The following is a 226,463-nucleotide window of genomic DNA, read 5'->3' on the forward strand; positions in this document are numbered from 1 at the left end:
GCCCGGAGTACAACGCCGATCTGCTGCACCGCATCGCCCGGCTGCTCGAGGACCAGGTCCGCCCGGAGCACCTGCTCGGGCGGGTCGGCCCCAACGAGATCGCCGTGCTGTTCGCCCGGACCATCTGGCGGGCCGCCCGTGAACAGGCCCGGGTGCTGATCGAGGCGCTGCGCGAGGCGGCGTGCGTCTGGGGCGGCCTGGTCCGGTTCGAGCAGGACGCCGAGGCCGGCAGTCACGGCCTGCTGATCGACGCCGAACAGGCCTGGCGGCAGTCCCGGGAGGCGGACCGCCCGCTGACCCTGGTGGCGCACCCGGTTCCGGTCCGCGACCGGCAGGGCTCCTACCGCTCCCGGGTCGCCGACGCGCTCGGCACCGACCGGTTCACCCTCTACTCGCAGCCGATCCTGGAGTTGCAGACCAACCGGGTGACCCGGCACGAGCTGCTGCTGCGGGTGATCGACGAGAGCGACGGCCCGCAGTCGCCGATCCAGGTGCTGGACGCCGCCGAGCGGCTCGACGCGGTCTTCGACATCGACCTCTGGGTGGTGGAGCGGGCCATGCGGCTCGCCGCCGAGCAGCCCGGCCTGTGCCTCCAGGTCAACCTGTCCGGCCGGTCGGTCGGCGATCCGCGGCTGACCAACGAGGTGGAGAAGCTGCTGGACCGCTATCAGGTGGATCCGGCGCAGCTCACCTTCGAGATCACCGAGACGGCGCTGATCGGCAACCTGAGCGAGGCCCGCCGGTTCGCCGACCGGGTCCGTGACCTGGGCTGCGGTCTGGCGCTGGACGACTTCGGCTCCGGCTACGCCTCGTTCCGCTACCTGCGGCTCTTCCCGATCGACCTCGTCAAGATCGACGGGGAGTACGTGGTGGACCTGGTCGACAACCCGCAGGACCAGGTGCTGGTCCGGGCCCTGGTGCAGGTCTGCCAGGCGTACGGCATCCACACCGTCGCCGAGTTCGTGCAGGACGAGGCCACCCTGCGGATGCTGCGGGAGCTCGGCGTCGACTACGTGCAGGGCTACCTCATCGGCCGTCCGGCGCCGGTTCTCCCGGGCCGATTGCGGAGTGCCTGACCCGGGTAACGGTCCAGGCATGGAGCACTTCACGATTGCCACTGTCGCTGAGCAGAGCCCCGATTTCCGCCGTGTGCTCTGGACCGGGAAGCACACCCAGCTCGTGATCATGACGGTCCCGCCGGGCGGCGAGATCGGCGAGGAGATCCACGAGGTGGACCAGATCCTCACCTTCGTGAGCGGGATCGGCAAGGCCGTCGTCGGCGGCCGGACCCGCAAGGTCGAGCAGGGAGACCTGGTCGTGGTGCCCGCCGGGACGAAGCACAACTTCCTCAACGACGGCCCGAACCCGCTTGTCCTCTACACCGTCTACGGCCCGCCGGAGCACGCCGACGGGGCGGTGCACAAGACCAAGGAAGAGGCCGACGCGGCCGAGGAGGCCGGCAAGGACGAGCCGCCCGCCGCATGAGAAAACCTTTTAGGCACACGGCGCCGGAACCGGCCGAGGCCCCCCAGCCAGCCGGTTCCGGCGCCGTGTCGGGGTGAAAGTCCCCGGACAGCGTACCCGCCCAGGTTCACGTAAGTCGATCGAATCCAGGGCCGATCCGTAACGCCTTCTGTGGATCTCGGCTGTCCGGCCACTACCGTAGCCGTCGATCGCCACTAACCTGCCAGCATGGACGAGCCTCGCTGGTTGACCGATGAGCAACAGCAAGCCTGGCGGCAGGTGGTCGAAGTACTCGTCCGGGTGCCGGCGGCGCTCGAGGCCCAGCTCCAGCGGGACGCCGGTCTGACCCACATGGGCTACCTGGTCCTGATGACCCTCTCCGAGCGGTCCGACCGGCGTCTGTCGATGAGTCACCTGGCGAAACGGGCCAGCGCCTCGCTGTCCCGGCTCTCCCACGTGGTGGCCCGGCTGGAGGAGAAGGGCTGGGTCCGGCGGGAACGCGACGCCGCGGACGGCCGGGTCCAGATCGCCGTGCTCACCGGCGCCGGCTGGGAGAAGGTGGTGGAGACGGCGCCCGGGCACGCGGAGGCCGTACAGCAATTGATCTTCGATCGGCTCACCCCCGGGCAGGCCCGCCAGCTCGCCAAGGCCGCCGAGGCGCTGCTGGAGACGCCACTGGAGGTTCGTTCCCGTCCCGTTTCCCGGTGAGATCTGCGAGGCTGTCCTGATCGGACCAGCCACCGGTGAAGGGTCGTGGGAAGCATGAGTCAGCGGGTGCGGGGCGTGATCGCCCGGGAGAAGGGCAAACCGGTCGAGGTGGCCACCATCGTGGTGCCCGACCCAGGGCCGGGCGAGGCGGTGGTGAAGATCCAGGCCTGCGGGGTCTGCCACACCGACCTGCACTATCGCGAGGGCGGGATCAACGACGAGTTCCCGTTCCTGCTCGGCCACGAGGCGGCCGGGGTGGTCGAGGCGGTCGGCGCCGGGGTCACCGATGTGGCGCCGGGCGACTTCGTGGTGCTCAACTGGCGGGCCGTCTGCGGCAACTGCCGGGCCTGTCACAAGGGCAAGCCGTGGTACTGCTTCGCCACCCACAACGCGGCCCAGAGGATGACGCTGGAGGACGGCACCGAACTGTCCCCGGCCCTGGGCATCGGCGCGTTCGTGGAGAAGACGCTGGTGCACGCCGGCCAGTGCACCAAGGTCGACCCGTCCGCCCGGGCCGCCGCGGTCGGCCTGCTCGGCTGCGGCGTGATGGCCGGCATCGGCGCGGCCATCAACACCGGCGGCGTGACCCGCGGCGACTCGGTCGCGGTGATCGGCTGCGGCGGGGTCGGTGACGGCGCGGTGGCCGGGGCGGCCCTGGCCGGCGCGACCACGATCATCGCGATCGACACCGACGACCGGAAACTGGAGTGGGCCCGCGGGTTCGGGGCCACCCACACGATCAACGCGCGCGAGCACGACGTGGTGGAGAAGGTGCGCGAGCTGACCGGCGGGTTCGGCGCCGACGTGGTGGTCGAGGCGGTGGGCCGGCCGGAGACGTACCGGCAGGCCTTCTACGCCCGCGACCTGGCCGGGACCGTGGTGCTGGTCGGCGTGCCCACCCCGGAGATGACCATCGAGCTGCCGCTGCTCGACGTCTTCGGCCGGGGCGGCGCCCTCAAGTCCAGCTGGTACGGCGACTGCCTGCCCACCCGCGACTTCCCGCTGCTCACCGAGCTCTACCGGCAGGGCCGGCTCGACCTGGACGCCTTCGTGACCGAGGAGATCGCGCTGGACGAGGTCGAGCAGGCCTTCGCGAAGATGCACACCGGCGACGTACTCCGCTCGGTGGTGATCTTCTAAGCGGCCGTTCTCTCAGGCGGCGCGGGCGTAGGCCGGGGCGGACCGGTCGGCCAGCAGGTCCAGGCAGAGGGCGGCGGTCCGGCTGAAGGCGGAGGTGCCGAGGCCACCGCCCTCCTCCGGGTGGAAGTACTCGAAGTGGCCATTGCGGTGCACCAACCGGAGCAGGCTGCGGCGCAGTTCCTCCGCCTCGTCCCGCCGGCCGTGCACCAGCAGGCCCCGGCGCAGCAGCCAGTTCACGTTGATCCAGACCGGGCCGCGCCAGTAGCGGTGGGCGTCGAACTCACGCGAGGTCCGGTCGTGGCTGGGCGCCGGCAGCCCGAACCGTTCCGACCGCAGCTCGGCCAGGATCCCGTCGACCTGGTCCGCCTCCAGATCCGGCAGCATGAGCGGCAGCAGCCCGGAGACGCAGTGTGCCGGGCTGAGCCGCCCGGTCCGGACGTCACGCGCGTGAAAGGTGCGGGTCTCCGGGTTCCACAGCCGCCGCCCGATGGCCGCCGTGACGTCGCGCGCCCGCTCCCGGTGCCGGCGCGCCTCGGACGGGCGGCCCAGCACCCCGGCGATCTGCGCGAGCGCCAGCTCGGCGGTGGCCAGTACGGCGTTGAAGCCGGGACACTCGACGACGAAGGCGTGCCGCTCGGCGAGCCCGGTGTCGGAGTAGCCCCCGGCCCGGTAGTCCAGAACGAGACCGGCGTACCGGGCATCATCCGTGCCGGCCGGAGGGTGAGCCGCGCCGGGGACCGCGGGGTCCGCCGGCACGGCGGCCAGCGCCTCGTCCCAGGCCGGGCTGTCGTCCAGCCCGGACTCCCACGGATGAACGATGGACGCCAGCCCACCGCCGCCCACGTCCCGCCGGTCGCCGAGGTACTCCTGCTGCGCCACCAGCCGCGGGTAGAGCCGGTCGAGCTCGATCCGGGCCTGCTGGACGGCGTCCGCGCCGTGCGCCGCGGCATGCCGGTAGACCTCCCACGCGGCGAGCGCGTGCAGCGGCGGCTGGACCAGCCCGGTGCTGCTCAGGGCGGGCCGCCCGGCGTAGGCGGGCACGTTCCAGAACCCGGGCCCGGGAAAGTGGGCGTCCTCCGGGGTGTCCGGGTCGAAGGCGATGTGCGGCACCCGGCCGTCCGGCCACTGGGCCGCGAAGAGGCTGCCCAGATCCCGCCAGGCGCGCGGCTGGTTCACGTAGGCCAGCCCGATCGCCGTGAACGCCGTGTCCCAGCTCCGCTGATGCGGGTGGAGCGAGTGCGACGGCACCGTGTGGTCACCCACCCAGTTGGCGTCGAGCACCCGGACCGCGGAGGTCCACAGCTCCGCGCACACCTCCGGGATCACCGGCAGTGACGGGGACAGGTCGGGGTGCATCAGACAAATGGCCTTTCCGCTGGGCCGCCCGGTGAGACCCACTCATCGGCCGTCAGGGACCGGCCTGCAGGAAAATGGGCGCACGCATTCTGGCGTCGCCGGCCCATTTTGATCAAGCGCGGATGTGCCGCCACAACCTGCTGCGCCGGCCGGGCGGACCGGGGGATTCCAGGCGCTTCGCGAAGACTCCCGGCAGGCCCTGATCGTGCCGCCACCAGGGCGAACCCGCCGCCGCCCGGGAAGTACGGCGGCGGCGGAATACACCGGTGCAACTCGATCGGCGGGCGAAACTGTCGTACCCCGGTGGTTTGCTCTCGGCATGCACACCGCACTGCACCGTCACTACCGGCACCGCCGGGCCATCGCCCTGGCCCGTGCGGGCCGCGCGTTCGCGGTTCTGGCCATAATGGACGGTCCAGACCGGACGGACAGTGCGGACTGTCCAAGTAGCTTGACTCTGCGTGGTGTGCAACCTCAGATGTTGTACAAATCGGACCAGTTGCTGACCGAGGGTGTTCCCCGCGTCGGTCGCCGCCGGTAGTGTTCTGGCTCCGACGCGTATCCATCGACAAGAAGGCGTTGGTGCGATGACCTTGCGCATCCTCGTGGTGGGCGCCGGCATCGCCGGCCTGGCCGCGGCCCGTGGGCTGCGAGTCGCCGGCTTCCGGCCGGAGGTGGTGGAGGCTCTGCCCGCCACTGTCGTCCCAGGAGCCGGCATCTACCTACCAGGCAATGCCTCCCGCGCGTTGCGCCTGCTCGGGCTCGACGTTCCGTTACGCCCGCTCGGTGACCTGATCTTCCGGCAGGTCTTCCTCGACCAGCGCGGCCGCCAGCTGTTCGAGATGGACGTCGCGGGTCTCTGGGCCGGGGTCGGCGAGTCCCGCGCGCTCTCCCGCGCCGACCTCCAGCAGGTGCTGCTCACCGGGGTCGGCGGCGAGGTGCGTTTCGAGACCGAGGTGCGCGACCTCCAGGTCGTCGACGGCGCCGCCAAGGTGGAGTTCTCCAACGGCGGCATCTCCGAGTACGACCTGGTCGTCGGCGCCGACGGCCGGCGGTCGATGATCCGGGACCGGGTGGGCCTGGGCGGTCCGGCCGTGCCGACCGGGCAGATCGTCTACCGCGCCGTGGTGAGCGGCGGCCCGCCGCTCACCGACTGGACCGCGGTGCTCGGCCGGCGGTCGCAGTTCGTGGCCATGCCGATGGGCGGGCGGCGGCTCTACTGCTACGCCGACGAGACCGCGCCGGACACCCCCAATCCGGACGACCCGCGCGCCCGCCTGCGTGAGCTCTTCGAGGGGTACGGGGGCCCCGTCCCGGCCATCCTCGACAAGATCGAGAAGGTGCAGGTCGCCCGCACCGACGAGGTGGTCCTGCCGGCCTGGTCCAAGGGGCCGGTCGTGCTGGTCGGCGACGCGGCGCACGCCACCGCGCCGACACTGGCCCAGGGCGCCGCGATGTCCTTCGAGGACGGCTACGTGCTCGGGCAGGAGCTGCGGTCGGCCGGGGGCGACATCCCCAAGGCCCTCCGAGCGTACGAGGATCGCCGTCGCCCGCGCTGTGCCGAGGTGCGCGAGCGGACCCGCGAGCGGGACCGGACCCGGGACGTGCCACCCGCTCTGCGCGACCCGATGTTGCGCCGTCGCGGAGTTCGCATCTTCACCGATCACTGCCGGGCGCTGGTGGCGCCGGTCTGACCGGGCGGCGCGGCCGCCGTGCCCTTTGGTCACCCCGCTAAGGCCGAAAGTAGGTGGGGGACTATTCTGCCACCGGAGTACGCCCGATCATCGGGATATCCCGAGAGGGACGAACGAGACAACGGAGGCAATTCGTGACGACCGTTGCGCCGTCGCCGATCGCGACCCGACCATATCCGGTGCGGCGGCAGGTCAAGGGCTCGGCGTTTGCTCGGATCCTGCGCACGACGGACGCGAAGCAGATCGGGATCATGTACATGATCACGGCCTTCGTGTTCTTCCTGCTGGGTGGCCTGATGGCCCTTCTGATGCGCGCCGAACTGGCCCGGCCGGGCATGCAGGTGCTCTCGCCGGAGCAGTTCAACCAGCTCTTCACCATGCACGGCACGATCATGCTGCTGTTCTTCGCGACGCCGATCGTGTTCGCGTTCGGCAACTATGTCGTGCCCATCCAGATCGGCGCGCCTGACGTGTCGTTCCCGCGGCTGAACGCCTTCGCCTACTGGCTGTACCTGTTCGGCGGTCTGATCACCATCGGCGGGTTCCTCACGCCGGGTGGCGCCGCCGACTTCGGCTGGTTCGCGTACACGCCGCTGAGCAACTCGCTGCACTCGCCGGGCATCGGCGGCAACATGTGGGTGGTCGGCCTGGCCATCTCGGGTCTGGGCACGATCCTCGGCTCGGTCAACCTGATCACCACGATCCTGACCCTGCGCGCCCCGGGCATGACCATGTTCCGGATGCCGATCATGACGTGGAACATGCTGGTCACCGCGCTTCTCGCGGTCATGGTGTTCCCGTTCCTGGCGGCCGCGCTCTTCGCTCTCGCCGCCGACCGCGTGCTCGGTGCCCACGTCTTCGACGTGGAGACCGGCGGGCCGATGCTCTGGCAGCACCTCTTCTGGTTCTTCGGCCACCCCGAGGTGTACATCATCGCGCTGCCGTTCTTCGGCATCATCACCGAGGTCATCCCGGTGTTCAGCCGCAAGCCGGTGTTCGGCTACAAGGGCCTGGTGTCCGCGACGCTGCTGATCGGCGCGCTGTCGATGTCGGTGTGGGCGCACCACATGTTCGCGACCGGCCAGGTGCTGCTGCCGTTCTTCTCGTTCCTGAGCTTCCTGATCGCGGTCCCGACCGGCATGAAGTTCTTCGTCTGGATCGGCACCCTGTGGCGCGGCCAGATCAGCTTCGAGTCGCCGATGCTCTTCGCGATCGGCTTCATGGTGACGTTCCTCTTCGGTGGTCTGTCCGGCGTCCTGCTGGCCTCGCCGCCGATCGACTTCCACGTCTCCGACTCGTACTTCGTGATCGCCCACTTCCACTACGTGCTCTTCGGCACGATCGTGTTCGCGGTGTTCGCCGGCATCTATTTCTGGTTCCCGAAGATGTTCGGCCGGATGCTGGACGAGAAGCTCGCCCGGATCCACTTCTGGCTCACCATGATCGGCTTCCACGGCACGTTCCTGGTGCAGCACTGGCTCGGCACCCAGGGCATGCCCCGCCGGTACGCCGACTACCTGCCGGACGACGGGTTCACCTTCCTGAACACGTTCTCCACGATCGGCTCGTTCATCCTGGGCCTGTCGACCCTGCCGTTCATCTACAACGTGTGGAAGTCGTACAAGGTCGGCCAGCTCGTGACCGCCGACGACCCGTGGGGCCACGGCAACTCGCTCGAGTGGGCCACCAGCACCCCGCCGCCGCTGCGTAACTTCGACCGCATGCCGCGGATCCGCTCCGAGCGGCCCGCCTTCGACCTGAAGTTCCCGCACCTGGCCGCCGGCGAGCAGTCGCTGGCCGGCCCGCCGGAGGGTGGCGCCCGGCCGCTCACCTCGGAGTCCGACGGTGGCGCGACCTACCAGGAAGACGTGAGCACCGACCGCGATCGCTGATCGCCCGGCGTTCCCCGAACGGCCCGCACTCTCCGGAGCGCGGGCCGTTCGGCGTTTCTGCGGCGCTCGTCACAGCGCCCGCTGGAGGGCCGGTAACGCGTTGGATTTGTGTCGTACCTCCACGGCAGGATGGGCGGCGGAGGTCAGGATCCGACATGTTGCTCACGCCTTACCGCGAAACACTCGCGCTGCCGAAGATCACGTCCCTGCTGGTCGTCGCCACGCTGGCCCGCGTGCCGATCGCGGCGGGCACGGTGGTGCTCACCCTGCACGTCGTCCAGGGCCTCGGCATGAAATATGTGGCGGCCGGCCTGGTCGGTGCGGCGTCGACGATCGGGGGCTCGATCGGCGCGCCGGTGATCGGGCGGCTCATCGACCGCTGGGGGCTGCGGCCGATCCTGCTCCTGACGACGGTCGCCGAGGTGATCTACTGGCTCGTCGCGCAGGCCCTGCCCTATTCGGCGCTGCTGCCGGTCGCCGCGGTCGGTGGATTCCTGGCCCTGCCCGCCTTCTCAGTGGCCCGGCAGGCGATCGCGGCGCTCACCCCCGAGTCGCACCGGCTGCCCGCGTTCGCGCTCGACTCGATGACCACCGAGCTGTCCTTCATGGCGGGTCCCGCGCTCGGCGTGCTGATCGTGACGACCGCCGGCTCGCATGCCGCGATGTATTCCCTGGCCGTCGGCATCCTGCTGGCCGGCGTCGGCCTGTGGCTGCTGAATCCGCCGGTCCGGGGCGCTCACGAGGCCCCGGTGGCGAGCGGTGAGCGGCCGCCGCGGAGCAGTTGGCTCAAGCCCCGCTTCGTCGCCGTCCTGGCCGTCACGATGGCGGCCACCCTGGTCCTCTCCGGCACCGACGTGGCGGTGGTCGCCACGCTCCGGGCCTCCGGCGAGGTGGAGTGGGCGGGCCTGGTGCTCTCCCTGTGGGCCTTCTTCTCCCTGGTGGGCGGTTTCCTTTACGGCACCGTCCGGCGCGGCCTGCCCACCCTGGTGATCTTCGCCCCGATGGCGGTGCTGACCATCCCGGTCGGCCTCGGCGGCGACCACTGGTGGCTGCTGGCCCTCCTCCTGATCCCGGCGGGCGCCCTCTGCGCCCCCACCATCACGGCCAGCTCCGACGCCATCAGCCGGATGATCCCGGCCGCGGCGCGCGGCGAGGCCATGGGCATGCACAACTCGGCCCTGACCGTCGGCGTCGCCCTCGGCGCCCCGCTGGCCGGCCTGGCCATCGACCACCGCGGCCCGGCCTGGGGCTTCGTCGCGGTCGGCGCGGTCGGCGTCCTGGTCGCCCTCCTGGTCCTGCCCACCGAGTTCCGCCGCCGCCGAACCCCACGCCGGCCCGCCACCGGCCCGGCGCCGTCCCGGGCCTCCGAGACTCTTCCGCCCGCCACCGGCCCGGCGTCCTCCGCGGACCCCGCAGCCTCCTCCGGCTCCGTGCCGCTCTCCGGCTCCGTGCCTGTCCCCGGTGGTCTCCCAGCCGGTTCCGCGTAGCCATGCCGGACCGGCGGGCACGGGCGTAGCCGTCGGGTCCCTGCCGCCGGAGGCGGCGTGCGTGTCAGGGCTGGTCGAATTCGTGGTACATGACGTGCAGGCCTACCGGGCCGTGGGACGGGTGCCGGAAGGACCGGGGGACGGTGCCGATGATCTGGAAGCCCTCCCGCTGGTACAGGGCGACGGCGGCCGTGTTGGTCTCGACCACGGCGTTGAACTGCATGCTCGCGAACCCCTGCCGGCGAGCCCAGCCGACGGCGTAGCGGCACAGCGCGGTCCCGGCCCCGCGACCACGGGCGGCGGGCGCGACCATGAAGCTGGCGGTGGCCACGTGCGATCCCGGGCCGGGGCGGTTGGCGCCCATCTTGGCGGTGCCCACGATCCGGCCGTCGAGCAGCGCCACGACGGTCAGGCCCGGTGGCCGCTCCACCCAGATGTCACGGGCGACTGTCTCGCTCATGGCCGGGCCGTAGGGAAACGTCTCCTGAGCCTGGACCACGTCCTGGACGATGGGCCACACCGCGGGCCAGTCGGCCCCGGTGAACGGCCGGATCTCAGGCGTCAACGACAGGCTTGCCGGTCATGGCGATCGAGGCGGCGCGGAACTGCTCCAGGGCGGCGTCGGTGGTGCCGCGGGCCACACCGGCGGTGAGTTCCAGCAGCACGGTGGTGGTGAAGCCCTCCGCCGCGGCGTCCAGCGCGGTCGCGCGTACGCAATGGTCTGTCGCGATGCCCACGACCTCGACCTCGGTGACTCCCCGGCCCCGCAGCCAGCCGGCGAGGGTTTCGCCGTCCTCGGTCCTGCCTTCGAATCCGGAGTAGGCCGCCTGGTGGGCGCCCTTGTGGAAGATCGCCTCGATCCGGTCGGTGACCAGCTCGGGGTGGAACTCGGACCCGGTGGTGCCGACGACGCAGTGCGCCGGCCAGGTGTCCACGTAGTCGGGGTGCTCGCTGAAGTGTGTCCCCGGGTCGACGTGGTAGTCCTTGGTGGCGACCACGTGCTCCCAACGATCGCCGGCCCGGTCGAGCACCAGCGAGATGCCCTTGGCGACCGCGGCGCCGCCACCGACCGGGAGTGAGCCGCCCTCGCAGAAGTCGTTCTGCACGTCCACGATGATCAATGCGCGTGACATGGTGCCCCTAGGTGGTGGGAACGATGACGACGGGGATCGCGGGGTCACCCGCGGAGAGCTTGAGGCCCTCCCACGGGATCGAGATCAGATTCTGCCGCAGGTGTTCGCGGGACTCCTGGAGGCTCGGTGCGTGGAGGACTTCGCCGTCGGCGATCCAGGTGCGCTGGAGCAGCCGGTCGTTGGTCTGATGGTCGGGCACGCCCTGGGAGAAGATGATCTCCTCGGTGGCGGTGCCGGTGGGCTTGTGCCGCCGGATCGCGGTCTTGCGGCCGCCGACGGTCGCCTTGTTCTCCGAGCGCTTGACCACCGGGCGGCCCTCGACCTCGACCAGTTTGTAGACCAGGCCGGCGGTGGGCGCGCCGGAGCCGGTGACCACGGCGGTGCCGGCGCCGTACATGTCGACGGGTTCGGCGGCGAGGGTGGCGATCGAGTACTCGTCCATGTCGCCGGAGACGATGATCTTGGTTTCGGTGGCGCCGAGCGAGTCCAGCAGCTCCCGGGACTGCTGGGCCAGAACAGACAGGTCGCCCGAGTCGATGCGGATGGCCCGCAGGTCCGGCCCGGCGATCGCGATGGCGTTCCGGATGCCCTGGCTGATGTCGTACGTGTCGACGAGCAACGTCGTGTTCTTGCCCAGCGTGGCCACCTGCGACCCGAACGCGGTCGGCTCGTCGTCGTGCAGGAGGGTGAAAGCGTGCGCCGACGTGCCGGTGGTGGGGATGCCGTACGCCCGGCCCGCCGCGAGGTTGGACGTGGACGCGAACCCGGCCAGGTAGGCGGCCCGGGCGGCGGCGACGGCGGCCTGCTCGTGGGTGCGCCGGGACCCCATCTCGATGATCGGGCGCCCGCGGGCCGCGGTGACCATCCGGGCGGCGGCGGCCGCGATGGCGCTGTCGTGGTTGAGCACCGAGAGGATGAGGGTCTCCAGCACCACGCACTCGGCGAAGGTGCCGGAAACGGTCAGGATCGGTGAGCCGGGGAAGAACAGCTCGCCCTCCGCGTACCCCTCGATCTCGCCGGTGAAGCGGTACTCCGAGAGCCATTTGGCGCAGGTCTCGTCGACGATCCCGGCCGAGCGCAGGAACTCGATCTCGCCCGCGGTGAAGCGGAAGTCGTGGATCGCCTCGACCAGGCGGCCGGTGCCCGCGACCACGCCGTAGCGCCGTCCGGTGGGCAGCCGCCGGGCGAACACCTCGAAGACGCAGTGGCGGTCGGCGGTGCCGTCCCGCAGTGCGGCGCTGACCATGGTCAGCTCGTACTGATCGGTCATCAGGGCCGGCGCGATGGTCTCCACGGGCAACACCCTATTGCGCTCGCCGCCGCGGCGTCGCCCGTGGGGCTCGACGCGGCTGTTGACCTGCGGTTCGATGCTCCGGTTCACCGGTTGGCCGAATCCGGTGGCAACATGGGGGCATGGCGTTGCCTCAGGTTGTTCCCGTCGAGACGCCGGAGATCGAGGAAGTACCGGCCGGGGACCGGCCGTGGGTGACCATCGTCTGGGACGACCCGGTCAACCTCATGTCATACGTGACCTGGGTCTTCCAGAAGCTCTTCGGATTCAGCAAGGAGAAGGCCGAGAGGCTGATGATGGACGTGCACACGAAAGGCAAGGCGGTGGTCTCGACAGGTGCGCGTGAGCGCATGGAGATGGACGCCAACCAACTGCACGGATACGGTCTCTGGGCCACGGTCGACCGGAGTTGACCGTCCGGCGGTCCCGACAAGCGGGTGGGGAAGAAGATGTTCCGACGCAGCGGTGGCCAGTGTGTCGCCACGTTCGCGCACGATGAGGTGCGGGTCCTGCGGAAGGTGGCCGCTGAGGTGGTCGGCCTGCTGACCGACGGGATGGATCACACCGATCCGGTGGTGTCCCGCCTCTTCCCGGACATCTATCCCGAGCTCCCGGAGGACTCGCAGGAGTTCCGCCTCTACACCGAGGGCGATCTCAAGACCAGCAAGATCGACCAGGCCGGCGCGATCCTCGCGGCCCTGCCCGACGAGGGCGAGGGCGAGGTGCGGCTGGACGGTGAGGCGGCCGAGGCCTGGCTGCGCGCGATCAACGACGCCCGCCTGGCCATGGGCACCCGGCTGGAGATCCAGGCCGACACCGACCTGGGTGAGGAGCTGGACAACGCGGTCCTGGAGGACCCGGGTTCGAGCCGGGTGTTCCAGCTGTCGGTCTACGCCTACCTCGGCTATCTCCAGGAGTCGCTGCTCAACGCGCTTCCCGAGATCCGGTAGGTGTGTGAACCGCCACGGTGGGGCCCGGGAAATCTCACGGTAATGTGAACGGCGTGCTGACCATCGACCGAGCGATCATCGACGCGATCGTCGCCCACGCCCGCCGGGACCACCCGGACGAGGCCTGTGGCGTCGTGGCCGGAGAGATCGGCAGTGACGTGCCCCGTCGGCACATCCCGATGGACAATGCCGCGCGTTCGATGACGTTCTACGAGTTCGACTCGATGGAGCACCTGCGGGTGTGGCGCGAGATGGACGACCTCGACGAGGAGCCGGTGGTCATCTACCACTCGCACACCGCGACCGAGGCCTATCCCTCCCGGACCGACGTCTCGTTCGCCGGCGAGCCGAACGCGCATTATCTCCTGGTCTCCACCCGCGAGCCGGACTCCGAGGAGATCCGGTCGTTCCGTATCGTGGACGGTGTGGTGACCGAGGAAGAGGTCAACATCGTGGATGCGACGGTGAAGGCGTGATTTCCACAGCTGTGCAGTCGTACATGTTCGGGCAGAGCCCGGCATCGGTCTTCTACGAGTGTCGCTGCCGGTAAAGCGACCAGGTAAAAGCCCGTCAAGTTCGACTTCTCTAGGAGATTCCAGCCATGGCTATCGAAGTTCGCGTCCCCACCATCCTGCGCAGCTACACCGGCGGTGCCAAGATCGTCGAGGGCGCCGGTGACTCCCTCATCGAGCTCATCGACGACCTGGACGCCAAGCACAACGGTCTCAAGGGCCGGCTGATCACCGCCGAGGGCGGCCTGCACCGGTTCGTGAACATCTACGTCAACGACGAGGACGTCCGCTTCCTCGGCGCGCTCGACGCCAAGCTCAAGGACGGCGACTCGATCACCATCCTCCCGGCCGTGGCCGGTGGCGCGCTCGGTTTCGCGGCAGCCGCCGCCCTGATGGGCAGTAACCTGTCCGACCGCCCCACCCGCCGCCCGTAAGCCGGACTGAAGGTTTCTGTCTGATGGCTCGTTACGAGAGCCTGCTGGACGCGTGCGGGGGCACGCCGCTCGTCGGCCTGCCCCGCCTCTCACCGGCGGTGCCCGAAGGGGCGCCGCCGGTGCGGCTCTGGGCCAAGCTGGAGGACCGCAACCCGACCGGCAGCATCAAGGACCGCGCGGCCCTGTTCATGGTCCGGGAGGCCGAGGAGTCGGGGCATCTGCGCCCGGGCGACACCATCCTCGAACCGACCAGCGGCAACACCGGCATCGCCCTGGCCATGGTGGCCAAGCTGCGGGGCTACCGGCTGGTCTGCGTGATGCCGGAGAACGTGTCGGCCGAGCGGACCCAGCTGCTGCGGATGTACGGCGCGGAGATCATCTTCTCGCCGGCCGCCGGGGGCTCCAACCAGGCCGTGGCGACCGCCAAGCAGATCGCCGCCGAGCACCCGGACTGGAAGATGCTGTTCCAGTACGGCAACCCGGCGAACGCCCGCGCCCACTACGAGACCACCGGTCCCGAGCTGCTGCACGACCTGCCCACGATCACGCACTTCGTGGCCGGGCTGGGCACCACCGGCACGCTGATGGGCACCGGCCGGTTCCTCCGGGAGAAGATCGAGGGCATCCAGATCATCGCCGCCGAGCCCCGGTACGGCGAACTGGTCTACGGCCTGCGCAACATCGACGAGGGCTACGTCCCCGAGCTGTACGACGCCTCGGTGCTGACCCGGCGCTTCTCGGTCGGCACCCGGGACGCGGTCCTGCGTACCCGGCAGCTGATCGAGGTGGAGGGCATCTTCGCGGGCTTCTCCACCGGCGCGGTGCTGCACGCGGCGCTGGCGGTGGCGCACGAGGCGGTCCGCGCCGGCAACCGGGCCGACGTCGCCTTCGTGGTGCCCGACGCCGGCTGGAAGTACCTGTCGACCGGAGCGTACGGCGGCACGCTGAACGAGGCCGAGGAGGCGCTCGAAGGTCAACTGTGGGCGTGAGCCCTCAGTAGGCCAGCGCCACCATCACGTCGGCCGCCATCGGTGGGGCGGCGGCGAGCAGCAGGACCCAGGGCAGGAAGCGCCGGTGGATGGAGAGGAAGGCGGCCACCACCGGCGCCACGCTCAGCATGGTGAGCGCGGCCAGGGCGGGCAGGTACCAGGCCGGCGCCCCACCGAAGACGGCGATCACGGCGTAGAGGCCGACGCCGACCCCGCAGATCCCGAGCACGGTCCCGTAGAGGGCGATCGCGAGCACCCGGGCGGCGCCGGGCGCCGGATCATCCGGGGTGGGGAAGCGGAAGACCGCCGGTTCCTCCGGGTGCCGCTGCGGCGGCACCACGACGCGGGTGGTATGGCCCTGCTTCAGAGCGGTCATGCCGCCTCCGTCCGACGACCTTCTTCGGCGTTCACCCAGAGCAACGCGGATAGATCACCGGACGTGACGGTGCAAAGGTGATGAGCTGGTCGAAGGTGCTGTGACGTGCGTTGTCGATTTAGCGACAAATCGATCAGTTGTTAACGCGAGACACTGGTCGGGGCGTACGCTTCGCACCGTGATTGACTGGTCGGTGGGGGTGTGGACGGCGATTTCGAAGCCGACCCAGTGTGAGCCAGAGGGACCCGGATGCGACTAACCGTTCTCGGTTGTGCCGGCAGTTTTCCCGGCCCCGAGTCGGCTTGTTCGGCCTATCTCGTGGAGGCCGACGGGTTCCGGCTTCTGATCGACTTCGGTTCCGGGGCGCTCTCCGCCCTCCAGCGGTACTCGGACATGCGGCGCGTCGACGCCATCCTCCTCACCCACCTGCACTGCGATCACATGCTCGATGCGTGCACCTATGTGGTGGTCCGCCGCTACGACCCGGCCGGGCCGCTGCCGGCCGTGCCGGTCTACGCCCCGATGGGCGCCGCCGAGCGGATCGCCGCCGCCTACAGCACCGAGGGCGAGCCGGTCGACGACGTCTACACCTTCTACGGCCTCCAGCCGGGGACGTTCCCGATCGGGCCGCTGACGATCACCGTCGACCGGGTCAATCACCCCATCGAGACGTACGGCGTCCGCGTCGAACACAACGGCCGGGTGCTGACCTACTCGGCGGACACCGCACCCTGCGAGGCGCTGCTGCGCCTGGCCGCCGGCGCCGACCTGTTCCTGTGCGAGGCCAGCTATCAGGACGGTGTGGTCAATCCGCCCGACCTGCACCTGACCGGTGGAGAGGCGGGCGAGGCGGCCACCAAGGCGGATGTCGGAAAGCTGCTGTTGACCCATCTCGTCCCGGCGTGGGCGAGTGAGGCATCTATTGTGGAAGCGGCCACCGCCGCCTATGCGGGGCCGGTCGAAGTCGTCCGTCCCGGTGCCAGATACGATCTCTAGGCCGGACGGGGGGTAGGACCGGGTAGTACGTGACCTTGGAGTTGTTGCATGCGTATCGTTCGCCTGGCCAACTTCGTCACGGTTCACACCGGTGGCCTGCGTACGGCACTGCGCCAGCTCGGCCGCGGCTACCAGGCCGCCGGTCACGAGGCGGTCCTCGTCATCCCCGGCCGCCGCTACTCCGACAAGATGACCAAGCAGGGCCGCGTCATCACGCTGCCCAGCGCCCCGCTGCCCCGCACCGGCGGCTACCGGGTCCTCGCCGGCCGCCGTGAGCTGGTCAAACTGCTGGACAGCCTGGAGCCGGACCGGATCGAGGTCTCCGACCGCACCACCCTGCGCTGGACCGGCAACTGGGCCCGGCAGCGCGGCGTCCGGTCGATGATGGTGTCCCACGAGAGCCTGGCCGGCCTGCTCGGCGTCTGGGGCATGCCGAAACGGGACGCCCTTGCCGACCGGTTCAACCGGCGCACCGCCGAGGCGTTCGACACGATCGTCTGCACCACCTCGTTCGCCGCCGCCGAGTTCCGCCGGCTGGACGTGCCGAACCTGGTGGAGGTGCCGCTCGGGGTCGACCTCAAACTGTTCCACCCGAGCAAGATGGACGTCGCGGTGCGGTCCCGCTACGCCCGGCCGGACGAGCTGCTGATGGTCTACTGCAGCCGGCTGTCCGCGGCGAAACGGCCCGAGCTGGCCGTCGACACGGTGGCCGCGCTGCGCAACGGCAAGGTGCCGGCGGTGCTGGTGATGGCCGGCGACGGGACCCGGCGGACCGCTCTGGCGTACCGGGCGGCCCGGCTGCCGGTCCGCTTCGCCGGGCACATCTCCGACCGTTCGGCCGTGGCCGCGCTGCTGGCCAGCGCCGACGTGGCGCTCTCACCCGGTCCGGTGGAGACGTTCGGCCTGGCGGCGCTGGAGGCGATGGCCTGTGGCACGCCGGTGGTGGTGAACGAGCAGAGTGCCCTTCCCGAGGTGGTCGGCGACGGCGGGATCGCGGCGGCCGGCACCGCCGAGGCGTTCGCCGACGCGGTCAGCCGGCTCATGGAACGACCCCGGGTGGAGCGCCGGGGCGCCGCCCGTGAACAGGCCGAACAGTACGGCTGGCCGGAGGCGGTCGCCGGGTTCCTCCAGGCGCACGAGGCGGTGCCCGCGCCGGCGGCCGCGCCCGCGCTGATCAGGCCCGCGGTGCCGTCCCGGCCGTACCTCCCGTCGCCGCGGCGCACCACACCCGCCCGGGAGGCCGGGGCGGACGAAGCCGGTGCGGCCCGCTACGCATAGGGTTGGGGGCATGGCGCGACCCGACGGCCGAGCGGCCGACCAGCTGCGGCCGGTGACCCTGTCCCGGCGATGGAGCATCCACCCCGAAGGTTCGGTGCTGGTGGAGTTCGGCAACACCCGGGTGCTGTGCACCGCGAGCGTCACCGAGGGGGTGCCGCGCTGGCGCAAGGGCTCCGGCCTCGGCTGGGTGACCGCGGAGTACGCGATGTTGCCCCGGGCCACGAACACCCGCGGCGACCGGGAGAGCGTCAAGGGCAAGGTGGGCGGGCGCACCCAGGAGATCTCCCGCCTGATCGGCCGCAGCCTGCGCGCCTGCATCGACCTGAAGGCACTGGGGGAGAACTCGATCGTTCTCGACTGCGACGTGCTCCAGGCCGACGGCGGCACCCGGACAGCGGCGATCACCGGGGCCTATGTGGCGTTGCACGACGCCGTCACCTGGCTGGCCGAGCGCAAGTCGCTGGCCGGGAAGATCGAGAAGGTGCTGCACACCTCCATCCAGGCGGTCAGCGTCGGCATCATCGACGGCGAGGCCCGGCTCGATCTGATGTACGACGAGGACGTGACCGCCGAGGTCGACATGAACGTGGTCTGCACCGGCGGGGGCGACTTCGTCGAGGTGCAGGGGACGGGGGAGAACGGCGTGTTCCGCAGGGCCCAGCTGGACGCGATGCTCGACCTCGGTGTGCTCGGGTGTGCCGAGCTGGCCGCCGCGCAGGCTAAGGCGCTGGCCTCATGAGCGAGCTTGCGAGCGAATCATTCGGCTCAGTCTTGAACTCATGCCGGCACCGGAGCGAAGCGGAGGTGACGGCATGAGCGCCCGGCTGCTGCTTGCGACCGCCAACAAGAAGAAGCTCGTCGAGTTGCAGCGCATCCTCGACGCGGCGCTCGGCGTGGCGCAGATCGAGCTGGTCGGTCTCGGCGACTTCCCGAACTACCCGGACGTGCCGGAGACCGGCCTGACGTTCGGGGAGAACGCGCTGATCAAGGCCCGGGAGGGCGCTAAGCGTACCGGCCTGGCGACCGTCGCCGACGACTCCGGCCTGGCGGTGAACGCGCTCAACGGCATGCCCGGCGTGTTCAGTGCCCGCTGGTCCGGCGGGCACGGCGACGACCAGGCCAACTTGGACCTGGTGCTGGCCCAGGTCAGCGACCTGCCGGACGAGCACCGGGGCGCCGCGTTCGTGTGCGCGGCCGCCCTGGTCCTGCCGAACGGGCGTGAGCACCTGGTCGAGGGCCGCCAGACCGGCCGGCTGCTGCGGTCCGGCCGCGGCGACGGCGGGTTCGGCTACGACCCGATCTTCGTGGGCGACGGCCAGGACCGGACCAACGCCGAGCTCAGCCCGGGCGAGAAGGACGCCATCAGCCACCGCGGGAAGGCCTTCCGCGAGCTGGCCAAGGTGATCGCCAAGGAACTGCCCCGCTAGCTATTCGCGGACCATGGTCAGGAGCCGGTCCAGGACGCGTTCCTCCCGGCCCAGACCGTCGTGGGCGTACTCGTTGGTGACCCACGGTCGCAGGTTCCCGATCGCGGCCGCGGTGGCCAGCGACATGTCCCGGTCCACGTACATGTCGTCGTGGTAGATCGCGGCCGCCACCGGAACCTCGTTGGCGGCCAGCCGCGCCGGGTCGTAGAGGGCCGGCCAGTCGGCCTTTCCGGCGATCCGGTCCGCGGCATCGGCGAGCGGCGCCAGGGCCGGATCCTCGGTGAAGTGCCAGGGATAGATCATCTCCCCGGTGAACCGCACCGGCCCGCCCCGGTCCAGGTCGAACGCGCCGAACTCGGCCCGCACGCGCTGGGCCGCCCACCCGGTCGCCGCGCCCTGCCCGTAGATCGCCTCGTGCAGCACGGCGTAGAGCGGATCCTCGGCGAAGGAGACCACGGCGTCGACCCGGCGCAGGAACACCTCGGACAGCTCGGGCCCGGCGAACGCCTCCTCCAGCAGGTGGTGCAGTTGGTCGAAACGGGCCGCCGAACCCAGGCCGATGCCGAGCGCCTGGAACCGGTGCGGGGTGAGCCGGTCCCCGCCCGGCAGCCGCGCGTCCTGCTCCCGCAGCGCGTCCACCACCCGGCGGGCGATCGCCTCGTCCTCCGGATAGCGGGCGAAGTAGCGCTCGTTCTGCGCCAGCACCCGCGGGTAGGCGGCCCGGTACACGTCGTCCGCGGTCGCGGTCAGCCCCGGCAGCCCACCCGTGATGACCACCTCGCGCAGCCCTTCCGGCGCGAAACTCAGGTAGGTGACCGCACAGAACCCGCCGAAGCTCTGCCCCAGCACACTCCACGGCCGGTCGCCGGTCAGATGCCGCCGGAGCAGTTCCGCGTCGGCGACGATGGCGTCCGCCCGGAACCGGGCGAGATGGGCGGCCGGGTCGCCGATCCCCGCCAGCGTCTGCCGGGTGAGCGGCGTGCTGCGCCCGGTGCCGCGCTGGTCGAGCAGCACCACCCGGTAGTCACGGGCCGCCCGGCGCAGCCACACCGGCAGTTCCCGGGGCGCCCGGTGTCCCGGACCACCCTGGAGGAAGAGCAGGAACGGCCGGCCTTCGGCCGCCGGATCGGCCTCCCGCACCTCCCGCGCGAAGATCTCGATGCGCGGTCCGTCCGGATCCCCGTGAACCAGGGGTACGGCCAGCGTGTGCTCGGCGAAGACGAGCCCGGAATGACGATGGATCACTCCCCGATCCTGCCGTATCCACCGCCCTCATCAGCGACAGGCGGTCCCGGTGAGTGCCCTCCGGGAGGTCAGCTGAGCGGGCCGACCGTCGTCTCGATGGCGGTGCGCAGGGCCGGGCCGGCGACCACGGCGCGGGTCTGTTCCAGGACCGGGGCCAGGAACACGTCCGGGCCGGGAGCGCCGGCGAACGGCTCGACGGCGGCCAGCGCGGCCCGCCCGGCCGGGGAGGCGGTGAGCGGGGCGCGCAGTTGCAGGCCGCGGACGGCGGAGAGCAGTTCCACGGCGAGCAGGCTGGTCAGGTTGTCCAGGACGGTCCGCAGCTTCTTGGCGGCCGCCCAGCCCATCGACACGTGGTCCTCCTGCATGCCGCTGGTCGGCAGGGAGTCCACCGAGGCCGGCGACGCGAGGCGGCGGTTCTCGGCGACGATCCCGGCCGCCGTGTACTGGGCGATCATCAGGCCCGAGTTGACGCCCGCGTCCGGCGACAGGAACGGCGGCAGGTCGCGGGAGCGGGTCACGTCGAGCAGCCGGTCCACCCGGCGTTCGGCGATCGCGCCCACCTCGGCGGCCGCGATGGCCAGGAAGTCGGCGGCGAACCCGAGCGGCGCCCCGTGGAAGTTGCCGGTCGACTCGACCCGCCCGTCCGGCAGCACCACCGGGTTGTCCACCACCGACACGAGCTCGCGTGAGCTGACCAAAAGCGCGAAGTCGAGGGTGTCCCGGGCCGCCCCGGCCACCTGCGGGGCGCACCGTATCGAGTAGGCGTCCTGTACGGCGTGCGCCAGGTCGTCGCGGTGCGAGTCCATGATCGCCGAGCCCTGGAGCAGCCGGTGGATGTTCGCGGCCGACGCGGCCTGCCCCGGGTGCGGCCGGATCTCGTGCAGTTCCGGCAGGAACGGCCGTTCCGAGCCGAGCATCGCCTCGATGGCGAGCGCCGCCGTCACGTCGGCCATGGTGAACAGGTGCCGGGCGTCGGTGATCGCCAGCAGCAGCATGCCGAGCATGCCGTCGGTGCCGTTGATCAGCGCGAGGCCCTCCTTCGCGGCCAGGTCGAGCGGTTGCAGCCCGGCGGCGCGCAGTGCCTCCGCCCCGGCGATCCGGGAGCCGTCCTTGCCGACCACCCAGCCCTCGCCGAGCAGCACCAGCGCGCAGTGCGCGAGCGGCGCCAGGTCACCGGAGGCGCCGAGCGAGCCGTGTTCCGGCACCCACGGCGTGATGTCGTGGTTGAGCAGGTCCACGAGGCCCTGGGCGAGCACCGGCCGCACCCCGGAACGACCCAGGGCCAGCGACCGGACCCGCAGCAGCATCATGGCCCGCACCACTTCGCGGGGCATCGGCGCGCCGATCCCGGCGGCGTGCGAACGGATCAGCGCGTGCTGGAGCTCGGCCCGCCGGGACGGGTCGATCGACGTGCTGGCGAGCGCGCCGAATCCGGTGGACACGCCGTAGACGGGCCGCCCGGACGCCTCGATGCCGTCGACGATGGCCCGGCTCGCGGCCATCGCCTCGACGGCGGCGGGTGCGATCTCGACGCGGGCGTCGGTGCGGGCCACGGCGACGACGTCGGCGGCGGACACACCGGTGGAAAGAACAGTGACGATCATGCCGCCACCTCCGCTTCGCTCCGGCGTCGACATGATTTCAAAACTGAGTTCAATGATTCACTCGCAAGCTCGCTCATGCCGCCACCTCCGCTTCGCTCCGGCGTCGACATGATTTCAAAACTGAGTTCAATGATTCACTCGCAAGCTCGCTCATTGCGGCACTCCGTGGTGCAGAACGGTTCGGATCAGGGGGACACCCGGCCGGTAGGCCAGGTGCAGGTGCGAGGGCGCGTCCAGGACGATCAGGTCGGCGCGGGCGCCGATCGAGACCCGGCCCAGGTCGGTGCGGCGCAGGGCGGTCGCGCCACCCAGGGTCGCCGCCGCGACCGCTTCGCTCGGTGTCAACCGCATCTCCCGTACGGCGAGAGCGATGCAGAACGGCATCGACGACGTGTACGACGACCCCGGATTGCAGTCGGTGGCCAGCGCGACGGTGACGCCCGCGTCCAGCAGCCGCCGCCCGTCCGGGTAGGGCGACCGGGTGGAGAACTCGGCGCCCGGCAGCAGCGTGGCCACCGTGTCCGAGGAGGCGAGCGCGTCCACGTCGGCGTCGTCGAGGTGGGTGCAGTGGTCGGCGCTGGCCGCCCCCAGCTCCACGGCCAGGCGCACACCCGGCCCGGGGCCCAGCTGGTTGGCGTGCAGCCGCAGGCCCAGCCCGTGTTTCGCGCCGGCCAGCAGGACGGCGCGGGCCTGATCGGCGTCGAAGGCGCCGCGCTCACAGAACACGTCGACCCATTTCGCGTACGGCGCGACGGCCTCCACCATCTCCCCGCACACCAGGTCCACATAGTCGCCGGGGCGGTCCGCGTACTCGGCCGGAACCACGTGCGCCCCGAGGAACGTGGTCTCCTCGACGATCTCGGCGGCCACCCGCACGGACCGCTGCTCGTCGGCGACGCTCAGGCCGTACCCCGATTTGATCTCGATCGTGGTGGTGCCCTGCCGCAGCGCCTCGCCCACCAGGCGCCGCGCATTGCGGCGCAGCTCGTCGTCGGACGCGGCGCGGGTGGCGGCGACGGTGGTCCGGATGCCGCCGCCGGTGTACGCCTCCCCGGCCATCCGCGCCCCGAACTCGGCCGCCCGGTCACCCGCGAAGACCAGGTGCGCGTGGCTGTCCACGAAGCCGGGCAGCACGGCGGCGCCGTCCGCGTCCAGCGCCGAGTCGGCGGCCGGCGCGGACGAGACCGGCCCGATCCAGGCGATCCGGTCGTCCTCCACCACGACGGCGACGTCGTGCACGATCCCCAGCCCGGGATCGTTGGTGAACAGCTCACCGATGTTGGTGACCAGGAGACTCATGTCGCCACCAGCACCTTCGCCAGCTCGCGGGGCACGTCGACCAGGGTGTGCCGGCCCTCGGAGACGATCCGCCGCCCACCGGAGATCACGTGGGTGACGTCGGCCGCGGTGGCCGCGAAGATCACCTGATCGGGCCGGGCGCCGACGGTCCGGACGCCGTCCAGGTTCACCGCCACCAGGTCGGCGCGCTGCCCGGGTGTGATCGTCCCGGCGTCGTCCCAGCCCAGGGCCGCGTGCCGGGCCGCCGCCGCGACCAGTTCGGCGGCCGGGAAGTGGCCGCGGCTCTCGCTGGCCAGCCGCTCGTTCATCTCCAGCCCGCGGATCTCCTCGAACGGGTCGATCACCGCGTTGCTGTCGCTGCCCAGGCTCAACGGCACACCCGCGTCGGCGAGCCGCCGGGCCGGGCCGATGCCGTCGGCCAGGTCGCGTTCGGTGGTGGGGCACAGGCACACCCCGGCGCCGCTGCCGCCGAGCAGCTTGACGTCGCCGTCGGTCAGGTGGGTGGCGTGCACCGCCGTGGTCCCCGGCCCGAGGATGCCGTGCCGGTCCAGCAGCTCGGTCGGCGTGCAGCCGTGCACGGCCCGGCACTGCTCGTTCTCGGCCCGCTGCTCGGAGAGGTGCACGTGCAAGGGTGTCCGCCCGGCCAGCACGGCCAGCTGGTCGGCGGGCACCGCGCGTACCGAATGGAGGGCCGCACCGATCCGGGCGTGCGGCGCGGCGGTCAGCGCGCCCACCCGCTCGGCCCAGCGTTCCGCGTCGCCGTCACCGAACCGCTCCTGCACGCCCTCCAACGGCGCCCCGTCGACCCGCGACGTCAGGTAGAGCGTGTCCAGCAGGGTGATCCGGATCCCGGCCTCGCCGGCGGCCTGCAACAGCGCCGCGCCCATCGCGTTCGGATCGTCGTAGCGGACCCCGCCGGGCGCGTGGTGCAGGTAGTGGAACTCGCCCACGCAGGTGATCCCGGCCAGCGCCATCTCGGCGTAGACGGCCCGCGCCAGCGCCAGATAGCCGTCCGGGTCGAGGGCGCCGGCGACCGCGTACATCTGCTCCCGCCACGTCCAGAAGCTGCCCGTGCCGGTGTGGGTACGCCCGCGCAGCACCCGGTGGAAGGCGTGCGAGTGGGCGTTGGCGAGACCGGGCAGCACCAGGCCGGGCAGGCGCTCGCCCGTCGCCGGGGCGCCCGGGGTGACCGCGGTGAACCGGCCGTCCACCACCTCGATCCGGACGTCCTCCGCCACCCGGTCACCCAGCCAGGCGTACCTGGCGTGGTAGACGCTCACGTCAGCGCCTCCAGCACCCGGGCCAGCGCCTCGACGCCCGCCTCGCAGTCGGCGTCGGAGGCGTGCTCGGCGGGGGAGTGCGACACCCCGGTCGGGTTGCGGACGAACAGCATGGCGGTCGGCACGTGCGCGGACAGCACCCCGGCGTCGTGGCCGGCGCCGGTCGGCAGGATCGGCGCGCCGCCCAGCAGGTCACTCAACCGCACGGCCAGAGCGTTGTCGAAGGCCACCTCGCCGGTCACCGACTCGGCGGTCACCTCCACCCCGGTGCCGTCCCGGCTGGCCCGCTCGGTCGCCTCCCGCACCACCGACCCGACCAGCTGATCGAGGGTGCCGGTGTCCGCGGCCCGGGCGTCCAGCCAGCCCCGCACCAGCGACGGGATGGCGTTCGTGGCGTTCGGCTCGACCTGCACCCGGCCCATCGTGGCGTGCGCGCCGGCCAGCCGGGCCTCCCGGTCGGCGACCAGCACGGTGAACGCGAACGTCTGCATCGGATCACGCCGGTCGGCCATCAACGTGGTGCCGGCATGGTCACCGACGCCGGTGAAGTCCATCCGCCAGCGGCCGTGCGGCCAGATCGCGCTGGCCACCCCGACCGGGACGGTCAGCGCCCGCCCCTGCTCGATGTGCAGCTCCACGACCGCCGACAGGGTCCGCACGCGCGGATCGGCGCCGGCCGGCTGCCGCCCGAGCGCCTCCGCGAAGGTGACCCCGTCGCGATCCCGCAGCGCGGCGGCCTTCTCCGGCGCGATCGCGCCGGTCAGCAGACGAGACCCCAGACACGGTACGCCGAAGCGCCCACCCTCCTCCTCGGCGAACGCCGCGACCACCACCTTCCGGTCCCGCGGGAGCTCGTCGACGGCGAGGAAGGCGCTCACGATCCCGAGCGGCCCGTCGTAGCCGCCACCGTGCGGCACCGAGTCGAAATGCGATCCGGTCAGCACGGTCCCCGGCGCCCACGGCTCGGCCCGCCACGCGAAGAGGTTGCCGTTGCCGTCCTCGGTGACCGTCATGTCCCGCTGGGCGGCCTGCCCGCGGAACCAGTCGCGCAGGGTCAGCTCGGGTGCGGTCAGCGCGTACCTCAGATAGCCGCCGCCGGCCGCCCGCCCGACCGGCGCGATCTCCGCCCAGAGTTTCCCGAACTCGCTCATCGCGACGCCTCCGCTGCGCTCCGGCGTCGCGATGAGTTCAAGACTGAGCCTGATGATTCGCTCGCAAGCTCGCTCATGGCCGCATCGGGATCTTCACGTCGCCGGCGCATCCCGACTCGTATCCGGCGTCGACGTGCCGCAGCACCCCCATCGCCGGGTCGTTGGTCAGCACCCGCTCGATCTTCTGCCCGGCCAGCGCCGTCCCGTCGGCCACGCACACCTGCCCGGCGTGGATGCTGCGCCCGATGCCCACCCCGCCACCGTGGTGGATCGACACCCAGCTCGCCCCGGACGCCGTGTTGACCAGCGCGTTCAGCAGCGGCCAGTCGGCGATCGCATCGGAGCCGTCGAGCATCGCCTCGGTCTCCCGGTACGGCGACGCCACCGACCCGGAGTCCAGGTGGTCCCGCCCGATCACGATCGGCGCGCTGACGTCCCCGCGCGCCACCATGTCGTTGAACCGCACGCCGGCCTTGTCGCGTTCGCCGTACCCGAGCCAGCAGATCCGCGCCGGCAGCCCCTGGAAGGCGACCCGTTCCCCGGCCATCCGGATCCACCGCGCGAGCGGCTCGTTCTCCGGGAACAGGTCCAGCACTGCGCGGTCGGTGGCGGCGATGTCGGCCGGGTCCCCGGAGAGCGCGGCCCACCGGAACGGCCCCTTGCCCTCGGCGAACAGCGGCCGGATGTACGCCGGAACGAACCCGGGGAAGTCGAAGGCCCGCTCGTACCCGGCCAGTTTCGCCTCACCGCGGATCGAGTTGCCGTAGTCGAACACCTCGGCCCCCGCGTCCTGGAACCCGACCATCGCCTCGACGTGCACGGCCATGCTGGCCCGGGAACGGTCGGTGAACTCGTCGGGTTTCGTCCGCGCGTACTCGGCCATGTCGTCCAGCTCGACGCCGAGCGGGAGATAGCTGAGCGGGTCATGGGCGCTGGTCTGGTCGGTGACGATGTCGATCGCGACACCGTTCCGCAGCAGCGTCGGGAAGACCTCGGCCGCGTTGCCGACCACGCCGACCGACAGCGCCTTCCGGTCGGCCTTCGCCTGGAGCGCGATCGACACCGCCTCGTCCAGGCTTCCGGCGATGACGTCCAGGTAGCGGGTGTCGACCCGGCGCTGGAGACGGGTGCGGTCCACGTCGACGATCAGGCAGACGCCGCCGTTCATCGTCACGGCCAGCGGCTGCGCGCCGCCCATGCCACCGCAGCCGCCGGTCAGCGTCAACGTCCCGGCGAGGTCGGCGCCGAACCGCTTGGCGGCCACCGCGGCGAACGTCTCGTACGTGCCCTGGAGGATGCCCTGCGTCCCGATGTAGATCCACGAACCGGCGGTCATCTGCCCGTACATGGTCAGGCCCAGCTGCTCCAGGCGCCGGAACTCCGGCCAGGTCGCCCAGTCGCCGACCAGGTTCGAGTTCGCGATCAGCACCCGCGGCGCCCACTCGTGGGTGCGCAGCACACCGACCGGCTTACCGGACTGCACCAGCAGCGTCTCGTCGCCGCGCAGCGTGTCCAGCTCCCGCACGATCGCGTGGAACGACGGCCAGTCCCGCGCGGCCCGGCCGGTGCCTCCGTAGACCACGAGATCCTGTGGCCTCTCGGCCACATCCGGGTCCAGGTTGTTCATCAACATGCGCTTGGCGGCCTCCTGCGGCCAACCCATGGCGGTGTACGCCGTACCGCGCGGCGCCCGGATCTCGGACATCGAAGTCTCCTCCCTCAGGCCAGAAAAACGTGCCGGCGAGCGGCTGTCGCCTCGAACTCCTCGAGACGGCGCTGCACCGGCTCGGGGGCCGCGTCACACATCGCCTGCAACAGCACCATGGCCATCGCCATCGGGCCGGTGTGCAGGTCGAAGACGAGTTGCGTGCCCACCGCGGCGGGCAGTACGACGTCGGCGTGCTCGGCCACCGGGCTGATCGCCGAATCGGTGATCGCGACCACCGCGAGACCGGCCGCCCTCGCCTCGCGGACGGCCTCCACCGACTCGCGCGGATAGCGGGGAAGCACCATGGCCAGCATGGCACCGGCGCCGTCCGCGCGGGCCTGATCCAGCCGGTCCAGCAGGCTCGTCCCGCCCCCGTCCAGCACCCGCACGCCGGGGAACACCTTGGCCGCGAAGTACCCGAAATACGCCGCCAGTGGGGCCGCGGCCCGCAGGCCCAGCACCGGAAGCGGGCGGCTGCCGATCAGCAGGGCGGCCGCACGGCGTACCTCATCGAGGTCGTGCAACTGTTCGCCGAGCCGCCGCAGATGCTCGGTCTCGGCATGCACCGCGCGCTGCATCGGGTTCAGCTCGGTCGGCAGGCCGGGCTCGTCCACGGTCAGCTCCCGCAGCTCCCGCCGCAACGCCGGATAACCCGAATAGCCCAGCGCCATCGCGAACCGGGTCACCGACGGCTGGCTCACCCCGGCCAGATCGGCCACCTCGGCGGCGGACAGATACGCCGCCTTCGACGCGTGCTCCACCAGGCAGTGCGCGATCCGCCGCTGGGTGGGCGTCAGGCGCGCGCCCTGGAACAGGCCCAGCAACCCAGCCGATTTGATCGCTCCGTCATTCACGAGAGCAGCTTATGCATAAAATCTTTCAGGACGCCAGGGTCCTCACCCGATGCAACACCCCGGAGCCGCAAAACGAGACGGGCCGGACCCCCGAGGGGAACCGGCCCGTCCAGGCTGACCTGCGTCAGGCGACACCCAGCCCGACAGGGCTGAAATCGATCAGTCGAAGGCGCGAGCCTGATCGATCAAGGGAAGTTGGGAAACCCTGTTCCCATGGGCCGTTGTGGCAGGCTGGGCGGCATGCGGATCGCCTCGCTCCACACGTACCCCGTCAAGGGTTGCCACCGGCTGAACCACGACGAAGCGCGAGTCGAACCGTGGGGCCTCGCCGGCGACCGGCGATGGATGATCGTGGACGCCGAAGGCGTCGGCATCACCCAGCGGGACGCGCCGCTGCTGACCCGGCTGACCGCCCGGCCGCGGCCCGGCGGAATCCACCTCAGCGCACCCGGCCTGTCCGATGTCGACATCGCCGAACCCGGTGCCGACGCCACCGCCAAGGTCCGCATCTTCCGCAACAAGACGCCCATTCCGGCCCGCGTCGCCGACACCACCTGGGTCTCCACCCTGCTCGGCCGCGACGCCCGCCTGGTCTGGCAGGCCGACCCCACCACCCGCGCCCTGACCGATTCCGTCCTCACCGGCGACAGCGTCAACCTCGCCGACGGCTACCCCGTCCTGCTCGCCAACACCGCCTCCCACGACGCCCTCAACGACTGGCTTCTGGAAGGCGGCGACGAACCCGTCCCCATCCACCGCTTCCGGCCCAACATCGTCGTCACCGGCGCCCCGGCCTGGGCCGAGGACGACTGGCACGGCCGCCGCCTGCGCATCGGCGACCTCACCTTCCGCGTCGCCGGAGGATGCGCCCGCTGCCTCGTCACCACCATCGACCAGGAGACCGGCGAAACCGGCCGGCAGCCGCTGCACATTCTCGGCCGCCACCGGCGCTTCGGCACCGAACTCCTCTTCGCCGTCAACCTCATCCCCGACCGGCCCGGCGTCATCCGCGTCGGCGACCGGGTCACCCCGCCGGGCGACCGCGTCTTAGGAGAGTCTTAGAAGAATTGCCCCCACCCCTCCGGGGCGACCAGGATGCCTGGTCGTGAGTGCTCATCGACCGAAGTTCACCGCCCGATGGCTCGCCGCCGGCGGCGCCGCCGTCCTCGCCGGCATCATCGGCGTCGCCATGATGCTGACCAACGGCGGATCCGCATGCGCCGCGCCACCGAGCACCACGACCAAAACCGGCAAGGCCACCTTCTACGACCTCGCGGGCACCAGCGGCAACTGCTCCTTCGAGGTCCCGGCCGACGACCTCTACGTCGCGCTCGGCCCCAGCCAGTACTCCGAGGGCGCGTCCTGCGGCGCCTACCTCGACGTCACCGGCCCCAAGGGCAAGGTCCGCGTCAAGGTCTTCGACTCCTGTCCCGAATGCCCGGCCGGGCACCTCGACCTGAGCCGCACCGCGTTCAAGAAGATCGGCGACGAGATCGACGGCATCATCCCGATCAAGTACAAGCTGGTCACCAACCCGTCCACCCCGGCGCCGATCAGTGTGCGCATCAAGGAGGGCGCGTCGCAGTACTGGTTCGCGGCCCGCATCGACAACCACGCGAACCTGCTCTCCTCGGTCAAGGTCGCGAGCGGCGGCGGCGCTTTCAAGACCGCCCACCGCACCGACTACAACTACTGGCTCATCGACGCGGGCGCGGGCCCCGGCCCCTACAAGATCAAAATCACCGATGTGTACGGCAACACCGCCACCCTCACCGGCATCAGGATGAGCCCCGGCACGGTCCAGAAGACCGGCGTCCGCATCGCCGGCGGTTCCACCACGGTGACCTCGAAGACCACCGCCCCCACGGTGAAGGCCACCACGTCCCCGGCCGCTTCCCCCGCCGCGAAGAAGCCGGCCGCCGCCACCCCGCCCCCGTCGGTGCCGGCCTCCGCCGAGGTCGACCCGCTCCTCGAGTCGGCGGTCGCCGAACCCGAACCCACCCAGCCTCTCGTCGACCTGGCCGCCGCACCCAGCAGCTGCTGACGTCCCCCACGGAGAACGGCCCGGTCCACTGGACCGGGCCGTTCCCGTTGCGGTGCGGAAGAGGGGAATCGAACCCCTACGCCCTCTCGGGCACGGGCACCTAAAACCCGCGCGTCTGCCGATTTCGCCACTTCCGCCCTATTTGCCCCTCAAGCCAGAGCGTTGTGAAGAGTGTAAACGGTCCGCTCGGCCTGTGGCGTCTCGCTTGCCACCGATCATTCCGTGATCGTGGCCCGATCGAGGTCGGGGGTTCGGGGCCGCCACGGCAACGGCGTCAGCGTCCCATGTGTTTCCCAACGACGCATCAGCGCATACACCTGACGACGCTCGCAGCCCAATTGCCGGGCGGCGTCGGCGACGGCCAGCTCCTTGCGCTGCACTTTCTGGAGCACTTCGGCCCTTTCCTCCTCGGTGGTCGCGCATTGTGCAGGCTGCTCCACCGGGCTTCCCCGGTCGTCCACCCGGACCATCGGCACTCGATGGCGAGGTCGGTTCCGGCCCGCGTAGGTGGCCGTCTGGCTGTGGCAGTTCGGGCAGAGGAAACGGAGGTTCTCCGCCTGGCAGTTCCAGAACCGCCCGTCGATATGATCGACCTGGAGGGTGAGGGGCCGTCCGTTCCAGGAACCATCGATGCCGCACTCGGTGCAGCGATAGGCGCGGCCCAGGTCCTCGAGTGCCCGGCGGAGCACCGTGGGTGCTTGCCGCTTGGCGTCGGGCGGGCGTTCGATCAGGATCTCGCCGGGTCCGCGCCGGCGCGGATTGCGCGTCCCTGGCATGTGGGCACGACCGAGGAAGTGTGACGTGTCGATCCCCAGCTGCGTGATCCGGCGGCGCAGGTAGGCGTGCGATCCACCGTTCAGTCGCAGGTTCAGGTGGCGAAGTACTCCGGACATCGAGGTCGAGGCGGCGACCGCCGCGGTCAGCATTTCGCGGGTGTACTTGACGTATGACATGTTGTCGACTGTACACCCCTCGGGGGTGGCTGGAAAGCGCGCACGGCGGCCGCCTTGCGGGTTGGTACCGCATGACGACCGCCGTGAGATCCCGGACCGCCGCGCCGTGCCGGCGATTGAACCCCTCATCGGCTTGGGTGGCCCGGACCTGTAGGTTTTCGCCCGGCTTTTCCGGTGGCCGGGATCAGTCGAGGCCGAGGTCGCGGCGGAGCTTGGCGACGTGCCCGGTGGCCTTGACGTTGTAGAGGGCGCGCTCGATGACACCGTTCTCGTCGATGACGAAGGTGGAGCGGATGACGCCGGTGACCGTCTTGCCGTAGAGCTGCTTCTCACCGTACGCCCCGTAGGCCGTGAGGGTGCTCTTGTCCTCGTCGGCGACCAGCGGGAACGTGATGGCGTCGTGCTCGCGGAACTTGGCGAGCTTGGCCGGCTTGTCGGGGGAGATGCCGACGACCTCGTACCCGGCGGCCTGGAGGGAGGCCAGCGAGTCGCGGAAGTCGCACGCCTGCTTGGTGCAGCCGGGCGTCATCGCGGCCGGGTAGGCGTACAGCACGACCTTGCGCCCGCGCAGGTCCTTGAGGGAGAGGCTGTCGCCGGTGTCGGTGGGGAGGGTGAAGTCGGGCGCGGCGTCGCCGGCGCTGAGACGCACGTTTTCAGTCATGGACCCGACGATAGTGCGGATCAGCCGGGCACCCGCTGAGTGCTCCACAGACGGCGGGCGGCGGTGAGGTCGCGGGGCCATTCCTCACCGCGGCGGGTGAGGGAGTGTTCGGTGATCCGGAAGTCGCCGAGGAGACGGTGGAATTCGTCGAGCACGTCGTTTTCGTGAAACGGCTTGCAGGAGAAGACGTTGATGAGGATCTCGCGCAGATGCGGGTAGGTGTGGATGGCGGCGTGCGATTCGGCGAGGATCACCACCGCGGATTTTCCGGCCTTTTCGGGCGGGCCGGTCTCGGTGGCGACCAGGGGGCCGGCGATGACCGTCATGCCGATGCGATCGACCAGGTCGCGCATGAACCGGGTGAGGGCCGCGTCGTCGTCGAGGGCGCTCGTGTCGGCGATGCCGGAGAGCCGGAGGGTGAGTTCGTCGCCGTAGTGGGACATAACTGTAAGTTAGCAATGTGAAACGGCGCGTGACAATCGATGGGCATGCCAACCCGAACAGCCTCGGGAATCCGTTTCCGCAGTCATTCCGGTCACCGTTTTCCGGTGCTTCGCGCATATCGGGAGAACGGAAACAACAGCGGTCGGCAGCGTGTTCTGCGCATCGAGTATCAGCCTTGTGTCACCCGGGAGGGTACGCTCCCGGCATCGACGTCGAGAGTGGAGATCAGCGCAGATGAGCGAGGTTACGGACGGCACCACGCAGGCGGGCACCACCACCGTCTCCAGCGAGGTCGTCGAGAAGATCACGGTCGCGGCCGTCAAGTCCGTGCCGGGTGTCGCGGACCTGGGTGGTGACGTGGCCCGGTTCTTCAACAACGTGCTGGACCGGGTGGGCCTGGACCAGGTCGGTGACGCGAGCCGCGGTGTCTCGGCGAAGGTCAGCGGCAGCGACGTGACGGTGACCGTGGTGCTGGTCCTGGAGGCCGGCCGGGTGGTGGCCGAGGTGACCACGGCCGTCCAGGAGGCGGTGACCGCGGCGCTGCGGGGTTACGGCCTCAACGTCCTGGCCGTCAACGTGAACGTGGACGACATCGCCGGGGTCTGATCAGACGGTCGTGGGCGCGGGGACCGCGGCGCGGAGCCGGAGCACACCGGTGAGCGCCAGCCCGGCGCCCGCCCCGATGGCGATCGCCACGGCGGCGCGGGCGAGCCAGGCCGGTCCGGCGGCGGGGACGACCGCGGCGAAGAAGACGTCGGCGCTGCCGAAACCGGCGAAGGCGGCCAGGATGAAACCGGACAGCGCCAGGTAGAACGGCGGGTGACGGTAGGCGGCCGCGCAGGCCAGCAGGCCCGCGACGATCGGTACGCCGGACCAGCCCTCGCCGTCCAGGGCGCGTGCTGTCGCGTACCCCAGGGTGGGAAGCCCCGCGACGAGGGTGAGGACGCGCACCGAGCCGGACCACCGCCGGGCGATGAGGGTGACGGCGAGGCCGATGAGGGCCGCGCCGGCCCACCAGGCCCAGGCGGCCGGGGGTGGCTCGTAGTCGAGGGTGCCCTGGATGTCGAAGGTCCGCACCTGGTCGCGCAGCGGGACCACCCACTCGCGGAGCCGGTGCGGCTGATCGGGCATCACCCCGGCGGGCAGGGCCGGCTCGGTCCACTGGGTGCGCTGGTCGTGCCAGCGGACCGTGGTGTCGCTGGAGATCTTGCGCCAGGTGGGCGCCGCGGTGGGGTCGGCGGCGGGTGGGAGCGCGGTGCCGCCGTCGCGGGTCTCGTTGAGGTACGTGGCCGGCGAGCCGGTGTTCTGATAGGTGCCGTCCGGCCGGACCTCCAGGTAGGGCTCGCCGGAGTAGCCGAGGATCTCGATGGCCCGGCCGGTGTCGTTGCCGAGTTCGAGACGGGCGCCGCCTTCGACGACCCGGACCCGGAGCCCGTCCATCGGATTGCTGAGCCCGGTGACGGTGACCCGGTAGGAGCTGACCTCGGTGGTGTCGCCGGCGTGGGCGGACGCCGGAGTGGCCGGCGCGAGGACCGCGACGGCCACGGCCAGGACGAGACCGGCGAACCGTCTCATCCGGCGGCCTTCTCGACGGTCTGGGTGATCAGTTCGGCGCTGGGCACGGTGTTGTTCTCCCCGGTGAGGGTCTTGCCGTCGACGACGATCGTCGGGGTGCCGGTGTGGCCGCGCCCGAGGAACGTCTCGGTGGCCTGGGCGGCCCACGCCTTGTACGTTCCCTCGTTCACCGCGTTCTTGAAAGCGTCGCTGGTGAGGCCGACCGTGGCGGCCAGCTCGATCATCCTGGCGTCGCTGAGGCCGTCGCTGTTCTCCGCCGGCTGGTTGGCGTAGAGCACGTCGTGGAACTCGGTGAACTTTCCCTCCTCCGCGGCGGCGGCGGACGCGGCGGCGGAGCGGGTCGAGTACTCGGTGCCGTTGGAGAAGCGGTCCAGGATGGCGACCGGGTGGAACCGGAGGGTGATCTTGCCGTCGGTGGCGAGCTGCTTCAGTGTGGGCCCGGTGGTCGCCTCGAAGTTGCCGCAGGACGGGCACATGAAGTCCTCGTAGACGTCGACGGTCACCGGCCCGGCGCCGGTGGCGAAGGCGGTGCCCTCGTCGACGGCCGAGGCGGGCGTGGTGACCTTGCCCTCGTCCTGACCGGACAGCACGGTGTAGCCGATCAGGCCGGCCACGAAGAGGACCAGGACCACGGCGACCGAGGTCCACAGCGTCACGGTGCGGCGCCGCTCGGCGGCCTTCTGCTCGGCGACGATCTGCCGCGCCTTGACCGCCCGGTCCCTGCTGCCCTTGCTCATCGCGCCACCTCCACTTCGCTCCGGTGTCGCGATGAGTTGATGACTGAGCTGAATGATTCGCTCGCAAGCTCGCTCATCGCGACACCTCCGCTTCGCTCCGGTGTCGCGATGAGTTGATGACTGAGCTGAATGATTCGCTCGCAAGCTCGCTCATTGTTCCCCCATGAGTACGCCGTCGACTGAGAACCGGGTGCGGGGACGCCACACCAGGATCCCGGAGAGTGCCAGGAACGCCAGGTCACGCAGGATGTCGACGGCGTACCCGGGGGTCTCGCCGGCGCCCAGCTCGCCGCCGGTGCTGAAGCAGCCGCAGTCGATGCGCAGGCCCTGGGTCCAGGCCCAGACGATGCCGGCGATGAAGACCGTGATCAGCACCGCGGAGATCGCCGCGGTGAACCGGGTGGCGAGGCCGATCAGCAGGAGTAGCCCGAGGGCGATCTCCAGGAACGGCTGCACCGCGCCGACGATCTTGGCGGTGTCGTACGACATGAGCTGGTAGGCGTGGACCGCGCGGGCCGAGTCGGCGAGGTCGCCGACCTTGAACGAGCCGGCGACGAGCCAGACGGCGGCCAGGCCGAACCGGGCTCCCGTGGAGATCCACGGCCAGGCCGCGGCCATCCGGATCTGCCGTGTGGTTTCCATGGTCACATCCGGTTAGTCGGACTTCGCGGCGCTTCGGTTCCCCGAGATCACCCATCCGCAGCATGTTCACAGGAAGCTAGCTCGCCCGTGCCCGCGCCACCGCGGTGATCAGCTCGTCGCGGGCGCGGGCCACCCGGGAGCGGATCGTGCCGACCGGGACCGACTCGACCTCGGCCGCCTCCGCGTACGACAACCCGATCACCTGGGTGAGCAGGAAGGCGGTCCGGCGCTCCTCGCTGAGGCGGCTGAGCAGGTCGGCGCTGCTGAGCCGGTGCGCCGGGTCGGGCGCCGGCAGATCAGTGACCGCCTGCGCGGCGAGCCGGACGTCGAGGCGGCGCCGGCGGACCACCGACCGCAGGTGGTCGGCGCAGGTGCGCCGGGCGATGCCGAGCAGCCAGGTGCGGACACTGGACCGGCCGGCGAAGGTGTCCAGCGCGCGGAAGGCCCGCAGGAACGTCTCCTGGGTCAGGTCGTCGGCCGCGCCCGGATCGACCAGGGCGGCGGTGAAACGCCAGACCTCGGTCTGGGTGGCGCGCACGAACGCGGCCTGCGCGGCCGGGTCGCCGTCACGGGCGGCCAGGGCCAGCGAGGTGGTCTCGTCCGTCTCCGCGTCACCAACCGTCACGAGGCGTCATGGTACGCGCTCCGCCGTTCCCGGTACGGATCTGGAACCATGCAGGGATGCCAGTCAAGACCATTGAGCGACGCCGGGTACTCGCCGTGCTGGCCGGGCTACTTCTCGGATTGTTCGGGCCGCTGCTGGCCGCGGCGCCGGCGAGTGCGCATGCCGCTCTGGTCGGCAGCGATCCGGCCAACGGCTCGGTGGTCCCGGACGCGCCGAACCGGGTGACGCTCACGTTCAGCGAGTCGGTGCAGCTCATCAGCGACAGGATCCAGGTCCTTGCGCCGGACGGCTCCCGTGCGGACCAGGGTGAGCCGACGGTCAGCGGCTCCCAGGTGACGATCCCGCTGCGCTCCGGCGGCGGCCGCGGCACGTACCTGGTCAGCTACCGGGTCACCTCGGCAGACAGCCACCCGGTCGCCGGCACGGTCACCTATTCGGTGGGCGCGGCCTCGACCCCGCCCTCGGGGGCTCAGGAAACCGACGTCGACGTCGATCCGGTGGTCGGCGCGCTCATTCCGATCGGCAAATATCTGGGGTACGCGGGACTCGTGCTCCTGGTGGGCCCGGTCCTCGTGCTCGCCCTGCTGTGGCCGCACCGGCTGGACCGGCGCGGACCGGGCCGGGTCATCTGGACCGGCATCGGGCTGGTCGCCGGCAGCACCCTTCTCGGACTGTGGCTCCAGGCGCCGTACACGCTGGGCACCGGCCTGTTCGAGGTGACCGTCGACGACCTGCGTGACGTGCTGGGCAGCACGTTCGGTGCGGTCATGCTGGTCCGGCTCGGCGTGGTCGTGGCCTCCGCGTTCCTGCTGCGGCCGCTGCTGACCGGCCCGGCCGGCGGCGAGTCACGGCTCGACCTGGCGCTGCTCGGCGTCCTCGGGGTGACCGCGCTGGCCACCTGGCCGCTGACCGGGCACCCGACCGCCTCACCGGTGCCCGGGGTGTCGGTGGTGATCGACGCGCTGCACCTGGGTGCCATGGCGGTCTGGCTGGGTGGCCTGGTGATGCTCTTCGCCTTCCTGCTGCCCCGGGCCGACGCCCGTGAGCTGGGCGCCATCCTGCCGATCTGGTCCCGCTGGGCCGCCGCCGCGGTCGGCGCGCTGATCTTTGCCGGAGTGGTGCAGGCGCTCATCGAGGTGTCGACCCTGGACGGGCTGATCAACAGCACGTACGGCCGGATGATCCTGGCCAAGGTCGGGCTCGCCGCGGCCGTGCTCGCGGTTGCCGCCCTCTCCCGCAAGATGGTCAAGTCGCGGGCCGCCGCCGAGACCCCCGGACCGCTGCGCCGCATCGTGCTGGCCGAGCTGGCGATCACCGCGGTGGTGCTCGGCGTCACGTCGCTGCTGGTCCAGGAGCCGCCGCCGCGGACCGCCCAGGCCGTCGAGTCCGGCCCGGTCAGCACCACGGTGGACCAGACGCTGACGTCCGAGAAGATGTCCCTCCAGGTGTCCATCTTCCCGGCCCAGGCCGGCAACAACTCGATCCATCTGTACGCGTACACGCCGGACAGCAAGCCGCTGCCGGTCGTCGAGTGGAAGGCGACCGCGTCGCTGCCGGCCAAGAACCTGGAGGGCATCGAGGTCCCGCTGCTGCGGATCACCGACTTCCACGCCATCGGGGACGTCAACCTGCCGTACCCGGGGGACTGGGAGTTCAAGTTCACCGCCCGTACCACGGAGATCGATCAGACCACCCTGACGATGACCGCCAAGATCTCCTGACTCCGGCTCGTTCGCGAGGCCCGGCCCGGTGGGCCGGGCCTCGTTGCGTATCTATCGGGGATTAGCGTCCAATTCGACCACTTTGGGGTTATTTGCATCTGTATGGTCCTCGCAGTACGGCCCGGGAAGGGGGAGAGACAGATGCGGGTGTTCCGCACGATCCTCGGCATGCTGTTACTGACCATCGGACTGCCCGCGCTGCTGGCCGGCGGCGGACTGTGGGCCGTCATGCAGCACCGCGATCCGGGAGGCGCCTTCACCGGCGAACTCCAACGGCTCACCGTGCCCGGGTACGCGGTCGTCGTCCCCGACATCGACCGGCTGCTGCGCGACGACGTCCCGTTCGCCCGGATGACCGGCACCCAGATGCGGCTCTCCGCGGCCACCGCCGACGGCCCGGCCTTCCTCGGGATCGCCCCGTCCGACACGGTCGCCCGATACCTCGCCGGAGTCCCGTACAACCGGGTCGACGCCGTCGACCTCGGCACCGGAATCCTCCCGGTCACCGCCGTCCGCTCCGGTGGCCGCCGGACCCCCGACGGCGTACCCGCCCGGCAGACATTCTGGACCGCGAGCGGAGCCGGACTGCTCGCCTTCAACCCCGCTGACCTGGGCGACCGCCCGCACAGCCTGGTCCTCATGAACCCCGGCGGCACACCCGTCGCCCGGCTCGCCACCGTCGCCGAGGTCCGCCCCGGCTGGCTCAACAGCGGCACCTGGGGCCTGCTCACCCTCGGCACCCTGCTCGTCATGGCCGGCGTGATCGTCCTGAGCTGGCCGGGCCGCCGCCGCGAGGTCGTCTACGTCGTCGAACCCAGCCAGGTCCCGGAACTCATGCACGCCATCGGCGCGCCGCTGCCCCTGCCCGGCGGGCTCGCCTACCACGCCGGGGCGCGCGGTGGGGCACACCGTCCGCGTACGCTCGCCGACTCCCGGCCCAGCCGCCCGCCCGCGCTGCCGCAGTTCGCCTGGCCTCCGAAGCGGCCGGCCGGCCCGTTCCCGCCGGCCTTCACCGCCACCCTCGACGGTCCCGAACCCGCCTCCGGTCCGGTCGCCGCCCCCGGTTCCCCGGCCGCCTCCGGCCCGCATCTCCACGGGGACGCGGCTTCCGGTTCGCTCGTCCCCGACGACCCGGGCGTCGTCTCCGACGCGGCAGCTTCCGTCGATGCCCTCCCCGGCCCGGGTTTTCCCGGTGACGGCGGCGCTCCCGTCCCGGGCTCTCTCGGTGACGGCGGCGCTTCCGGCCAGGCCTCGCCCGGTGACGGCGGCGCTTCCGGCCCGGGCTCGCCCGGTGACGGCGGCGCCTCCGTTCCGGGTGGGGGGACCCCGGCGCCCGGCCAGCCGCTGAGCCTGCTCGGCGACACGCCCGCCCTCGCCGGATCACAGCCCGGCACGGTTCCGGCCCGCCGCGGCGACCGCCGCCGCTCACCGTCCAGCCCGGACGCGCCCGGATTCCAGGCCACCGCCGTCGGCGCCTGGGTGGCGGCCACCGCCCCGGACCGGGCCCGCAAGACCGAGGCGCGAGCCGCCGCCCGGCTGGCCGAGGCGGCCCGCCGCAACGCCGGGAAGTTCACCCCCGCCCAGACCGGCAAGACCAACATGCCGGGGTCGACGATCCCGATCGCCCCCCGTCGCGGCCACACGACCGCGAACCCCGAAGAGGCGCCAACCACCGGCACCCCGGCCGTGACCGGGAGCGTCGCAGAGGAATCGGCCACGCCGATCACGGTCGAGGACGTCGCCGGGGAGCCGGAAACCCGTCCGGCGGACGCCGGCAACCCGGACGCCCCGGCAGAGGAATCGGCCACGCCGATCACGGTTGAGGACGTCGCCGGGGAGCCGGAAACCCGTCCGGCGGACGCCGGCAACCCGGACGCCCCGGCAGAGGAATCGGCCCCGGTGATCGCGGTCGAGGACGTCGCCGGGAAGCCGGAAACCCGGTCCACCGAGGCTGACAAATCGGATACCCCCGCCGTGATCGGGAGCGTCGCGGAAGAGTCGGCCGCACCCGCGAAGCCGGCGACTCAGGCCTCGGATGCCGTCGGCGGGCTGACCGAAAAGCACGATGCCACCGCGGATCGCGCCACCACGCCGCCGAAGACCCCCACCCAGCGTCCGGGGGCAGCGGCCCTGCAAACCCCCGACCAGGGCCGGCCGACCGCGAAACTCACGGCCACAAGCCCCGATCCGGTACGCCCGGACGACGGCCCATCAACCGCGGACGGCCCGGCCCCACGACCGGCCATGACCCGGGTGGCCCTCCGAACCGGACCAGCCGCCACCGACTGGACCGCAACCGGCCTGACCCGCCTGGAGCCCCGCCGCGTCCCGGCGCCCGAGCCGGTAACCGTCATCGGTGAGGCGGCTGACCGTCCCGATCAGACCGGCACCGTGGAGTCGAACAAGCCACCGGTCAACGAGCCGGCCGCGAACCTCACCGTGAAGCCCGGCGCGCACGGTAGCGCCCCGGCCGTCACCGAGCCCGGCCCGCAACCGTCCCCGCCCGGGGATACGCCCGCCGAGCCGGAGGCGAAGGCGACCACTACGGAGAAGGAAGAACCCGGGAAGCGCCCGATCATCCCGTTCCCGAGCCGTCCGGCGCCGACCGATGATCGCGAAGAAGCGGCCCCGGCCGGCGGTGAACAGCGCGCCTCGATCCATGCCGTCGAGGCCGGAATCCCGGTTCTCGACCAGGCCGCGCCTCCGGAGACCGTGGAATCCGGTGCCGCCCCGACCCCGTCCGTGGCGGACAGCACCCATGTCGAGGCCTCGGATTCCGTTCCGGCGACAACGGATCCGGACCACGGCAAGGCCGGCCTTTCCGAGCCGCAGCAGCCGCCCACCCGGCCGGGGAGGTCCAAGCGGGCATCGATGCACGCGGTGGAGGCCGGCGGGCTGACGCTCAGCAAGAAGCCGGCGCCCGTGCCGACCCAGGGCCTCGCGGCTCCGTCGCGACCCGTCTCCGAAAGCCCCGTCTCCGAAAGCCCTGTCTCCGAACGTCCCGCCTCCGGACGCACGTCCGAGCCGGCTCCCGAACACGCGGCCACGGCGGCGACCCCGAACGGCGAACCGGCAGGAAGCGTGACCGAGCCGGCTTCCGGCCACGCGGCGACGGCGGAGAACGATGAGCCGGCCGAGCGGAATGCCTCCTCGGGACCGGTGAAGGCCACAGCGAAGACCGCCGGATCCGGTGCCACCCGGGACACGGCCGAGGGCGTGAAGACACCGAAGGCGAGGGGCGACCGGCCCCGGACCGCCGAACCCGGTGGCGACAACCCGCTGGCAAGGGCCCAGAGCCGTATCGCCGGGGACATGCCCGCAGCGCCCCGCCCGGCCCCGGCCACACGGCGGACACCGGCTTCCTGGGTCCGGGCGGCCGAGTCGGTGGCGGCCCGCACCGGGGTGGAGGCACCCGACGGGACGGCTCAGCCCGTACCCCCGAAGGCCCGGACGGCCGGGACCCGGACCGCCGGAGTGCCGGAGCCGGAGCCGAAGGCGGCCGGGACCCGAGCCGCCGAGCCGTCGAAGCCGGAGCCGGAGCCGAAGGCGGCTGGAGTGCCGGAGCCGGAGCCGAAGGCGGCCGGGACCCGAGCCGCCGAACCGTCGAAGCCGGAGCCGGAGCCGAAGACGGCTGGAGTGCCGGAGCCGGAGCCGAAGGCGGCCGGGACCCGAGCCGCCGAACCGTCGAAGCCGGAGCCGGAGCCGAAGACGGCTGGAGTGCCGAAGCCGGAGCCGAAAGCGGCCGGGACCCGACCCGCTGGAGATCCGAAGCCGAAGGCATTCGGGGGACTGCCGTTGAGCTATCGCGAGGAAGCCGCCAAGCTGCTGGCCGGAGGCTCCGACCAGCGCCGTCGCCGGAGCCCCGCCGCTCGCAACCGCCCCAAGGACGGCGACGAGAAGAACTGACGAAATGGCGGGCCATCCCGGACGGGATGGCCCGCCCGTCATTGCGGACAGAACCTGGCCGCATAAGGACCTAGCGTCGCGGGTATGCGAGTTCTCCCCGCGCGCGTGCTGAACCGGACCTACCTGCGACGACAGTTGCTGGCCGAGCGCCTGCCGCGGCCCGCCGCCGACATCGTCCGGCATCTCGTGGCCGTGCAGGGTCAGGAGCCGGACTCGCCCTACCTGGGGCTGTGGGCGCGGTCGTCGTCCTTCCAGCGGGCGGACCTGACCGCCCTGCTGCACGACCGGACCGTGGTGCGTGGCGCCATGCTGCGCGGGACCCAGCATCTGAGCACCGGCGACGACTTCGGCTGGCTGCGCCCGACGTTGCAGCCGATGCTGGACCGCCTGGCCGGGAGGCTGAGCCGGGTCGATGATCCGGTGGCGTTCACCGCGGCGGCGCGGGAGATCCTGGCGGCGGGCCCGCTGACCCGGCCGGAGATCGCCCGGCGGCTGACGGCCCGGTTCCCGGAGGTGGAGTTGAGCGGGCTGACGCTGGGGGCGCATCTGCGGCTGGCGCTGCTGCATCCGCCGCCGTCCGGTACGTGGGGGCACCGCGGCCGGGTGACCTGTGTGCTGGCGGACGACTATCTGGGCCGCCCGCTGGCCGACGGCGTGGCCATGGAGACGCTGGTGTGGCGTTATCTGGCCGCGTTCGGCCCGGCGTCGGCCAAGGATCTGCAGGTGTGGTCGGGCCTGACCCGGCTCGCGGGGGTGCTGGCGGGGCTGAAGGCCCGGCTGCGGGTCTTCCGGGACGAGGCGGGGACCGACCTGTACGACCTGCCGGACGCCCCGATCGCCGATCCGGGCGAGCCGGCGCCGGTGGTGTTCCTGCCGGAGTTCGACAACGCGGTGCTGGGTCATGCCGACCGGGCCAGGATCATCCACCCGGGTGACCGGTCGCTGGTGACGCCGGGGTGGTCGATCGTTCGCCCGACCGTGCTGGTCGACGGTTTCGTGGCGGCGGTCTGGTCCCGCCGGGGTGGGACGCTGACCGTCGAGCCGTTTCGCCCGCTGGCGCCGGGGGACCGGGCGGCGGTGGAGGCGCGGGCGGCGGGCCTGCTCGAGTTCGTGGCGCCGGGTGACGCCCACGAGGTGCGCTGGGCATGAAAGGGCCCTCCGTGCTGCCGACACGGAGGGCCCTTTACCGGGGGGAACGGAGTAACCGAAGGGGGGCTTCGTCCGTTAAGTTCACTTTACCCGGCAACCGGCCAAGTGGGAAGTCCGGGTAGCAAACCGGACAAATGACTCGTACACGAGGGTCCGGGGGCGAACGGTGGCTCGACGCCCGGCGTAGGCTGTCGACGTGGCGGATCTTCTGGTGTGGATCGACTGTGAGATGACCGGTCTCGACCTGGGCAAGGACAAGCTCATCGAGGTGGCGGCGCTGGTCACCGATCCCGAGCTGAACGTGTTGGGCGAGGGCGTCGATCTGGTCATCCACGCCGACGAGGCGTCGCTTGACGCGATGCCTCCCGTGGTGCGCGACATGCACGCCAAGTCGGGGCTCACCGACGAGGTCCGCCGTTCGGCCATCACCATGGCCGAGGCGGAGGAGGCGGTGCTGGCGTATGTCAAGGAGTACGTGCCGAACCCCCGGACCGCCCCGCTCTGCGGCAACTCGATCGCCACCGACCGCGGCTTCCTGGCCCGGGACATGCCGGCGCTCGACGCCCACCTGCACTACCGGATGATCGACGTCTCCTCGATCAAGGAGCTGTGCCGCCGGTGGTATCCGCGGGTGTATTTCGGCCAGCCGGCCAAGGGCCTGTCCCACCGGGCGCTCGCCGACATCCGGGAGAGCATCCGCGAGCTGGAGTACTACCGCCGAACGATCTTCGTCCCACAGCCCGGCCCGGACGTGGAAGCGGCCAGGGCCGTCGCCGCCGAACTGTAGGTAACCCGCTCGACGGCCTCCCGGGGCGTGCGGCTATGATTGGCCAGCGCCGCCGATAAACAGGGCGGCCATGGTGGTCGTAGCTCAGTAGGTAGAGCACCGGGTTGTGGTCCCGGGTGTCGCGGGTTCGAATCCCGTCGATCACCCCATAGGAAAGGCCTCGTCGAGAGACGGGGCCTTTTTCGTTTCCCGCTCTTCGGAACACCGGAAGATTTCTCGTGGGATCGGGCAACCTTTTCGGTCCGGCGGGCCACAGGGGTGTGGATCAGTCGTCGTCCCCAGGAGTCTCCCCCTCATGCCCCGCATCCACTGACGGACAGGAACAGTCACTTGTCCGACCTTGGCACCGAATACGCCTTCCGGCGGTTCTTCGACGAGCATCACGCCGACATGTCCCGTCTCGCCTACCTGGTGACCGGCGACTCGCAGGCCGCCGACGACCTGGCGGCCGACGCGTTCGTGGAGGTGTGGCGGCACTGGGAACGCGTCCAGGCGGCGGACAGCCCGGTCGCGTACGCGCGTGGCATCGTGACCAACCTGGCCCGCCAGTGGATCAAGAAGCAGAGCCGGGAGCGGTCCGGTCTGCTGCGGCTCGGCCTGCTGCGCCGCGACCGGGCGGAGAGCGACACCCCCGCGGTCCTGGACGTGCGAGCGGCGCTGCAGCGCCTTCCGCAGCGGCGTCGCGAGTGCGTCATCCTCCGGTACGCGTTCGACGTGCCGGAACGTGAGGTCGCCACCATCCTCGGCATCTCGGTCGGCGCGGTGAAGAGCCACACCTCGCGGGGCGCCGCCCAGTTGAGCGAGTTCCTGCGCGGGATGCCGCTGGCGACGGGACGTCGTCATGGCTGAGCGTCTCCATCCCGACCTGGGTGCGGCGCTGCGCCGGGAGGCCGAGCGGCACACGCCGGACCGGGCCGCGATGCTCACCCGGATCGCCCAGCGCCGTGCCGAGCCGGTCCGCGGCCGGTGGGCGTTCTCGTTGCGCCCGGTGGCCGCCGCGGCGTCGGTGGCCGCCACCATCGTGGTGGGTTTCACCGGGATCCGGCTGGCCGGTGACGAGCCCGATCCGGATCCCGGTCCGGCCGCCACCGCCTCACCGGCGCCGTCGGAGTCCGGCGCCGCGCCGCCGCAGCCCGGCCGTACCCCGAAGGGGAAGCCCACGGAGACCGGCCGCGGTCCGGACCGGGGCACCGTCCCCGTCCCCGGTACGGCGCCGGTGGTTCCGGTGTGGAAGCCGGCCGACGGCTTCCTGAGTTCCAGCGCCGTCCTCGACGAACACTCGGCCGGCACCTGGGCGCAGGGCAACGTCACCCTGACCACCACCGAACCGGTGACCGAACTGGACGTGGTGATCGGCGTGGTCCGGACCGAGGGTGTCCGGGAGGCCGGGAAGTGGACGTCGATCCCGGCGGCGATGATCGCCATGGCCGTGACCGCGGAGAAGGACGTGCTGTACTACCGCTTCACCCTCAAGCCGGGCGCCCCTCTGGCCCCGGGCAGCTACGTCTTCGCGGCGCAATACACGCATGCCGAGGGCGACCGAAATCCGAGCGGCGACAACTACGGCGCGGTCGCCGCCGCCGGCCCGAAGAGGGCCACGGTGACCGGGGCGTTCCCGGCGGCCTGAGCGGAGACGAACGTGGGCCCCGGTGCGATCCGCACCGGGGCCCACGCCGTCCTGCCAGGCCTAGAGGTAGCTGCCCTTCTTGTACTCCGCGTAGCTCATGTTCCAGTCGGTCCAGCCGTTGCCGTTCTTCAGCTTGTCCTCGGTGCCGGTGACGCTGATCACGTCACCCATCATGGTGCGCTGGAACAGCCACTGGCCGAGCGCCTCGGAGACGTTGACGCAGCCGTGCGAGACGTTGCGCTTGCCCTGCACGCCCTCGGACCACGGGGCGGCGTGGATGAACTGGCCGCTGTAGGTGATCCGCTGAGCCCAGTCGATCGGGGTCTTGTAGCCGTTCACCGGGTCCTCGTCGGTGGTGTCGAAGACGGTGTGCGCCGCCTTTTCCATGATCACCATGGTGCCGCTGGAGGACGGGGTGCTCGGCTTGCCCAGGCTCACCGGGATCGTCTTGATGACCTTGCCGTCCTGCTTGACGGTCATCTTCTTGGTCTTGTTGGAGACCGTGAGGATCATCTCGCGGCCGATCTTCAGGTCCACCGTGAGGTCGGACCGGCCGTACCACCCGTCGCCGAGTTCAACGCCCTTGAGCTTCACGTCGGTGAAGACCTTGGAGTTGGCCTTCCAGTACGCCTGCGGGCGGAAGTGCACCTCGGTGGAGCTGATCCAGCGCCAGGTGCCCTCCTGCGCGGGTGTGGCGGTGACCACCATCCGGCGCTCGACCTCGGCCCGGTACTTCTCCGGGATGGCCCGCCCGAACTTCATGATCAGCGGCATGCCGACGCCGACGGTCTGCCCGTCACCCAGGAAGCTGGTCACCCGCACCAGGTTGGACGGCTGCTTCATCGTCGTGAACGAGCTGGTGGCGGAGTTGTTCTTGCCGTCGGCCGCCGGGGTGGTGACGGTCACTGTGTACTTCGTGCCCCAGGCCAGTGACTCGGAGGGACGCCAGAGATTCTGGTCCTTGTCGAGGGTGCCCTCGACCTCGTCGCCCTTGGCGTTGGTGACCTTGACCTCGGTGTTGTCCGGGTCCTCGCTGTCGAACTTCACCTCGGACCAGAGCTCGACGCTCTTCGCGTCCTGCGCGGGAGAGGTCACCGCGACAGTGCTCAGCGTGGGCTCGGCGGAGGGAGCCGATGACGCGCCGGCTGCCCCGTCACCGCCACCCTGCCAGGACGGATCGTCCTTGTCGCCACTGCACGCGGCGGTCAGCAGCAGGGTGCCCGTGAGCATCGCGGCCAGGGTCAGGCGCCACCGGCTCCGGCCATTTCGGGCGGTTGGACCGGCCCGCTCCGCCGACCGAATTCCATCCATCTCCATGGTCTCCTCACGGCGTCGTTCTCCCCGGCGCCCAATAGTGCCCCGCGAAACAGCGTCGCACCAATACCGGTTTCGTGCCGTGACCGGTGCAACGCCATCGATGTACCCCACCGGGTAGGAAGAACCACTCCGGGTGATCAGAGAGCGCTGCCCTCCTTGAACTTCTCCCAGCTCACGTCCCACGGCGTCCAGCCGTTGCCGTACTCCAGCTCGTCCCCGGTGCCCTTCACGGTGACCGGGTCGCCGATCAGGGTTTTTCCGAACAGCCAGCGGGCGTTCGAGGGGGACACGTTGACACAGCCGTGTGACACATTCGTGCGTCCCTGTGAGCCGGTGGACCACGGGGCCGAGTGGATGTACTGACCGCTCCAGGTGAGTCGCTGCGCGTACTCGATGTCGGTGCGGTAACCGGAGGCGCCGTCGGTGTCGGTGGTGTCGAAGACGGTCGCCGCCTTCTTCTCCATGACCACCATGTGGCCGCTGGACGACGGCGTGCTCTTCTTGCCGAGACTCACCGGGATGGTCTTGACGACCTTGTCGTCCTGGAGCACGGTCATCTTCTTCGAGGCGTTGTCGACCTTCATCTCGAACTTGCGGCCGATCTTGACCTTGGCCGAGCGGTCCTGGTCGCCGTAGCGGCCGCCGCCGGTGGGCAGCCCGCCGACCGCGATCCGGACGGTCATCTCGGTGCCGGTCTGCCAGTAGTCGGGCGCCCGGTAGTAGGCCTGCGTGCCGCTCGACGTCCACGACCAGGTGCCCGGCTGCGACGGTGAGGTCTCGACGAACATCCGCTTCTGTACGGCGGCGCGATCCGCCTTCTTGATGCCCGGGTTGAACTCGACGACCACCGGCATGGCCACGCCGTACGTGTTGCCGTCGAAGAGGTAGAGCCCGGTGCCCGTCTCCCGGGCCGGCGCGCCCATCGTGGTGAAGGTGGTGCTCGCCGTCGTGGACTGTCCGTCACTTCCGGTGGCGACGACCTTGGCGGCGTACGTCTGCTTGGTCTTGAGGGGTTTGGCCGGCACCCAGGCCGAGCCGTCCTCGCGCAGCTCGCCCGCGACGGCCTTGCCCTTGGCGTCGGTCAGGGTGACCGAGGTGACCTCGCCGCCGCTGACCTTGAGCCCGATCTCCGCGCTGACCGGCACGTTCTTCTTGTCGGCGGCGGGCGTGATGGTCAGTGCGACCGGGCCGCCCGCCGCGGACGTGCTCTCGGTCACCGGCGCGCCGGAGGCGCCGGGGTCGGCGCTCGCGGTCGTGGCCGGGTCGGCGAAGGCGGGTTTGGCATCGTCGTCGCCGCAGGCGGCGAGAGGTGCGATCAGGCCAAGCGCCATGATCGCCGCCAGAGAGCGGCGGAGGTGAACCATCGTCGGGCCCCGTTCTGGAGTTCTCAGCGCTGACATCCTGACGTATGGACGCAAGCCCTGCCTCCCCCTTCGGGTGACCGGCAGCCGATTTCAAGGATCTTCCGAGGTCGTGCTAACGTTTTCTCCGTTGTACGGCGAGCGTCGCTAGCTCAACTGGCAGAGCAGCGGACTCTTAATCCGCGGGTTGTAGGTTCAAGTCCTACGCGACGCACTCTCCAAGCACACGAAGCCCCAGCCCTCGGCTGGGGCTTTTTCGTGCCCTCCGCCGGTGCTTCCGGGATCCCCTCGATAGTTGCGGCCAGTAAAAGCGTGATCCATCGCCTAACTACTGCTCCCAAGCTCCGAAAGTTTCGAAAATTTACCGGCACTTAACAGTTGACGCGGTCCCGGTGACTCCGAACAATGAATCAGCGACGGCCGTCGATCCCTTCCCTGTTCCCCGACACGAAGGTGGATCCCCATGCGCAAGCTCAGAGCCGTGCTCTGCGGAGCGGCCGGCGTGCTGGCCGCGTCCGGCGCCGTCCTGGCTCCGCTCACCCAGACGGCCGCCGCCGCCCCGGCCGCCTGCAGCAGCGGTTACGTCGGTCTCACCTACGACGACGGGCCGAACGCCGGCAACACCACCAACCTGCTCAACGCGCTGCGGCAGAACGGGCTGCGGGCCACCATGTTCAACACCGGCCAGAACGCGGCGGCCAACCCCGGCCTGGTCCGGGCGCAGGTGGACGCCGGCATGTGGGTCGCCAACCACAGCTACACCCACCCGCACATGCTGACCCTGTCCTCGGCGCAGATGAGCTCGGAGCTGTCCCGCACGCAGAGCGCCATCCAGGCCGGCGGCGGGGGCACCCCGGTGCTCTTCCGTCCGCCGTACGGGGAGACGAACGCCACCCTCCAGTCCGCCGCCTCGGCCCTGGGCATGCGGACGATCATCTGGGACGTCGACTCCCAGGACTGGAACGGCGCCACCACGGCCCAGATCGTGCAGCGGGCCGGCACGCTCACCAACGGCCAGATCATCCTGATGCACGACCAGTACGCCACCACCGTCGCCGCCATCCCGCAGATCGCCGCCGACCTGCGCAACCGTGGCCTGTGCGCCGGCATGATCTCGTCCAGCACGGGCCGGGCCGTGGCGCCGAGTGGCGGAACGAACCCCACGACGCCGCCGCCGACCGGTGGTTCCTGTACGGCCACCTACTCCGAGGGCCAGAAGTGGACGGACCGCTTCAACGGTCAGGTGGCGGTCACCGGGACGAACAACTGGACGGTCACCGTCACGTTCCGTTCCCCGCAGAGGGTCATCGCGACCTGGAACGCCACGGTCGGCTGGGACTCCACCGGCTACGTGATGACCGCCCGGCCCAACGGCAACGGCAACACCTTCGGCTTCACCGTTCAGCACGGCGGCAACTGGACCTGGCCGTCGCTGACCTGCACCGCGACCTGACCCCGTTCCCCACGGCCGCGGGCGCTCCCCGGCGCCCGCGGCCACCCCCCGGCCGAAAATCGGGGCCGGGGTGGTGTGTTAGTCTTCCTCCCGTCGAAAGGCGCTGCTAGCTCAACTGGCAGAGCAGCGGACTCTTAATCCGCGGGTTGTAGGTTCGAGTCCTACGCGGCGCACGACCGACCGAGGCTCCACCTGATTCAGGTGGGGCCTCGGTGCTTTCTGTGACTTGCTGTGAACCCGCGCGTAGGCCTACCTGCCGACGATATTGTTGACAATCATGTGGCGGGTGAGACGGATCGCAGTGCTCCTGGCCGTACCCCTGATGGTGTTCCTCGGCGCGAAGCCGGCAGCGGCCCACCCGATGCCGAACTCGGTGGTCGTCCTCGACGTGCACCAGGGCTCGGTGACCGCGTCGCTCCAGCTGCCCGCCGGCGACCTGGCCCTGGCCAGCGGGATCGCCGCGACCCAGCTCCCGGCCCGGGCCGGGGAGCTGCGCGCCTATCTGACCGGGCACATCCGGCCCACCGGCGCCGACGGCGCCGCCTGGACGGTCGCCGCCGGGGACGTCGAGGTCAGTACGGCCGAGCAGACCGGCACCGGGCCGTACCAGGAGGTGATCGCGACCCTCACGCTCACCCCACCGGCCGGCGGCGATGTGCGGCACTTCGCCCTCGGCTACGACGTGATCGTCCACAAGGTGGTGACGCACACCGCGCTGGTGTCGGTCCGGCAGGACTGGGCGGCCGGCCGGGTGACCGAGGGTGACGACGCCGAGCAGGTCGGCGCGATCGCCGTCGACAACCGCACGATGACCGTCCCGCCGCTCGCCGTCGACCTCGGCGCGGGCGGCTCCTGGCAGGGCTTCCGGGCCATGCTCGAACTCGGCGGCCGGCACATCCTGGAGGGGACCGACCACCTGCTGTTCCTGCTCATCCTGCTGCTGCCGGCGCCGCTGCTGGCCCGGGGCGGGCGCTGGCGGGAGCTGTCGGGCGCGCGGCCGGCGATCCGGCGGATCGCCGGGATCACCCTGGCCTTCACCCTCGGTCACTCCGCGGCGCTCGCGCTCAGTGCCCTGACCCGGGTCGCGATCCCGGCCCGGCCGGTCGAGGTCTTCATCGCGGTGAGCATCCTGATCGGCGCCGTCCACGCGGTCCGCCCGCTCTTCCCCGGGCGCGAGGCGCTGGTCGCCGGGCTGTTCGGGCTGGGGCACGGGATGGCCTTCTCGCTCACCCTGGCCGACCTGCACCTGTCCACCACGCAGCTGGCGCTCAGCCTGTTCGGCTTCAACCTCGGCATCGAGCTGGTCCAGCTCCTGCTCGTGGCGCTCGCCCTGCCCGCGCTGCTGGCCCTGGCCCGGCTCCCGGTGCAGCCGTGGCTGCGGACCGGCGGCGCGCTGTTCACCGCGGCCGCCGCGGTCGGCTGGGCGCTGGACCGGATCGGCGTGCCGAACGTGGTCGCGAGGACCGCCGACGGCGCCGGCGCCAACCACGGCCTGATGCTGGCGGTCCTGACCGTCCTGGCGGTGGCCGGCACCGGCTGGATGCTCCGGGGGCGGAGACCGGCGGCCGGGTAATCCCTTCGGGCGTCCGAACCGGGGCCCCGCGCGCCGTATCGTCGCGGAATGACCCGTGTCCTGCTGATCTCGGGAAGCACCCGGGAGGGTTCCCTGCACAACGCCGCCCTGCGGACCGCGGCCCGGTTCGCGCCACCGGAGATCACCACCACCCGGTACGAGGACCTGCGCCACCTGCCCGCCTTCGTCCCCGGCGAGCTGCCGACGGGCCCGGTCGCCGAGCTGCGTTCCCTGGTCGACGCGGCCGACGCCGTGCTGTTCAGCACCCCGGAGTACGCCGGCTCGCTGCCCGGCAGCCTCAAGAACCTGCTCGACTGGCTGGTCGACGGCGGCGACCTGGGCGGCAAACCGGCCGCCTGGCTGTCCGTGGTGCGGCCCGGCCTGGACGACGGCGCCCGGGCCGGGCTGGAGTCGGTGCTCGACCACGCGGGCGCCCGGCTGCTGCGGCCCGCGTGCGTCCGGATCCCGCTGGAGATGGCGTCGATCGACGGCGACGGCATCGTCACCGACGACCGCCTGCACATGGCCCTCCAGGACATGTTGCAGGCGCTCGCCCGGGCCCTCGCCGACTCCCGGCCCCGCCCGCAGCCGTCCTGGCAGGCGCACTCCAGCGTCTACCCGATCGTGCCGGACCAGGGCCCGTCCGGGCGGCCGTTCATCTGGCCGGGCGGGGTCAGCTGATCGCCCGGGAGGCCTTCCCGCAGGCGTCCGCGCCGACGCAGGTGGCCATCCCGTGCAGTGCGGTGGTCAGCTCGGCGAGCCGCGCCGGCGCCAGCGTGCCGACCAGGTTGGTCAACATGTACGGGTCGGTCTTGCGGTCGAAGTACTCCCGGGTCCCGTCCACGTACTCGATGTAGGTGAACCGCTCGGTCCGCATCGCGTCGTACGACGGTGGGATGTTCTTGCTGTCGTACTGGAAGTCCGGGTCCTTCGGGTCGGTGGCCGGATCGTGGTGCTCGATCAGGGTCGCGTGCCGCCAGTCGGCCGGCGCGTCCTCGCTGAGCAGCGCCTTGAAGCTGCGGCCGTCGCACTCCGGCGACGGCGGCGCCCCGGCCAGGTCGGTGAAGGTGGGCCGCAGGTCGATGTTGGCCACCACCGAGCTGACGCTGCGCCCGGCGCCCACCCCGTGCCCGGCGACGATCAGCGGCACGTTGACGTCGGTGTCGAAGGCGGTCTGCTTGCCGGAGGGCAGCGCGTACTCGCCCATGTGGTAGCCGTTGTCCGAGCTGAAGATCACCACGGTGTCGCCGGCCACCCCGGACTTGGCCAGGGTGTCGCGCAGCGTGCCGACCATCCGGTCCACCGACTGCACCGACTGCACCCGCTTGCGGAACTCCTCGTCCACCCGCTGCGCCTGGTCCTTGGTGAGCTTGAGGTTCGGGGGCAGCCACGACGAGCCGACGGGGACCTTGTCGTAGGCCGCGGTGCGCGGCGCCTTCAGCCCGGGGAAGAGCTTCTCGTCGCGCGGCGCCGGAGTGTACGGACTGTGCGGGGTGTACGTGGAGACCTCGACCATGAACGGCTGCCCGGTCGCCGCCGTGGTGCTGATGAAGTTCGCCGCCTTGCCCGCGATCACGTCGGTGAGGTAGTCCTGCGGCTTCTTGCCGTACCTCTTGACCTGGCCGTTCTCGTTGAGGTCGTAGTCGAAGTTGTCGTACGCGTTGCCGCCGCCGAACCACTGGTCCCAGCCCGGCGGCACGTAGGGCTTGCCGGTGCCCATGGTCTTCTTGGGGAAGTACTCGTTGAGGTACTTGCCGAGGAACGCGGTGCGGTAGCCGGCCGCCTTGAGGTCGGTCGCGATCGTCGACTTCTCCTGGCCGCGGCTGTTGAAGAGCCGGAAGCCGCCGTCCGACCCGTGGTTCTTGACGATGCCGGTGTTGTGCGGGAACTGTCCCTTGAGGATCGAGGCGCGCGACGGGCAGCAGAGCGAGTCGGTGACCGTGTAGTTGGTGAACGTCGTGCCGTCCCGCTGCATCTTCTGCACGTTCGGCATGTACTGCACGAGGTTCATCGACAGGTCGTCGACCAGCACGAAGACGATGTTCGGCCGGGTCGGGACACTCTCCGTGGGAGTGCCCGGCACCGCCGCGGACGGTCCGGAGGAGGCCGCTGGGTGGGCTTCGGCGGGGTCTCCGACGGGTGCGGCGGGAGAGCCGCATCCGGCCATGGCCAGCAGCGACGTGACGGCGGCGAGGACGCCCAGGGTGCGGAAGGACATGGTGGCGCGGCTACTCCATCTACGAGTGGTCCCAAGGAGGGTAATCGGCCGGTGCCCACCGGTCTTGCGGTGGTTGCTTACCTCTTTCTCAGATGATCTTTAAGAAAGCATGAACAGCGGGGAGCCGGTCGTCGTACCGGCGGATAGTGGACACCTTCCCTGGAGGTGATCCGTACCAGTGGCCGATACCACCGAACCACACCGGGCGTACGTCGTCGTCGTGGTGGCGTCCCCGGAGCCGCGACCGCGCCGGTTGCGGCGGCCCACCGCCCGTCGGCCGCACCTGCCGATCCGTCCGCCGCGCGCGCCCCGGGTGCCGCGCCGCCCCGCCGCCTGACCGGGGCTGCCGGGAACCCCATCGACACGTATTGTCGGAATTCGGTTCCCGGCGGCCTGGAGGGGCGAAATGATCGATTTCACCGACCCGGCGTTTCAGAACGACCCCCACCCGACGTACGCCCGGATGCGCGGCACCGGCCCGGTCCGCCGTGTCCGCCTGCCCAGCGGCATGGACGCCTGGCTCGTCACCCGATATGACGACGCCCGCCGCGTGCTGGCCGACCCCCGGCTGTCCAAGTCGGTGGCCGCCCTCGGCTCCGCGGCCGGTCAGTCCGCGGCCGGCGGCGCCCTGTCCCGGCACATGCTGGCCGTGGACCCGCCCGACCACACCCGGCTGCGCCGCCTGGTCTCGGCCGCCTTCACGGTCCGCCGGATCGAGGCGCTGCGCCCGCGGATCGAGGTGATCGCCACCGAGTTGCTGGACGCCCTCGACGGCCGGGACCGGGCCGACCTGATCGACGCCTTCGCCTTCCCGCTGCCCATCCAGGTGATCTGCGAGCTGCTCGGGGTGCCGACCGCCGACCAGGGCTCGTTCCGTGCCTGGTCCAACGTCATCGTCGCGGGCGCGATGTCCGGCGACCGGCTGGGCCCGGCCATCGAGGCGATGATCGGTTACATCCGGACCCTGCTCGCCGAACGCCGCGACCACGGCGGCGACGACCTGCTGACCGGGCTGATCCAGGTCCGCGACTCCGGGGACGGGCTGACCGAGGAGGAGCTCACCTCGATGGTCTTCCTGCTGCTGCTGGCCGGCCACGAGACCACCGTCAACCTGATCGGCAACGGCGCCTACCTGCTGCTGCGTGACCGCGAGCGATGGGAGCGCCTGCGCGCCGACCGCGCGTTGCTGCCCTCCGCCATCGAGGAGTTCCTGCGGTACGAGGGACCCGTCGAGACGTCCACCTTCCGGGTCGCCACCGAGGACCTGGAGATCGGCGGGGAGAAGGTGGCCGCGGGTGACCCGGTCGTGGTGGTCCTGCTCTCCGCCAACCGGGACGACGACCGCTTCCCCGGTGCCGACGAGCTGCGGCTGGACCGTCCGCAGAACCCGCATCTGGCCTTCGGGCACGGCATTCACTACTGCCTGGGCGCACCGCTGGCCCGGCTGGAGGCGCAGATCGCGTTCACCGCTCTGTTCGACCGTTTTCCCGGTCTGCGGCTGGCCGTCGAGCCGGAGGAGCTGACCTGGCGGCCCGGCACCCTGCTGCGCGGGCTGACCGAACTTCCGGTCCGCTTCTGACCCGTCGCCTGGCATGATGGCCGCCGTGCCGGATCCTCATGACCTCTACCAGCCGACGGCCCCGATGCCGGTGGTGGAGCAACAGCAGCGCGGCGTCTACCGGGCCGCCGACCACCGCCGGGTGGCCCTGCTCGCCGCGGCGGGCTCCGCGGTCGTCCTGTCCGCGCTCGTGGTCTGGCTGTTCTCCGGCGACGACGAAACTCCACCTCCGGTGGCCGCGCCGCCCGCCGTGGTGGTGACGTCGGCGGCGCCGGTAGAGACGCCGGAGCCCTCGCCCTCGGAAGTAGAGGCGACCACGACGACCGCTCCGGTCACCGTGCGTCCGGCCCAGCCGGCCGAGTTGATCGCCGCCCTCAGAGCCGTGGTCGACTCGCTGGAGGACCAGGGCGAGATCGACGACGACGGCGCCGAGGCGCTGGACCGCCGGCTCAAGTCCGCCGCCGACCGGCTGAAACGGGGCAAGGTGAAGGACGTCGCCCGCAAGATGGACGAGTTCGCCGAGAAGCTCGTCGACCTGCGCGAGGACGACGACATCAGCCAGTCCGCCTTCAACGCGCTGGCCGCCGGCGCGACCCAGGTCAGGGCGGCGCTGCCGGCCCGCTGAGTCAGCTCACACCCAGCTCGGTCATCCGCTGGATCTCGACCACCTGCTCGATCGCCGTCTCCTTGGCCATCTTGGCGAGCCGTTCCTCCGACCCGGTACGCAGCAGATCGCCCACCATCGTCTCGGCCCCACGGTGGTGCTCGGTCATCATCGCGACGAACCGGCGGTCGAAGTCGGCGCCCCGGGCCGCGGCCAGATCGGTGAGGGCCGCCTCGGACTGCATGCCGGGCATCGTGGCGTGGTCGTGGGCCGGGTCCGACTCCGGCTCTCCGCGGTCGGCCAGCCAGGTCCGCAGCACCGAGATCTCCGGCCCCTGCGCGGCGGTGATCCGGCCGGCGATGTTCTTCACGCCCTGGTTCGCGGCCCGGTCGGGCACCAGATCGGCCATCTGGAGGGCCTGCGCGTGGTGGGCGATCATCATCTGGGCATAGGTGACGTCGGCCCGGTTGTAGGTGGACGCGGCGGGCGCCTGCACGTGATCGGAGTCGGTGACGCCGGCCGACTCACCGGGACGGCCCGGCACGACGACGCGGACCGGAGAGGCCGAGGAGGCCGGCGCGCTCACCGGATCGGCCGGGCCGGACGCCCGGGCGGCCAGCACCGCACCCACGGTGCCGAGAAGGACCGCAGATGCGGCGGTCAGGGCCCATGCGCGTCGGTGTTGCATGTATTTCCTTTCCGGCAGGCGGCCCCCACGGCCGGGCTTCGACGGTTATCGTAACGACCGACATCGCTGTCACCGATAGTGCGGACGACACGACTCGCCGTGCGTCATCGGTGCTCCGAAACCGGAAGGAGCTTCATGAAGCATCCTGCCTCACGAGGGCGGATAATGCGCCTGGCCTGTATCGGGGCGGCGGCGGTCCTGTCCACTCTGGTCGTGGCCGCGCCGGTCCAAGCGGACCCGGCCGGCATCCCAGGCGTGGACCAGATCGTCAGCAGCCCCAACATCAGGCAGATCGGGAACGAGCCCAAGGTGGGCCCGTTCGCTCCGGAGAACGCGCTCAACAGTGACCTGGCCTTCCAGGGGAAGTACGCGTACGCCGGCAACTACAACGGCTTCAGCGTCTACGACATCAGTGAGCCGAGCGACCCGGTGCCGGTCACCCAGGTGCTCTGCCCCGGCGCGCAGAACGACATCTCGATCTGGGGTGACCTGCTCTTCCTGGCGACCGACTCGATCCGCAACGACGACTCCTGCAGCAGCGTTTCGGTGCCGAACTCGGAGCCGTCCACCGCGCCCCGCTGGGAAGGCGTCAAGATCTTCGACGTCAGCGATCCGCGCAACCCGAAGTACGTCAAGGCGGTCAAGACCGACTGCGGCTCACACACCCTGACGCTGGTTCCGGGCAAGGGCCACGACCGCTCGGTGTACGTCTACGTGTCGTCGTACAACCTCGACGTGGTGGACCTGCCGAACTGCGCGCAGCCGCACGACAAGATCTCGATCATCAAGGTGCCGCTGAGGAAGCCGGACACCGCGAGCCTGATCGCCGCGCCGGTGCTCTTCCCGGACGGCGGTTTCCCGGGTGACGCGGACAGCCGGCGGACCACCGGCTGCCACGACATCACCGCCTACCCGGCCAAGGACATCGCGGCCGGCGCGTGCATGGGTGACGGCGTCCTGCTGGACATCTCCCGCCCGGCGTCGCCCAAGGTGATCACCACCGTGCGGGACGCGGAGAACTTCGCGTTCTGGCACTCGGCGACGTTCAACAACGATGGCACCAAGGTCGTCTTCACCGACGAGCTCGGCGGCGGCGGTGGCGCGGAGTGTCTGCCGTCCATCGGCGCGAACAAGGGCGCCGATGCGATCTATGACATCACGGGCAAGGGCAAGCACCGCAAGCTCGAGTTCCGCAGCTACTTCAAGATCCCCCGGGAGAACGCCACCACCGAGAACTGCGTGGCCCACAACGGCTCGCTGATCCCGGTCAAGGGCCGCGACATCATGGTCCAGGCGTGGTATCAGGGTGGCATCTCGATCTGGGACTTCACCAACTCGCGCAAGCCGGTGGAGATCGCCTACTGGGAGCGCGGCCCGCTCAGCCTCGACCGGCTGATCGTCGGCGGTTCCTGGTCGGCGTACTGGTACAACGGCCACATCTACTCCAGCGACATCCAGAAGGGTTTCGACGTCCTGGAGGTCAGTGACCGCCGCATCGATCACGCGGAGCGGCAACGGACGTGGCAGTTCAACGCACAGACCCAGACCGACTACCGCAAGTGGTGATCGGCTAGAGAGGCCCGGTGTGACCGCCCATCACACCGGGCCCCGCCATGTGTGCAGCGCCCACCACCAGCGGACGGTCTCCAGCACGGTGAGCCGCTCGCCGAACCCGGTCAGCTCCCGCAGCCGCCGCAACCGGTAACGCACCGTGTTCGGATGCAGGTGCAGCGCACTCGCCGTGAGGTCCAGCCGCTGTCCGTGGTCCAGATAGGCCAGTGCCGTACCGGCCAGCTCCCGGTGGAAATCGTCGGCCGGGTCCAGCGCCGCCAGCAGCCCGTGCCGCAGGAATCCGGCCAGCATCGGCTGCGCCGCCAGCGCCGTCTCCCCGGCCAGCTCGGTCACCTCGCACGGCCCGGTCACACCCCGGGCGCGAGCCGCGTGCAGCGCCAGGCGGGCGAGGCGGTGCGCCTCCGTCGCCCTTTCCAGGGGTACGGGCGGAGTGGTCACCACCACGGCCGGGGCCATTGTGGTCAGTTCCGGAAGTCGTGGGGTGAGCCCGCACAGCCGTCCCCGTACCGGCCCGAGGATCCCGCCGCACCGGGCGAACGCCTGCTCCAGCTCCCGCACCCGGCCCGGATCGGCCACGTCCGAGACGGCGCAGTGGTAGAGGCCGCCGGGAGTGAGCCCGAACCGGGCCGGATCCACGCCGTCGCTCTCCTCGCCGAGCAGCAGGTGGCGCAGCAGCCGGACGCGGGCGGCCCGCCGGTCGCTGTCGAGCTGCCGCTCCGCCGTCCGGTAGCCGTCCAGCACGTGCCGTTCCAGCGCGCCGCCGTACCGGTCGAGCCGGAGCAGCCCCTGGAGCAGCACGTCGTCGGGCAGTCCGGTGGCCCGGCCGCGGGCGATCGCGATCTCCAGGATCCGGCTGCGGCCGGCGTGCACCCCGGACAGCAGCGCCGCCATCGGCACGCCGAGCGCCGCGCCCTCGGCCCCGAACCGGGCCGCCTCGGCGAAGTCCTCGCCGGCCGGCTCGCCGGGGCGCAGGAAGGTGGCGCACCCGGCCCGGATCAGCGCGGCGACGTACCGGCGGCTTTCCGTCCCGGGCAGCCGGGCGGCCTCCGGGGACTGGGCGCGGGCCGCGGCCACCACGTCGTCGACCAGGCGGGCGTCGTCGGCCAGCCCGTGCACCAGCGCGGCGAGCGGGTCGGGTTGTGTCCGGGCGACAACGGGGAGCGTCCGCATTGGGCCTCACAACCTATCGATGTGAGTCATCCTCTTGTTCTCCTGGTGTTACCGCAAAGTAACAGGCCACGATATCGATGGGAATCACATGAAGACTCATCTCGTACCCCTCGCTCTCGGCCTCCTGCTCGCCGCGGGCACGGCCGTGGCGCCCGAGCCGGCGGCCGCCGCTCCTGCCCTGCGCCAGGTGATGTTCGTCGGCAACAACTGGGACGGCACCGTCGACGTCATCGAGGCCAGCGGCTCCTACAGCCGCATCGGCCGGCTCAACGTGGTGCCGGACCGCACCCAGCGGCTCACCGAGATCTACCTCAACCCGATCCGGCTGGCCTTCTACCTCGGCATCCAGCAGGGGCCGGGGGAGGGGCACGACCAGCTCGTCGACGACATGTACACCACCCCGGCCGGTGACGCCCTGGTCATCTCCCGGCCCAGCTTCGCCGACGTGGTCTCGATCGACCTGGCCACCGGGAAGCCGCGCTGGCGGTTCCCGGTCAGCGGCTTCCGCTCCGACCATATGGCGGTCAGCCCGGACGGCCGTTCGGTCGCCGTCTCCGCCTCCACCGGCAACACCGTGCACGTGCTCGACATCGTCACCGGCCGGCAGCTCGGCTCCTTCGCGACCGGCGACAAACCGCACGAGAACATCTACGCCGGCGGCGGCCGCTACCTGTGGAACATGTCGATCGGCGAGGTCAACACCGACCTCGACGACCCCTGGCTGGACTTCACCAAGGGAGACCGGAAGATCACCGTCGCCGACACGAGCACCTTCCAGGTGGCCCGCACCATCGACATGCGGAACCGCCTGGACGCCTTCGGCCGCAGCGACCTCTCCGACGCGGTCCGCCCGGCCGTCTTCACGCCGGACGAGTCCAAGCTCTACTTCCAGGTGTCGTTCTTCGCCGGCCTGGTCGAGTACGACGTGGCAACGGACCGGATCACCCGGGTCAAGGAGCTTCCCCAGAACCCGGCCACCGACCCGGATCGCACCACCTGGGTCAACGACTCCCGCCACCACGGCCTGTCGATCAGCCGGGACGGCGCCAAGCTCTGCGTCGCCGGAACCATGGACGACTACGCCACCGTCGTCGACCGGGCCACCCTCACCCCGGGGCCGCTGGTCACCGCGATCAAGCCGTACTGGGCCACGGTGAGCGCGGACGGCCTCGACTGCGTGATCTCCGAGGCCGGCGCCGACCGGGTCACCGCGATCAGCTTCGCCACCGGACAGGCCGTCGCCTCGGTGCCGGTCGGTGACCACCCGCAGCGCGTACGGATCGGCAACATCCCGGTCGGCTGGACCGCCCCCTGAGCCCGTTCCCGGCGCGCCGAAACGGACCTAAGATCACAATCAGGTACTTTCAGGCAATGGCAACGATCCGACGCAGCGCGCTGCTCCGGTCGTTGCCATTCCTGTTCGCGCTCTTCCTCGCCCTCTTCACGGCGGCCGGCCACGGTGCCGGCGAGTCATCCCATCACCCGGCCCACGCGGTCCACGCCATCGGCGACACCACGCACCCGGCCCGGACGACCGGCCTCATCGCGGATCCCGCCGCCGGCCCGGCCCACGACGCGCATCTGAGCGCGGGGACCGACTCCGTGACGCCCCCGGACGGGGATGGCTCCTACGTCGACGCGGAGCTCGTACGGCGTACCGCTGAGGGAAGCGCGACCCACCGTGTGCCGGACCGGACCGGCAGGCCGGCCACCCGGCACGCCGCCGGGATCCTCACCTCCCGCGCACCGCCCGCCGCCGTCTGAGGCCCGCGGCCGTCCCCGGACCCTGCTCCTGACGACCAGTCTTCCGCGGTCGCGGCAGGCTCCCGCTCCCATTGATCGTTTCCGGGCAGATCGTCCCGGCGATCCGGTCGCCCACCGCCCGCCAGCTTCGCCCTGATTCACGCCGCGCACCGAGCCGAACCGAACGGACCACCGTGAACATTCTCGCCGACATGCTGCTGTCCGAGCCCGCCCCGATCGCTGTCTGGGCCGTCCTGATGCTCCTCGCCCTGCCCGCCCTGATCGTCCTGGCCAGCCCGGACGGGGTCCGCAACCCGCGCCTCGAACTGGTCGAGACGATCACCTGGGTGCTCCGGACCGGGCAGCGGCGGCGGGAGCGGCGGGCCCGGCGCGCGGCGGAGGTGGCGCACGCGCTGCGATTCGCCGGAGAGATGCGGGTGGCGGCCACGCAGGCCGGTGAGGCGGTCGACCGATGGCAGGGGCACTGGCAGGCGGCCGTCGACCGGGTGGACGCGGCCCTCGCGGCGTGGCAGGCCGCGGACGCGCGCTGGGCTCGTTGCCGGGCGACAGCGGCCTTCGGCACGCCCTGGACCCCGCAAAACCCCGCGGAGTACGCGTCTCGCGAGCGTTTCCTGCACGACGCGGTCCGTGCCGCCGCCGACCGGGGTGAGCTGCCGGCCGCCGCCGTGGTCGGCGCGCTGACCGGTGGCGGCGGGTGGGACGCCTGGCTGCACCCGGCCGAGCAGGAGGTGGTGGTGTCCCGGGCGTCGGCGGCGCACCTGGCGCTGGTCTACCGGGAGGCGGTGGCCGCGGAGCGGGCCGCCTGGCACGACGTCCAGCTGGCCCGCCGGAGCCGGGACAGCCTGCGGCGGGAGGCGGCGCACGCCGAGGCCCGGGCCACCGTGGTCCGCCCGGCCGCCCCGTCGGCCGGGGCGGGGGAGTTGCGGCGTTCCGCGTTCGCACAGGCTGCGTGACCCCGATTGCTCACGCTCGGTGGTGCGCGATCAACTCGCGGTCAGCGTCTCTGGCCGATCCTCATCAGTAACGAGAAAAGCATTCGTGAATAGCGTGGAATGGGGCGTGAATAGTGATGGCCCTGCCACGGAAAGTGGCAGGGCCGGTGCCGATGCCACGGCGCCCGCGTGAGCGGATCACCGCGATATCCCTCAAGGTGCAGATGACGAAAGTCGACCTTGGCTCAGGTCTTCCATCGGCTCGCGCCTATCGGTAGGCTCTCACGAAACGATGTCGAATTCGCCGTCCTTGGCAGAGTCCACGAAGGCGGTCCACTCCGCTGGTGTGAACATGAGGGCCGGTCCACTCCGGTCCTTGCTGTCACGGACGGCAATTCCACCAGCGTCGAGGAATGCGACCTCGACGCAGTTGCTGCCGCCTGTACCGTTACTACGGCTGCCCTTCTTCCAGACGGCCCCGTTGATTTGGTGCGCAAGCAACTCAAGCACCTCCCTTCGATGTGATTGTTCATCGGGAGTGCTAAGCGACGAGCAGACTCTCGATCATCTTGATGGTCGTGCGATGGTCAAGCGCCATGGCGCTCAATCGCTCGAACTCCTGCCGATACCAGTCAACCATGTCTGGTTGTTCCTCGTACAAGTCTCCCGCAAGGCCTTCCATGTAAACAACATCCAAATGGGTGGTCTCTCGGAACTCCAAAAGCGCTGCCGGGCCGCTCAGGAAGGGGTGCCCACCAGCGGTGAAGGGCAGTATCTGCAGGAAAACATTCGGTAATTTAGCTACCTCGATTAAATGGCGAAGCTGCTCCGCCATGACCTCCGCGCCACCGATCACATGGTGCAGTGCGGCCTCGTCCATGAAGGCCGACAACTCGAGCGGGCGCTCACTGGTCAGCCGGCCCTGACGGGTCAGGCGCAGATTGATCCGCCGGTCGATGTGCTCCTCGGGATCGGTCGGGCGTCCGCTTCTCATCAGTGACCGCATGTAGGCGGGAGTCTGGAGAAGGCCGGGCACGAGCACCGGCTCCCAGGTCCGCATCGCCGAGGCGGCGGCCTCGAGACCCACGAAGTTCCCCGGCCGCATGATGTCGCGGTAGTCGGTCCACCAGGTCCGCTCGCGGGACTGCCGGGCCAGCTCGACCAGCGCCTCGCGATAGCTCTGGTCCCGCACGTTGTAGAGAGTGAGCAGGTCACGCACGTCCCGCGGGGTGACCGCCACCCGGGCGGTCTCGATGCGGGTCACCTTGGCCGAATGCCATTCGAAGTGGCGTGACACGTCCTGCTGGGTGAGGCCCGCGGCCTCCCGGCATCGTTTGAGCTCCGCCCCCAGCCGGCGGCGACGCAGCGTCGGACCCTCGATATCGGACACCTGGACTCCCCTACGGTCCTGATGGAGTCGATATTACGACCGCTCCCTGACGATCCAGTAACCCATTCATGATCGCTATTTCGAAAAGATCAATAAAGTGGACCTCGGCACCGAGGACTGAATAAGAAGTCTAGTACTTCTTGTATTGACCTTGGTGTTGGGTACATGATGCTCCGGACATCGAGTTCTGTCTTGTTTCCTACATAGGTAAAAGATCATTGGAACTTGCGTCTAAGGGGCGTGACGCAGTGTTGGCTGACCAGTACTACCTGATCGCGCACGAGGACCGGACGGGGCGCTCCCGCCTCCACCCTCGTGCGACCGGCCTGGGTCTGGCCGCCGCATTATTGGCTGAGCTGGTCCTGGAAGGCCGTATCGGAGTGACCGACGGCGACCTCTTCATCGTTGACCGCCACCCACCGCGCGACGCTCTCGGACACGACATCCTGGACCTTCTCGTCGCGCAGCCGCAACACCGGGACGTTCGGACCTGGCTCGCCTTCCTGTCACAGGACGCGGCGTTGCGGGTGGGCGAGAGGCTGGTTCGGCTCGGCGCCGTCGAGCCGGTGACCCGGCGGCGGATGCTCGGCGCCAGTCACACGCTCTACATGCCGAACAGCGCCCAGCAGCGCAACGCCGCGGCGTGGGCCTCCACCCGGCTGGCGAACCTGCTCGTCCGCGGCATGGAGCTGAACATCGTGGACCGGATGCTGGTCAGTCTCGTCTCCGCGACCGGCCTGACCCGTCACGTGCTCTACGGATTCGAGAACTATCCGCACGCGTTCCAGTTCCTGCCGAACGCGGCCGCGTCCCTTCCCAGCGACCTGCGGGAGATCGTCGACTACACCGAGGCCTCGATCGGCTCGGTCGTGACCGTTGGCCGCCGATGACCTCCGGCCGACACGCGCTGCGCCACAACAACCAGGACCAATGGGCCGGACGGCTGCTGATGGACCGCAAGCCGGCCATCGAGCCGGACATCATCACCCGGGCCCTGGCCAGTAACCGGATGGGCGTCGCCTCCGTGGTGTTCTTCGGAGTCGCGGGCGCCGCGCCACTCACCGTGATCATCGGATCGATCTCGGCGATCTACGCCATCCAGGGCAGCACCGCCGTTCCGGTCGCCTACCTGGTGGTCGCCGGCATCCTGTCGCTCTTCACCGTCGGATTCGTCGCGATGAGCCGGCACATCGTGAACTCCGGCGCCTTCTACTCCTACATCAGTCACGGACTGGGCAGGGTGGTCGGCGTCGGTGCCGCGTTCGTGGCGCTTCCGGCGTACTCGCTGATGCAGATCGGGCTCTTCGGCCTGTTCGGCTCGGCGGCTTCCGGCATCCTCGGCGCGATGGGTCTCCAGGTCTCCTGGTATGTGTGCGCCCTCGTGGCCTGGGCTCTGGTCACCGTCCTCGGTGTCCTCTGGGTCGACCTGAGCGGCAAGGTCCTCGCCGTCCTGCTGGTCGCCGAGATCAGCATCGTGCTCCTCTACGACCTGGTCATGGTCGCGAACCCGGCCGGTGGATCGATCTCGTTCGAGACGCTGTCCCCGGCGCCGATGGTCACACCGGTGGTGGGTTCGTTGCTGGTGCTGGCGATCGCGGGCTTCGTCGGCTTCGAGGCGACGGTGGTCCTCTCCGAGGAAGCGCGCGACCCGAAGCGGACGATCGCGCGGGCCACCCATCTCGCGGTCATCCTGGCCGGCCTGCTCTGTGGCGTCTCGGCCTGGGCGATGTCGGTGACCACCGGTCCGGACAAGATCCTCTCGGTCGCCGCCGAGCACCAGACGGATCTGGTGTTCACCCTGGTCGGGCCGCACCTGCCAGCCGTCCTCGTGGACATCGGCTACGTGCTGTTCATGACCAGCGTCTTCGCGGCGCTGCTGGCTTTCCACGCCGCGGTCTCCCGGTACCAGTTCTCGCTCGGCCGTGAGGGCGTGCTGCCGTCGGCCTGGGGTTACACGCATCCCCGGACCGGGGCGCCGCTGCTCGGCTCGATCACCCAGAGCGTGTTGGCACTCGGTGTGATCAGCGCCTATGCCTGGGCCGGGGCCGAACCGCTGCTCTATCTGTTCGCCTGGCTGACGACCATCGGCGGGCTGGGGGTCCTGGTCCTGATGTGGGCGGCGTCCGCATCGGTGATCGCGTTCTTCCAGCAGCATCGCCGTGGGGAGAACGTCTGGCGTGCCTACGTGGCGCCGTTCCTGGCGTTCCTGCTGCTCTCCATCGTGTTGGCCGCGACGATCATCGGCTTCGGAGACCTCTTGCAGGTCCCGGCCGGGTCCCCGTTCCGCTGGGTGTTCCCGGTCGCCTACCTCGGCGTCGCGGCGCTGGGCTTCGGGTGGGCACTGGTCATGCGGACCGTCCGTCCCGAGGTCTACGCGGCGATCGGCCGCGGCGCCGACGTGCGGGTCACCGCACTTGTCGAGAACGACTTCCCACCGCCGTTGCCGCCGACCCCCGTGGGCACGCACGGCTACCGCTACTGAACTTCAGTCCAGAAAGGAAACCGATGACGTACGCCATCCAGGAACTCGTCATCCGGGATGTCACCCCGGTCGACACCGACGAGATCACCGACCTCGTCGCCGAGGCGATGCGCGACGGGCCGGTCGCCCGGTGGCTGCACTCCGATCCTGACGTCCGCCGCCGGGAGGCGCCCGCCTACTTCTCGATCTTCGTGGAGCACGCCACGCGGCATGGTGAGGTCTACGCCACCGCCGACGCGCAGACCGGTCGCCTGTCCGGGGTGGCCCTCTGGTTCCCGCTGACCTCGCTGATCCCGCCGCCGATCGACTACGAACGCCGCCTGAAGGAGGCGGCGGGCGATGCCTTCGACCGCGCCTGCCAGCTGGACGCCGCGATCGAAGAACACCACCCGCTCGAGCCGCACCACTACCTGGCGTTCCTCGCGGTCCGCCCGGACGAGCAGAACCGTGGCGTCGGCAGCGCCCTGCTCGACCGTCATCACGCCCGGCTCGATCACGCCGGCATCCCGGCCTATCTGGAGGCCAACGACCCCCGCAACCGTGACCTGTACCTCCGGCACGGATACCAGGTGCGGTCCGTGATCGAACTACCCGACGGGCCTCCGCTCTGGACGATGTGGAGGGCGCCTATGGCTTGATGACGATGCTTACCGCCGCGCCTATGCGGCTGAGGGGAACTCGTACAGCCAGAAGGATTGTTGATCGATCTGGTTGAAACGCATGTTGTTGTTGCAGAGACGGCCCACCATGAGCCGGAACCGCTTCGACATGCGCCGCACCTCGTCGTTGTAGGTGCATATGTCCAGTCCGACCATGCCGTTCTGGGTGGCTGCCACGAGGTACATCTGCTCGACGATCTGCGCGAACCCGTCTCTGCCCTTGCCCACCGGGCTGGCGGCGATGAAGACGATGTACCAGATTCTCCTCGCCGCGAAGTGCTCGGGCCAGTGCCGCTCGAAATACTGTGGCGAGATCAGCGGGATCGCCTCGAGGACGTTGGTGTAACAGGCGATGCCGGACAGCGTGCCGTCGGCTTCCAGGGCCAGGTACTTGTCTATCCGGGTGTCCCGCATGACCTCGTCGAACTCGGCGCGGTACATCAGGTGCCGTTGGGCGGCGAGGGCGTTCAGCTCCTCGAACGCGTCCAGGTACAGGGTCCAGGCGGCCTCCAGCAGATGGTCGTCGGTGATCTGGTCGAGCACTTTGACAAGCATGGCTGCTCCCTCCGGGCCCCGTGACAGCCGGCCCGCTGCATCGTACTTACGAAGGTCGATTGCAGTTGACCATCAGAGTACGAACTGTAATAGGGCTACGACAATGCGTTGCCGAGAATTCGACGTGCCAATTCCAGTTAGGAGGGATGGTTATCGGATGATCTTGTGCAACTTGCAAAGTTGCAGGTAGCAGTGCTGGACAAACCCGCCGGAGTTCTGGTTGGCAATTCTTGCGAGGGTTGTCGGAATCGGTTCTGGAAAGTGCATGATTCCGTGAGTCTGCCTTTCTGCGGAATGCACCGAGTACTAGCCTCCGTGTGATTGGCGTCTTGTTGACGCCTCGCCGCCGGGACTCCCCTTCGATGACGCGGCGGGTATCTCCAGCGAGTCTGCGGGCCACCGCCGGGCGAGGAGCGCATCCCCCGCTCGCCCCGGGTGGTCCGCAGTCATGTGTGGACATCGATTGACATAGTTTGGCGTCCATACATAGTCTGCCGAGGTGAAGCGGGAGCGCTCCCAATCCCCGTACTCCCGCGCGTCCTAGCTAGGAGCGTCATGTCGCGACTACTCGGCAGGCTGCTCGCGCTCACCCTGATCCTCGGTGGGATGGCGTGGGCCGGTCCGGCACAGGCGGCGCCCACCGCCGCCGCGATAACGAAAGCCATGCAACCGGGCTGGAACCTCGGCAACACCCTGGACGCCACCGGCGCCGACGAGACCTCGTGGGGCAACCCGCGCGTCACCCGGGAGCTGCTGAAGGGCATCCGCGCCCAGGGCTTCAAGAGCATCCGCATCCCGGTCACCTGGGGCCAGCACCAGGGCCCGGCGCCGGACTACACGATCGATCCCGCCTACCTGGCCCGCGTACAGGAGGTGGTGGGCTGGGCGCTCGACGAGGGCCTCTACGTGATGATCAATATCCATCACGACTCGTGGCAGTGGATCGCCACCATGCCCACCGACCACGACAACGTGCTGGCCCGCTACAACGCCATCTGGACGCAGGTCGCCGGCGCCTTCCGGGACACCTCGCCCAGGCTGCTCCTGGAGAGCGTCAACGAGCCGCAGTTCTGGGGCAGCACCGGTGACACCGAGAACTACGCGCTGCTCGCCGAGCTGAACACGTCCTTCCACCGGATCGTGCGCGGCACCGGTGGCGGCAACGCCAAGCGGTTCCTGGTCCTGCCGACCCTGCACACCAACGCCGACCAGGGCCGCCTCGACGCGCTGACCGGCGAGTTCACCGCGTTCAACGACCCGAACCTGATCGCCACCGTGCACTACTACGGCTACTGGCCGTTCAGCGTCAACGTGGCCGGCGGCTACCGGTTCGACGCGACCGCCCAGCAGGACCTGCTCGGCACCTTCCAGCGGCTCCGCGACAGCCTGATCAGCAAGGGCATCCCGGTGATCCTGGGCGAATACGGTCTGCTCGGCTTCGACCGGCACACCGGCACCATCGAACAGGGCGAGAAGCTCAAGTTCTTCGAGCTCTTCGGGCAGCAGGCCCGTGCGTCCGGGGTCACCACGATGCTCTGGGACAACGGTCAGCACTACGACCGTACCGCCGGGGTCTGGCGCGACGCCGAGCTGTTCGGCCAGATCTCGTCGAGCTGGCGCACCCGCTCCGGCACCGCGGCGAGCGACCTGGTGTTCGTCCGGCGATCCGCGCCGGTCACCGCGCAGACCATCACGCTCAACCTCAACGGCCTCGGCTTCACCCACGTCCGCCTCGGCGAGGCCACGCTGCGCCGCGGCCCCGACTACCAGGTCTCCGGCGATCAGCTCACCCTCACCGCCGGGTTGCTCCAGCGACTGACCAGAACCGAGGGGTACGGGGTGAAGGCGGCGCTGTCACTGCGGTTCTCCGGTGGTGTCCCGTGGCGGCTCGACGTGGTCAGCTCCGACACCCCGCAGCTGTCCGCCGTGACCGGGGAGACCAGCGCGTTCGCGATCCCCACCGTGTTCAACGGGGACCGTCTCGCCACCATGACGGCCACCTACGCGGACGGCAGCAACGCCGGGCCGCACGGATGGACGCCGTACAAGGAGTTCGACCGCGCCTTCGCCCCCGACTACACGGCCGGCACGATCAGGCTGACCCCGGACTTCTTCGCCGAGGTCACCGACGGCGCCGTCGTGAACCTGCGGTTCTACCTCTGGAGCGGGGAGACCGTTTCGTACCAGGTCACCCGTACCGGAACCGTGGTGAGCGGAACGCTCGCAGGGTGAGAGATCGTCCGGGCGGCGCGGTGGTTGGGCCACCGTCGCGCCGCCCGGCGCTGAAATACCGGCCGCCGGCCCCCAACCATGGGGCCGGCGGCCGGCGTTCTAGAAGATTGTGAATGTGGGAGTCGGCGAGGATCGATATCCGGGCTTCCGGGACTTCGTCTCGGCGCGCGGGCCGGCGCTGTCGCGTGCCGCCTATCTGCTGACCGGCGATCACCATGCCGCCGAGGACCTGGTCCAGTCGGCGCTGGCCCGGGTGCTCCGGCACTGGCGGAAGGTCCGGGACGGCGATCCCGAGGGTTACGTCCGCCGGACCATGTACCACCTCCAGATGTCCTGGTGGCGCCGCCGCCGGGTGCCGGAGCGGCTGGCCGCCGCCCCACCCGATCAGGGCGGCCCGGATCCGCACCGCACCACCGCCCTGCGGATGACCCTGGACCAGGCCCTCGGCGGGCTCAGCCCGAGGCAGCGCGCGGTGCTCGTGCTGCGCTTCTACGAGGACATGACCGAGGCGCAGGCGGCCGCGATGCTGGGCTGCTCGGTCGGCACGGTCAAACGGCACACCCACGACGCCCTGGCCCGGCTGCGGACCACGGCGCCACATCTGATCGACGAGGATCGGCCGGCGCCGGCCGAGCGAGCCGTGAGGGGACGGTCGTGACAGCCCGGTTGCGTGGAGCCCTGCGGGAGCGGGCCGACCAGGTCGAGCCCTACGACCTCTATCACGGCGCGCTCACCCTGGCCCGTCGTCGCCGCCGGCGGGGCCGGATCCTCGCCGCGGTGGCCGCCGTCCTGGCCGTCGCGCTGACCGTGATCGTCCCGCTGGACCGGCCGGGCCGCGACCTGCCCGCGGCGCCACCGACCGCACCGGGCTCCCTGCCGAACCGGGTCGGCGTCCCGCTCTGGGGAACCTCCGAAGTGGAGGACCGGCCGATCGGTGCGGCGAGCGTGGTGTTCGGCGCGCCCGACTGGTGGCCGCTCGGCAGCAAGGGCGCCCTGGCCCTGGTCGGCGCGCACGAGGACGTCTACGGCATCTCCCACGATCCCCGGAACTTCCGGTACGCCGGGGAGCAGGCCGTGCTGTCCCCGGACGGGACCAGGCTCGCCACGGTCGGCGCGGTGATCGATCTCGGTACCGGCGACCACACGCCCCTGCCGGGTCTCGGCGCCGACTGGGTCGTGCCGCAGGCCTGGTCACCGGACGGACGGCGGCTGGCGGTGACCGCCTATACGGCCGACGGCGAGAAGTTCACCGGCGCCACCCTGTACCTGGTGGATCCGGCGGCCGGAACCTCCCGGGTGATCAGCGACCTCGACCCGCGAACCGACCGTGACGGCTACACGGTGGCGTTCTCCCGCGACGGTGGGCGGCTGGCCTACCAGTCGGGGGCGATCGTCAGGGTCACCTCGATGGACGGGCAGATGATCAGCCGGTTCAGGGCGGTCGACGACAGTCGCCTGGCGGGGAAGGGGGCCTGGACACCGGACGGTGTCGGGCTCACCCTGCTCCGGCAGAGCCGCTGCTGCGACGGCGCCGACTACCCGTCCCGATGGAAGCTGATCATGGTTGATCCGGCCACCGGCGTGGAGCGGTCCACCCCCGCCATCCGCGAACTGACCGATCTCGTGGCGGTCCGGCTGCTCGGCTGGTCACCCACCGGGGAGGCGGTGGTGACAGCGTCGTACCCGTTCGCGGGAATCGACGTCGCCGGTTTCGAAACCGGTGGCGCACGCCTCGGGGAAGGACTCACCGACTACGAGCGGATCCGCAAGACCGAGGTGTGGGCGGTCAGCCCGTTCACCACCCCGCGCACCCTGCTCACCGGCCCCGACCTGCAAATCCGCTCGGTCGACGTGGCCGACGACGTGATCAGCGGAGGCCTGATCCGCGCCGCCCGCCCCCCGAGCGGCCTGGGCCCATACCTCCGAAACGCCCTGCTCGTCACGATCGCGGCCACCCTGACCCTGATCGTGATCCGGGTGCGAAGGAGACGGCTCGGCCAACCTCGATCGTGATCAGGGTGTGGGGGAGACGGCGAGGCGGATTCCGATCGTGATCAGGACGGCGCCGGTGACGGCGTCCAGGGTGCGGCGCACCACCGGCCGGGACAGCATCCGGCGCAGGGCCGCGACCAGGTTCGCCACCACCACGAACCAGGCGACCGTCACCGCGACCGCCACCACCGACAGCAGCAGCACGTCCGCGGCGGCACCGTCCACCGGCGCGAACTGCGGCAGCACCGCCACGAAGAACACGCCACACTTGGGATTGAGCACATTGGTCACCAGGCCGTCCCGGAACGACGCCCACAACCGCTTCTCCGGACGCCCACCCGCTGCCGGCTCGATCTCACCGCCGCCACGCCGGGCCGCGAGCAGAGCGCTCACCCCCAGCCAGAGCAGGTAAGCCGCACCGGCCAGCTTCACGACGGTGAACGCCACCGCCGACGCGGCCAGAAGCGCGGCCACCCCCACCGCGGCGGCCACCGACCAGACGAACACCCCCGCGGCGACTCCAGCGGCCGCGGCCATCCCATGCCATCGCCCGGCCGCCACCGAACGCCGCACCACCACCGCGAAGTCCGGCCCCGGCGACACCGCCGCCAGCCCGATCACACCCGCGAACGCCAGTGCCTGCCCGAGACCAGTCATCCCCCCATCCTCCTGCGCCTGATTGCTCCGCGGCAATCGTCCAAGATTGGCTGAAGGTGGCTCTGCGGCCTCTCCTGGATCTTGGACCTTCTCTCACCGTCCGCGGTGGCCGGTCGTCCAAGATCGGCGGGCATCTGGGCGGCGCGTCTCCCCCCTTTCGGACCTTGGACGTTTGCCTACCGCGAACGGTGGTCGGTCGTCCAAGGTCAGCCTGGGGGTGGGCGGTGCGGCCTCCCTGTCCAGATCTTGGACGTTTTCCTGCCGTGAGTGGTGGCCGGTCGTCCAAGATCGGCCGGGTGATGGGAGGCGAGGAAGGCGGGCGTCGAGTGTGCCACCGTCCGGCTGGAAGGCGGGGTCAGCGAGTGAAGGCGATCGTGGTGACTGTGGTGTCGGGGGTTGAGTAGAGGACGAACAGGTCGTGGGTGCCGGTTACCGGGGGGACCGGGGTCGAGGCTGTCGTGTTGAGGGTGGCCAGGATCGGGCCGGAGAGCGGGTCGTCGAGGCGGAGGACGATCTCGCCAGGGGTGGGAAGGGCGGCGCGGACCCGGGACGGGCCGGTGAGGCCGAAGTCGACCTGGTCGAAGACCGCCCACGCGCCGGGACGGGCGCCGCGCAGGGCCTCGCCGGGGTGGTCCGGGACGGCTACGGGAGTCGTTTCCGCGTACCCATCGTTGTCGATCAGATGGAGTGGCGACCAGGGTGAGCGGGCCGGGATGCGCTCGCCGTCGACGCGCAGCGTCCTGGTCAGGCGCCAGTCGGTGCTGGACCGGCCCACCGCGATGGTGTGGGTGGCCTCCTCGATCACCCAGCGGGAGCGGGTCACGTCCCAGAACGCCAGCTCGGCGGCGGGCAGCAGGAATTCCACGGTGGACCGTTCGCCGGGTTCGAGCCGGACCTGCCGGTAGCCGCGCAGGCGCCGCAGCGGCTGCTTGACCCGGGAACGCTGTTGACGGGTGTAGAGCTGCACCGTCTCGACGCCGGGCCGGTGTCCGGTATTGATCACGTCGACGGTGATCGTGACCTCGCCGTCCAAACCGATCGACGCCGCGCTGACCCGCAGGTCCTCGTAGCGGAACGAGGTGTACGACAGCCCGTGCCCGAACGGGAACAGCGGCGTGCCCCGGTAGTAGAGGTAGGTGGCGTCGGTGGCGATGATGTCGTAGTCGAGCAGGTCGGGCAGGTTGCCGGCATCGGTGTACCAGGTCTGGGTGAGCCGCCCGGCCGGGTCGACGGGCGCACCCGACGGGTCGCTGCCGAAGAGCACGTCGGCGAGGGCCGTGCCGTGTTCCTGGCCGCCGTGCGCCGACCACACGATCGCCGGCAAAAGATCAAGAGCATGACCGATCGCGTACGGGTAACTGCTGCTCAACACCAGCACGGTCCGCGGGTTGGCCGCCTGGACGGCGCGCAGCAGATCGTCCTGGGTGCCGGGCAGCGCCAGGTCCCGGCGGTCGGCGGTCTCCCGGCCGGTGACCAGCGGATGGTTGCCGAGCGCCAGCACCACCACGTCGGCCCCCGCGGCCACCGTGGCGGCCGCCGCCACCCCGTCGATCAGCAGGTCGACGGTGAAGACGGTGGCGTCCGCGGCCCGGGCGGCGCCGGTACGCACCAGCCCGTCCCCACCGGCCGAAAGGTACCGCCCGCTCTGCACGTGGAGCAGCACCACACCGTCGCCGGCCGGCTCGAAGCGGAACGTCTCCCGCACCTCCCAGCCGTTCGGGCCGGGCCGGTCGTTGACCAGCAGGTGGGGCTCGGGGCCGAGCCCGTCGGCGCCGATGCACCGGCCGTTGACGACGGCCCGCAGCGAGAACGTCTCCTCACCCCAGTCGAGCACGTCGAACAGGGTGGTGTCCTCGTCCTCGTGCTCGTTGATCCGCAGTGGACCGCCGTCCGGGTCCGCTGACAGCAGGCCCGCCGGGCAGCGCAGCGCCACCCGGTCGGCGCCCTCGTGGAAGAGGACCGCGTCCGCGCCGACCCGCTCGGTCAGGGTGCCGCGCAGTGTCCGGCGGTACGGCGGGGTGCCGCTGTACCAGTCGTCGAAGGTGGTGTCGCCGAGCGGGCCGAGCACCGCGATCCGCCGGGTGGCCGCCGGGTCGAGGGGGAGCAGGCCGTCGTTGCCGAGCAGCACCACCGAGGCGCGGGCCGCCTCCCGGGCCAGTGCGCGGTGCTCCGGGCAGTCGATCACCTCGGGGCCGGTCTCCCGGTACGGGTCCTCCTCCGGGTTGAACTCGCCGAGCCGTACGCGTACCGAAAGGATGTGCCGGACCGCGGCGTCCACGTCGGACTCGGTGATCAGGCCGCGGTCCAGGGCGGTGGCGAACGACTCCTCGGACAGCGGCCCGGGCTCGGTGACGCAGTCGATGCCGGAGCGCAGCGCGGCCGCGAACCCGGCCGGGTGGTCCTCGAACAGGTTCTGGTCGCCGGCCAGGTTCTGGACCGCGTACGCGTCGCCGACCACCATCACGTCGTCCTCGGCCCAGCCGCGCAGCACCTCGTTGATGAGCGGGCTGAGATGTGTGGGCCGTCCGTTGATCAGGTTATAGGAGGCCATCACGGCGACCGCGGCGCCAGCGGCCAGGGCCGGGCGGTAGGCGGGCAGCTCGTACTCGTGCAGCACCCGTGGCGGCAGGTTGCTGGAGGTCAGGCACCGGTCGGTCTCGTTGTTGTAGGCCAGGAAGTGCTTCAGCGTGGGGGCGGTGCGCAGCCAGCGGGGGTCGTCGCCGCGCAGCCCGTTCGAGTACGCCGTGCTCAGCACCCCGGTGAGCCAGGGGTCCTCGGCGTACCCCTCCTCGTTGCGGCCCCAGCGTGGGTCGCGCAGCAGGTTGACCACCGGCGCCCAGACGTTGAGGCCGACGTTCTCCGGGTCGCGGTGGTGCATGGCGCGGACCTCGGTGCCGACCGCGGCGCCGACCCGGCGGAGCAGGTCCGGGTCCCAGCTGCTGGCGAGACCGACCGCCTGGGGGAAGACGGTGGCGACGCCGAGCCACGCGACGCCGTGCAGCGCCTCGGTCCCGGTGCGGAAGGAGGCGACGCCGAGCCGGGGCACGGCGGCCTGGTGCTGGTGCAGCAGGGCGATCTTCTCCGCCAGGTCGAGCCGCTCCAGAAGGTCGGACACCCGCGTGGCGAGCTTCTGCTGCGGGTCGCGAAAGACGATGCGAGAGGGGGATTCGGTCACAACGTGTTCCTTCGGGCCAAGCCGGTCGTCGAAGCGCTTCGACTGCGCGGCGAAAGAAGCCTCCGCGAGTGGTTTCGCGAATGTTTCGAACGGAGTTCCCTGAGGCTCGCACCACAGTCACGCCTCGGTCAAGGCGCTCGGGGCATGTTTGGTCATCGATTGTTACGCGCGGGATCCGCCCGGGTGCGGCCCCGGGCGGATCCGGTCACTGCTTGGGCGGCAGGCTGCCGGTGTCCACCCGGTCCAAGTGGGACACCGCACCGCCGAGGGCGGCGGCGTGCAGGCCCAGGCTCGACGCGGTCAGCCGGACCCCGCCCGCGTCCGGCGCCAGGGTGTTGCGGGTCAGCTCGGCCTCGGCCGCCGGGATCAGCCACTCGGCCAGTGCCGCGTAGTGGTCGCCGAGCACGATGAGCTCCGGATTCACCAGGTTCGCCAGCAGCGCCAGGCCCTGGCCCAGATGGCGGCCGGTGTCGCCCAGGGCGGCCAGCGCCCCCGGGTCGCCGGAACGGGCCAGCGCGGCCACCTGCTCGACGGCCGGCGCCAGGTCGGTCAGCGACTCCGGGTCGAAGCCGGGCAGGGCTCGCCGGACCAGCGGCTCGACGCCGGCCAGATCCTGGAGCGTGGGCGAGCCGGCCGCGCCGAGCGCGAAGCGGCCGATCTGGCCGGTGAAGCCACGGGAGCCGTGCAGCAGGCGGCCGTCGACCACGATGCCGGCCTCGACCCCGGCCGCGCCGGAGACGTACGTCAGATCGAGCTCGACCTGATGCCCGCCGTAGCGCAGCTCGGCGACGGCGGCCAGGCCGGCGTGGTTGGCCACCGCGACGTCCAGTCCCGGCTGGCGCAGCGAGCCGGAGAGCAGGCCGCGCAGGTCGACGTCGGACCAGCCGAGCGGCGGGGAGAGGCGGACCGTGCCGCCGTCGGCGACCAGGCCGGGCACCGCCACGGTCAGGCCGAGCACCTGGCGGCCCTGCTGGCGCACCCGGGTCGCGGCCCGCTGGGCCAGGGCGGCGATCGCGCTGACCGCACGGCCCGCCCCGGTGGTGGCCGGCTCGCCGTCGAACGCCCGATGCCACAGCAGCAGCTGGTCGCCCGCGAAGTCGACGGCCAGCGCGGTGAGCCGGTCGGCGGAGACCTGGAGGCCGATCGCCGCGTACGCCGAGCCGTCGAGGGCCAGCGCCGTCCCGGGGCGGCCGATCCGGTTGCTGGTCAGGCCGGTCTCGCGCAGCAGCCGCTGCCGGATCAGGTCGCCGGTCAGGCTGGACACGGTCGCCTTGTTGAGCCCGGTCGAGGCGGCGATCGCGGCGCGCGAGCTGGGGCCGTGGGCGCGCAGGTGCCGCAGCACCACGGCCAGGTTGGTGGCACGCACATCGGTGAAGTCGGCCGGTTGTGGATCGGCCCGGGTGGTCCTCACATCAAGCTCCGCTCTCGGCCGGGCGCCTGCTGTCCGCCTGGTCATCTTGCCGCATCACCGCGGTTCGTCGTCTCCCCTGATAGGTGCCCGCCGGATGGGTGCGCTCCCATTTGCTTCTTGTCGGGCCGTCACCGTGTCGGTTAGCTTGTCTTCGATGTACTTAGTTTAGACGCTAACCAAACTAAACCCATAACGGAAGGGTGGTGCGCCGTGGCGAATACGCTTCCGGGCGCGTCGACGAACAGGCGGAACTTCCTGGGGCTGGTCGGCCTCGGCGCGGCCTCGCTCGCCAGTGGCGGAGTGCTGGCCGGTTGCAGCAAAGAGCCGGGCGTGGACGGTTCGGCGACCACCGCCGAGGAGGCTGCCGGGGTCATCCCCAAGTTCAAGGACTCCACCCTGGTCCAGCCCGACATCAAGGGCGTCCGGCCGATGGCCGACGGTTACGCGAAGTACCCGACGTCGTTGGCCGACGCGGTCACCGACAAGGCGGTCGGCAGCGGTAAGCCGGTCACCGCCACCACCCCGTGGTGGGGCCCGGCACCGCCGACCGCGAACAAGCTGGTCGAGGCGGTCAACGCCGACATGGGTGCGGTGATCAACTTCAGCATCCAGGACGGCAACACCTACGGCGACAAGCTGAGCGCCATGCTCGGCGCGCGGGACGTGCCCGAGCTGACCTGCATCCCGGGCTGGGAGACCAACAAGCTGGCCCGGTTCTCCGAGGGCGTGCACGCGCTCTTCGAGGACCTGACGCCGTACCTGGCCGGGGACAAGGTCAACGCGTACCCGCTGCTCGCCGGTCTCGACTCGGTGGCCTGGCAGGAGTCGGTGTGGGGCGGCAAGCTGATGGCCGTTCCGTTCCCGGTCGACGCGCCCTACCCCACGGTGCTGTTCTACCGCAAGGACGTCGCCGACGAGCGCGGCATCGCGGCCCCGACCACGCTCGACGAGTTGTGGGACTTCGGCAAGAAGCTCACCAACGAGGCCAAGGGCGAGTGGGCCTTCGGCGACATCTGGTGGGAGGTGCAGCAGATCTGCGGCGTCGGCGGCTCGGAGAACGGCTGGATCAAGCAGGCCGACGGCAAGGTCGTGAACAAGATGGAGCTCCCGGAGTACAAGCGGGCTCTCGAGTTCATGACCAAGGTCTACGCCGAGAAGCTGATCCACCCCGACCTGGCCAGCAGCAAGGGCGGTGACGTCACCACCCTGTTCAAGGGCGGCAAGATCTTCATGTACGCCACCGGCGGCGGCTCCTGGAAGGAGACCTGGCGCCCGGCCGTGCAGACCAACCCCAAGTTCAACATGCAGGCCGTCAAGGTCTTCGGTGCCGACAAGGGCCAGGCCCCGGTGCGCCTGAAGGCCCGCTCGGCGATCATCTGGACGTTCATCAAGAAGGACCTCGGTCAGGAGCGGGTGCAGGAGTTGCTGCGCGTGCTCAACTACACCGCGGCGCCGTTCGGCACCAAGGAGTGGGAGCTGCAGAACTACGGTGTCGAGGGCACCCACTTCACGCGGGACGCCAGCGGCACGCCGGTCACCAACGACCTGTACGTCAAGGAGTTCGCGAACCAGTACGTCTTCCTCGGCGGCCGCCCGCCGGTCGTGGTCGGTGGCCCGGACATTCCCACCTACGCCGGCGACTTCGTGGCCTGGGGCAACGACGCCACGCAGTACCTGGAGAAGAACCCGTGGGAAGGCATCAAGGTGGAGACGCCGAGCGAGCAGGCGGCCCTCGCGCAACCCACCGAGGACAAGATCACCGACATTCAGCGCGGCCGTACTCCGATCAGCGAGTTCGACAAGATCCTCTCGGACTGGAAGGCGGCCGGCGGCGACAAGGCTCGCGACTTCTACGCCAAGGTTCTGGCTGACAACGGGCGATGAGCGCTCCACCCATCGCTGAGCCGCAGGCTGCGGTGAAGGCGAAGAAGAACAAGGCGATCCCGCCGCAGCGGCTGTCCTTCGGGCAGCGGCTGCGGCGGGACTGGCCGCTGCTGCTCATGTGCCTGCCGGCGATGCTGTTGCTGCTGGTCTTCCACTACATCCCGGCGCTCGGCAACGTCATCGCCTTCCAGGACTACAACCCGTTCGCCGGGGACGACCCGCTCGAGGCGTTCCTCTACAGCGAGTGGATCGGGTTCGGGAACTTCGAGTACCTGTTCCAGACCTCGGCGTTCTGGGACTCGGTGGTCAACACTCTGTCGATCACCGCGTTCCAGCTGGTGTTCTACTTCCCGGTCCCGATCTTCCTGGCCATCCTGCTGAACAGCATCATGTCGCCGCGCATCCGGTCGCTGGTGCAGAGCGTCGTCTACCTGCCGCACTTCTTCAGCTGGGTGCTGGTGGTCTCGCTGTTCCAGATGATGATCGGCGGCGCCGGCCTGCTCGCGCAGACGCTGCGCCAGGCCGGCTACACGCCGCCGGACATGATGACCAACCCGGACACGTTCATCCTCCTGATCACCTCGCAGGCGCTCTGGAAGGACGCCGGCTGGGGCATGATCGTCTTCCTGGCGGCGCTCGCGGCCATCGACACCTCCCTGTACGAGGCGGCCGCGGCCGACGGCGCCAACCGCTGGCGGCGGATGTGGCACATCACCCTGCCCGGCCTGCGGTCGGTCGTCATCCTGCTGCTGATCCTGCGGCTCGGTGACGCGCTGAACGTGGGATTCGAGCAGTTCATCCTCCAGCGGGAGATGGTCGGGCGGGACGCCGCCGAGGTCGTCGACACCTACGTCTACTACCAGGGCATCGCGATCCAGCAGTGGGGCGTCGGCGCGGCCGCCGGGCTGTTCAAGGCGGTGATCGGGATCCTCCTGATCGTGGGCGCCAACAAGCTGGCACACCGGTTCGGCGAGCAAGGGATCTACTCGAAATCATGAGCGCAGACACCGCGATCCGGCCCCGCCGCAACTCGAACCGCCCGGCGTGGGAGGAGAAACCCACGCTGATCGGCCAGTTCGGCAAGGGCACGATCATCACCGTGGTGCTGGCCGTCGTGCTGGTGCCACTCTGGACGGTCGTGGTCACCAGCCTCTCGTCCGAGAAGACGATCAACGAGGCGGGTGGCTACGTCTTCGTTCCGCGCGAGCTCAACCCGTCGGCGTACGTGGTGATCTTCTCGGGCGGGCAGGTCACCGACGCGATCCTGGTCAGCACGTTCGTGACGATCCTCGGCACGGCCATCAGTCTGATCGTCACGGTGCTCGCCGCCTACGGCCTGTCCCGGCCCGGGACCCTCGGCCATCGGTCGATCCTGTTCTACTTCCTGCTGACGTTCCTGATCTACCCCGGCATGATCCCGAGCTATCTCGTGGTCACCGGCCTCGGCCTCAAGGACAACCTGCTCGCCCTCATCCTGCCAACCGCGATCAGCGCGTTCAACCTGGTGGTGCTGCGGGCGTTCTTCATGAACATCCCCGGCGAACTGTACGACAGCGCCCGCATCGACGGCGCCGGCGAACTGCGCATCCTGTGGCGAATCGTGCTTCCGCTCTCCAGGGCGGTCACCGCGGTGGTCGGCCTGTTCTACGCGGTCGGCTACTGGAACGCGTTCTTCAACGCGATCCTCTACATCGACCGCAACGACCTCCAGCCGGTCCAGCGGGTGCTCCAGCAGTTCATCCTGGCCGGGCAGTCCCCGACCACCTCGGGAATGGCGGTCGCCATCCCGGGCCTCGGCTCGTCGACGCCACCCAGCCTGGCGATCAAGATGGCCGTCGTGGTGGTGACGATCGTTCCGGCCCTGATCGTCTACCCGTTCATCCAGCGCCACTTCACCAAGGGCGTGATCATCGGCGCCGTCAAGGGCTGACCCGACCCGCTGCCGCCCCGGCCTTCCGGGACGGCAGCGGTCGTTATCGGTGGTTTCGCTTCAACCATCTTTTCCGGTACGCGTGACGCCGTTCATCCCATTTGGGCCGCCCCGCCCTGCCGGCGGATCCTGCTGCCTGCTCCGGCCTCTGCCCGGCCGCCGGGCTGAGATCGGTGGCCGGGCAGGCCGGCCGGGTGCCGTGTCCCTCACCTGCCGCCGCGCCAACCGGAGCGATCTTGATCGATTTGCCACCGGCTCGGGTGGCAAATCGTTCAAGATCGCACAGCGTCGGCATGCAAGGCGGGCTAAACGGGTGAAACGGGCGCCTGGCGAGCAAGGCGGGTGCACTGATCAGGGTGGCCGGCGGCAGGTCCTCAAAGGTGCACCGAAGGTGTTGTGAACTGCGGAAACGAAACTGTGTGCGGGCTGTTGGCGGACAGGCGGAGGAGCTGCCGGCCGCCCGGGTGGGAGACCTGTACGACACGGTCGGTGGGGGAGGTCAGGACGGCCTCGAAGGACCCCGGCGACCAGGTCAGGTCGACCGTCACCGGGCCTCGGGCCACCAGGCCGCGGATGCTGCCGGTGGGCCAGGCGGAGGGCAGGGCGGGGAGCAGGTCGATGTGGGCCATGCCGTCCGGGGCGACGTCGCGGCTGCGCAGGAGCATCGCCACCACCAGGGCCGGGAGGCCGCCCGCCAGGTCGACGTTGAACATGTGGTCCCGGTTGTGGGTGGGCACCCGGTTGGGCCGCCAGTACGCCTCGGAGATCCGTTCCAGGGCCGCGTACGCCTCCTCGCCCAGCCCCAGATGTGCCGCCGCGACGCCGAGCAGCGCGAGCCCGTACCCCATCTCGTCGGAGGCCTCGCTCAGCCACCACCGCAAGCGGGATCGCACGGCCCGCACCGCGGCGGCGCGCAGCGCCGGATCCTCGTCGACCGCCGGATCGCCGCCGTAGAGGAACGGGAGCAGGTGGCTGGAATGCCGGTGCTCGTGGTTGTCCGGGAAGCGCGGGTCGATCCACTCGGCCAGCTCGCCGGCGTCGTTGATGCGGTACGACGGCAGCGCGGCGAGCAGCCCCCGCCAGCGCCCCTCGTCCGGATCACTGACCCCCAGCGTCTCGGTGATCGCCAGCAGGCCCCGGAGCAGCCCGGACACCGCCTGAACGTCCATGGTGGCGTCCACCGACGCCTGAGCCCGCCCACGTCCCGGGTCGTTCTCCGGCGAGTAGGACGGGCTGAACCGGGCCCGCCCGTCGACGATCTCGGCGAACCCCAGCTGGAATTCGGCGACCTCGCGCAGGAACGGCAGCGCCCGGTCGGCCAGGAACGCGCGGTCGCCGGTGTGCTGCCAGTGTTCCAGGTAGAGGCGGGCCAGCCAGGCGGCGCCGGCGGTCCAGAAGGTGAGGCACCAGATCGGGCCGAAGTGGTTCTGCCGGCCGTGCGTGCCGAGGTGGGCGGGGGCGTACAGGCCGGGCAGCCCGTAGAGCCGGCGCGCGTTCTCCCGGAAGTCCTCGCGCAGGCTGTCGAGCAGGTCGAACAGCGGCGGCATCAACTCGGGGACGCCGGTCGGGTGGACTGCCAGCAGGGCGGCCTGGAGGTTGCCGTCGATGGTCCAGCCGCTGCGCCACGGCGGCGACCAGGTGCCGCTCCAGACGCCCTGGAGCGTGGGCGGGCGGGCGCCGGTGCTGCTGATGATCGCGTACCGGCCGGCGTCGAAGAGGTGTTGCGCCCGGATTCCGCCAAGGTCCAGGGAGACCCGCTCGAACAGGTCGCGGTGGATCTCGGCGTGCTCCTTCAGCAGGTCCTCGAAACCGCCGCCGGGCAGCGCGGCGAGGGCTTCGGCGGGCGTGCGCAGGCCGGGTGCCACCCGGGCCACGATCAGGACCGATTCGGGGGTACGCCGTACGCGCACCGCCACGGTCCAGCCGTCCGGTGCGCCCGGCCAGAGGTCGCCGCCGAACCGTCCGGTGAGGACCAGGTCCTCGCCGCAGTGGTCGACGGTGAACGCGACCGGGCTCTCCGGCACGCCGTCGACCGGGGCGATCCGGACCGTGCCGCCGGTGCCGGTGATCCGGACCGCCAGCACGTCCGCCGACCGGGAGACGACCGCGTCGGCCACCACCCCGGACCACTCCTGCCGCACCACGCCGGTGGTGAAGTCGGTGCCCCGGGAATAGCCGTCGCCGGGCCGGTCCGGGATGAAGGTGATCGTGCCGGCGCCGATGAGTGGATCGATCCAGCGCGTCTCGGCGTACCCCGGATGCTCCTGAACGGCGAGGTCGCAGACCGCTCGCGCCGCGTCGCCGAAGCGCCCGGTGGCGAGCAGCTCGCGCAGCCGTGGCAGGGCCGCGGCGGTGGCCGGCGCCGGGAGCGGCTCGGTGACCGGCTGGAAGAGGTCTTCGTGGGCGAGGGTGAAGCGCAGCCCGGCGGGGGAGCCGTAGCAGAGGGCGCCCTGCCGCCCGTTGCCGCTGATCAGGGCGTGTTCCCAGTCCTCGGTGCACGTGCTGTCACGGAAGGACGGATTGACTTGGCTCTCCACGAGTGAATACTTTGTTTAGAGGTCAAACTAATGTCAAGGGTGGTGCGATGCTCTTCTTCGGCGGCGACTACAACCCGGAGCAGTGGCCGGAGGAGGTCTGGGCGGAGGACGTCGCGCTGATGCGGCAGGCCGGGGTGAACATCGCCACGGTCGGCGTGTTCTCCTGGTCCAACCTGGAGCCGGAGCCGGGGCGCTACGAATTCGGCTGGCTGGACCGGGTGCTGGACCGGCTGCACGACGGCGGCGTCCGGGTCGCGCTGGCCACCCCGACGGCCTCGCCGCCGCCCTGGTTCACCCTCGCCCACCCGGAGGCCATGCCGGCCGGCGCCGACGGGATCCGGCTCACCCACGGCAGCCGGGACACCTACTGCGTGTCGGCGCCCGCCTACCGGGCCGCGGCGCGGAACATCGCGGAACGCCTGGCCGAGCGGTACGCCCACCATCCGGCGCTGGCCATGTGGCACGTGCACAACGAGTACGGCACCGACTGCCGCTGCGACACCACGGCCGCCGCGTTCCGGACCTGGCTGGAGAAGAGGCACGGCGACCTGGACGCGCTGAACGAGTCGTGGACCACGGCGTTCTGGAGCCAGCGCTACTCGGACTGGGCGCAGATCACGCCGCCGCGCGCCACCCAGTACCTGCCGAACCCCGCACAGGTGCTCGACTTCCGCCGGTTCCTCTCCGACGAGCTGCTCGGGGCGTACGTGGAACAGCGCGACCTGCTGCGCGCCGCCAACCCGGACGTGCCGGTCACCACCAACTTCGTGCAGGGCGGCTGGGTGAGCGTCGACCACGCGCGCTGGGCGGCCGAGGTGGACGTGGTGGCGGTCGACCACTACCCGGACGACGCCGGGCCGGGCGCCGAGGAGGAGACCGCCTTCGCCGGGGACCTGGCCCGCGGCTGGGGCGGAGGATCCTGGCTGCTCATGGAGACCGCGCCGAACCTGATCTACACGCGCGGCCGGATGCACGCCAAGGAGCCGGGGCGGCTCACCCGGCACAGTCTCGGCTACGTGGCCCGGGGATCGCGCGGGGCCATGTACTTCCAGTGGCGGCAGCCGCGCGGCGGGGCGGAGCTGTTCCACTCCGCCCTGGTCCCGCACGCCGGCCCGGACTCGCCGGTCTTCCGGGAGGCGGTCGGGCTCGGGCGCACCCTTCGCGGATTGGCGCCCGTCGCCTCAGCTCTTCCGCCGGTCGCGCAGGTGGCCCTGACCTGGGACGCGCCGTCCTGGTGGGCGTTGCAGGCACCGGCCCTGCCGTCCGCCGACATCGACTACCCGGGCGCGGTCCGGCAGGCGCACCGGGCGCTGTTCCGCGCCAAGATCCAGACCGATTTCGTCTTCCCGGGAATGTCGACCGGCCTCGGCGGCTACCGGCTCGTCGTGGCGCCGCACCTCTACCTGGTCTCGGACGAGGCGGCGGCCGCCTTCCGGGACTACGTGGCGGCCGGCGGGCACCTGGTGGTGACCTACCTGAGCGGGATCGCCGAACCCGACACCCGGGTCCGGCTGGGCGGCTACCCGGGCGCGTTCCGTGAGGTTCTCGGCGTCCGCGTGGTCGAATGGCATCCGCAGCCCGCCGACCGGACGTTCGCCCTGGACGACGGCACACCGGTCAGCCGCTGGATCGAACGGGTCGAGACGGCCGGCGCCGAGACGATCAGCCGCTACGCGGACGGTCCGCTGGCCGGGGCGCCCGCGATCACCCGCCACCGGTACGGGCAGGGCGCCGCCTGGTACGTGTCCACCTCTTTCGGCGACGACGGGTTGCGGGCCCTGCTGACCCGGATCGCCGCGGAGGCCGGGGTGGAGCCGGTGCTGCCCGGCCTGCCCGATCAGGTGGAGGCGGTCCGCCGGGGCGACCTGATGTTCCTGTTCAACCACGGGATCACCCCGGCCCGGGTCGGCGAGGTCACCATCCCGGCCGGCGGCGTGCGTTTCACTCCGGCGCGTTGAAGGCCCGCCGGTAGGCCGACGGCGACGTGCGCATCGCCTGTCCGAAGTGGTGGCGGTAGGTCACGGCGGTCTCGAACCCGACCGTCGTGGCGATCGCCTCGATCGGGGTCCGGGTCGTCTCCAGCAGCGGCAGGCTGGCGTGCACCCGCCGGTCGATCAGCCAGCGGATCGGCGTGGTCCCGGTCGCGCGGGCGAAATGCCGCAGGTAGGTGCGCTCGGACATGTGCGCGTGCCGGGCCAGCGTGGCCACCGTGATCGGCTCGGTCAGGTTGCCGAGAGCCCAGTCCATGCTGCGGGCCACCCGGGTGTCCTCCGGGTCGGCCGCCACCGGCGCCTCCACGAACTGGGCCTGGCCGCCGTCCCGGTGCGGCTGGACGACCAGCCGGCGGGCCACCGCGTTGGCGATCGACGGGCCGTGGTCGAGGCGGATCACGTGCAGGCAGAGATCCAGGCCGGCGGCGCTGCCCGCGCTGGTCAGCACGTCGCCGTGGTCGATGTAGAGGACGTCGGCGTCGACCTCCACGGCCGGATGGCGCTCCCGGAGGGCGTCCGCGTACCGCCAGTGGGTGGTGGCCCGGCGGCCGTCCAGCAGACCCGCCGCGGCCAGTGCGAACGCACCCGAGCAGATGGACATGATCCGCGCGCCCCGGGCGTGGGCGGCCCGCAGCGCGGCGATCAGCTCCGGCGAGACACCGGAGTTGACCCCCGGCACGATCACCGTCCCGGCGGCGGCGAACACGTCCAGCCCGTGCTCGGTGTGCAGGGTCGCGCCGCCGACCACCCGTACCGGGCCGGGTTTCTCGGCGCAGATGGTCAGCTCGTACCACGGCCGGTCGAACTCCGGCCGGGGCAGCCCGAAGACCTCGCTCACGATGCCCAGCTCGAAGACCGACATGCCGTCGTACGCCAGGACCGCCACCGTTCGCATGGCGGGATCTTAGCGGTCGGCGTCGTCCACGCCACTGTGCAGGTTTCCGCGCGGGCGGCACGATCAATGCCATGACCAGCGCGATCGAGCACTTCCAGAACCGGCTCCGCTTCGAGACCGACGTGAGCGACGTCCACCATGACCTGGAAGCCGGCACCCCCGGCCTCGTGGTGATCGACTCCCGCAGCACCGAGTCCTGGGACCAGGGCCACATCCCCGGCGCCGTCCACCTGCCGACCCGCCAGATCGCGGCCCGCGCCGCCGAACTCGTCCCGCCCGGCAGCGCGGTCGTCACCTACTGCTGGGGCCCGGGCTGCAACGGCGCGACCCGGGCGGCGCTCGAATTCGCCAAGCTGGGCTACCCGGTCAAGGAGATGATCGGCGGCTACGAGTACTGGGTCCGGGAAGGCTTCCCCACCGACGGCCCGGCCGGCCGGACCAGCCGCCCGGTCGACGACCTCACGGCGCCCGCTGGGCTCGCGTGCGGTTGCTGACCGCCACCGCCTCGGTGACATTGAGCACCACCAGCACCAGGACCAGGGCGGACAGCGCCACGACCGCGGGCAGCAGCACGGCCAGCGGCAGCAGGAGCAGCGCGGACAGCGCCGCGGCGGCCCGGCCCCAGCCGACGATCCGGAACATCCGCCATCGGGTGTAGGCGAAGGTGCCCAGGTAGAGCGCGGCGCCGCCGAACAGCAGGCCGGCGGTGTCCAGGTGCAGATGGTCGGTGGGATGGCTGACCACCTCGGCCAGACCCACCGCCACGGCGATGACACCGCCGATGAAGAGCAGATGACCGTACGCCAGGACGGCCCGGACCACGTCGGTCTGCACCTCCGTGGTCGCCAGCGCGTGCCGGATGCCGTCCGCGGCGTACGAGAAGTAGACCCACCACAGGCCGCAGACCAGCGCGAACGCGGCCGCTACGGCGAACAGGCGGGGGCTGGTCAGCGGCTCGCCCGCGGCCACCCCGCCGACCGCCACCACCGACTCGCCGAGCGCGATGATCTGGAACAGGCCGAACCGCTCCGGCAGGTGGTGCGCGTCGAACTTCACCAGGGCCAGCCGCCGCCGGACCAGCCGCGGGGTGAGCAGGTCGATCACCGCGGCCGTGGCCCAGAGCGTCACCCGGAGCCACCCGTCGGCCAGACCGCCGGCCAGCATCAGCGGGCCGGTGACGACCGCCGAGACGCTGAACGTGTTGACCGGGATGCCCCGCCAGCCACGGAACACCAGCGCCGCCAGGATCAACCGGGCCGCCCAGTAGGCGGCGCCCAGCAGGATGCCGTGGTCGTCGTACGCGTGCGGCAGCGCCAGCGCCATGAAGAGGCTGGCCAGACCGACCCCGAACATGCCGATCCGGTCTACCGGGTTGTCCACGTCATGAGTGTTCGCATGCACCGAGGTGCCGACCCAGGCCCAGTAGACCGGCACGAAGACGATCAGCGCGCGGCCCACCCCCGCCCACGAGTGATCGTCGTGCAGCAGGTGCGAGGCCTGCGTGACCGCGAAGACGAAGACCAGGTCGAAGAAGAGCTCAGCCCAGGTGACCCGTTTCTCCACGAACGACTACTCCCTACCCCAGCAGGCTCTCCAGCCAGGCGTTGCGGAACATCCCCTGTGGATCGAAGCGGTCCACCAGCGCGGCGAAATCGCCGAATCGCGGGTAGGCGCCGCGCACGTCGGAAGGGGCCGTCGTGAATATCTTGCCCCAGTGCGGCCGGGCGCCGTGTGGCGCCAGGGCCTTCTCCAGGTCGGCGACGACCGGGAGCACCGCGTCGGTGTCGGCGATCCAGGTGAAGTGCAGGGCCAGGCTGTCCTGTTCGTGGTTGGGGCTGAGCCAGAGGTGGTCGGCGGCGATCGTCCGGATCTCGCAGACCTGGAGGACGGCCGCGATCCGTTCCCGCAGGCCGGCCACCGCCTCGAGCGCGGCCCGCCCGGCCGTGCGCGGCACGTGCCACTCGGACTGGAGTTCCTCGCCGCTGCTCGGGGTGAACTCCATCCGGAAGTGCGGCAGCCGTTCGTGCCACGGGCCGGGGACGCCGCCCTGCCCGGTGCAGTTCTCGGTCGGCATGCCGGGCACCGGGTGACGGGGGCCGTCCGCGGGACGGGCGCCGAACAGGTCCCCGGTCAGCGGTGCGTCCCGTTTCAGCCACACCTGGTCGATGTCCGTGCCGGTCCAGCGGGTGAAGAGGCTGACGCTGTATCCGGCCGACAGGATCTCGTCGAGGTGCTCGTCCAGGGCGGCGGCGGGCAGGTTCTCGTAGACGTACTGCCGCAGCTCGAAGGCCGGGACCACGTCGAGGGTGAGCGCCGTGACCACGCCGAGCGCGCCGAGGCCGACCACGGCGCCGGCGAGGTCCGGGTGGTCGCGGTCCAGGACGGCCGTCGAGCCGTCGGCGCGGAGGATCTCCAGCCCGGAGACGGCGGTCGCCAGGTTGCCGTTGCGCACGCCCGAGCCATGGGTCGCGGTGGCCACCGCGCCGGCCACCGAGATGTGCGGCAGCGACGCCATGTTGTGCACGGCCAGGCCCTCGGCGGCGAGGCGGGCGGCCAGTTCGCCGTACCGGATTCCGCCGTCGATCCGCACGCTCCGTCGATCCGGCGCGATCTCGACGCTGCGCGGGAGCCCGGCCAGCGAGACGAGATCCCCGTCGGTGTCGGCGAGCCGGTTGAACGAGTGACCGCTGCCGAGAACCCGCAGCCGGCCGGCCCCGGCGAGCACCGCGCGCAGCTCGGCCACCGAATCCGGACGATGCAGCCGCCGCGCCCCGAAGGTGATGTTGCCGGCCCAGTTCGTCAGACGCTCCCGCATCAGCACACCCTATGTCGCTCCGGCCGACGGACACGGTGTGTGATGAACGAGACCTCGGGCGCCCGTGCCGAGAGCGTCGGCCGGTGCGGGCAATGCTGTCTTATTTCATGAGTGTTACGTAACGTTATATAGGATTCTTTGTGTCTGTGTGATCACCGTCAGGTGCATCTGTGCCGATATAGCCTGAACAAGGCCACTCAATACTTCAGTAGATCCAAATCGAGACGCGCTGCTCGTTCTCTCGTAACGCAACCTGCGTCACAATCAGTCACGCCCATGGCGGGGGTGAGGGCAGGATTCAGCCCGGCGGAATCGCGAACGAGAGGAACGGCGCGAGATGGCGCAGATCCATCACTTCGAGTACGGGGCCCTAACCCCCACGGTCAGTTACATCCTCTCCGTGCTCGGGTCACTACTGGGGCTCACCAGCGCGGTGCGCCTGCGATCGGCGCGCAGCGGCGGCGAGCGGTTCTGGTGGCTGACCCTGGCGGCGGTGGCCATCGGCGCCACCGGCATCTGGAGCATGCACTTCGTGGCGATGCTCGGCTTCGACGTGGACGGCACGCCGATCCGGTACGACATTGGCCTCACCGTGGCGAGCGCGGTCATCGCCCTCGCGTCGGTCGGTGTGGGCCTGGCGATCGCTCTGCTCGGCAAAACGGCCCCGCGGCTCCGGATCCTGGTCGGTGGCGTGCTCGCCGGCCTGGGCGTCGGCGCGATGCACTACACCGGCATGGCCGCCATGCGGCTGCGCGGCGAGATCCACTACTCCGGCCGTGAGGTGATCGCCTCGATCGCCATCGCCGTGGTCGCCGCGACCGTCGCGCTCTGGCTCACCCTGATCGTCAGCAAGCCGATCGCCATTTTCGGTTCGGCCCTGCTGATGGGTGTCGCGGTCAACGGCATGCACTTCACCGGCATGCTCGCCATGTCCGTGACGCCGGAGGGCGAGGCGTTCGGCTCGGTCGAGGGCGCCACCGCGGCCAACCTGCTCGTCCCGGTCGGCGCGGCGGTCGTCTTCGCCATCGTCGGCATGGGCTACGCCCTGGTCTCCGCGCCCACCGAGGAGGACCGGGAGGCCGCCGAGTACCTGCGCCAGCGGATCGAGAACCGCGCCGCGGCCCCGGCTGCCCCGGCCCCGGCCCAGTTCGGCGGGCAGCCCGCCGGGCAGCAGCAGCCGCCGAACCGTTCCACCGGTCGCGGCACCCTCGGTGACGCCTCGTGGACCTACCGGGACCGTGGCCGCCAGTAGCCCGACTCGCGGCCGATGACCCGCTGACGGACTGTCCGGCATTTATCAGCCGAACCGTCAACTGTTCGATCCGCATGTTCCCGCCCTGCATGGATAGGGTTTGCAGGGCGGGTGTGAAACGTGAAAAGCAATGAACGGCAAGACCTGGGGGATGGGTGTGGCAGTAGGGATTCTCGGAACCGGCTCCTATCTACCGACACGGGTCGTCACCAATGTGGACCTGCTGGCCCTGGTGCCGGACGCGGATCCGGAGTGGGTGTCCCGGAAGACCATGATCGAGGCGCGCCGATTCGCCGCTCCCGGTGAGGCGGCCTCCGACCTCGCGGCGAACGCGGCCCGGGCGGCCCTCGATCGGGCCGGTGTCGCGGCGGCCGAAATCGACTACATCGTCCTGTCCACTTCGACCGGTGACTCTCCACAGCCGCCGACGTCCAATCTGGTGCAGAACGCGATCGGCGCCACCCGCGCCGCGTGCATGGACGTCAACGCCGTCTGCGCGGGCTTCGTCTTCGCCCTCGGTGTGGCGAACGGCCTGATCGCCACCAACCCCGACGCGCTGGTCCTGGTCATCGCGTCGGACATCTACTCGCGCATCCTCGACTTCGGCGACCGGCGGACCGCCGTGCTCTTCGGGGACGGCGCCGGCGCCGCGGTGGTCGGCCGGGTCACCGACGGTCACGGCATCCTCGACCTCGATCTCGCCTCGCGCGGCGACGCCAACGATCTGATCTACGTCAAGGGCGGCGGCAGCCGCCTGCCGGCCTCGCCGCAGACGGTCGCCGACGGCGACCACTACTTCCGGATGAACGGCCGGGGCGTCCGTGACTTCGTCGCCACCGCCGTGCCACCCGCGCTCGACGCGCTGCTGCGCCGCAACGAGCTCAAGGCCGAGGACGTCGACCACTTCGTCCCGCACCAGGCCAACGGCATGATGCTCCAGGAACTGGTCGAGTCGGCCGGCTTCCAGAACGCGCACACCCACCTCACCCTGCCGTGGTACGGCAACGTGGGCAGCGCCTCGCTCCCGGTCACCCTCGACGATGCCGCCCGCAACGGGTCGCTGCGCGACGGCGAGGTGGTCCTCCTCGCCGGGTTCGGCGGCGGCATGTCGATGGGCGCGTGTCTCCTGCGCTGGGGGCGCTGAGACCTGATCTCCATCCCGGCCGGGTCCGCATGCGCGGGCCCGGCCGGAGTCATTTCGGCTGGATCAGCCAGTCCCACGCCCGGCGTAGCCCGGTCGCGCGGCTCTCGGCCAGGTCGGCGGCCGCGTCGGCGCTCGGCTCGGCGAGACGGACGGCCGGCTCGGTCACGATCACGCCGTGCTCGAAGAGCCCGTCCACCTGGTCGCCGCCGGCGAAACGCGGGCCGACCGGGGTCGCGATCAGCAGACCGTGGAAGACGTCCTCACGCTCGTCGGCGAGCACGTGCTCGATCGTGCCGACCGGGTCCCCGGCCCGGTCGTAGACCGGCGTCCCATCGGTGAGCACCAGGTATGAGACCGGTGCACCGAGGTCTTGGGGCGCGGTCTCGCTGTTCTGCGTCATGCCGGTCGGGTTACCCCTCAACGCAGCGATTCAGCCCCGGAAGGCCAACATCATCTTTTCGGCCGAGCGGCTTCTAAACATTTTGTACCGTTTTCGGTTTCTCGCGGCGAAACGCACGTGAAACCGCACGATTCGCCTTGAATTCCCATACTGTCCGTTTTGCCAGTGAAGCGTCTCGTACGACGAGTACGGGAAAGGCGCGCACCACGGTGCTCTCACCGGCGGTGCTGCGAAACAACCTGGCCGGGTGGCCACGACGGTCCGGGCGGTCCCGGACGCGGTCACCCGGACGGGCTGGGCCACGACGGCCCCGGCGGTCCGGGGAACGGAGGCCCAGACGAAGACCCGAAGGGGTCCGGGTAGGGGCGGCCCTGGTCATCACACCCCCGGTGGTGACCAGGGCAGGCCCCGAACGGCGAACAGCCGGGTCCGGGCGGGCGGAATGGCCCGCGCCACTGACCGAACAGAAACGCGATGCCCGGCCGGACGGAATCCGGCCGGGCATCGCATTTGCTCACGGCGTACGAAATGGGTGGTTCGAAAAGGGGGCGCCCGGCCGATCCGGGGGGCACACCGGCCGGGCGCCTGCTCGTCAGCGGTTCGCCATGATGAGCCCCGCCGGGTCGCTGCAGACCAGGTACAGGGCCCGGTCGATGACCGCCGGGTCGTAGGTGGTGCCGTGGAACGTCGCCTCCAGGTGCAGGACGCCGTTCATCTCGCTGGTGGTCAGGGTGATGCCCTCGGGGCCGTTGAGCGTGGGGACGCTCTGGTTGACCCGGCCCGCCGGGTCGACGGCCCACGGCAGGTCACCGAGCATGTCGTGCCGGCCCTGGTTGCTGAACGTCAGCCGCGGCTGCGGCTCGGCCGCCACCTCGGCCGGGTACGGGTCCGGCATGCCGGGCGCCCCGGTCAGCATGATCTTGCCCTCGCGCAGCAGCATCATGGTCAGGATCCGGCCGGTGGCCAGTTCCGCCTTCAGCGTCGTGTGGATCGCCATCGGGTCGGTGAGGCTGGCCGGCGTCAGGAACGGGCCCATGCAGAAGTTGCTGTCGATGCTGACGCCCTTGTCCACGTACCGGCGGGCGTCGGCGAGGAACGTGCCGCCCCGCAGGTCCGGCTTGAGGCCCAGCTCGATCAGTGCCCCGGTGAACGCCGCGAACGTGATCGCCGAGGTGGTGACGCCGGGAGCGTGCTGGTCACGCCAGGCCCGCATCTGGCCGAGCACCTGGGCCGAGCGCGCGGTCCGCACGGTGAGGGCGGCCTGCCACGGACGGGTGGGGCCCTCCTCGACGTGCGGCGGGCGGGCGAAGCTCAGGCCTTCCTTCCAGCGGCCCGGCTTCAGGCCGAACTGCTTCCACCAGGCCTTCGGCAGCGCCGTCTTGTGCCGCAGGGACGGCGCGATCCGGGCCGCCCGCTGCTCGCTCGCGGCCAGGACGATCTCCCGGACCAGCGTGTTCACCGGGCCGGCGTCGCCGTACGCGTGCGACACCTTCAGCGCGAAGTAGCCGCCGCCGACGAGGATCCGTACCGGGTGGTGGGCCCGCTGCTCGGACTGGAGCTGACGGGTCATGGCGTCGAAGTCCACCGGGCCGGGGCCGAGGTCGGTCACCGCGTCCTCGACGTACCGGGCGAACGAGGCGCCGTCCATGTGCTGCCAGTTGGCGCCGGAACGGTCCAGCCGGGAGACGGCCCGGTGCGTCGGATCGGCGGTGTGCAGGCCGATCAGCGCGTCGCGCACCCGCTCGGCGTTGACCCCGGTGAGCGGGCCGACGGTGCGGATGTACTCCAGCGGCAGCCATGCGCGCTCGCGCAGGGTCAGGCTGGTGGTGGACATGACGTCAACTCCCTCTGCTACCGCGGACATGTCGACGACCGGTGCGAAGACGACCTTCAGCACGGTCGGGGCGACCAGCACCGTCTCGATCGCCATCACGATCGCCACGGCGGTGACCAGGTCGTTCAGGTCGCCGTGGGTGCCGGCCCACCAGGCGGCCAGCAACTCGGCCACGCCGGCGAAGACCGAGAAGATCCCCGCGCCGCGCAGCTTGCCCTGCACGCGGGAGATGGCCAGGAAAAAGTGGTGGAAGACGAACGGGACGTAGGTCAGGGCCAGGATGGCCAGAGCGTCGCCGGCGGTCCTCGCGTACTCCGCGCCGAACAGCCCCATGATCGTGTCGGACAGGAACAGCACCACGAGCGACGCCGGGAACCCGGCGCCCAGGCAGATCAGCAGGCCCACCCGGACCTTGCCGCGCAGCGCGCTCTTGTCGCCGGCGGTCACCGCGAACAGGGTGAGCGCGACGTTGCCCGGCACCATGGCCATGAAGGACAGCACCATGAACGCGGTGTAGAAGGCCGCGTTCGCCTCGGCGGACAGGGTGGCCGTGACGATCAGCGGCAGCGCGGCCCGGGGCAGGTAGGTGGCCAGGTTGAGCAGGTTGTGGTCGAAGGTCGCCCGGCCGCGCCCGCGCATCAGCGACGGCCGCGGGTGCAGCGAGTCGATCATGCCGCGCCGGTTCAGCACCCGGAACAGGATGGCCGTCGACGCCACGATGCCGGCCACCCAGGTGAGCAGCAGCAGGGTGCCGGTCAGGGCCAGCCCGGGGATCACCGCGACCACGCCGAGCAGCACCAGCTTGAGCAGCGAGAACCAGGCGTTGCGCATCAGCTGGAGCGGGCCCTGCAACAGGCCGACCATGGCCTCGTCGAGGACCAGCGTCATGGCGTTCAGCGCGATGCCGACGACCAGCAGGAAGGAGCCGAAGGTGCCGCCCAGCGCCTCCTGGAGGCTGGGGATCCACAGCGTGGCCACCAGCACGTAGAGCAGGCCGCCGACGGTCGCCGCCGAGCCGGCGGTGAGCAGGCAGGTGGAGATCAGGTCCCACTTGCCGCGGGCGATGGTGGGCAGTTCGGAGATGAGCATGGTGCCCATGCCGAACATGCCGATGGTGCCGATCAGCGTCATCGCGGAGACCGCCGCGGAGGCCTGGCCGACCGCCGCCTGCGGGGCCACGTGAGCCGCCACCCACCAGTAGGCGAAGCCGAAGACCGAGGTGATGAGCGTGGTCGCCATGAGCGAGCCGGCGTTCAGGAACAGGTCGACGTGACCCTTGAGAGCCGCGAAGATGCCGCCCCTACCCGTCGACTCCGGCCCGGTGTGCTGCGGTGCGGCGTCGGTTGCCGTCACTCTGATATCCCCCCAAAGATCGACGCAGTCAGAAAACTAGTAACTCGCCGTATTTGTGGGCTAGGGCAGGACGCCCGAGCTTCGGCGACCGTCCGGTGTGGTAACCGGCCGTATCGGTGGTTGACAGGACCCTTTAGGTGGAATGACCACACCATATTGGGGGTCTTCATCGCGTGATTCAGTAGCGAATCGGACCGCGCGGCAGACTGTGATTTTCATCTCTGTAACACTGAGTGACTGCGCAGATCACAGCCAACCGGACTTCTTGAGGCGGTGGTAGACGCCCCCGCCGATCAGCAGCATGGCCGCGATCGAGACGTAGAAGCCCCACTTCGCCCCGGTGCCCGGCATGACGTCGAAGTTCATCCCGAAGACGCCGGCGATCACGGTCGGCACCGCGGCGATCGCGGCCCACGCGGCGATCTTGCGCATGTCGTGGTTCTGGTCGACCGACACCTGGGCCAGCCGCGCCTGGAGGATCGAGTTCACCAGGTCGTCGAAGCCGCCGACCCGGTCCGCGGCCCGCGCCAGCCGCCCCCGCACGTCCTCCAGGTACGGCCGCAGCCCGGTCGGCAGAACGCGCGACTCGAGCAGCCGGGTCAGCGGCTCGGCCAGCGGCAGCACCGCCCGCTTGAACTCCACCATCTCCCGCTTCAGCTGGTAGATGTGGGCGAACTCGTCGGTGCGCACGGACGCGAAGGTCTCCTCCTCGATGCGCTCCAGATCCCGTTCGACGTGCTCGGCCACGTCCAGGTAGCTGTCCACCATCCGGCTGCCCACCGCGTACGCCACCGACCACGGGCCCTGCCGCAGCACCTCGGGGCGCGCCTCCAGTTCCTTGCGCACCGCCCAGAGCGGGCCGACCGGGCCGTGCCGCACCGTGATCGCGAACCACGGGCCGATCAGGACGGTGACGTCCCCGGTCTCCACCACCTCGGACGTGGCGGTGAGGCGGTCGTGCTCGACGTACCGCGCGGTGCGCAGCACCAGCCGGGTCACCTCGCCCAGGGTCTGCACGCCGGGCCGGTGCCCGCCCGCGACGGCCTGCTCGACCAGCAGCTCGTGCAGCCCGAACACCTCGGCCACCGGTCGCATCGTGGCCAGGTCCGGTTCGTGCAGGCCGAGCCAGAGGAAGGCGCCGCGGCGGCGGCGGGCCTGCCGGGCCGCCTCCGGATAGGAGACCGGCGCCGAACCACCGCGCCGTAGACCGTTCGCGTAGATCGCGCAGTCCACCACCGCGTCCGGGTTGCCGCCGCGGGGAACCGGGCCGGCCACCGGAACCGGCCGGGCGATGCTGCCCAGGAGGCGGCCGATCGCGTGCGGCAGGTCACCGAGGCGGGGCGGGCGCACCAGGCGCCGTCGTTCGGCTGAGTCCTCACTCCGCCCGAGCATCGGCCCGCCACCTTCCCGCACGCATTCGGCTGCGAGGCAAAAGGTAGCGGGCCGGGGGAAGCGCGGCTCAGTCGGAGCGCTGCATGGCACGGACCCCGGCGGCCAGGCCGAGCAACCCGACCAGTACGGCCGCGACCAGCCCCTCGAGCGTGCTGCGGGCCAGCACCTCGCCGTTGAACAGAGCCCGTTCGGCGTCCACCACGTACGTCATGGGATTGATCCGGGAAAGGGCCTGCAACCAGCCCGGCCCGTTCTCGATCGGGAGCAGCACGCCGGCCAGCAGGAGCAGCGGGAACAGCAGGGTCTGCTGGACCGTCCAGAACATCCACTCCTTGTTCTTGGAGGCCAGCGCCAGCGTGTACGACAGCGCGCCCAGCCCGATGCAGAACCCGGCCAGGATGACCACTCCGAGCAGTGCCCCGCCGAGGTGCAGCTCGAAGCCGAACGGGATGCAGACGGCCACGATGAGGGCGGCCTGCGCGATCATCGGCACGATCTCCTTGAGCGCCCGCCCGATCAGCAGCGCGGGCCGCCGCAGCGGGGTGACCAGCATCCGCTCGTGCGAGCCGGTCTGCATCTCGTAGAGCAGGTTGGAGCCGGTCATCGAGGAGCCGAAGAGGCAGGACATCACGATGATCCCGGGTACGAACCACTGCAACGGCGAGCCGCCGTCCGGTGAGTCGGGCAGCAGCGGCGCGAACAGGCCCAGGAAGAACAGCGGCTGGATCATCGAGAAGATCACGGTGAACGGGTCGCGGAGGACCGGTCGCAGCTCCCGGCTGAAGACCACCCGGGTGTCGGTGACGAGCGATGTCATGGTCAGGCCTCCACGAGTTCGGATTCCGGCGTGCTGGCGTCCTCGCGCAGGCTGCGGCCGGTCAGGGTGAGGAAGACGTCGTCCAGGGTCGGGCGGACGACCTCGATCGAGTCCGGCCCGAGGGCGGCCAGGCGGGCGGCGAGCCGGGGCCCGTCGTCGGTGGTGATCCGCACCTGGGCACCGTGCTGTTCGCCACCGGAGGCGCGCGCCGCCTCGGCCGCCCCGTCGGGACCGGCGAAGCCCAGGATCACCCGGTCGCCGACGTGCTTCGCCTTGAGCTGCCGGGGCGTGTCGTCGGCGATGATCCGGCCGTGGTCGATCACGATCACCCGCTCCGCCATCGAGTCGGCCTCGTCGAGGTAGTGCGTGGTGAGCACGATGGTGGTCCCGTGCTCGGCGCGCAGCCGCAGGATGTGCTCCTGGAGGTTGGCCCGGTTCTGCGGGTCCAGCCCGGTCGACGGTTCGTCGAGGAAGAGCAGCTCGGGCGCGTGGATCAGGCCCATCGCGATGTCCAGCCGGCGCCGCTGGCCGCCGGAGAGGGTGGAGACGGTCCGGTTCGCCACCTCGGCGAGGCCGAGCGACTCGATCAGCTCGTCGGCGCGGGTCCGGGCGGCGCGGACTCCCATGCCGTACGCCCGGCCCTGGCTGATCAGCTCGTCCCGGCCGCGCTGGCTGTGCCCGGCGCCGTTGCCCTGGCCGATGTACCCGATCCGGAGCCGCACCTCACGCTGACGGCGGACCACGTCGAAGCCGGCGACCTCGGCGCTGCCGCTGGTCGGGGGGATGAGGGTGGTCAGCATCCGCAGGGTGGTCGACTTGCCGGCCCCGTTCGGCCCGAGCATCGCGACCAGTTCGCCCCGCGCCACCGTCAGATTGATGCCGTCGACCGCGCGGACGTCCTTGAAGTGCTTCGTCAGCTCTCGCGTCTCGATCATGCCTCGACGGTAGAGTTCGTTGCGGCCATTTTCTGACCGCAATTCGATGGAGTCTGGTGCCATGGCGAATACGAGTGCACGGATGCTGCGGCTCCTGTCGCTGCTGCAGACACATCGCTACTGGCCCGGCTCGGAGCTCGCCGAGCGGCTCGAGGTCAGCGCCCGCACGCTGCGCCGGGACGTCGACCGGCTGCGCGAGCTCGGCTATCCGGTGGACGCCTCGCGCGGGGTGGCCGGCGGCTACCAGTTGCAGGCCGGTGCGGCCATGCCGCCCCTGCTGCTCGACGACGAGGAGGCGGTCGCCATCGCGGTCGGGCTGCGCAGCGCCGCCGCCGGCTCGGTGGCCGGTTTCGAGGAGACCTCGGTACGGGCACTCGCCAAGGTGATCCAGCTGCTCCCGCCCCGGCTGAGGCGCCGGATCGACGCCCTCCAGGCGGTCACCACGCCGGGCGTGTTCGGTGGCGGCCCGGTCCTCGACGCCTTCACCCTGACCACGTGCGCGATGGCCTGCCGGGGTGAGGAGCGGCTGCGGTTCGACTACACCCCGCGGCAGGGCGAGTCCGCCCGCCGCCATGTCGAGCCGCACCGCCTCGTCTCGCTGGGCCGACGGTGGTATCTGATCGCCTGGGACCTGGACCGTGGCGACTGGCGCAGTTTCCGCCTGGACCGGCTGACCGGCCCGCAGCCGACCGGCGCCCGGTTCCGCCCCCGCGAGCTGCCCGGCGGCGACCCGGTGCGGTGGCTGCGCTCCCGGATGCGGACCATCCCGAACCGGTACGCGGTGTCGGTCGTGGTGCGGACCGACGTGGCCACGATCCGCGGCTTCGTCGGCAACTGGGGCGAGGTGGAGGAGTTGCCGGAGGGCGGCTGCCGGCTGCGGATGAACATCGATGACCTGGGCTGGCCGGTCATGGTGCTCGGGGTGCTGAACGCGCCCTTCACCGTGGAATCCCCGGAGGAGCTGCGGGAACAGGTGCGCCGGGCGGGCGAGACGCTGCTGCGCGGCGCGGCCTAGGCGACTTTGGACGGACCGGCGCCCCCGTGGCGCCGGTCCGCAGTGAAGAACCTAGCGACCGGGTACGACAAGATTCCGTCACGTTTAACCGGCCGCTTATATAAATCTCGATGAAAATCTAATCAGCGCGGCGGACCGACTCGGCGATCTCGAGCGCCTGCTCCGCGGTGAACGACCGGGGCGTCATGATCCGGACGATCGAGCGGTCGGCGAGCCGTGCCTGCACCATCCAGAACTCCTCGGTCTTGAAGAGATCGGCCGGCCGGCCCTGGACCGTCACCTTCGTCTGCCTCTGGAGGTCCTGCACCTCCTCGTCCCGGAAGAGCGGCTCCGACGCCGGCACCCATTGCACGTGGAAGTCGATCTCCGGATGGGCCGGATCGCGGTACATCAGGATGCTGTCGTCCTTGAAGGCGGCCAGCTCCCAGCCGTCCGGGATGAGCCCCACGGTGACCTCGAAACGCAGCCGCTGCGGCTTGTCCTCGACCCTTCCGGCCAGCTCGATCAGCGCCTCGTCGGTGCCGTACCGGCCCTGACCGGTCAGGCGCAGCCACTCGCCGGGCCGGTGCTCCCAGACCAGGACCCGCGGCAGGGCGCTGCCGTCGGCCGACGACCCGGTGGGCTCGATGATCCGGCCCGGGCGGCCGCCCACCTCGACGTCGTGCTCGCCCATCCCCAGGAATTTCCGGTCGTAGTCCTTGTCCGTGCTGGTCAGGTAGACGTCGCTGCCGTCGTCGGCCAGGTAGACCGCGATCACCGGGTCGCCGGGATTGGCGGTGAAGGTGGCCTCGCCGAGACCGGACAGCGTGTACGGGAACTCCGGGACGCGTGCCGCCACCAGCCGGATCGGCCCGGCCGCGGCCGTCGTCGCGGTGGGGGCCGGGTCCGGCGGGTAGCCGAGGCGGGGCAGGGTGACCCCGGCGGCCGCCACGGCCATCGCCAGACCCAGCCCGGCCAGCGCCACGCGCCCGGTGAGAAGGCGCCTGGTGAAAAAGGGGCGGGGAGCCTCTTCGGTGAGCAGCCGGGCGCGGGCCGCGTTCAGCACGGCGTCCGAGGGCGGGGCCGCGTCCGGGCCGTACGCGTCGAGCAGTTCGATGTCGTTCACTTGTCCACCTCCAGGGGCGCGAGGACGGCACGGGTCACCTTGCGGGCCCGGTTGATGCGTGAGCGGACGGTCCCGACCGGGATGTCCAGGGCGGCCGCGATCTCGGCGTACGAGAGCTGGGCATAGGCGAGCAGCAACAGCGCGTCGCGGTCCCGGGCCTTGAGTCTCGCCAGGGCCGCGGCGAGGTCGGCGCGCAGCGCCACGGCGTCCACCCGGTCGTCGGCGGAGTCGTCGGTGTGCGGGCGCGGCTGCTCCCCGGCGGCCCGGGCCAGCGCCCGGTAGTGCCGCTCCTCCTGCCGGACGTGCCGGTGCAGCACGTTGGTGGCGATGCCGAAGAGCCAGGCGCGGACCTCCAGCCCGACCGGCTGGTAGGACTCGCGCCGGCGGAAGGCGATCAGGAACGTCTCGGCGAGCAGGTCGTCCGCGGGCGCCCCGATCCGGCGGGCGAGATAGCGGTGGATCGCCACCGCGTGCCGGTCGAAGAGCGGCGCGAACTGTTCCGGCTCCCGCACCGATGCCCGGATCAGCACGTCGTCGGTGATGTCCATCAGATCGTTCACACCAGTTGATGCCCGCAGCGCGGGATCGGGTTCACGGAATCCTTCAGATGCCCCGGGAGAAGCGCCAGGACCAGGCGTTGTCGGCCTCGGTGGAGCCGTAGGTACGGCGCCGCTCCACCGGGCGGAAGCCGCGCGCCTCGTAGAACGGGATGCCGAGCTCGTTGCCCTCCAGCGCGGCCACCCACATCTCGGTGGCGCCCAGCTCCCGGATCTGGTCGGTGATCCGGTCCAGCAGCAGCGTGCCGAGGCCGCGACCGCGCTCGTCCGGGTCCAGGTAGAGCACGAACAGCTCGCCCACGCCCGGCGCGGTGAGCCCGCCGCCGGCCGCGCCGACCACCCGGCCGTCCTCCTCGGCCACCTGGTAGCCGAGCCAGCCCGGGGGAGTCGCGGTGACCTCCCTGGTCACCCGCTCGGCGTTGTAGAACTCGGTGAGCATCCGCTCGATGAACTCCGGCGACAGCAGGTCCGGATAGGTGGTCCGGTAGCCCCGCGTACAGATGTCGCGGATCGCCGCCACGTCGGAGCCGGTCGCCGCCCGAACCTCAGCCATGGACGGAGGATAGGTCCCGCTGCCGGATGTGGTCGTCGTGCCACTCGGAGCCGACCAGGAACCGTTTCACCCCGACCACCTCGAAGCCGTGCTTGGCGTAGAACCGGGCGGCCCGCTCGTTCTGCTGGTTGACGCCGAGCCAGCAGGTCGCCGCGCCGGTCTTCGCCGCGGCCTCCAGGGTGCCGGTCATCAGCTCGGCCGCCGCGCCGCCGCCGTGCCGCTCCGGCGCCAGGTAGAACTTGCTCAGCTCGATGCTGGTCGGCGCGTCCACCACGGCCGCCACGTCCGGGTCGCCGATCGGGCCCTGGACCAGCATCGAATAGCCCACCGGGTGATCGTCGACGGACACCAGCAGCAGGGTCCGCCCCGGGTCGGCGAGATAGCGGGCGAAGCTCTCCACCGACAGATGGGCGGCGACGAACGCGTCGATGTCGGCCTGCGCCGTGCCGGGCGGACAGGCCAGGCCGAACGTGCGGGCGGCCAGGTCGTGCAGCGACTGCTCGTCACCCTTGGTGGCGAAGCGTGTGGTGATCGTCATGGAGAAACTGTTTACAATCTTCAGAGTGAGCGAGCGGACGGTGCAACTCGGCGATGTTATCCCTCGGCCGGCGTCGGTGCGGCCGGTCGCGGACGCGACGTTTCCGATCGTTTCCGGTACGGCCGTCAGCGCGCCGCCGGAGCTGGAGCGAGTCGCCGCGCACCTGGGCCTGCCCCGGGCCGCCGACGGCGCGATCCGCCTGACCCTGGACCGGGAACTGCCCGCCGAGGGCTACCGGCTGGAGATCACCGCGGACGGCGTGACCCTCGCCGGCGGCGCCCCGGCGGGCGTCTTCTGGGGCGTCCAGACGCTGCGCCAGCTCGGCCCGGTGCTGCCCGGCGGTGTCATCGAGGACCGTCCCCGGTACCCCTACCGGGGCGCCATGCTCGACCTGGCCCGGCACTTCTTCACCCCGGACGAGGTGAAGGCGCACATCGACCTGCTGGTCCAGTTCAAGATCAATCACCTGCACCTGCACCTCACCGACGACCAGGGCTGGCGGCTGGAGATCCCCGGTTGGCCCCGGCTCACCGAGGTCGGCGGCGGTCCGGGCACCGGTGTGGACGGGGCCGGGCCGGGCTTCCTGACCTGCGCCGAGTACGCCGACCTGGTGGCCTGGGCCGCCGACCGGTTCGTCACCGTGGTGCCGGAGATCGACATGCCCGGCCACGTGAACGCGGTGCAGGTCGCCTACCCCGAACTCACCGCCGACGGGCAGCCGGTCGCGCCGCGCACCGACGCCGAGGTGGGCTACAGCTCGCTGGTGGCCGGCAAGGAGGAGACGTACGCCTTCGTCGAGGCCGTCCTGAAGACGGTCGCCGACCTGACCCCCGGCCCCTACCTGCACATCGGCGGCGACGAGTGCATGGCCACGCCGCCGGGTGACTACCGCGCCTTCCTGGAGCGGGTGCTGCCGATCCCGGCCGCCCACGGCAAGAGCGTCATCGGCTGGCACGAGATCGCCGCCGTCGACCTGCCGGAGAACGCGATCGTGCAGTTCTGGCGGATCGAGGAGTCCGACGAGGCGGTGGCCCGGGCCGCGGCGTCCGGCCGGCGCGTCATCGTCTCCCCGGCCGACCGCACCTACCTCGACATGAAGTACGACGCCGGCAGCCCGCTCGGGCTGGACTGGGCCGGGCATCTGACGGTCGAGCGGGCGTACGACTGGGACCCGGCGGAGCGGCTGCCCGGCGTCGGCGAGGAGGCGATCCTCGGCGTCGAGGCGCCGCTCTGGTCGGAGACCCTGCGCAGCGTCGACGACGTGCGCTACCTGACCTTCCCCCGGCTGCCCGCGGTGGCCGAGGTGGCGTGGTCACCGCGCGGCGGCCGGGACTGGGCGTCGTTCCGGGAGCGGCTGGCCGCCTTCGGGCCGCGCTGGACCGCCGCCGGGATCAACTTCCATCGAGCACCCGAGATCGACTGGCACTGACCGGGCGGATCGCCGCGTACTCCGGGACGACCATCTGGATCCGGTCCCGGGGCAACGCCGGGATCCGGGACAGGTCGATCGCGGTGTCCTGTGGCGGCAGATAGTGGTCCAGCGCCGCGAGCCGCCGGACCAGGGTGCCGAGCACCGCGACGGTGATCCGCTCGCCCGGGCAGCGGTGCCCGGTCCGGGGATCCCCGCCGCCCTGCGGGATGAAATCGAAGTCGCCGGTCTCCCGGCCCAGGAACCGCGCCGGCGAGAACGCGTACGGCTCCGGCCACAGCTCCGGGTCGTGGTTCTGCCCGTAGACGTCGAGCAGCACCAGCGTCCCGGTCGGGATCGGCTCGCCCTGGAAGAAGGCGTCCCGGACGGCTCGGCCGCCGAGGAACGGGGCGAACGGGTAGAACCGCCGCACCTCGTGCACGAACGCCTCGGTGTACTCGTCGTTGCCGGAGCGGATCCGGGACTGATGACGCGGCCACATGTCCATGGCGTGCGCCGCGAACGCCAGGTACCAGGCCACCGCGATCGCCGGGCGGATGATGTTCAGCAGCTCGACGGCGGCCACCCGGGGATCCAGGCGGGCGCCGTCCTCGGTGTGGTGAGCCACGGCGGACAGGACGGTGTCCGAGCGCGGCTTCGCCCGTACCGTTGAAATGATCTTGGAAAACCGCCTCTCCTCCCGGCGGCGTGCCGCGAGCGCCCGCGCGGTGCGCGGCCCGACCGTCGCGAACCCGTCGACCATCGCGACGCAATGCCTGGCCAGGGCGTTCACCTCACGCTCCTTCAGGGGTACGCCCACCCAGCGCGACACCGCGGAGGCGAGGACCCGGGCCGACTCGTCGAAGAGCCGCACCGGTGGACCGCCCCGCCACCGCTCGGCGGCCGCGTCGAATGCCTCCCCGGCCAGCTCGGCCAGCCGGTCGACGCCGTCGTCCATCAGCAGCGACGTGAACAGCGCCTTCCGGCGCCGGTGCGCCCTCCCCTCCAGGGTCTGCACCCCGCCTGCGCCGAAGAGGGTCCGCACCGCGAGATCCGGCAGCGCCGAGTGCCGCTCCAGGTTGCCGGTGCCGTAGAAGAACTGCGCCGCGGACGGGCCGCAGATGCCGACGGCCGGCCGGCCCAGCACCCGGGTCCGCACCGCGCCACCACCCGCCCGGCGGCGCAGATCCGGCAGCCACGCGTACCCCTTCAGGGCGACGGCCAGTGTCTGATCGAGGTCAGCCATACCGCTCCGTATAACCAGCAGTCCGGACACGAAACGGTTACGTACGGTTTTGGCCCTACGCTGGGTGGCCGATCTGTGGGAGGAGTGCGGCTTGAGTAGGAATGCACCACCGGTGGCGGCGCGATCGGCCATCGCGCTGGCCGGGTTCCCGGTCGTCGCCGGGCTCCAGCTCGCCGCCGTTCTGCTGCTCCTCTGGACGATCCTGTCGGTGCTGCCCGGCGCCGTCGCGCTGCGGGCCGGGGTGCCGCTGAGCATCGCCACCGTCGGCGCCCTCGGGTACGAGACCTGGCGGGCCCTGCACACCCGCCGGCGTACCCCGGCCGGGGTGGCGGTCACCCGCGGGCAGGCCCCGAAACTGTGGGAGCTGATCGACGGCGCCGCCGCGGCCGCCGGGGTCCGCCCGCCGGACGGGGTCACCGTGGTCGCCGACGCCACCGCGGCCCTCGGCGAGCGCACCCGGGTGCTCGGCCTGATCGGCGGGCGCCGCGACCTCTACCTGGGCCTGCCGCTGCTCCAGGCGCTCCCGCCGGCCCGGCTCCGGGCGGTGGTCGCGCACGAGCTGGCACACGGCTCGCCGAAACTCGGCCGGTGGGCGCCGCTCGCCTACCGCGGCCGGGTCGCGGTCGGCCGGACCGCGCCCCGGATCTCCCGGCGCAATCCGGCCGGGGCGGTGCTCCGCGCGTACGCGGGGTTCTACCGCCGGATGGACGCCCCGTTCAGCCGCGCCCAGGAACTGGCCGCCGACCGGATCGCGGCCGACCACGCCGGGGTGGCGGACGCCGTGGCCGCACTGCGGGACATGCCCGCGCTGGCCGGGATGCAGCGCCTGTTCCACGCCGAATACGTGGGGCCGGGCTGGCAGGCCGGTTACGTGCCGGATGACGTGTTCGGCGGGCTGTTGCGGGTGCTGGCCGCCCGGCCGGTGGAGATGAGCATGCTGCGGGCCACCGAGCCGGAGCCGAGCGGGCCGTGGGACACCCATCCGCCGCTGGCCGAGCGGGTGGCGGCCCTGACCCCGCGGCCCTCCCCAGCCTCTTCCGATACCGCGTCCGCGCCCTCTTCCGATACCGCTTCCGATGCCGCGCCCGCTTCCGCGTCTGAGGAGCCGTCCGCCTCGGAGGACGTGTCCGGGGAGCCGCCCTCCTCGGAGGCCGCGGACGAGGAGAAACCCGCGGAACCGGACGAGGAGCTCGTCCCCGATCTGCCCGCGCTCGGGCGGGCGCTCCAGGCGGTGGCCTTCCCACCGCGCGGGCGCACCGTGGTCAGCTGGGACGAATGCCTCAGCTTCGCCCGTACCACCGAGATGGAGCGGGAAGCGGAAGCCGCCCTCGCGGCGATCTCGCGCGCCTCGGACGCGGCCGTTCCGGACGCCGCGCATCTGCTCACCCTGGTCGCCGACGGCCGGCTGCGTGCCGCGGCCGGCGCGGTCTTCCCGGACACGTCACCGGAGGAGATCACCGCGCGGATCGTCGACCTGCTCGGGCTCATGCTGGCCCTGGCCGCACTGCGCGGCGGCGTTGCCCGCTGGCGGCACAGCTGGACCGGCGCGGCCGAGGTGGTCGCCGTCGACGGCGCCAACCTGAACCTCGCCGAACTCGCCGCCGCGGCCGCCGACCCGGAGACCACCGAGGCGGTCCGGACCTATCTGACCGAGAACGGCTTCGACCTGGCGGCGCGGGCCGACCAGCGCGCCTCGGCCCGCGCCCGGGTACTCGGCGGGCTGGTCAACCTGTCCGCGGACGGCACGCGTACCGATCTGCTGATCACCGACCTGGGCCTGCTGCTGGTGCCGGGGCTGCCGCGGGGCCGGGGCGTCGAGGCGAAACGCCGGCTGACCCGGATCGCGGCCGACGGTGTCCCGGCCGGTGCCGAGCCGCCCGTCGAGCCCGATTCCGATCAGGAGGCACGCCGTTTCGTGCCGTTCGCCGACGTGGCTGGGGTGACCGTCCTACCCGGACGGCGAAAGGGGTGGGTCCTCGGCCTGCGGGACGGCGGCAACCTGTCCCTGCGCCCCGCCCTCGACGCCGATGAGCTGCCCGGAGGCTGGGCGGCCTGGGACGAGGCCGTCATCTTCCTGGCCGGAACCCGCTGACCCGAGTCGCCTGTCCGACGAATCCGCAACCGTTACGTCACTTTGGGTCACAATAACTCCAGCGATTGTTTGCTTCGCCGCCGTCCGAATTGGGTAGCAGGTGCCGGAGTGAGGCGCGACGATCGTCTCGGACGCGGGGGAGGGGCCGTCATGGAACGAGGTCCGTTGGCACTCTTCGGGGCGATCGTGTCGGTCGGACTGGGTCCCGCCCTGTGGCTCGGCGCGCAGCTCGGTGCGGTGAACCTGGCGCCCAGCCAGCGGCCCGCCCCGGTGAACGAGCAGTTCCCCGGGGTCGACATGGACTTCGGCGGCGCCGGCGCGGGTGATCCGGCCGCCGATCCGGTGTCCACCTACCCGTTCACGCCGTACGCCCCGCCCACGTCCACGGCGCCCGTGAAGCGGAAGCAGGCCGCCCCGGCGAGCCCCACGACGCTCGAACCGGTGCAGCCGTCCCCGCCGCGGGCCTCCCCGTCGTCCTCGCCGTCGTCGCCGGCCTCACCCGCCTCACCGGCCGGGCCGTCGCCCAGCACCGCGCCGGTGTCGTCGCCGTCGCCGTCGCCCGAGTGCTCCGAGTCGGAGACCGGCGCCGATCCGTCGGCACGATGAGGGGGAGCCGTTCGCGGCTCCCCCTCATCGTGTGCGGCGGTCAGAGGCCCAGCAGCCGGTCCAGGATGTCCCGGTAGCTACGCAGCTCGACACGCAGCGCCTCGGTCTCGCCGGTGCCGGTGGACAGCGAGCCGCGGTGGTCGCGCAGTGCCTTGGCCAGCTTGTCGACCGCCTCGTCCACCAGTCCGGCCGCCTCGCCGGTGGCCGCCTTCGGGTCGTCGACGAAACGCAGCTGGATGTCGCGCCACCGCTCGCGCAGCGACTCGACGTCGCCGCCCGGGAAGAGTGCCACCGGGCCGGTGAGCAACGTTTCCGTGGCCGGTCGCGGCTCGTCCACGGTGGAGTCGGTCTCCCGGGTCAGGTGCGGGTCGTCGAAGGTGCCCCGGTCCTCGAACGCCTGGTCCACCGCGGCGTCGTCCTTCCGCACGTCGTCCTGGTGAGCGTCGGCCTTCGCCTCGGCGGCGCCGGCCTCGGCGTCGGCCTTGGCGGCGCCGTCCGCAAAGGCGGCGGTGCGCTCCGGGTCGTCGTCGACGGCGGAGGTGCCCACCGCGACGGGCTGCTGGTCCGGTTCGGGGTCCGGATGCCACGGGGATCCGGCCCGCTGCTGCGGGACCGGCCGCGAGGCGGCCCCGTTGGCGCCGTCGTGTTCCCTGACGGCCTGGTCGGTCTGGTGGTCCTGGCCGGTCTTGTCGGTCTTGTCGGTCTGGTCGGTCTCGTCGGTCTCGTTGGCCTCGTTCGAGAAGAAGCGCATCGTCGGAGCTCCTCAGCGGCTGGTGGCGTCGGTTTCGGGGGCGGTTCCGGTGCGGGGCGCGGCCTCGGCGGCCGGCCGGGACGCCGGGGTGGTGTGCGCGACCGGTTCCTCGCCGAGCAGATCGGCGAAGAGGGCGCGGTAGTGGACGAGCGCCTGGCGCAGATCCTCGGTCGCGGCCCGGCCGTCCCGGCTGCGGACGCTGATCTCGTGGGCGGAGCGGTAGTGCTCCAGGGTGGCGGCGTGCTTCACGGACAGGTCGGCGAGCCGCTCGTCGTAGTCGCCGGTCGGGTAGCCGCGCTCGGCTATCAGGCGGGTGACCAGCTCGTCGGCGGTTGCCACCGCCTCCTTCGGGCTGTCCACGAAACGGATCTGGACCTCTTCCCAGGCCGCGGAGTACCGGGTCCGGGACTCGGCGGAGAGCGGCTCGATCTCCAGCTTCGCGTGCCGCCTGGTGCGCTCGAGCAGCTCCTTCTCGGCCTCGGAGCGGCTGCCGGTGTCGGCGACGACACGGTCGTACTCCGGGCCGAAGGTCTGCCGCAAGCGGCGGCGGCGCGCGGCCTGGACACCGGCCACGACCGCGGCCAGCACCAGGAGGACGACGACTATCAGGACGATGGTGGCGGTGGTGGACATCAGGTCCCTCCTTCTTCCACCGCCTGTATTCCCACCCGATACCAGGCGCCAATCCCCACCGCGCCGAATAGGGGATGTCCGAGCCCGCACCGGGCCGCCACTGTCATAAGACCGACGATCTAGCGAAAAAGATCGTGAGGCGTTCTGCCTGGACAAACAGGAGGAAGACGGCCGCTGGAGCGGTTTCTGGAACTAGCTGAGACGGACGTCATTACGTATTCTTCCGCAAGCGTGCCCACGGGTGTGCCGGTCGTTCCCCCTCCGACCGGCCGGTACCACGGGGCGGCGCGCTGGTCGTTGCCTGCCGAACCCCTCGGGCGGAGCCTGATGAGAAGCCGTAACTGGTCGATCCGTTCGAAGATCATCGCGATGGTCGCGGTGCCGCTGTCCGCGGTGCTGGCCCTCTGGATCTTCGCGACCTCGGTGACCGCGGGACCCGCCAACCATCTGCTCGACGCCCGCGAGTCGGTTCTCACGCTCGGCGACCCGGGGATGCGGCTGATCGGCCAGTTGCAGCGCGAACGCCACTACTCCGCCATCTACCAGGCCACCACCCGTCCGTCGAGGACCGAACTGGCCCAGGAGCGGGTGATGACCGACCGGCTGGTCGGCGAGGTGCGGACCGCCGCCCGGAAGGCGGACGCCAGCGAGGACGTCACCACCCGCGTCGACGCCCTGCTCGTCGAGCTGGACAAGCTCGGCCAGATCCGCCGGGAGGTCGACGACCGGAAGACCAGCTACTTCTACACCGCGCAGGACTTCGACCGGATCATCGAGGCCGCGTTCGAGGTCTCCCGGTCGGCGGCCGTCTTCTTCCACGATCGTGTCGACCGCGAGGTCCGTGGCCTGATCAGCGCCTTCCGCGGCCTGGAGTACATGAGCCGGATCGACGCCCTGCTGGCCGGCGCCAACGCCGAGGGGCGGATCGACGCCAAGACCCGGGAAACCCTGATCCTGTACGTCGGGACCTCCCGCTACCTGATCAACGCCGGTGTCGCGGACATGCCCGAGCGGGCCAAGGGCGACTACTCCCGGCTGATCACCCACCCCAGCTTCGTCAAGATCGACGAGCTGACCAACGCGCTGCTCGCCGAGCGTTACGCCGGCGGTCCGCCCCCGGTGAACGGCGTGACCTGGCAGGCCGAGTACGACTTCGTGTCCCAGGAGATGCGCGACTTCACCATGCGGGTGGTCGACGACGTGGCCGAGGACGCCACGCCGTACGCCATCGACATCATCGGCAAACTGGCGGTCGGCGCCCTGCTCGGCCTGGTCGCGCTGGGCGCGTCGATCTACGTCTCGGTCCGTCTCGGCCGCTCGATCGTGGGCCGCCTGATCCGGCTCCGCCGGGACGCGCTGGAACTGGCCTCGGAACGCCTGCCCTCGGTGGTCCGGCGGCTGCAGCGCGGCGAGATCGTCGACGTCGGGGTGGAGACACCCCCGCTGGAGTACGGGCTCGACGAGATCGGCCAGCTGGGCCACGCGTTCAACGACGTTCAGCGTACGGCCGTGCAGTCCGCGGTCGAGGAGGCGAACGTCCGGCGCGGCATCAACGAGGTGTTCCTCAACATCGCCCGGCGTTCGCAGACGCTGCTGCACCGTCAGCTCTCGCTGCTCGACCGGATGGAGCGCCGGGAGACCGATCCGCAGGAGCTGGAGGACCTCTACCGGGTCGACCACCTGGCCACCCGGATGCGGCGGCACGCCGAGGACCTGGTCATCCTGGCCGGCGCGGCGCCCGGCCGGGGCTGGCGCAACCCGGTCCCGGTGGTCGACGTGGTCCGTGGCGCGATCAGTGAGGTGGAGGACTACAAGCGGGTCGACATCCGCTCGATCCCGACGGCCGCTCTGTTCGGCCGCGCGGTCGGGGACGTGATCCACCTGCTCGCCGAGTTGATCGAGAACGCCGCCTCCTACTCGCCGCCGCACACCCGGGTCCAGGTCATCGGCCAGTTGCTGCCGAACGGGTACGCCGTCGAGATCGAGGACCGCGGCCTGGGCATGTCGCCCGAGGCGCTGGAACAGACCAACCGCCGCCTCGCCGAGCCACCGGACTTCGACCCGGCGGACAGCGCCCGGCTCGGCCTGTTCGTGGTGGCCCAGCTCGCGAACCGGCACGGTATCCGGGTGTCGCTGCGCGCGTCGGCGTACGGCGGGGTGACCGCCGTGGCGCTGATCCCCGGCGACCTGGTGACCGGCGGACCGGGCGGTGGGCGCCCGTCCAACGGCTCCACCCCCGGCCCGCTGGTCGGCACCGGCACCGAGGACCCGTCCCGGTCGCTCGCGGCACTCCAGTGGCAGGACAGCGGCGAGCTGAAGCAGATCACCACCTCCGGTCGCCGGGCCGCCGTCGGGGACGAGAAGCCGGCGCGCGACGGCGTCACCGTGAACGGGCACCACCGGGCGGCCGCCGAGCTCACCGGGCCGGCAGCGAGCACGGTCGCGGCGGAGTTGAGCGCCGAGGGCCTGGTGCAGCGCAGGCGCACCCGGAAGCAGACCACCCCACCGCCGGCCGCCCCGCCCACCGACGTCGCGGACCAGACGATCGACCTGTCGGTACTGGACGAGCTGGCCGCCGGACTGCCGGCCGCGCCCCGGGCGGTGCCCCGCAACTCGGGGCCGCCGGCTCTCGACGCGCCGCCCGCCTCGGACGTCCCTGATCTCGGAGTGTCCGATCTCGAGGCGCCGGCTTTCGAGGCGCCGGATCCCGACGCTCCGTCGACTGAGGACGTCGAGGCGACCGTACCCCTGCCGGACCTGTCCGGCGGCGCGACCGGCGACGACGGGCTGCCCCGCCGGGTCCGTCAGGCGAGCCTGGCACCGCAGTTGCGCCAGGCGCCGCCGGCTGAGGAGCCGCCGGCCACCGCACCGGCTCGCAGCGCCGAGCAGGCTCGTACGCTGATGAGCGCACTACAGCTCGGTACCACCCGCGGCCGCGTCGACGCGGCCCGCGCCGAATCGGCCGCCGGACACGCCGAGGCTCCCAGCGATGTGACGCCCGACGATGCGGCTACCGTCAGTCTCCCGGCCCTCCCGACGGCCGGGGAGAACGAGAACGCACCATCCGGGCCGGAGGTCGGCGTGAGCGGCGACCACGCCGAAGGTCCCGGGGAGAACCTCTTGCTGGAGAAGGACGCATAAGTGGCACAGACGAAGCAGAGCGCGAATCTCACCTGGCTCCTCGACGACCTGGTCGAGCGGGTGCCAACCGCGCAGCAGGCGGTGGTGCTCTCGGCCGACGGGCTGATGATGGGAGCCTCCGCGGCGATGAGCCGGGAGGACGCGGAGCACCTGTCGGCCATGGCGGCCGGCTTCCAGAGCCTGGCCAAGGGGGCGAGCCGGCATTTCCGGGCCGGTCAGGTCCGGCAGACGGTGGTGGAGATGGAGGAGGCCTTCCTCTTCGTCACGGCCGCGGGGCAGGGCGCCTGCCTGGCCGTGCTGGCCTCCGCCGACGCCGACCTGGGCCTGATCGCCTACGAGATGGCCATGCTGGTCACCCGGGTGGGCCAGACCATGGCCGCCCCTGAGCGGTCGGTGCTGACGCCGTCCGACGTCCTCTGAGCAGCCGCGTGTGACTCACGACTGGCTGGACAACGACGCGGGCCCGGTGGTGCGTCCCTATGCGATGACCCAGGGACGCGTCGCTCCGGTTGACTGTGACTTCGACCTGGTGGCGTTCGTCGTGGCGACCGTGCCCGACATGCCGCCCGGTCAGCACCTGCAGCCGGAGCACCATGCCATCGTGGCCGCGGCCTGGGAGCCGATCTCCGTGGTCGAGCTGGCCTCTCAACTGGATCTGGCACTCGGTGTGATCCGGGTGTTACTCGGTGATCTACGCTCAGCGGGTCTCATCTCGCTGTACGAACCCCCGGCTGCGTCGCAGCCGCACGACGTCGACGTACTCAAGGCGGTTGTCAATGGACTCCGTGCGCTCTGACCGTAACGGTTCTTCGCGCATCCCCGTCGCTCTCAAGATCCTCATCGCCGGTGGGTTCGGCGCGGGCAAGACCACCATGGTCGGGTCGGTCAGTGAGATCCGCCCGTTGCAGACCGAGGAGGTCCTCACCGGGGTGGAGGGGGCCGACGACATCTCCGGTGTGGAGGGTAAGACCACCACCACGGTCACCATGGACTTCGGTCGGATCACCATCACCGAGGACCTCCAGCTCTACCTGTTCGGCACGCCCGGCCAGGACCGGTTCTGGTTCCTGTGGGACGAGCTGTCCCAGGGTGCGCTCGGCGCGGTGGTGCTGGCCGACACCCGGCGGCTGGCCGACTGCTTCCCGTCGATCGACTACTTCGAGCAGCGGGGCACCCCGTTCGTGGTGGCGGTGAACTGCTTCGACGAGCAGCACCGGTTCGCCCCGGAGGCGGTGGCCCGGGCCCTCGACCTGGACCCGGGTGTCCCGGTGGTCCTCTTCGACGCCCGCGACCAGGTGGCCGCCCGCAACGTGCTGATCGAGCTGGTGGAGTACGTGGCCCGCCGTCAGCTGACGGCCACGGCCCGCCGTTAGCGGATCGCGGAGGGCGGGGCGACCTGCCCGGGCGGGACGCAGATCAGCCACGGCTGGATCCGGCGCAGTGTCCGGTCGGTCAGCAGGCCTCGCCGGGCCAGGTCCTCCGGGCTCTGGTAGGGCCCGTGCTCGTACCGGTCGAGGGCGATCCGGTGCGCCTCGATCGGGCTGACGCCGCGCAACCGGGCGATCTCCTGCGGTGGCACGTGGTTCAGGTCGACCAGTCCACCGTCGTCGAAGGAACGCAGCAGATCGGGCCGCCCGATCCCGGCCTGCCGGGCGCCGTCCGGGTGGATCGCCGCGAACTGCCGGGCCAGTTGCCGCCGGGTGCGGGCGCCCCGGTTGTCGCCGGGATGGCAGGCGAGGATCGCGCCGTGCACCGCGGCGACCGGGATGATCAGGAACATCAGCGTGAACCCGACGTCCTCGGCCGCGCTGGTGGTCTCGCTCTCCAGGTCGCTCGGGTCGATCGCCAGGAAGAAGATCGCCGTGAGGTACGCGGTCACGTAGAACACCGCCGTGAGCACGTCCCGCAGGGTGCGCCGCTGGAACGCCGCGTAGACGAAGTAGGCCCAGCTGGCCATCGAGCACGTGACCACCGGCAGGACCCCGGCCACCACGGCCTCGACCACCGGGATGCCGGTCCGGCGCGGGGACATCAGGTGTCCCGGCATCACGGCCGGCGGCGGCCACGCGGGGGCCGGCGGCTGGTGCGGGATCGCGGGCGCGTACGGCGCCGGTGACCACGGCTGCACCGACACCGGATCGGCGGCCGGCGGCGGCGGGGGTGGTGGTGGCGCCGGGGACGACGGCGGTGGCGTCGGCTCGGCGCGGTCGGCCCACGGGTCGACCGGTTCGGCGTAGAACGGCTCGTTGCGCAGGATCCGCCGGTGCGTCTCCTGGAGCCGCTCGCCGGGTTCGGCGCCCAGCTCGTCCAGAAAGTACTCCCGGGCGTCCCGGAACGCGGCCAGCGCCTCGGCCTGCCGCCCGCTGCGGTACAGCGCGATCATCAGCTGTGCCCGCAGGCCCTCGCGCAGCGGGAACTCCTGCACCAGACGGGACAGTTCGGAGACCAGGCCGGCGAACCCGCCCCGGGACAGTTCGATCTCGGCCCACAGCTCCCAGGCGCTGGCCCGCTCCTCGCTCAGCCGGAGCCGGGCCGCCTCGAAGACACCCCCGGTGAGGCCGCTGAGCGCCTCGCCACGCCACAGGTCGAGCGCGATCCGGGCCCGGCGGGCGGCCTCCTCGAGGTCGCCGCCACGCCGCTCCGCGTCGGCCCGGGCCAGTCCGGTCCGGAAGTCCTCGGTGTCCAGGGCGCCGGCGTGCAACACGTACCCACCGTCGGTCAGTGCGATCAGCTCGCCGGGGGTACGCGGTGAGCGGTCCGGATCGAGCACCCGGCGCAGGCCGGCCACGTACTTCTGCACCACGTTGGTGCCGTTCTCCGGGGGGACGTCACCCCAGACCGCGTCCACGATGCGGTGGACCGGCACCGGCCTGCCTGGGCTGAGCAGCAGGACGGCCAGGACCGCGCGCTGCTTCGCCGGCCCCAGATCGAGCGGCGCGCCGTCCCGGATCGCGCGAACGGCACCCAGGATCTCGAACCGCAGCGGGTCGGTCGCCGGGTGCATCGTCACCCCAGCACCCCCCTGTTGAGCAGCAGTTTTCCCCCATGGCAGCAAAACCGCAGCCGGCAGCAGCATAGCCGCAGCACATCGGCAGCCGTCTTCCGGAGGCTTCGTCCCATCAACCCCGCACGTTCGGAGAAAGACGAAGCGATGAACGTTCTCACCAGGACAGCGAGCACCCTGTTGATCGTCGGCGTGACGCTGACCGGCTGCGGCGTGGGCGAGGCCGTCGAGGAGACGGTCGCGCAGGTCTCCGCGGCCACCACTCTGGCCGAGGGTGTGCCGACCACCGAGTCCCCGGTGTTCCGCTACACCATCAAGGGCGGCCAGCAGCCGCTCTCCGGTGTGGTCGACGGCCCGCACAAGGCCCTCACCACCGAGGCCCAGGAGAAGATCCCGGACAGCGACATCACCCTGAGCATGAAGTTCCTGATCGTCGGCGACGAAGCCTGGACCAAGATCGCCTTCAAGAACGCGGGAGCGGACTCCGGTCTGCCGAAGCTGCCGAAGAAGTGGATGAAGCTGGACCAGAAGAAGCTCGCCGCGGACTCCGGCGAGGACTTCACCTACCAGGGTGAGTCCGACCCCGGCTACGTCAGCGACCTGCTGCGGGCCGCCGCGGACCTCAAGGAGACCGGCAAGGGCGTCTACGCCGGCACCACCGACCTGACCGGGTCCACCGAGGCCGAGATCGTCGACGCCGACACCCTGGCCGCGCTGGGCGAGCAGGCCAAGACCGTGCCGCTGGAGCTGACCTTGGACGCCGAGGGCCGGATCACCAGGGCGCTCGTCAAGATCCCGGCGGCCGGCAAGGCCAAGGCCGCCACCTATGAGGTCGTCTACGACCAGTACGGCACCGTCGCCCCGGTGACCGCCCCGACCGACGGGGTGGCCGCTCCGGCCGACGTCTACGAGATGCTGAAGGGCTGACCCGCGGAACACCGCCGTCGGCAGCGCGGGCGACAACGGGGGTCCGCGCCGCCGCCGGCGGTGTGCTGCCGTGCGAAGACCCGGTTCTGTGGTGGGATCGGGGCATGGGTTCCAGCGATGAATACGTCTTCGTCGGGTGCTACACCGGTGACAAGGGAGGTGAGGGTGACGGCATCACGCTGCTGCGGCGTGACCCGGCGACCGGGGATCTGATCCGGCTCGGGCTGGCCGCGCGCACCCCGTCACCCTCCTTTCTGGCACAGCACCCCACACTCCCGGTCCTGTACGCCGTGAACGAGCTGGACCAGGGCAGCGTCTCGGCCTTCACGGTGGCCCCGGACTGCTCGCTGATCCCGCTGGCGGTCCGCCCGACCGGCGGCTCGGACCCTTGCCACCTGGCCGTCACGGCGGACGGCAGGCACCTCGTGGTGGCGAACTACTCGAGCGGCTCGGTGTCCGTACACCCTCTCGACGCCGAAGGCGCCCCCGGAGAGCGCAGCGATCTGCTCACGCTGACCGGCGGCGGGCCGGACGCGGAGCGTCAGGCCGGACCGCACGCCCACCAGGTGGTTCCGGAGAGCAACGGCCCCGGCGTGCTGATCTCCGACCTGGGCTCGGACCGGGTGTGGCGTTCCCGGCTGGACCCCAACTCGGGCCGGCTGAGCCTTCCGGAGCCCGCCGTGGAGGCGAAGCCGGGCACCGGCCCGCGGCACATGCTCCACTCGGCCGACGGCGCCCTGCTGGTGGTCGGCGAGCTGACCGGGAACCTTGCCTGGTACCGCCCGGCGGGTGGCCCCACGCTCGAATCGTGGGGCGAGACGCCGTCGAGTACGTCGTCCGGCGCGGTCTACCCGTCGGAGATCACGATGGGCCGGGACGGCAGGTTCGTCTATGTGGCGAACCGGGGGCCGGACACCGTCTCGGTCTTCTCCTGGGACGGCGAGCAGGCCACGCTGGTCGCCGAGGTGCCCACCGGAGGGGTGTGGCCGAGGCACATGGTCCTGCTTGGAGATCACCTCTATGTAACCAATCAGCGTTCACACAGTGTGACCGTTTTCCGCATCGACCCGGACACCGGAATTCCCGGAATCCAAGGTGAACCGACCGGCGAACCGACGCCAACCTGCCTGCATCGCTGGAATCCGGTAGTGATCAGGTCATAGGTTAGATCAGGCATTGCGGCGTGTCGGTGATTCCGTGGGACAAACCCGGCACGCCGCAGGTCAATCTCGATACCGATCGGAACGGCGCCAACACGCTCCGTGTTTTCTAGATCAGGAAGCGCCAATCCGAGTAATTTTCGTCCGAACGTATATGGCATTCAGCTTCGGACATGCGCACTATGGAGCGCGTGTCTGGCCGCCATCGTAGAAACTTCAACTCCAAGGGAGCGGGCGTCGTCGGAGGTGCGATGGCGATAGTCGTCGTAATTGCGGGGACGTGGATCGGTTACCAGCAGGTAGCCGACTCCGAGTGCTCCGGAGCAGTGAACCTCACCGTCACCGCTTCTCCTGAGATCGCCCCTGCCGTCGACCAGGTCGCCAAGCAGTGGAGCGCCGCGGGCGCCGAGGTTGACGGGACCTGTATTCAGGTGACCGTCGCCGAGGAGGTCTCGTCGACCATTGCCGGCGCCGTATCCCGCGACCACCAGGTAACCCTCGTGGGTCTGGACACCGCACCAGATGCGATCCAGGTGCCCGACGTGTGGATCCCGGACTCGTCGGCATGGCTTATGCGCCTGCAGCAGGAGGCCGCCGGCTTCCTGCCGAGCAAGGTCACCTCGGTCGCGCAGAGCCCACTCGTGCTCGCCGCGCCCGAGCCGATCGCCACGCAGATGGGCTGGCCGGACAAGAAGATCGGCTGGGCCGAGCTGGTCGGCAACTTCAGCGCCGCCGAGCCGCTCTCGGTGGGCATCATGGACCCCACTGTGGACGCCTCCGGTCTGACCAGCCTGGTGGCCATGAACCAGGCGACCGGCACCGCGTCGACCGCCGCCCTCCAGGCCAAGACTCGCGCGCTGACCGCCGTGTCGCAGAACAAGTTCAAGCTGCGTGAGGAGCTGTTGGCGAAGTTCCCGAAGTCGGCGGCCGACCTCACCAACCCCGACTCGGTGGCCATCGCGCCGCTCTCCGAGGAGGACGTGGTCGCCTACAACGCGCAGCGGCCGGCCGTGCAGCTCAGCGCCATCTACCTGGAGCCGTCCCCGGCGCCGCTGGACTACCCGTACACGATCATGCCGCAGGTGGTGGACCAGCAGAAGTCGGCGGCCGCCGACGGCCTGCTCAAGCAGCTCGCCGAGAGCGGCGCCAAGGACGCGCTGGCCGCGGTCGGTCTGCGGGCTCCGGACGGCACCTACGGCGCGGCCTTCAACGCCCCGATGGGCGCACCGCAGGCCTCGCCGGCGGTCACCGCCTCGGCCACCAAGTCCGCGGACGGCGGCGCTGCCGCGGGTGGCGTCACCGGTGCCGAGCTGAGCCAGGTGGTGGGTAGCTGGATCGCCCTCACCAAGCCCGGCCAGGCCCTCACCGTCTTCGACGTCTCCGGCTCGATGGGCGACCCGGTGCCGACCGCCGGTGGCAAGTCCCGTGCCCAGGTCACCCAGGCCGCGGCGAGCGTTGGTCTGTCGCTGTTCAGCAACAAGTGGTCGGTCGGTGTGTGGCGCTTCTCCACCCGGCTGAAGGGCAAGCAGCCGTGGGAGCAGCTGGTCCCGATCAAGTCGCTGGCCACCTCCCGTGAGGAGGTGCAGAACTCGATCGGCCGACTGGACCCGACGAACGGCGGCACCGGTCTCTACGACACGATCCTGGACGCCTACAACCATGTGAAGGCGAACTACGCCCAGAACAAGGCGAACTCGGTCATCCTCTTCACCGACGGTGAGAACCAGAACGCCGACGGCATGACCCGGCCGCAGCTCCTGGCCGCTCTCAAGAAGGCCCAGGACCCGAAGACGCCGATCCGGCTGGTGCTCATCGCCGTCGGCCCGGACGTCAACCTGGACGAGCTCAAGGAGATCAGCAACGTGGTGAAGGGCAGCGGCGTGTTCCCGGCCGAGGACCCCACCAAGATCACCGGCATCTTCGCCCAGGCGATCGGCAGCCGGACCGGCGTCAGCTGATCCGACGCGAACGCCGAAACGGCCGTCGTCCCTCGGGGCGGCGGCCGTTTCCGTTCCGGGGCCGCCGCTGTGCGGTGGGCGCGGCTCTACGCGTACCGCTGGGAAGAGCGACGGAGCCAGGCCGCGGGATCCTCCCGGACCGCCCGGATGATCGCGTCCGCCGCGCCGCGCATGGCCGCGTCCGCGCCGAGCGCCGCCGGGCGCAGCGCGACCGCCGCGAGACCCGAGGTGAGGACCCGCTGCCGCAGCTCGGCCTCGATGCCCTCCCGCAGCCCTTCGAAAATCGGGGCGTACGCCCCACCGAGCACGATCACCGGTACGTCGAGCAGGTTGACCACCGCGGACAGGGCGATCCCGAGCGCCGCCGCGGCGAGTGGCTCCCCGGATTCCAGGGCCTCCTGGCCGGCGTACTGCTCCAGGCAGCCCCGTGAGCCGCAGCGGCACGGCCGCCCGTCGGGGTAGACGGTGACGTGCCCGATCTCGCCGCTCCAGCCGCGCACGCCCCGGTAGAGCTCGCCGTCGAGGACCAGCCCGGCGCCGATGCCGATCTCGCCCGAGACGTACAGGAACGAGGCCTTCTCGACCTGCCGGGGCCGGCCGGCGCCGGTGTCGCCGGAGGGGCCGGTGGCGCCGGTCACCCGCAGTTCGCCGAGGGCGGCCAGGTTGGCCTCGTTGTCCACGGTGACGGGCAGGTCGGCCAGTTCCGGTACGCGGTGCAGCTCGGCGACCGCGTCGATGTCCTGCCAGCCGAGGTTGGGTGCCACCCGGACCAGCCCGCCGCCGGCCACCAGGCCTGGCACGGCCAGCGCCGCCCCGGCGACGGTCAGCCCGTCCGCCTCGGCGGCGAGCCGGGCCCGGGCGGCCAGTGCGCCGAGCGCTGCCAGGGCCTGTGCCGGGTCGGCGGGGCGCTGGTCGGCGTGCTCGACGAAGCGCTGCCGCACCGCGCCGGTCAGGTCCACCACGCAGGCGGCCAGGTAGTCGACGTTGATCTCGAGCCCGAGCCCGGCGGGGCCGGTGGAGGTGAGGGTGAGCCCGACCGCGGGACGGCCCGCGCCGGTGCGGGGCGGTGGGTCCACCTCGACCAGCAGGCCGCCCGCCACCAGGTCGTCGACGAGGGCGGAAACGGTCGCGCGGGTGAGCCCGGTGGCCGTGGACACCGCCGCGCGAGATGGCTGATTTGTGCTGTTCGCGACTGTTTGCAGCACCAGTGCGAGATTATGGGCCCGCACGCTTGCCTGGCGAACCGGTGCCGTGGAAGGGCTCAACACGCCCTTGACAGTGCCATACCCCGGCCAAATAATTCAACCACTAAACAATTTCGGGGAGGTAACCCGTGTCCGTACAGGCCACACGCGAAGACAAGTTCTCCTTCGGTCTCTGGACCGTCGGCTGGCAGGCCCGCGACCCGTTCGGCGACGCGACCCGGCCCGCGCTCGACCCGGTCGAGGCGGTCCACAAGCTCGCCGAGATCGGCGCCTACGGCATCACGTTCCACGACGACGACCTGGTGCCGTTCGGCGCCGACGCGCAGACCCGGGACGGCATCGTCGCGGGCTTCAAGAAGGCGCTCGACGAGACCGGCCTGATCGTCCCCATGATCACCACGAACCTGTTCACCCACCCGGTGTTCAAGGACGGCGGTTTCACCAGCAACGACCGCAACGTCCGGCGGTACGCGGTCCGCAAGGTGCTGCGGCAGATGGACCTCGGCGCGGAACTGGGCGCCAGGACCCTGGTGCTGTGGGGCGGCCGCGAGGGTGCGGAGTACGACTCGGCCAAGGACGTGAAGGCCGCGCTCGACCGCTACCGGGAGGCCCTCAACCTGCTGGCGCAGTACTCGGAGGACCGTGGCTACGGCTTCCGCTTCGCCATCGAGCCGAAGCCGAACGAGCCCCGTGGCGACATCCTGCTCCCGACCGCCGGCCACGCCATCGCGTTCACGCAGGAGCTGGAGCGCCCCGAGCTGTTCGGCATCAACCCGGAGGTCGGCCACGAGCAGATGGCCGGGCTGAACTTCACCCAGGGCATCGCCCAGGCGCTGTGGCACAAGAAGCTGTTCCACATCGACCTGAACGGGCAGCACGGCCCCAAGTACGACCAGGACCTGGTCTTCGGCCACGGTGACCTGCTCAGCGCGTTCTCCCTGGTCGACCTGCTGGAGAACGGCCCGGACGGCGGCCCGGCCTACGAGGGCCCGCGCCACTTCGACTACAAGCCCTCGCGCACCGAGGACTTCGACGGCGTCTGGGAGTCGGCCAAGGCCAACATCCGGATGTACCTGCTGCTCAAGGAGCGGGCCAAGGCGTTCCGCGCGGACCCCGAGGTGCAGGCCGCGCTGGCCGCGTCCAAGGTGGCCGAGCTGAGCACGCCGACCCTGAACCCGGGCGAGGGCTACGCCGACCTGCTGGCCGACCGCAGCGCGTTCGAGGACTTCGACGCCGACGCCGCCGGCGCCCAGGGCTACGGCTTCGTCAAGCTGAACCAGCTCGCCATCGAGCACCTCATCGGGGCCCGCTAACCATGGCGCTCGTGGCCGGGATCGACAGCTCCACCCAGTCCTGCAAGGTGGTGATCCGCGACGCCGAGACCGGTGAGCTGGTCCGGCAGGGCCGGGCGGGGCACCCGGACGGCACCGAGGTGCACCCGGACGCCTGGTGGGCCGCGCTCCAGCAGGCGATCGAGGAGGCCGGCGGCCTGGACGACGTGGCCGCCGCCTCGGTCGCCGGGCAGCAGCACGGCATGGTCGTGCTGGACTCCGACGGCGAGGTGGTCCGGCCGGCGCTGCTGTGGAACGACACCCGCAGCGCCGGCGCGGCCGCCGACCTGATCGACGAGCTCGGCGGCGGCGACAAGTGGGCGGACGCGGTCGGCATCGTGCCGGTCGCCAGCTTCACCCTCACCAAGCTGCGCTGGCTGGCCCGCAACGAGCCGGAGAACGCGGCGCGGGTGTCCACGGTCTGCCTGCCACACGACTGGCTGACCTGGAAACTCGGTGGAAAGGCGGGTCTCCGCACCGACCGCAGTGACGCCAGCGGCACCCTCTACTGGTCGGCCAGGACCAACGAGTACCGGCACGACCTGCTGGAACTCGGTTTCGGTCGATCATTGGAACTTCCGGAGGTGCTCGGCCCGACCGGGATCGCCGGTCACCTGCCCAACGGCGCTCCGCTGGGCCCGGGCGCCGGGGACAACGCGGCGGCCGCACTCGGCACCGGCGCGCTGCCCGGTGACGTGATCGTCTCGATCGGCACGTCCGGCACGGTCTTCGCCTCGTCCGAGGTGGCGCCGAACGACCCGACCGGAACGGTGGCCGGGTTCGCCGACACCACCGGCCGGTTCCTGCCGATCGTGGTCACCCTCAACGCGGCCCGGGTCCTGGACGCCGCGGCCAAGCTGCTCGGGGTGGACCACGACGAGCTGTCCCGGCTCGCGCTGTCCGCTCCGGCGGGCGCGGACGGACTGGTCCTGGTGCCGTACCTGGAGGGCGAGCGGACCCCGAACCGGCCGGACGCCACCGGCGCGATCCACGGGCTCACCCTCCGGACGTCGACCCCGGCGCACCTGGCCCGGGCCGCCGTCGAGGGCATGCTCTGCGCGCTCGCCGACGGTCTGGACGCGCTGGTCGCGACCGGCGCCGTGGCCGACCGGATCGTCCTGGTCGGCGGCGGGGCGCGCAGCGAGGCGGTCCGCCGCATCGCGCCCGCGCTCTTCGGCCGGCCGGTCGTCGTGCCGCCGCCCGGTGAGTACGTCGCCGACGGTGCGGCCCGCCAGGCCGCGTGGGTCGCCCTGGGCGGGGACGTTCCGCCCGCGTGGTCGGCGGCAACCCCGGCGGTGTACGAGGACGACAGTGTCCCGTTGATCCGGGAGCAGTACGCGGCGGCCCAGCAGGCGGTCCTCGACCGCAGGCGCTGACCCGCGAACGACCGGCTCCCACGGTTCTCCGGCCCATCCGGAGCGACCGGGGGAGCCGGGCCCGTTTCGGCGCGCGTCTCCCGTACCCCGGAAAAGATCCCGATTTTTTGTTGTCGCCCTGCGGACGCGGCATCTACGTGCACAGGAACACCGGCCGACCTCCCCGATCGGCCGTCATCCCCGCACGTTAGGAAGGACCGCAGTGGCAGAGAGAAAGTCCGGTAAACGGGCACTTTTCGGCGTCGCGGCCGCACTGGTCGTGCCCACCGGGTTCATCGGCTGGTCGATGATGCCGTCGAGCGCGGCGGCCGCTCCGGCCGCCGGCAACACCTACCAGCTGGTCGTGAAGAAGAGCGGCATGTGCGTCGATGTGCCGTCCGCGTCGAAGGACAACGGTGCGCTGCTCCAGCAGTGGGGTTGCACCGCCGGCGCCGCCTGGCAGCAGTTCAAGCTGGTCGCCGCGGGCAGCAACTTTCTGATCCAGAACGTCGACAGCGGTAGGTGCGTCGACGTGCCGGCGGCCTCGACCACCTCGGGTCAGCGGTTGCAGCAGTGGGGTTGCGCCTCGTCGCAGACCAACCAGCAGTGGAAGCTGGTGGCGTCCGGCACCGACACCTACCAGATCGTCAACGTGGGCAACGGGCTGTGCGTCTCCGACCAGGGCGCGTCGACCGCCTCGGGTGCGTCGATCATCCAGGAGACCTGCACCGCGAACTCGAACAAGCAGTTCGCGTTCAACCTGGTCTCCGGGGGAACCACCGGCCGCACCTGGGCGTCCACCCCGGACGGTTTCGCCTCCACCGGCGGCGGCACCACCGGCGGCGCGGCCGGGACCACGGTCACCGTCACGACGCTCGCCGACCTGACCAGGTACGTCACCGCGACCGAGCCGTACGTGATCAAGGTGGCCGGCGCCATCACGATCACCCCGAAGGGCACCGAGCTCAAGGTGCAGTCGAACAAGACGATCGTGGGCGCGGGCGCCACCGGCGAGATCGTCGGCGGCGGCTTCTTCCTCGGCTCCGGGGTCAGGAACGTCATCATCCGGAACCTCACCATCCGGGACACCCAGATGACCGAGGACGACCCGGACGACAAGACCTACGACTACGACGGCATCCAGATGGACACCGCGGACCACATCTGGATCGACCACAACAAGATCACCCGGATGAACGACGGCATGATCGACAGCCGTAAGGACACCACCTACCTGACCGTGTCCTGGAACATCCTGGACACCGGCAACAAGGCGTTCGGCATCGGCTGGACCGACAACGTGACGTCGCGGATGACGATCCACCACAACTGGATCAGGAACACCGTGCAGCGGAACCCGAGCACCGACAACGTCGCGTACGCGCACCTCTACAACAACTACATGCAGAACATCACCTCGTACGGCAACCTGTCCCGGGGTGCCACGAAGATGGTTCTGGAGAACAGCTACTTCGACAACGTCGTGAACCCGTACTACAACGACACGTCGGCCGCCCAGCTCAAGCAGTCGGGCAGCATCGTCAAGAACTCCTCGGGCAAGCAGCAGACCAACGGCTCCGCCTTCGACCCGAAGAGCTTCTACCCGTACACCCTCGACGCCGCGGCGGACGTTCCCGCGCTGCTGGCGAAGTACGCCGGGCCGCAGGCCGACATCGGCGGCTGAGCCTCACCGGGGGGTGAGTGAGGGGCGGCGTTGCCCGGTGCGGCGCCGCCCCTCGTGTTCGGCGGATCTCCGGCTAGCCTCTACCAGGTGACGAGCAGGGGCGGAAGCGTGCACCGGGCGTACAGCGTCGTGGTGTTCGTGATCCTGGCCGCGCTGGACAACGTGGCGATCGGCCTGGTTCCCCCGCTCTACGGCAGCATCGGCGCCGATCTCGGGGTCAGCGAGGGCCACATCGCGCTCGCCACCACGACCATGTTCCTGATCAGTGCGGTCGCGGCGATCGGTTTCGCGTACGTCGGGGACCGCACCGACCGCAAACCGGTGCTGATCGTGGGCACCGTCATCTGGGTGGCCGGCACCGCATGGTCCGGGCTGGCCGGCGACTACGGGCAGTTCCTGGCCTCCCAGGCGGTCGCCGCGTTCGGGCTCGGCGGTGTCGCCTCGGTGAGCTTCTCGGTGGTCAGCGACCTGATCTCGCCGCGCCGCCGGGGCCTCGTGATGAGCTTCTGGGGTCTGTCGCAGGGCGTCGGCACCCTGGCCGGCACCCTGGTCGGCGGGATCCTCGGGCACGACGACTGGCGGCGGCCGTTCCTGTTCGCGTCGGCGGCCGGGGTGGTCGCCCTGCTGGCCTACCTGTTCACCTACAGCGTGCCGCGCGGCGACAGCCAGCCCGAGCTGGCCGGGGTCGACTACGAGGAGCGGATCCACCACGAGGACCTGCCGGTCATCCTGAAACGGCGCACCAACGTCTGGCTGATCCTCCAGGGCGGGACGGCGCAGATCGCGTTCGGCTCGATGGTGTGGCTGCCGGTGCTGTTCCGTGCCCGGGCCGAGGACCAGGGCTACACCACCGGCACGGCGGTGCTGATCGGCAGCGTCTTCGCGACCGTCTTCCAGCTCGGGGCGGCGCTGTCGATTCTCGGCGGGCTGGCCGGCGACCGGCTGCAACGGCGTACGCCCCGGGGCCGGGCACTCGTCGCGTCGATCGGGGTGCTCGCCGCCGTACCCCTCTATGTGGTGTTGTTCTTCGTGCCCATGAAGATCACCGTTCCGGACGGCGCGGGCACCGGCGCGGTGATCAGCGGGGTGTTCACCAACGTCCTGACCGAGCCGACCGTCGGGATCTGCCTCGCGGTGGCCGTCGTGGCGGTGATGCTGACCTCGGCGAACTCGCCGAACTGGTTCGCCATGATCGCCGATGTGAACCCGCCGCAGCACCGCGGCACCGTCTACAGCCTCGGCAACCTGGTCAACGGAGTCGGCCGGGCGGGCGGCAACGTGCTGGTGGCGGTCGCCTTCGCGAGCCTCGCCGGGGCATTCCCGCCACCGCTCAACTACGCGGTCGGGCTGGCCGCCTTCCAGTTCTTCTTCATCCCGACCGGGATCATGTACTGGCTGGCCAGCAGGACGGTGGCGAAGGACATGGCCGAGACGCACACCGCCCTGCTGGCGGTCGCCTCAGAGCATCGCCCAGACCGTCACGTCGGTGGGGACGAGCCCGCCGGCGTCCAGCGGCTCGCTGCTCAGCAGGATCCGGGCCCCACCGGGTAGCGCCACCGGCTCGTCGCCGAAATTGGTGACCACCACGATGTCGCCGTTGCGGAACGCCAGCGCCCCCGGATCCGTCGCCAGCCAGACCAGCTCGCCGGAACCCAGCTCGTGGGCGCGCCGGGTGCTCAGCGTCGAGCGGTACAGCTCGTACGTCGAGCCGGGCACACCCACCTGCCGGTCCAGCGCGTACTCCGCCCAGAGGGCCGGCTGCGGCAGCCAGCTCGCGTCGGTCGGGCCGAACCCGAAGGACGGTGCGTCGGCCTCCCACGGGATCGGCACCCGGCACCCGTCCCGGCCGCGCTCGGCGTGCCCGGACCGCTCCCACGCCGGATCCTGCCGCACCTCGTCGGGCAGCCCGGTGTGCTCCGGCAGGCCCAGCTCCTCACCCTGGTAGAGGTAGGCCGAACCGGGCAGCGCCAGCATCAGCAGGATGGCCGCGCGGGCCCGGCGCAGGCCCAGCCCGGCGTCCGGCTGCGGGTCGCCGATCCCGATGCCGGGCCGGCGGCCCTCACCGGGCGGGAAACCGAGCCGGGACGCGTGCCGCACCACGTCGTGGTTGGAGAGCACCCAGGTGGTGGTCGCGCCGACCTCGTCGTTGGCGGCCAGTGACGAGTCGATGATCTCCCGCAGGTCGGCGGCGGCCCAGGGCGCCTCCAGGTAGGGGAAGTTGAACGCCTGGTGCATCTCGTCCGGGCGCACGTACCGGGCCAGCCGCTCCTCCGGCTGCACCCAGGCCTCGGCCACCAGGATCCGGCCACCCGGGTACTCGTCCAGGACCGAGCGCCACTGCCGGTAGATCTCGTGCACGCCCTCCTGATCCCACATCGGCGGCGGCGGGCCGGCCGGCTCCAGGCCGCCGAGGACCACCGACGGCGCGGTCCAGTCGCTCAGGTCCGCGTCCTTGATCAGGCCGTGCGCCACGTCCACCCGGAACCCGTCCACGCCGCGGTCCAGCCAGAACCGCAGGATGTCCAGGAACTCGGCGCGGACCTCCGGATGATCCCAGTTCAGGTCGGGCTGGGCGGCGTCGAACAGGTGCAGATACCACTGGCCGTCCGGCAGCCGCTCCCAGGCCGGGCCGCCGAACACGCTCTGCCACGAGTTGGGCGGCTCCGCGCCGTCCCGGAAGATGTACCGCTGCCGCTCCGGGCTGCCCGGGCCGGCGGCCAGGGCGGCCCGGAACCAGGCGTGCTCGCTGGACGTGTGGTTCGGCACCAGGTCGACGATGACCCGCAGGCCGAGCTCGTGGGCCGTGTCGATCAGCTTGTCGGCGTCACCGAGCGAACCGAAGCGGGGGTCGACGCCGCGGTAGTCGGCCACGTCGTACCCGGCGTCGTGCTGCGGACTGGGGTAGAAGGGCGACAGCCAGATCGCGTCGACGCCCAGCCGCCGCAGCCCGGGCAGGCGCGCGGTGATGCCGGGCAGGTCGCCCATGCCGTCACCGTCCGAATCGGCGAACGACCGGGGATAGATCTGGTAGATGACCGCATCGCGCCACCAGGCTTCAGTAGGCATGGCCCCACCATAGGTCGGGCCTCGTGCTCACTCGTCCAGGATCGCGGCGAAGCGCTCCTCGGCGAGGTCGAGCTGGTCCAGGATGTGCTCCTTGGCCTGGGTGGAGAGCGGCGTGTCCGGGCGCCCGACCAGCTCACGCAGCTTGGGTACGAGAGGCCGGTACTTCGTCGCCGACCGGTACGCCTTGTCCATCGTGGTGTGGATGACGCCGACCCCGTTGTCGGTGAAGTCGGAGATCTTGATGATCCGGGCCCACGGGTCGCGCTCCAGGTTCTCCGCCACGTGGGTGCGGTACTGCTCGTGCTTGTCGCGCGCCGGGTCGTACTCCGGGTTGGTGACCGACCGGACCAGCTCGGCGACCCGCGGGTTGAAGCGGCGCGCCAGCTCGGCCAGGGCGGCCTCGGTGTGCTCGGCGCAGGGCGCGTCCGGGTCGATCCCGCCCAGCTCGGCCGGGTGATCCTCGACGGCGTCGTGCAGCAGCGCGGCGACCAGCACGTCGGTGTCCCGCACCCCGTAGTAGCGGATGATCCGGATCGCCACCCGCAGCAGATGGTTCAGGTACGGCTCGCGCACCCGGCGGTCGGCGGCGTGCAGGTCGGAGGCCAGGTCCAGCGCCTCGGTGAGGATCTTGCGGTCCTCGGCCGGGAAGGCCTCCAGTTCCAGAGCGAGACGGTCCCGCAGACCGGCTTCGCCGTACACCTCCGTGATGGCGTGCAGTGGCATCGAGAGCAGCATCCTTGGCGCCATGCCGTTCAGGTATACCGGATCGGAGGCGGCGACGGGTTTCGATCAGCTACCGGATGTGGCGGGTGGCACCGCCGGCGACGGCGCCGCAGCGGGACGGGGTGACGGCCGAGGCCCGGGAGAGGGACGGGCGGTGCCGGCGTTCCGGTTGCCGACCACGGCCCGCGCCGCCGGGGTGAGTCGCATGGCGCCCATCGACGACTGCTTCAGCGACCACGGCTGCGGGGACTCGGCGTGCACACCGCGTTTCGGGGTGCCGGCCCCGTCGGTGAACTCCTCCTCGGTCATCGCCTGCAGCGCGCTCAGTGCCACGGCGACGATGGTGGCCGTGGTGATCAGAATGATCGGCACCAGCATGGTGAGCGGCCGGATCCCGCCGGACGCCGGTGCGCCCGGGTGCAGCTCGATCGACATGGCCGCCATGCCGGTGTAGTGCATGCCGCAGACCGCGACGGCCATCACGGCGGCCGCGCCGGTGACCTTGAGCGCGCCCCGGACCGAGACGGCGAACCACAGCGCCACCGTGCTGGCCGCGATCGCGATCAGGGCCGAGGCGACCATCAGCGGCAGCGAGTAGTGGATGGTGGCGGGAAGCCGGATGCCCTCCATGCCGGTGTAGTGCATGGCGATCACGCCGGTGCCGGTGAGCAGGCCGGCCGCCACGGTCTTCGGGACGCTGCGCCGGCCGTGGCCGACGACCAGCAGCCCGATGCCGACCGTCAGCACCGCGAAGGCCAGGCTCAGCAGGGTCATCGCGAGGTCGTAGCGGACCGGGCTCGCCGGCACCTCGAAGCCCAGCATCGCGGAGAAGTGCATGAGCCAGATCCCGCCGCCGCCGATCGCGAACGCCGCGATCACCAGCCATCGGTTGCGCCGGCCGCGGTTGCGCGCGTCCCGGGCCCGGCCGGTGCAGAGCAGCCCGAGGAAGGAACCGAGGAACGCGAGCATGTAGGCGGCTATCGGATTGAACACGCCGTAGGCGAAGTGATGGACGTCGGCCACGCCCGGGATTGAGTCAGAAATCAGCGGCAGTACATCGCACCCGCTGTGCGGTCGGTCCCTAAAGAGAACCGGGGCCACCGGGGCGGTGTCCGAACCGGACCCAGCCGCGGCGACCCCGGTCCGGGTCGACGACATGGCGGATGACGAGGAGGGATCAGGTGAAGATGCTGACGCCGCCGGGACCCACCAGGAGACCGACGATGATCAGCACAACGCCCCACAGGATCTGCCGCCGGAACAGCGCGAGGATGCCGGCGACCACGAGGATTACGGCGAGAATCCAAAGCAGTAGGTCCATGTCTCATCGATTACCCGGACCGCCGAAACCGGAAACCTGACATCAGGCGGGTACGAGCGGCGCGTCCACCGACTCGGACAGCAACTGATACACGTTGTACGCCTGCTTGATGACCGGGTGGGCGACGTTGCGGACCGGAACACCACCGGGCGTACGGCCGCGCTCCGAGCCGTGGTGGGCGTGCCCGTGCAGGGCCAGGGCGGTCGGCGCCGAGTCGACGGCGTGGCCGAGCTGGTAGCAGCCCAGGAACGCGTAGATCTCCAGCGGCTCGCCGACCAGGGTGTCCGGCACCGGCGAGTAGTGGGTGAGCGCCACCAGCGCGTCGCATCGGACCGAGCGCAGCGCCTCGCCGAGCCGGGCCGAGATCTCCTCGGTGGTGCCGACGAACTGCTTCATCTCCCGTTCGCCGAAGTTGCTGGCGCAGGCGCCGGCGAAACCACCGCCGAACCCTTTCGCGCCGGCGATGCCCAGCCGGTGCCCGCGGATCTCCAGCACCGTGGTTGAGCACTCCAGGACGGTGATCCCGGAGTCGGTCAGCACCTCGGTGACCTGCTGCTCCTGGTCACTCTGGTGGTCGTGGTTGCCGAGCACCACCACGACCGGTACGGCCAGCCCGCCGAACTCCGTGGCGAAGCACTTCGCCTCGTCGACCGTCCCGTGCCGGGTCAGGTCACCGGCGACGAGCAGCGCATCGGCCCGGTCGGGCAACTGCTCGAGGGCGGGACGGTAGCGGCCCACCACGTCCTTGTCCACGTGGACGTCGCCCACGGCGGCGATCCTGATCATGAAATCTCCTCCACCTCGCTGGGCGCCTGGGCCCGGGTGATGCCGATGTCGCAGGTGATCGCCACGCCGGGGAAGTGTGCGGTGATCTGCCGGCAGATCTCGTCCCGCCGGTGGGTGCTCTCCACCTCCCCGCTGAGCACCACCACGTTCTCCCGGTGGTGCACGGTGATGCCCTGCTCGGCGACCTGTTCGTGTTCGATCAGCAGGCGATGGATCTCGGCCTCGAGATCGATCTGGTTCGTCATGTCATCCCCCAACCTTGAGTTCCGTCTCGCCGGGGAACGACACGACGTCCAGACGGTCGAGCAGCACCAGGAACGCCTCGGCGTACGGCGACTTGATGGTCTCCCGGCGGACCCGGCCCCAGTCGATCTGTTCCCGCAGCGAGCGGGCGACCGGCAGCCCGGTCGCGAAGTCGCAGTAGTGCTGGCTGTAGCTGAGCAGCTTGTGCACCATGAGCCGGGTCGCCGAGAGCACCGGCATGTAGATCGCCTCGACCGAGATCTGATCGGTGTCGTGCAGTGTCTCGTCGTCCACCGGCGACTCCACCGGACGGTAGATGAGATCCACCATCCGGCCCTCGTCGTATACCTTGACCAGCCAGTCCTCTGGCGGCTGCTCGGTACGGCAGCCGACCGCGGCCAGTTCCTGGAGAGCCCGGTCCTTGTCCTGCTCGCGTATCAGGAAGTCGACGTCGTGGTCACTGGAGTAGCCGCCTCTGGCGTACACCGCGAAGCTCCCGCCCAGGGCGAAGGGTATGTCCGCGCTCTTGAGCGTCGATGCGACGCGCTTGAGGGTGGTGGCCAAACCCTGGTCCACACGGTGTGGCATGGCGACCTCCTGTCCGTTCCCGGTGGATGACCGACTACCCGGAGTCGCGACACCTTGAACCCCTGCGATTATTCTGGGGGACCGGCTCGTCCCCGCGGCGTGGAACAGAAGGTGCGGTATCCGGCTACCGTCGGTTGGTATGGCTCTCCCCGCGCAGTCCAGGCCGGCGGCGCTTCCCGCCCGCGGCGCCCGACGGTCGCCGCGCACCATCGCGCTCGTCGGCATCGACGGCTCCGGCAAGACCACCCAGGCCCGTGAACTGGCCGCCAGCCTGATCGCGGACGGTTTCCCAGCGGCCTACCGGCAGAACGCCGGTGGCCGGCACTGGTTCGGCCGGATCGCGGTGCTTCTCGGCCGGGCGGACGCCGAGGACCTGTTCGGCCGCCGGGGCACGCTCGCCGTCGAGTCGGCGCTGCGCTGGCTGGCCATCGCCCGGACCCTGCTGCGCCGGGCCGTGCGCCGGGAGATCGCGGTGATGGACCGGTACGCGGTCTGCCAGTACGCCAGTCTCCGGGCCCACGGCGCCCGCCCGGCCGCCGAACGGTTCGCCCGGCCGGCCTACCGGCTCTTCCCGCAGCCGGATGTCACGTTCTTCCTCGCCGTCGACCCGGAGATCGCCCAGGAGCGGATCGAGCGGCGCGGCTACGACCACGAGTCGATCGAGTACCTGCGGGGCGCGACGGACGCCTACCGGTCGCTGCCGGAGTACCCGGGCTTCGTCGTGATCGACGCCAACGGCACGCCCGACCAGGTCCTCAAGGCCCTCCGTGCCGAGCTCGGCCTGGATCAGGCCTGACCGTAGACCGGGATCTGGGCGCCACTGGTCGGCGCCGACGCGTCCGAGGCCAGGAAGAGGATCACCGCGGCGATCTCCGCCGGGCTCACCCAGCGGCCGTGGTCGGCGTCCGGCTGGGCCGCCCGGTTCGCCGGCGTGTCGATGATGCTGGGCAGCACGGTGTTGCAGCGCACGTCGTGCTTGCGGTACTCCACGGCGACCGCCCCGGCGAAGCCCAGCACTGCGGCCTTGGCGGTCACATAACCGGCCGCGCCCGGGAACGGTGACACCCCGGCCCGTGACGACACGCACACCACCGAGCCGCCGCCGGCCGCGACCAGGTGCGGCAGGGCCGCCGCCGTGGTCAGGTAGGTGGGCCGCAGGTTGACCGCCAGCATCGCCTCGAACTCGGCGACCGGGGTGTCGGCGATCAGGCCACTGCCCGCGTACCCGCCGACCAGGTTGACCACGGCCCGCAGCGGCGCGTCCGGCTCCTCGGCGGCCACCGCGGCCACGGTACGGACGTCCGCCTCGACTGTGAGGTCGGCGTCCACGGCGATCGTGCCCTCCGGCAGCCGGCCGGTCGTCCCGGGGCGGACCGGCGCCACCACGCGCCAGCCGTCGGCCAGGAACGCCGTGATGGTGGCGGACCCCAGCCCACCTGTGCCGCCGGTCACCAGAGCCGTACGCGTCGCAGTCATGGGGAGCAGCTTGTCACACCGTAGGGCGTGTGCTTTTCCTCACTCGTCCGGTGATCTTGCCCCCGACCTGGGGATGTTCCGGGCGGCTGAAGCGTCACCCGTGTGGGCGAGTGATGTGTGGCGTGTCGTGGCGCATCGTGACCGGTGGTCCCGGTTGGGCCCTCGAGATCCCGAATCTTTCGCGGGCGTTTGTTTCAGGCCCGTCTTTACCCGGCCGACAGTGCATATGAACCCCGCGGGCGCCAAACCCGTACTCGGGGGTGACGAGCATCGCGGTCCCCAGGGTGATGCCCGTCGCTGTGACGAGAAGAGGCCGATGGTGTTATGAGTAACGCGCGAAGGGTATCGGAACGTCTGCACAGCAGTCGCGAAGACGTCGCACTCAGGTACCGCGCACTGGGCTCTCAGCTATTACCCAGGCATTCGTGACACTTTCGACCCGCCAGCCGGAATCAGTCCGGCCAGCTTTTTGTTGTGTAGATGTGTCAGCAACCGCAATGCACGAGCTGCGGACGTTACGGGAGAGGGCTGATGGACGCAGGTAATGCCCGTAACAGGGTTAGTGACGGCAATGAGGGGACCGTGGGCAACGTGGAGAAGAGCACCGTGATGCGTACCGATCAGGTCGCCGAAGAGCGCGACCTCGTCGGAGTCTACCTGCACGAGATCTCCAGGACGCCGTTGTTGGACGCCGAGCGGGAGGTCGAGCTCTCCAAGGCGATTGAGGCGGGCCTTTACGCCGAGCACCTGATCGAAACGGGCGAGGATCGTCGCGGCGTCAGCCGGGAGGAGCTGGAGCGCCTCGTGACCGAGGGCCAGCGCGCGAAAGACCTGTTCATCCGGGCCAACCTGCGGCTGGTCGTCTCCATCGCCCGCCGCTACGTACGGTCCGGCATGCCGATGCTCGACCTGATCCAGGAGGGCAACACCGGCCTCGTCCGCGCCGTCGAGAAGTTCGACTACGTGCGCGGCTACAAGTTCTCGACGTACGCCACGTGGTGGGTGCGCCAGGCGATCAGCCGGGCCATCGCCCAGCAGGAGCGGACCGTCCGGCTCCCCGTGCACCTGGTCGAGGACGTCAACCGGATGCGCAACGTCACCCGCCAGCTCGTCCGTGAACTGGGCGGCGACCCGGAGCCCGAGCAGGTCGCGGCCGCCCTGGGCGTGACCGTGGAGCGCGTCAACGAGCTCACCCGCTGGGCGCAGGACACCGTCTCCCTGGACACGCCGGTCGGCGACGACGGCGACACCAACCTCGGCGACCTGGTGGCCGACAGCGACGCCCCGAGCCCCGAGGAGATCGTCCTCAACGCGCTCGAGCGGCAGCGCATCGAGGGCCTGCTGAACCACCTGGACGACCGGTCGGCCGGCATCATGCGGGCGCGGTACGGCCTGGAGGACGGCCGGGAGCACTCCCTGACCGAGGTGGCGTCCCGCTTCTCGCTGAGCCGGGAGCGGATCCGCCAGCTGGAGATCCAGGCGCTCGGCCGGCTGCGCGAGCTGGCCCGGGCCGAGGGCCTGCAGGCCGCCTGAGCTCCGGCTCACCTGAACGATGAAGGCCGGTGCCCCGGGTGGGGCACCGGCCTTCGCCGTCGGTACGGAGTTACTTGATCCGGCCGTAGCCGTTCGGGGTCATGATGTCGATCGTGCGGTACAGCACGTCCCGGCCGGCGGACGGGGCGTCGATGATCTTCCCGTCGCCCACGTAGATCGCCACGTGGCCGTTGCTCCGGTAGAACACCAGATCACCGGGTTCCAGGTCGGATCGGCTGATCCGGGCGGTGGCGCTGTACTGCGCGGCGGCGTTGTGCGGCAGGGACTTGCCCGCCGCCGCCCAGGCCGCCATGGTCAGGCCCGAGCAGTCGTACGAGCCCGGGCCGGAGTCGCCGTAGCCGTACGGCTTGCCGATCTGGTTGAACGCGAACGTGACCGCCTTGCCGGCCGAGCCCGGGATGTCCGGGATCTCGCCGGTGTAGGAGCCGGTGTCCTCCGTGGCGCTGCCGAAGGCGGCCTCGCGCATGTCGAACAGGTCCTGGAGGTCGTCCTCGATCTTGTCCTTGCGCGCCGACAGTTCCTTGACCTGTGCGGTCTGCTTGGTCTGGGTCTGGGCGAGGGCGGTCTTGCGGTCGGCGAAGGTCTGGGTCGTCTCGGTGAAGGCGTCGATGTCCTGCTGGTTCGACCGGGTGATCTGCTCGAGGAACGTCATCCGCTCCAGCAGACTCCCTTGATCCCCGCTCACCATGACGTTCACCGGGCCGACACGGCCCTGCATGTACGTGGTGGCGGCGATGGTCTGGACCTTCTCGGTGGCCTCGGCGAGAGCCGTCTGGGCCGGCTTGAGCGAGGCCTCCAGCTTCACCGTGTCGGCCTTCGTCTTCTTCAGGTCGAGGCGCATCTTGTTGTATGACTCGGTGACGTCCTCGAGCTTCTCCGACGCTGCGTCGATCTTCTTCTTCAGCTCGCTGGCGGACGGGGCGGCGTGTGCGGCCGTCCCTCCGGACGTGGTGATCGCGAACGCCGTCAACGCGACCACGAGCGCCCGGAGCCGGGTACGGGGGTGTGGCACTGGTCAGGGGCCTTTCTTCCGCTTGGCCGCCCACCGGGTCGGCGGGAGAGCAGGGCTGGAAGAGAGGCCCTGTCCGCGTTTGCTCCCGGCCCGGTTCACGGCGGCCGCCGCCCGTGGGGTGGGGCGCCGGATCGCCGCGCGTCATTCGGCGGCGTTGGCCGGCGCCACCCGAGGGGTTGTGGCTGCGGACCGGACCAACCGCATTAACCTATCGGCGGAAGAAAAGAAATCAAGGCCTGACCGAGTGATTTTTACCAATAGCCGGGATCGCGTCATTAATCCCGATAACGGGCTGTTATTTGCTCGCCGCTGAGCGTTATTACGACGCGATAAACGGACTATTCGCTCAGGGCCGGTTCGGCGGCCGGGACCCAGTGCCGGGTCACCTGACGTTCGGCCCAGAACGAGAAGAACGGGATGGTGCCGGCCAGCATGACGAGGACCATCCGGCCGAACGGCCACTTGGCGCGGCGGGCCAGGTCGAAACTGCAGACCAGGTAGACCATGTAGAGGAAGCCGTGGAACGGGCCCACCGTCTCGACCACGATCGGGTTGCCGGACGGGCCGTACTTGAGCGGCATGCCGACCACGACGAGGACGATCAGGACCACGCCGACGATCCAGGCGATGATCCGGTAACGGGTGAGGGCTCCCTGCACGGCGGGTGACTCCTTGATCGGTATCTACTGGGGGATGCGGCCGGGGTAATCGGCGGGGCGGGCGCCCGGGTTCGCGGTGAGCCAGGCCAGATAGTCGTTGTACGCGTCGAGCTCCGGATCCGCCTCGGCGGGCGCCGCCGGACGGGAGCCCACCCGGACCGGGCGGCCCAGGGTGACCGCGGAACCCGGAGCGGGCGACGGGGCCGGCTCCTCCGGGGCGGTCAGCGGCTCACCGGCCGCCTTGCGACGGGCCACCTGGATCTCACGGACCCAGATGAAGACGACGAAGCCCCCGAAGACCGGCCACTGGAACATGTAGCCCCAGCTGATCGCGTTGCCGTCGGCGGCGCGACTGAACTGCCACCAGCCGAGAGCCAGGCAGCCCGCGGTCAGCACGATCGCGAGCAGATGCCGGGCCATCCACGCCGGAGTCCACAGCCCTTTCATGACCCGAGCGTACCGGCGGGTTTGGCGGGCGCACGCATGGGCAACCCGTGCTCACTGGCGGATTGACGCGAACGGAGACGGACGATGATGGAAGCGCGGTTGGAGCAGGGGGCGATGGTGAATTTCGACATCGGCATCGACCCCGCGGGCCTGGCCGACGACGACCTCTTCCGGGAGCTGGCGAGCCTCTACCGAACCCGGTTGCAGACGCTGCGGCACGGGCCGGACGCGGCACTCGAGAACCACTTCAAGCGCACTGCCGAGCTGGAGACCGAGTACATGGCGCGCAAACCGGGCCGCGAGGTCGACCCGGACCGGCTCACCCAGGACTTCTGACGGTCCGTGGGTGGCTGGGCCGGGTCACACGTTGATGGCACGCAGCGCCTCGGCGGCCTCGTCCTGGGCGTACTCGCCCTCGGGCAGGGCGTCGACGCGCGTCAGGGCGGCCGCCGGAAGGTTCGCGGCGATCGCCCGCCGTCGCAAGTCTCCGCTGGTCAGCCGCTCCTGGGCGTCGTAGGCCGCGTCCAGGAAGGTGTCCAGCTCTCGGATGTCGTCGGTCACGGCGGGTGGACTACCCGGGCCGGGTGCGGCCAAACCCGCGGCTGTAATCCAGGTCACAGAAGCTCACGGAATCATGGGCCGGTGCCGACGGTTGTGAACGGATGCCGGTGTGCCCAGTGTCCCCGGGCCTCACCCAACGCCTGCACGGAATTCCGTTCGGCTGGAGCCGTGTTGAGCCACTCGCCGCGAGGCGACCTGCACACCGGCCTCCGCGTCCGCCCTCCCGGTCTCACCGGGAGGGCGTCGCGGTTTTCCGGGCCACTTGTGGGGTACCTGCCCGCACATGACCGACGATCGCATCGGCCGGCGCGCCGCGAACCTGTTTCCGGAAGAGTCCGCGACCGGCAGCGCCGACCCGGAATCCCAGGCCGAAGCGGTGCTCGCCGAATCCGGCGAGCGTGAGTACGACCCCGGAGCGACCCCTGACCCGTTCCTCGAAAAACGTCATTCTGACGAGACGGTTTATTCCGGCAACACCCCCCATTAGGGGCACCTCGTGGCGCGCTTTTCCGGATAGACGTGGCAATATCCCTCGGGTGTCCGCACCGAAACGACGTGTCCCCGCCGCGCAGCGTGGCGCCCGGCTGACCCGGCGCACCCCCGCAGATGGCACGATCCAGCCGTCACGCCGTGGGAGCGCCCGGCGCTCGTCCCGGTACTCCGGAGCGCCATCCACCGGTCCGCACCCGGTGGAACTGGCCGGGCTGCTGCACGAGCTGACCGTCCGGCTGCTCGCCGCCGATTCGCTCACCCAGGCGCTCGACCGGCTCGCCGCGTTCGCGGCGGGGGCACTGCCAGGCGTGGTCCGCTGCTCGGTCGCCCTGATCGGTGAGGGTGGGCCGCTCACCGGGGCCGCCGCCGGCTCCGCGGGCGAGGCCTTCGACCAGCTTCAGTACGCGGGAAGCGCCGGCCCGGGACTCGAAGCGGCCCGGACGCGTACGGTGGTGACCTCCGTGGATCTGCCGGCCGACGAGCGCTGGCCACAGCTGCACGCCGCGGCCCGGGCCGACGGGCTCGCCGCGGTCGCCGCGGTCCCGCTCGACGTGCGGCGCAGCGCGGTCGGGGCGCTCAGTGTCTACCCGGACCGGGCCGGTGAGGTGGACCCCGAAGTGCTGGTGACCGCGATGGCGCTGGCCGGGCAGGCGGAGGTGCTGCTCGGCGAGCTGCACCGGCGGGAGGCGCTCACCGAGGGCGCCGAGGTGGACCGCGCGGTCGGCGTGATCATCGCGCAGCGCGGCTGCGGCGTGCAGGAGGCCTACGCCGTCCTCCAGGAGAGTGCCCAGCGCCTCGGCCTGGACCGGAGCACGGTCGCCGGCCGCCTGGTCGCCGCAGCCGCACGGAATGCGGGAACCTAGGCCTTCTCCACCTGCTGGACCACCTCGAACTCGAGGAGGGAGGCGCCGGTCGCCACGGGCTTGGCGCGCTCGCCGGCGTGTGCGGCCTTGGCGTCGCCGTTCGCCCAGTTCTGGAAGGCCTCCTCGCTCTCCCAGCGGGTGTACACGAAGTAGCGGGTCTCGCCGGCGACCGGGCGCAGCAGCTCGAAGCCGAGGAAACCGGGCGAGTTCTCGACCGCGCCGTGCCGGGCGGCGAACCGCTTCTCCAGTTCGGGGCCGGCGCCCTCGGGGACCTCGATCGCGTTGATCTTCACAACAGCCATGTGGTCACGCTACTGCGCCTGCCTGAGAAGGCGGCGGAGGCCGGGGGTACGGGCGGGTGCTCCCACCCGTACCCCGAAGGTTTGATCTAAGCGGGACCGTCGCCGGTGGCCTGGAGCTCGTCCTCGGCGCGGGCCTGCTGCGCGGAGCGCTGCGACAGCGGCAGCTCCGGCAGGAAGAAGACCACGATCAGGCCGATGATCATCACGAAGAACGCGATCAGGTAGACGACGTGCACGCTCTCGGCGAAGCCGACCTTGAACGGGTGGGCGATCACGTCGGACAGCCGGCTCAGGAACGAGGTGTCGGCGAGGCCGGCGCCGCCCATGGCGGTCTTGAGCAGCTCGCCCTGGGACGGGTCGGAGGCCAGTGCCTGCTGGAACTCGGGTGTCGCCCGGGCCGAGGCGTAGGCGTCCTTGATGTTGCCGGGCAGCACGTTGAACAGCACCGACAGGAAGACCGCGGTGCCGAGCGTGCCACCCATCGAGCGGAAGAAGGTGACCGCGCCGGTGGCGGTGCCGATCTCGCGGGGCGAGACGGCGTTCTGCACGGCGGTGATCATCGGCTGCATGTTGCTGCCCAGGCCGAGGCCCATCAGCACCATGACCAGCATGGTCCGCCAGAGCGGGGTGTCCGCGCCGATCAGCGAGAAGAGGAACAGCGCGACGACCATGAAGACGCTGCCGACGATCGGGAAGATGCGGTAGCGGCCGGTCCTCGAGATCAGCTGGCCGGAGATGATCGAGCCACCCATGATGCCGAAAACGAACGGGATCATCTGGAGACCGGCCAGCGTGGCCGAGGAGCCCTTCACGATCTGGAGGTAGAGCGGAACGGTCATCAGACCGCCGAACATCGCCATGCCGAGGATGGTGCTGGCGGTGACGCCGACCGCGACGGTGCGCTTGCCCAGCAGGGCGAGCGGCAGCAGGGCCTCGTCCTTGTAGGCCCGTTCGGCCAGCACGAAACCGATCAGGCCGATCACACCGATCACGTAGCAGAGGATCGAGCGGCCGGAGGACCAGCCCCACTCCCGGCCCTGCTCGGCGACGGTCAGCAGCGGGACCAGGCAGAGGATCAGGGTGAGCGCGCCGGGCCAGTCGATCCGGTGGTCGACGCGGTGGTGCGGCAGGTGCAGCACCCGGGCGACGACCGCCATGGCGGCCAGGCCGATCGGCACGTTGATGTAGAACACCCAGCGCCAGCCGTCGGTCCAGAGGATCTGGTCGGCGCCCGCGAAGAAGCCGCCCAGAATCGGGCCGAGGACGCTCGCGGTGCCGAAGACGGCCAGGAAGAAGCCCTGGTACTTGGCACGCTCACGGGGCGGGACGATGTCACCGATGATCGCCAGAGCGAGCGACATCAGGCCACCGGCGCCGAGGCCCTGGATGGCCCGGAAGGCGGCCAGCTGCCACATGTTCTCGGACAGGCCGCACAGGAACGAGCCGAAGATGAAGATGCCGATGGCGAGCAGGAAGAAGGGCCGCCGGCCGTAGATGTCGGAGAGCTTGCCGTACAGCGGCGTGGAGATGGTCGAGGTGATCAGGAAGGCGGTGGTGGCCCAGGCCTGCAGGTCGAAGCCTTGCAGGTCGTCGGCGATGGTCCGGGTCGCCGTCGCCATGATCGTCTGATCGAGCGCGGCGAGGAACATGCCCATCATCAGCCCGCCGAGGATCGTCAGGATCTGGCGGTGGGTGAACTCCACCGGTTTGGCGTGAGTCACGCAGGCTCCCGTTGGGGTGTGGTCGGGTCGGTGCGCAGCAGCGCCTCGACCGCGTGGTTGAACTCTTCGAACAGGTCGGTGAAGGCGGTGATCCGCTCGGCCGGCCAGTCGGCGAGGGCCCTCTCGAGCATCGCCGCACGGACTTCGCGCACCCGCTCGCACGCCTGCACCCCGGCCTCGGTGACGGCCAGCCGCGAGGCACGGCCGTCCGCCGGATCCGCCTCCCGGCGGGCCAGGCCGGCCCTGACGAGCTGGGCGGCCTGACGGCTGACCGTCGAGGGATCGGCCTGCTTGAACTCCGCGAGATCGGTGACTCGCATCGGGCCCATCGCACGCAACGGCGGCAGCAGCATCAGCGCGGAGAACTCGGCGCCGAGATCCTCGGTCTTGAACATGCCCCGGAATCGCGCGCCCATCCGGACCAACCGCGCGATCTCGTCGCCGAGGCGGGTGGATTCCTGTTCATGCACTCGCGGCCTCCAGAGGGAATATGTGTGTAGCCTACAACTTGTTGTACGACTCAACTACCTTTGAGTCGCCACACCCCGGTGACCAGGGACTCGGCGTCCTCGAGAGCGGCCGGAACCGGCACCACGTACTCGGTGACCAGGTCGAAGAGATGCCCGGGAAAGAAGCCGCGGCCCGGGTCGCCGACCAGCACGGTCGCGCCCGCCCGGCGGGCCGCGCGCAGGGTGGCGACCATCTTCGGGGTGACCGTGGGGCTGTAGAAGACGTCCCCGGCGAGCACCACCTGCGGATCGTCGAGGTGGCCCACCAGGGACAGGCCGTTCGCCGACGCGTTGCGGTGGGCGGCCTCGACGGCGGCCGGGTCGATGTCCGTCACGGCCACCGCGGCGGCGCCGCGGTAGGCGGCGGCGATCGCGGCCACCCCGGAGCCGGTGGCCACGTCGAGCACGCGACGGCCGGCCACCTCGTCCGGATGGTCCAGCAGGAAACGGGCCAGCGCCTGCCCGCCGGCCCAGGCGAACGCCCAGAACGGGGGCGGCAGGTCGCTACGGAACTCGCCGCCGGTCAGATCGAACAGGCCGACCGGGCGGTTCACCAGGAACAGGGAGATCTCCGGGGCCAGTGGCACCGGCGTCAGGGTGGTGGGCAGCACCCCGTGATTGTGCTGGTCCTACCGGATCGGCTGCGGGGCGCTTGCCATGATCAGTTTGGCGCGGTACTCGGCACGGGCCTCGGCGGCCCAGGGCGCGTCCTCGTCCTCCAGCAGCGGACGCGACGCCAGCACTTCGGCGGCGGCCAGCGGGCGGGTGGCCCGGTCCGCGGAACGGCCGGACGCCACGGTGAGCAGCTGATCGAAGGTGGCGGCGTCGACGTGCACCCGATCGGGGTCCAGCCGGAACGTGCCCCGGCGGCCGGTGATCACCGACTCCCGGTCCCGGACGCCCGGCTCCAGACGGTCCCGCAGCACCGCCAGATCCGACTTGACCGTGGCCGGGGCGACACTTAGCGTGTCGGCCAGCTCCACAAGCGACCGGCCTCCGCGCAGCGCCAGGAGCGCGAGCAGATGACGGGGCCGGGCGCCGCCGAAGTCCTCCCCGGAGAGGACGATGCCGCGGGTCCGGACCTCGATCGGGCCGAAGAGCTGGATGTCGAACATGATCCAGAACTCTGCTTGTCCGGCGTCCGTGGCGGCAAGCCCCAAAGCGAGGGGGTGAGTCGGCCGAACGACGGGGCATCCGGTCCGCTCGGAGGCAACCGGTCGTCGGCCGTACCGGCGGGCAGCCTGTTGGTAGGTCGGGTGTTCCTTCGGGTAATCCTTAGACTGCGCGGAGCCCGACGGGGGCGGACTGAGGAAGGTGACGTATGGACAGCGACGAGGCGATCACGGTGCTCGTTGTCGATGGCCACCAGACCTTCGCCGAGTTGCTCGGGCACGCTTTGGCTGGTCAGCCCGATCTGCGCTGGGTGGGGCACGCCAGGACGGGGGCCGAGGCGATAAGTCTCGCGGCAGAGTTGCGACCCGATGTGATCGTGCTCGATCCCGAGCTGTCCGATGCGGACGGCATCGCCATCGCCGAACTCATCCGGGTACGACAGCCGGATTCACGTGTGGTAATCCTCACTGCCAGCGAGGAGCAGAGTCTGGTACGGCGGGCCACCACCGCCGGTGCGGCCGGATTCCTCTCCAAGAACGGTGCGCTCGGTGACGTTCTGAACGCCTTGCGTACCGCGCACCGGGGCAGCATGACCGTCTCCACCGACGTCCTGGCCCGGCTGCTGCGCAGCACCACGCCGGCCACCGCCTCGCGCGGCGGCGTCGCCAGCGGTGGGCTGACAGTCCGGGAGAACGAGGTGTTACAGCTGATGGCCGCCGGTTTGGACACCCGGACCGTGGCCCGCCGGCTGGGCATCAGCGTGCACACCTGCCGCGGATATCAGAAGGCCGTGCTCGCCAAACTGGGGGCGCACAGCCAGCTGGAGGCGGTCGCCATCGCCACCAGGCGCGGGCTAGTTCGACCTGACCCACGGTAAACAGCCTTGTCACTCATCCGATAGGCGATTCCTTACGTACTTCCATCGGGGGACATACCGAGGTTGCGCTGCAGGGAGGAATCGCGTGGACCGTACCGCCGCCGTCGGCTCATCTCCCGACTCGGCTGGAGCCGGGGCGGGGGAGGAGCGTACGGCTTCGGGGCTGCCGTTGCGGCGGCCCAAGAAACCACCGCTCGAACCGGAAGGGGAGCCGGTCTCGTGGTTCGGCGGCGAGTCGGACACCGGCTCGCTCTCGTCGCCGGTCGCGGCACCGACGCCCGAAACGGCGGCGTCGGAACCGTCGCCGCGTTCGGTGTCGTCGCCGCCCGCGTTCGGGCCCGCGTCACCGGCCGGGCCGGGACGGACGTCCTTCGGCTTCAGTGACGGGCCGATCGGTCGATCCCGGACGGGCCGTGCGCCCGGCGAGGACGACACCGGCGACGACCGGGAGCCGTCGCGAAACCCGAAGCCGGCCGGCGGCTCGATGGGGGCGCTGGCGGCCGCCTCGGGTGCGCTGCCGGTGTCGGACTCGTCGTTGCCCTCCCGCCGGCGCAGGAGCCGTTCCGATGTGCCCTCCGAGGAACTGCCCGTCGTGCGTACGGGTCCGGCGCCCGCCTTCCCGGGGTCGCCTGTCGCGGAGCCGCCGACTTTCGCGGAACCGCCCACGTGGGGCCCGATCGGGAGCCCGGCCGGGGAGATGTTCTGGAGTGGAGCGCGGGACCAGCGGGCCAACGAGCCGGCCGTCTGGGGCGAGACCCCGGCGTCCTCCGCTCCGGCTCCGCCGGCTGTCCGGCCGCGGCCGCGGCAGTCCCGGCTGGTCACCGCCGGCATGACGCTGCTCGGCGTGGTGGCGCTGGCCGTCGTGACGTTCACCGGTGTCGTCTACTACACCGGCGACGACAACCAGATCAGCGACGTGCTGCAGCTCGGGGACGACCAGCGGGTGGTGACCGGGCCGCTGGAGTCGCGGACCATCGCCACGTTCGAGATGATGGCCGCCACCGACCGGGTGCGGTTGACCATCGCCGACCTGGGCACCGACATGTACCGGATCAGCGCGCCCGACAACGCCGGCATCCGGCCCAACGCCGAGTTCCGTGACGACCGGCTGCGGGTGGACGTGGCCCGGGACGAGACCGGCACCGGTGGCGAGGTGGAGGTCGTGCTGTCCGCGAAGGTGCGGTGGACCATCCGCTTCTCCGGTTACTCGGCCGAACGGATCGTCGACCTCAGCCAGGGACGGATCCGGGGTATCGAGATCGTCGGCGGCACCCGGCGGGCCGAGATGACCCTGGCCGACGCCTCCGGCACGGTGCCCATGAAGATCACCGGCGGGATCGAGGAGCTGATCCTGCGGGCGCCCAGCGGCAGCCCGGTCCGGATAAAGGTCGGCGGTGGCGCCGGGACGGTGACGGCCGGCTCCCGGACGCTGCGGGACGTGGCGCCCGGCTCCACGCTCACCCCGAAGGACTGGACCAGCGGCAACCGGTACGACGTCGATGCGGTCGCCCCGGTCACCCTGCTGACGGTCGAGACCGCCTGACCTTTACGGTCAGGCGGTCTCGGACCGGCTTTCGTATTCAGGTGGTTCCGTGCCGCGAACTGTCAGTTCAGGACGCGCAGGCGGACGGTCTGCTCCATGGCGCGGAGCTGGTCGAGCACCTCGTCGCTGTAGCCGCGGGCGATGTCGGTGATGAGGTAGCCGAACTCGCCGCGGGTGCTGAGCATCTGGCCCTCGACGTTGACACCGTGCTCGGCGAGGATCCGGTTGACCTGCGCCAGCACGCCCGGCGTGTTCTTGTGCATGTGCACGATGCGGTGCATGCCGGGCAGCTCGGGCAGGATCACGCCGGGCAGGTTCACACTCAGCGTGGTGTTGCCCTCGGTCACGAACTTGGCCAGCTTGTTCGCCACGAAGCCGCCGATGTCGGACTGGGCCTCCTCGGTCGAACCGCCGATGTGCGGGGTGAGGATCACGTTCGGCAGGCCGCGCAGCTCGGACAGGAACTCGTCGCCGCGGCCCTTCGGCTCGGTGGGGAAGACGTCGACCGCGGCGCCGGCCAGGTGGCCGCTCTGCAGCGCGTCCCGCAGGGCCAGGTGGTCGACCACGATGCCGCGGGACAGGTTGAGGAACAGGCTGCCCGGCCGCATCTTGGCGAACTGCTCGGCGCCGAAGAAGCCGGCGTTGCCGGGCCGGCCGTCCACGTGCATGGTGACGATGTCGCTGGACTCCAGCAGCTCGTCCATGCTGGCGCAGCGGTGCGCGTTGCTCAGCGCCAGCTTGTCGGCGGTGTCGTAGAACGAGACCGACATGCCGAGGTTCTCCGCGAGCACCGACAGCTGGGTGCCGATGTTGCCGTAGCCCACGATGCCGAGGCGGCGGCCGCGGATCTCGTGGGCGCCGTCGGCCGACTTGTCCCAGACGCCGGAGTGCATCAGCGTGTTCTTCTCGGTGAGCCGCCGGGTCAGCGCGATGATCTCGGCGATCGCCAGCTCCACCACGGAGCGGGTGTTCGAGAACGGCGCGTTGAAGACCGCGACGCCACCGGCCGTGGCGGCCGGCAGGTCGATCTGGTCGGTGCCGATGCAGAACGCGCCGATCGCGACCAGGCTGTCAGCCGCCTCCAGCACCTTCGCCGTCACCTGGCTCTTGGACCGGACGCCGAGCAACTGCACTCCGGAGATGCGGTCGATCAGCTCGACCTCGTCGAGCGCGTTGCGCAGGGACTCGACCTGGAATCCGTCCTCCTCGAGCCGGGAGACGGCGTCGGGGTGGATGCTCTCGAGAAGCAGGACACGCACCTTGGGCTGGTCGATCATCATCTTCCGTTCCATGTTTCGGTTGGCCGCCCGGGCCGCCACGCCGAAGCCCAGTTCAGGGCGTCCAGCCTAGTCCTCCGGCATGCCGGGTCCGGTGCGGTGTGCTTGAGGTCCCATCTACCGGTCAACCCCGTAACTGTTACGGGATGGCCGCGGGTGTGGTTCAGTCCGGTTTCACGGCCGTGACGCTAACGGGTTGACCTTTCTTTTTCCTTGCGCGGGTTTTGTCGCTTCAGCCGCCGAGGGCGTCGCGCAACCAGGGCAGCAGGGCGTCGCCCTGGAAGCGCTGGAAGGCGCGGACCGTCGGCAGGCCCGGTGGTGGCGCGAGGCGGGAACGGTGCTGGAAGTAGGCGGCGGCGCCCGCGACCACGCCCACCACGGCGTCGTGGTCGACGCCGGCGAGCAGCGGGCCGGGATCGCCGGCGTGCACGATCACGTTGATCGCCAGCAACACGGAGTCGAGCCAGGAGGGGCCCACACAACCCCACGGCCAGTCGATGAAGACCAGCCGGCCGTCGGCCCGGACCAGGATGTTGTCGGCCCGCAGATCGGTGTGCACCATGGTCTGCCCGCTGGACAGCGCGGCGATGCCGTGGGTGGCCGCCGCGCGCAGCGCTCCGAGCCGGCGTGCGGCCCAGGGGTCGAGGTCGTCCGGCGGCGCGGCGGCGATCAGGTCCCACGAGGCGAAGTCGGCGCCGAGGCGGCCGGCCGCCGTCGGCAGGCCGGGCACCGGCGCCGGGGTGAGCGCGGCGGCCAGGTCGCGCAGCGCGGCCGCGGCCGCGTCGATCTCCTCGGCCACCCACGGGACGCGCGGGTGGGCGCCCGCCACGTCCTCCAGCACCAGGACCACCCAGGCGCCGTCGTCGAAGCCGCCCAGCATCCGCGGCACCGGCGCGTGCTCCGGCAGGGCGGCGGTGATCCGCAGCTCACGCCGGGCGAGGTCGGCCGACTCCTGGTTGAGCGCCGGGGTGACGGCCTTGACGAATGCCCGGGCCCCGGACGCGGTGCGGACCCGGTCGGCGGTCCCGGGGGAGAAGCCGCCCGGCTGGGAGGCCGCCGCGACGACCGGGCCGCCACCGATGATCTCCTCCACCGCGTGCTGGACCGGGCCGGGCAGATCCGCCCAGCCGATCCGCGTGCCACCCGCCGCCGCCGTCGTCATGCCGGGGATCGTGGCAGGCCGCGGACGGCCCGCGAAACAGATTTTCGCCAGCTGTGGACAAGTCCGGCGGCCTGTGGACGAGTGCGGAACTGTCGTACCCGTGGGTGAGGATGCGGGCATGAGCGAGGCGTACGTGAGGCGAGACGGAACGGAACGGCGGGCGGCCCCGCGGGTGGCGCAGGACGCGCGGCGGGAGGCGGCCCGCCGCCGGGCACACGGCATGGTGGAACGCAACGCGGCCCGGCCGGCCCGGGCACGCGCCCGCGCCGCGGCGCAGCGGAGCCGGGTTATCGCCGACGATTCCGGGTAGATCCTGCCGGTTCAGGGCGATCCGATGCGGTCCGTGCTCGGTATCGTCGATGGTAAGGACCGGTTTTGGTTCGGCCGCGCGACAGCGAGGTGGGGGCGATGGGATCGCTGGGGTGGGCCGTCGTGCTCTCCGTGCTGTCCGCGGCCGCCTACGCCGGCGCCGCGGTGGCGCAGGAGAGGCTGGCCGGGCGCGGGCATCGCGGCCGGTCCCGGTGGGCGGTCGCGCTGCTGCTCACCGGGGCCGGGGTGGCGCTGCACGTGCTGGCGCTGAATTTCGGCACGGTCGCCGTGGTGCAGGCCCTCGGCACGCTCACCCTGCTGTTCGCGCTGCCCATCCAGGTGATCCGCTATCACACCCGGCTCAGCCGGGCGGCCTGGCTGGAGGCGGCCATGACGGTGGCCGGGCTGGCGCTGATCCTGTCGCTGTCGGTGGAGTCGGAGGCCCCGGCGCTGCTGACCGAGCCGGCGGTGGAGGTGGTCGGGGCGATCACCGCCGGGGTGGTGTTCGCCTGCTCGCTGGCCGGGTGGCGGTCCGGTCCGCGGATGCGGGCGGTGCTGCTGGCGGCGGCCGCCGGGGCGGCCTTCGGGATCGCCTCGGTGCTGTCCAAGGCGGTGCTGGCGGCCTTCACCACGGGCGGGCCCGCGGCGGTGTCCGTGACCGCCGCGACCCTGGTCGGCGCGTTCTCGGTCACCGGCTACGTGATCGGCCAGCTGTCCTACCGCGGGGCCGGGCTGGCCGCGCCATTGGCCACGGTGAGCGTGACGAACCCGCTGGTCGCGGCGTTCGCCGGCGCGGTCCTGTTCGAGGAGAGGGCACGGTTCGGAGTGTCCGGGCTGGTCGCCGTGGGCGCCGCGGCGCTGATCATGGGGTGGGGCGTGGTGGGCCTGGCGCGACGGTCCGCCGCCTCGTCCGGGACCGGGGTCCCGGAACCGGTCAGGGGGCCCGGGGGAGAAGGACGGTGACGATCAGCCCGCCCTCGTCGCGGGCGTCGGCGTGGACCCGGCCGTGGTGGGCCTCGACGACCGACTGGACGATCGACAGGCCCAGCCCGGCGCCGGGCCCGGCCAGGCGTTCCCGGTTGTAGCGGTGGAACGGCTGGAAGAGGCCGGGCACCTCGTAGCGGGGGACCACCGGGCCGGAGTTGGCGACCCGCAGCTCCACCCAGCCGTCCGGGCGGGTGCGGGTGGACACCTGCACCCAGCCGTTCTCCGGCACGTTGTGCCGGACGCCGTTCTCCACCAGGTTCTGCACCAGGCGCTCCAGCAGCACCGGGTCGCCGAGCACGGCCGCCTCGCCCGGTTCGGCGACCACCTTGACGGTGTCCGCGACGGCCACGTGGTCGACGATGTCGGCGAGGTCCACGTAGGAGCGCTCGGTCACCTCGCGCTCGGAGCGGGCCAGCAACAGCAGGCCGTCGATCAGCCGGCCGTGCCGGTCGTTGATGGCGAGCAGCGTGGTGCCGAGCTGCCGCACCTCGGGTGAGGCGGTCTCCGGTTCCAGCGCCACCTCGAGCAGCGTCCGGTTCAGGGTGAGCGGGGTGCGCAGCTCGTGCGAGGCGTTCGCGATGAACCGCCGCTGCCCGTCGAGCGACCGGTCCAGCCGGGACAGCATCAGGTCGAAGGTGTCGGCCAGCTGCTTCAGCTCGTCGTTCGGCCCGTCCAGGGCGATCCGCTCGTGCAGGCCACGGTCGGCGGCGGGGGACTCGGCGATGCGCCGGGCCGTCTCGGTGATGGTGTGCAGCGGGTGCAGCATCCGGCCGGCGATCAGCCAGCCCAGCGCGATCGTCGCGGCGCTCACCACCACCAGGGCGATCGCCCCCTGGGTCAGCAGCGTGTAGAGGGTGCCGGCCTGGAACCCCTCGACGGTCTGCCGGGTGACCGCGTCGCCGGGCCCGGCGCCCACCGCCCCCGGCTCGACCTTGACCGACTCCCCGGCGAAGTTGCCCTCGAACACCATGGGCGCCCGCCGGTCGATCAGGATGTAGATGGCCGCCAGCAGCACCATCCCGGCGGCCACGAACAGGCCGCCGTAGACGAGGGTGAGACGGCCACGCACGGTGAGTCTCATCGGATCCTGTACCCCACTCCCGGCTCGGTCAGCACCACCGGGGGGTCGCCCAGTTTGCGGCGCAACTTGAGGATCGTCATTCGTACGGCGTGGGTGAACGGGTCGGCGTTCTCGTCCCACGCCTTCTCCAGCAGCATCTCGGCCGACACCGCGGTGCCGTCGGCGCGCAGCAGCTCGGCCAGCACGGCGAACTCCTTGCGGGACAGCGGCACGTACCGGCCGTCGCGGTGCACCTCCCGCCGGTACGGGTCGAGGCTGATCCCGGCCCGGCGCAGCACCGGCGGAGCGGCCGGCCGGGCCCGCCGTCCCAGCGCCGCGACCCGCGCCGACAGCTCCCGGAAGGCGAACGGCTTCGGCAGGTAGTCGTCGGCGCCGAGGGCCAGCCCGGACACCCGGTCGTCGATCCCGGCCGCGGCGGTCAGCATCAGCACCCGGATGTCGGCCTTGCGCTCGGCGAGCACCTCGCACACCTTGTCGCCGTGCACCACCGGCACGTCCCGGTCGAGGATCACCACGTCGTAGTCGTTGACGTCGATGCGTTCCAGGGCGGACCCGCCGTCGTAGACGACGTCGACCGCGTGCGCCTCCCGCCGCAGGCCCTGCGCCACCGCGTCGGCGAGCAGGGGCTCGTCTTCCACCACCAGGATCCGCATGCCTCCATCTTGAACCGGGTCGCTGTCAACTCGGCGTCATCGTTTTCCGTGACGGCCGGGATACGCGCCCACCGCTTGACTTCGGTGCGTGGCGGCCGACCGGCCGCCGGCTGAGGAGACGAGATGAGAACCAGGACGGTGCTCGCGCTCGGCGTCCTGCTCGCGGCGATGACGGCGGGATGCGCGACGGGCCAGGACGAGAATCCGGCGGTGGCCACCGCCGCCAGCGGCGATCCGGGCCCGGTGAGCAGCGCGGCGGCCGACAACGGCCCCGACCCGGACGCATCGCTCAAGTACGCCAAGTGCATGCGCGAACAGGGGCTCGAGTGGTTCCCGGACCCGAAGGCGGACGGCCGGATGGAGGTCGCGGTCCCGCAGACCGTCAACCTCGACGACATGCAGGCAGCGGAGAAGGTCTGCAAGAAGTTTCTGCCCAACGGCGGCGAGCCCCCGCCGCGTTCCGCCGAGGACATCGAGCAGGAGCGCAAGTTCGCCCAGTGCATGCGCGACAACGGGGTGAGCAACTACCCGGACCCGAACGAGAACGGCGAGATCGCCATCGACAGCTCGAAGCTCGGGACCGGCCCCGGTGACCCCACCTTCGACGCCGCCGAGAAGGCGTGCGCCAAGTACCACGACGGCGAGGGAATCCGCAGCGAGCACCACGAGGGGGGAGGAACGACGTGAGATCGCTGATGACCGTCGTGATCGGTGGCCTGCTCGTGCTCTCCGCCGGCTGCACCGCCCGCGACCCGGACGATCCCACCGTGGCGAGCGCGGTGAACGGGTCCGCGGCGCCGTCCGCGGCGCCGTCGGCGAGTTTCGATCCGGACGCCCCGCTGAAGTACGCCAAGTGCATGCGGGAGCAGGGGATGGCCTGGTTCCCGGATCCGCCGGCGCCGGGCCAGGCGCAGAGCCTGAACATTCCGCAAGGTCTTCCCGATGGCGCCTTCGAAGCCGCTGAGGAGGCGTGCCGCCAGTGGGCGCCGAACTCCTCCGAGAAGGGTGCGGGGCCGACCGCCGAGGACATCGAGAAGCTGCGGGCCGTCTCCCAGTGCATGCGCGAGAACGGGGTGCCGGAGTTCCCGGACCCGAAAGCCGACGGCAGCATGATGCTCGACGAGGACACATTGAAGAAATTGAGCTCGAAACCTGGCGAGGCGATCTTCGACGCGGCGGAGAAGAAATGCGAGGAACTCGGGCCGAAGGGCGGCCCGAAACAGCGCGTCGACGGCAACGGAGGCGTCTCCGGAGGGGGTACGGCATGAGCCGGAAGTGGACGACGACCGCGGTGGCGGTGGTCCTGGTGTCGGGCGGCGCGGCCGCCTTCCTGCTGGCCGGCGGCCTGCCGGAGACCGAGGGCAACGGTGCGCGGGCGAGCAGCGCCGCCACCACGGCGACCGCGGACATCACCCGGCAGACACTGATCGACAAGGAGCGCCACGACGGCTCCCTCGGGTACGGCGACACCGTGGGCCTCGCCACCCGGCTGTCCGGCACCGTGACCTGGCTGCCCACCGAAGGCGCCACCATCAAGCGGGGCAAGCCGCTCTACCGGCTCGACAACGACAAGGTGGTCCTGCTGTACGGAACCCTGCCGGCGTACCGCGCGCTCTCCCCGGGACTCGACGGCCCCGACGTGAAGCAGTTCGAGAGAAACCTGTGGGCGCTCGGCTACCGCGGTTTCACCGTCGACGACGACTACACCTCGTCGACGGCGTCCGCGGTCGAGGACTGGCAGGAGGACCTCGGCCTGGAGGAGACCGGCACCGTCGACCTGGGCCGCATCGTCTACGCCACCGGCGCGATCCGGGTCGCCGACCGGTCCGTCGAGATCGGCGCGACCGCCCAGCCCGGCACCGAACTGCTCACCACCACCGGAACCGGGCGGGTCGCCACGGTCGAACTCGAGATGAGCGACCAGCGGCTGGCCAAGAAGGGCACCAAGGTCGACGTGTCCCTGCCGGACGGCAAGACGGTCACCGGCCACATCATCGACGTGGGGACCACCATCGAAACGGCCGAGAACCCCGCCGAGGAGGACCGGACCACGATCAATGTGACGATCGGGTTCGACCAGGCTCCACAAGGCCTGGAAGAAGCTTCGGTGGGCGTACAATTTGTCGCCTCCCAGCGGGAGAACGTCCTCACCGTGCCGGTCAACGCCCTGCTCGCGCTCGCCGAAGGCGGATATGGGCTGCAGATCGTCGACGGCACCGGAAGCCGCGTCGTGGCGGTCGAGACCGGCCTGTTCGCCGACGGCCGCGTCGAGATCACCGGCGACGGCCTCACCGAGGGCATGAAGGTGGGTGTCCCGGCATGAGCGAGCTTGCGAGCGAATCATTGGGCTCAGTTTTGAACTCATGGCGGCGCCGGAGCGCAGCGGAGGTGACGACATGAGCCCGGTCATCGAACTGGCCGAGGTCACCAAGAGCTACCCGGGCGGGGTCCACGCGCTGCGCTCCGTCGACCTCAGTGTCGACCAGGGTGAACTGATCGCCATCGTCGGCCCGTCCGGCTCCGGCAAATCCACCATGCTCAACGTCATCGGCACCCTCGACCGGCCCACCACCGGCACCGTGCGCATCGACGGACACGACGTGGCGCGGCTCTCCGACCGGCAGCTCTCCGCCCTGCGGGCGAGCCGGATCGGATTCGTCTTCCAGTCCTTCCACCTGGCCCCCGGCCGTGACGCGGTCGCCAACGTCGCCGACGGGCTCCTCTACGCCGGGCTGCCGAAGAGGGAACGGGAACGGCGTGCGGAAGCCGCCCTCGTCCGGGTCGGTCTCGGCGACCGGCTCGGACACCGCCCCCATCAGCTGTCCGGCGGCGAACGGCAGCGGGTCGCCGTCGCCCGCGCCGTCGCCGGCGACCCCGCGGTGCTCCTGGCCGACGAGCCCACCGGAAACCTCGACACCGTCTCCGGTCACGGCGTCATGGACCTGCTGCGGGAACTCAACGCGGCCGGCACCACCGTCCTGGTCATCACCCACGACCACGACATCGCCGGAACCCTGCCCCGGCAGGTGCCGATGCGTGACGGGCGGGTGGTCTGAGATGGCTCTGCTCCGCCCGGCCCGGCTACGCCCCTCCGACCTGCTGCGTCTCGGCGGCTACGGCCTCCGTTCCCGGCCGCTGCGGGCGGTGCTGTCCGCGCTCGGCATCGCCATCGGCATCGCCGCGATGGTCGCCGTCGTCGGCATCTCCTCCTCCAGCCAGGCCGACCTGGACCGCAAACTCGCCGCCCTCGGCACCAACATGCTGCGTGTCTCGCCCGGCCACACGATGATGGGCGACGACGCCACCCTGCCCGACGACGCCCTTTCCATGATCAAAAGGGTGGGGCCGGTCATCGCGGCCACCGCCACCGGCAGCGTCACCGACACCTCCGTCTACCGCAGCGACCAGATCCCCGAACAGGAGTCCGGCGGCCTGTCCGTCCTCGCGGCGCAGCTCGACCTGCTCGAGACGGTCGGCGCCACGGTGGCCGACGGGACCTGGCTCAACGCGGCCACCGCCAAGTACCCGGCCGTCGTGCTCGGTTCCGGCGCGGCACGCCGCCTCGGCGACGTTCCGACCGTCTACATCGACGGCCGCTGGTACAGCGTGATCGGTGTCCTCGACAGCGTCCCGCTCGCACCCGAACTCGACACCGCCGTCCTCATCGGCTGGGACGCCGCCAGGTCGTACCTCGGCTTCGACGGGCATTTCACCACCGTCTACACGCGGGCCGTGGAATCCCAGATCGAAGCCGTCAAGGCCGTCCTCGGGCGGACCGCCAACCCGGAGAGCCCCGACGAGGTCGACGTCTCCCGCCCCTCCGACGCGCTCGTCGCCAAACGGACCGCCAACGCCAGCTTCACCGCACTGCTGCTCGGTCTCGGCGGTGTCGCCCTGCTCGTCGGCGGCATCGGCGTCGCCAACACCATGGTCATCTCAGTGCTGGAACGCCGCTCCGAGATCGGGCTGCGCCGCTCCCTCGGCGCCACCCGCGGCCAGATCCGCACCCAGTTCGTCTCCGAGGCCCTGCTGCTGTCCCTGCTCGGCGGCGCCGGCGGTGTCCTCGGCGGATTCGCGGTCACCGCCGTCTACGCAGGCACCCAGGACTGGCCGACCGTAGTGCCACCGTGGGCGATCGCCGGCGGGCTCGGCGCCACGCTCGCCATCGGCGCCGTCGCCGGCCTCTACCCGGCGATCCGGGCGGCCCGCCTGGCGCCCACCGAAGCGCTCGCCGCAGCCTGACCGATCAGACCGGCGGAACCTCACCGCCGGTTTGATCCAACCTGGGAGCGTTCCCGTATCGATGATCGAAGCGATCGATCGCGATGGGGAAAGCAGCAGATCAATGCCACGTAAAGCCTTCATCACCGCCGGGCTCGCCGTTGCGATGGCCGGTGCCGGAATCGGCATCGCGACGGCCGCCGAAGCCGCGGTGCCCACCGTCAACTGCCCGCAGGTCACCGTCAACGTCACCGTCCCGGCCCAGGCCCAGGCGGAGGTCGACAACAACCTCCGGCTGCTCGACCAGCAGATCAACGAGGCGAACAACCGGATCGCCTCCACCGCCGGCCAGGGCGGGGCCAACTTCATCCAGAACGCGATCCTCGGCCCGCTGAAGGACAAGCGGTTCGCCGCCATCAACCGGATCGAGACCGCGATCTCCCGCAACGCGGCCCGGCCGAACCTCAACGCCGAAGGCCTCGCGACCTGCACCCTCAACCAGAACGGCGGCGCACCCGCCGTCACCACGCCGCCCGCCGCCCAGCCCGGCAACAACCTCGGCATCCTCACCGACACGTGCGAGACCAGCCGCCTCGAGGCGCACACCGGCTTCCAGCTCGGCAACCGCTGCGTCTCCACCGAATTCGGTGAGGTCGGCACCGCCGCCAACAACCCCACCCTCCTGATCACCAGGGCCCCGCAGCAGGTACGCCGCAACCAGTCCTTCACCCTCCAGATCAGCACCCGCAACCTGATCCGCGACCGGTTCCTCGCGGCCGGGCAGGGCGGCTACTACGTGGAGAGCAGCGTCCTGCAGGGCGGCCTCGTCCGTGGGCACTTCCACACCGCCTGCCGCATCCTCGACAGCACCAGCCAGGCACCCGCGCCCGAGCCGGTCCCGGGGTTCTTCGTCGCCACCGAGGACAGCCGCGGCGGCGCCACCCCCGACACCATCGCCATCCAGGTGCCCGGGCTCGCGCAAGCCGGCACCTTCCAGTGCTCGGCCTGGGCGGGCGACGGATCACACCGCATCCCGATGATGGAACGCGCCAACCAGACGCCCGCGCTCGACTCCGTACGAATCAGGGTCCGTTAGGTTTTGCGATTTTGATCTTCTCGCGGCCCGCTCGGTCCGGCTGGATCGAGCGGGCCAGCGAGACCGATCTGTCTTCACCTGGTTGACGGCGAAGACAGATCAGCAGGTCAAAGCGCGCCCGGCAGGATTCGAACCTGCGACCGACGGATTAGAAGTCCGTTGCTCTATCCGCTGAGCTACGAGCGCTGGCCAGCACATACTAGGCGGTCGTGCCGGACTTGTCGTCCGCCTCGTCCGCGGCGATCTCCTCCACCGCCGCCTCGGCCGCCTCCAGAACGGTGGCTATGCCCGCTTGATCCTCCGGCGCGGGCGGAACATCCACCTCAGGAGTCCCCGGAGCCGGCAGAAACGCGTCCACCCAGCGTCCCAACTCGCGGAACACCTCGGCCCGCACATCCTTGCCGGACAAGGTCAAATCGTGCATGCCGCCGTCGAACCGGGCGATCGTCACCCGCGGGCCCAGACCCGGAGCCCACCGCGCGATGTGCTCCACATCCAGCACCGCATCGGTCACCCGCACGTCGTCGTGCCACTCCCGGCCCCGGAACGTCCGCGTGGAACACGCCACCAGCACCGGCGCGTCGATCGCCAGGCCCGAGCGCAGCTTGCGCTGCCCCCGCCGGATCGCCTCCAGCCAGCCCATCCGCACCGGGAAACCCAGAATCGGCTTCCACGCCAGGTCGTAGGTCCACTCGCCGTGATGGTCCGCGTGCAGGCTCTTGCCGTACAGGCCCAGCGACGCCGCCGGCATCGTCCGGTACGGCTGACGGCCGGTCACCGCCAGCACCATCGACATCAACGGCCGCCGCATCAGCCACGGCAGGTTGAAATCGAAGAACGGGCTGTTCAGGAAGAGACCGTCGATCGTGCCCCGCTCACGCCGGCAATGTGCCCACAACGACGTGATCAGGCCACCCGTCGAATGCGCGCTCACCAGCAGCTGGTCGTGACCGTCCTGCTCCCGGATGATCCGGGCCGCCTCGTCCAGTTCCGGGAAGTAGTCGGTCATGCTCCGGGCGAAGTTCGGCGTCTGGTGCGGCAACAGGCTGCGCCCGTACTTCCGCAGGTCAAGCGCGTAGAAGTCCCAGCCCCGCTCGACGAAGAAGTCCGCCAGATGCGTCTGGAAGAAATAATCCACGAACCCGTGGACGTGCAGCACCGCCCGCCGTGTCGGCGTCTCCGCCCGGCGGCGCACCAGCGTCGCCACCACCGGGCCCTCGTCGTCACTGCCCAGCTCGATGGTGTGCCGTTCGTACGGCCATCCGAGGACGTCGGTCTCCACGAGCACAGGTTACCCATGAGTACCGCCCGGTGCGCTATACCAAAATCGCGCCCGTGCCGCCCGTCGTCCACAATCCGCCGCCGTCCACAGCCGTCGGCCCGCCGACCCCGCCACATCCGCCAAGCTCGGCGACGACCGAAACACCCCACACCCCACCAGGGAGACGGCACCGTGTTCGAGACCAACATCGTCATCGTCGGCAACGTGCTCACCGCACCCGAGTGGAGACGCGTCGGCGACAGCAACAGGCTCGTCACCAACTTCCGGCTCGCCTCCACCGCCCGCCGCTACGACCGCGAGACCGGCCGCTGGGCCGACGGCAACAGCCTCCGCGTCCGGGTCACCGCCTGGCGCCGGCTCGCCGAAGGGGCCGCCGCCTCCATCACCGTCGGTGACCCCGTCATCGTCTACGGCCGCATCTACACCCGCGACTGGGTCGACGACGCCAACAACAACCGCGTCTCGTACGAGGTCGAGGCCTTCGCCATCGGCCACGACCTGGCCCGTGGCCGTTCCCAGTTCTTCCGCAACAAGCCCGCCCCCGCCGACAGCACCGTCGAGGGCCCGGACACCGACGCCCTCATCGGTGGGGAACCCTCCGCCGTCCTCCCCGACGACGAGATCCCGGTGACCTTCGGCGACGGCCTGCCCGAGCGCGACCCCGACGACGAAGGACCCACCTTCCAGGAGGTCGTCGCCGGCATCGCCGACCAGACCGCCGAACCCGGCGAGGATCCCGGCACACCGGAGACCCGCCCGGTCCGCCGCGTGAAACGGCGCGAACCCGTCGCCGCCTGAGACCTTCCCCACCGCCGCCACCGGGCATCGATCACCCTGCCGATCGCCAGGTGCGCGGCGCCCGGTGGCCCGGCCGGAAGCATCCCCGGCCGGGCCACCGCGAGGCCGGATCCGCCCGGCGCCCGCCGATTCCTTCTATCAGGATGGGCCGATCGTGCCGAAGCAACCGGCCACCAGTCGGAGCGGCCCGGCTAGGCCCCGGGTACGGCAACCGGGCAGACTGAACCCGTGCTGCTGAAGGACATCCGCGCCATCGTGACCGAGCAGATGGTGCTATCGCCGGAGGACCAGACGGCCGAGGACACCAACACCAACTGGTTCGGTGCGCCACCCCATGAACGCATGGGTCTGTCCGCGGACGAGGTCGTCACCGCGTTCGAGGAGACCGCGGCGGTACTACGCGACCAGGTGGCCGGCTCCGGTCACCGGGGCACCGCCACGTTCTACGTCTGGCACGACACCATCGCCGGGCAGCTCCGCTGTTCCGCCGGCACCCGCAAACCCAGCGACCTGCCGTTCAACGACGAATACCAGGTCACCGAAGACCTCCGGGGCATCGTCGTCGAGTTCCTCGAGGACCGGGCCCCCGGCTCCATCGCCTGGGGCGAACTCGAACCCGTGCCCTACCCCGACGAACTCGAACCACCCGCGCTCGCCGTGTGGGCGTTCGACCTCACCCCGTTCGGCCGCTGAGAGTGATGCCACGGTGGACCGCGGACGCGGCCGGCCTCATCGGCGGCTACCTGCTCGACGCGGCACTCGGTGACCCGCGCCGGCTGCACCCGGTAGCCGGCTACGGCACCGCCGCCGCGGCGCTGGAACGACGGCTCTACCGGCCCCACCGGCGCGCGGGGGCGGCGTACACCGCCATCGCCGTCGGTGTGCCCGTCCTCGCCGGGCTCGCCGCCGCACGGGCCACCCGCAACCGGCCGGTCGCCCGGGCCGCCGTCACCGCGGCCGCCACGTGGACGGTGCTCGGTGGGCGTACCCTCCGGCGCGAAGCGCGAATCATGGCCGGTCACCTGGAAGCCGGGGACCTGCCGGCGGCCCGGGGACGGCTCGGGCACCTGTGCGGCCGGGATCCGTCCGCACTCGACGAGCCGGAACTCGCCCGGGCCACCGTGGAGTCCGTCGCCGAGAACACGTCCGACGCGGTCGTCGCCCCACTCTTCTGGGGAGCGCTGCTCGGGCCGGCCGGACTGCTCGGATACCGGGCGGCGAACACGCTCGACGCCATGGTCGGGCACCGGTCCGAGCGGTACGCGCGATTCGGGACGCCGGCCGCCCGGCTGGACGATCTGCTGAACCTGGCGCCCTCGCGGGTCACCGGGGTCGTCACGGCGGCCGTCTCGCCGGTGGCGGGCGGGTCCGTCCGGGAGACGCTGCGGGTGTGGCGGCGGGATCGCGGGGATCATCCGTCGCCCAACGCGGGGCAGTGCGAATCCGCCATGGCGGGGGCGCTCGGGGTGCGGCTCGGCGGGCGGAACGTCTATTTCGGACGCAGTGAGGTGCGGCCGTTCCTGGGGGACGGGCCGCGGCCGTCGGCGGGGCATCTGCGACGGGCCGCCCGGGTGTCGGGGGCGGTCGGGGTGGTGGCTCTGGGGATGGCGGCCGCCCTGGCGGCGGCACGAGGTTTGATCACGGCCGGTGGTGGCGGGGGCGGGGCGGGGCCCGAAGGGCCGCACCAACCCACGACGCCCGTCCGGGGGACCCGTCGATGACCGGCGCGCTCCTGGTCACCGGCACCACCTCCGACGCCGGCAAGAGCATCCTCACCGCCGGTATCTGCCGCTGGCTGCACCGCAACGGCGTACGCGTCGCACCCTTCAAATCCCAGAACATGTCCAACAACTCGGCCGTCGTGGTCACCGCGGACGGCCGTGGCGGCGAGCTCGGCCGAGCCCAGGCCATGCAGGCCGCCGCCTGCGGCATAGACCCCGACCTGCGCTTCAACCCGGTTCTGCTGAAGCCCGGGAGCGACCGTTCCAGCCAGGTCGTCCTCCTGGGCGAGGCGGTCGACACGGTCACCGCCGGCAACTACCGCACCCTGCGCCCGCGCCTGGCCGAGACGGCGTTCGCCGCGTTCGAGGAGCTGCGTTCCGCGTACGATGTCCTGATCTGTGAAGGGGCCGGAAGCCCCACCGAGATCAACCTTCGCGACGGCGACTTCGTCAACATGGGTCTGGCCCGCCGTTTCGGCCTGCCGACCGTGGTGGTCGGCGACATCGACCGCGGCGGCGTGTTCGCCGCCTTCTTCGGCACGCTGGCCCTGCTCGCCCCGGAGGATCAGGAGCTCGTCGCCGGCTTCGTGATCAACAAGTTCCGCGGGGACCTCGGCCTGCTGCGCCCCGGCCTCGACATGATCACCAAGGCGACCGGCCGGCCGGTGTACGGCGTCCTGCCGTTCCACCTGGACGTCTGGCTCGACGCGGAGGACTCCCTCGCCTACGGCCGGGTCCTGGGCCGTCCCGGACCGCCACGCGGAACCGAGTGGCTGCGCGTCGCCGTGGTCCGCCTGCCGCGCATCTCGAACGCCACCGACGTCGAGGCGCTCGCCGCCGAGCCCGGCGTACAGGTCAGGTTGACGATCGAGCCCGGCGAGATCGCCGACGCCGACCTGGTCGTGCTGCCCGGCTCCAAGGCCACCGTGAGCGATCTGGCCTGGCTGCGCGAGACCGGCCTGGCCGGCGCGATCCGCGCGCACGCCGCCGCGGGACGCCCGCTGCTCGGCATCTGCGGCGGCTACCAGATGCTCGCCGAGACCATCCACGACGAGGTGGAGAGCGGCGACGGCACGGTGCCCGGCCTGGGCCTGCTGCCGGTCGGCATCACCTTCGCGGCCCACAAGACGCTGGCCCGCCCGGCGGGGAACGGCCTGGGCGCGCCGGTGCGCGGCTACGAGATCCATCACGGGTACGTCTCCGCGGGCGTTCCCGACCCGCTGCTGCGGTACGACGACGGCCGTCCCGAGGGCGCGGTGGCCGGCAACGTCTACGGCACGCACTGGCACGGCGCCTTCGAGTCGGACGAGTTCCGTCGCCGCTTCCTCACCGAGGTGGCACGGCAGGCCGGCCGGAGCGGGTTCACGGTCGCCCCGGACACCCGGTTCGCCGCCGTCCGCGAGCGCGCGCTGGACGTACTCGGTGATCTGGTCGAGGAGAACCTGGACACCGCCGCCCTCTGGCGGCTGATCGAGCAGGGCGCCCCGCCGGGGTTGCCGTTCCTTCCCCCGGGTGCTCCCTAGGGATCGATCTCCGGGTCTTCTCCGGGTCGCGGGCAGGGACACGCGTTGCATCGCGGGCGTACGTTGGGCCCGGAAGCGCGGCCCTGCGCCGCGGCAGCGGCGAGGACGGGGTGACACAGATGACCACCGAGGATGACAGCCGGCCGGTGCGCCGCCGGGTGACCCTGACCGGGATCAGCTCACGCGCCTGGGAGCATCCGGCCGACAAGGGCGCGCTCTCCGCCCTGCGCGAGTTGCGCGGTTTCGACGACGTGGTGAAGACGTTCTTCGGCATGTGGAACGAGCGGGGTTTCCGGCTCATGTTCCTGGCCGGCGGCATTCGCGTGGACCACCGGCAGTACCCGCGGGTCTACCAGCGGTTCACCGAGGCGGCGGCGGCGCTGGACGTGCCCGACCTGCCGGAGCTGTACGTGACGCAGGACCCGCGGATCAACGGTCAGGCGATCGGTCTGGACCGGCCGTTCATCGCGTTGACCACCGGCGCCGTGGAGAAGCTCGACGACGACGAGTTGCGGGCGCTGCTCGGGCACGAGCTGGGCCACGTGCGCAGCGGCCACGCCGTCTACAAGACCATCATGACGATCCTGACCAACTGGGCGGCGAACCTGAGCTGGCTGCCGGTCGGCGCGATCGCGTTGCGCGGGATCATCGCGGCGATGCTGGAGTGGTGGCGCAAGGCGGAGCTGTCCGCCGACCGGGCCGGCCTGCTCGCCGGTCAGGACCCGGCCGCCTCGCTGCGGCTGCTGATGAAGCTGGCCGGCGGTGGGGACCTGTCGCAGATCGACACGGCCGCGTTCCTCGAGCAGGCGGCGGAGTACGAGGGCGGCGGCGACCTGCGCGACAGCATCCACAAGATCGGCCTGACGGCGTGGAACAGTCACCCCGTACCCGTCGCCCGGGCCGCTGAGCTGCGGAAGTGGATCGACTCGGGGGAGTACGGGCGGATTCTCGGCGGCGACTACCCGCACCGGGACGGCGACGGGGATGCCTCGGTGTCCGAGGACGTGAAGGCCGCCGCCAAGGCGTACCGGGAGGACTTCACCACCTCGCAGGACCCGTTGGTGACCCTGGTGCGGCGGTTCGGCGGCGGGGCCGCCGATCTGGCCGGGTCGGCCGCCGGGAAGGCGTACAACTGGGCCAACGACGCGGCCCGGCGAGGCCGCGGCGACAACGGCGGTGAGGGTACGCCGGACGCATGATCCGCATGCCGCCGATCCGGGCGGGCCGGAGGTTGTCACACTTCCGGCCTACGATCGGCGGCATGAGCCTGAGTGAATCCGATCTGCGCGCCGCGATCCGGCGCGAGATGCCCGGTGTCCGCGCCGACCTGGAACGGCTGGTGCGGATCCCGGGTGTCGCTTTCGAGGGTTTCGACCACTCGCACGTCGAGCGGTCCGCGGTGGCGGTCGCCGAGCTGCTGCGCGGGTGCGGGCTCGACACCGAGATCGTCCGGCACGGCGGGCAGCCCGCCGTGATCGGGCGTAAGGCGGCGCCGGCCGGCGCGCCCACCGTGCTGCTCTACGCGCACCACGACGTGCAGCCCGCCGGTGACCCCGCGCTGTGGACCAGCGATCCGTTCGAGCCGGTCGAGCGGGACGGGCGGCTCTACGGCCGCGGCGCCGCCGACGACAAGGCCGGGGTGATGGCGCATGTCGCCGCGCTGCGCGCGTTCGGCGATCAGCTGCCGGTCGGCGTGGTCGTCTTCGTCGAGGGGGAGGAGGAGTACGGCTCGGACTCCCTCGACACGATCATCCACGAGCACCTGGAGGAGCTGCGGTCCGATGTCATCGTGATCGCCGACTCCGGCAACTGGGACATCGGCCGGCCGGCCCTGACCACCTCGCTGCGCGGCCTGGTCAACCTGTTCGCCGAGGTCCGGGTGCTGAAGAGCGCGGTGCACAGTGGCATGTTCGGCGGCCCCGTGCCGGACGCGCTCATCACCCTGGCCCGGCTGCTGGCGACGCTGCACGACGACGACGGCGAGGTGGCGGTGCCCGGCCTGGTGGGCCGCGAGGGCGCGAGCGTCGACTATCCGGCCGACCGGTTCCGGCACGAGGCCGGCATCCTGGACGGCGTCGACCTGATCGGCCGGGGCACCATCACCGACCGCATCTGGACCAAGCCGTCCATCTCCGTGCTCGGCGTCGACGCCCCGCGCACCCTGGAGGCGGCCAACGCGTTGCAGCCGACCGCCAAAGCCAAGATCAGCGTCCGGCTGGCGCCGGGCGAGGACCCCAAGTCGGCGTACGACGCGGTCCGCGCCCACCTGGAGAAGAACGTGCCGTGGGGCGCCCAGCTCGAGGTCACCCTGGAGAGCGACGGCCAGCCGTGCGTGATCGACGCGACCGGCCCGGTGTACGACGCGGCCCGCGCCGCCTTCCGCTCCGCGTGGGACGGCACCGAGCCGGTGGACATGGGCGTCGGCGGGTCGATCCCGTTCATCGCCACCTTCCAGGAGCTGTTCCCGGCCGCCGCGATCCTGGTGACCGGCGTCGAGGATCCGTATGCGGGCGCACACGGACCGGACGAGAGCCTGCACCTCGGTGAGTTCGAGCGCGTCTGTGTGGCCGAGGCGCTGCTGCTCAAGAACGTCGCGGAGACCATGACGAGGTAGATCGGGGTGGCTGATGGCCGAGCTGTCGTGCGAGGTCCTGGTGGTGGGCGCCGGCCCCACCGGGCTGATGCTCGCCAACTGGCTGACCAGACTCGGGGTTCAGGTGATCGTCGCGGACGGCAAGGACGGTCCGACGATCGAGTCCCGGGCGCTGATCGTGCAGGCGCGCAGTCTGGAGATCTACGACCAGCTCGGCATCGGCGACCAGGTGCTGGAGGCCGCGCACCGGGCCGAGGCGCTCGCCCCCGGCTTCGGTGCGCGCGGCTTCGGGCGGATCCCGCTCGGGCCACTGGGCGGGGCGGTCACGCCGTACCCGTACATCGAGGTTCTGGAGCAGAGCCGTAACGAGGAGATCCTCTACGAGAATCTGCAGAAGCTCGGCGGCCAGGTGTTGTGGGAGTCGCCGGTCACCGCGGTCGTGCAGACCGAGGACGGGGTCGAGGCGAAGGTCGGCAACCACACGGTGTGGGCCCGGTTCTGTGTCGGCTGCGACGGCGCCAACTCGATGGTCCGCAAGGCGCGGCGGATCGACTTCGAGGGCGTCACCAATCCGCACCGCTTCTTCGTCCTGGACGCGACCGGCGCCGGCGGGCTCCAGCCGGACGCGATAAACGTCCGCCCGTACCGGGACGATTTCCTGCTCGCCTTCCCGATGCGCGGCGACGGCAACTGGCGGCTGATCGGCCTGGTCCGGGACGTGGACGGCGACGGCGCCCTGGACGAGGAGGACGCCCGCGCCCGGATGCTGCGGACGTACGGGGTCACCTACGACCGGTCCCGCTGGTTCGCCACGTACCGGGTCCACCACCGGATCGCCGCGGCGTTCCGGGACGGCCCGTTCCTGCTGGCCGGGGACGCCGCCCATGTGCACTCGCCGGTCGGCGGCCAGGGCATGAACACCGGCCTCCAGGACGCCCACAACCTCGCCTTCAAACTCGCCGACGTGCTGCGCGGCACCCGGAAGGACGGCTGGCTGGACCGCTACGAGGCCGAGCGCCGCCCGGTCGCCCGGAAACTCGTCGCCACCACCGACCGGGTCTTCGGGTTCCTCACCTCCGGCCGGTGGCCGCTGCGCGTGCTGCGGCGGGTCGCGGTGCCGCTGCTCGCGCCGGTCGGGGTGCGGGCGCTGCCCGGCTCCTCCGGCGGGTCACGGCTTTTTCAGTACGTGTCGCAGATCCGGATCCACTACCGCCTCGACCCGGCCGGGACACCCGGGCGGCGGCGGGATCCGGTGGTCGGGCGGCGACTGCCCTGGGCCGACGGCAACCATGCGGCACTGCGGGCCGCCTGCTGGCAGATTCACGCGTACGGCGGGGTCACCGCGGCCGACGCGCCCGACCTCGGCGTGCCGGTGCACGTCTTCCCGGCGGCGCCGGCCACCGTGCTGCGTCCCGGCCTGTTCTACCTGGTCCGGCCGGACGGTTTCGTCGCCGCGCGGGCCGAACCGGCCGAGGCCGACACCCTGTTCCGGCACGCCATGGCCAGGTGAGACATGGTTGTCCACAGGTTGGATCCACGGGTGGCGCCGACGATCGATCCTGTTAGGATTCGAACATGCGTTCGACGACATCGAACACCCCGGCCGCAAGGCTAGGTCCGACCGCGCAGAGCATGTCGGCTGCCCTTGCCGGCCGCGCGGCCCGGGTGACCCCCGGTTCCGCGCGTGACCCACTCGACCGTCTCCGCACGCGTGAGCGGATCGAGTCGATCGCCCGGCTTCGTGCCGCGGCTCGCGCCCTCGGAGACGTCGACGTCTCCGGGTGGGACGACGACACCCTCACCGATCACCTCGATGACCTCTCCCGGGTGCTCTGCACGCTCGATGCCGAGCTGGCCCGCGTCGCGGACGCGGTCCGGGCCCGTGGCTTCCGCATCGCGGAGGAGCCCAAGGCCGCATGACCGTGCGCGTGCGGGGACACGAAAGACGTAACCGGCTGTCAGGATGGAGATCGTGCGGTTTCTCGACATAGCAGCCACCTCGGCCGCCGTCGCCGCGACCTCGGGCCGCAAGGCCAAGATCGAGCTGCTGGCCGGGGCGTTGCGGCGTCTCGACCCCGGTGAGATCGTCGCCGGGGCGGCGTTCCTGGCCGGCGAGCTGCGGCAGCGGCAGACCGGCGTGGGCTGGGCGTCCCTGCGTGAGCGGCCACCCGCCGCCGTCGCGGCCACGCTCACCGTGGCCGCGGTCGACGCCGCGATCCAGGAGATCTCCACCGTCGCGGGAGCCGGCTCCCAGGCCCGCCGCAGACAGCTGCTCGGCGCGCTGTTCGCTGCCGCCACCGAGGAGGAGCAGCGCCTCCTTCTCGGCCTGTTCGGCGGCGAGCTGCGGCAGGGCGCGCAGGCCGGGCTGCTGGCCGAGGCGGTCGCGGTGGCCGCCGAGGTGCCGGTGACCGCGGTCCGCCGGGCGCTGCTGCTCTCCGGCGACCTCAAGTCGGTGGCCGTCGCGGCGCTGTCCGGCGGCGCCGCCGCGCTCGCCGAGATCCACCTGCGGGTCGGCACCCCGCTCAGCCCGATGCTGGCCGGAAGCGCACCCGACGTCGCGGCCGCCCTCCAGGCCACCGGCGCCCCCGCGGTCGTCGACGTGAAACTCGACGGCATCCGCATCCAGGTGCACCGCTCCGGCGACGACGTGGCCGTCTACACCCGTAGCCTCGACGACATCACCGCCCGCCTGCCCGAGGTGGTCGCCGCCGTCCGTGAGCTGCCGCTGCGCGAAGCGATCCTCGACGGTGAGGCCATGGCACTCGACGAAGCCGGCCGGCCGCGCCCCTTCCAGGAGACGTCGAGTCGTGCGGCGACCCGGGGCGCCCCGGCGAGCGGTCTCCGGCCGTACTTCTTCGACCTGCTCCACCTCGACGGCGCCGACCTGCTCGACGAACCCGGCCGGGTGCGCTGGGCGGCCCTCGCCGAGACGCTGCCGGAGTCCCTCGTCGTCGGCCGGACCGAGGTCGGCAGCGAGGAGCAGGCGGCCGCCGCGTTCGCTGCCGCGCTGGCCGCCGGGCAGGAGGGTGTCGTGATCAAGGCACCCGAGGCGCCGTACGACGTGGGCCGCCGGGGCGCCGCCTGGATCAAGGTGAAACCCCGCCACACCCTCGACCTGGTCGTCCTCGCGGTCGAGTGGGGCAACGGCCGCCGCCGCGGATGGCTCTCCAACCTGCACCTCGGCGCCCGGGACCCGGACTCCGGCGGGTTCGTCATGCTCGGCAAGACGTTCAAAGGCCTGACCGACGAGCTGCTGCGCTGGCAGACCGAGCGGTTCAAGGCTCTGGCCGTCTCCGACGACGGCTGGGTCGTCCGGGTCCGGCCGGAACAGGTCGTCGAGATCGCCTTCGACGGCGTCCAGACGTCACCGCGTTATCCGGGTGGGGTCGCCCTCCGGTTCGCGCGGGTGCTCCGCTACCGCGACGACAAGACCGCGGCCGAGGCCGACACCATCGCCATGGTCCGGGCTCTCCACGCCGGAGTGGCATCCGCCGGGCCCTGAACCGCCGGGGTCAGAGCGCGGCCAGACTCCGGACGTAGTTGACCTGCTGGTTGATCGACGCCACATCGCCGTCCTGCTGAACCGGGACACGGCCCACGTACTGATGGGTGCCGCTCGTCACGGTCACATGCACCGTTCCCTGCGGGACCGTCTCCTTGACCAGCAGGAGCAGCAGGCTGAGGCCGCCGGTCGGGCAGATCGCGAGGAAAGCCACCACCTTCGCCCACATCGGTGTGCGCCGTTGCGAGAGCCAGTGATCGGTGACATGCCACCGCGAGCCGGCGAGCGGCAGATCACCCACCGGTGTCCGGACCAGCGAGGAGGTGACGTGAATCTCAGCGATCTCCACGATCACCGGCCCGGTCGCCTCCGGGACGGGCGGGCTCTCCGGCTCCGGCGAGGGAGCGGGCGCGCCCCACGGATCACCAGACGGAAAGGTCATGCCGCCACCCTATTCGCCCTCACCGATCGTCGCGAGGCGGCGCTCACGGCGCGGGGCCACCGTCTACTCGATCCGGCGATTTCGGTGGCGTCGGCGGCACGGCCGGGACGAGGAGGTGCTAGTCACTCTCCGGCCGGTCGGCCGTCACGGTCGCGGACCGCGATGCGGCGGCCTCGGCGGCCCGCCGGTCCGCTTCCTCGACGCGGTCACGCGGGGCTCCTCCGGCCCGGTCGCGTGCGGCCTTGCGCTGGTCGGCCGCTTCGACGCGGTCGCGGGGACGGTCGGCCTTCCGCGTGGGCCGGGCCCCGGACACCGGCTCCAGGGCCTCCCGCCGGGCCTGCCAGCCGTACAGCACGAAGACCATCCCGGCGAAGACCCACCACTGGACGGCGTAGCCGCCGTTCTGCCAGGAGTCCTCGTGCGGGATCGGGATCGGCACGAAAGCCGGATCGGCCGCCGGCGTCTGTTCCGTCAACAGGACATACGCCCCGTACACCGGGAAGGGCAGCTCGGTGGCGAGGCGCGGCAGACTGATCCGCCGAGTGTCCAGACGGCCGTCCCGCCGGTCCACCGGAGCGGGTCGGCTTTCCGACAGGTGAATCTGCCCGACGACCGTGACCTGCCCGGTCGGGGCAGGCGGAACCTCGGGTGCGGCGAGCGCCCCGCCGGGCGGCGCGGGCACCCAGCCGCGGTCCACCAGAACGGCCGTGCCGTCCGCCAGGAGGAGCGGTGTGAGGATCTCGAAACCGACCTTGCTGCCCACCGTGCGGCCCCGCGCCTGGATCTCGTTGGCCGGGTCGTAGCGGCCGGTGAGGGTGACCTTTGTCCAGGCCAGAGCCTTGCCGGGGGCGGCGCCCGGGGTGCCCGCCGCGGTCGGCGCGGTCAGCACCGACGTCAACGCGACGGCGTCGACGGCATCCGCGGCGTCGATCCGGTCATTGATGGCCGTGCGTTCCTGGTACCGATGCAACTGCCAGTTGCCGAGCATGACCATCACCACCGAGGCGACGACGGTGAGCGCGGCCGCGGCCAGCCAGCGGGGGGTCAGCAGGAACCGGTACACCCCCTGAGGCTACCCGGCTGGGCGATAGTCGCTGCTCCAGCCAGGTAGTCTGCGACATCCGGCAGTCGACGAGAAGTGGCGGCCGCCTGCGGAAACCTCGGGGGAGACATTGATCACCGCCCAGCCTCGTCTGGTCGTGAGCGCGCCGTCGTCCGGCCACGGCAAGACGGCCATCGCCGTGGGACTGCTCGCCGCGCTCAGCGGACGCGGCATCCCGACCGCGGGCTTCAAGGTCGGCCCGGATCACACCGACGCGGCGTACCTCGGACTGGCCGCCGGCCGCCCCGGCCGCAACCTCGACCCGCGCCTGGTCGGCGCGCAGCGTGTCGCGCCGCTCTTCGCGCACGGCGCGTCCGGTGCGCAGGTCACCGTCATCGAAGGCGCGATGGGCCTGTTCGACAGCCTCACCGGTCAGCCGGAGGTCGACGGCACCGCATCGGTCGCCGCCGCGCTGCGGGCCCCGGTCGTGCTGGTGGTGGACGTCGCCGCGATGGGCCACTCGCTGGCCGCGCTCGTCCACGGCTTCCGGATGTTCGACGAGATGGTGCACCTGGGCGGCGTCATCCTGAACCGGGTCGCCTCCGAACGGCACGAACAGATGCTGCGCAGCGCGATGGACGACATCGGCATGCCGGTGCTCGGCGCCCTGCACCGCGGTGACCTTCCCAACGTGCTGCCCGCCCGGTCACACGGGCTCGTTCCGGTCGCCCACCGGACCGTCGAGGCCGGCCGCGCCGTGCGCCGCCTCGGCGAGGCGGTGGCGAGCGCCCTCGACATGGAGCGTCTGATGGCGCTCGCCGCGTCAGCGCCGCCGATCCCCGGCCCGCTCTGGACCCCGGCCGAGGCGGCCGGGGACGTCCCGTTCGATCAGCGGCCACTGATCGCCCTGGCCGGCGGCCAGGGGCGCCCCCTACACCTACGTGGAGACTGCCGAGTTGCTCACCGCGGCCGGCGCCGACGTCGCGGTCGTCGATCCGCTGCGCGACGAGGCACTCCCTCCGGGCACGCGCGGCCTTGTGGTCGGTGCGGGCCTTCCTGAGGGGTACGCGGAAGAGCTCTCCGCCAATCGCCGCCTCTGTTCGGCCGTCGCCCAGTTCGCCCGGGACGGCTGGCCGGTGGTGGCCGAGGGCGTCGCCCTGCCGTGGCTCGGCCGTGAACTCGACGGGCGTCCCATGTGCGGTGTCCTCGACGCCACCGCCACCACCGGAGAGCAGACCGTCGCCGGCTACCGCGAGGCGACCGCCCCCGGCATGTCCGTGCTGGCGCCCGCGGGCGCCCGGATAACCGGCTACAAACAGCACCGGGCGGTGGTCACCCCTCGCTCCGGCGCGAACCCGGCCTGGACCTGGTCCGGCGGGAATCCGGAAGGCTTCGTCTGGCGCCAGGTGCACGCCTCACAGCTGGGCCTGCACTGGGCGGCCGCCCCGGAGATCGCCCGCCGCCTGGTCGCGGCCGCGCACGCCGGCCCGCAGGGTCCCGGATCGTCGCACCCGGCGGGCATGCCCTCGGCCCCGCCGCAAGGCATGCCGTCCGGGTCCCCGTCCGGCCCGCCGCCCGGCATGCCGCAAGGTGTTCCGTCCGGCCCACAGGGCATGCCCGCGGGTTCCCCATCCGGGATGCCGCCCGGAATGGTGCCGGCCGGCCACCCCGCGATGGTTCCGGCCGGGGCCGGCCTGTCGCCGGTCCAGGGCTCGCCGGCCGGCCCCGGCGCCGCGCAGGGTGTCCCGGACACCGTGGTCCTCACCACCTCGAGCCAGGTCTCCTCGAGCGCGGCCTCCGGCATGCCGCACGGCATGAACCATCCCGGCCACAACGGTCCCGGCTCCGGCCTGCCGGGCGCAGACGTGTACGGCCAGGACTTCCCGGGCCATGACGCTCCGGGCCAGGGCGCCTTCGGCCCCGATCTTCCGGAGCGCGGCGCGCCGGGCCAGGGCGCTTTCGGCTCCGATTTTCCGGAACGGGGCGTTTCCGTCCCCGGTCAGTCCGTCCCCGGTCAGTCCGTCCCCGGTCAGTCCGTCCCCGGTCAGCCCGGTCCGGGCGGGTTCGGGCCCGGTAATGGCCAGTCCGGTCCGGGCGGGTTCGGGTCCGGTAATGGCCAGTCCGGTCCGGGCGGGTTCGGGCCCGGTAATGGCCAGTCCGGTCCGGGCGGGTTCGGGCCCGGTAATGGCCAGTCCGGCCCAGGTGGGTTCGGACCCGGTAATGGCCGGTCCGGTCCGGGTGGGTTTGCGCCCGGTAATGGCCAGTCCGGTCCGGACGGGTCCGGCTCCGGCCAATCCGGTTCGGGCGGCTCCGGCTCCGGCCAATCCGGGCCAGGTGGGTTCGGGCCCGGTAATGGCCAATCCGGTCCTGGTGGGTTCGGGCCCGGCTCCGGCCTACCGGGTCACGGCGCGCCCGGCCAGGGCATGCCGACCAGCCCTGGCCCGGCCATGTCACCTGGCCAGGGAATGCCGCTCAACCCGGCCATGCCACCCGGCCAGGCAATTTCACCCGGCCAGGCCATGCCACCCTCCGCGGGACCGATCGTCCTACAGGGGCAGGTGCTGCCCCCGCTCGGACGCCAGGGCAACGGCAGGCCTCAAGGCGACATGCCCGGCCCGGATCACGGGATGCCGACCGGCCCGGGCGGCCCCGCCCACCCCGACGACCACGCGGCCCCGGACTTCCCCGTCCATTCCTGACCGCTCGTCCCGCGAAATGCCACCGCCGGCCGGGATTCCGTCTGTTCGAGGCCGGTTCCCCAGCCTCGGTGGGTGGCCTGAAGCGAGGCGATTTGTCTCTTGTCACCGGGCCGAGAAGGTCGCCGGCCGGCGGGCGGAGCCCGAGCAGGCCGTCCGTTGCCGCGGGCGGGTGTGGGGGTTCGCCGCCGGAAGCGGCCCAGCGTGCGAAAGGCCGGATCTCGGGCTGCGAAGTTGTCGTACCCCCCTCGTACCGTGAGGGCTACGAGAACCGAAGGAGGTGGATCGTGGCCGATCGTGTGCCGCTGGATTTCGACCCGCCGGTTCGTCAGATCAGAGCCCTGCTGTTGGGGGTCGACGATCGTGACCTGACCGCCCCGACGCCCTGCCCGGGCTGGCCGGTCGCCGCGCTGCTCGATCATCTGATGGGTCTGGCCCACGCTTTCACCTTGGCCGCCCGCAAGCGTTCGGGCGCGGACGGCCCACCACCCGAGCCGTCCGCCGACCACCTGTCCCGGCACTGGCGCAGTCGGCTTCCGGTGCTGCTGGCCGAGTTGTCCATGGCGTGGAAGGATCCGGCCGCCTGGACCGGCACGGCGCAGGCGGGCGGTGTCACCATGCCCGCCACCGCGATGGGCGCCGTCGCGATGAATGAGCTGGTCATGCACGGGTGGGATCTCGCCCGCGCGACAGGTCAGGACTACGCCGCCGACCCGCGCGCCCTGGAGCAGTTGATCGAGTTCCTCGGGCAGGGTCCGGCCGAGGGCACGCCGGGCCTGTTCGGTCCACGCGTGCCGGTCGCCCCGGAGGAGGATCTGCTGGCCCAGGCGCTGGGCCTGGCCGGCCGCGATCCGGCCTGGCGACCACCCCGCCGCCGGCCGGCCAAACCCGCCCGGCCGGTCCTCCCCGCCCGCGACTGAGTCCGGCCGGTCCTTCCGGCCCGCGACTGAGTCCGGCCGGTCCTTCCGGCCCGCGACTGAGGCCGGTCGGCTCGCGTCGCCCGTCGGCGCTCTCGGAGTGCGGCCGGCGCCGATGGGTGCCCGTCAGCCGCCGGGCCGGTGAGGCGCGCCGGGCAGGGGCGGCCGGGCAGGGATCGTCACCAGGCGAGATTGTCGGAGGGCGGGGTGAATTTGAGTTGGGGCTGGTCCTGGAGGGCGTCCCGCAAGGTCTGGGCGACCGTGTATTTCGACATCGTCGAGCGGCCCGAGCCGACCAGATGCTCCGGGTTGTCCGGGTCGGCGACGAAGGCGGAGGCCGCCAGCTGCGGGGTGTAACCGCTGAACCAGGCGGTCTTGTTGCCGTCCGTCGTGCCGCTCTTGCCGGCGACCGGGCGCTGCATGACGCCGTAGACCAGCGAGGAGGTGCCCCAGCCGCAGTGGCCGCGCGCCGCGCCGTAACCGGTGACGCAGCGGGCCGCGTCGGTGGCCGCGCGCGCGACGTTGGCCTTGACGGCCTGGTGGCAGCGGGGCGCGGCGACCAGGCGTTCCTGGTGGACGGCGTGGGTTCCGTCGGGGTTGCGGATGCTGAGCACCGGCAGCGGCTCGCAGTAGCGGCCCTCCGCGGCCAGGGTGGCGAAGACGTTCGCCATCTCGACCGGGGTGGCGTCGCTGACGCCCAGGGTGAAGGCGCCCCAGCCGGGGGCGTGTTCCTTGGTGGCGAGCTCCTTGTCGACGGCGGTGCGCCAGCGCAGCCCGAGGCGTTCCGCCATCCGCACCGCCTTGTCCGCGCCGACCCGCTGTTCCAGCTGTACGAAGTAGGTGTTGACCGATTTGCCGAAGCCGCTCCACATGGTCTGTGTGCCGGTCATCGACTCGCTGGAGTTCTTCGGGCACCAGTAGATGCCGCAGGTGGCCGGCCCGGGTGCGGTGATGTATTGGGAGACGAACCGTTGCGGCGCGTAGAAGGAGGTGGACAGTGGCAGCCCGGATTCCAGGGCGGCCAGCAGCGTGAAGATCTTGAAGGTGGAGCCGGCCTGATATCCGGCCATGTCGCCGCCACCGAGCAGCGGGTTGACCGTGTTGGGGTAGTTGCCCTTCTCGCCGTCCTTGCGCCTGTCGGTGTGCCGCCCGTTGTCCTCCTGGTCCAGCGAGTAGTTCCGGTTGACGGCCATGCTCAGCACCCGTCCGGTGCCGGGCTGCACCACGACCTGTCCGTGGGCGAAGGGGCTGCCGCGGCCTTCCTTCTCCAGTACGTGCCGCAGCGCGTACCGCTGGATCTCGGGGTCCATGGAGGTGACCACCCGGTAGCCTCCGCGGCGCAGTTGGGCCTCGCGTTCCTGGGGGTTGCTGCCGAAGGCGGGCTGTTCACGCCACCAGCTCTTGAAGTAGTCGCAGAAGAAGCCCCAGTCGTTGTGCTTCTCCGCCACCGACACGCAGTCGTTGGGCGGCGTGCTCAATTTGAGCCTGATCCTCGATTTGAGGGCGGTGGCGGCCTGCTCGGCGGTGATCGTGTTCATCTTCCGCATCTGGTCGATGACGTAGTTGCGCCGGTCCAGGGCGGCGCCCCGGTCGTTGGTCGCCGGGTCGTAGGCGGAGGGTGCCTTGACCAGCCCGGCGAGCAGTGCCGCCTCGGTGAGGGTGAGGTCGCGCGGCGCCTTGGAGAAGAAGACCTGGGAGGCGGCGAAGATGCCGTAGGCGCGGTGCCCGAAGTAGGCGGCGTTGAGGTAGCGCTCGAGGATCTCGTCCTTGCTGAGCCGCTGCTCCACCTCGATGGCGAGCCGCATCTCGCGCAGCTTGCGGGTGGCGGTCTGCTCGGTCGCCTTGAGTGCCTCGGTCGGGGTCTTGGCGCTGTCCCGCAGCGCCATCCGCACGTACTGCATGGTGAGTGTGGACGCGCCCTGGGAGACCCCGCCCGCCTGCTGGTTGGCGACGAAGGCCCGGGCCACCCCCTTGGGGTCGACGCCGTTGTGCTCGTAGAAGCGGGTGTCCTCGGAGGCCACGATCGCCTTGACCAGGTATGGCGACATGTCGTCCAGGTCGGTGTGCTTGCGGTGTTCCTCGTAGAACATCGTGAGCAGTGTCTTGCCGTCGGCCGCGTAGACGTAGCTGGTCTGGGCCGGCGGTGTCTCGGTGAGCTGTTCCGGCATGTTCTCCAGCGCCTCGGTGCCGGCCTTGACCCCCATGCCGGCCAGCGCGGTGAAGGGGTAGGAGAGGCCGGCGAGGACCAGTCCGGCGATGAGCCCGGCCCGGATCAGCATGGCGACTTTTCCGGCTACGGTGAGGCGTCGGCTGGTCACCCTTCGAAGGTATGACAAAAAGCCTCATGTTCACCCGGAACGGCCGAAGTGTGGCGTGGTCGGCCGTCCGGCATGCTGAGCCCATGAGTTTCGACCTCGATCACCACGGCGACGCCGAGGTGGGGGCGGGCCTGATCGATCTCGCGGTCAACGTGCGGCATCAGGCCATGCCCGCCTGGCTGGCCGGGCCGATCGCGGAGTCGCTGGGCGCGCTCTCGGCGTACCCGGACGACCGCGCGGCCACCGCGGCCGTCGCGGCCCGGCACCGCCGGGATCCGGCCGAGGTGCTGCTCACCGCGGGCGCCGCCCAGGGGTTCGTGCTGCTCGCGCAGGCGTTGCGGGGCGCCCGCAGGCCGGTCGTGGTGCATCCGCAGTTCACCGAGCCGGAGGCGGCGCTGCGCAACGCCGGCCACCGGGTGGAGCGGGTGATCCTGCGCGAGCCGGACGGCTTCCGGCTCGATCCGGGCCTGGTTCCGGACGACTCCGACCTGGTCTTCGTCGGCAACCCGACCAACCCGACCTCGGTTCTGCACCCGGCCGCCGACGTGGCGAAACTGGCCCGGCCGGGCCGCGTGCTGGTGGTCGACGAGGCGTTCGCCGACACCACCTTCCGGCCGGGCGTGCCGGGTGAGCCGGAGTCCCTGGCCGAGCGCCGCGACCTGCCCGGTCTGGTGGTGGTGCGCAGCCTCACCAAGACCTGGGGCCTGGCCGGCCTGCGTATCGGCTACCTGCTCGGGCCGGCCGGCCTGCTGCGCCGGCTGGCCGCCGCGCAACCACTGTGGGCGGTCTCCACACCGGCGCTCGCCGCGGCCGCCGCCTGTGCCTCGCCGGTCGCTGTCGCGACCGAGCGGGAGATCGCGGCGGCGCTCGCCGCCGAGCGTGCCCATCTGGTGGAACGGTTGCGGCGAGTGCCGAGCGTCACGGTTCCGGGCGACCCGGCCTCCGCGTTCGTTCCGGTACGCCTCCCCGCCGCCGATCAGGTACGCGCTGAGCTGCGCCGACGTGGCTACGCGGTGCGCCGTGGCGACACCTTCCCGGGGCTGGGCCTCGACTGGCTCCGGATTGCGGTGCGCGACACTGCCACCACTGACGGATTCGTGCAGACTCTGACCGATGTGATCGAGGAGCGACCGTGACGCTGGAGACCACCCTGGCGGCCATCCGGCCCGCCGACGACGGGGCCATGACCGCCGCCCGCGAGTTGCAGGCCCGGCTCACCAAGCCGGCCGGTTCGCTGGGCGTGCTGGAGGAGCTGTCGGTGCGCCTCGCCGGGCTGGCCGGGGTGTGCCCGCCGCCGCTGCCGGAGCCGGCCACCGTCGCGGTCTTCGCCGGCGACCACGGGGTGCACGCCCAGCGGGTGACGCCGTGGCCGCAGGAGGTCACCGCCCAGATGGTGGCGAACTTCGTGGCCGGCGGCGCGGTGGTCAACGCGTTCGCCCGCCAGGCCGGCGCGGACGTCATGGTGGTCGACGTCGGCGTCGCGATCCCGCTGCACGGCGGGCCGAACCTGCTGGACGCGAACGTGCGGCGGGGCACCCGGGACATGACGGAGGGCCCGGCGCTCACCCGCGAGGAGGCGCTGGCCGCCGTCGAGGTCGGCATCCAGGTCGCTACGACCCTCGTCGACCAGGGCGCCCGCGCGCTGCTCACCGGCGACATGGGGATCGCCAACACGACCCCTGCCGCGGCGCTGATCGCCGCGTTCACCGGCGCGTCCGCGGCGGCGGCGACCGGGCGGGGCACCGGCGTCGACGACGAGACGTACCAGCACAAGATCTCCGTGGTGGCGGCCGCCCTCCAGCGGCACGCGCCCGACCCCGCCGACCCGCTGGGCGTGCTCGCCGCGGTCGGCGGCCTGGAGCACGCCGCGCTGACCGGGTTCATCCTGGGCGCCGCCGCGCGTCGCGTACCGGTGATCGTCGACGGTGTGATCGCGGCGTCGGCCGCGGTCGCGGCGGCGGCCTTCGCCCCGGACTCGGTGGCCGCCATGGTCGCCGGGCACCGTTCCGCCGAGCCGGGCGCCGGTGTGGCGCTCACTCACCTCGGCCTGGACCCGTTGCTCGACCTGGGTATGCGCCTCGGCGAGGGCAGCGGCGCGGTGCTGGCCCTGCCCGTCGTGTCGGCCGCGGTCCGCGTGCTGCACGAGGTGGCGACGTTCGATTCAGCGGGAGTGTCCGAGAAGTGAGCATCTATCCGTTGGGTCTGCGGATCGAGGGACGCCGCGTGCTGGTGGTCGGCGGTGGCACGGTCGCCACCCGCCGGGTGCCGGCGCTGATCGCGGCGGGCGCCCGGGTCGAGATCGTGGCGCCGGAGCTGACCCCCACGCTGCAGGGGCACGTCGACGCCGGCCGGGCCGTCTGGACGCCGCGGCGCTTCGCGCCCGCCGACGTCGAGGGCGCGTGGCTGGTCCATGTCGCGATCGACGATCCGGAGGCGGCGGCACAGGTCAGCCTGGCGGCCGAGGAACACCAGATCTTCTGCGTACGGGCGGACGACCGCGATGCGGCGACGGCGTGGACCCCGGCCGTCACCCGGCACGGCCAGGTGACCGTGGCGGTCACCGACGGTGGCGACCGTCGCCGTGCCATGGCGGTGCGCGACATGGTGGCCGGCGTGCTGGAGGCCACCCCACCGGCCGCGCCCGAGCTCAAGGGGGTGGCCCTGGTCGGGGCCGGCCCCGGCGACCCTGAGCTGATCACCGTGAAGGGCCGCCGCCTGCTCGCCGCCGCCGACGTGGTGGTGGCCGACCGGCTGATCCCCGGCGTGCTCCTCGGCGAGCTGCGCCCCGAGGTCGAGCTGATCGACGCCGCCAAGATCCCGTACGGTCCGCAGGCCGCCCAGGAGGAGATCAACCGCATCCTGGTGGACCGGGCGAGCCAGGGGCGGTTCGTGGTCCGGCTCAAGGGCGGCGACAACTTCGTCTTCGGCCGTGGCGGCGAGGAGGCGCTCGCGTGCGCCCGGGCCGGTGTGCCGGTGCTGGTCGTCCCCGGGGTGACCAGCTCGATCGCGGCTCCCGCCCTGGCCGGCATCCCGGTCACCCACCGCGGGGTGGCGCACGAGTTCACGGTCATCTCCGGCCACATCCCGCCGGACCACCCGGACACGCTCGTCGACTGGGCGGCGCTGGCCCGGATGCGCGGCACCGTCGTGGTGATGATGGGCCTGAAGAACCTGCCGCGGATCGCCGAGCGGCTGATCGCGGAGGGCCGCTCGGCGGACACCCCGGTCGCGGTCGTGCAGGAGGGGTCGACGGCCCACCAGCGGTCGCTGACCAGCACTCTCGGCGCGGTGGCCGAGGCGACCGCGACGGCGGGGATCCGGACTCCGGCGGTCGTCGTGATCGGCGACGTCGTCACGGTGGGGGAGAGTCTCACGCTCGCTTCGAACTGAAGCGCGCGTCACGCGTACCGGAAGAAAGGGCGCCGGGCCGAAACGGCCCGGCGCCCGATCTCAATCCCCGGCCTTCTCGTCGTCGACGGCTAGCTCGTCGAGGAACGACTTCGCCCACCGGGCCACGTCGTGGGTCCGCAGATGGCGCTGCATGACCCGCATCCGGCGTTTGAGTTCCGGCCGTTCGGCGCCGACCGCCCGCAGCAGCGCGTCCTTCACGCCGTCCGGGTCGTGCGGGTTGCAGAGGAACGCCTGGCGCAGCTCGGTGGCGGCGCCCGCGAACTCGCTGAGCACCAGCGCGCCGCCGGTGTCGCCGCGGCAGGCGATGTACTCCTTGGCGACCAGGTTCATGCCGTCGCGCAGCGGGGTCACCATCATCACGTCGGCCGCCGCGTACATCGCGGCCAGCTCCTGTTTGCTGACCGACTGGTGCAGGTAGTGCACGGCCGGCGTGCCGACCCGGCCGAACTCGCCGTTGATCCGGCCGACCTCGCGCTCCACCCGCACCCGCAGCGTCTGGTAGTGCTCGACCCGCTCCCGGCTCGGCGTGGCGACCTGCACCATCACCGCCTCACCGACGTTGAGCTTGCCGTCGGCGAGCAGTTCGCGGAACGCCTTGAGGCGCAGCTCGATGCCCTTGGTGTAGTCGAGCCGGTCGACGCCGAGCACGATGGTCTTCGGATCGCCCAGCTCGGCCCGGATCTGCTTGGCCCGGGCCTGCACCGCCGGGTCGGCGGCGAGCTTCTCCATGTCGGCGGTGTCGATGCTGATCGGGAAGGCGCCGGCCTTGACGCGCCGGCCGTCCACCTGGATCGACTGGCCCTCGTAGCGCAGCCCGAGCAGGTGCCGGGCCAGGCGGACGAAGTTCTGTGCGGCCAGCCGCTGCTGGAAGCCGACCAGGTCGGCGCCGAGCAGCCCGCGCAGGACCTCGGCCCGGAACGGCATCTGCATGAACAGCTCGATCGGTGGGAACGGGATGTGCAGGAAGAACCCGATCCGCAGGTCCGGGCGCATCTCCCGCAGCATGGCCGGGACCAGCTGCAACTGGTAGTCCTGCACCCAGACGGTGGCGCCCTCGGCCGCCACCTCCGCCGCGGCCTGCGCGAACCGGTGGTTGACCACCCGGTACGCCTCCCGCCAGCGTCGCTTGTAGACGGGCGTCTCCACCGCGTCGTGGTAGAGCGGCCAGATCGTCGCGTTGGACTGACCCTCGTAGTAGCGCTCCAGCTCCTCGGCGCTGAGCGGAACGGGGTGGATGTGGATGCCTTCGAGATCGAATGGATCGTGCGCTGGGCCGTCCCCGCCGGCCCAGCCGATCCAGGTGCCGCGGTGCTGGGCCAGCACCGGATGAAGGGCCGTGACCAGGCCACCCGGACTCGGGCGCCACTGTTTCTCACCGTCCGTCGTGGTGACCTCGTCCACTGGCAGACGGTTGGCGACGACGACGAAGGAACTTCGTTGGGCCACGCTGAGTACACCTCCGAGTGGTTTCTGTTCCCAAGGTGAGCCTACTGTGTGTAAGCTCCCGCCCTCTCACCGCGTCTGCTCGGCCACGCGGGCCGATGCGTGATGGACCCGCCGGGAACCGGGTGTCATCCTGTGCCGGTGACACCGCTCGATGATCATTCCCACCGACGGCGGCCGTTGTTCATCCCTGTGGTGATCGCCACGGCGGTGCTGACGGTCGGCGGCTTGGTCACCGGGTATCTGCTCTCCCGCGGCCGTGAGCCGCACAACCCCGAACCGGGCATCTCGCAGGGGCCCAGCCTGCTGACGACGGGGCCGTTGTGCCGGCCGGAGACGCAGGCGATGGGGGAGAAGGCGGGCGCCGTCGGCGAGTTGCGCCAGGTGCTGCGCGTGCGGACCGAGAGCCGTACGGTCGTCTGGATCTGCCAGGACGAGGCGGCGAACCTCTACTACCACGCCAACAAGGGCGGCGGTGAGGCCAAATGGGTGGAGAACAAGACGGCGCTTTTCCTCGCCGGCGTGCGGCACAACGACGCCGGTGAGTTCTGGGCCGCGGCCGAGGACGGCGCGATCTTCGTGGTGACCGCCGACAAGCTGATCATCACCCACGAGGACGGCCGGGCCGAGGAACAGGACGTCGTCCCGGAGTGACAGCCGGGGTTGTCGTTCGCCGCGCGCGGGCAGGTGGAAAGATTGTCCTTTGATTCCGGCACCGAAAACCCACGATCTCGGAGGTAGGGCACACCGTGGCCCAGTTCATCTACGTCCTGGAGAAGGCGCGTAAGGCGCACGGCGACAAGGTCGTGCTCGACAACGTGACGCTGAACTTCCTGCCAGGCGTCAAGATCGGTGTGGTCGGCCCGAACGGCGCCGGTAAGTCCAGCCTGCTGAAGATCATGGCCGGCCTGGACACGCCGAGCAACGGCGAGGCCCGGCTCATGCCCGGTTACACGGTCGGCATGCTCGCGCAGGAGCCGCCGCTGAACGAGGAGAAGACGGTCCTCGGCAACATCGAGGAAGCGGTCGCGGAGACCAAGGCCAAGCTCGACCGGTTCAACAAGATCGCCGAGCAGATGGCCACCGACTACACCGACGAGCTGATGGAGGAGATGGGCAAGCTCCAGGAGGAGCTGGACCACTCCAACGCGTGGGACATCGACGCCCAGCTCGAACTCGCGATGGACGCGCTGCGCTGCCCGGCGCCGGACGCCGACGTCACCCAGCTCTCCGGTGGTGAGCGCCGTCGTGTCGCGCTCTGCAAGCTGCTGCTCGAGGCGCCCGACCTGCTGCTGCTCGACGAGCCGACCAACCACCTCGACGCCGAGAGTGTGAACTGGCTGGAGCAGCACCTGTCCAAGTACGCCGGCACGGTCATCGCGATCACCCACGACCGGTACTTCCTGGACAACGTCGCCACCTGGATCCTCGAACTGGACCGCGGTCACGCGTACCCGTACGAGGGCAACTACTCCACCTACCTGGACAAGAAGGCCGCCCGCCTCGCGGTGCAGGGCCGTAAGGACCAGAAGCTGCAGAGGCGCCTCACCGAGGAGCTCGAGTGGGTCCGGTCCAACGCCAAGGCCCGGCAGACCAAGAGCAAGGCCCGTCTCGAGCGGTACGAGGAGATGGCCACCGAGGCGGAGAAGACCCGGAAGCTGGACTTCGAGGAGATCCAGATCCCGCCGGGCCCGCGTCTCGGCAACACGGTCATCGAGGCGAAGGACCTGGTCAAGGGCTTCGACGGCCGTACCCTGATCGATGAACTGTCGTTCTCGCTGCCGCGCAACGGCATCGTCGGCATCATCGGCCCGAACGGCGTCGGCAAGACCACGCTGTTCAAGACCATCGTCGGCCTGGAGCAGGCGGACGCCGGTGCGGTGCGGGTCGGTGAGACGGTCAAGCTGTCCTACGTCGACCAGAACCGGGCCGGCCTGGACGGCAGCAAGACCGTCTGGGAGGTCGTCTCCGACGGTCTCGACTACATGATGGTCGGCAAGGTCGAGATGCCGTCCCGCGCCTACGTCGCCGCCTTCGGCTTCAAGGGCCCGGACCAGCAGAAACCGGTCAAGGTGCTCTCCGGTGGCGAGCGGAACCGGCTCAACCTCGCGATGACGCTGAAGATCGGCGGCAACGTGATCCTGCTCGACGAGCCGACCAACGACCTGGACGTGGAGACGCTCTCCAGCCTGGAGAACGCGCTGCTGGAGTTCCCCGGCTGCGCCGTGGTCATCTCCCACGACCGGATGTTCCTGGACCGGGTCACCACGCACATGCTGGCCTGGGAGGGCACCGACGAGGACCCGGACAAGTGGTTCTGGTTCGAGGGCAACTTCGATGCGTACGAGAAGAACAAGATCGACCGGCTGGGCGCCGAGGCGGCCCGACCGCACCGGGTGACCTACCGCAAGCTCACCCGTGACTGAGCGTTTCATATACGACGTGCCCGTGCGCTGGTCCGACATGGACGCGTACGGGCACGTCAACAACGCTCGCTTCCTCACCCTCTACGAGGAGGCGCGGGTGGCGATGTTCTTCGTCGGGGCCCGGGCGCACGGCCTGGGCTCCTTCGAGGAGGGCATCGTGATCGCCCGCCACGAGATCGACTACGTGCGGCCGATCGACTTCGGCGACCCGGTCCGCATCGAGATGTGGGTCTCCGAGCTGCGGGCCGCGGCGTTCACGGTCTCCTACGAGCTCTTCGACGACGGTGTGCTGGCCAGCCGGGCGAAATCCGTGTGTGTGCCGTACAACCTGGTCAAGGGGCATCCGCGCCGGCTCTCCGACGCCGAGCGGGAGTTCCTGGCGCCGTACGTCGAGGACCGGTCATGAGTTCGCACGGCCTGCTCGGGGTTCCCGATGCGGGCGCGTTCCTGGCACGGCTCACCCGGCTCGATCCGGCCGCGCCGGTCCGGCTCCGGTCGTCCGGCGGGCGGACCGCACTCTGGGCCCGGCTTCCCTGGGAGGTGCTGGTCACCCGTGAGGTGGCCGGTCCCGGACCGGGCGACGCCACGGTCTCCGCCGCCGAACTGCTGGCCGTGCTGGCCGCGGGCGGGGAGTCCCTGCCGGAGCGCCGGGACACGCAGTGGCGGTGGCCGCTGCCACCGCCCGCCAGCCGGGCCGTCGAGTCGATCTCCGGCGCCGAGCTGGCACAGCTGGCCGCGGCGGCCGCCGGGACGCTGCGGGAGGTCGCGTCGGGCGGCTTCCCGGGCCGGGCGGTCGGGCAGCGCGCGGTCCGCGACGCACTCCTTGATCACGTCGCGCTGGTCGTCACGCCCGAGGACGGCGCGCCCGTACAGATCTCTCAGCGTCTCGTCCAGGCGGTCGCCCGGATGGGTTTCCTCGGTCCGAGGGACGCGGACCCCGTGGAGGCACGGGTTCGGGTGGCCGGCGGCTGGGTGGGAATTTCTGCACCATATGGAGTAGCTTGGCGACAGAGCGTTCACAAATTGACCGTTATGCCGATGGTGAGTCACCCGAAAGGGTGACGCCACCTCGTTCTTCCGGTTCCGCCCTCTCGTTAGGGGGATGACCTTCAGGAACGGTACGGGTACCGTCTGCCCTCGGATCCACTGCAACACCCGGCTCTGGGTCTGTTGGGGAGTGAGGTGCACACGATGCCGTGGTGGTCATGGCGTCCGGGATCGGCTACGAGCAATGAGCCGGATACCGGTGGCGAGGTGGCGGTGCAGAGCACCGTTCGCGTCGGTGTCCCGGCCCAGCGCGAGCCGAGCCGCTCCGGAGTTCCGTCCGAACTGTCCGCGACCGGATCGTCCGATCTGGTCCTGCCGGTGCAGCTCGCGCGTGTCGGTAAGGCGCTCGATCTGCTCGACATCCGGTTCCTCGCCGACGGCGGCGGCAGCCTCCTGGCGATGTGGGAGCGGCACGCCGTGCTGTTCACCCTGGAGGGGCCGGACGACGAGATCCTGGTGATGCGGGCCCGCCCGCACGCGACGGTCCCGCCGGACTGGGCCGACCGCGCCTACCGGGTGGTCAACGAGTGGAACCACACACGCCGCTTCTGCAAGGCCTACGTCGGTGACCCCACCGAGAGGGGCCAGCTCCCGATCTACGCGGAGCTGCAGGTCCCCCTCGCCGCGGGCGTCCACGACACCCTGCTGGTCGAGCTGCTCGACTGCGGCGCCGCGGTTGCCACGTCGTTCGTGGACTGGCTCCACGACGAAGGCGCTTTGCTTTAATTGCTTCGCTTCGCTCCGCGGCGATTCGCCTTGTAACCGGTGACTTGGGACCCGGTTTTCCGCCACCGCAAACCCCGCGGCGTCGAAGAACCGGGTCCCAAGTCACCGGCGGCGAATCGCGGTTGTGGTGGCTAGCGGAGGGGGAACAGGCCGACGCGGCCGTGGAACTCGCGGCCCAGTTGGTCGGTGTCCGAGCCGACGAGCAGGCCGTCCGGGGTGACCAGGAAGGTTCGCACGCCGACACCCCGCGACCGGGTGGGATTCCACTCCAGGGCCTTGCCGGTGCTCGGGTTGACCGCGCCGATACCGGGGCGGGAGACCGCGCCCGGCCCCGGTCCGTTGCCGTCCGTGCCGTACGGGTTGTCGAACCACCGCTGGTGCCCGCCCAGGTAGACGGCCGGCCCGGTGATCGCCACGGCGTACAGGGAGTCGCCGCCGGTGCGCTGCACCCACGTCGGGTTCAGCCGTCCGGTGGCCCGCACCTCGAACCGGGCGGCCGAGTCGCACAGCTTCTGCGCCGACGACGCCCGGCCGGTCGCCGCGACCACGACGTACGAGCCGTCCGGTGAGAACTTCACCTGCCGCAGGTAGGTGTCGAAGCCCTTCATGCAGGTCGGCTTGAACGCGTCGGTGTACCAGTTGGTCAGGATGGCCCCGGAGCCGCCGACGTCGAACTGCGCGATCTGGGTACGGTCCGCGCCGTTCGACCGCAGGAAGGCGCCGACCGCGATCAGCCGGTTGCCGTCCGGTGAGACGTCGAAGTGCTCCACCCGGGTCCGTTTCAGGCCCGGCCCGGCCAGCCGCGCGTCGAAGCCCTGGTCCACCGAGCCGGTCTCGCCGTTGAGCCGGACCAGCCCGACCCGCTGCACCCCGTTGACCGCCGAGAACGTGCCACCCGCGTAGAGCCGCTCACCCCGGCTGACCAGTGCCCGGATGTCACCCCAGTTGACCCGGGCGTTGAAGGAGCCGTACCGGCTGCCGTCACTGACCGACATCCGGGCGAGGCCGCGCTGTTGCGCCCCGTTGACGGTCTTGAACGCGCCACCCATGTACACCGAGTGGTCGGGTCCGGCGGCCAGCGAGTAGATCGCGCCGTCCACCTGCGGGGCGAAGGTCCGGATCACGCCGTCGTGCAGCCCGAACGCGAAGATGTTCTTCCGCGCGTAGGTCTGCCGGCGGCTGCTGTCGGCCACCTTGGTGAAGGCCCCGCCGACGACCACCGTGTCACCGACCAGGGCCAGCGACCACACCGTCCCATCGAGCACGTGCGGCGTCCAGTCCGCCGGATCGTCGGAGACCACCGACGGGTGCGCGCGGTCGGCCGTGGCCGGCACGGTATCGATCAGCGCCGGGACGGCGACGACCGCGACGGCGGCGGCAGCGAGCAGGCGACGGCGCATGAGATGGCTCCTGAGATCGTTAGTGACAATACGATCAACGAGCCATCGCCGGTCGCGACACTGTCAGTGTGCGGGCTCCGCGGTATCCATCGTGTTCACCATGAAATGTGCCGCTCGCTCGAGATAGTCCCAGAGCTCCGCCTCGTACGGCGTGGGCAGTTCGAGTGAGTCGACCGCCACCCGCATGTGCCGCAGCCAGGCGTCGCGGGCCTCCGCGTCGACCCGGAACGGCGCGTGCCGCATCCGCAGCCGGGGATGCCCGCGGTTGTCGGAGTACGTGCTGGGGCCACCCCAGTACTGGATGAGGAAGAGCGCGAACCGGTCGGCGGCCGGCCCCAGGTCCTCCTCCGGGTACATCGGGCGCAGCAGCGGGTCTTCCGCGACGCCCTCGTAGAACTTGTCCACGAGGCGCCGGAACGTGGGTTCGCCGCCGACGGCTTCGAAGAGGGTCACCTCTCCATCCTGCCAGCACCCGCGGCGGGTTCCGGCAGGCCCTGGCGTGGCCAGGACAGAACGATGAGAAGCATCACGACGGCGCCGCCGATGCTCCACAGCCCGACCACGAGCGGCAGCCGGAAATGGTCGGCCAGAAGGCCGGTGACGATGACGGCCGTGAACTGGGTGACCTGCACCCCGCTGCCGACGACCCCGAAGGCGCGGGCCCGGTAGCCGTCCGGCAGGGCCAGCGTGAAGTTCGCGTTGAGGGTCGGCAGCAGCGCGCCCTGGGTCAGCCCGGAGAGCATCACCAGCGCCGCGACGAACGGCGCCGGCGGCGCGAAGATCGACGGCACGAGAAGCAACGGCATGGACACCGCGAGGTACGGGACGAGCCGCGCCCGGCGCTGGGCGGGCACGAGCCGGCTGAACAGGATGCCGCCCAGGACGAACCCGAACGGCCCGGCCGCCATGATCAGGCCCTGGTCGACGTTCGACGCGCTGTGGCTCGGGGTGCCCTCGACGGCCCAGGCCGCGGCGAGCCCCTCCGGGACGATGGCGAAAATGGTGACCGTGAGCACCACGGTCACGATGGAGCGCAGCAGCGGATGGGAGAAGACCAGCCGGAATCCCTCGCCGGTCTCCCGCAGCAGGTGGGTCCGCCCGCCGTCCGGGTTCGTGGCCGGCCGCGGCCGCACCCCGAACGCCACCAGCAGCGCCGAGAACAGGAAGGTCAGGACGTCCAGGCCGAGGGCGATCCGCGGGGTGAGGGCGACGGCCAGGGTGGCGCCGGCCAGGTAGCCGACCACCTGTGCGGTCTGGCTCGCGGTCTGCTGCAACGCGGTGGCCAGGGGCAGCCGCTCCCGCCCGACCAGCTCCGGCAGCAGCGCCGAGCGGGCCGCCTGCGCGGGCGGCGCGGCGAGCCCGGCCAGCAGCAGGACGAGCAGCATCAACGGCACCGGCATGTGCGGCACCAGCAGCAGCGCGATCAGCGCCATCCGGGTCAGGTCCGCGACGATCATGACCCGGCGGTACGGGTACCGCTCGGCGATCGCGGACAGCAGCGGCCCGACGATCCAGGGCAGGAAGCCGACCGCGAACGAGGCCGCGGAGAGCAGCACCGACTGGCTCTTGTGGTAGACCAGCACCGTCACAGCGGCCCGGGACAGGTAGTCGCCGAGCCAGTTGATCAGGGTCGCGAGATAGACCGCGCGGTACTCACGGAGGCGGAAAAGGCTACGGAATGTAGCGTTCCCCCCACTGTGTGTAGCCGTACTGGGGTCGTTCGCCACCGAAGCCTCCATCGCTTTCGACGATCGTCGAAGCACGACGAAGGCCGGGTGCGCCCGCTGATCTCCGGGGGATGGGCGCGCCGCATGTGCAGAATCTGTAGCGGATTCTGCCCGATCGTCCTAGTCGATGCTAGTGAAGTCGAGTCGAAGATTGGCCGTTCGGGCGAGGTGGAATCGGGACCTGTGCCTTAAATGCTGGTCAGGTGGCTCCACCGGGCCGCTGCGGCTCGGTCGATGGAGGCGAGGAATTCTCGCCGCCACCGAGCCACGCGGGCGGAACGGCGCTGCGCGGCAGGAGCCGGGACGCCGCGATCCGCTCGGACAGTCCCGACGTCTCCAGTGACTCGGTCAGCGCCCGGCGCAGGTCCCGCTGGATCGCCACCTGACTGTCCGCGGTGGTCTTGGCGATCGTCCGGATCACCGCGCCGTCCACGGTGAGCTGCTCGACGCCGATCACCTCCGGCGGCTCCAGGAACTCGGTCTGGTGCTCCGGCTCGGTCGCCACCGACCCGGCGGCGGTCCTCAGGACGGCGATCGCCTCCTCCGAGCTGACGAAGCCGATCGGGATGTCGATCACGACCATCGCCCAGCCCTGGCTCTTGTTGCCGACCCGGACGATCTCACCGTTGCGGATGTACCACAGCACACCGCGGGCGTCGCGGACCGTGGTGATCCGCAGCCCGACGCTCTCCACCACACCGGTCGCCTCGCCCAGGTCGACCGTGTCGCCCACGCCGTACTGGTCCTCCAGCAGCATGAACAGGCCGGCGATCAGATCCTTGACCAGACTCTGCGCGCCGAAGCCGAGCGCCACACCGACGATGCCGGCGCTGGCCAGCAGCGGTCCGAGGTTGAAGCCGAGCTCAGCCATCACCAGCAGCGCGGCCATCGTGAAGACCACCGCGCTGACGAAACTGCGCAGCACCGAACCGATCGCCTCGGCCCGCTGCCGGCGCCGCTCCGGGATGAACTGTCCCTCCTCGGCGGTGACCGTCACCTTCTCCTTGAGCGGCCGCAGCAGCGCCGGCATCGAGGCGCGCGAGGTGCTCGACGCCAGCCGGGTGATGGCGCGGTGCAGCAGCCACCGGACGAGCATCGCGATCAGGATGATGCCGATGATCCGCAGTGGCTTGATCACCACCACGTAGCTGCTGTTGCCCAGCCACTGACTGCCGGTCCACTCGACCAGCCGGTCGCAGAGCACGTTTGCCCCGCACTCCTTCTCGACGTCGGGGCTCTTGAAGAACGACGGCGTCGAAGGACTCGGCGAGGGGGGAGCTAAGAGGAACACGGGGACAGAAGCTACCGGGTCCGGCCGGGTGAAGACCTCTGACGTTTACCGCGTAGCCACAGATTGTGCTCGCAATTTGGTTATTCATCAGGGACTATTGGCGCACGGGCCCCGTTCGGCGAGGCCCACATCACACACGCATGGGCTATGGGAGCGGTCAACAGCAACTGACACCGGAAGGGTGATTGCGATGCCTGACATACGACCCACGGTTGGCTCTTCCGCGTTAGTGCTGAACGCTACCTACGAGCCGCTGTGCGTCGTATCGGTGCGTCGAGCGACCATCCTCGTCCTGACCGCCAAGGCGGAGTGCGTCTCCGACGGTGACGGCATCCTGCACAGTGCCCACCACACCCTCCCCGTTCCCTCCGTGGTTCGTCTCACGCGGTATGTGAAGGTTCCGTACCGTACTCATGTCGGGCTCTCCCGCCGGGCCGTCTTCGCCCGTGACGGTGGCCGCTGCGCCTACTGCCGCGGCTCCGCCGAGACCATCGACCACGTCTTCCCGCGCAGCCGTGGCGGCCTGCACGCCTGGGACAACGTGGTCGCCGCGTGCGCCAAGTGCAACCACAGCAAGGGCGACAAGACCCCGGCCGAGCTCGGGTGGCGCCTGCACGCGCTGCCGGCCGCCCCGCGCGGCGTGGCCTGGCGGGTGCTCGGGCACCGGACCCCCGATCCGCGCTGGATGGACTGGCTCGACCTGCCGCCCACCCCGGTCGAGACCGCCGAGGCTGCCTAGCCCTTCGCGACCAGGGAGGCGAAGACGACGACGTTGTCCTCGTAGCCCTCCTCCCCGCCCAGCCATTTGCCGCCGCACGTCATGAGGCGCAGCAGCGGGCGTGTGTAGTCGCCGTAGACGCGCTTGGCCGGCAACTCGTTCTTGTCGAACCGCTCCACGGAGTTGACCTCGAAGACCGCCTTCGAGCCGTCCGCGCGCCACACCCGGATCTCCTGGCCCGGCTTCATCGTGTCCAGCTTGTAGAAGACCGACGGGCCGGTCCGGGTGTCGGCATGCCCCACGATCACCGCAGGGCCGTACTGCCCCGGGGTCGGGCCGCCCTCGAACCAGCCGGCCTCGTTGTGCCGTTTCAGCGGCGGCACGTCCACCGAGCCGTCGTTGGCCAGTCCCACCTCGAGCACCGGCGCCGACACCCGCAGCGCCGGGATCTCCAGCCGCTCCGGCCGGCTCGGCTCCAGCACCGGGTACTCCCGGGGCGGCGGCTTGTCCGGGCCGCGGAACAGGCCGCCGACGTCGAAACCGGTCGCGAAACCCAGACCCAGGCCGACCACGAACAACCCGAGGAAGAGCAGCACCAGCGCGATCACCCCGATCGTCCCGGCACGGCGGCCCCGCACCGGGGGCGGCGACGGCATCCGCCGGGGCAGCGGGATCCGGAACGGCGACCGCCCGCGGGTCACCGGCGTGGGCGGCAGCGGCCCGGTGACCACCCCGGGTGGCGGCGCCGTGATCACCTGAGCCGGGCGCTTGCGCGCGACCGCGTCCGGCACGCGAGCGCCGGACGACGGCTTCTCCTCCTGGGCCACGGCCGCCTCAGCCGAGTCGCCGACGGCGCAGCGACATGAACCCGAGACCCAGCCCGGCGAGTACGGCGAGCAGGCCGCCGCCGATCAGCATCGACCCGGTGGCGCCGCCGGCGGTGCCTCCGCCGCCGGTGGCCGGGCCACGGCTCGGCTCGACGCCCGCGACCACGTGCAGGGTGCTCGTCGCGGCGCCGCCCTCCTGGCAGCGCAGGGCCACCGGGTAGTCGCCGGGCTCGGTGTCGGCCGGCACCCGTACCGTCGCGGTCAGGAAGCCGAACTCCGGCGAGACGGTGACCGAGCCGATCGGCTCGGCCGTCACCGTGGCCGCTTTGAGATTGTCCTCGCAGGACGCGCGGATCGAGAGCTCGTCGCCGGCCGGGACGGTGCTCGGGTTCAACTCCACGAAGACGGCGGCCGCCCGTGCGCCGGACGGGACACCCAGAAGAACGAGGATGAGCGCCGCCGCAGCGGCGGGGACGGACGTACGCATAGGATCCCCCTCCTGCCGTTCGCGACGGAAAGCACGCGGACGGCGCGTGAGGGTGATTTTCGCACCTGCGAGCGCGATCCGCGTAGATCCCGACGGCGTGAGACCCCGGTTCGAGACCCGACGCTCCGGTACGACCAGCGCTCCGCTACGGTGATTGATGTTCGAAATACGCAGGATCATCCGGCGCCTGGGGGCGTTCAGTTGTCAGTCATCAGCACCGTTCTGGTCTTCGTGATCATTCCGGTTGTGATCATCGGGACGATCGCGACTCTCGTCTTCGCCGGCTCCGACCGGTCGAAGCCGGATCGCCGTTACCGCCCGGGCCGTCCCTACGACTTCCCGGCGATGTGGTTCACCGCGAAGCCGCAGCAGGTCGCGCCGGCGTCGGCCGGTCACAGCGGACTGGTCATCGAGGACAGTTCCGGCGCACCGGTCCGCCCGGGTCCCACAGGAGGCGCAAGTGACAGTTGGTGAGGTCACCCCGCTCGAGCAGCCCGCCGAGGGTCCCTTCTCGACCCGGCAGCTGCTTCGTCTCGACGAGGCGCTCCGGATCGCCGACCAGGTGACCGGGCTCAACTTCAGCATCTACCTGGGCGAGCTCGGCGAGCCGCTGCGCGCCGCCGCCGAGGAGCTGCACCACCAGACCCGTGACCCGCAGCACGCGGTCCTGATCGCGGTGTCGCCCAACCAGCGCAAGCTGGAGATCATCACCGGCGCCGAGGCCCGCAAGCGGATCTCCGACCGGGACGCGAAGCTCGCCGGCATGTCGATGGCGGCGTCCTTCGCCGGCGGCGACCTGGCCGGTGGCCTGCTCATCGGGATCGACCAGCTGGCCACCCATGCCGGGGCGGCGTAGCCCCGCCTAGCGCCACTGCGCGGGGTTCACCCGGATCGGGTAGGGGCTGTCCAGCTGGAGCTGGCCGTCGGTGCCGGCGTCCTCGAGCGCCTGGTAGGACTCGCCCGTCAGCGTATGGACGCGGAGCACCTGTCCGGCCTCCACCCGCCAGTAGGCGGGGATGCCGGCCGCCGCGTAGACAGCCGGCTTGAGCAGCCGGTCGTAACGCCGTGTCTCCTCCGACTCGACCTCCACCACCAGCGCGACGTCCGCCGGGTCGACCCAGATCGACCCGGACGAGTGCGGCCGCAGCACGGTCACGTCCGGCACCAGGTTGCTCGTGCCCATCTCGATGCCGAGCCGCGCGCACACCCACCAGCCGGGCGGCGCCGCCGAGCGCAGCGTGGTGACCACGCTCTCGACCATCGAGTCGTGTCGCGCGTCAGCCCGTGGGGTGACGTGCAGGCTGCCGTCGAGGATCTCGTAACGGTGCCCGTCCTGCGGGAACAGGTGCAGGTCCGGCTCGGTCCATCGACCCTCCGGCGCACTCCACCGCACTGGGGAAACCTGGCTCAGCATTGTCAAGGCCACCTCCATCACCGGGGAGTGTCAGACTACTCACACAGAGTTGTTTCCCGTGGCCAACGCGGCGGTAAGTTGCCGCATGTGAAAGGCCCGCCCCACCAAAGTGGGACGGGCCGTCATCACATCCGGTCAGGCGGAGCGGTCCTTCGCCCGGGCCTTCAGCGCCCGCAGCACCCCGTCCCGGCCCTCGGCGACCAGCCGCCGCAGCGACGCCGGGTGACCCTCCCGGGCCAGCCACGCGTCGGTGAGAGCCACCGTCTCGTCGCTGATCTGGTAGGCCGGGTAGGCGAGCATCGCGAACTCCTGCGCCGGCTCACTGTCCGAGTGCGCCCACACGTCCGCGACCACCTCGAAGAACTTCTCCGCGTACGGAGCGGTCAGCGCCACCTGCCGGGTGCTCTGGAAGCCCTGGAGCAGCGACCGGTTCAGCCAGTTCGGCGGCGCCTGCGGACCGGTCAGCTCGGCCCACACGCGGGCCTTGTTCTCCGGCGTGGGCAGCAGCGCCCGGGCGATCGCCGCCTCCCGCTCGCCGCTGGCCGTCATGTCGGCGGCCAGCTCGTCGTCGATCTCGGACTCCTCGGCGGCGCCCAGCGCGGACAGCGCCTGGAGCAGCGACCAGCGCAGCTCGGTGTCGACGACCAGCCCCTCCGGCTTGGAACCGCCGGTCAGCCAGCCGCGCAGCACGGCCGCCTGCTCCGGGGTACGGGCCGCGGTGATGAACGCCCGCGCCCAGGTGAGCTGCCACCCGCTGCCCGGCTCCGCGGCCGCCAGCTGGGTCTCCGCCAGGCCGGCCAGGGCGGCCCAGCCGTTCGGCGCCCACTCCGGGTCGGCGAAACTGGTCAGCGCCGTGGCGGCCTGCCGCAGCGTGGCGGTCGCCAGGTTGACGTCGTTCTCGGCCGGCAGCCCGGCGACGACCAGGGCCACGTAGTCGCGGGTCGCCATCTCGGCGTCACGCAGCATGTCCCACGCGGCCGCCCAGCACAGCGCCCGCGGCAGCGCCGAGTCGAACCCGGCGATGTGGCCCACCAGGGTGGCCAGCGACCGCTCGTCCAGCCGCAGCTTCGCGTACGTCAGGTCCTCGTCGTTGAGCAGCAGCAGGTCCGCGGCCCGCACCCCGGTCAGGGCGGTGATCGCGGTCCGGTCGCCGGCCACGTCCGCCTCGATCAGCTCACGCCGGACCAGCCGGTCGCCGTCGAGGTCGTACAGGCCGATGCCGATCCGGTGGGTCCGCAGCGTCGGGTACTCGGCCGGCGCCTCCTGCGACACCACGACGCTCGCGTAGTTGCCGTCCGCGTCGGTCTCGACGACCGGCCGCAGCGTGTTGACCTGGGCCGTCTCCAGCCACTGCGCGGCGAACTTGCGCAGCTCCCGGCCGGACGCCGCCTCCAGTTCGGTGAGCAGGTCGTCGAACGTGGCGTTGCCCCACGCGTACTTGCCGAAGTAGGCCCGCAGACCGGTCAGGAACGGGTCCAGGCCGACGTACGCCACCAACTGCTTGATCACGCTGGCGCCCTTGGCGTACGTGATCCCGTCGAAGTTGACCTCGACGGCCTCCAGGTCCGGCATCTCGCAGTAGACCGGGTGGGTGGAGGACAGCTGGTCCTGCCGGTAGCCCCACGCTTTGCGGATGGACAGGAACGTCGACCAGGCGTCGGCGAACCGGGTGGCCTCGGTGTTGCACCAGTGGCTGGCCCACTCGGCGAACGACTCGTTCAGCCACAGGTCGTTCCACCAGCGCATGGTGACCAGGTCGCCGAACCACATGTGCGCCATCTCGTGCAGGATCGTGTTGGCGCGCTGCTCGTACTCGTAGTCGGTCACCTGCGACCGGAAGATGTAGTGCGACTCGGCGTGCGTCACGCAGCCGAAGTTCTCCATCGCGCCGGCGTTGAAGTCCGGCACCCAGAGCTGGTCGTACTTCGGCAGCGGGTAGCGCACCCCGAACTGCTCGTGGAAGAAGTCGAAGCCCTGCTTCGTGATCAGGAACAGGTCGTCGGCGTCCAGGTGGCGGGCCATCGAGGCGCGGCAGAAGACGCCCAGCTCGATGCCGTCGTGCGAGTCGCGCACCTCGTGGTACGGGCCGGCGCAGATCGCGGTGAAGTAGGTGCTCATCCGCGGTGAGGTGGTGAAGTGGACGGTCTTCGCGCCGAAGCCCGTCTGCTCCTCCGACTCCACCGGCATGTTCGAGACGACCTTCCAGTGCCCGGGAGCGGTCACGTGCCAGGTGAACACGCTCTTGAGGTCGGGCTGGTCGAAGCACGCGTACGCCCGCTGGGCGTCCGCCGTCTCGAACTGGCTGTAGAGGTAGACCTCCTTGTCGACCGGGTCGAGGCTGCGCTGCAGCCCCTGGCCGCTGGCCGAGTACTTGAAGTCGCCGGAGACCACCAGGGTGTTCTCGGCGGCGAGACCGGACAGCGGCAGGCCCTTCTCCGGTGACCACCCGCTGAGGTCCAGCGGGGTGCCGTTCAGCGTCGCTGAGTGGATCGCGGCGGCCGCCGCCTCGGCGAACGTCGCCGCGCCGGGCTCGGCGCACCGGAAACTGATCACTGTGGTGGACCGGAACGTGTCGGAGCCGGGGTTGCCGTGCCCGTCGGTCAGGTCAAGGGTGATGTCGTACCCGGTCACCTCGAGCAATCGACCACGCTCCGCAGCCTCGACCTGGGTCAGGTTGTGAACACCGGCCACGTGCACTCTCCTTCGAGCTGACTGCGTTTACCCGAAGCCTATGCGGCGACGGCGACGCAACTCACCCCGACTGGCGGCCGAAGAGGGAGGAAGATCGAAGCATGACAGAACGTGCCACCGTCGACATGTGGTTCGACCCCCTCTGCCCGTGGGCCTGGATCACCTCCCGCTGGCTGCTGGAGGTGGAGAAGGTCCGTCCACTGGACGTCCGGTTCAACGTGATGAGCCTGTCGGTTCTCAACGAGGGCCGCGACGAACTTCCCGAGCGCTACAAGGAGCTGCTGGCCAAGGGCTGGGGCCCGGTCCGGGTCTGCATCGCGGCCGCCGAGGCCGCCGGCCCGGCGGTCCTGCGTGACCTCTACACGGCCCTGGGCACCCGGATCCACCTCCAGAAGTACGACATCGAGGACCCGAAGCTGTTCCAGGAGGCGCTGGCCGAGGTCGGCCTCGACCCGGGCCTGGCCGAGGCGGCGCACACCGACGCCCGCGACGAGGCGCTGCGGGCCAGCCACAACGCCGGCATGAAGCCGGTCGGCACCGACGTCGGCACCCCGGTCATCCACGCCCCCGGCCCGAACCCGGGGGAGACCGTCGCCTTCTTCGGCCCGGTGATCACCCCGGCGCCGAAGGGCGAGGCGGCCGGCAAGCTCTGGGACGGCGTGGTCCTCGTCGCCGGCACCCCGGGCTTCTACGAGCTGAAGCGCAGCCGCGACCTGGGCCCCATCTTCGATTAGTTGCTTTTCGGGGGCGAAGGCCCCCGAAAAGCGATCCTCGGCCTCTCGCCGGTCGTTGGATGGGGGTGATGTACACCTCACCCAACGTGGAGGCGGGTATGCCGCAGTACGAGCCGGTCGGTTCGAGTTTCAGCGTCCAGCGCGGATTCTGGACCGATTTGTCACCAGAAGTGGCTTCTATGCTGGCTCCTCCGGTGACCGTCACGGCAGCGCCCGCCGAACACGTGGTGAATTCCCTCGCCGCGGCGCAGTTGGGCAGGTCACCGGGGACGACTCCGGTTGGTGGGCGACGGCGGCACGCCGGGTAAGTTGCCTGCCATGACGGTCGTGCACCCGATCAGCCGGGCCTGGATCACCAACGGAGGTACCGGGGCCCAGAACTACGACGAGTTCGCCGACGACGCCGAAATCACCGACATCATCAAGGCCAACCCGCACAGCGCGCTGGCCGTCGAGATGCCGCACCTCGCGCCCGAGTCCCTCGGGAAGTCCTTCCTCGAGTCGCTGCCGGACGCCGTTGTCCGCCTGCAGCGCGATCAGGCCGAGGAGAAGTACCGGCAGGCTGAGCACGTCGTGGTGCTCTACCGCATCACGGCACCGGGCGAGGCGCCCGCCTACGGCCTGTGGAGCATGGTCGAGACCGGCCAGATCTCCACCAGCGCCGACGAGCCCGGCCTGGTCATCCGCAACGAGGACGTCTTCATCAGCAAGGTCCGCGAGCGGGTCGCGCTGGCCGAGGCGGTCAACACCCTGCTCTCCCCGGTCCTGCTGCTGCAGACCGGCCGCGGCGAGGAACTGCACGCCGCGCTGGCCGAGGCGATCGACGCGTCCGGCGAGCCGGCCGCCACCGATGTGGACGGTTCTGGGCGTACCCATGCGATCTGGCCGGTCGGCCCCGGCGAGTTGCAGGACCGGCTGCTCGCCCTGGCCGGCGGCGGCGAACTGGTGGTCGCCGACGGCAACCATCGCAGCCTGGCCGCGCAGACCGGCGGCCTGGAGCGCTTCCTGGCCGTGGTCACCACCCCGGCCTCGGTCTTCATCCAGCCCTACAACCGGCTGGTCAGCGAGCTGCCCGCGTCGCTCGACGAGCTGCGCGACAGGCTCCGCGAGGCCGGCGCGACGGTCACCGAGCTGCCGCGCGCCGCGCAGCTGCCGCCCAAGGGCACCATCGAGATGTACGTTGCCGGCCGCACCGTCGCCCTGGAGTTGCCCACCGACCCGGCCGGCACCACGGTGGAGAACCTGGACCACGCCCTCGTCGAGCGCGTCCTGCTGCGCGACTCGCTGGGCCTGGACCCGGGCGACAAGCGGATCTCCTACATCGGCGGCGACTACCCGGTCGAGTGGCTGCGCGGTGAGGTCGACGCCGGCCGTGCCGAGCTGGCCGTCCTGATCGCTCCGGTCACCGTGGAGGACTTCGTCGAGGTGAACCTGGAACGGCTCAAGCTGCCCCGCAAGAGCACCTGGTTCACCCCGAAGGCCCGCGGCGGCCTGGTTCTCGCCGAAATCCGCTGATGCTCCACCCGCAGGTCACGGCCGCCGCCGAGTTGAGGCGGCGGCCGTCTTCGGAGGAACTGGCCGCGGATCCGTACCAGCGTCTGCTCGGCGTGCGGGCGGCCATGGAGGAGTCGAACGAGGCGGAGAGCGGGCCGGCCCTGCCCCTGCCGGTGGTCGCCGACTTCGACGCCGACGGCGTGCCCTGCCGTCTCTACGCCACCCGGACCGGGACCCCGGTCCTGATCTACCTGCACGGCGGCGGCTGGTGCTACGGCAGCATCGAGACCGTCGACCGGTTCTGCCGCCGGGTCGCCGAGCGTTCCGGCTGCGCCGTGGTCTCGGTCGGCTACCGCCTCGCCCCGGAGCACGTCTTCCCGGCCGCCGTCGAGGACGCCGAGACGGTCGTGTCCTATCTGCGCCGCTCCGGCGCCGACCTGGGGCTCGACGTCTCCCGGCTGGCCATCGGCGGTGACAGCGCGGGCGGCCAGCTCGCCACCGTCGCCGCCCGCCGGCAGCGCGACGCGGCCACCCCACTCGACTTCCAGGTGCTCATCTACCCGGCCCTCGACCCGCTCACCTCCGCCGAGTCGTACGACGAGGTGGGGGAGTACGGCCTGGACCGGGCCTCGATGAAGCTGGCCTGGGAGACGTTCGTCCCCGATCCGGTGCGCCGGCTCACCCCGGACGTGGCGCCGCTCGCGGTCGCCGACCTGTCCGGGATGCCGCCCACCCTGCTGATCACCGCCGAGTACGACGCGCTGCGCGACGAGGGCGCCGACTACGCCGACGCGCTGATCGCCGCGGGCGTCCCGGTGGTGCACACCCGCTACATGGGTGTGAACCACGGCTTCGCCCGCAAACTGGCCACCATCGACGCCGCGCGGGCCGCGGCTGATCAGGTGGCGTCCGCCCTGCGTTCGGCCCTCACCTTCTGAAAGACTTCTGCCATGCGCCTCTACCTGGGTTCAGACCACGCCGGCTTCGAGCTGAAGAACCACCTCGTGAACCACCTGAACAAGCAGGGGCACGATGTGGTCGACGTCGGACCGCACGTTTACGACGCCGAGGACGACTACCCGGCGTTCTGTTTCCACACCGGTGTCAAGGTGGTCGCCGACTCCGGCTCGCTCGGTATCGTGATCGGCGGTTCGGGCAACGGTGAGCAGATCGCCGCGAACAAGGTCCCCGGCGTGCGCTCCGCGCTGGTCTGGAAGACCGAGATCGCCGAGCTGGCCCGGCAGCACAACGACAGCAACGTGATCGCCATCGGCGCCCGCCAGCACACCCTCGACGAGGCCACGGCGTTCGTCGAGGCGTTCATCGCGACGCCGTTCTCCGGCGACGCCCGGCACGCCCGCCGGATCGGCCAGCTCGCCGACTACGAGGTCGCCCGCGAGCTGCCCGAGCTGCCGGACTCCGCCGCCATCGCCTGAAATCCCCTCCAGCTGGTCCTCAGAGCCGTCTCAACGCGTGGTGAGACAGCACTGGTGACCAGCTGAGGCACTTCTGTGGCCGCCTTCCGTGACACGGGGGCGGCCGGGTCGCTTCCAGCGGTGGGGCAGCTCGTTGCGGGGCGGCCGGGTCGCTTTTCAGCGGCGGGCAGCTCGTTGCGGGGCGGCCGGGTCGCTTTTCAGCGGCGGGGCAGTTCCTCGCGCGGCAGCCAGTTGCGCCGGACGATCGGCAGGCTCTCCTCCGCCTCGGCCAGGTCCGCGTCGGTGGGCCGGGAGGCGTCCCGGGCCCGCAGCGCGGCGCCCACGCTCACCTGCGACGACCCGGAACCGACCAGGCCGCGCAGCCCGCGCTCGGCCTCCCGGTCGTCGCCGCCCGGCCCGGACCCGGTCCGGCGGGGCGGACCGCCACGGGACTGCCGCTGCCCGCCGTTCTCGGCGGGCAGCCGAGGGCTCTCGCCCTCCGGCGTCGCCGCGGCGGCCGAGCCGGGCGGTCGTCCCGGTACGGGAGGCGCCGCCACGGAGGCTGAGCGCGGCGGCGGGGCCGGCACCGGCGGCGGTCCGGGCACCGGCGTTGCGGGCACCGACGGTCCGGATGCCGGCGTTGCGGGTGCCACGGCTACGGGTGCCGGCGGGCCCGGCACCGGTACGGCGGGAGCGGGCCCCGGCTCGGCGACGGGCTCGGCCGGTGGGGTGGGGTCGGCCGTGGGCGTGCCGGTGGCCGCCTCGGCGGATGCCGAGGAGGGGCGCACGCGGCGGCGACGGCGTTCGGGCTGGCCCATGACGCCGACGGTACCGCCGCGGACACCGGCACGGCACACCCCGATCAGAAGACCTCGGTGGAACTGGGCCGGCGGTGCCAGCCGAACGCGACCGTCGGATCGTTCCCGGTCAGCAGCCGGACCCGCCCGGACGCGACCAGCGCCGACAGCGGGGTGCCACCGAGGTACACGGCGCCCAGGTCGGTCACCGAGCAGGTCACGTCGGCCGGATCGGTGGTCGGCACGCACACCGCCCCGTCCGGACCGCCGGTGAGCCGCCAGCGCCCGGTGTTCCGCTCCAGGATCGGGTCGGTGACCTCGAGGACCACGTCGACCGGTGCGGCGTACCGGCGGGCGGCCAGGGCGGCCGGCACGTTGACGAGGCGCACCCAGAGGGCGTCGAGCACCGCCGGGCCGAGTCGGCGCGGCTCGTCGACCAGGTAGCGCAGCGGTTCGTCGACGGCGCCCAGCCGGAAGGTCACGCTGCGGCACAGGTCGATGCTCAGCAGGAAGCGCCAGAGCGCCTGGTACGTCTCCGGATCGGTGGCCACCACCTCACGGACCTGCACCTCGCAGTCCGGGCCGTGGCTGTCCCAGCCGTTCTTGACCCGCCACAGCGCGTACCCCGTGGGGCCGTCCGGACCGTCGTGGACCACCGCGTACCGCTTGGTGGCGCCCTCACGATGCGCCTCCAGATCGGTGAGGACGTAGCGCCACCACCGGTCGTCGCGGCTGGACCAGCCGGGACGGTCCGGGCGCAACTGCTCGTACACCTTGGTGAGGTCGGCGAGCAGGCTGGTCGGCTCGGCCATCCGCAGCCGGCCCGCGGGCTCGGCGGGCGGGACGGTGAGGCGTACCTCACGGTTCATGATCGTGAAAGCGAGCCGGGAGGAGGCGGGGCCGTAGCCGTACCGTGGGTAGATCGAGGTCTCGCTGGCCCAGAGCACCGCGATCGGCTCCCGGCCGTCGTCGGCGATCTCGGTGAGCTGCCGCCGCATCATCCGGTTGAGCAGCCCCCGCCGCCGGTGGGTGGGGACCACACCCACCCCGGACACGTGCGCGGCCGGCACGACGGCCCCCGGCACGGTGAGATCACGGGTGAAGGCGTCGATGTGCCCCACCACCTGACCGGCGTCGTCGGCGACCAGCGAGCGGTCCAGCTCGAGGACCCCGGCCTCCCAGTCGCGCACCTCCTCGCGGTAGTCCTCGTGGAACACCGTGCCGAGCAGATCGAGGATCGCCGGGACATCCCCCTGGGCGGTGGGGCGGATTGGTATCGCTTCCTTCATGGCTCGTGTGTAACCGACGGCTGTGTGCTGCGGCGACTGATTTGTTGGCTCGCTACCCTCGAACTGTCGCGGTCGCCGACCGCAGACCGAAAGGGGAACGATGCCGGAGCAACCGCAGTGGTCCGAGCGGACGCTCAACATGCCGCCGCAGGATCCGTGGGCCGATCAGCCGACGGAGCTGGCCGGTCCCGCCACCACGCCGCCGGACTCCGCTCCGGCCGCCCCGGGGCCCGAATCGTCCCCGTTCAGCCGGGGCCGCGCCCAGGTCACCCAGCGCACCCACCAGTTCACCGGCCAGTTCGGCGCCGAGCACGAGCCCACCGGCACCGGCTGGCCCGACGACCACGGCCAGCAGCAACCGCAGCGCAGCCTGAGCTGGCACATCCGGCGGCTGCGCCGCGGCGGCGAGTGGAGCAGCGCCGCCGGCCTGTTCGCCTTCGTCTGCTGGGGCATCTGGGCGCTGTCCGAGGGTGGCGACCTGTTCACCCCGATGGTGCTGTTCGTGGTCGAGCTGTGCGTGGCCGTGGGCGTGTTCGCGCTGGCCCGCCTGGTCGGCCGCCTCGTCCTGGAGCGGCAGATGGGCCGGGTGCGGCACACCGCCCGCGGCGCGCACATGATCACCGGGGTCTTCATGGTCGGCGTCGGCTTCTCCTACCTGCGCCAGACCGGCTGGGTGATGGACGCGGTCAACTGGGTGACCAGCACGTTCTGATCAGCTGACCGGTTTGCCGCCGGTGATCCCGAGGACCTCACCGGTGGTGCAACTGGCGCGGCGCCGCTATGCCGGCTGACGTGCCGGTTCCGAGACGTGCGCCGTGACGATCCGCCAGCCCTCCGGCAGCCGGACCCAGGTCTGCGACTGGCGGCCCAGCACGTCGCTGCCGGGATAGCCGAACAACGTGGTCACCACGGCCACGCTCTCCCCGTACCCCGCAATGATCGTGTCCTTGAGGCGACGGCCCGGCGGCAGGCCGCCCTGCGCGCGCCGCCACCTGGCCTGTTCCTCGATGCCGATCTGCTGGTCGGCGATGCCGAACCGCACGGCGGCGGGGGCGAAGAAGGAGAGGATCCCCTCGACGTCGTCGGCGACCAGCGCCCGCTCGTAGGCCTCGAACGCGGCGGTGACCTCGGCGATCACGTCCGGAAGGTCTCTTTCCACGAATTTTGCCCTTTCCGATGAGGACGCGGCCCGGAGGGGTCCGGGCCGCGTCGACGGGACCTCATCCGACGGTGGCGGACTCCTTCTCCGGCGCGGGGTCGGTCACCTCGTCCGGCTCCGGCGCCCGTGGGGTGGGCTTGCCGAGCGCGAAGAGCACGCAGACCAGCGTCAGGAAGAGGTAACCGAGAGTGACCTCGCCGTCGGCGTTCCACTGCACCTTCTCGGCGTGGATCAGGCCGATGAAGGTGAGCACCGCGCCGCTGGCCGAGAAGACCGCCGCGTGCCAGAACCGCTTGTCGATGAGGAACGCGACGATCGCCCCGAGCACCAGACCGGCCAGGATGGCGCCCTGACCGAGCGTCTTGAGGCCGTCGTAGACCACGCCCGCTCCGGCCAGCGCCTCGGTGCCCACCTGCGCGGCCGAGGTCCCGGCCGCGGCCAGCACGTTGTCCATCTGGCCGGTGGCCCAGGAGGCGATGTTCGGGATGAGTGCCGCGACCACGGCGGCGGCGTGCGCCTTCGGCGTGGCCTGGAACGCCTGCGCGCCGATCAACAGGCCGATGTAGAGCAGGATCGGCACGATCGCGGCGGTCGGGAAGATCGCGCCGAGCAGCCCGAACAGGCCGAAGAAGCAGAGCAGCGCGATCACCACGCCGGTGGCCATCGAATATCCGGTACGCCCACCGGCCGCCTTCCAGCCCGGGTGCCCGACGTAGACGGCCGGCGGGAACGGCGACCCGAGGCAGGAGCCGATCACCGCGCCCGCGCCGTCGGCCAGCAGCACGCTGCGCAGGTTGTACCGGTCGCCGGCGGTGGCGGCGCTCTCCACGTTGGTCATCGCCTCGGTGAAGTTGTAGACGCCCAGCGGGATCGCCGTCGCCAGCAGCGGCGCCATGTCCTTCAGGCCGTCGACCAGCAGGTCGACCTTGAGGTGCGGGAAGGCGAACGCGATGTCCTTCGCGGCGCTCTGCACGTCCGGCACCGACATGGCGCCGCCGATCCAGCCGATCGCCGTGCCGACCAGCAGCGCGGCCAGCCCGATCGGGAAGTTGAACGGCAGCTTCACGTCGGTGAGCAGGCCGATCAGCAGCAGGCCGAAGACCGGCAGGGCGATCCACGCGTAGTTCCACATGCTGGCGGCCGGGTTCATCGAGATGAACGTGATCGAGATGCCGGCCAGGGTGCCGAGCAGCGCGGCCCGTGGCGTGTACCTCCGGATGTACGGGCCGACGAACGCGCCGATCAGCACGATCACACCGATGATGAACGCCCACGCGATACCGGCCGTCCACGCCGCCACCGGATCCTTCGTGGTCAGGTAGATCGGCAGCATGATGACGAAGATGACGATGAACATGTGCGGGACGCTCGGGCCGTAGGGCAGGGCCGTCACGTCGGTGCGGTTCTCCCGGACGGCCAGCCGCCGCGCCAGGAAGGTGTAGTAGACGTTGCCCGCGACCAGGGCGATGCCCAGCGCCGGGAGGATCACGCCGAAGACGTCGCCGGCCGGCATCTTGATCACGCCGAGACAGAGGCCGGTCAGGGTGAGCACGTTGACCAGGACGTTGACACCGAACCCGAAGAAGGCGTTGGTGTCGCCCCGGACCCAGTAGGCGAGTTTCATCGGGCGATCTCCTCGATCAGAGCGGGGGACTCGGCGACCCAGCCGAAGATGCCGCCCTGCGCGGCGATCATCCGGAGGCCGGCCTGCTGGAACTCGGGAAAGTAGGAGCCGACGCAGTCGGCCAGGACCAGGCACTCGTAGCCGCGGTCGTTCGCCTCACGGACCGTGGTGTGGACGCACACCTCGGTCGTGACCCCCGTTACGACCAGGCTCTTCGTATTGCTCTTTTCGAGGATTTCCTGGAGATCCGTGGCGTAGAACGCACCTTTGCCCGGCTTGTCGACGACGGTCTCGTTCGGGAGGGGCTGAAGTTCGTCGATGATGTCGTGGCCGTACTCGCCTTGAATCAGGATTCTTCCGAAATTGCCGGTCTGGCCGATCATCGGGCCGCGCTTGAGCTTCGCCGGTGGGCAGTCGGACAGATCGGGCTTATGGCCCTCGCGGGTGTGGATGATCGGCATGTTCGTGGCGCGCCAGGCCTTGAGCAGTTCGCCGAGCGGCCCGATGGTCCGCCGGAGCTGGGCGACATCGTTGCCGAGCGACTCACCGAAGCCGCCGGGGAGAAGAAAATCCCGCTGCATGTCGATGACCAGCAGCGCGGTGGTGTCCAGATCGAATTCGAAGGGGGTGGGCTTTGCATCGACAGTCGGCATGGCTGGACCGCCTTCAGTCCGTTTTTCGGGTGGTGGGTGGGGCGGTTGGATGGGTTGCCGCTATCACGTCGTCCGAAGTGGCGACGCAGCCGAAGACACCGCCCTGCATGGTGACCATGTGCAGGGCGGCGGTGTGGTTGGACGGATCGGTGGCCCCCGTGCAGTCGCTCAGGATCAGGCACTCGTAACCCCGGTCGTTGGCCTCGCGCATGGTCGTGTGCACGCAGACGTCCGTGGTGATTCCAGTCAAGATCAAATGCGAGATTCCATGGGTACGGAGGACGAGGTCCAGATTCGTCGCATAGAAGGCGCCCTTACCGGGTTTGTCGACCACCACCTCGCCCGGCGCCGGAGCCACCTCGGGCACGATCTCCCAACCCGGCTCGCCCTTGATCAGGATCCGGCCGCACGGTCCCTGACCGCCGATCTCCGCCCCGATCCGCTTCGACCGCCACCGTTTGTTCGCCGGCAGGTCGGACAGGTCCGGATCGTGGCCCTCCCGGGTGTGGATGACGAGCATGCCCAGCTCACGGACGTGCGACAACAGTTTCGCGGTGGCCGGCAGCCCGGCCCGGGTCAGCTCGATGTCGTAGCCCATGCTGTCGACGTAGCCGCCGGGGCCACAGAAATCGGTCTGCCAGTCGATGCAGAGCAGGGCGGTCCGGTCCACCGGGACCGAGCCGTCGTACGGCCAGGCGTACGGGTTGGCCCGCACCGGCCCGATGCGTGCGGTCATGAGTCAGCTCCCTTCGAGCGGTGATTCCGCCAGCCGCCGCTGGCGGTGATGTCCCGGGCGCCGCGCACCGCGTACGCCTCGCAGAGGAATCCGGTCACCTCGGCGCCGTCCTCCAGCACGAGCCGGCCCAGCGACAGTGGCGCCGGGATGCCCGCGAGGAAGCCACCCACCTGGGCGGCCGGCAGCCGCCAGAGCTCGATCTCGATGGCGGCGCCACCATCCGCGACCCGGACCAGCCCGGGAGCACCCGACGGCAGCTCGTACATCCGGTAACAGGGCGCGGTCCTGGTCACGATCTGCAGCGTGCCGCCGCGCTCGCGAAGCTCCCCGTTGCGCGGTTCCCCACTCAGATGCAGCCCCACCACCGCGACGGTCATCCCGTCGGCTTCGCCGCTGGTCTCCTCGGCTTTGCCGCCGGCATTCCCGGTCTCGCGGCCGGTCTCCCCGGCTTCGCCGCTGGTCTCCCCGGCTTCGCGGCCGGCCTTCTCGGCTTCTGCCGCGCCGGTGAGTGTGTGGGCCAGCTCCATCAACAGGTCGTCGCTCAAGGCCGGCCCGAACAGCGTCACCGAGGCCGGACGCCCGTCCCCGGCGAACCCGTTCGGGATCGTCACCGCGGCCATGTCCAGCAGATTCGCGAACTGCGTGTACCGGCCCAGCACGAGATTGCGCCCGATCGGGTCTCCGGCGATCTCGGCGTGCGTGAACGTCGTCCCGACCGTGGGAAGCGCCAGCACGTCGATTCGTTCCCACATCCGCTCGGCGGCCGCCCGCAACTCCCGTAGCCGGTGCTGAGCTCGAAAGGCGTCCGCCGCGGTGAACGCCAACCCGCCCTCCAACACCCGCCGGGTCACCGGCAACACCGACTCGGGGTGAGCGGCCAGAAAGTCGCCGAGATCGGCCAGCCGCTCCGCCACCCAGGGCCCGCGATAGAGCAGATCCCCGGCCTCCAGCAGCGCTCCGATCTCCACCCCGCCGACCACCTCGAAGCCCTCGGCGATCCCTGTGGCTTCCGCACCGATGCCCTCAGCGCCTGCGTTGGCCACCGCCCTGCTCGTGGCGGCCTCTCGCTCTCCCGTGGTGGGTCCTTCGGTTGTCGCGTCGGTGCTCCGGGTTATCGCGGTGGGTTCTTCGGTTGTCGCGTTGGTGCTCCGGGTTATCGCGGTGGGTTCTTCGGTTGTCGCGCTGGTGCCCTGGGCCCTCGCGGTGACTGCCTCGGCGAAGCGGGCGAACGCCTTCTCCTGGCCGCTGTCGCCGAAGAAGTCGAGCACTCCGGGCAGGCCGATCCGAATTCGGACCGTCGCCGGCCGTCTTCCTTCCCGAATTCGGACCGTTGCCGGCCGTCGTCCTTCCCGCGACCAGGGATCGGCCGGCTCCCGCCCACGCGCCACCCGCATCACCCGCGCCGCCAGCGCGGTGTCCCGGGCGAAGATCGAGACACAGTCGAGCGACCGGCACGCCGGCACCACCCCGAGCGTGCTGAGCAGGCCCCGGGTCGGCTTGATCCCGACGATGCCGTTCAGTGCGGCCGGCACCCGCCCGGACCCCGCGGTGTCGGTGCCGAGCGAGAAGTCCACGGTTCCGGCCGCGACCCCGACCGCCGATCCCGAGCTGGACCCGCCGGAGATCAGACCGCCTCCGAAGACGCTTTCCGGAGCCCCGTACGGCGACCGCGCCCCGGTCAGCCCGGTGGCGAACTGGTCCAGGTTGGTCTTGCCGACCACGATCGCGCCGGCCGCTCGCAGCCGCCGCACCACCGGCGCGTCCCGATCCGGCGTATAGGCGAAGTCCGGACATCCCGCGGTGGTCGGCAGCCCCGCGACGTCGATGTTGTCCTTGACCGCGAACGTGACCCCGGCGAGGGGCGCGGCCGGATCCACCCGGCGGGCCTGCTCGTGCAGCTCGGCCGCGGAGAACCGGCTGATCCAGACCCCGTCCGGCACCGGCGCCGCGAGGACCGCATCGACGATTGCGTGTACATCCACATCGTCGATTGTCGACAATTCTGTTTCAGTGAGACCTGCATCACGTAACGGCCCGATTTCCCGGGGCTATCAAAGCCCTCGTACCGGATGAAAGCCCGACTCAGTTCAGGTAGGTCCGCGCACCGTGCGCACCCAGCGCTTCCAGGATCTCCGCAGTGGCGCCGGTCTCGACCGCCGCGAACAGCCGTTCGTGCCGCAACACCCCGTCCACCGCACGGGCGGTCTCGGCCTCACGCCGCATGTTCACCGCCATGAACAGCTGGATGCGTACGAGGATCGACTCGTAGAGGGCGGTGAGCTGCCGGTTCCCGCTCAGCGCGACCACCTCGACGTGGAACCGCCGGTGCGCGTTGGCCAGTTCCAGGCGGTCGTTGGTCGCCGTCGCCGTACGGATCGTGTCGAGTGCCGCACGCAGCCGGGTCAGGTCGGGCGCCGCGGGAGTGCTGGTGACCGCGTGCCGCTCCAGGACGTCGCGCACCTCGTACAGCTCACGCATGTCGTCGTCGGAGAGGGTGGCCACCCGGGCGCCCCGCCGCGGGATGTGTTCGATCAGGCCCTGCTCGGCCAGCAGTCGCATCGCCTCCCGCAGCGGCGCCCGGCTGATCCCGAGCCGGCGGGTCAGTTGCTCCTCGACCAGCCGCTCGCCCGGATCGGTCCGGCCACTCAGGATGTCCCGCCGCAGCCGGTCGACGGCGAGCTGGACGAGACTGTAGGTCTCCAACTCCCCGTCGCTCACGCGGCAAGTCTGCCAGCCCGTGCCGTGTGGGCACGGGCTGGCCCCGACGGCTGTTACGAGCCGGCCATGACCTTGCCGGTCTCCAGCAGGGACTTGAGGTCGCTGAGGACCCAGGCCCAGCCGCCGCCACCCTCGGCGCCGGCGTCTGGGCTCCCGGACACCATCGCGGAGTGGGCCGGCGCGCCGGTCAGCTCGTGGGTGATGGTGACCCGGCAGACGCCCGGACCGGAGTCCTCGATCTCGTAGGTGAGCGTGGTGAACGGCTCGGCCGCGGTGGACGGGTCCATGAGCATCCGCCACGTCTGCACCAGGCGCCGCGGCGGCTCCGCCTCCAGCACCTCGCCGTCGATGATGGTCTCGGGCAGTTCGAACCCACCGGTGGCCGCGTACGCCTTCATCTCCTCGGTGGCCGTCGAGTAGAACCGGCCGCCCTTCTTGAGCTCGTAGAACTGCGGGGCGGCGTACGCATACTTCGCGGTCCACTCCGGGTCGGTGATGGCCGTCCAGATCTTGTCGGCCGGCGCCTTGATCCAGATGCGGAAGACCTTGGTGTCGCTCATGACTCCTCCAGAGTCTGCTTGAGATCGATCAATGCGGTCACGTGCTGCTCGGTGAACTTGTCGATCCACCGGTCGTGGATCTGCCGGATCGGGATCGGGTTGAGGAAGTGCAGCTTCTCCCGCCCCGACCGGCGCACGACGACGAGACCCGCCTCTTCGAGCACCCGCAGGTGCTTGGCGACGCCGAACCGGGTCATCTCCAGCTCGGACTCCAGCTCGGTGAGCGTGCGGCCGTCACGCGCGAAGAGCAGGTCGAGCAGGAACCGGCGGCTCGGGTCGGCCAGCGCCTTGAACACCCGGTCGTCGTCCGTCATAACGCTAAGTTAGGTGACCATTTGGTCACCTGTCAACCGGAACCGAGATGTCGATCTTTCGAAGCTGGTCGGCGACCCCCAAGTTCTGCGCCGTGTGGCCATCCAAAGGGAGGGCGCCGCCGAGGAAGAGGCGCCAGAGTTCTGCCGCTTCCTCGACGAGGATGCCGAAAGCCCGCGTGATGCGCTGCGGAAACGGGATCGGGAGACCGTCCGCGGGATCCTCGGCGGGACCGATCCTGCGCGACTGGGCCCGGAAGAAGGATGACGACACCGGCCGCGACGACTGACCGTACGCGAGCGCGAACCGCCCGGGTCCGAACACCCGCCGCGTCGATCACGGCGGCGAGGGTGCCCTGACGGGCATCCGCGTAAGGCGGCGATCTCAGGCTTGGAAGACGCGATTCCGGGCAGTGCCCCGCGGCAATTCAAATAGCAAAGTTTATGAATCAAACATTGCCTGGGGTGAATTTGGTGTCCGATGATCTTCCCTTTACGATCACTAAGCCCCATACGCGCGAACGGCCCGAGGCCGCCGCAACGCCGCGAGCCGGCCGACGAAGGGAATGCACCGCGGTGGAGGAACGCCAGCAGGCTCCGCTGATTCGGCCGTACGTCGTTGAGGCGGAGAAACGGCAGTCCACCCCATCCCCGGAGCAGCCGGGCAACCCCCACGAGGGCACGCACCGATGGGCACCGGGCGACATCAACGCGAGCGGTGGGCCCGTTCCGGCTGCCGCAACACGACGGCCCGAGCCCACCGCCAGCGCGGCGTACGGTGAGATACCGCCGGTCAAGGCACCTGGCGCATCGCCCGCCGGCAGCGTAGTGGCCAGTGGGCCGGCCGGCCGGACAAGCTGGAAACGGCACTGGATCATCGCCGCGTCCACGGTGGTCACCGTCGTCGCCGGCATCCTGGTGGTGGCCCTGACGAAGGACTCGACCGCCCGGCCGGAGGCAAGGCCCGCCGGCGCCGACATCGTCGCCGGCTGGCTCCCATCCGGCCTTCCCGATGACGACCCCAGCCTGCCCGGTCCAGCGGCGCAGTTGCCGGAGGGCACCGGTCCGCCCTTCGAACCGCTCGACAACATCCAGACCGTGGATTCGGTAACACCAGGGTCATCCCGGCCGCGCGGTTCAACGGCCAGCCAGCCGCCGAAGAAACCTGCCACCTCCACGCCGAAATCCCCCGTGGAGAACGCGACCGCCTACAGCGTCATCGAGGCCGAGAAATTCGACGAGCAGAACGGCATCAAGACCGAGCCCGCCCAGGTGGGATCCGGTGTGCACATCGGATTCATCACGTCGGGCGACTGGGTCCGTTATGACAACATCGGGTTCACCGCGACCCCGGCGAGGAAACTGCTGATCAGTGCCGCCAATTTCGCCGCGGAGAAGCGGACCGGCGAGGTTGAGGTACGCCTGGACAGTCGTTCCAACGCTCCGATCGGCAGCATGACCATCCCCAACAACGGGGACTGGTTCACCTTCACCACCTATTCCATGACGATCCAGCCGACTACCGGGGTACACACCGTCTATCTGACGTTCACCAGCAACCAGACCGAGGAGTACGCCAACATCGACTGGTTCCGTTTCGGGCACTGATCCAGAATCAAGATCATCCCCGCGGGATGGACGGCGCAGGACCAGGTCGACGATACCGTCTTTGACCTGGGCCTTCGTGGCGGAGTAGGCGACGAGAATCGAACACCGGCGCACGACGACGAGACCCGCCTCTTCGAGTACCCGGAGGTGCCTGGCGACGCCGACCGGCGGCCCGGGTCGGCCAGCGCCTCGGTGGCTATCTGGCCACCTGTCAACCGGGGCGCCGAAAGTGAGGAGTCTTCCGGGACGGTCTGGCGAGCCCTACGCTCACCGGTCGTGTGGTCTATGAAGAAGCGGCGCGAGGCCGCCCCCGCCGCCCCGGAGTTCTGTAGCCTTCTCGGCGATCCCGACGCCGCCCGGCTGACCGAGGCACTGCTGAAACGCGACTGGGGAACCACCCGCGAGGTCCTCGCCACCCCTGATCCGGAGAATCGCTCCTACTACCTGAGCCTCACCGGTGGCAATCCCGGCCTGGAGGAGTGGATCACCGGCCCGGTCCGGGACGAGCCGGATTCGACGTTGCCACTGCTGGTCCAGGGCGCCCGATACATCTCTTGGGCGTGGGAGGCGCGCGGTACCGGCTGGGGCGACACGGTGAGTGAGGAAGCGGCGAAACTATGGTTCGACCGCCTTCGCCGCGCCGAGGACTGCCTCGACGAGGTGGTGGACCGCGAGCCGGACAACGCCGACGCCTGGCGATATCTGATCACCCTCGGCCGTGCCCGCGACCTGCCCGAGGAGGAGCGCCGACGCCGGTTCGACGGTCTGATCGCGGCCGACCCCACTCACTATTTCGGCCACGTCCAGATGTTGGAGGGCCTGATGCCGAAATGGGGCGGCAGTACCGAGGCGATGTTCGCGTTCGCCCGCGAGCGCGCCGCCGCCTGCCCCGGCACCCACATCCCGACCCTCGTCGTCCTCGCCCACCTGGAGAACCGGCGCGGCAACGGCGGCAACGACTATCTCGAACGAGACGACGTCGCCGAAGACATCTGGCAGGCGTCGCAGCTCTCCGTCTTCCACGACGACTACCAGGAGACGCTGCTCACCCCGATCGTCTGGAACAACTTCGCCTTCGCGCTGACCTTCACCGGCCAGTTCCCGTCGGCGTCCAGCATCTTCGACGTGATCGAGGACGACTGGATCATGAAATCACCCTGGGGCGACATGGACTTCTTCGTGGAATGCCGGGACTACGCCCGCGCCAATCTGGAGGACGACGACTGAGGCGCCGGCCAGCCGCGGTCGACCGCGGTCGACCAGACGCTGATCGTACGGTCGGCGCCGCCCTGCCGCCGGCCGAACACCGTGCCGAGACGGTCGAGCGGATCAGGCTCGGCACAGTCCTGATGGACGAGGCGATCAGCGCGCTGCGCTGCTTGCCGCAGGAGAACGCCTTCGACGCCAAGGGCCGAAACGACGACGGCCCAGGTCCTCTGACCTGGGCCGTCGTCACAAGAGCGGACGACGAGAACCAAACTCGCGTAATCAGTTCGGAAGATCGCTTCCGGCTGTCGTGATCCGCCCGGATTGCCTGCTCAGAGGCCCTACCCGACTATCCGATCATGACCTCTGGAGCCCACCGATGGCACGGTGAGATGGCACGCCGCTGGCACGGTCCGCGGTGCTCGGCCTTCGCCGCAACGTCCCGCTCACGGTGACCACCCGAGCCGGTGGCAAGCCGCGAAGCGGCGCGGCAGCAACCTCAGCGCGACCCATCACGGACCTGAGCCGCTGCAGTAGCCCGGTGCACGTCCAAGGCATCGCGGTCTCTGGATATCCGTTGCTCGGCCCGGTACGCGGGTCACATCATCGACACGTGTACGCCTATCAGTGTCCGACCTGCGATACGCGTTGCCAGGTCGCCGACTCCGCCCGCGCCAACACCCCTTGCAGCATGTGCGAGGCACGACTGACATGGGAGTCCTTGGCGCCAAGGACACAGCACTTCATCGATGCCGCGATCCGTCGAGGATCCATTCAGGGCGTGGTCGCCATGAGCGAAGCGAATCCGCCGATCCGGATGCCACACTCCCTCGACCTGCTCGCGTTCCGTGAGAGAGCAGGCGTCAAGCAGGACCGCCCCAGCTAACGAGGCTCGCGCCCAGCCAGCGCGCGACGGACACCACGAGCCATCCTCCGTGAAGCGTTGGGCTGGTCGATGAGGTCAAGCACCTCGATCTCGCTGAGTTCCGTGCGTCGGGCCAACGCCAACGCCGCTGCGAAGGGGCGTTCGTCCGGCTGGTTGAGCAGTGCGCAGGTCTTACGCAACACTCCTAGCAGCGTGGACCGATCCGCGTTGTGGTGTCGCGCTATCGAGATCAAGATGCTGTTCCGAGTCCACCGGTCCAGCCCGTCGAGAGAGACAGCGGCCAGTGTGGTCGCGTCGGCGAGCGGGGACCGGGCCACAGCGCTACGGACGAACGGAAACGGGTTCTGACCTAGCTGCCGCAAGCCTTCTTGATCAATCCGTGGGTCACTGACGAGGTTGCGGTAATCGACAGGCGAGCGCTCGCGGGGCAGCAGTTCATAGATGTCGACCACCGATGCATCCTGCCACGCGCCCGCCCGCTCCAGCGCCGTCCTGAACGGGCTGACGGCCCTCCCGACGTCTGCGTACTCATTCCCCGGAGAGCCCATCGGATCGCTGACGTGCCAGAGGACTGGGCGGCGTGCCGGCCGATTCCGGCCGGAGGCCGCCAGCAGGCCGAGTGCGCCGGCCGCGCCGCGCTTGCGTGGCGCCTTGATCCAAGAGAGATCAATTCGGCAGCAACTTCCGTGTCGAGCAGCGAGTGTGACTAGATACTTCGCCGACTCTTATGACTGATGCCTAGCAGGATCGAGCGGGCCGCGGTGGATAGTGAGTCATTGCCCGCATCTCGCCTGAATTGTGCAGGAAAGTGCAGGCGCGACGATCCCTGGAAATAGGAACGTGCAATCCGGCCTGTCTGTGAGTCATCTCTGTAGCGGCGGCCCTATGATGCGCCCATGGTTGATCGGGGAGTGAGCCCTTCGGATGTCCTATTGTCTGGGTTTTCAATGCAAGGATATCGGAGCTTCTTTGGTGATCCGCAGAAGGTTGCACCTATGGGGAAAGTTACCATTCTTGCAGGGCAGAACAATGCGGGAAAGTCGAACATAATTCGCTTTCTGCACAGCTACTTAAGCTCAGGTCGTTTTGCGCCGGAGGACCTGGATCTTCCGGTTGGTGTGCCGCGTGGCCCAGGCTTCAAACTGGCGATCGGCTTTGAAAAAGGCTTACTTTCGGCAGAGAGTCTTGCGGCGAGCTTGGATCGACGTGCGGAGCTGGAGACGTTCGAGCGGATCGCTGCCGATCTTTTTCCGGACGGCCCTGTAAGGTCGCAGGAGGATGGCCTCTACTGGTTTAGGTTTGTGCTCAATGATCAAGGCCGAAATTCTTGGGGAGTGTGGGCGCTTGATCGGGCGCAAGCCAAGGAGATTGCGAATAAGTCGTTTGCCGGACGTAGGGCGGCGATGCTTCACGATGCGTCGCTGTCTTTGTTTAACAATTCGTCAAACAATGTGGTTGACAATGTGATGACCTGGCTAGGTCGGTTCAACCTAATGAACCTGCTACCTAAGGTTGAGGTGGTGGAGGCTTTCCGTCAAATCCGCTCTAGCGATGTTGTGCAGGACGGTAAGGAGATTGTGGATTCGAATGGTAACGGGCTAGTCAAGAGTTTGCAGCGGCTTGAGAGGCCGGCAATCGATAGGCAGCAGGACAAGGAACGATTTGAGGCCATAAATCGCTTCCTGCGAAACGTTTTGGATGACGACAGTGCGCGTTTGGAGATCCCCTACGGCGCGGACACCATCCTTGTCAACCGGGGCGGAATAATCCTCCCACTGGAACATCTGGGAACGGGAATTCATCAGGTTGTTATCCTGGCCTCTGCGGCGACGCTCCTTCGTCGTTCACTTGTTTGCATTGAGGAGCCCGAGGTGCACCTGCACCCTCTACTTCAGCGGAAGCTTCTGCGCTATCTTGCGGCCGAGACCGATAATCAGTACGTAGTTTCCACTCATTCGGCGCATTTGCTTGATTCTGCTCGTGGGACCGTTTTCCACATTCAGCAATCTGATACTGGGACTAGAGTGGACCCTGCTGGAAGTCCTGCTCGCCTCTCAGGTATCTGTGCGGACCTCGGATATAGGCCATCCGACCTTCTTCAAGTGAATAGTGCAATTTGGGTTGAGGGTCCTTCCGATCGCATTTACCTTCTAAGGTGGATCGGACTCTTCGATTCCAGTCTAATCGAAGGAATTCACTTCTCTATCATGTTTTATGGCGGAAGACTTCTGAATCATCTGAGCGCCGATGATGCCGAGGTTTCGGAGTTTATCTCACTGCGCCGACTGAATCGAAATATCGCTATCATGATTGACAGCGACAAGACGTCGGCGCGCGGTCGGTTGAATGCAACTAAGATTCGAGTGCGGGATCAATTTAATGATCCGTCGTATCCCGGATTTGCATGGGTGACGGGATGTCGAACTATTGAAAACTATGTGGATCCAGCGGTTTTGGCGATGGCTGTTACCTCAATCCACCCCAAGGCTGAACTGGATTATAGTGGCGGCCCTTGGGAGAACCCCTTGCAGGTGCGATACGCTGCGAAGGCTCGCGTCGACAAAGTTCGTATTGCTCATGAGGTTTGCAGAACTCAAACTATTTCAGACCTAAACCGCTTCGATCTGGGAAGTAGGGTGAAGGCGATGGTTAGCTTTATTCGATCCGCTAATGGTCTTTGATTTTGAAGCGGCCTTCGCGGGATGTCAGTTGGTTAGGGAGGTGCGACTATTTAATCAGTCGACTGACATATCCGGCGTGGGTCAGGCGAGAGAAGGAAGTCCGGACCTCATCGGGAACATGCTGAGGGATGGCAAACCCGAGTGCGGCGTACTTTTCGATTCTTTGGGTGTCGCCGACAAGCATGTCTATGACTTTCCTCGGATTGCCGATGCTGGCAACGTACTCGTCAAGGGGGAGTGGGAGTGAGGCGCAAGTGACTTCGACCTCGGGCCAGATCTTCTTGCAAGTGGCGTAGGCGCGTCGCTGCTGGTAGGGGCGGGACATGAGGATGACGGAACGCGCCTGTATTCCCTGCTCGTCCAGGACTGCCCGAGTGAATTCGATGTTCTGGCTGGTGTTCCTGGCCTGTGTCTCGACGAGGATCGCGTCAGCGGGCACGCCGTTTTCAATGGCGTACTCGCGGTAGTGGATGGCTTCGCCTCGCGGGAACGTCTCGATGGTTGTGGGGGCGTTGGCGCCGGTGAACACCAGCCACGGGTACATCTTTTTGAAGTACAGCTCGGTCGCGATCTTCGCTACGCCCAGGTCGTGGCTGCCGAGCCCGATACCGACGTCGGCGGGCCGGATCTCGTGACCCATGTTGTGGTAGTTCCACAGACGCTCGACGTCCTCGCGGTGCTCGGTCGGGATGGTGGCGGGAGCTGTGGTCATGTCTTCTCTCAGTCGGGGATCTTGAAGGCGTATGACCACGTAAAGCGCGAGGCTGCGTGGACACCGCGGGCGAACTCGACCGGCCTTCCGCTGCTGGTGAACGTTGTGCGGTGAAGGATCATCACCGGTTCGCCGGCCGGGAGCTGGAGGAGTTCAGCTTCTTCCGGGGTCGGCATCCGAGCACGAACCGTCTCCGTGATGCTGTCCGGCTCCAAGCCGCGCTCGGTGAGGATGGCGAAGCCGCCACCGCGCCCGGCCGGCCCTGGCGTCGGGTCGACGAGGATCGTCCCGGCCACGTCTTCGGACCGGTAGTAGCTGGTGAGCGTGTGAGTCGGGACGTCGGCTTCCTTGACGAGCTGGGCGCGTTCGTAGACGGGCTCGCCCAGCTTGAGGCCGAGAGCTTCGGCGATTTCCGCGTCGGCTTCGACTGTCCGGACCTCGTTGGTCTGGTCGCCCGGTTTCCATGCCCGTCCGGTGGCTTCCCGGTCGGCGGCGAACGCGACGAGTCCTGACTTCCACTTGCTCTTCGCGTAGTGGTCGATGCCAAGGCGCTTCATCGCGACCCGTGGCCGGACCACGGTGCCCCGTCGGCGCACGGGCGTCACGAGTCCTTCGGCTTCAAGGACTCGAACGGCCTGGCGGACGGTCTTGATGTTGACGCCGTGCGTCTCCGCGATCTCTTCCTGCCGGGGCAATGTGCTGCCCTCGGGGAAGTCGCCTTGGTGGATGGCTTGGCGTAGGAGTGAGGCCAGCTCCCGGTACCCGATGCCCACTCTCGTTCCTCCAAGCCTAGAGCTACTTCTACCAGCAAGTGTGTCGGAGCGTCCGGCATTAGAGCTAGCCCTATTGACGTGACGGTCACTTGTTCTGTCATATAGAGCTAGCTCTAATGCCTTCGCTTGGGGGATCCGATGCTCGGCGGCACCGAAGTTCCGAACGTTTCCGGAGCATCCTCGGTCCCGCCTGTCCGCGCCACGGTCGAGCTGGTAGCCCCAGCGTTGGCGGGTCACGTCCGCTGGCGTGGTGTAAGAGGCGGCCAGCGCTGATCCGTGTGTGTTGATCTTATGCGGCGATTGCGGTCGTTTCGATGATTTCGGTGTCGTGTCCGTCGGTATTGATACTGGTCAGCCGTGCTTTGCCGAGGATCTCCAGGCCCATGTAGCGGCGGCCTTCGACCCATTCGTCGGTCTGTTCGGCCAGGACCGCGCCGACGAGCCGGATGATCGCGTCGCGGTTGGGGAAGATCCCGACGACGTCGGTGCGGCGGCGGATCTCCTTGTTCAGCCGTTCCTGCGGGTTGTTCGACCAGATCTGGCGCCACAGTTCGCGGGGGAACGCGGTGAAGGCGAGCAGGTCGGCGCGGGCGTCGTCGAGGTGTTCGGCCGCGGCCGGGAACTTCTCGGCGATGGTGCCGAGGACGCGGTCGAACTGCTGGCTGACGGCGATGGCGTCGGGTTGGTCGAAGATGGTGCGGACCAGGGTGGCGACCCACGGCTGCGCACTCTTCGGGACGCGTGACAAGAGGTTGCGCAGGTAGTGGGTGCGACAGCGCTGCCACTGGGCGCCGGGCAGCGCGGCGCCGATCGCGCCGACGAGGCCGCGGTGGGCGTCGGAGATGATCAGGCGGACGCCGGACAGTCCGCGGGCGGTCAGGCTGCGTAGGAAGGCGAGCCAGCCGGCGCCGTCCTCGTCGGACGCGACGTCGAGGCCGAGGACCTCGCGGCCGCCGTCGGCGTTGACGCCGACCGCGACCAGGGCGTGCACGTTGACCGTGCGGCCGTGTTCGCGGACCTTGATGACCAGGGCGTCGGTCCAGACGAACGTGTACGGGCCGGCGTCCAGCGGCCGGTTGCGGAACGCCTCGACCTGGGCGTCGAGATGCCGGGCCATCTCCGACACCTGACTCTTCGACAGCTGTTTGACGCCGAGTTGCTCGACCAGCTTCTCCATCCGCCGCGTCGACACCCCGAGCAGGTACGACGTCGCGACCACGCTGACCAGGGCCTGCTCGGCCCGGCGCCGGTGTTGCAGCAGCCAGTCCGGGAAGTACGAACCGGAACGCAGCTTCGGGATCGCCAGCTCGATCGTGCCGGCCCGGGTGTCCCACTCGCGCTGCCGGTAACCGTTGCGTGAGTTGGCCCGCTCGGCGCTGCGTTCGCCGTAGCCGGCGCCGCAGAGAGCATCGGCCTCGGCGGACATCAACGCGTCAGCGAAGGTTTTCACCATCGCCCGCAGTACATCAGGGCTCGCCGATTCCAGGTGCTGGCCCAGCAGGTCAGCGACGTTCAAACTCTCTGTTGCGGCCATCGCAGGTCTCTCCTTCGTGATCTTCAAGCAATCCGAAGGATCTGCGGTGGCCGCCTCTTTCGTCCCGGGAAGTCCGAGTCATACACCACTTCGGTGGACGTGACCCGTTGGCGTCCGCGGAATGCCGAGCCTGTGCGGGTCGCGGATGGAAGCACACGACTCACCGGACCGCTTTGCGGACGCTGGCCCAGTCGTGCCGGGATTCGCGTGTGACGCCTCGCCGCTCCTGCATGGACTGCGGCGGAAGCGGCGCGTTGGTGGCGGCGGCCTCATGAGCCGGGCACCGGGGCAGTTGTTGGTGTTCGCACCCGCTGGCCCTGGTGCCCCCAACCTGGAGAAGCTGTGAGCCCGCGTCCAGGTGAGGTCCTGCTCGTCAACGGTCAAGCCTCGGTGCAGTTCGCCGATGGGCGGCGCCTGGTGTTCCGGGTGATCTCAGTGAGTCCGAAACCGACCTACGCCGGGTGGGCGTGGCTGTCCGGCTACGTCCTGGATGACGCGGGCCGTGCCATAGAGCGCTGGGAGATCTTCGTCCGTAAGGACGGTCTTCGTCGCCTCCAGCCCTGACCCGGCGGTCCACGAGCGGGGACCAACCGATGACCGTCATCCTGACCGCTGCTGTCCTGGAGCAACTCGACTACACGCAGGAACAGCTCGACCGGCACACCGCGCCGAGCGCGGACGGCTGTTGCGCTGTCTGCGGCGAGGAGGACCCGTGCGGTCTCCGGCGGGTCGCGCTGCGAGTATTCGGCCGCTACGACTGCCTGCCGAGACGCTGGCCCGGTGCTCCTACGTGGTGCCCTGCGAGTGTGGAGACCGGCACCACCCGCATGACCCGAAGCTCGGCACCACCGCAAGCTCCAGCCGCGCACCCGCGAGAACTACGAGGACCGGTTCCGCCTGCACATCGAGCCCTCGACCACCTGCCGCTGGGCGAGCTGCTGGCCGGCGGCACGACGGAACCGCAGGCCGTGAAGTCCTACTCGCTGCTCCGGGCGATCCTCAACACCGCCGTGCGGGAGGACGAGATTCTGAAGCAGAACCCGTGCGACCGGTACCAAACCCCGGAGCGCCCGGTCGCCACCGTTGCCCAGGTCCTCGCGCTCGCCGAGCAGATGCCGCCCCGATACGTGGCGTTGATCACTGTCGCTGCGTTCTTCGGCCTCCGGCGGTGCGACATCGACTCGGCAGCCGGGACCGTACGCGTACCCCGGAAGTTGGCGGCTTTGAAGTCGGGTCTGGCGGCAGGCATCCGGGTCGTCGCTCTTCCGGCAGTGGCCTGCAAGGCCCTGACCGGCCACTTGGGCGAGTTCACCGGCGCGGACCCGGAGGCGCTGGTCTTCACCGGCGACAAGGACATGCCCTTGCGAACCGGCAACTTCCGGCGGGCGGTGAAGTGGTCGAAGGTGCTGGCGGACGCGGGGATGCCAGCGGGTTTCCACTTCCATGACCTCCGGCACACCGGCAAAGCGGTGCCAGCACGCGCGAGCTGATGCACCGGATGGGCCACGCGAGCATGCGGGCGGCCCTGATCTACCAGCACGCCACCAAGGAGCGGGACCGCGAGATCGCCGACAGCGTGGACAAGCGGATCACCAGGAGCACGAAGCGCAGTAAGCCGACAGCCCGCGGCGGCAAGCCGGGCAAGCGCCGACGGGACACCAACCCGGACGCCTAATGGCACGCAAGATCATCCGGGCGGGTGAACGACGAAGGCCCAGGTCGACGATATCGTCTTGACCTGGGCCTTCGTGGCGGAGCGGGCGACGAGAATCGAACTCGCGTAATCAGTTTGGAAGACTGAGGCTCTACCATTGAGCTACGCCCGCGTGATCCCCGATCAGCTCGGGGCTCGTGCACAGCTTACTGAATCATCTCCCGTCCGCGCGAACCGGATTCCCCAGCAGGTGACTCCAGCGCACACGCAGGCAAGCGGACCGCATACACTGGCCGTCGCCACGGGGTGTGGCGCAGCTTGGTAGCGCACTCGCTTTGGGAGCGAGGGGCCGTGGGTTCAAATCCCGCCACCCCGACTGATACCAACATCCGCAGCAACAAGGAGTACGCCTGTGAAGAGCACCGTCGAGACTCTGAGCCCGACTCGGGTGAAGCTCGCCATCGAGGTGCCGTTCGAGGAGCTCAAGCCGAGCCTGCAGAAGGCGTACCGGGAGATCGGCGCGCAGGTCCAGGTGCCGGGCTTCCGCAAGGGCAAGGTTCCCGCCGCCGTGATCGACCAGCGTGTCGGCCGGGGCGCGGTGCTCAACGAGGCCGTCCAGGAGGCGATCCCACAGCAGATCCTCGCCGCGGTTCAGGAGCACGAGGTCAAGACCCTCGGGCGCCCGGAGGTGGAGATCACCGAGTTCGCCGACAACGCGCCGCTGAAGTTCACGGCCGAGGTCGACGTCCGCCCGGAGATCACCGTGCCGGACCTCTCCGCGATCACCGTGACGGTTCCGGCCGTCGAGATCGGTGACAACGAGATCGACGAGCAGGTCAACGGCCTGCGCGAGCGCTTCGCCACGCTGAAGACCGTGGAGCGCGCGGCTGCGGAGGGTGACTACGTCCAGCTCGACCTGAACGCGACGGTCGACGGCGAGGACGTTCCCGGCGGCTCGGCCACCAACATCTCCCACGAGGTCGGCAGCAAGCAGCTGCTTCCGGGCCTCGACGAGGTGCTCGTCGGCCTTTCCGCCGGCGAGGAGGCCACCTTCACGACCCAGCTCGTGGGCGGCGACTTCGCCGGCCGTGACGCCGAGGTGAAGGTCGCCGTGAAGACCGTCAAGGACAAGCAGCTTCCCGAGGTCGACGACGAGTTCGCCCAGCTGGCGAGCGAGTTCGACACCCTTGACGAGCTCCGCGAGGACCTCCGCACCCGCCTCAGCCGGGTCAAGAAGGTCGAGCAGATCTACGCGGCCCGTGACGAGGCGCTCAAGCAGCTCGTCGAGGCGGCCGAGATCCCGGCCCCCGAGGGTGTCGTGAAGGACGAGGTCGAGGGCCGCAAGCAGGCCATGACCGACCAGCTCGAGCGGATCGGCGCGACCCTGGCCGACTACCTCGCCTCGGAGGACAAGACCGAGGAGCAGATCGACCAGGAGCTGACCGAGGCGGCCCAGGAGGGCGTCCGGATCCAGCTGCTGCTCGACACCGTCGCCGACGCCGAGGACGTCCAGGTCACCGACGACGAGTTCGGTCACGAGATCGTGCACCGGGCGCAGCGCGCCCAGATGCAGCCCCAGCAGTACTACGACCAGCTGGTGCGTTCGGGCGCCGCGGCCTCCGTCTTCGGGGACGTGCGCCGGGGCAAGGCGCTCGCGTCGGTCATGGAGCAGGTCACGATGAAGGACTCCGAGGGCAACACGCTCTCGCTGGACGACCTGCGCACCGAGGATGACCACGCGGGTCACAACCACTGATCTGAGTGCCTGGCCGGCCACCGCGCATCCCTTTCGGGTGCGCGGTGGCCGTTGTCTTTTCCGGGGGTACGGCCACGCGATGCGCTGTCAGCGAACACCTGCCCGAGCGGGAAGCTGATGCGCATCCGACCAGTTAGGTTGGTCGTACGACGGACAACCTGCCGGCCGGACCATCGGCCGACACAGCAAGCTGTGAAGGGCTGCCATGACCGATCTCCACATCCCCACCGGGCCCGTGTCGCGGCGCGGTGGCGAAACCCTGAGTGGCAACCTCGACGACTCGGTCTTCAATCGGCTGCTGCGGGAGCGGATCATCTTCCTCGGCAGTGAGGTGACCGATGCGAGCGCCAACCGCATCTGCGCTCAGCTGCTGCTGCTCTCCGCCGAGGACCCGGAGGCCGACATCCACCTGTGGATCAACTCCCCGGGCGGCTCTGTCTACTCGGGTATGGCCATCTACGACACGATGCAGTTCATCGACAACGACGTGCAGACTGTCGCGATGGGCATGGCCGCCTCGATGGGGCAGTTCCTGCTCTGCTCCGGGACGCCGGGCAAGCGCTTCGCCCTGCCGCATGCCCGGATCATGATGCACCAGCCGTCCGGTGGCATGGGCGGCACCGCGGCCGACATCGCCATCCAGGCCGAGCAGATGCTCTACACCAAGCGGATGTTCCAGGAGCGGATCGCGTTTCACACCGGTCAGACCCAGGAGCAGATCGCGGCAGACTTCGACCGGGACCGCTGGTTCACGGCCGAGGAGGCCAAGGACTATGGCTTCATCGACAAGGTGATCACCGGGGCCACGCAGGTTCCCGACGGTGCCGGAACGCTGAACTGAGGAGCTGACCCATGACCGACCTTTCCATGCCTCCCGGGTTCGCTCCGGTGCACAACCGCTACGTGCTGCCCTCGTTCTCCGAGCGCACCTCGTGGGGCATCAAGGAGTCCAACCCCTACAACAAGATGTTCGAGGACCGGATCATCTTCCTCGGCGTGCAGGTGGACGACGCGTCGGCCAACGACGTGATGGCCCAGCTGCTGACGCTGGAGAGCACCGACCCGGACCGCGACATCCTGATGTACATCAACTCGCCCGGTGGCTCGTTCACCGCGATGACCGCCATCTACGACACCATGCAGTACGTGCGCCCCGACATCAGCACGGTCTGCCTGGGTCAGGCGGCCAGCGCCGCGGCGGTCCTGCTCGCCGGCGGCACCCCGGGCAAGCGGATGGCGCTCCCGCACTCACGGATCATCATCCACCAGCCGGCCACCGAGGGTGGCTACGGCCAGGGTTCGGACATCGAGATCCAGGCCCGCGAGATCATGCGCATGCGTACCCAGCTGGAGGAGTTGATCGCGCACCACTCCTCCAGGCCGATCGAGCAGGTCCGCAAGGACATCGACCGCGACAAGATCATGACGGCCGACGAGGCCAAGGAGTACGGCCTGGTCGACGTCGTCCTGGCTACCCGCAAGAAGAGCCTGCAGACGGCCGGGGTCTGACCCGGGGTCCGCGGTGTCAGGGGGCCGGCCGGCGAGCGCTAGACTGGCCGACCCCTGACACGCCCGTTTTGGGGGGTCGGAGAACAGCCCCTTTGCGGGTAACGTCGAGTCTGCAGCCTCAGTTACGCGGGTCGGCGGACGATAGATGGCAACGAGGCATTCCGTCCTCGTACAAGGTCCGGTTGATGGCCGGCCAATGAACGCAGGGAGAACGTAGGTGGCACGGATCGGCGACGGTGGCGACCTACTCAAGTGCTCCTTCTGTGGGAAGTCGCAGAAGCAGGTCAAGAAGCTCATCGCGGGCCCCGGGGTCTACATCTGCGACGAGTGCATCGACCTCTGCAACGAGATCATCGAAGAAGAGCTGGCTGAGACCGGCGAGGTGAAGTGGGAAGAGCTTCCCAAGCCGATGGAGATCTGCCAATTCCTGGACAACTACGTGGTTGGTCAGGAGCAGGCCAAGCGGGCACTCTCCGTCGCGGTCTACAACCACTACAAGCGGATCCAGGCCGAGTCGAACGGTGCTCCCGGTGCGGGCAGCGATGTCGAGGTGGCCAAGTCCAACATCATGCTCATCGGCCCCACCGGTTGCGGTAAGACGCACCTGGCGCAGACCCTGGCCCGGATGCTCAACGTGCCGTTCGCGATCGCGGACGCCACAGCGCTCACCGAGGCCGGCTATGTCGGCGAGGACGTCGAGAACATCCTGCTGAAGCTCATCCAGGCGGCGGACTACGACGTCAAGCGCGCTGAGCAGGGCATCATCTACATCGACGAGGTCGACAAGATCGCCCGTAAGAGCGAGAACCCGTCGATCACCCGCGACGTCTCCGGTGAGGGCGTGCAGCAGGCCCTGCTGAAGATCCTCGAAGGCACGGTGGCGAACGTCCCGCCCCAGGGCGGCCGTAAGCACCCGCACCAGGAGTTCATCCAGATCGACACGACGAACGTGCTGTTCATCGTGGGCGGCGCCTTTGCCGGTCTGGACCGGATCATCGAGCAGCGGGTCGGGCAGAGCGGTGTCGGCTTCGGCGCCCGCCTCCGGTCGATCTCCGAGCGGAACACCGACGACATCTTCAGCAGGGTGATGCCGGAGGACATGCTCAAGTTCGGCCTGATCCCCGAGTTCATCGGCCGTCTCCCGGTCATCACGACCGTCCGCAACCTCGACCGTGACGCTCTCATCAAGATCCTCACCGAGCCGCGGAATGCCTACGTGAAGCAGTACCAGCGCCTCTTCGAGCTCGACGGCGTCGAGCTGGAGTTCGACGAGGGCGCGCTGGAGGCCATCGCCGACCAGGCCATGCTGCGGGGCACCGGTGCCCGTGGTCTCCGGGCGATCATGGAGGAGGTCCTCCAGAACGTGATGTTCGAGGTGCCCAGCAACCCCGACGCCGCCCGGGTCGTGATCACCCGCGAGGTCGTCGTGGAGAACGTGATTCCCACGATCGTCCCGCGCGAGTTCGGCGGCGGCCGTCGTCGCCGTCCCGAGCGCGAGGAGAAGTCAGCCTGACCGGCTGACCCTCAGTTCGTCCCACTCGCCGTCGCCCAGCCCGGGCGACGGCGAGTGTGCTTCAGCGGCCGCGGATGGTCACGAAGCGGCGCGGGTCGCCGTACCCTTCGATTTATGCGCGTCGCCGTCTGCCAGCTGAACTCCCGCGAAGACCGTGCCCACAACCTGGCCGCCGCTCGTGATCTTCTCGAGCGCGCCGCCGCCGGCGGCGCGAAGCTCGCGATCCTGCCGGAGTATGTCGACTTCCTCGGCCACTCCGCCGACGCCCCGAGACCGGAGCCGGTCGACGGCGAGTTCGCCGCCTTCTTCGCGAAGGCCGCCGGGGAGCTCGGCCTCTGGGTGCACGCCGGCTCGTTCCACGAAAAGGGCCCGGACGCCGGCCGCACCTTCAACACATCGTTGCTCTTCACCCCGGACGGCACCCTCGCCGCGACCTATCGCAAGATCCATCTGTACGACGTGGAGATCGCCGGCCGCATCTCCTACCAGGAGTCCCGCACCGTGGCGCCCGGCACCGACCCGGTCGTCGCCGACGTCGACGGCGTCCCCCTCGGCCTGACCATCTGCTACGACCTCCGCTTCCCCGAGCTGTACCGGGCCCTCGCCATCGCCGGCGCCCGGATCCTGGTCGTGCCCGCCGCCTTCATGCTGCACACCGGCCGGGACCACTGGGAGGTGCTGCTGCGCGCCCGCGCCATCGAGAACCAGTGCTTCGTGCTGGCGGCCGGCCAGATCGGCGACCACGAGCCGCGCCGCACCTGCTTCGGCCGCAGCATGATCATCGACCCGTGGGGGACCGTCCTGGCCCAGGCCCCGGACACCGTCGGCGTGACCTTCGCGGACCTCGACCTCGATCGCCTGGAAACCATCCGCACCGAGCTGCCCAGCCTCGCCAACCGGCGGATGGAGACTTTCCCGCTCCGCTGAGCAGCTCCCGGTCGCGGACCCGGTTACGTCACTCCTGGCGAAATCAGGTCGAGCACCACTGCGGCCTCGGTCCGGATCAGCTGAGCCCCGCCGCGAGCCAGTCGAGGGTCTCGCCGCCGCCGCGGCCCTGGTCGGCGTCATCGGATCTCACTGCAAACCCCACGGATCTGGTACGCGGGGCGATGCGCTGACCGGATTCTGTGTGGGGTGACGCGTTGACCGCGGCCCTACGAAGGGCTGCCGTTGACTGCGGATCCTCGTCAGGCTGACGTGTTGGCCGCGGTGCTACGAGGAGCCGGCGCGAACTGCGGGCCGGCGTGCTGAGCGTGGTTCCCGAAGGGCCGGCGTTCTGACTGCGTTCTGTGTCAGGTCGACCGTGTCGGCTGCGGTTCCGCGTTAGGCCACGGCGTTCTGACTGCGTGCTGTGTCAGGTCGACCGTGTTGGCTGCGGTTCTGCCTCAGGCCGGCGTGCTGTCCGCGGTTCTGCGAGGCGTCGGCGCGCTGGCTGCGGTTCGGTGTGGCGGAGGATCGGGCCTGCGGGGAGAAGGCGCGGGAACCGGTAGGAAGGGCACCAAAAGTCTGCGGCGGGGAGTTGTATCCGGCGTCACAAACTTTCCATGAGATAGCTGATCGCGGTCAGAGCGACCACCGCGGCGCCCGCGAGGAGTAGTGCGCCGCCCATGCGCGTGGGACCGCGCATCAACAGTTTCCGGGCCGACAGCATGACCGTGACCAGCACAAGTAGGCCGATCGCCCACTGCCAGAGCGGGACGAGCAGGCCCAGGACCGCGTCGGCCGCCAGTGTCGGGGGAGTGGCCATGAAGCCACTCTGTCATGGGATGGCTGCGTCGTGTGCGGCCTCGCCGCTTCCGCAGGCATGAGCGTCGATTTGCGGTCACCCGCATGGGTCGCGTAACTTTCTCTCTGCAAGCGGGAAACCGGTACGGACAGCCACGAAAGTGACAATCCGGAAGGTGCCCCGAAGGCGGTCGAGAGCGAGATATGCTCGGACTCGGCGCCCGGGTGGTGCGGCAAGGATCCAAGAAATTGGATTTGCGATCGCGAAGCCGGCCGGGTAGAGTTGCAAAGCCGGTAGAGAGCCGGGCGGGCTGATCATTCAAGTGATCGTCGGCCGGTCTACCAGAGCCACTTCTCTGCATCGCGGAGAAACACTTGGGCGTTGTCGACAGGGTCCCTGGATTCTGTCTGGCGAAAACGACCGGGTACTATACGAGCAGTTGCCTTGAAGACGGGTCTTAACGGGCTCTAATTCGATGTGCGGTTGTTCTTTGAGAACTCAACAGGGTGCTTGATAAGCCAGTGCCAATTATGGCAATACCCCGGCCTGTCTTCGGACGGGTTGAGGATTCCTTTGGCAACTTTTATGTTGCCGGGACGATTGTTCAACAGATTTTGTTGGAGAGTTTGATCCTGGCTCAGGACGAACGCTGGCGGCGTGCTTAACACATGCAAGTCGAGCGGAAAGGCCCTTCGGGGTACTCGAGCGGCGAACGGGTGAGTAACACGTGAGTAACCTGCCCTGGACTTTGGGATAACCCTCGGAAACGGGGGCTAATACCGAATACGACACAGCTTCGCATGAAGTCTGTGTGGAAAGTTTTTCGGTCTGGGATGGACTCGCGGCCTATCAGCTTGTTGGTGGGGTAATGGCCTACCAAGGCGACGACGGGTAGCCGGCCTGAGAGGGCGACCGGCCACACTGGGACTGAGACACGGCCCAGACTCCTACGGGAGGCAGCAGTGGGGAATATTGCACAATGGGCGGAAGCCTGATGCAGCGACGCCGCGTGAGGGATGACGGCCTTCGGGTTGTAAACCTCTTTCAGCAGGGACGAAGCGCAAGTGACGGTACCTGCAGAAGAAGCGCCGGCCAACTACGTGCCAGCAGCCGCGGTAAGACGTAGGGCGCGAGCGTTGTCCGGATTTATTGGGCGTAAAGAGCTCGTAGGCGGCTTGTCGCGTCGAATGTGAAATCTCAGGGCTCAACTCTGACATTGCATTCGATACGGGCAGGCTAGAGTTCGGTAGGGGAGACTGGAATTCCTGGTGTAGCGGTGAAATGCGCAGATATCAGGAGGAACACCGGTGGCGAAGGCGGGTCTCTGGGCCGATACTGACGCTGAGGAGCGAAAGCGTGGGGAGCGAACAGGATTAGATACCCTGGTAGTCCACGCTGTAAACGTTGGGCGCTAGGTGTGGGGACCCTCTCCGGGTTTCTGCGCCGCAGCTAACGCATTAAGCGCCCCGCCTGGGGAGTACGGCCGCAAGGCTAAAACTCAAAGGAATTGACGGGGGCCCGCACAAGCGGCGGAGCATGCGGATTAATTCGATGCAACGCGAAGAACCTTACCTGGGTTTGACATGCACGGAAATCCTCCAGAGATGGGGGGTCCTTCGGGGTCGTGCACAGGTGGTGCATGGCTGTCGTCAGCTCGTGTCGTGAGATGTTGGGTTAAGTCCCGCAACGAGCGCAACCCTCGTTCGATGTTGCCAGCGCGTAATGGCGGGGACTCATCGAAGACTGCCGGGGTCAACTCGGAGGAAGGTGGGGATGACGTCAAGTCATCATGCCCCTTATGTCCAGGGCTTCACGCATGCTACAATGGCCGGTACAAAGGGCTGCGAGACCGTGAGGTTGAGCGAATCCCAAAAAGCCGGTCTCAGTTCGGATCGGGGTCTGCAACTCGACCCCGTGAAGTCGGAGTCGCTAGTAATCGCAGATCAGCAACGCTGCGGTGAATACGTTCCCGGGCCTTGTACACACCGCCCGTCACGTCACGAAAGTCGGCAACACCCGAAGCCGGTGGCCTAACCCGTAAGGGAGGGAGCCGTCGAAGGTGGGGCTGGCGATTGGGACGAAGTCGTAACAAGGTAGCCGTACCGGAAGGTGCGGCTGGATCACCTCCTTTCTAAGGAGCATTCTTCCGCGAAAGCGGACAGAAATCCTGCACCAGCCGAATGTGTTGGTGAGGAGCTCACAGGCGGAGACACTGGCTAGTCAGTTCCGGCAACGGCCGGCTTCAGCAAGTACGGCTGCCTTCGGGTGGCGTGGAACGCGGGTCGGTGCGGCTGGATTCTGGCGACAAAAGATAGCACCCTGTTGGGTATCTGAAAGAACAACCCTAACTAGCCGGTTTGCCGGCGCCCTGAGATATGGGTGGTTGTTTTTCAATGCCAGGCACAGCCTGGCCCTTCATACCGGTCACATGAGTGTGGTGCTGGTGTTGGGCTGAGCGGGTTGTGGGTTGGTCGTTGGTTGAGAATTGCACAGTGGACGCGAGCATCTTGTTTTCTGTGGTTAAGTTGTCAAGGGCGAACGGTGGATGCCTTGGCACCAGGAGCCGATGAAGGACGTAGGAGGCCGCGATAGGCCTGGGGGAGCTGCCAACCTAGCTGTGATCCCAGGATGTCCGAATGGGGAAACCTGGCACGAGTCATGTCGTGTCATCCATGCCTGAATTCATAGGGCATGTGAGGGGAACGCGGGGAAGTGAAACATCTCAGTACCCGTAGGAAGAGAAAACAACCGTGATTCCGTGAGTAGTGGCGAGCGAAAGCGGATGTAGCCTAAACCTTGCGTGTGTGATAGCTGTCAGGCGTTGCACGTGAGGGGTTGTGGGACCCACTTGATTGTTCTGACAGACAGTCGAAGAGTTACAAAGTCTTATGCTAGTCGAACGACGTGGGAAAGTCGGCCGTAGACGGTGAGAGCCCGGTAGACGAAAGTGTATGACCTCTTTGTGGTGTTCCCGAGTAGCA

General features: G+C 70.4%; 214 protein-coding genes, 7 tRNA genes, 2 rRNA genes and 1 pseudogene (2 of these 224 only partly in view). 123 read left to right on the top strand and 101 right to left on the bottom strand.

Features of this window, described 5'->3' with window-relative positions:
* The 4 genes from BJ964_RS14830 to BJ964_RS14845 form a co-directional block, all read left to right on the top strand.
* Positions 1-1,076, top strand: the 3' portion of a protein-coding gene (locus BJ964_RS14830) for an EAL domain-containing protein (protein ID WP_188121207.1). 595 nt of this gene lie to the left of the window's left edge; the window shows 1,076 of its 1,671 coding nt (coding positions 596-1,671); the start codon falls outside the window, past its left edge; it ends in the stop codon at positions 1,074-1,076.
* A 19-nt stretch (positions 1,077-1,095) separates the two neighbouring features.
* Positions 1,096-1,485 (top strand): cupin domain-containing protein, encoded by a 390-nt coding sequence (locus BJ964_RS14835; RefSeq protein WP_188121208.1) that lies wholly within the window; start codon positions 1,096-1,098, stop codon positions 1,483-1,485.
* A gap of 207 nt (positions 1,486-1,692) precedes the next feature.
* Positions 1,693-2,172 (top strand): MarR family winged helix-turn-helix transcriptional regulator, encoded by a 480-nt coding sequence (locus tag BJ964_RS14840; RefSeq protein WP_188121209.1) that lies wholly within the window; start codon positions 1,693-1,695, stop codon positions 2,170-2,172.
* A gap of 54 nt (positions 2,173-2,226) precedes the next feature.
* Complete coding sequence (locus tag BJ964_RS14845) at positions 2,227-3,312, top strand: S-(hydroxymethyl)mycothiol dehydrogenase (RefSeq protein WP_188121210.1); 1,086 nt, start codon at positions 2,227-2,229, stop codon at positions 3,310-3,312.
* A gap of 12 nt (positions 3,313-3,324) precedes the next feature.
* Here the strand turns inward: BJ964_RS14845 and BJ964_RS14850 are convergent, their stop codons facing one another.
* Positions 3,325-4,668 (bottom strand): MGH1-like glycoside hydrolase domain-containing protein, encoded by a 1,344-nt coding sequence (locus BJ964_RS14850; protein WP_188121211.1) that lies wholly within the window; start codon positions 4,666-4,668, stop codon positions 3,325-3,327.
* A 587-nt stretch (positions 4,669-5,255) separates the two neighbouring features.
* On the opposite strand from BJ964_RS14850, the gene BJ964_RS14855 reads away from it, so the two are divergent.
* From BJ964_RS14855 to BJ964_RS14865, 3 genes are all read left to right on the top strand, one after another.
* Complete coding sequence (locus tag BJ964_RS14855; RefSeq protein ID WP_188121212.1) at positions 5,256-6,362, top strand: FAD-dependent monooxygenase; 1,107 nt, start codon at positions 5,256-5,258, stop codon at positions 6,360-6,362.
* A 134-nt stretch (positions 6,363-6,496) separates the two neighbouring features.
* Positions 6,497-8,254 (top strand): aa3-type cytochrome oxidase subunit I, encoded by a 1,758-nt coding sequence (gene ctaD, locus BJ964_RS14860; RefSeq protein ID WP_188121213.1) that lies wholly within the window; start codon positions 6,497-6,499, stop codon positions 8,252-8,254.
* A 155-nt stretch (positions 8,255-8,409) separates the two neighbouring features.
* On the top strand, positions 8,410-9,741 hold the full coding sequence (locus BJ964_RS14865; protein ID WP_188121214.1) for an MFS transporter: 1,332 nt from the start codon (positions 8,410-8,412) through the stop codon (positions 9,739-9,741).
* Between the two features lie 64 nt (positions 9,742-9,805).
* Here BJ964_RS14865 and BJ964_RS14870 read toward each other — a convergent pair whose 3' ends face one another.
* The 3 genes from BJ964_RS14870 to BJ964_RS14880 are packed head-to-tail and all read right to left on the bottom strand — an operon-like array spanning position 9,806 to position 12,168.
* A complete protein-coding gene (locus BJ964_RS14870; protein WP_188121215.1) occupies positions 9,806-10,306 on the bottom strand; it encodes a GNAT family N-acetyltransferase in 501 nt (166 codons plus the stop codon).
* Positions 10,296-10,874 (bottom strand): nicotinamidase, encoded by a 579-nt coding sequence (locus BJ964_RS14875; protein WP_188121216.1) that lies wholly within the window; start codon positions 10,872-10,874, stop codon positions 10,296-10,298. The genes BJ964_RS14870 and BJ964_RS14875 overlap by 11 nt, the downstream gene beginning before the upstream one ends.
* Positions 10,875-10,881: 7 nt before the next feature.
* A complete protein-coding gene (locus BJ964_RS14880; RefSeq protein ID WP_188121217.1) occupies positions 10,882-12,168 on the bottom strand; it encodes a nicotinate phosphoribosyltransferase in 1,287 nt (428 codons plus the stop codon).
* A gap of 119 nt (positions 12,169-12,287) precedes the next feature.
* On the opposite strand from BJ964_RS14880, the gene clpS reads away from it, so the two are divergent.
* From clpS to BJ964_RS14905, 5 genes and pseudogenes are all read left to right on the top strand, one after another.
* A complete protein-coding gene (clpS, locus tag BJ964_RS14885) occupies positions 12,288-12,578 on the top strand; it encodes an ATP-dependent Clp protease adapter ClpS (protein ID WP_188121218.1) in 291 nt (96 codons plus the stop codon).
* 36 nt (positions 12,579-12,614) lie between these two features.
* The gene (locus tag BJ964_RS14890; protein ID WP_188121219.1) at positions 12,615-13,115 is read left to right on the top strand and encodes a DUF2017 domain-containing protein; all 501 of its coding nucleotides are present in this window, start codon (positions 12,615-12,617) and stop codon (positions 13,113-13,115) included.
* 53 nt (positions 13,116-13,168) lie between these two features.
* Positions 13,169-13,665 (top strand): annotated as a pseudogene (locus BJ964_RS14895) (Mov34/MPN/PAD-1 family protein).
* A gap of 51 nt (positions 13,666-13,716) precedes the next feature.
* Entirely contained in the window at positions 13,717-14,061 is a 345-nt protein-coding gene (locus BJ964_RS14900; RefSeq protein WP_188121221.1) for a MoaD/ThiS family protein, read from the top strand.
* A gap of 23 nt (positions 14,062-14,084) precedes the next feature.
* Positions 14,085-15,050: a PLP-dependent cysteine synthase family protein gene (locus BJ964_RS14905; protein ID WP_183224894.1), complete on the top strand. Its 966-nt coding sequence runs from the start codon at positions 14,085-14,087 to the stop codon at positions 15,048-15,050.
* 4 nt (positions 15,051-15,054) lie between these two features.
* Here BJ964_RS14905 and BJ964_RS14910 read toward each other — a convergent pair whose 3' ends face one another.
* A complete protein-coding gene (locus BJ964_RS14910) occupies positions 15,055-15,426 on the bottom strand; it encodes a hypothetical protein (RefSeq protein WP_188121222.1) in 372 nt (123 codons plus the stop codon).
* Between the two features lie 249 nt (positions 15,427-15,675).
* Between BJ964_RS14910 and BJ964_RS14915 the strand changes: the two genes are divergently transcribed.
* The 4 genes from BJ964_RS14915 to rdgB all read left to right on the top strand — a co-directional run bounded on the left by BJ964_RS14915 (position 15,676) and on the right by rdgB (position 19,127).
* Positions 15,676-16,422 carry an MBL fold metallo-hydrolase gene (locus BJ964_RS14915; protein ID WP_183224892.1) on the top strand — a complete coding sequence of 249 codons (747 nt, stop codon included), beginning with the start codon at positions 15,676-15,678 and terminating at the stop codon, positions 16,420-16,422.
* Positions 16,423-16,470: 48 nt separating this feature from the next.
* On the top strand, positions 16,471-17,700 hold the full coding sequence (locus BJ964_RS14920; protein ID WP_188121223.1) for a glycosyltransferase: 1,230 nt from the start codon (positions 16,471-16,473) through the stop codon (positions 17,698-17,700).
* Positions 17,701-17,710: 10 nt separating this feature from the next.
* On the top strand, positions 17,711-18,439 hold the full coding sequence (gene rph / locus BJ964_RS14925) for a ribonuclease PH (RefSeq protein ID WP_188121224.1): 729 nt from the start codon (positions 17,711-17,713) through the stop codon (positions 18,437-18,439).
* A gap of 73 nt (positions 18,440-18,512) precedes the next feature.
* On the top strand, positions 18,513-19,127 hold the full coding sequence (rdgB, locus tag BJ964_RS14930) for an RdgB/HAM1 family non-canonical purine NTP pyrophosphatase (RefSeq protein WP_188121225.1): 615 nt from the start codon (positions 18,513-18,515) through the stop codon (positions 19,125-19,127).
* On the opposite strand, the gene BJ964_RS14935 is transcribed toward rdgB, so the two are convergent.
* The 7 genes from BJ964_RS14935 to BJ964_RS14965 form a co-directional block, all read right to left on the bottom strand.
* The gene (locus BJ964_RS14935; RefSeq protein ID WP_188121226.1) at positions 19,128-20,372 is read right to left on the bottom strand and encodes an alpha/beta fold hydrolase; all 1,245 of its coding nucleotides are present in this window, start codon (positions 20,370-20,372) and stop codon (positions 19,128-19,130) included.
* A 68-nt stretch (positions 20,373-20,440) separates the two neighbouring features.
* Positions 20,441-21,976, bottom strand: coding sequence for a histidine ammonia-lyase (hutH, locus tag BJ964_RS14940; RefSeq protein ID WP_188121227.1), 1,536 nt, complete (start codon positions 21,974-21,976; stop codon positions 20,441-20,443).
* A gap of 150 nt (positions 21,977-22,126) precedes the next feature.
* Positions 22,127-23,275, bottom strand: a complete 1,149-nt coding sequence (gene hutI, locus BJ964_RS14945; RefSeq protein WP_188121228.1) for an imidazolonepropionase — start codon at positions 23,273-23,275, stop codon at positions 22,127-22,129.
* Positions 23,272-24,555 carry a formimidoylglutamate deiminase gene (locus BJ964_RS14950; protein WP_188121229.1) on the bottom strand — a complete coding sequence of 428 codons (1,284 nt, stop codon included), beginning with the start codon at positions 24,553-24,555 and terminating at the stop codon, positions 23,272-23,274. The genes hutI and BJ964_RS14950 overlap by 4 nt, the downstream gene beginning before the upstream one ends.
* Complete coding sequence (locus BJ964_RS14955) at positions 24,552-25,706, bottom strand: allantoate amidohydrolase (protein ID WP_188121230.1); 1,155 nt, start codon at positions 25,704-25,706, stop codon at positions 24,552-24,554. The genes BJ964_RS14950 and BJ964_RS14955 overlap by 4 nt, the downstream gene beginning before the upstream one ends.
* A 73-nt stretch (positions 25,707-25,779) precedes the next feature.
* Positions 25,780-27,411, bottom strand: a complete 1,632-nt coding sequence (gene hutU, locus BJ964_RS14960; RefSeq protein ID WP_188121231.1) for a urocanate hydratase — start codon at positions 27,409-27,411, stop codon at positions 25,780-25,782.
* 14 nt (positions 27,412-27,425) lie between these two features.
* Complete coding sequence (locus BJ964_RS14965; protein WP_188121232.1) at positions 27,426-28,268, bottom strand: MurR/RpiR family transcriptional regulator; 843 nt, start codon at positions 28,266-28,268, stop codon at positions 27,426-27,428.
* A gap of 240 nt (positions 28,269-28,508) precedes the next feature.
* On the opposite strand from BJ964_RS14965, the gene BJ964_RS14970 reads away from it, so the two are divergent.
* Positions 28,509-29,330 carry an MOSC domain-containing protein gene (locus BJ964_RS14970; protein ID WP_188121233.1) on the top strand — a complete coding sequence of 274 codons (822 nt, stop codon included), beginning with the start codon at positions 28,509-28,511 and terminating at the stop codon, positions 29,328-29,330.
* A gap of 43 nt (positions 29,331-29,373) precedes the next feature.
* Complete coding sequence (locus BJ964_RS14975; RefSeq protein WP_229806835.1) at positions 29,374-30,312, top strand: expansin EXLX1 family cellulose-binding protein; 939 nt, start codon at positions 29,374-29,376, stop codon at positions 30,310-30,312.
* Positions 30,313-30,365: 53 nt separating this feature from the next.
* Here BJ964_RS14975 and BJ964_RS14980 read toward each other — a convergent pair.
* The 4 genes from BJ964_RS14980 to BJ964_RS14995 all read right to left on the bottom strand — a co-directional run bounded on the left by BJ964_RS14980 (position 30,366) and on the right by BJ964_RS14995 (position 32,369).
* Positions 30,366-30,449, bottom strand: a tRNA-Leu gene (locus BJ964_RS14980).
* Between the two features lie 78 nt (positions 30,450-30,527).
* On the bottom strand, positions 30,528-31,265 hold the full coding sequence (locus tag BJ964_RS14985; protein ID WP_188121234.1) for an HNH endonuclease signature motif containing protein: 738 nt from the start codon (positions 31,263-31,265) through the stop codon (positions 30,528-30,530).
* 184 nt (positions 31,266-31,449) lie between these two features.
* Positions 31,450-31,926 carry a thioredoxin-dependent thiol peroxidase gene (gene bcp / locus BJ964_RS14990; protein ID WP_188121235.1) on the bottom strand — a complete coding sequence of 159 codons (477 nt, stop codon included), beginning with the start codon at positions 31,924-31,926 and terminating at the stop codon, positions 31,450-31,452.
* 20 nt (positions 31,927-31,946) lie between these two features.
* Positions 31,947-32,369: an S-adenosylmethionine decarboxylase gene (locus tag BJ964_RS14995; protein ID WP_188121236.1), complete on the bottom strand. Its 423-nt coding sequence runs from the start codon at positions 32,367-32,369 to the stop codon at positions 31,947-31,949.
* 235 nt (positions 32,370-32,604) lie between these two features.
* Here BJ964_RS14995 and BJ964_RS15000 point away from each other — a divergent pair, with 235 nt between their 5' ends.
* The gene (locus BJ964_RS15000) at positions 32,605-32,976 is read left to right on the top strand and encodes an Asp23/Gls24 family envelope stress response protein (RefSeq protein ID WP_188121237.1); all 372 of its coding nucleotides are present in this window, start codon (positions 32,605-32,607) and stop codon (positions 32,974-32,976) included.
* On the opposite strand, the gene BJ964_RS15005 is transcribed toward BJ964_RS15000, so the two are convergent.
* From BJ964_RS15005 to BJ964_RS15020, 4 genes are all read right to left on the bottom strand, one after another.
* On the bottom strand, positions 32,977-33,945 hold the full coding sequence (locus BJ964_RS15005; protein WP_188121238.1) for a hypothetical protein: 969 nt from the start codon (positions 33,943-33,945) through the stop codon (positions 32,977-32,979).
* Positions 33,942-34,682 carry a DsbA family protein gene (locus BJ964_RS15010; protein WP_188121239.1) on the bottom strand — a complete coding sequence of 247 codons (741 nt, stop codon included), beginning with the start codon at positions 34,680-34,682 and terminating at the stop codon, positions 33,942-33,944. The genes BJ964_RS15005 and BJ964_RS15010 overlap by 4 nt, the downstream gene beginning before the upstream one ends.
* A gap of 150 nt (positions 34,683-34,832) precedes the next feature.
* On the bottom strand, positions 34,833-35,324 hold the full coding sequence (locus BJ964_RS15015; protein ID WP_188121240.1) for a MauE/DoxX family redox-associated membrane protein: 492 nt from the start codon (positions 35,322-35,324) through the stop codon (positions 34,833-34,835).
* A 76-nt stretch (positions 35,325-35,400) separates the two neighbouring features.
* On the bottom strand, positions 35,401-35,949 hold the full coding sequence (locus BJ964_RS15020; protein ID WP_188121241.1) for a sigma-70 family RNA polymerase sigma factor: 549 nt from the start codon (positions 35,947-35,949) through the stop codon (positions 35,401-35,403).
* A gap of 56 nt (positions 35,950-36,005) precedes the next feature.
* Between BJ964_RS15020 and BJ964_RS15025 the strand changes: the two genes are divergently transcribed.
* The 7 genes from BJ964_RS15025 to BJ964_RS15055 all read left to right on the top strand — a co-directional run bounded on the left by BJ964_RS15025 (position 36,006) and on the right by BJ964_RS15055 (position 45,139).
* Positions 36,006-37,670 (top strand): copper resistance CopC/CopD family protein, encoded by a 1,665-nt coding sequence (locus BJ964_RS15025; RefSeq protein WP_188121242.1) that lies wholly within the window; start codon positions 36,006-36,008, stop codon positions 37,668-37,670.
* Positions 37,671-37,811: 141 nt separating this feature from the next.
* A complete protein-coding gene (locus tag BJ964_RS15030) occupies positions 37,812-41,576 on the top strand; it encodes a hypothetical protein (RefSeq protein ID WP_188121243.1) in 3,765 nt (1,254 codons plus the stop codon).
* An 84-nt stretch (positions 41,577-41,660) separates the two neighbouring features.
* A complete protein-coding gene (locus BJ964_RS15035; RefSeq protein ID WP_188121244.1) occupies positions 41,661-42,725 on the top strand; it encodes a winged helix DNA-binding domain-containing protein in 1,065 nt (354 codons plus the stop codon).
* Between the two features lie 196 nt (positions 42,726-42,921).
* Entirely contained in the window at positions 42,922-43,512 is a 591-nt protein-coding gene (gene orn / locus BJ964_RS15040; RefSeq protein WP_188121245.1) for an oligoribonuclease, read from the top strand.
* Between the two features lie 73 nt (positions 43,513-43,585).
* A tRNA-His gene (locus BJ964_RS15045) sits at positions 43,586-43,661 on the top strand.
* Between the two features lie 181 nt (positions 43,662-43,842).
* Positions 43,843-44,361: a SigE family RNA polymerase sigma factor gene (locus BJ964_RS15050; RefSeq protein ID WP_188121246.1), complete on the top strand. Its 519-nt coding sequence runs from the start codon at positions 43,843-43,845 to the stop codon at positions 44,359-44,361.
* Positions 44,354-45,139, top strand: coding sequence for a hypothetical protein (locus tag BJ964_RS15055; protein WP_188121247.1), 786 nt, complete (start codon positions 44,354-44,356; stop codon positions 45,137-45,139). Before BJ964_RS15050 ends, BJ964_RS15055 begins: the two co-directional genes overlap by 8 nt.
* 60 nt (positions 45,140-45,199) lie before the next feature.
* On the opposite strand, the gene BJ964_RS15060 is transcribed toward BJ964_RS15055, so the two are convergent.
* Together BJ964_RS15060 and BJ964_RS15065 are read right to left on the bottom strand one after the other, a co-directional pair.
* Positions 45,200-46,369 (bottom strand): L,D-transpeptidase, encoded by a 1,170-nt coding sequence (locus BJ964_RS15060; RefSeq protein WP_229806836.1) that lies wholly within the window; start codon positions 46,367-46,369, stop codon positions 45,200-45,202.
* Positions 46,370-46,593: 224 nt separating this feature from the next.
* On the bottom strand, positions 46,594-47,820 hold the full coding sequence (locus tag BJ964_RS15065) for a L,D-transpeptidase (protein WP_188121249.1): 1,227 nt from the start codon (positions 47,818-47,820) through the stop codon (positions 46,594-46,596).
* Between the two features lie 138 nt (positions 47,821-47,958).
* Here BJ964_RS15065 and BJ964_RS15070 point away from each other — a divergent pair.
* The 5 genes from BJ964_RS15070 to BJ964_RS15090 all read left to right on the top strand — a co-directional run bounded on the left by BJ964_RS15070 (position 47,959) and on the right by BJ964_RS15090 (position 51,524).
* Positions 47,959-48,031, top strand: a tRNA-Lys gene (locus BJ964_RS15070).
* A 249-nt stretch (positions 48,032-48,280) separates the two neighbouring features.
* Positions 48,281-49,270: a polysaccharide deacetylase family protein gene (locus BJ964_RS15075; RefSeq protein WP_188121250.1), complete on the top strand. Its 990-nt coding sequence runs from the start codon at positions 48,281-48,283 to the stop codon at positions 49,268-49,270.
* A 100-nt stretch (positions 49,271-49,370) separates the two neighbouring features.
* A tRNA-Lys gene (locus BJ964_RS15080) sits at positions 49,371-49,443 on the top strand.
* A 113-nt stretch (positions 49,444-49,556) separates the two neighbouring features.
* The gene (locus BJ964_RS49095; RefSeq protein ID WP_188121251.1) at positions 49,557-50,843 is read left to right on the top strand and encodes a HupE/UreJ family protein; all 1,287 of its coding nucleotides are present in this window, start codon (positions 49,557-49,559) and stop codon (positions 50,841-50,843) included.
* Between the two features lie 48 nt (positions 50,844-50,891).
* Entirely contained in the window at positions 50,892-51,524 is a 633-nt protein-coding gene (locus BJ964_RS15090; RefSeq protein WP_188121252.1) for an NADPH-dependent FMN reductase, read from the top strand.
* Here BJ964_RS15090 and BJ964_RS15095 read toward each other — a convergent pair.
* Positions 51,517-53,061, bottom strand: a complete 1,545-nt coding sequence (locus tag BJ964_RS15095) for a sulfatase family protein (protein WP_188121253.1) — start codon at positions 53,059-53,061, stop codon at positions 51,517-51,519. The genes BJ964_RS15090 and BJ964_RS15095 overlap by 8 nt on opposite strands.
* Before the next feature lie 406 nt (positions 53,062-53,467).
* Here BJ964_RS15095 and BJ964_RS15100 point away from each other — a divergent pair, with 406 nt between their 5' ends.
* Together BJ964_RS15100 and BJ964_RS15105 are read left to right on the top strand one after the other, a co-directional pair.
* Positions 53,468-54,640, top strand: a complete 1,173-nt coding sequence (locus tag BJ964_RS15100; protein ID WP_188121254.1) for a cytochrome P450 family protein — start codon at positions 53,468-53,470, stop codon at positions 54,638-54,640.
* A 25-nt stretch (positions 54,641-54,665) separates the two neighbouring features.
* Positions 54,666-55,244: an FIMAH domain-containing protein gene (locus BJ964_RS15105; protein ID WP_188121255.1), complete on the top strand. Its 579-nt coding sequence runs from the start codon at positions 54,666-54,668 to the stop codon at positions 55,242-55,244.
* Position 55,245: 1 nt separating this feature from the next.
* Here the strand turns inward: BJ964_RS15105 and BJ964_RS15110 are convergent, their stop codons facing one another.
* On the bottom strand, positions 55,246-55,911 hold the full coding sequence (locus BJ964_RS15110) for a DUF305 domain-containing protein (RefSeq protein WP_188121256.1): 666 nt from the start codon (positions 55,909-55,911) through the stop codon (positions 55,246-55,248).
* Between the two features lie 165 nt (positions 55,912-56,076).
* On the opposite strand from BJ964_RS15110, the gene BJ964_RS15115 reads away from it, so the two are divergent.
* On the top strand, positions 56,077-57,477 hold the full coding sequence (locus BJ964_RS15115) for an LVIVD repeat-containing protein (protein ID WP_229806837.1): 1,401 nt from the start codon (positions 56,077-56,079) through the stop codon (positions 57,475-57,477).
* A gap of 30 nt (positions 57,478-57,507) precedes the next feature.
* Here BJ964_RS15115 and BJ964_RS15120 read toward each other — a convergent pair whose 3' ends face one another.
* Positions 57,508-58,653: a helix-turn-helix domain-containing protein gene (locus tag BJ964_RS15120; RefSeq protein ID WP_188121258.1), complete on the bottom strand. Its 1,146-nt coding sequence runs from the start codon at positions 58,651-58,653 to the stop codon at positions 57,508-57,510.
* 88 nt (positions 58,654-58,741) lie between these two features.
* Between BJ964_RS15120 and BJ964_RS15125 the strand changes: the two genes are divergently transcribed.
* The 3 genes from BJ964_RS15125 to BJ964_RS15135 all read left to right on the top strand — a co-directional run bounded on the left by BJ964_RS15125 (position 58,742) and on the right by BJ964_RS15135 (position 61,370).
* On the top strand, positions 58,742-59,968 hold the full coding sequence (locus tag BJ964_RS15125; RefSeq protein ID WP_188121259.1) for a YncE family protein: 1,227 nt from the start codon (positions 58,742-58,744) through the stop codon (positions 59,966-59,968).
* Between the two features lie 56 nt (positions 59,969-60,024).
* On the top strand, positions 60,025-60,417 hold the full coding sequence (locus BJ964_RS15130) for a hypothetical protein (protein ID WP_188121260.1): 393 nt from the start codon (positions 60,025-60,027) through the stop codon (positions 60,415-60,417).
* Between the two features lie 173 nt (positions 60,418-60,590).
* On the top strand, positions 60,591-61,370 hold the full coding sequence (locus tag BJ964_RS15135) for a hypothetical protein (RefSeq protein ID WP_188121261.1): 780 nt from the start codon (positions 60,591-60,593) through the stop codon (positions 61,368-61,370).
* A 261-nt stretch (positions 61,371-61,631) separates the two neighbouring features.
* Here BJ964_RS15135 and BJ964_RS15140 read toward each other — a convergent pair whose 3' ends face one another.
* Together BJ964_RS15140 and BJ964_RS15145 are read right to left on the bottom strand one after the other, a co-directional pair.
* Complete coding sequence (locus BJ964_RS15140; protein WP_188126958.1) at positions 61,632-61,850, bottom strand: DUF397 domain-containing protein; 219 nt, start codon at positions 61,848-61,850, stop codon at positions 61,632-61,634.
* 40 nt (positions 61,851-61,890) lie between these two features.
* Positions 61,891-62,739, bottom strand: coding sequence for a helix-turn-helix domain-containing protein (locus tag BJ964_RS15145; RefSeq protein WP_188121262.1), 849 nt, complete (start codon positions 62,737-62,739; stop codon positions 61,891-61,893).
* Positions 62,740-62,987: 248 nt separating this feature from the next.
* Here BJ964_RS15145 and BJ964_RS15150 point away from each other — a divergent pair, with 248 nt between their 5' ends.
* Genes BJ964_RS15150 through BJ964_RS15160 form a run of 3 tightly spaced genes read left to right on the top strand, consistent with a single transcriptional unit; the run spans position 62,988 to position 65,859 of the window.
* The gene (locus BJ964_RS15150) at positions 62,988-63,629 is read left to right on the top strand and encodes a GOLPH3/VPS74 family protein (RefSeq protein ID WP_188121263.1); all 642 of its coding nucleotides are present in this window, start codon (positions 62,988-62,990) and stop codon (positions 63,627-63,629) included.
* Positions 63,626-65,221 (top strand): APC family permease, encoded by a 1,596-nt coding sequence (locus BJ964_RS15155; protein ID WP_188121264.1) that lies wholly within the window; start codon positions 63,626-63,628, stop codon positions 65,219-65,221. The genes BJ964_RS15150 and BJ964_RS15155 overlap by 4 nt, the downstream gene beginning before the upstream one ends.
* Positions 65,222-65,244: 23 nt before the next feature.
* The gene (locus tag BJ964_RS15160; RefSeq protein ID WP_188121265.1) at positions 65,245-65,859 is read left to right on the top strand and encodes a GNAT family N-acetyltransferase; all 615 of its coding nucleotides are present in this window, start codon (positions 65,245-65,247) and stop codon (positions 65,857-65,859) included.
* A gap of 21 nt (positions 65,860-65,880) precedes the next feature.
* Here the strand turns inward: BJ964_RS15160 and BJ964_RS15165 are convergent, their stop codons facing one another.
* Positions 65,881-66,435, bottom strand: a complete 555-nt coding sequence (locus BJ964_RS15165; protein ID WP_188121266.1) for a hypothetical protein — start codon at positions 66,433-66,435, stop codon at positions 65,881-65,883.
* Between the two features lie 555 nt (positions 66,436-66,990).
* On the opposite strand from BJ964_RS15165, the gene BJ964_RS15170 reads away from it, so the two are divergent.
* The 3 genes from BJ964_RS15170 to BJ964_RS15180 all read left to right on the top strand — a co-directional run bounded on the left by BJ964_RS15170 (position 66,991) and on the right by BJ964_RS15180 (position 70,680).
* A complete protein-coding gene (locus BJ964_RS15170; protein WP_188121267.1) occupies positions 66,991-68,667 on the top strand; it encodes a cellulase family glycosylhydrolase in 1,677 nt (558 codons plus the stop codon).
* 115 nt (positions 68,668-68,782) lie between these two features.
* The gene (locus tag BJ964_RS15175; protein WP_188121268.1) at positions 68,783-69,325 is read left to right on the top strand and encodes a SigE family RNA polymerase sigma factor; all 543 of its coding nucleotides are present in this window, start codon (positions 68,783-68,785) and stop codon (positions 69,323-69,325) included.
* Positions 69,322-70,680 carry a PD40 domain-containing protein gene (locus BJ964_RS15180; protein ID WP_188121269.1) on the top strand — a complete coding sequence of 453 codons (1,359 nt, stop codon included), beginning with the start codon at positions 69,322-69,324 and terminating at the stop codon, positions 70,678-70,680. Before BJ964_RS15175 ends, BJ964_RS15180 begins: the two co-directional genes overlap by 4 nt.
* Here the strand turns inward: BJ964_RS15180 and BJ964_RS15185 are convergent, their stop codons facing one another.
* The 3 genes from BJ964_RS15185 to BJ964_RS15195 all read right to left on the bottom strand — a co-directional run bounded on the left by BJ964_RS15185 (position 70,681) and on the right by BJ964_RS15195 (position 75,902).
* On the bottom strand, positions 70,681-71,316 hold the full coding sequence (locus BJ964_RS15185; RefSeq protein WP_188121270.1) for a LysE family translocator: 636 nt from the start codon (positions 71,314-71,316) through the stop codon (positions 70,681-70,683). It lies immediately after the preceding gene.
* Positions 71,317-71,671: 355 nt separating this feature from the next.
* The gene (locus tag BJ964_RS15190; RefSeq protein WP_229806838.1) at positions 71,672-74,491 is read right to left on the bottom strand and encodes a glycoside hydrolase family 3 protein; all 2,820 of its coding nucleotides are present in this window, start codon (positions 74,489-74,491) and stop codon (positions 71,672-71,674) included.
* Positions 74,492-74,696: 205 nt separating this feature from the next.
* Positions 74,697-75,902 (bottom strand): ROK family transcriptional regulator, encoded by a 1,206-nt coding sequence (locus BJ964_RS15195; protein WP_229806839.1) that lies wholly within the window; start codon positions 75,900-75,902, stop codon positions 74,697-74,699.
* Between the two features lie 210 nt (positions 75,903-76,112).
* On the opposite strand from BJ964_RS15195, the gene BJ964_RS15200 reads away from it, so the two are divergent.
* Genes BJ964_RS15200 through BJ964_RS15210 form a run of 3 tightly spaced genes read left to right on the top strand, consistent with a single transcriptional unit; the run spans position 76,113 to position 79,716 of the window.
* Positions 76,113-77,786, top strand: a complete 1,674-nt coding sequence (locus tag BJ964_RS15200; protein WP_188121272.1) for an extracellular solute-binding protein — start codon at positions 76,113-76,115, stop codon at positions 77,784-77,786.
* Positions 77,783-78,784, top strand: a complete 1,002-nt coding sequence (locus tag BJ964_RS15205) for an ABC transporter permease (RefSeq protein ID WP_188121273.1) — start codon at positions 77,783-77,785, stop codon at positions 78,782-78,784. The genes BJ964_RS15200 and BJ964_RS15205 overlap by 4 nt, the downstream gene beginning before the upstream one ends.
* Positions 78,781-79,716, top strand: coding sequence for a carbohydrate ABC transporter permease (locus BJ964_RS15210; RefSeq protein ID WP_188121274.1), 936 nt, complete (start codon positions 78,781-78,783; stop codon positions 79,714-79,716). The genes BJ964_RS15205 and BJ964_RS15210 overlap by 4 nt, the downstream gene beginning before the upstream one ends.
* Positions 79,717-80,090: 374 nt before the next feature.
* Here BJ964_RS15210 and BJ964_RS15215 read toward each other — a convergent pair whose 3' ends face one another.
* Positions 80,091-82,253 carry a glycosyl hydrolase family 95 catalytic domain-containing protein gene (locus BJ964_RS15215; RefSeq protein ID WP_188121275.1) on the bottom strand — a complete coding sequence of 721 codons (2,163 nt, stop codon included), beginning with the start codon at positions 82,251-82,253 and terminating at the stop codon, positions 80,091-80,093.
* A gap of 47 nt (positions 82,254-82,300) precedes the next feature.
* Between BJ964_RS15215 and BJ964_RS15220 the strand changes: the two genes are divergently transcribed.
* Positions 82,301-84,211 (top strand): beta-galactosidase, encoded by a 1,911-nt coding sequence (locus BJ964_RS15220; protein ID WP_188121276.1) that lies wholly within the window; start codon positions 82,301-82,303, stop codon positions 84,209-84,211.
* Here the strand turns inward: BJ964_RS15220 and ftrA are convergent.
* Positions 84,195-85,139, bottom strand: coding sequence for a transcriptional regulator FtrA (ftrA, locus tag BJ964_RS15225; RefSeq protein WP_188121277.1), 945 nt, complete (start codon positions 85,137-85,139; stop codon positions 84,195-84,197). The genes BJ964_RS15220 and ftrA overlap by 17 nt on opposite strands.
* 71 nt (positions 85,140-85,210) lie before the next feature.
* Between ftrA and BJ964_RS15230 the strand changes: the two genes are divergently transcribed.
* Positions 85,211-85,633: a rhodanese-like domain-containing protein gene (locus tag BJ964_RS15230; RefSeq protein WP_188121278.1), complete on the top strand. Its 423-nt coding sequence runs from the start codon at positions 85,211-85,213 to the stop codon at positions 85,631-85,633.
* Here the strand turns inward: BJ964_RS15230 and BJ964_RS15235 are convergent.
* Both BJ964_RS15235 and BJ964_RS15240 read right to left on the bottom strand, forming a co-directional pair.
* The gene (locus BJ964_RS15235) at positions 85,599-86,702 is read right to left on the bottom strand and encodes a low temperature requirement protein A (RefSeq protein ID WP_188121279.1); all 1,104 of its coding nucleotides are present in this window, start codon (positions 86,700-86,702) and stop codon (positions 85,599-85,601) included. The two genes, BJ964_RS15230 and BJ964_RS15235, sit on opposite strands and share 35 nt — an antisense overlap.
* A 13-nt stretch (positions 86,703-86,715) precedes the next feature.
* Complete coding sequence (locus tag BJ964_RS15240; protein WP_188121280.1) at positions 86,716-87,954, bottom strand: D-arabinono-1,4-lactone oxidase; 1,239 nt, start codon at positions 87,952-87,954, stop codon at positions 86,716-86,718.
* Positions 87,955-88,291: 337 nt separating this feature from the next.
* On the opposite strand from BJ964_RS15240, the gene BJ964_RS15245 reads away from it, so the two are divergent.
* Positions 88,292-89,206, top strand: a complete 915-nt coding sequence (locus BJ964_RS15245; RefSeq protein ID WP_188121281.1) for an MHYT domain-containing protein — start codon at positions 88,292-88,294, stop codon at positions 89,204-89,206.
* Between the two features lie 130 nt (positions 89,207-89,336).
* Positions 89,337-90,350, top strand: a complete 1,014-nt coding sequence (locus BJ964_RS15250; RefSeq protein WP_229806840.1) for a 3-oxoacyl-ACP synthase III family protein — start codon at positions 89,337-89,339, stop codon at positions 90,348-90,350.
* Between the two features lie 49 nt (positions 90,351-90,399).
* Here BJ964_RS15250 and BJ964_RS15255 read toward each other — a convergent pair whose 3' ends face one another.
* From BJ964_RS15255 to BJ964_RS15275, 5 genes are all read right to left on the bottom strand, one after another.
* Complete coding sequence (locus tag BJ964_RS15255; protein WP_188121282.1) at positions 90,400-90,750, bottom strand: PRC-barrel domain-containing protein; 351 nt, start codon at positions 90,748-90,750, stop codon at positions 90,400-90,402.
* A 592-nt stretch (positions 90,751-91,342) separates the two neighbouring features.
* Positions 91,343-93,937 carry a lipopolysaccharide biosynthesis protein gene (locus BJ964_RS15260; protein ID WP_188121283.1) on the bottom strand — a complete coding sequence of 865 codons (2,595 nt, stop codon included), beginning with the start codon at positions 93,935-93,937 and terminating at the stop codon, positions 91,343-91,345.
* Positions 93,938-94,183: 246 nt separating this feature from the next.
* A complete protein-coding gene (locus BJ964_RS15265) occupies positions 94,184-95,329 on the bottom strand; it encodes a magnesium and cobalt transport protein CorA (RefSeq protein ID WP_188121284.1) in 1,146 nt (381 codons plus the stop codon).
* A 67-nt stretch (positions 95,330-95,396) separates the two neighbouring features.
* The gene (locus tag BJ964_RS15270; protein ID WP_188121285.1) at positions 95,397-96,146 is read right to left on the bottom strand and encodes an ABC transporter permease; all 750 of its coding nucleotides are present in this window, start codon (positions 96,144-96,146) and stop codon (positions 95,397-95,399) included.
* Between the two features lie 2 nt (positions 96,147-96,148).
* The gene (locus BJ964_RS15275) at positions 96,149-97,081 is read right to left on the bottom strand and encodes an ABC transporter ATP-binding protein (RefSeq protein WP_188121286.1); all 933 of its coding nucleotides are present in this window, start codon (positions 97,079-97,081) and stop codon (positions 96,149-96,151) included.
* Positions 97,082-97,142: 61 nt separating this feature from the next.
* Between BJ964_RS15275 and BJ964_RS15280 the strand changes: the two genes are divergently transcribed.
* The gene (locus BJ964_RS15280; protein ID WP_188121287.1) at positions 97,143-98,096 is read left to right on the top strand and encodes a helix-turn-helix transcriptional regulator; all 954 of its coding nucleotides are present in this window, start codon (positions 97,143-97,145) and stop codon (positions 98,094-98,096) included.
* A 118-nt stretch (positions 98,097-98,214) separates the two neighbouring features.
* Here the strand turns inward: BJ964_RS15280 and BJ964_RS15285 are convergent, their stop codons facing one another.
* Genes BJ964_RS15285 through BJ964_RS15300 form a run of 4 tightly spaced genes read right to left on the bottom strand, consistent with a single transcriptional unit; the run spans position 98,215 to position 100,849 of the window.
* Complete coding sequence (locus tag BJ964_RS15285; RefSeq protein ID WP_188121288.1) at positions 98,215-99,201, bottom strand: hypothetical protein; 987 nt, start codon at positions 99,199-99,201, stop codon at positions 98,215-98,217.
* Positions 99,198-99,749, bottom strand: coding sequence for an RNA polymerase sigma factor (locus BJ964_RS15290; protein WP_188126961.1), 552 nt, complete (start codon positions 99,747-99,749; stop codon positions 99,198-99,200). The genes BJ964_RS15285 and BJ964_RS15290 overlap by 4 nt, the downstream gene beginning before the upstream one ends.
* Positions 99,750-99,804: 55 nt before the next feature.
* Complete coding sequence (locus BJ964_RS15295) at positions 99,805-100,311, bottom strand: GNAT family N-acetyltransferase (RefSeq protein ID WP_188121289.1); 507 nt, start codon at positions 100,309-100,311, stop codon at positions 99,805-99,807.
* On the bottom strand, positions 100,304-100,849 hold the full coding sequence (locus tag BJ964_RS15300; RefSeq protein WP_188121290.1) for a GNAT family N-acetyltransferase: 546 nt from the start codon (positions 100,847-100,849) through the stop codon (positions 100,304-100,306). Before BJ964_RS15300 ends, BJ964_RS15295 begins: the two co-directional genes overlap by 8 nt.
* Here BJ964_RS15300 and BJ964_RS15305 point away from each other — a divergent pair.
* Positions 100,848-102,278, top strand: coding sequence for a beta-N-acetylhexosaminidase (locus BJ964_RS15305; RefSeq protein WP_188121291.1), 1,431 nt, complete (start codon positions 100,848-100,850; stop codon positions 102,276-102,278). The two genes, BJ964_RS15300 and BJ964_RS15305, sit on opposite strands and share 2 nt — an antisense overlap.
* On the opposite strand, the gene BJ964_RS15310 is transcribed toward BJ964_RS15305, so the two are convergent.
* Positions 102,241-103,503: a cytochrome P450 gene (locus BJ964_RS15310; protein WP_188121292.1), complete on the bottom strand. Its 1,263-nt coding sequence runs from the start codon at positions 103,501-103,503 to the stop codon at positions 102,241-102,243. The genes BJ964_RS15305 and BJ964_RS15310 overlap by 38 nt on opposite strands.
* A gap of 91 nt (positions 103,504-103,594) precedes the next feature.
* Here BJ964_RS15310 and BJ964_RS15315 point away from each other — a divergent pair, with 91 nt between their 5' ends.
* Both BJ964_RS15315 and BJ964_RS15320 read left to right on the top strand, forming a co-directional pair.
* Complete coding sequence (locus tag BJ964_RS15315; RefSeq protein ID WP_223149557.1) at positions 103,595-105,595, top strand: M48 family metallopeptidase; 2,001 nt, start codon at positions 103,595-103,597, stop codon at positions 105,593-105,595.
* Between the two features lie 150 nt (positions 105,596-105,745).
* Positions 105,746-106,201, top strand: coding sequence for a hypothetical protein (locus BJ964_RS15320; protein ID WP_188121293.1), 456 nt, complete (start codon positions 105,746-105,748; stop codon positions 106,199-106,201).
* Between the two features lie 40 nt (positions 106,202-106,241).
* On the opposite strand, the gene BJ964_RS15325 is transcribed toward BJ964_RS15320, so the two are convergent.
* Together BJ964_RS15325 and BJ964_RS15330 are read right to left on the bottom strand one after the other, a co-directional pair.
* Positions 106,242-106,952 carry a hypothetical protein gene (locus tag BJ964_RS15325; RefSeq protein ID WP_188121294.1) on the bottom strand — a complete coding sequence of 237 codons (711 nt, stop codon included), beginning with the start codon at positions 106,950-106,952 and terminating at the stop codon, positions 106,242-106,244.
* Positions 106,953-106,964: 12 nt separating this feature from the next.
* Complete coding sequence (locus tag BJ964_RS15330; protein ID WP_188121295.1) at positions 106,965-107,585, bottom strand: hypothetical protein; 621 nt, start codon at positions 107,583-107,585, stop codon at positions 106,965-106,967.
* A gap of 327 nt (positions 107,586-107,912) precedes the next feature.
* Here BJ964_RS15330 and BJ964_RS15335 point away from each other — a divergent pair, with 327 nt between their 5' ends.
* The 4 genes from BJ964_RS15335 (at position 107,913) to BJ964_RS15350 (ending at position 112,099) form a co-directional block, all read left to right on the top strand.
* Positions 107,913-110,726, top strand: a complete 2,814-nt coding sequence (locus BJ964_RS15335) for a sensor histidine kinase (RefSeq protein ID WP_188121296.1) — start codon at positions 107,913-107,915, stop codon at positions 110,724-110,726.
* On the top strand, positions 110,727-111,146 hold the full coding sequence (locus BJ964_RS15340) for a roadblock/LC7 domain-containing protein (RefSeq protein WP_188121297.1): 420 nt from the start codon (positions 110,727-110,729) through the stop codon (positions 111,144-111,146). It begins immediately after the preceding gene.
* 64 nt (positions 111,147-111,210) lie between these two features.
* Positions 111,211-111,522, top strand: a complete 312-nt coding sequence (locus BJ964_RS15345; RefSeq protein WP_229806859.1) for a DUF742 domain-containing protein — start codon at positions 111,211-111,213, stop codon at positions 111,520-111,522.
* Positions 111,503-112,099: a GTP-binding protein gene (locus BJ964_RS15350; RefSeq protein ID WP_188121299.1), complete on the top strand. Its 597-nt coding sequence runs from the start codon at positions 111,503-111,505 to the stop codon at positions 112,097-112,099. The genes BJ964_RS15345 and BJ964_RS15350 overlap by 20 nt, the downstream gene beginning before the upstream one ends.
* Here the strand turns inward: BJ964_RS15350 and BJ964_RS15355 are convergent.
* Positions 112,096-113,730 carry a BTAD domain-containing putative transcriptional regulator gene (locus BJ964_RS15355; protein WP_229806860.1) on the bottom strand — a complete coding sequence of 545 codons (1,635 nt, stop codon included), beginning with the start codon at positions 113,728-113,730 and terminating at the stop codon, positions 112,096-112,098. The two genes, BJ964_RS15350 and BJ964_RS15355, sit on opposite strands and share 4 nt — an antisense overlap.
* Before the next feature lie 147 nt (positions 113,731-113,877).
* On the opposite strand from BJ964_RS15355, the gene BJ964_RS15360 reads away from it, so the two are divergent.
* From BJ964_RS15360 to BJ964_RS15370, 3 genes are all read left to right on the top strand, one after another.
* Positions 113,878-114,657 carry a hypothetical protein gene (locus BJ964_RS15360; protein WP_188121301.1) on the top strand — a complete coding sequence of 260 codons (780 nt, stop codon included), beginning with the start codon at positions 113,878-113,880 and terminating at the stop codon, positions 114,655-114,657.
* Between the two features lie 104 nt (positions 114,658-114,761).
* Positions 114,762-115,820 (top strand): lactonase family protein, encoded by a 1,059-nt coding sequence (locus BJ964_RS15365; protein WP_188121302.1) that lies wholly within the window; start codon positions 114,762-114,764, stop codon positions 115,818-115,820.
* Between the two features lie 248 nt (positions 115,821-116,068).
* Positions 116,069-117,775: a VWA domain-containing protein gene (locus BJ964_RS15370; RefSeq protein ID WP_188121303.1), complete on the top strand. Its 1,707-nt coding sequence runs from the start codon at positions 116,069-116,071 to the stop codon at positions 117,773-117,775.
* Positions 117,776-117,861: 86 nt separating this feature from the next.
* Here BJ964_RS15370 and BJ964_RS15375 read toward each other — a convergent pair whose 3' ends face one another.
* Positions 117,862-118,980 carry an ROK family protein gene (locus BJ964_RS15375; protein ID WP_407650806.1) on the bottom strand — a complete coding sequence of 373 codons (1,119 nt, stop codon included), beginning with the start codon at positions 118,978-118,980 and terminating at the stop codon, positions 117,862-117,864.
* Between the two features lie 128 nt (positions 118,981-119,108).
* Here BJ964_RS15375 and xylA point away from each other — a divergent pair, with 128 nt between their 5' ends.
* The 4 genes from xylA (at position 119,109) to BJ964_RS15395 (ending at position 124,901) form a co-directional block, all read left to right on the top strand.
* Positions 119,109-120,293, top strand: coding sequence for a xylose isomerase (gene xylA, locus BJ964_RS15380; protein ID WP_188121304.1), 1,185 nt, complete (start codon positions 119,109-119,111; stop codon positions 120,291-120,293).
* Between the two features lie 2 nt (positions 120,294-120,295).
* Positions 120,296-121,687 (top strand): xylulokinase, encoded by a 1,392-nt coding sequence (gene xylB, locus BJ964_RS15385; protein WP_188121305.1) that lies wholly within the window; start codon positions 120,296-120,298, stop codon positions 121,685-121,687.
* 202 nt (positions 121,688-121,889) lie between these two features.
* Positions 121,890-123,350 carry an RICIN domain-containing protein gene (locus tag BJ964_RS15390; RefSeq protein ID WP_188121306.1) on the top strand — a complete coding sequence of 487 codons (1,461 nt, stop codon included), beginning with the start codon at positions 121,890-121,892 and terminating at the stop codon, positions 123,348-123,350.
* 54 nt (positions 123,351-123,404) lie between these two features.
* Positions 123,405-124,901: an MFS transporter gene (locus BJ964_RS15395; RefSeq protein WP_407650843.1), complete on the top strand. Its 1,497-nt coding sequence runs from the start codon at positions 123,405-123,407 to the stop codon at positions 124,899-124,901.
* Here the strand turns inward: BJ964_RS15395 and BJ964_RS15400 are convergent.
* From BJ964_RS15400 to BJ964_RS15430, 7 genes are all read right to left on the bottom strand, one after another.
* On the bottom strand, positions 124,809-126,416 hold the full coding sequence (locus tag BJ964_RS15400; protein WP_188121308.1) for a glycoside hydrolase family 13 protein: 1,608 nt from the start codon (positions 126,414-126,416) through the stop codon (positions 124,809-124,811). The two genes, BJ964_RS15395 and BJ964_RS15400, sit on opposite strands and share 93 nt — an antisense overlap.
* 27 nt (positions 126,417-126,443) lie before the next feature.
* A complete protein-coding gene (locus BJ964_RS15405; RefSeq protein WP_229806842.1) occupies positions 126,444-127,139 on the bottom strand; it encodes an HD domain-containing protein in 696 nt (231 codons plus the stop codon).
* Between the two features lie 66 nt (positions 127,140-127,205).
* A complete protein-coding gene (locus tag BJ964_RS15410) occupies positions 127,206-128,162 on the bottom strand; it encodes an MHYT domain-containing protein (RefSeq protein ID WP_188121310.1) in 957 nt (318 codons plus the stop codon).
* Between the two features lie 154 nt (positions 128,163-128,316).
* Positions 128,317-128,460 (bottom strand): GPGG-motif small membrane protein, encoded by a 144-nt coding sequence (locus BJ964_RS15415; RefSeq protein WP_014688232.1) that lies wholly within the window; start codon positions 128,458-128,460, stop codon positions 128,317-128,319.
* Positions 128,461-128,502: 42 nt separating this feature from the next.
* Entirely contained in the window at positions 128,503-129,246 is a 744-nt protein-coding gene (locus BJ964_RS15420; RefSeq protein ID WP_188121311.1) for a metallophosphoesterase family protein, read from the bottom strand.
* Positions 129,243-129,491, bottom strand: a complete 249-nt coding sequence (locus BJ964_RS15425; protein ID WP_188121312.1) for a hypothetical protein — start codon at positions 129,489-129,491, stop codon at positions 129,243-129,245. Before BJ964_RS15425 ends, BJ964_RS15420 begins: the two co-directional genes overlap by 4 nt.
* A gap of 1 nt (position 129,492) precedes the next feature.
* Positions 129,493-130,077 (bottom strand): nucleotidyltransferase family protein, encoded by a 585-nt coding sequence (locus BJ964_RS15430; protein ID WP_188121313.1) that lies wholly within the window; start codon positions 130,075-130,077, stop codon positions 129,493-129,495.
* Between the two features lie 139 nt (positions 130,078-130,216).
* Here BJ964_RS15430 and BJ964_RS15435 point away from each other — a divergent pair, with 139 nt between their 5' ends.
* Positions 130,217-130,873 carry a dTMP kinase gene (locus tag BJ964_RS15435; protein WP_188121314.1) on the top strand — a complete coding sequence of 219 codons (657 nt, stop codon included), beginning with the start codon at positions 130,217-130,219 and terminating at the stop codon, positions 130,871-130,873.
* Here the strand turns inward: BJ964_RS15435 and BJ964_RS15440 are convergent.
* Positions 130,864-131,553 carry an SDR family NAD(P)-dependent oxidoreductase gene (locus tag BJ964_RS15440; RefSeq protein WP_188121315.1) on the bottom strand — a complete coding sequence of 230 codons (690 nt, stop codon included), beginning with the start codon at positions 131,551-131,553 and terminating at the stop codon, positions 130,864-130,866. The genes BJ964_RS15435 and BJ964_RS15440 overlap by 10 nt on opposite strands.
* A gap of 531 nt (positions 131,554-132,084) precedes the next feature.
* Between BJ964_RS15440 and BJ964_RS15445 the strand changes: the two genes are divergently transcribed.
* Complete coding sequence (locus BJ964_RS15445) at positions 132,085-133,086, top strand: sigma-70 family RNA polymerase sigma factor (RefSeq protein WP_183224791.1); 1,002 nt, start codon at positions 132,085-132,087, stop codon at positions 133,084-133,086.
* Positions 133,087-133,156: 70 nt separating this feature from the next.
* Here BJ964_RS15445 and BJ964_RS15450 read toward each other — a convergent pair whose 3' ends face one another.
* From BJ964_RS15450 to BJ964_RS15460, 3 genes are all read right to left on the bottom strand, one after another.
* A complete protein-coding gene (locus BJ964_RS15450; RefSeq protein ID WP_229806843.1) occupies positions 133,157-134,119 on the bottom strand; it encodes a C40 family peptidase in 963 nt (320 codons plus the stop codon).
* A gap of 338 nt (positions 134,120-134,457) precedes the next feature.
* Positions 134,458-134,778 (bottom strand): DUF3817 domain-containing protein, encoded by a 321-nt coding sequence (locus tag BJ964_RS15455; protein WP_188121316.1) that lies wholly within the window; start codon positions 134,776-134,778, stop codon positions 134,458-134,460.
* A gap of 24 nt (positions 134,779-134,802) precedes the next feature.
* Entirely contained in the window at positions 134,803-135,225 is a 423-nt protein-coding gene (locus tag BJ964_RS15460) for a hypothetical protein (RefSeq protein WP_188121317.1), read from the bottom strand.
* A gap of 84 nt (positions 135,226-135,309) precedes the next feature.
* On the opposite strand from BJ964_RS15460, the gene BJ964_RS15465 reads away from it, so the two are divergent.
* A complete protein-coding gene (locus BJ964_RS15465; protein ID WP_407650807.1) occupies positions 135,310-135,561 on the top strand; it encodes a DUF6158 family protein in 252 nt (83 codons plus the stop codon).
* 24 nt (positions 135,562-135,585) lie between these two features.
* Here the strand turns inward: BJ964_RS15465 and BJ964_RS15470 are convergent, their stop codons facing one another.
* Positions 135,586-135,786 carry a hypothetical protein gene (locus BJ964_RS15470; protein ID WP_188121318.1) on the bottom strand — a complete coding sequence of 67 codons (201 nt, stop codon included), beginning with the start codon at positions 135,784-135,786 and terminating at the stop codon, positions 135,586-135,588.
* Between the two features lie 283 nt (positions 135,787-136,069).
* Here BJ964_RS15470 and BJ964_RS15475 point away from each other — a divergent pair, with 283 nt between their 5' ends.
* Positions 136,070-136,273: a hypothetical protein gene (locus BJ964_RS15475; protein ID WP_188121319.1), complete on the top strand. Its 204-nt coding sequence runs from the start codon at positions 136,070-136,072 to the stop codon at positions 136,271-136,273.
* Positions 136,274-136,322: 49 nt separating this feature from the next.
* Positions 136,323-137,141, top strand: coding sequence for an ANTAR domain-containing protein (locus BJ964_RS15480; protein ID WP_188121320.1), 819 nt, complete (start codon positions 136,323-136,325; stop codon positions 137,139-137,141).
* Here the strand turns inward: BJ964_RS15480 and mhuD are convergent.
* The 5 genes from mhuD to BJ964_RS15505 all read right to left on the bottom strand — a co-directional run bounded on the left by mhuD (position 137,138) and on the right by BJ964_RS15505 (position 140,788).
* On the bottom strand, positions 137,138-137,443 hold the full coding sequence (gene mhuD, locus BJ964_RS15485; protein WP_188121321.1) for a mycobilin-forming heme oxygenase MhuD: 306 nt from the start codon (positions 137,441-137,443) through the stop codon (positions 137,138-137,140). The two genes, BJ964_RS15480 and mhuD, sit on opposite strands and share 4 nt — an antisense overlap.
* Positions 137,444-137,529: 86 nt before the next feature.
* The gene (locus BJ964_RS15490) at positions 137,530-139,164 is read right to left on the bottom strand and encodes an MDR family MFS transporter (protein WP_229806844.1); all 1,635 of its coding nucleotides are present in this window, start codon (positions 139,162-139,164) and stop codon (positions 137,530-137,532) included.
* Complete coding sequence (locus tag BJ964_RS15495) at positions 139,161-139,634, bottom strand: MarR family winged helix-turn-helix transcriptional regulator (RefSeq protein ID WP_229806845.1); 474 nt, start codon at positions 139,632-139,634, stop codon at positions 139,161-139,163. Before BJ964_RS15495 ends, BJ964_RS15490 begins: the two co-directional genes overlap by 4 nt.
* Positions 139,635-139,684: 50 nt before the next feature.
* The gene (locus tag BJ964_RS15500; RefSeq protein WP_188121322.1) at positions 139,685-140,284 is read right to left on the bottom strand and encodes a class I SAM-dependent methyltransferase; all 600 of its coding nucleotides are present in this window, start codon (positions 140,282-140,284) and stop codon (positions 139,685-139,687) included.
* An 18-nt stretch (positions 140,285-140,302) separates the two neighbouring features.
* Entirely contained in the window at positions 140,303-140,788 is a 486-nt protein-coding gene (locus tag BJ964_RS15505) for a hypothetical protein (RefSeq protein ID WP_188121323.1), read from the bottom strand.
* Between the two features lie 206 nt (positions 140,789-140,994).
* Between BJ964_RS15505 and BJ964_RS15510 the strand changes: the two genes are divergently transcribed.
* The gene (locus BJ964_RS15510; protein WP_188121324.1) at positions 140,995-141,663 is read left to right on the top strand and encodes a response regulator; all 669 of its coding nucleotides are present in this window, start codon (positions 140,995-140,997) and stop codon (positions 141,661-141,663) included.
* A gap of 85 nt (positions 141,664-141,748) precedes the next feature.
* The gene (locus BJ964_RS15515; RefSeq protein ID WP_188121325.1) at positions 141,749-143,206 is read left to right on the top strand and encodes a hypothetical protein; all 1,458 of its coding nucleotides are present in this window, start codon (positions 141,749-141,751) and stop codon (positions 143,204-143,206) included.
* Positions 143,207-143,268: 62 nt separating this feature from the next.
* Here the strand turns inward: BJ964_RS15515 and serA are convergent, their stop codons facing one another.
* Both serA and BJ964_RS15525 read right to left on the bottom strand, forming a co-directional pair.
* Entirely contained in the window at positions 143,269-144,486 is a 1,218-nt protein-coding gene (gene serA / locus BJ964_RS15520; protein ID WP_188121326.1) for a phosphoglycerate dehydrogenase, read from the bottom strand.
* 229 nt (positions 144,487-144,715) lie between these two features.
* Positions 144,716-145,645, bottom strand: a complete 930-nt coding sequence (locus BJ964_RS15525; RefSeq protein ID WP_188121327.1) for a phosphotransferase — start codon at positions 145,643-145,645, stop codon at positions 144,716-144,718.
* A gap of 118 nt (positions 145,646-145,763) precedes the next feature.
* Between BJ964_RS15525 and BJ964_RS15530 the strand changes: the two genes are divergently transcribed.
* Positions 145,764-145,955 carry a hypothetical protein gene (locus BJ964_RS15530; RefSeq protein WP_188121328.1) on the top strand — a complete coding sequence of 64 codons (192 nt, stop codon included), beginning with the start codon at positions 145,764-145,766 and terminating at the stop codon, positions 145,953-145,955.
* Between the two features lie 98 nt (positions 145,956-146,053).
* Positions 146,054-146,917 (top strand): DMT family transporter, encoded by an 864-nt coding sequence (locus tag BJ964_RS15535; RefSeq protein WP_188121329.1) that lies wholly within the window; start codon positions 146,054-146,056, stop codon positions 146,915-146,917.
* Here BJ964_RS15535 and BJ964_RS15540 read toward each other — a convergent pair.
* A complete protein-coding gene (locus tag BJ964_RS15540; RefSeq protein WP_188121330.1) occupies positions 146,889-148,022 on the bottom strand; it encodes a sensor histidine kinase in 1,134 nt (377 codons plus the stop codon). The two genes, BJ964_RS15535 and BJ964_RS15540, sit on opposite strands and share 29 nt — an antisense overlap.
* A complete protein-coding gene (locus BJ964_RS15545) occupies positions 148,019-148,675 on the bottom strand; it encodes a response regulator transcription factor (RefSeq protein ID WP_183224775.1) in 657 nt (218 codons plus the stop codon). The genes BJ964_RS15540 and BJ964_RS15545 overlap by 4 nt, the downstream gene beginning before the upstream one ends.
* Positions 148,676-148,798: 123 nt before the next feature.
* Between BJ964_RS15545 and BJ964_RS15550 the strand changes: the two genes are divergently transcribed.
* The 6 genes from BJ964_RS15550 (at position 148,799) to BJ964_RS15575 (ending at position 153,992) form a co-directional block, all read left to right on the top strand.
* Complete coding sequence (locus BJ964_RS15550) at positions 148,799-149,362, top strand: hypothetical protein (protein WP_188121331.1); 564 nt, start codon at positions 148,799-148,801, stop codon at positions 149,360-149,362.
* Positions 149,359-149,943 (top strand): hypothetical protein, encoded by a 585-nt coding sequence (locus BJ964_RS15555; RefSeq protein WP_188121332.1) that lies wholly within the window; start codon positions 149,359-149,361, stop codon positions 149,941-149,943. The genes BJ964_RS15550 and BJ964_RS15555 overlap by 4 nt, the downstream gene beginning before the upstream one ends.
* Complete coding sequence (locus BJ964_RS15560; RefSeq protein WP_188121333.1) at positions 149,940-150,998, top strand: peptidoglycan-binding protein; 1,059 nt, start codon at positions 149,940-149,942, stop codon at positions 150,996-150,998. The genes BJ964_RS15555 and BJ964_RS15560 overlap by 4 nt, the downstream gene beginning before the upstream one ends.
* Positions 150,999-151,071: 73 nt before the next feature.
* Complete coding sequence (locus BJ964_RS15565) at positions 151,072-151,731, top strand: ABC transporter ATP-binding protein (RefSeq protein WP_188121334.1); 660 nt, start codon at positions 151,072-151,074, stop codon at positions 151,729-151,731.
* A gap of 1 nt (position 151,732) precedes the next feature.
* Positions 151,733-152,917, top strand: coding sequence for an ABC transporter permease (locus tag BJ964_RS15570; RefSeq protein ID WP_188121335.1), 1,185 nt, complete (start codon positions 151,733-151,735; stop codon positions 152,915-152,917).
* Between the two features lie 103 nt (positions 152,918-153,020).
* Positions 153,021-153,992, top strand: a complete 972-nt coding sequence (locus BJ964_RS15575; protein WP_229806846.1) for a hypothetical protein — start codon at positions 153,021-153,023, stop codon at positions 153,990-153,992.
* 113 nt (positions 153,993-154,105) lie between these two features.
* On the opposite strand, the gene BJ964_RS15580 is transcribed toward BJ964_RS15575, so the two are convergent.
* Together BJ964_RS15580 and BJ964_RS15585 are read right to left on the bottom strand one after the other, a co-directional pair.
* A tRNA-Arg gene (locus BJ964_RS15580) sits at positions 154,106-154,178 on the bottom strand.
* A gap of 13 nt (positions 154,179-154,191) precedes the next feature.
* Positions 154,192-155,274, bottom strand: coding sequence for an alpha/beta hydrolase (locus BJ964_RS15585; protein WP_188121337.1), 1,083 nt, complete (start codon positions 155,272-155,274; stop codon positions 154,192-154,194).
* 171 nt (positions 155,275-155,445) lie between these two features.
* Here BJ964_RS15585 and BJ964_RS15590 point away from each other — a divergent pair, with 171 nt between their 5' ends.
* The 9 genes from BJ964_RS15590 (at position 155,446) to BJ964_RS15630 (ending at position 165,411) form a co-directional block, all read left to right on the top strand.
* A complete protein-coding gene (locus tag BJ964_RS15590) occupies positions 155,446-156,072 on the top strand; it encodes a single-stranded DNA-binding protein (RefSeq protein WP_188121338.1) in 627 nt (208 codons plus the stop codon).
* 228 nt (positions 156,073-156,300) lie between these two features.
* Positions 156,301-156,765, top strand: a complete 465-nt coding sequence (locus tag BJ964_RS15595; protein ID WP_229806847.1) for a hypothetical protein — start codon at positions 156,301-156,303, stop codon at positions 156,763-156,765.
* A gap of 5 nt (positions 156,766-156,770) precedes the next feature.
* Entirely contained in the window at positions 156,771-157,793 is a 1,023-nt protein-coding gene (locus BJ964_RS15600) for a cobalamin biosynthesis protein (RefSeq protein ID WP_188121339.1), read from the top strand.
* Positions 157,790-159,316: a cobyric acid synthase gene (locus BJ964_RS15605; RefSeq protein WP_188121340.1), complete on the top strand. Its 1,527-nt coding sequence runs from the start codon at positions 157,790-157,792 to the stop codon at positions 159,314-159,316. The genes BJ964_RS15600 and BJ964_RS15605 overlap by 4 nt, the downstream gene beginning before the upstream one ends.
* Positions 159,317-159,435: 119 nt before the next feature.
* On the top strand, positions 159,436-160,515 hold the full coding sequence (locus tag BJ964_RS15610; RefSeq protein WP_188121341.1) for a M48 family metallopeptidase: 1,080 nt from the start codon (positions 159,436-159,438) through the stop codon (positions 160,513-160,515).
* 68 nt (positions 160,516-160,583) lie between these two features.
* Positions 160,584-161,930, top strand: a complete 1,347-nt coding sequence (locus BJ964_RS15615) for a dipeptidase (RefSeq protein WP_188126968.1) — start codon at positions 160,584-160,586, stop codon at positions 161,928-161,930.
* A 13-nt stretch (positions 161,931-161,943) separates the two neighbouring features.
* Entirely contained in the window at positions 161,944-163,419 is a 1,476-nt protein-coding gene (locus BJ964_RS15620) for an FAD-dependent monooxygenase (protein ID WP_188121342.1), read from the top strand.
* A gap of 122 nt (positions 163,420-163,541) precedes the next feature.
* Positions 163,542-163,829 (top strand): hypothetical protein, encoded by a 288-nt coding sequence (locus BJ964_RS15625; RefSeq protein ID WP_223150252.1) that lies wholly within the window; start codon positions 163,542-163,544, stop codon positions 163,827-163,829.
* A 43-nt stretch (positions 163,830-163,872) separates the two neighbouring features.
* Positions 163,873-165,411, top strand: coding sequence for an ATP-dependent DNA ligase (locus BJ964_RS15630; RefSeq protein WP_223149562.1), 1,539 nt, complete (start codon positions 163,873-163,875; stop codon positions 165,409-165,411).
* A gap of 10 nt (positions 165,412-165,421) precedes the next feature.
* Here BJ964_RS15630 and BJ964_RS15635 read toward each other — a convergent pair whose 3' ends face one another.
* Together BJ964_RS15635 and BJ964_RS15640 are read right to left on the bottom strand one after the other, a co-directional pair.
* Positions 165,422-165,853: a hypothetical protein gene (locus BJ964_RS15635; RefSeq protein WP_188121344.1), complete on the bottom strand. Its 432-nt coding sequence runs from the start codon at positions 165,851-165,853 to the stop codon at positions 165,422-165,424.
* Positions 165,854-165,971: 118 nt separating this feature from the next.
* On the bottom strand, positions 165,972-166,916 hold the full coding sequence (locus BJ964_RS15640) for an SURF1 family cytochrome oxidase biogenesis protein (protein ID WP_229806848.1): 945 nt from the start codon (positions 166,914-166,916) through the stop codon (positions 165,972-165,974).
* Positions 166,917-167,052: 136 nt separating this feature from the next.
* On the opposite strand from BJ964_RS15640, the gene BJ964_RS15645 reads away from it, so the two are divergent.
* The 3 genes from BJ964_RS15645 (at position 167,053) to BJ964_RS15650 (ending at position 170,511) form a co-directional block, all read left to right on the top strand.
* Positions 167,053-167,955, top strand: a complete 903-nt coding sequence (locus BJ964_RS15645) for a nucleotide-binding protein (RefSeq protein ID WP_307838006.1) — start codon at positions 167,053-167,055, stop codon at positions 167,953-167,955.
* Entirely contained in the window at positions 167,837-169,594 is a 1,758-nt protein-coding gene (locus BJ964_RS49100) for a hypothetical protein (RefSeq protein WP_316253960.1), read from the top strand. The genes BJ964_RS15645 and BJ964_RS49100 overlap by 119 nt, the downstream gene beginning before the upstream one ends.
* A 284-nt stretch (positions 169,595-169,878) precedes the next feature.
* Complete coding sequence (locus tag BJ964_RS15650; protein ID WP_188121345.1) at positions 169,879-170,511, top strand: TIGR03086 family metal-binding protein; 633 nt, start codon at positions 169,879-169,881, stop codon at positions 170,509-170,511.
* Between the two features lie 176 nt (positions 170,512-170,687).
* Here the strand turns inward: BJ964_RS15650 and BJ964_RS15655 are convergent, their stop codons facing one another.
* Positions 170,688-172,826, bottom strand: a complete 2,139-nt coding sequence (locus BJ964_RS15655) for a transglycosylase domain-containing protein (RefSeq protein WP_188121346.1) — start codon at positions 172,824-172,826, stop codon at positions 170,688-170,690.
* 26 nt (positions 172,827-172,852) lie between these two features.
* Here BJ964_RS15655 and cobC point away from each other — a divergent pair, with 26 nt between their 5' ends.
* The 3 genes from cobC to cobA are packed head-to-tail and all read left to right on the top strand — an operon-like array spanning position 172,853 to position 176,216.
* Positions 172,853-173,962: an Rv2231c family pyridoxal phosphate-dependent protein CobC gene (cobC, locus tag BJ964_RS15660; protein ID WP_188126971.1), complete on the top strand. Its 1,110-nt coding sequence runs from the start codon at positions 172,853-172,855 to the stop codon at positions 173,960-173,962.
* Entirely contained in the window at positions 173,959-175,011 is a 1,053-nt protein-coding gene (gene cobT, locus BJ964_RS15665; RefSeq protein WP_188121347.1) for a nicotinate-nucleotide--dimethylbenzimidazole phosphoribosyltransferase, read from the top strand. The genes cobC and cobT overlap by 4 nt, the downstream gene beginning before the upstream one ends.
* Positions 175,008-176,216, top strand: coding sequence for a uroporphyrinogen-III C-methyltransferase (gene cobA, locus BJ964_RS15670; RefSeq protein ID WP_188121348.1), 1,209 nt, complete (start codon positions 175,008-175,010; stop codon positions 176,214-176,216). The genes cobT and cobA overlap by 4 nt, the downstream gene beginning before the upstream one ends.
* Before the next feature lie 60 nt (positions 176,217-176,276).
* Here cobA and BJ964_RS15675 read toward each other — a convergent pair whose 3' ends face one another.
* Entirely contained in the window at positions 176,277-177,683 is a 1,407-nt protein-coding gene (locus BJ964_RS15675; RefSeq protein WP_188121349.1) for an alpha,alpha-trehalose-phosphate synthase (UDP-forming), read from the bottom strand.
* A 192-nt stretch (positions 177,684-177,875) separates the two neighbouring features.
* On the opposite strand from BJ964_RS15675, the gene BJ964_RS15680 reads away from it, so the two are divergent.
* The 5 genes from BJ964_RS15680 to BJ964_RS15700 all read left to right on the top strand — a co-directional run bounded on the left by BJ964_RS15680 (position 177,876) and on the right by BJ964_RS15700 (position 181,879).
* Positions 177,876-178,334: a hypothetical protein gene (locus tag BJ964_RS15680; RefSeq protein WP_229806850.1), complete on the top strand. Its 459-nt coding sequence runs from the start codon at positions 177,876-177,878 to the stop codon at positions 178,332-178,334.
* Positions 178,335-178,429: 95 nt separating this feature from the next.
* Entirely contained in the window at positions 178,430-180,106 is a 1,677-nt protein-coding gene (gene ettA / locus BJ964_RS15685; protein ID WP_188121351.1) for an energy-dependent translational throttle protein EttA, read from the top strand.
* Entirely contained in the window at positions 180,099-180,512 is a 414-nt protein-coding gene (locus tag BJ964_RS15690) for an acyl-CoA thioesterase (RefSeq protein ID WP_183227756.1), read from the top strand. The genes ettA and BJ964_RS15690 overlap by 8 nt, the downstream gene beginning before the upstream one ends.
* Positions 180,509-181,168: a hypothetical protein gene (locus BJ964_RS15695; RefSeq protein WP_188121352.1), complete on the top strand. Its 660-nt coding sequence runs from the start codon at positions 180,509-180,511 to the stop codon at positions 181,166-181,168. Before BJ964_RS15690 ends, BJ964_RS15695 begins: the two co-directional genes overlap by 4 nt.
* 129 nt (positions 181,169-181,297) lie before the next feature.
* Positions 181,298-181,879, top strand: coding sequence for a type III secretion system chaperone family protein (locus BJ964_RS15700; RefSeq protein WP_188121353.1), 582 nt, complete (start codon positions 181,298-181,300; stop codon positions 181,877-181,879).
* A gap of 131 nt (positions 181,880-182,010) precedes the next feature.
* Here the strand turns inward: BJ964_RS15700 and BJ964_RS15705 are convergent, their stop codons facing one another.
* The 4 genes from BJ964_RS15705 to BJ964_RS15715 all read right to left on the bottom strand — a co-directional run bounded on the left by BJ964_RS15705 (position 182,011) and on the right by BJ964_RS15715 (position 186,297).
* Positions 182,011-183,279 (bottom strand): delta-60 repeat domain-containing protein, encoded by a 1,269-nt coding sequence (locus BJ964_RS15705; protein WP_188121354.1) that lies wholly within the window; start codon positions 183,277-183,279, stop codon positions 182,011-182,013.
* Between the two features lie 63 nt (positions 183,280-183,342).
* A complete protein-coding gene (locus BJ964_RS47940) occupies positions 183,343-183,732 on the bottom strand; it encodes a globin (protein ID WP_229806851.1) in 390 nt (129 codons plus the stop codon).
* On the bottom strand, positions 183,729-185,006 hold the full coding sequence (locus BJ964_RS15710) for an MFS transporter (RefSeq protein ID WP_229806852.1): 1,278 nt from the start codon (positions 185,004-185,006) through the stop codon (positions 183,729-183,731). The genes BJ964_RS47940 and BJ964_RS15710 overlap by 4 nt, the downstream gene beginning before the upstream one ends.
* A gap of 199 nt (positions 185,007-185,205) precedes the next feature.
* Complete coding sequence (locus BJ964_RS15715) at positions 185,206-186,297, bottom strand: mechanosensitive ion channel family protein (RefSeq protein ID WP_188121355.1); 1,092 nt, start codon at positions 186,295-186,297, stop codon at positions 185,206-185,208.
* Between the two features lie 190 nt (positions 186,298-186,487).
* Between BJ964_RS15715 and BJ964_RS15720 the strand changes: the two genes are divergently transcribed.
* The gene (locus BJ964_RS15720) at positions 186,488-187,036 is read left to right on the top strand and encodes an HNH endonuclease (protein WP_188121356.1); all 549 of its coding nucleotides are present in this window, start codon (positions 186,488-186,490) and stop codon (positions 187,034-187,036) included.
* Here BJ964_RS15720 and BJ964_RS15725 read toward each other — a convergent pair.
* Positions 187,033-187,842, bottom strand: coding sequence for a class F sortase (locus BJ964_RS15725; RefSeq protein WP_188121357.1), 810 nt, complete (start codon positions 187,840-187,842; stop codon positions 187,033-187,035). The genes BJ964_RS15720 and BJ964_RS15725 overlap by 4 nt on opposite strands.
* Positions 187,843-187,849: 7 nt before the next feature.
* Complete coding sequence (locus tag BJ964_RS15730) at positions 187,850-188,329, bottom strand: hypothetical protein (RefSeq protein ID WP_188121358.1); 480 nt, start codon at positions 188,327-188,329, stop codon at positions 187,850-187,852.
* Positions 188,330-188,479: 150 nt separating this feature from the next.
* Between BJ964_RS15730 and ctaJ the strand changes: the two genes are divergently transcribed.
* Both ctaJ and BJ964_RS15740 read left to right on the top strand, forming a co-directional pair.
* On the top strand, positions 188,480-188,803 hold the full coding sequence (gene ctaJ, locus BJ964_RS15735; RefSeq protein ID WP_229806853.1) for an aa3-type cytochrome oxidase subunit CtaJ: 324 nt from the start codon (positions 188,480-188,482) through the stop codon (positions 188,801-188,803).
* Positions 188,790-189,185, top strand: coding sequence for a DUF5130 family protein (locus BJ964_RS15740; protein ID WP_188121359.1), 396 nt, complete (start codon positions 188,790-188,792; stop codon positions 189,183-189,185). Before ctaJ ends, BJ964_RS15740 begins: the two co-directional genes overlap by 14 nt.
* A 6-nt stretch (positions 189,186-189,191) precedes the next feature.
* Here the strand turns inward: BJ964_RS15740 and BJ964_RS15745 are convergent, their stop codons facing one another.
* Positions 189,192-189,722 (bottom strand): Uma2 family endonuclease, encoded by a 531-nt coding sequence (locus tag BJ964_RS15745; RefSeq protein WP_229806854.1) that lies wholly within the window; start codon positions 189,720-189,722, stop codon positions 189,192-189,194.
* A 156-nt stretch (positions 189,723-189,878) separates the two neighbouring features.
* On the bottom strand, positions 189,879-192,434 hold the full coding sequence (gene pepN, locus BJ964_RS15750) for an aminopeptidase N (protein ID WP_188121361.1): 2,556 nt from the start codon (positions 192,432-192,434) through the stop codon (positions 189,879-189,881).
* A 101-nt stretch (positions 192,435-192,535) separates the two neighbouring features.
* Here pepN and BJ964_RS15755 point away from each other — a divergent pair, with 101 nt between their 5' ends.
* The 4 genes from BJ964_RS15755 to BJ964_RS15770 all read left to right on the top strand — a co-directional run bounded on the left by BJ964_RS15755 (position 192,536) and on the right by BJ964_RS15770 (position 196,098).
* Entirely contained in the window at positions 192,536-193,168 is a 633-nt protein-coding gene (locus BJ964_RS15755; protein ID WP_188121362.1) for a mycothiol-dependent nitroreductase Rv2466c family protein, read from the top strand.
* Between the two features lie 318 nt (positions 193,169-193,486).
* On the top strand, positions 193,487-194,683 hold the full coding sequence (locus BJ964_RS15760; RefSeq protein WP_188121363.1) for a DUF1015 family protein: 1,197 nt from the start codon (positions 193,487-193,489) through the stop codon (positions 194,681-194,683).
* Positions 194,683-195,600: an alpha/beta hydrolase gene (locus BJ964_RS15765; RefSeq protein WP_188121364.1), complete on the top strand. Its 918-nt coding sequence runs from the start codon at positions 194,683-194,685 to the stop codon at positions 195,598-195,600. The genes BJ964_RS15760 and BJ964_RS15765 overlap by 1 nt, the downstream gene beginning before the upstream one ends.
* 12 nt (positions 195,601-195,612) lie before the next feature.
* Positions 195,613-196,098, top strand: a complete 486-nt coding sequence (locus tag BJ964_RS15770) for a ribose-5-phosphate isomerase (RefSeq protein ID WP_188121365.1) — start codon at positions 195,613-195,615, stop codon at positions 196,096-196,098.
* Between the two features lie 197 nt (positions 196,099-196,295).
* Here the strand turns inward: BJ964_RS15770 and BJ964_RS15775 are convergent, their stop codons facing one another.
* Entirely contained in the window at positions 196,296-196,634 is a 339-nt protein-coding gene (locus BJ964_RS15775) for a hypothetical protein (RefSeq protein ID WP_407650844.1), read from the bottom strand.
* 305 nt (positions 196,635-196,939) lie between these two features.
* Entirely contained in the window at positions 196,940-198,163 is a 1,224-nt protein-coding gene (locus BJ964_RS15780) for a GNAT family N-acetyltransferase (protein ID WP_188121366.1), read from the bottom strand.
* Between the two features lie 100 nt (positions 198,164-198,263).
* On the opposite strand from BJ964_RS15780, the gene BJ964_RS15785 reads away from it, so the two are divergent.
* The gene (locus BJ964_RS15785; protein WP_188121367.1) at positions 198,264-198,875 is read left to right on the top strand and encodes a DNA-directed RNA polymerase II; all 612 of its coding nucleotides are present in this window, start codon (positions 198,264-198,266) and stop codon (positions 198,873-198,875) included.
* Positions 198,876-198,941: 66 nt separating this feature from the next.
* On the opposite strand, the gene BJ964_RS15790 is transcribed toward BJ964_RS15785, so the two are convergent.
* From BJ964_RS15790 to BJ964_RS15830, 9 genes are all read right to left on the bottom strand, one after another.
* A complete protein-coding gene (locus tag BJ964_RS15790) occupies positions 198,942-199,322 on the bottom strand; it encodes an AtzH-like domain-containing protein (RefSeq protein ID WP_188121368.1) in 381 nt (126 codons plus the stop codon).
* A 61-nt stretch (positions 199,323-199,383) separates the two neighbouring features.
* Positions 199,384-200,946, bottom strand: coding sequence for a SulP family inorganic anion transporter (locus tag BJ964_RS15795; RefSeq protein WP_188121369.1), 1,563 nt, complete (start codon positions 200,944-200,946; stop codon positions 199,384-199,386).
* Positions 200,943-201,599, bottom strand: coding sequence for a cysteine hydrolase family protein (locus BJ964_RS15800; protein ID WP_188121370.1), 657 nt, complete (start codon positions 201,597-201,599; stop codon positions 200,943-200,945). Before BJ964_RS15800 ends, BJ964_RS15795 begins: the two co-directional genes overlap by 4 nt.
* Positions 201,600-201,612: 13 nt before the next feature.
* Positions 201,613-202,335, bottom strand: coding sequence for a biuret amidohydrolase (gene biuH, locus BJ964_RS15805; protein WP_188121371.1), 723 nt, complete (start codon positions 202,333-202,335; stop codon positions 201,613-201,615).
* Positions 202,332-204,317 (bottom strand): allophanate hydrolase, encoded by a 1,986-nt coding sequence (locus BJ964_RS47945; RefSeq protein WP_229806855.1) that lies wholly within the window; start codon positions 204,315-204,317, stop codon positions 202,332-202,334. Before BJ964_RS47945 ends, biuH begins: the two co-directional genes overlap by 4 nt.
* 100 nt (positions 204,318-204,417) lie before the next feature.
* Positions 204,418-205,053: a GntR family transcriptional regulator gene (locus BJ964_RS15815; RefSeq protein ID WP_188121372.1), complete on the bottom strand. Its 636-nt coding sequence runs from the start codon at positions 205,051-205,053 to the stop codon at positions 204,418-204,420.
* A 53-nt stretch (positions 205,054-205,106) separates the two neighbouring features.
* Positions 205,107-205,613 carry an SRPBCC domain-containing protein gene (locus BJ964_RS15820; protein ID WP_188121373.1) on the bottom strand — a complete coding sequence of 169 codons (507 nt, stop codon included), beginning with the start codon at positions 205,611-205,613 and terminating at the stop codon, positions 205,107-205,109.
* Positions 205,610-205,927, bottom strand: coding sequence for an ArsR/SmtB family transcription factor (locus BJ964_RS15825; protein WP_188121374.1), 318 nt, complete (start codon positions 205,925-205,927; stop codon positions 205,610-205,612). The genes BJ964_RS15820 and BJ964_RS15825 overlap by 4 nt, the downstream gene beginning before the upstream one ends.
* Positions 205,928-205,952: 25 nt before the next feature.
* Positions 205,953-206,249 (bottom strand): hypothetical protein, encoded by a 297-nt coding sequence (locus BJ964_RS15830; RefSeq protein ID WP_188121375.1) that lies wholly within the window; start codon positions 206,247-206,249, stop codon positions 205,953-205,955.
* A gap of 149 nt (positions 206,250-206,398) precedes the next feature.
* Here BJ964_RS15830 and BJ964_RS15835 point away from each other — a divergent pair, with 149 nt between their 5' ends.
* From BJ964_RS15835 to BJ964_RS15845, 3 genes are all read left to right on the top strand, one after another.
* Positions 206,399-207,532 (top strand): carbohydrate-binding protein, encoded by a 1,134-nt coding sequence (locus BJ964_RS15835; protein ID WP_188121376.1) that lies wholly within the window; start codon positions 206,399-206,401, stop codon positions 207,530-207,532.
* A 285-nt stretch (positions 207,533-207,817) separates the two neighbouring features.
* The gene (locus BJ964_RS15840; RefSeq protein ID WP_188121377.1) at positions 207,818-208,759 is read left to right on the top strand and encodes a hypothetical protein; all 942 of its coding nucleotides are present in this window, start codon (positions 207,818-207,820) and stop codon (positions 208,757-208,759) included.
* 122 nt (positions 208,760-208,881) lie between these two features.
* Entirely contained in the window at positions 208,882-209,052 is a 171-nt protein-coding gene (locus BJ964_RS15845) for a hypothetical protein (RefSeq protein WP_188121378.1), read from the top strand.
* Between the two features lie 568 nt (positions 209,053-209,620).
* Here BJ964_RS15845 and BJ964_RS47335 read toward each other — a convergent pair.
* Positions 209,621-210,076 (bottom strand): hypothetical protein, encoded by a 456-nt coding sequence (locus tag BJ964_RS47335; RefSeq protein WP_188121379.1) that lies wholly within the window; start codon positions 210,074-210,076, stop codon positions 209,621-209,623.
* A 444-nt stretch (positions 210,077-210,520) separates the two neighbouring features.
* Here BJ964_RS47335 and BJ964_RS15855 point away from each other — a divergent pair, with 444 nt between their 5' ends.
* Positions 210,521-212,305 carry an AAA family ATPase gene (locus BJ964_RS15855; protein WP_188121380.1) on the top strand — a complete coding sequence of 595 codons (1,785 nt, stop codon included), beginning with the start codon at positions 210,521-210,523 and terminating at the stop codon, positions 212,303-212,305.
* Positions 212,306-212,351: 46 nt separating this feature from the next.
* On the opposite strand, the gene BJ964_RS15860 is transcribed toward BJ964_RS15855, so the two are convergent.
* From BJ964_RS15860 to BJ964_RS15870, 3 genes are all read right to left on the bottom strand, one after another.
* Positions 212,352-213,017 (bottom strand): YdcF family protein, encoded by a 666-nt coding sequence (locus BJ964_RS15860; RefSeq protein WP_188121381.1) that lies wholly within the window; start codon positions 213,015-213,017, stop codon positions 212,352-212,354.
* Between the two features lie 8 nt (positions 213,018-213,025).
* Positions 213,026-213,790 carry a GntR family transcriptional regulator gene (locus BJ964_RS15865; protein ID WP_188121382.1) on the bottom strand — a complete coding sequence of 255 codons (765 nt, stop codon included), beginning with the start codon at positions 213,788-213,790 and terminating at the stop codon, positions 213,026-213,028.
* Between the two features lie 289 nt (positions 213,791-214,079).
* Positions 214,080-215,324: an IS256 family transposase gene (locus tag BJ964_RS15870; protein ID WP_188121383.1), complete on the bottom strand. Its 1,245-nt coding sequence runs from the start codon at positions 215,322-215,324 to the stop codon at positions 214,080-214,082.
* A 342-nt stretch (positions 215,325-215,666) separates the two neighbouring features.
* On the opposite strand from BJ964_RS15870, the gene BJ964_RS15875 reads away from it, so the two are divergent.
* Genes BJ964_RS15875 through BJ964_RS15885 form a run of 3 tightly spaced genes read left to right on the top strand, consistent with a single transcriptional unit; the run spans position 215,667 to position 216,999 of the window.
* The gene (locus BJ964_RS15875) at positions 215,667-215,888 is read left to right on the top strand and encodes a hypothetical protein (RefSeq protein WP_188121384.1); all 222 of its coding nucleotides are present in this window, start codon (positions 215,667-215,669) and stop codon (positions 215,886-215,888) included.
* Between the two features lie 29 nt (positions 215,889-215,917).
* The gene (locus BJ964_RS47950) at positions 215,918-216,814 is read left to right on the top strand and encodes a tyrosine-type recombinase/integrase (RefSeq protein WP_188121385.1); all 897 of its coding nucleotides are present in this window, start codon (positions 215,918-215,920) and stop codon (positions 216,812-216,814) included.
* 8 nt (positions 216,815-216,822) lie between these two features.
* Positions 216,823-216,999, top strand: coding sequence for a hypothetical protein (locus BJ964_RS15885; protein ID WP_188121386.1), 177 nt, complete (start codon positions 216,823-216,825; stop codon positions 216,997-216,999).
* Positions 217,000-217,079: 80 nt separating this feature from the next.
* Here BJ964_RS15885 and BJ964_RS15890 read toward each other — a convergent pair.
* Positions 217,080-217,150, bottom strand: a tRNA-Gly gene (locus BJ964_RS15890).
* 130 nt (positions 217,151-217,280) lie between these two features.
* On the opposite strand from BJ964_RS15890, the gene BJ964_RS15895 reads away from it, so the two are divergent.
* The 6 genes from BJ964_RS15895 (at position 217,281) to BJ964_RS15920 (ending at position 222,683) form a co-directional block, all read left to right on the top strand.
* Positions 217,281-217,354, top strand: a tRNA-Pro gene (locus BJ964_RS15895).
* Between the two features lie 36 nt (positions 217,355-217,390).
* On the top strand, positions 217,391-218,734 hold the full coding sequence (gene tig / locus BJ964_RS15900; RefSeq protein WP_188121387.1) for a trigger factor: 1,344 nt from the start codon (positions 217,391-217,393) through the stop codon (positions 218,732-218,734).
* Positions 218,735-218,939: 205 nt separating this feature from the next.
* The gene (locus BJ964_RS15905) at positions 218,940-219,575 is read left to right on the top strand and encodes a ClpP family protease (RefSeq protein WP_188121388.1); all 636 of its coding nucleotides are present in this window, start codon (positions 218,940-218,942) and stop codon (positions 219,573-219,575) included.
* An 11-nt stretch (positions 219,576-219,586) separates the two neighbouring features.
* Positions 219,587-220,243, top strand: coding sequence for an ATP-dependent Clp protease proteolytic subunit (locus tag BJ964_RS15910; RefSeq protein ID WP_188121389.1), 657 nt, complete (start codon positions 219,587-219,589; stop codon positions 220,241-220,243).
* A gap of 217 nt (positions 220,244-220,460) precedes the next feature.
* Positions 220,461-221,756, top strand: a complete 1,296-nt coding sequence (gene clpX, locus BJ964_RS15915; protein ID WP_188121390.1) for an ATP-dependent Clp protease ATP-binding subunit ClpX — start codon at positions 220,461-220,463, stop codon at positions 221,754-221,756.
* 114 nt (positions 221,757-221,870) lie between these two features.
* Positions 221,871-222,683 carry a carbon-nitrogen hydrolase family protein gene (locus tag BJ964_RS15920; protein WP_188121391.1) on the top strand — a complete coding sequence of 271 codons (813 nt, stop codon included), beginning with the start codon at positions 221,871-221,873 and terminating at the stop codon, positions 222,681-222,683.
* A 604-nt stretch (positions 222,684-223,287) separates the two neighbouring features.
* Here the strand turns inward: BJ964_RS15920 and BJ964_RS15925 are convergent.
* On the bottom strand, positions 223,288-223,503 hold the full coding sequence (locus BJ964_RS15925) for a hypothetical protein (RefSeq protein WP_188121392.1): 216 nt from the start codon (positions 223,501-223,503) through the stop codon (positions 223,288-223,290).
* 593 nt (positions 223,504-224,096) lie between these two features.
* On the opposite strand from BJ964_RS15925, the gene BJ964_RS15930 reads away from it, so the two are divergent.
* Together BJ964_RS15930 and BJ964_RS15935 are read left to right on the top strand one after the other, a co-directional pair.
* A 16S ribosomal RNA gene (locus BJ964_RS15930) occupies positions 224,097-225,613 on the top strand.
* 387 nt (positions 225,614-226,000) lie between these two features.
* Positions 226,001-226,463, top strand: a 23S ribosomal RNA gene (locus tag BJ964_RS15935); it runs 2,647 nt beyond the window's last position.
* The 16S and 23S rRNA genes sit together here, the layout of an rRNA operon.

Origin of the sequence: Actinoplanes lobatus, from assembly GCF_014205215.1 — a bacterium.
Lineage (GTDB): Bacteria > Actinomycetota > Actinomycetes > Mycobacteriales > Micromonosporaceae > Actinoplanes > Actinoplanes lobatus.

Excerpts from the sequence above, each read along its gene's own strand:
- BJ964_RS14905 (WP_183224894.1), top strand. The coding sequence starts at position 14,085 with ATGGCTCGTTACGAGAGCCTGCTGGACGCGTGCGGGGGCACGCCGCTC.
- BJ964_RS15785 (WP_188121367.1), top strand. The coding sequence starts at position 198,264 with ATGCCGGAGCAACCGCAGTGGTCCGAGCGGACGCTCAACATGCCGCCG.
- BJ964_RS15185 (WP_188121270.1), bottom strand. The coding sequence starts at position 71,316 with ATGACTGGTCTCGGGCAGGCACTGGCGTTCGCGGGTGTGATCGGGCTG.
- BJ964_RS15780 (WP_188121366.1), bottom strand. The coding sequence starts at position 198,163 with ATGAAGGAAGCGATACCAATCCGCCCCACCGCCCAGGGGGATGTCCCG.
- BJ964_RS15620 (WP_188121342.1), top strand. The coding sequence starts at position 161,944 with ATGGCCGAGCTGTCGTGCGAGGTCCTGGTGGTGGGCGCCGGCCCCACC.
- BJ964_RS15000 (WP_188121237.1), top strand. The coding sequence starts at position 32,605 with ATGAGCGAGGTTACGGACGGCACCACGCAGGCGGGCACCACCACCGTC.
- BJ964_RS15295 (WP_188121289.1), bottom strand. The coding sequence starts at position 100,311 with ATGGCTGAGGTTCGGGCGGCGACCGGCTCCGACGTGGCGGCGATCCGC.
- BJ964_RS15540 (WP_188121330.1), bottom strand. The coding sequence starts at position 148,022 with ATGAGACTCACCGTGCGTGGCCGTCTCACCCTCGTCTACGGCGGCCTG.
- BJ964_RS15925 (WP_188121392.1), bottom strand. The coding sequence starts at position 223,503 with ATGGCCACTCCCCCGACACTGGCGGCCGACGCGGTCCTGGGCCTGCTC.
- mhuD (WP_188121321.1), bottom strand. The coding sequence starts at position 137,443 with ATGGCTGTTGTGAAGATCAACGCGATCGAGGTCCCCGAGGGCGCCGGC.
- hutI (WP_188121228.1), bottom strand. The coding sequence starts at position 23,275 with ATGAGTCTCCTGGTCACCAACATCGGTGAGCTGTTCACCAACGATCCC.
- BJ964_RS15430 (WP_188121313.1), bottom strand. The coding sequence starts at position 130,077 with ATGCCACACCGTGTGGACCAGGGTTTGGCCACCACCCTCAAGCGCGTC.
- hutH (WP_188121227.1), bottom strand. The coding sequence starts at position 21,976 with ATGATCGTCACTGTTCTTTCCACCGGTGTGTCCGCCGCCGACGTCGTC.
- BJ964_RS14920 (WP_188121223.1), top strand. The coding sequence starts at position 16,471 with ATGCGTATCGTTCGCCTGGCCAACTTCGTCACGGTTCACACCGGTGGC.
- BJ964_RS15035 (WP_188121244.1), top strand. The coding sequence starts at position 41,661 with ATGCGAGTTCTCCCCGCGCGCGTGCTGAACCGGACCTACCTGCGACGA.
- BJ964_RS15465 (WP_407650807.1), top strand. The coding sequence starts at position 135,310 with ATGATGGAAGCGCGGTTGGAGCAGGGGGCGATGGTGAATTTCGACATC.
- BJ964_RS15110 (WP_188121256.1), bottom strand. The coding sequence starts at position 55,911 with ATGCAACACCGACGCGCATGGGCCCTGACCGCCGCATCTGCGGTCCTT.
- BJ964_RS15245 (WP_188121281.1), top strand. The coding sequence starts at position 88,292 with ATGGCGCAGATCCATCACTTCGAGTACGGGGCCCTAACCCCCACGGTC.
- BJ964_RS15205 (WP_188121273.1), top strand. The coding sequence starts at position 77,783 with ATGAGCGCTCCACCCATCGCTGAGCCGCAGGCTGCGGTGAAGGCGAAG.
- BJ964_RS15625 (WP_223150252.1), top strand. The coding sequence starts at position 163,542 with ATGTCGGCTGCCCTTGCCGGCCGCGCGGCCCGGGTGACCCCCGGTTCC.
- BJ964_RS15300 (WP_188121290.1), bottom strand. The coding sequence starts at position 100,849 with ATGACGATCACCACACGCTTCGCCACCAAGGGTGACGAGCAGTCGCTG.
- BJ964_RS14910 (WP_188121222.1), bottom strand. The coding sequence starts at position 15,426 with ATGACCGCTCTGAAGCAGGGCCATACCACCCGCGTCGTGGTGCCGCCG.
- rph (WP_188121224.1), top strand. The coding sequence starts at position 17,711 with ATGGCGCGACCCGACGGCCGAGCGGCCGACCAGCTGCGGCCGGTGACC.
- BJ964_RS15545 (WP_183224775.1), bottom strand. The coding sequence starts at position 148,675 with ATGCGGATCCTGGTGGTGGAAGACGAGCCCCTGCTCGCCGACGCGGTG.
- BJ964_RS15125 (WP_188121259.1), top strand. The coding sequence starts at position 58,742 with ATGAAGACTCATCTCGTACCCCTCGCTCTCGGCCTCCTGCTCGCCGCG.
- BJ964_RS15570 (WP_188121335.1), top strand. The coding sequence starts at position 151,733 with ATGGCTCTGCTCCGCCCGGCCCGGCTACGCCCCTCCGACCTGCTGCGT.
- BJ964_RS14890 (WP_188121219.1), top strand. The coding sequence starts at position 12,615 with ATGTTCCGACGCAGCGGTGGCCAGTGTGTCGCCACGTTCGCGCACGAT.
- BJ964_RS15270 (WP_188121285.1), bottom strand. The coding sequence starts at position 96,146 with ATGACATCGCTCGTCACCGACACCCGGGTGGTCTTCAGCCGGGAGCTG.
- BJ964_RS15765 (WP_188121364.1), top strand. The coding sequence starts at position 194,683 with ATGCTCCACCCGCAGGTCACGGCCGCCGCCGAGTTGAGGCGGCGGCCG.
- BJ964_RS15510 (WP_188121324.1), top strand. The coding sequence starts at position 140,995 with ATGGACAGCGACGAGGCGATCACGGTGCTCGTTGTCGATGGCCACCAG.
- BJ964_RS15230 (WP_188121278.1), top strand. The coding sequence starts at position 85,211 with ATGACCAGCGCGATCGAGCACTTCCAGAACCGGCTCCGCTTCGAGACC.
- BJ964_RS15350 (WP_188121299.1), top strand. The coding sequence starts at position 111,503 with ATGGACTCCGTGCGCTCTGACCGTAACGGTTCTTCGCGCATCCCCGTC.
- BJ964_RS15210 (WP_188121274.1), top strand. The coding sequence starts at position 78,781 with ATGAGCGCAGACACCGCGATCCGGCCCCGCCGCAACTCGAACCGCCCG.
- rdgB (WP_188121225.1), top strand. The coding sequence starts at position 18,513 with ATGAGCGCCCGGCTGCTGCTTGCGACCGCCAACAAGAAGAAGCTCGTC.
- BJ964_RS15525 (WP_188121327.1), bottom strand. The coding sequence starts at position 145,645 with ATGACGACGGCGGCGGCGGGTGGCACGCGGATCGGCTGGGCGGATCTG.
- BJ964_RS15415 (WP_014688232.1), bottom strand. The coding sequence starts at position 128,460 with ATGGACCTACTGCTTTGGATTCTCGCCGTAATCCTCGTGGTCGCCGGC.
- BJ964_RS15335 (WP_188121296.1), top strand. The coding sequence starts at position 107,913 with ATGAGAAGCCGTAACTGGTCGATCCGTTCGAAGATCATCGCGATGGTC.
- BJ964_RS15240 (WP_188121280.1), bottom strand. The coding sequence starts at position 87,954 with ATGCGGGAGCGTCTGACGAACTGGGCCGGCAACATCACCTTCGGGGCG.
- BJ964_RS15720 (WP_188121356.1), top strand. The coding sequence starts at position 186,488 with ATGCCTGACATACGACCCACGGTTGGCTCTTCCGCGTTAGTGCTGAAC.
- BJ964_RS15330 (WP_188121295.1), bottom strand. The coding sequence starts at position 107,585 with ATGTCCACCACCGCCACCATCGTCCTGATAGTCGTCGTCCTCCTGGTG.
- BJ964_RS14835 (WP_188121208.1), top strand. The coding sequence starts at position 1,096 with ATGGAGCACTTCACGATTGCCACTGTCGCTGAGCAGAGCCCCGATTTC.
- BJ964_RS15795 (WP_188121369.1), bottom strand. The coding sequence starts at position 200,946 with ATGAAACTCGCCTACTGGGTCCGGGGCGACACCAACGCCTTCTTCGGG.
- BJ964_RS15425 (WP_188121312.1), bottom strand. The coding sequence starts at position 129,491 with ATGACGAACCAGATCGATCTCGAGGCCGAGATCCATCGCCTGCTGATC.
- BJ964_RS15090 (WP_188121252.1), top strand. The coding sequence starts at position 50,892 with ATGACCCGTGTCCTGCTGATCTCGGGAAGCACCCGGGAGGGTTCCCTG.
- BJ964_RS15770 (WP_188121365.1), top strand. The coding sequence starts at position 195,613 with ATGCGCCTCTACCTGGGTTCAGACCACGCCGGCTTCGAGCTGAAGAAC.
- BJ964_RS15700 (WP_188121353.1), top strand. The coding sequence starts at position 181,298 with ATGCCGTGGTGGTCATGGCGTCCGGGATCGGCTACGAGCAATGAGCCG.
- BJ964_RS15405 (WP_229806842.1), bottom strand. The coding sequence starts at position 127,139 with ATGCCACTGCACGCCATCACGGAGGTGTACGGCGAAGCCGGTCTGCGG.
- BJ964_RS15845 (WP_188121378.1), top strand. The coding sequence starts at position 208,882 with ATGGACGAGGCGATCAGCGCGCTGCGCTGCTTGCCGCAGGAGAACGCC.
- BJ964_RS15505 (WP_188121323.1), bottom strand. The coding sequence starts at position 140,788 with ATGTTCGACATCCAGCTCTTCGGCCCGATCGAGGTCCGGACCCGCGGC.
- BJ964_RS15115 (WP_229806837.1), top strand. The coding sequence starts at position 56,077 with ATGCGCCTGGCCTGTATCGGGGCGGCGGCGGTCCTGTCCACTCTGGTC.
- BJ964_RS15290 (WP_188126961.1), bottom strand. The coding sequence starts at position 99,749 with ATGGACATCACCGACGACGTGCTGATCCGGGCATCGGTGCGGGAGCCG.
- BJ964_RS15575 (WP_229806846.1), top strand. The coding sequence starts at position 153,021 with ATGCCACGTAAAGCCTTCATCACCGCCGGGCTCGCCGTTGCGATGGCC.
- BJ964_RS14955 (WP_188121230.1), bottom strand. The coding sequence starts at position 25,706 with ATGAGCGAGTTCGGGAAACTCTGGGCGGAGATCGCGCCGGTCGGGCGG.
- serA (WP_188121326.1), bottom strand. The coding sequence starts at position 144,486 with ATGATGATCGACCAGCCCAAGGTGCGTGTCCTGCTTCTCGAGAGCATC.
- BJ964_RS14970 (WP_188121233.1), top strand. The coding sequence starts at position 28,509 with ATGCGGATCGCCTCGCTCCACACGTACCCCGTCAAGGGTTGCCACCGG.
- BJ964_RS14995 (WP_188121236.1), bottom strand. The coding sequence starts at position 32,369 with ATGTCCCACTACGGCGACGAACTCACCCTCCGGCTCTCCGGCATCGCC.
- BJ964_RS15170 (WP_188121267.1), top strand. The coding sequence starts at position 66,991 with ATGTCGCGACTACTCGGCAGGCTGCTCGCGCTCACCCTGATCCTCGGT.
- BJ964_RS15550 (WP_188121331.1), top strand. The coding sequence starts at position 148,799 with ATGAGAACCAGGACGGTGCTCGCGCTCGGCGTCCTGCTCGCGGCGATG.
- BJ964_RS15220 (WP_188121276.1), top strand. The coding sequence starts at position 82,301 with ATGCTCTTCTTCGGCGGCGACTACAACCCGGAGCAGTGGCCGGAGGAG.
- BJ964_RS15155 (WP_188121264.1), top strand. The coding sequence starts at position 63,626 with ATGACCTCCGGCCGACACGCGCTGCGCCACAACAACCAGGACCAATGG.
- BJ964_RS15310 (WP_188121292.1), bottom strand. The coding sequence starts at position 103,503 with ATGGCTGACCTCGATCAGACACTGGCCGTCGCCCTGAAGGGGTACGCG.
- BJ964_RS14875 (WP_188121216.1), bottom strand. The coding sequence starts at position 10,874 with ATGTCACGCGCATTGATCATCGTGGACGTGCAGAACGACTTCTGCGAG.
- BJ964_RS15760 (WP_188121363.1), top strand. The coding sequence starts at position 193,487 with ATGACGGTCGTGCACCCGATCAGCCGGGCCTGGATCACCAACGGAGGT.
- BJ964_RS14855 (WP_188121212.1), top strand. The coding sequence starts at position 5,256 with ATGACCTTGCGCATCCTCGTGGTGGGCGCCGGCATCGCCGGCCTGGCC.
- BJ964_RS15055 (WP_188121247.1), top strand. The coding sequence starts at position 44,354 with ATGGCTGAGCGTCTCCATCCCGACCTGGGTGCGGCGCTGCGCCGGGAG.
- BJ964_RS15600 (WP_188121339.1), top strand. The coding sequence starts at position 156,771 with ATGCCACGGTGGACCGCGGACGCGGCCGGCCTCATCGGCGGCTACCTG.
- BJ964_RS15420 (WP_188121311.1), bottom strand. The coding sequence starts at position 129,246 with ATGATCAGGATCGCCGCCGTGGGCGACGTCCACGTGGACAAGGACGTG.
- BJ964_RS15065 (WP_188121249.1), bottom strand. The coding sequence starts at position 47,820 with ATGGTTCACCTCCGCCGCTCTCTGGCGGCGATCATGGCGCTTGGCCTG.
- BJ964_RS15100 (WP_188121254.1), top strand. The coding sequence starts at position 53,468 with ATGATCGATTTCACCGACCCGGCGTTTCAGAACGACCCCCACCCGACG.
- BJ964_RS15250 (WP_229806840.1), top strand. The coding sequence starts at position 89,337 with ATGAACGGCAAGACCTGGGGGATGGGTGTGGCAGTAGGGATTCTCGGA.
- xylB (WP_188121305.1), top strand. The coding sequence starts at position 120,296 with ATGGCGCTCGTGGCCGGGATCGACAGCTCCACCCAGTCCTGCAAGGTG.
- clpS (WP_188121218.1), top strand. The coding sequence starts at position 12,288 with ATGGCGTTGCCTCAGGTTGTTCCCGTCGAGACGCCGGAGATCGAGGAA.
- BJ964_RS15560 (WP_188121333.1), top strand. The coding sequence starts at position 149,940 with ATGAGCCGGAAGTGGACGACGACCGCGGTGGCGGTGGTCCTGGTGTCG.
- hutU (WP_188121231.1), bottom strand. The coding sequence starts at position 27,411 with ATGTCCGAGATCCGGGCGCCGCGCGGTACGGCGTACACCGCCATGGGT.
- BJ964_RS15905 (WP_188121388.1), top strand. The coding sequence starts at position 218,940 with ATGACCGATCTCCACATCCCCACCGGGCCCGTGTCGCGGCGCGGTGGC.
- BJ964_RS15435 (WP_188121314.1), top strand. The coding sequence starts at position 130,217 with ATGGCTCTCCCCGCGCAGTCCAGGCCGGCGGCGCTTCCCGCCCGCGGC.
- BJ964_RS15075 (WP_188121250.1), top strand. The coding sequence starts at position 48,281 with ATGCGCAAGCTCAGAGCCGTGCTCTGCGGAGCGGCCGGCGTGCTGGCC.
- bcp (WP_188121235.1), bottom strand. The coding sequence starts at position 31,926 with ATGACTGAAAACGTGCGTCTCAGCGCCGGCGACGCCGCGCCCGACTTC.
- BJ964_RS15475 (WP_188121319.1), top strand. The coding sequence starts at position 136,070 with ATGACCGACGATCGCATCGGCCGGCGCGCCGCGAACCTGTTTCCGGAA.
- BJ964_RS15010 (WP_188121239.1), bottom strand. The coding sequence starts at position 34,682 with ATGAGCAAGGGCAGCAGGGACCGGGCGGTCAAGGCGCGGCAGATCGTC.
- BJ964_RS14840 (WP_188121209.1), top strand. The coding sequence starts at position 1,693 with ATGGACGAGCCTCGCTGGTTGACCGATGAGCAACAGCAAGCCTGGCGG.
- BJ964_RS15015 (WP_188121240.1), bottom strand. The coding sequence starts at position 35,324 with ATGGAAACCACACGGCAGATCCGGATGGCCGCGGCCTGGCCGTGGATC.
- BJ964_RS14985 (WP_188121234.1), bottom strand. The coding sequence starts at position 31,265 with ATGTCATACGTCAAGTACACCCGCGAAATGCTGACCGCGGCGGTCGCC.
- BJ964_RS15755 (WP_188121362.1), top strand. The coding sequence starts at position 192,536 with ATGACAGAACGTGCCACCGTCGACATGTGGTTCGACCCCCTCTGCCCG.
- BJ964_RS15120 (WP_188121258.1), bottom strand. The coding sequence starts at position 58,653 with ATGCGGACGCTCCCCGTTGTCGCCCGGACACAACCCGACCCGCTCGCC.
- BJ964_RS15095 (WP_188121253.1), bottom strand. The coding sequence starts at position 53,061 with ATGTCCTTCCGCACCCTGGGCGTCCTCGCCGCCGTCACGTCGCTGCTG.
- BJ964_RS15730 (WP_188121358.1), bottom strand. The coding sequence starts at position 188,329 with ATGCGTACGTCCGTCCCCGCCGCTGCGGCGGCGCTCATCCTCGTTCTT.
- BJ964_RS15635 (WP_188121344.1), bottom strand. The coding sequence starts at position 165,853 with ATGACCTTTCCGTCTGGTGATCCGTGGGGCGCGCCCGCTCCCTCGCCG.
- BJ964_RS15460 (WP_188121317.1), bottom strand. The coding sequence starts at position 135,225 with ATGAAAGGGCTGTGGACTCCGGCGTGGATGGCCCGGCATCTGCTCGCG.
- BJ964_RS15440 (WP_188121315.1), bottom strand. The coding sequence starts at position 131,553 with ATGACTGCGACGCGTACGGCTCTGGTGACCGGCGGCACAGGTGGGCTG.
- BJ964_RS15355 (WP_229806860.1), bottom strand. The coding sequence starts at position 113,730 with ATGCACCCGGCGACCGACCCGCTGCGGTTCGAGATCCTGGGTGCCGTT.
- ftrA (WP_188121277.1), bottom strand. The coding sequence starts at position 85,139 with ATGCGAACGGTGGCGGTCCTGGCGTACGACGGCATGTCGGTCTTCGAG.
- BJ964_RS15445 (WP_183224791.1), top strand. The coding sequence starts at position 132,085 with ATGGACGCAGGTAATGCCCGTAACAGGGTTAGTGACGGCAATGAGGGG.
- BJ964_RS15705 (WP_188121354.1), bottom strand. The coding sequence starts at position 183,279 with ATGCGCCGTCGCCTGCTCGCTGCCGCCGCCGTCGCGGTCGTCGCCGTC.
- BJ964_RS15400 (WP_188121308.1), bottom strand. The coding sequence starts at position 126,416 with ATGCCTACTGAAGCCTGGTGGCGCGATGCGGTCATCTACCAGATCTAT.
- BJ964_RS15275 (WP_188121286.1), bottom strand. The coding sequence starts at position 97,081 with ATGATCGAGACGCGAGAGCTGACGAAGCACTTCAAGGACGTCCGCGCG.
- BJ964_RS15535 (WP_188121329.1), top strand. The coding sequence starts at position 146,054 with ATGGGATCGCTGGGGTGGGCCGTCGTGCTCTCCGTGCTGTCCGCGGCC.
- BJ964_RS15265 (WP_188121284.1), bottom strand. The coding sequence starts at position 95,329 with ATGCTCGGGCGGAGTGAGGACTCAGCCGAACGACGGCGCCTGGTGCGC.
- BJ964_RS15025 (WP_188121242.1), top strand. The coding sequence starts at position 36,006 with ATGCCAGTCAAGACCATTGAGCGACGCCGGGTACTCGCCGTGCTGGCC.
- BJ964_RS15320 (WP_188121293.1), top strand. The coding sequence starts at position 105,746 with ATGGAACGAGGTCCGTTGGCACTCTTCGGGGCGATCGTGTCGGTCGGA.
- BJ964_RS15860 (WP_188121381.1), bottom strand. The coding sequence starts at position 213,017 with ATGACCACAGCTCCCGCCACCATCCCGACCGAGCACCGCGAGGACGTC.
- BJ964_RS15165 (WP_188121266.1), bottom strand. The coding sequence starts at position 66,435 with ATGCTTGTCAAAGTGCTCGACCAGATCACCGACGACCATCTGCTGGAG.
- BJ964_RS15855 (WP_188121380.1), top strand. The coding sequence starts at position 210,521 with ATGGTTGATCGGGGAGTGAGCCCTTCGGATGTCCTATTGTCTGGGTTT.
- BJ964_RS15280 (WP_188121287.1), top strand. The coding sequence starts at position 97,143 with ATGGCGAATACGAGTGCACGGATGCTGCGGCTCCTGTCGCTGCTGCAG.
- BJ964_RS14915 (WP_183224892.1), top strand. The coding sequence starts at position 15,676 with ATGCGACTAACCGTTCTCGGTTGTGCCGGCAGTTTTCCCGGCCCCGAG.
- BJ964_RS15305 (WP_188121291.1), top strand. The coding sequence starts at position 100,848 with ATGGAGAAACTGTTTACAATCTTCAGAGTGAGCGAGCGGACGGTGCAA.
- BJ964_RS15030 (WP_188121243.1), top strand. The coding sequence starts at position 37,812 with ATGCGGGTGTTCCGCACGATCCTCGGCATGCTGTTACTGACCATCGGA.
- cobC (WP_188126971.1), top strand. The coding sequence starts at position 172,853 with ATGTTCACCCGGAACGGCCGAAGTGTGGCGTGGTCGGCCGTCCGGCAT.
- biuH (WP_188121371.1), bottom strand. The coding sequence starts at position 202,335 with ATGACCGCACGCATCGGGCCGGTGCGGGCCAACCCGTACGCCTGGCCG.
- BJ964_RS15825 (WP_188121374.1), bottom strand. The coding sequence starts at position 205,927 with ATGACGGACGACGACCGGGTGTTCAAGGCGCTGGCCGACCCGAGCCGC.
- BJ964_RS15840 (WP_188121377.1), top strand. The coding sequence starts at position 207,818 with ATGAAGAAGCGGCGCGAGGCCGCCCCCGCCGCCCCGGAGTTCTGTAGC.
- BJ964_RS15255 (WP_188121282.1), bottom strand. The coding sequence starts at position 90,750 with ATGACGCAGAACAGCGAGACCGCGCCCCAAGACCTCGGTGCACCGGTC.
- BJ964_RS47950 (WP_188121385.1), top strand. The coding sequence starts at position 215,918 with ATGACCGTCATCCTGACCGCTGCTGTCCTGGAGCAACTCGACTACACG.
- BJ964_RS14850 (WP_188121211.1), bottom strand. The coding sequence starts at position 4,668 with ATGCACCCCGACCTGTCCCCGTCACTGCCGGTGATCCCGGAGGTGTGC.
- BJ964_RS15820 (WP_188121373.1), bottom strand. The coding sequence starts at position 205,613 with ATGAGCGACACCAAGGTCTTCCGCATCTGGATCAAGGCGCCGGCCGAC.
- BJ964_RS15325 (WP_188121294.1), bottom strand. The coding sequence starts at position 106,952 with ATGCGCTTCTTCTCGAACGAGGCCAACGAGACCGACGAGACCGACCAG.
- BJ964_RS15870 (WP_188121383.1), bottom strand. The coding sequence starts at position 215,324 with ATGGCCGCAACAGAGAGTTTGAACGTCGCTGACCTGCTGGGCCAGCAC.
- BJ964_RS15530 (WP_188121328.1), top strand. The coding sequence starts at position 145,764 with ATGAGCGAGGCGTACGTGAGGCGAGACGGAACGGAACGGCGGGCGGCC.
- BJ964_RS15630 (WP_223149562.1), top strand. The coding sequence starts at position 163,873 with ATGGAGATCGTGCGGTTTCTCGACATAGCAGCCACCTCGGCCGCCGTC.
- BJ964_RS15160 (WP_188121265.1), top strand. The coding sequence starts at position 65,245 with ATGACGTACGCCATCCAGGAACTCGTCATCCGGGATGTCACCCCGGTC.
- BJ964_RS15130 (WP_188121260.1), top strand. The coding sequence starts at position 60,025 with ATGGCAACGATCCGACGCAGCGCGCTGCTCCGGTCGTTGCCATTCCTG.
- BJ964_RS15800 (WP_188121370.1), bottom strand. The coding sequence starts at position 201,599 with ATGCCGACTGTCGATGCAAAGCCCACCCCCTTCGAATTCGATCTGGAC.
- BJ964_RS15365 (WP_188121302.1), top strand. The coding sequence starts at position 114,762 with ATGGGTTCCAGCGATGAATACGTCTTCGTCGGGTGCTACACCGGTGAC.
- BJ964_RS15610 (WP_188121341.1), top strand. The coding sequence starts at position 159,436 with ATGACCACCGAGGATGACAGCCGGCCGGTGCGCCGCCGGGTGACCCTG.
- BJ964_RS15920 (WP_188121391.1), top strand. The coding sequence starts at position 221,871 with ATGCGCGTCGCCGTCTGCCAGCTGAACTCCCGCGAAGACCGTGCCCAC.
- BJ964_RS14845 (WP_188121210.1), top strand. The coding sequence starts at position 2,227 with ATGAGTCAGCGGGTGCGGGGCGTGATCGCCCGGGAGAAGGGCAAACCG.
- BJ964_RS15370 (WP_188121303.1), top strand. The coding sequence starts at position 116,069 with ATGGCGATAGTCGTCGTAATTGCGGGGACGTGGATCGGTTACCAGCAG.
- BJ964_RS15910 (WP_188121389.1), top strand. The coding sequence starts at position 219,587 with ATGACCGACCTTTCCATGCCTCCCGGGTTCGCTCCGGTGCACAACCGC.
- BJ964_RS15565 (WP_188121334.1), top strand. The coding sequence starts at position 151,072 with ATGAGCCCGGTCATCGAACTGGCCGAGGTCACCAAGAGCTACCCGGGC.
- BJ964_RS15885 (WP_188121386.1), top strand. The coding sequence starts at position 216,823 with ATGGGCCACGCGAGCATGCGGGCGGCCCTGATCTACCAGCACGCCACC.
- BJ964_RS15360 (WP_188121301.1), top strand. The coding sequence starts at position 113,878 with ATGAACGTTCTCACCAGGACAGCGAGCACCCTGTTGATCGTCGGCGTG.
- BJ964_RS15345 (WP_229806859.1), top strand. The coding sequence starts at position 111,211 with ATGACCCAGGGACGCGTCGCTCCGGTTGACTGTGACTTCGACCTGGTG.
- BJ964_RS15605 (WP_188121340.1), top strand. The coding sequence starts at position 157,790 with ATGACCGGCGCGCTCCTGGTCACCGGCACCACCTCCGACGCCGGCAAG.
- BJ964_RS15695 (WP_188121352.1), top strand. The coding sequence starts at position 180,509 with ATGAGTTCGCACGGCCTGCTCGGGGTTCCCGATGCGGGCGCGTTCCTG.
- BJ964_RS14865 (WP_188121214.1), top strand. The coding sequence starts at position 8,410 with ATGTTGCTCACGCCTTACCGCGAAACACTCGCGCTGCCGAAGATCACG.
- BJ964_RS15060 (WP_229806836.1), bottom strand. The coding sequence starts at position 46,369 with ATGCTCACGGGCACCCTGCTGCTGACCGCCGCGTGCAGTGGCGACAAG.
- BJ964_RS15005 (WP_188121238.1), bottom strand. The coding sequence starts at position 33,945 with ATGAGACGGTTCGCCGGTCTCGTCCTGGCCGTGGCCGTCGCGGTCCTC.
- BJ964_RS14900 (WP_188121221.1), top strand. The coding sequence starts at position 13,717 with ATGGCTATCGAAGTTCGCGTCCCCACCATCCTGCGCAGCTACACCGGC.